155 protein-coding genes (1 of these 155 running past the window's edge) are annotated in these 174,633 nt (G+C 62.7%); 38 read left to right on the top strand and 117 right to left on the bottom strand.

Annotated features, from left to right (window positions below; translation table 11 throughout):
• From XH81_RS26955 to XH81_RS26925, 7 genes are all read right to left on the bottom strand, one after another.
• Positions 1-903, bottom strand: a 903-nt coding sequence (locus tag XH81_RS26955) for a right-handed parallel beta-helix repeat-containing protein (protein WP_271596421.1), incomplete at its 3' end; no start/stop codon positions are given.
• A gap of 621 nt (positions 904-1,524) precedes the next feature.
• A complete protein-coding gene (locus tag XH81_RS26950; protein ID WP_080670225.1) occupies positions 1,525-2,292 on the bottom strand; it encodes a methyltransferase domain-containing protein in 768 nt (255 codons plus the stop codon).
• Positions 2,279-3,574: an O-antigen ligase family protein gene (locus XH81_RS26945; RefSeq protein WP_049824233.1), complete on the bottom strand. Its 1,296-nt coding sequence runs from the start codon at positions 3,572-3,574 to the stop codon at positions 2,279-2,281. The genes XH81_RS26950 and XH81_RS26945 overlap by 14 nt, the downstream gene beginning before the upstream one ends.
• Before the next feature lie 79 nt (positions 3,575-3,653).
• Entirely contained in the window at positions 3,654-4,526 is an 873-nt protein-coding gene (locus tag XH81_RS26940; protein WP_173015861.1) for a right-handed parallel beta-helix repeat-containing protein, read from the bottom strand.
• Positions 4,527-4,644: 118 nt separating this feature from the next.
• Positions 4,645-5,649, bottom strand: a complete 1,005-nt coding sequence (locus XH81_RS26935; protein ID WP_028143650.1) for a glycosyltransferase family 2 protein — start codon at positions 5,647-5,649, stop codon at positions 4,645-4,647.
• Between the two features lie 83 nt (positions 5,650-5,732).
• The gene (locus XH81_RS26930) at positions 5,733-6,902 is read right to left on the bottom strand and encodes an acyltransferase family protein (protein ID WP_080670223.1); all 1,170 of its coding nucleotides are present in this window, start codon (positions 6,900-6,902) and stop codon (positions 5,733-5,735) included.
• Positions 6,903-6,987: 85 nt separating this feature from the next.
• On the bottom strand, positions 6,988-8,532 hold the full coding sequence (locus XH81_RS26925; RefSeq protein ID WP_049824231.1) for a class I SAM-dependent methyltransferase: 1,545 nt from the start codon (positions 8,530-8,532) through the stop codon (positions 6,988-6,990).
• A gap of 185 nt (positions 8,533-8,717) precedes the next feature.
• On the opposite strand from XH81_RS26925, the gene XH81_RS26920 reads away from it, so the two are divergent.
• Entirely contained in the window at positions 8,718-10,037 is a 1,320-nt protein-coding gene (locus tag XH81_RS26920) for a glycosyltransferase family 4 protein (RefSeq protein ID WP_049801690.1), read from the top strand.
• Here XH81_RS26920 and XH81_RS26915 read toward each other — a convergent pair.
• The 9 genes from XH81_RS26915 to XH81_RS26875 all read right to left on the bottom strand — a co-directional run bounded on the left by XH81_RS26915 (position 10,007) and on the right by XH81_RS26875 (position 19,855).
• Positions 10,007-11,257: a DegT/DnrJ/EryC1/StrS family aminotransferase gene (locus tag XH81_RS26915; RefSeq protein WP_049801691.1), complete on the bottom strand. Its 1,251-nt coding sequence runs from the start codon at positions 11,255-11,257 to the stop codon at positions 10,007-10,009. The two genes, XH81_RS26920 and XH81_RS26915, sit on opposite strands and share 31 nt — an antisense overlap.
• Entirely contained in the window at positions 11,197-12,198 is a 1,002-nt protein-coding gene (locus XH81_RS26910; RefSeq protein ID WP_028143648.1) for an NAD-dependent epimerase/dehydratase family protein, read from the bottom strand. Before XH81_RS26910 ends, XH81_RS26915 begins: the two co-directional genes overlap by 61 nt.
• On the bottom strand, positions 12,195-13,373 hold the full coding sequence (locus XH81_RS26905; RefSeq protein WP_028143647.1) for a DegT/DnrJ/EryC1/StrS family aminotransferase: 1,179 nt from the start codon (positions 13,371-13,373) through the stop codon (positions 12,195-12,197). Before XH81_RS26905 ends, XH81_RS26910 begins: the two co-directional genes overlap by 4 nt.
• A gap of 97 nt (positions 13,374-13,470) precedes the next feature.
• Positions 13,471-13,992 carry an acyltransferase gene (locus tag XH81_RS26900; RefSeq protein ID WP_038970400.1) on the bottom strand — a complete coding sequence of 174 codons (522 nt, stop codon included), beginning with the start codon at positions 13,990-13,992 and terminating at the stop codon, positions 13,471-13,473.
• Between the two features lie 31 nt (positions 13,993-14,023).
• Entirely contained in the window at positions 14,024-15,514 is a 1,491-nt protein-coding gene (locus XH81_RS26895) for an oligosaccharide flippase family protein (protein WP_038974204.1), read from the bottom strand.
• A 31-nt stretch (positions 15,515-15,545) separates the two neighbouring features.
• Positions 15,546-16,607 (bottom strand): Gfo/Idh/MocA family protein, encoded by a 1,062-nt coding sequence (locus XH81_RS26890; RefSeq protein ID WP_038974205.1) that lies wholly within the window; start codon positions 16,605-16,607, stop codon positions 15,546-15,548.
• 70 nt (positions 16,608-16,677) lie between these two features.
• On the bottom strand, positions 16,678-17,940 hold the full coding sequence (wecC, locus tag XH81_RS26885; RefSeq protein ID WP_038970402.1) for a UDP-N-acetyl-D-mannosamine dehydrogenase: 1,263 nt from the start codon (positions 17,938-17,940) through the stop codon (positions 16,678-16,680).
• Positions 17,933-19,057, bottom strand: coding sequence for a non-hydrolyzing UDP-N-acetylglucosamine 2-epimerase (gene wecB, locus XH81_RS26880; protein WP_028143643.1), 1,125 nt, complete (start codon positions 19,055-19,057; stop codon positions 17,933-17,935). Before wecB ends, wecC begins: the two co-directional genes overlap by 8 nt.
• 3 nt (positions 19,058-19,060) lie before the next feature.
• Complete coding sequence (locus tag XH81_RS26875) at positions 19,061-19,855, bottom strand: WecB/TagA/CpsF family glycosyltransferase (protein ID WP_038974206.1); 795 nt, start codon at positions 19,853-19,855, stop codon at positions 19,061-19,063.
• 178 nt (positions 19,856-20,033) lie between these two features.
• Here XH81_RS26875 and XH81_RS26870 point away from each other — a divergent pair, with 178 nt between their 5' ends.
• The gene (locus tag XH81_RS26870) at positions 20,034-20,921 is read left to right on the top strand and encodes a glycosyltransferase (RefSeq protein ID WP_028143642.1); all 888 of its coding nucleotides are present in this window, start codon (positions 20,034-20,036) and stop codon (positions 20,919-20,921) included.
• Here XH81_RS26870 and XH81_RS26865 read toward each other — a convergent pair.
• From XH81_RS26865 to rfbC, 9 genes are all read right to left on the bottom strand, one after another.
• Entirely contained in the window at positions 20,918-22,138 is a 1,221-nt protein-coding gene (locus XH81_RS26865; protein WP_049801692.1) for a hypothetical protein, read from the bottom strand. The genes XH81_RS26870 and XH81_RS26865 overlap by 4 nt on opposite strands.
• A 26-nt stretch (positions 22,139-22,164) precedes the next feature.
• Positions 22,165-23,508 carry an HlyD family type I secretion periplasmic adaptor subunit gene (locus XH81_RS26860; RefSeq protein ID WP_097668682.1) on the bottom strand — a complete coding sequence of 448 codons (1,344 nt, stop codon included), beginning with the start codon at positions 23,506-23,508 and terminating at the stop codon, positions 22,165-22,167.
• An 80-nt stretch (positions 23,509-23,588) separates the two neighbouring features.
• Positions 23,589-25,793 carry a peptidase domain-containing ABC transporter gene (locus XH81_RS26855; protein ID WP_080670222.1) on the bottom strand — a complete coding sequence of 735 codons (2,205 nt, stop codon included), beginning with the start codon at positions 25,791-25,793 and terminating at the stop codon, positions 23,589-23,591.
• Positions 25,771-26,106, bottom strand: a complete 336-nt coding sequence (locus tag XH81_RS26850; protein WP_028143639.1) for a hypothetical protein — start codon at positions 26,104-26,106, stop codon at positions 25,771-25,773. The genes XH81_RS26855 and XH81_RS26850 overlap by 23 nt, the downstream gene beginning before the upstream one ends.
• Before the next feature lie 10 nt (positions 26,107-26,116).
• Positions 26,117-32,782: a DUF4082 domain-containing protein gene (locus XH81_RS26845; RefSeq protein WP_080670221.1), complete on the bottom strand. Its 6,666-nt coding sequence runs from the start codon at positions 32,780-32,782 to the stop codon at positions 26,117-26,119.
• Between the two features lie 87 nt (positions 32,783-32,869).
• Entirely contained in the window at positions 32,870-33,772 is a 903-nt protein-coding gene (gene rfbA / locus XH81_RS26840) for a glucose-1-phosphate thymidylyltransferase RfbA (RefSeq protein WP_080670220.1), read from the bottom strand.
• Positions 33,681-34,670 (bottom strand): dTDP-4-dehydrorhamnose reductase, encoded by a 990-nt coding sequence (gene rfbD / locus XH81_RS26835; protein ID WP_049801695.1) that lies wholly within the window; start codon positions 34,668-34,670, stop codon positions 33,681-33,683. Before rfbD ends, rfbA begins: the two co-directional genes overlap by 92 nt.
• Before the next feature lie 7 nt (positions 34,671-34,677).
• Positions 34,678-35,736: a dTDP-glucose 4,6-dehydratase gene (gene rfbB, locus XH81_RS26830; protein WP_028143637.1), complete on the bottom strand. Its 1,059-nt coding sequence runs from the start codon at positions 35,734-35,736 to the stop codon at positions 34,678-34,680.
• 10 nt (positions 35,737-35,746) lie between these two features.
• Positions 35,747-36,304 carry a dTDP-4-dehydrorhamnose 3,5-epimerase gene (rfbC, locus tag XH81_RS26825; protein ID WP_028143636.1) on the bottom strand — a complete coding sequence of 186 codons (558 nt, stop codon included), beginning with the start codon at positions 36,302-36,304 and terminating at the stop codon, positions 35,747-35,749.
• Positions 36,305-36,601: 297 nt separating this feature from the next.
• Between rfbC and XH81_RS26820 the strand changes: the two genes are divergently transcribed.
• The 3 genes from XH81_RS26820 to XH81_RS26810 all read left to right on the top strand — a co-directional run bounded on the left by XH81_RS26820 (position 36,602) and on the right by XH81_RS26810 (position 42,746).
• Entirely contained in the window at positions 36,602-38,935 is a 2,334-nt protein-coding gene (locus tag XH81_RS26820) for an AAA family ATPase (RefSeq protein WP_095426577.1), read from the top strand.
• Positions 38,936-39,030: 95 nt separating this feature from the next.
• Positions 39,031-41,130, top strand: coding sequence for a hypothetical protein (locus XH81_RS26815; protein WP_049801696.1), 2,100 nt, complete (start codon positions 39,031-39,033; stop codon positions 41,128-41,130).
• 146 nt (positions 41,131-41,276) lie between these two features.
• Entirely contained in the window at positions 41,277-42,746 is a 1,470-nt protein-coding gene (locus tag XH81_RS26810; RefSeq protein ID WP_271596426.1) for an exopolysaccharide biosynthesis polyprenyl glycosylphosphotransferase, read from the top strand.
• A gap of 55 nt (positions 42,747-42,801) precedes the next feature.
• Here XH81_RS26810 and XH81_RS26805 read toward each other — a convergent pair whose 3' ends face one another.
• Positions 42,802-43,167: an H-NS histone family protein gene (locus XH81_RS26805; protein ID WP_028143633.1), complete on the bottom strand. Its 366-nt coding sequence runs from the start codon at positions 43,165-43,167 to the stop codon at positions 42,802-42,804.
• Positions 43,168-43,846: 679 nt separating this feature from the next.
• Between XH81_RS26805 and XH81_RS26800 the strand changes: the two genes are divergently transcribed.
• Complete coding sequence (locus XH81_RS26800) at positions 43,847-44,230, top strand: H-NS histone family protein (RefSeq protein ID WP_028143632.1); 384 nt, start codon at positions 43,847-43,849, stop codon at positions 44,228-44,230.
• A gap of 128 nt (positions 44,231-44,358) precedes the next feature.
• On the opposite strand, the gene XH81_RS26795 is transcribed toward XH81_RS26800, so the two are convergent.
• From XH81_RS26795 to XH81_RS26785, 3 genes are all read right to left on the bottom strand, one after another.
• On the bottom strand, positions 44,359-45,435 hold the full coding sequence (locus tag XH81_RS26795; RefSeq protein WP_244439118.1) for a nucleotidyltransferase family protein: 1,077 nt from the start codon (positions 45,433-45,435) through the stop codon (positions 44,359-44,361).
• Positions 45,422-46,633 (bottom strand): serine/threonine protein kinase, encoded by a 1,212-nt coding sequence (locus XH81_RS26790; RefSeq protein WP_244429138.1) that lies wholly within the window; start codon positions 46,631-46,633, stop codon positions 45,422-45,424. Before XH81_RS26790 ends, XH81_RS26795 begins: the two co-directional genes overlap by 14 nt.
• Positions 46,634-46,748: 115 nt before the next feature.
• Complete coding sequence (locus tag XH81_RS26785; protein ID WP_240536271.1) at positions 46,749-46,970, bottom strand: hypothetical protein; 222 nt, start codon at positions 46,968-46,970, stop codon at positions 46,749-46,751.
• A 675-nt stretch (positions 46,971-47,645) separates the two neighbouring features.
• On the opposite strand from XH81_RS26785, the gene XH81_RS26780 reads away from it, so the two are divergent.
• On the top strand, positions 47,646-47,861 hold the full coding sequence (locus XH81_RS26780; protein ID WP_038948928.1) for a hypothetical protein: 216 nt from the start codon (positions 47,646-47,648) through the stop codon (positions 47,859-47,861).
• A gap of 766 nt (positions 47,862-48,627) precedes the next feature.
• On the top strand, positions 48,628-48,825 hold the full coding sequence (locus XH81_RS26775) for a hypothetical protein (RefSeq protein WP_240536272.1): 198 nt from the start codon (positions 48,628-48,630) through the stop codon (positions 48,823-48,825).
• A 31-nt stretch (positions 48,826-48,856) separates the two neighbouring features.
• Here XH81_RS26775 and XH81_RS26770 read toward each other — a convergent pair whose 3' ends face one another.
• The 10 genes from XH81_RS26770 to XH81_RS26725 all read right to left on the bottom strand — a co-directional run bounded on the left by XH81_RS26770 (position 48,857) and on the right by XH81_RS26725 (position 58,035).
• Complete coding sequence (locus XH81_RS26770) at positions 48,857-49,858, bottom strand: formate dehydrogenase subunit gamma (RefSeq protein WP_271596420.1); 1,002 nt, start codon at positions 49,856-49,858, stop codon at positions 48,857-48,859.
• A gap of 39 nt (positions 49,859-49,897) precedes the next feature.
• On the bottom strand, positions 49,898-50,494 hold the full coding sequence (fdh3B, locus tag XH81_RS26765) for a formate dehydrogenase FDH3 subunit beta (RefSeq protein WP_028143626.1): 597 nt from the start codon (positions 50,492-50,494) through the stop codon (positions 49,898-49,900).
• A 13-nt stretch (positions 50,495-50,507) separates the two neighbouring features.
• Complete coding sequence (locus tag XH81_RS26760) at positions 50,508-53,450, bottom strand: formate dehydrogenase subunit alpha (protein WP_028143625.1); 2,943 nt, start codon at positions 53,448-53,450, stop codon at positions 50,508-50,510.
• A gap of 12 nt (positions 53,451-53,462) precedes the next feature.
• Complete coding sequence (locus XH81_RS26755) at positions 53,463-53,672, bottom strand: twin-arginine translocation signal domain-containing protein (protein WP_028143624.1); 210 nt, start codon at positions 53,670-53,672, stop codon at positions 53,463-53,465.
• A 29-nt stretch (positions 53,673-53,701) separates the two neighbouring features.
• The gene (locus tag XH81_RS26750) at positions 53,702-54,481 is read right to left on the bottom strand and encodes a molecular chaperone TorD family protein (protein WP_028143623.1); all 780 of its coding nucleotides are present in this window, start codon (positions 54,479-54,481) and stop codon (positions 53,702-53,704) included.
• A 147-nt stretch (positions 54,482-54,628) separates the two neighbouring features.
• Positions 54,629-55,264 carry a DUF3306 domain-containing protein gene (locus tag XH81_RS26745; protein ID WP_028143622.1) on the bottom strand — a complete coding sequence of 212 codons (636 nt, stop codon included), beginning with the start codon at positions 55,262-55,264 and terminating at the stop codon, positions 54,629-54,631.
• Positions 55,261-55,776: a DUF3305 domain-containing protein gene (locus XH81_RS26740; RefSeq protein ID WP_028143621.1), complete on the bottom strand. Its 516-nt coding sequence runs from the start codon at positions 55,774-55,776 to the stop codon at positions 55,261-55,263. The genes XH81_RS26745 and XH81_RS26740 overlap by 4 nt, the downstream gene beginning before the upstream one ends.
• A complete protein-coding gene (locus XH81_RS26735) occupies positions 55,773-56,780 on the bottom strand; it encodes a DUF6352 family protein (protein ID WP_028143620.1) in 1,008 nt (335 codons plus the stop codon). The genes XH81_RS26740 and XH81_RS26735 overlap by 4 nt, the downstream gene beginning before the upstream one ends.
• Positions 56,777-57,316, bottom strand: coding sequence for a DUF6505 family protein (locus XH81_RS26730; RefSeq protein WP_028143619.1), 540 nt, complete (start codon positions 57,314-57,316; stop codon positions 56,777-56,779). Before XH81_RS26730 ends, XH81_RS26735 begins: the two co-directional genes overlap by 4 nt.
• Complete coding sequence (locus XH81_RS26725; protein WP_245283460.1) at positions 57,313-58,035, bottom strand: biotin/lipoate--protein ligase family protein; 723 nt, start codon at positions 58,033-58,035, stop codon at positions 57,313-57,315. Before XH81_RS26725 ends, XH81_RS26730 begins: the two co-directional genes overlap by 4 nt.
• Before the next feature lie 182 nt (positions 58,036-58,217).
• Between XH81_RS26725 and XH81_RS26720 the strand changes: the two genes are divergently transcribed.
• Positions 58,218-60,188, top strand: a complete 1,971-nt coding sequence (locus tag XH81_RS26720; protein ID WP_028143617.1) for a 4Fe-4S binding protein — start codon at positions 58,218-58,220, stop codon at positions 60,186-60,188.
• 52 nt (positions 60,189-60,240) lie between these two features.
• Positions 60,241-60,540, top strand: coding sequence for a hypothetical protein (locus tag XH81_RS26715; protein WP_271596419.1), 300 nt, complete (start codon positions 60,241-60,243; stop codon positions 60,538-60,540).
• A 7-nt stretch (positions 60,541-60,547) separates the two neighbouring features.
• On the opposite strand, the gene XH81_RS26710 is transcribed toward XH81_RS26715, so the two are convergent.
• Positions 60,548-61,837 carry a c-type cytochrome gene (locus tag XH81_RS26710; RefSeq protein ID WP_028143616.1) on the bottom strand — a complete coding sequence of 430 codons (1,290 nt, stop codon included), beginning with the start codon at positions 61,835-61,837 and terminating at the stop codon, positions 60,548-60,550.
• A 483-nt stretch (positions 61,838-62,320) separates the two neighbouring features.
• Between XH81_RS26710 and XH81_RS26705 the strand changes: the two genes are divergently transcribed.
• The 3 genes from XH81_RS26705 to XH81_RS26695 all read left to right on the top strand — a co-directional run bounded on the left by XH81_RS26705 (position 62,321) and on the right by XH81_RS26695 (position 64,501).
• Entirely contained in the window at positions 62,321-62,557 is a 237-nt protein-coding gene (locus tag XH81_RS26705; protein ID WP_028143615.1) for a hypothetical protein, read from the top strand.
• Between the two features lie 90 nt (positions 62,558-62,647).
• Positions 62,648-62,770: a hypothetical protein gene (locus tag XH81_RS26700; RefSeq protein WP_256379465.1), complete on the top strand. Its 123-nt coding sequence runs from the start codon at positions 62,648-62,650 to the stop codon at positions 62,768-62,770.
• Positions 62,771-63,340: 570 nt separating this feature from the next.
• Positions 63,341-64,501, top strand: a complete 1,161-nt coding sequence (locus tag XH81_RS26695) for an iron-containing alcohol dehydrogenase (RefSeq protein WP_028143614.1) — start codon at positions 63,341-63,343, stop codon at positions 64,499-64,501.
• Positions 64,502-64,593: 92 nt separating this feature from the next.
• On the opposite strand, the gene XH81_RS26690 is transcribed toward XH81_RS26695, so the two are convergent.
• The 7 genes from XH81_RS26690 to XH81_RS26660 all read right to left on the bottom strand — a co-directional run bounded on the left by XH81_RS26690 (position 64,594) and on the right by XH81_RS26660 (position 71,314).
• On the bottom strand, positions 64,594-65,205 hold the full coding sequence (locus XH81_RS26690; protein WP_049801698.1) for a TetR/AcrR family transcriptional regulator: 612 nt from the start codon (positions 65,203-65,205) through the stop codon (positions 64,594-64,596).
• A 117-nt stretch (positions 65,206-65,322) separates the two neighbouring features.
• Complete coding sequence (locus XH81_RS26685) at positions 65,323-66,327, bottom strand: NAD(P)H-dependent flavin oxidoreductase (RefSeq protein ID WP_028143613.1); 1,005 nt, start codon at positions 66,325-66,327, stop codon at positions 65,323-65,325.
• A gap of 23 nt (positions 66,328-66,350) precedes the next feature.
• Positions 66,351-67,538, bottom strand: a complete 1,188-nt coding sequence (locus tag XH81_RS26680) for an acetyl-CoA C-acyltransferase (protein WP_028143612.1) — start codon at positions 67,536-67,538, stop codon at positions 66,351-66,353.
• 15 nt (positions 67,539-67,553) lie between these two features.
• A complete protein-coding gene (locus XH81_RS26675; protein ID WP_028143611.1) occupies positions 67,554-68,684 on the bottom strand; it encodes an acyl-CoA dehydrogenase family protein in 1,131 nt (376 codons plus the stop codon).
• Between the two features lie 24 nt (positions 68,685-68,708).
• On the bottom strand, positions 68,709-69,890 hold the full coding sequence (locus tag XH81_RS26670) for an acyl-CoA dehydrogenase family protein (RefSeq protein WP_028143610.1): 1,182 nt from the start codon (positions 69,888-69,890) through the stop codon (positions 68,709-68,711).
• Between the two features lie 13 nt (positions 69,891-69,903).
• Positions 69,904-70,641, bottom strand: a complete 738-nt coding sequence (locus XH81_RS26665; RefSeq protein ID WP_028143609.1) for an SDR family oxidoreductase — start codon at positions 70,639-70,641, stop codon at positions 69,904-69,906.
• Between the two features lie 43 nt (positions 70,642-70,684).
• Positions 70,685-71,314, bottom strand: coding sequence for a 2-hydroxychromene-2-carboxylate isomerase (locus tag XH81_RS26660; RefSeq protein WP_271596425.1), 630 nt, complete (start codon positions 71,312-71,314; stop codon positions 70,685-70,687).
• 235 nt (positions 71,315-71,549) lie between these two features.
• Here XH81_RS26660 and XH81_RS26655 point away from each other — a divergent pair, with 235 nt between their 5' ends.
• Positions 71,550-72,062: a winged helix-turn-helix transcriptional regulator gene (locus XH81_RS26655; protein ID WP_028143607.1), complete on the top strand. Its 513-nt coding sequence runs from the start codon at positions 71,550-71,552 to the stop codon at positions 72,060-72,062.
• A gap of 96 nt (positions 72,063-72,158) precedes the next feature.
• Here the strand turns inward: XH81_RS26655 and XH81_RS26650 are convergent, their stop codons facing one another.
• Entirely contained in the window at positions 72,159-73,961 is a 1,803-nt protein-coding gene (locus XH81_RS26650) for an AMP-binding protein (protein WP_049801699.1), read from the bottom strand.
• 113 nt (positions 73,962-74,074) lie between these two features.
• Entirely contained in the window at positions 74,075-75,274 is a 1,200-nt protein-coding gene (locus tag XH81_RS26645; protein ID WP_028143605.1) for an ABC transporter substrate-binding protein, read from the bottom strand.
• Between the two features lie 670 nt (positions 75,275-75,944).
• On the opposite strand from XH81_RS26645, the gene XH81_RS26640 reads away from it, so the two are divergent.
• Positions 75,945-76,088, top strand: a complete 144-nt coding sequence (locus XH81_RS26640) for a hypothetical protein (RefSeq protein WP_154694137.1) — start codon at positions 75,945-75,947, stop codon at positions 76,086-76,088.
• Positions 76,089-76,140: 52 nt separating this feature from the next.
• Here the strand turns inward: XH81_RS26640 and XH81_RS26635 are convergent, their stop codons facing one another.
• The 4 genes from XH81_RS26635 to XH81_RS26620 form a co-directional block, all read right to left on the bottom strand.
• Positions 76,141-77,118: a HEAT repeat domain-containing protein gene (locus XH81_RS26635; protein WP_028143604.1), complete on the bottom strand. Its 978-nt coding sequence runs from the start codon at positions 77,116-77,118 to the stop codon at positions 76,141-76,143.
• Positions 77,119-77,120: 2 nt separating this feature from the next.
• Complete coding sequence (locus XH81_RS26630; RefSeq protein ID WP_007593252.1) at positions 77,121-77,354, bottom strand: 4Fe-4S dicluster domain-containing protein; 234 nt, start codon at positions 77,352-77,354, stop codon at positions 77,121-77,123.
• Between the two features lie 32 nt (positions 77,355-77,386).
• Positions 77,387-79,129 (bottom strand): fumarate reductase/succinate dehydrogenase flavoprotein subunit, encoded by a 1,743-nt coding sequence (locus tag XH81_RS26625; protein WP_028143603.1) that lies wholly within the window; start codon positions 79,127-79,129, stop codon positions 77,387-77,389.
• A gap of 104 nt (positions 79,130-79,233) precedes the next feature.
• A complete protein-coding gene (locus tag XH81_RS26620) occupies positions 79,234-80,007 on the bottom strand; it encodes a ferredoxin--NADP reductase (RefSeq protein WP_028143602.1) in 774 nt (257 codons plus the stop codon).
• A 190-nt stretch (positions 80,008-80,197) separates the two neighbouring features.
• On the opposite strand from XH81_RS26620, the gene XH81_RS26615 reads away from it, so the two are divergent.
• The 5 genes from XH81_RS26615 to XH81_RS26595 all read left to right on the top strand — a co-directional run bounded on the left by XH81_RS26615 (position 80,198) and on the right by XH81_RS26595 (position 84,824).
• Positions 80,198-80,494, top strand: a complete 297-nt coding sequence (locus XH81_RS26615) for a gamma-butyrobetaine hydroxylase-like domain-containing protein (protein ID WP_028143601.1) — start codon at positions 80,198-80,200, stop codon at positions 80,492-80,494.
• 188 nt (positions 80,495-80,682) lie between these two features.
• Complete coding sequence (locus tag XH81_RS26610) at positions 80,683-81,459, top strand: Crp/Fnr family transcriptional regulator (RefSeq protein ID WP_028143600.1); 777 nt, start codon at positions 80,683-80,685, stop codon at positions 81,457-81,459.
• Between the two features lie 181 nt (positions 81,460-81,640).
• Complete coding sequence (locus tag XH81_RS26605; RefSeq protein ID WP_028143599.1) at positions 81,641-83,062, top strand: ABC transporter substrate-binding protein; 1,422 nt, start codon at positions 81,641-81,643, stop codon at positions 83,060-83,062.
• Positions 83,059-83,955: an ABC transporter permease gene (locus XH81_RS26600; RefSeq protein WP_028143598.1), complete on the top strand. Its 897-nt coding sequence runs from the start codon at positions 83,059-83,061 to the stop codon at positions 83,953-83,955. Before XH81_RS26605 ends, XH81_RS26600 begins: the two co-directional genes overlap by 4 nt.
• Entirely contained in the window at positions 83,952-84,824 is an 873-nt protein-coding gene (locus tag XH81_RS26595) for an ABC transporter ATP-binding protein (protein WP_028143597.1), read from the top strand. The genes XH81_RS26600 and XH81_RS26595 overlap by 4 nt, the downstream gene beginning before the upstream one ends.
• A gap of 20 nt (positions 84,825-84,844) precedes the next feature.
• On the opposite strand, the gene XH81_RS26590 is transcribed toward XH81_RS26595, so the two are convergent.
• From XH81_RS26590 to XH81_RS26555, 8 genes are all read right to left on the bottom strand, one after another.
• Positions 84,845-85,972, bottom strand: a complete 1,128-nt coding sequence (locus tag XH81_RS26590) for a mandelate racemase/muconate lactonizing enzyme family protein (RefSeq protein ID WP_028143596.1) — start codon at positions 85,970-85,972, stop codon at positions 84,845-84,847.
• 48 nt (positions 85,973-86,020) lie between these two features.
• Positions 86,021-87,058 carry a tagatose 1,6-diphosphate aldolase gene (locus tag XH81_RS26585; RefSeq protein ID WP_028143595.1) on the bottom strand — a complete coding sequence of 346 codons (1,038 nt, stop codon included), beginning with the start codon at positions 87,056-87,058 and terminating at the stop codon, positions 86,021-86,023.
• A complete protein-coding gene (locus XH81_RS26580; RefSeq protein WP_271596418.1) occupies positions 87,055-87,966 on the bottom strand; it encodes a sugar kinase in 912 nt (303 codons plus the stop codon). The genes XH81_RS26585 and XH81_RS26580 overlap by 4 nt, the downstream gene beginning before the upstream one ends.
• Before the next feature lie 44 nt (positions 87,967-88,010).
• Entirely contained in the window at positions 88,011-89,084 is a 1,074-nt protein-coding gene (locus XH81_RS26575) for an ABC transporter ATP-binding protein (RefSeq protein WP_028143593.1), read from the bottom strand.
• A gap of 5 nt (positions 89,085-89,089) precedes the next feature.
• Entirely contained in the window at positions 89,090-90,094 is a 1,005-nt protein-coding gene (locus XH81_RS26570) for a zinc-dependent alcohol dehydrogenase family protein (protein ID WP_028143592.1), read from the bottom strand.
• Between the two features lie 7 nt (positions 90,095-90,101).
• Positions 90,102-90,929 carry a carbohydrate ABC transporter permease gene (locus tag XH81_RS26565; protein WP_028143591.1) on the bottom strand — a complete coding sequence of 276 codons (828 nt, stop codon included), beginning with the start codon at positions 90,927-90,929 and terminating at the stop codon, positions 90,102-90,104.
• A gap of 4 nt (positions 90,930-90,933) precedes the next feature.
• The gene (locus tag XH81_RS26560; RefSeq protein ID WP_038970446.1) at positions 90,934-91,821 is read right to left on the bottom strand and encodes a carbohydrate ABC transporter permease; all 888 of its coding nucleotides are present in this window, start codon (positions 91,819-91,821) and stop codon (positions 90,934-90,936) included.
• A 61-nt stretch (positions 91,822-91,882) separates the two neighbouring features.
• Positions 91,883-93,184: an ABC transporter substrate-binding protein gene (locus XH81_RS26555; RefSeq protein WP_028143589.1), complete on the bottom strand. Its 1,302-nt coding sequence runs from the start codon at positions 93,182-93,184 to the stop codon at positions 91,883-91,885.
• A gap of 168 nt (positions 93,185-93,352) precedes the next feature.
• On the opposite strand from XH81_RS26555, the gene XH81_RS26550 reads away from it, so the two are divergent.
• Positions 93,353-94,393 carry a LacI family DNA-binding transcriptional regulator gene (locus tag XH81_RS26550; protein WP_028143588.1) on the top strand — a complete coding sequence of 347 codons (1,041 nt, stop codon included), beginning with the start codon at positions 93,353-93,355 and terminating at the stop codon, positions 94,391-94,393.
• Positions 94,394-94,402: 9 nt separating this feature from the next.
• Positions 94,403-95,137: an SDR family NAD(P)-dependent oxidoreductase gene (locus tag XH81_RS26545; RefSeq protein WP_038948961.1), complete on the top strand. Its 735-nt coding sequence runs from the start codon at positions 94,403-94,405 to the stop codon at positions 95,135-95,137.
• Positions 95,138-95,196: 59 nt separating this feature from the next.
• Here the strand turns inward: XH81_RS26545 and XH81_RS26540 are convergent, their stop codons facing one another.
• The 9 genes from XH81_RS26540 to XH81_RS26500 form a co-directional block, all read right to left on the bottom strand.
• Positions 95,197-96,528, bottom strand: a complete 1,332-nt coding sequence (locus XH81_RS26540; protein WP_028143587.1) for an MFS transporter — start codon at positions 96,526-96,528, stop codon at positions 95,197-95,199.
• 76 nt (positions 96,529-96,604) lie between these two features.
• Positions 96,605-97,411 carry an enoyl-CoA hydratase/isomerase family protein gene (locus XH81_RS26535; RefSeq protein ID WP_028143586.1) on the bottom strand — a complete coding sequence of 269 codons (807 nt, stop codon included), beginning with the start codon at positions 97,409-97,411 and terminating at the stop codon, positions 96,605-96,607.
• Between the two features lie 29 nt (positions 97,412-97,440).
• Complete coding sequence (locus XH81_RS26530; protein ID WP_028143585.1) at positions 97,441-98,985, bottom strand: AMP-binding protein; 1,545 nt, start codon at positions 98,983-98,985, stop codon at positions 97,441-97,443.
• Complete coding sequence (locus XH81_RS26525) at positions 98,978-99,496, bottom strand: (2Fe-2S)-binding protein (RefSeq protein WP_028143584.1); 519 nt, start codon at positions 99,494-99,496, stop codon at positions 98,978-98,980. Before XH81_RS26525 ends, XH81_RS26530 begins: the two co-directional genes overlap by 8 nt.
• Entirely contained in the window at positions 99,493-100,308 is an 816-nt protein-coding gene (locus tag XH81_RS26520) for an FAD binding domain-containing protein (protein WP_028143583.1), read from the bottom strand. The genes XH81_RS26525 and XH81_RS26520 overlap by 4 nt, the downstream gene beginning before the upstream one ends.
• Positions 100,305-103,310 (bottom strand): xanthine dehydrogenase family protein molybdopterin-binding subunit, encoded by a 3,006-nt coding sequence (locus tag XH81_RS26515; protein WP_028143582.1) that lies wholly within the window; start codon positions 103,308-103,310, stop codon positions 100,305-100,307. The genes XH81_RS26520 and XH81_RS26515 overlap by 4 nt, the downstream gene beginning before the upstream one ends.
• A gap of 143 nt (positions 103,311-103,453) precedes the next feature.
• Positions 103,454-104,293: a helix-turn-helix transcriptional regulator gene (locus XH81_RS26510; protein ID WP_028143581.1), complete on the bottom strand. Its 840-nt coding sequence runs from the start codon at positions 104,291-104,293 to the stop codon at positions 103,454-103,456.
• A gap of 123 nt (positions 104,294-104,416) precedes the next feature.
• Positions 104,417-105,835 (bottom strand): UbiD family decarboxylase, encoded by a 1,419-nt coding sequence (locus tag XH81_RS26505; RefSeq protein ID WP_028143580.1) that lies wholly within the window; start codon positions 105,833-105,835, stop codon positions 104,417-104,419.
• A gap of 28 nt (positions 105,836-105,863) precedes the next feature.
• On the bottom strand, positions 105,864-106,484 hold the full coding sequence (locus tag XH81_RS26500; protein WP_028143579.1) for a UbiX family flavin prenyltransferase: 621 nt from the start codon (positions 106,482-106,484) through the stop codon (positions 105,864-105,866).
• Between the two features lie 173 nt (positions 106,485-106,657).
• Between XH81_RS26500 and XH81_RS26495 the strand changes: the two genes are divergently transcribed.
• Both XH81_RS26495 and XH81_RS26490 read left to right on the top strand, forming a co-directional pair.
• On the top strand, positions 106,658-107,626 hold the full coding sequence (locus tag XH81_RS26495) for a LysR family transcriptional regulator (protein ID WP_038974222.1): 969 nt from the start codon (positions 106,658-106,660) through the stop codon (positions 107,624-107,626).
• Between the two features lie 212 nt (positions 107,627-107,838).
• A complete protein-coding gene (locus XH81_RS26490; protein WP_028143577.1) occupies positions 107,839-108,879 on the top strand; it encodes a Bug family tripartite tricarboxylate transporter substrate binding protein in 1,041 nt (346 codons plus the stop codon).
• Between the two features lie 125 nt (positions 108,880-109,004).
• Here the strand turns inward: XH81_RS26490 and XH81_RS26485 are convergent, their stop codons facing one another.
• The 18 genes from XH81_RS26485 to XH81_RS26400 all read right to left on the bottom strand — a co-directional run bounded on the left by XH81_RS26485 (position 109,005) and on the right by XH81_RS26400 (position 124,729).
• Positions 109,005-110,054, bottom strand: coding sequence for a LacI family DNA-binding transcriptional regulator (locus tag XH81_RS26485; RefSeq protein WP_028143576.1), 1,050 nt, complete (start codon positions 110,052-110,054; stop codon positions 109,005-109,007).
• Positions 110,051-110,695 (bottom strand): ThuA domain-containing protein, encoded by a 645-nt coding sequence (locus XH81_RS26480; protein ID WP_028143575.1) that lies wholly within the window; start codon positions 110,693-110,695, stop codon positions 110,051-110,053. Before XH81_RS26480 ends, XH81_RS26485 begins: the two co-directional genes overlap by 4 nt.
• Before the next feature lie 10 nt (positions 110,696-110,705).
• Positions 110,706-111,803 (bottom strand): Gfo/Idh/MocA family protein, encoded by a 1,098-nt coding sequence (locus tag XH81_RS26475; RefSeq protein ID WP_038970456.1) that lies wholly within the window; start codon positions 111,801-111,803, stop codon positions 110,706-110,708.
• A gap of 21 nt (positions 111,804-111,824) precedes the next feature.
• Positions 111,825-112,673: a carbohydrate ABC transporter permease gene (locus XH81_RS26470; RefSeq protein ID WP_028143573.1), complete on the bottom strand. Its 849-nt coding sequence runs from the start codon at positions 112,671-112,673 to the stop codon at positions 111,825-111,827.
• Positions 112,666-113,607 (bottom strand): carbohydrate ABC transporter permease, encoded by a 942-nt coding sequence (locus XH81_RS26465; protein ID WP_028143572.1) that lies wholly within the window; start codon positions 113,605-113,607, stop codon positions 112,666-112,668. The genes XH81_RS26470 and XH81_RS26465 overlap by 8 nt, the downstream gene beginning before the upstream one ends.
• Positions 113,608-113,609: 2 nt before the next feature.
• Positions 113,610-114,869: an extracellular solute-binding protein gene (locus tag XH81_RS26460; protein ID WP_028143571.1), complete on the bottom strand. Its 1,260-nt coding sequence runs from the start codon at positions 114,867-114,869 to the stop codon at positions 113,610-113,612.
• A 297-nt stretch (positions 114,870-115,166) separates the two neighbouring features.
• Entirely contained in the window at positions 115,167-116,252 is a 1,086-nt protein-coding gene (locus XH81_RS26455) for a YeeE/YedE family protein (RefSeq protein ID WP_038970461.1), read from the bottom strand.
• Between the two features lie 106 nt (positions 116,253-116,358).
• A complete protein-coding gene (locus tag XH81_RS26450) occupies positions 116,359-116,802 on the bottom strand; it encodes a DsrE family protein (protein ID WP_028143569.1) in 444 nt (147 codons plus the stop codon).
• A gap of 10 nt (positions 116,803-116,812) precedes the next feature.
• Positions 116,813-117,718 carry an alpha/beta hydrolase gene (locus tag XH81_RS26445; protein WP_028143568.1) on the bottom strand — a complete coding sequence of 302 codons (906 nt, stop codon included), beginning with the start codon at positions 117,716-117,718 and terminating at the stop codon, positions 116,813-116,815.
• 15 nt (positions 117,719-117,733) lie between these two features.
• Positions 117,734-118,168, bottom strand: coding sequence for a DsrE family protein (locus XH81_RS26440; RefSeq protein WP_028143567.1), 435 nt, complete (start codon positions 118,166-118,168; stop codon positions 117,734-117,736).
• A 26-nt stretch (positions 118,169-118,194) separates the two neighbouring features.
• On the bottom strand, positions 118,195-118,887 hold the full coding sequence (locus tag XH81_RS26435) for a c-type cytochrome (protein WP_244439121.1): 693 nt from the start codon (positions 118,885-118,887) through the stop codon (positions 118,195-118,197).
• Positions 118,871-120,133: a sulfite dehydrogenase gene (soxC, locus tag XH81_RS26430; RefSeq protein WP_028143566.1), complete on the bottom strand. Its 1,263-nt coding sequence runs from the start codon at positions 120,131-120,133 to the stop codon at positions 118,871-118,873. The genes XH81_RS26435 and soxC overlap by 17 nt, the downstream gene beginning before the upstream one ends.
• A gap of 6 nt (positions 120,134-120,139) precedes the next feature.
• A complete protein-coding gene (gene soxB / locus XH81_RS26425) occupies positions 120,140-121,831 on the bottom strand; it encodes a thiosulfohydrolase SoxB (RefSeq protein WP_028143565.1) in 1,692 nt (563 codons plus the stop codon).
• Between the two features lie 27 nt (positions 121,832-121,858).
• On the bottom strand, positions 121,859-122,680 hold the full coding sequence (gene soxA / locus XH81_RS26420; RefSeq protein WP_028143564.1) for a sulfur oxidation c-type cytochrome SoxA: 822 nt from the start codon (positions 122,678-122,680) through the stop codon (positions 121,859-121,861).
• A 29-nt stretch (positions 122,681-122,709) separates the two neighbouring features.
• Complete coding sequence (gene soxZ, locus XH81_RS26415; protein ID WP_018316049.1) at positions 122,710-123,036, bottom strand: thiosulfate oxidation carrier complex protein SoxZ; 327 nt, start codon at positions 123,034-123,036, stop codon at positions 122,710-122,712.
• A 19-nt stretch (positions 123,037-123,055) separates the two neighbouring features.
• Positions 123,056-123,508, bottom strand: a complete 453-nt coding sequence (gene soxY, locus XH81_RS26410; RefSeq protein WP_028143563.1) for a thiosulfate oxidation carrier protein SoxY — start codon at positions 123,506-123,508, stop codon at positions 123,056-123,058.
• An 18-nt stretch (positions 123,509-123,526) separates the two neighbouring features.
• Complete coding sequence (gene soxX, locus XH81_RS26405) at positions 123,527-123,982, bottom strand: sulfur oxidation c-type cytochrome SoxX (RefSeq protein WP_028143562.1); 456 nt, start codon at positions 123,980-123,982, stop codon at positions 123,527-123,529.
• Between the two features lie 129 nt (positions 123,983-124,111).
• Entirely contained in the window at positions 124,112-124,729 is a 618-nt protein-coding gene (locus tag XH81_RS26400; RefSeq protein WP_085967615.1) for a SoxW family protein, read from the bottom strand.
• Positions 124,730-124,776: 47 nt separating this feature from the next.
• Between XH81_RS26400 and XH81_RS26395 the strand changes: the two genes are divergently transcribed.
• Positions 124,777-125,481 carry a hypothetical protein gene (locus tag XH81_RS26395; protein WP_049801701.1) on the top strand — a complete coding sequence of 235 codons (705 nt, stop codon included), beginning with the start codon at positions 124,777-124,779 and terminating at the stop codon, positions 125,479-125,481.
• A gap of 2 nt (positions 125,482-125,483) precedes the next feature.
• Here the strand turns inward: XH81_RS26395 and XH81_RS26390 are convergent, their stop codons facing one another.
• Complete coding sequence (locus XH81_RS26390; RefSeq protein ID WP_028143559.1) at positions 125,484-126,215, bottom strand: cytochrome c biogenesis CcdA family protein; 732 nt, start codon at positions 126,213-126,215, stop codon at positions 125,484-125,486.
• Positions 126,216-126,305: 90 nt separating this feature from the next.
• On the opposite strand from XH81_RS26390, the gene XH81_RS26385 reads away from it, so the two are divergent.
• From XH81_RS26385 to XH81_RS26375, 3 genes are all read left to right on the top strand, one after another.
• A complete protein-coding gene (locus tag XH81_RS26385) occupies positions 126,306-126,707 on the top strand; it encodes a thioredoxin (RefSeq protein WP_085967616.1) in 402 nt (133 codons plus the stop codon).
• 4 nt (positions 126,708-126,711) lie between these two features.
• Positions 126,712-127,062 carry an ArsR/SmtB family transcription factor gene (locus tag XH81_RS26380; protein ID WP_018316042.1) on the top strand — a complete coding sequence of 117 codons (351 nt, stop codon included), beginning with the start codon at positions 126,712-126,714 and terminating at the stop codon, positions 127,060-127,062.
• 74 nt (positions 127,063-127,136) lie between these two features.
• Positions 127,137-128,216 (top strand): YeeE/YedE family protein, encoded by a 1,080-nt coding sequence (locus XH81_RS26375; protein WP_028143558.1) that lies wholly within the window; start codon positions 127,137-127,139, stop codon positions 128,214-128,216.
• 834 nt (positions 128,217-129,050) lie between these two features.
• On the opposite strand, the gene XH81_RS26370 is transcribed toward XH81_RS26375, so the two are convergent.
• The 10 genes from XH81_RS26370 to XH81_RS26325 all read right to left on the bottom strand — a co-directional run bounded on the left by XH81_RS26370 (position 129,051) and on the right by XH81_RS26325 (position 143,670).
• Positions 129,051-130,370, bottom strand: a complete 1,320-nt coding sequence (locus tag XH81_RS26370; RefSeq protein ID WP_028142542.1) for a DUF3422 domain-containing protein — start codon at positions 130,368-130,370, stop codon at positions 129,051-129,053.
• Positions 130,371-130,511: 141 nt separating this feature from the next.
• On the bottom strand, positions 130,512-132,824 hold the full coding sequence (locus XH81_RS26365) for a TonB-dependent receptor (protein ID WP_028142541.1): 2,313 nt from the start codon (positions 132,822-132,824) through the stop codon (positions 130,512-130,514).
• Positions 132,805-133,884, bottom strand: a complete 1,080-nt coding sequence (locus XH81_RS26360; RefSeq protein WP_271596417.1) for a HoxN/HupN/NixA family nickel/cobalt transporter — start codon at positions 133,882-133,884, stop codon at positions 132,805-132,807. The genes XH81_RS26365 and XH81_RS26360 overlap by 20 nt, the downstream gene beginning before the upstream one ends.
• A gap of 200 nt (positions 133,885-134,084) precedes the next feature.
• Entirely contained in the window at positions 134,085-136,010 is a 1,926-nt protein-coding gene (locus tag XH81_RS26355) for a TonB-dependent receptor (protein ID WP_131233115.1), read from the bottom strand.
• Positions 136,011-136,796: 786 nt separating this feature from the next.
• Positions 136,797-137,267 carry a hypothetical protein gene (locus XH81_RS26350; RefSeq protein ID WP_028142539.1) on the bottom strand — a complete coding sequence of 157 codons (471 nt, stop codon included), beginning with the start codon at positions 137,265-137,267 and terminating at the stop codon, positions 136,797-136,799.
• On the bottom strand, positions 137,251-138,162 hold the full coding sequence (locus XH81_RS26345) for a DUF2950 domain-containing protein (RefSeq protein ID WP_028142538.1): 912 nt from the start codon (positions 138,160-138,162) through the stop codon (positions 137,251-137,253). Before XH81_RS26345 ends, XH81_RS26350 begins: the two co-directional genes overlap by 17 nt.
• On the bottom strand, positions 138,159-139,853 hold the full coding sequence (locus XH81_RS26340) for a DUF3300 domain-containing protein (RefSeq protein WP_028142537.1): 1,695 nt from the start codon (positions 139,851-139,853) through the stop codon (positions 138,159-138,161). The genes XH81_RS26345 and XH81_RS26340 overlap by 4 nt, the downstream gene beginning before the upstream one ends.
• A gap of 194 nt (positions 139,854-140,047) precedes the next feature.
• Positions 140,048-141,940, bottom strand: coding sequence for a sensor histidine kinase (locus XH81_RS26335; protein ID WP_038970471.1), 1,893 nt, complete (start codon positions 141,938-141,940; stop codon positions 140,048-140,050).
• A gap of 88 nt (positions 141,941-142,028) precedes the next feature.
• A complete protein-coding gene (locus tag XH81_RS26330) occupies positions 142,029-143,261 on the bottom strand; it encodes an HlyD family secretion protein (protein ID WP_028142535.1) in 1,233 nt (410 codons plus the stop codon).
• Positions 143,254-143,670 carry a hypothetical protein gene (locus XH81_RS26325; RefSeq protein ID WP_049801703.1) on the bottom strand — a complete coding sequence of 139 codons (417 nt, stop codon included), beginning with the start codon at positions 143,668-143,670 and terminating at the stop codon, positions 143,254-143,256. Before XH81_RS26325 ends, XH81_RS26330 begins: the two co-directional genes overlap by 8 nt.
• A gap of 163 nt (positions 143,671-143,833) precedes the next feature.
• Here XH81_RS26325 and XH81_RS26320 point away from each other — a divergent pair, with 163 nt between their 5' ends.
• Together XH81_RS26320 and ppk2 are read left to right on the top strand one after the other, a co-directional pair.
• A complete protein-coding gene (locus tag XH81_RS26320) occupies positions 143,834-144,286 on the top strand; it encodes a hypothetical protein (RefSeq protein WP_028142533.1) in 453 nt (150 codons plus the stop codon).
• Positions 144,287-144,326: 40 nt separating this feature from the next.
• Positions 144,327-145,127, top strand: a complete 801-nt coding sequence (gene ppk2 / locus XH81_RS26315; RefSeq protein WP_028142532.1) for a polyphosphate kinase 2 — start codon at positions 144,327-144,329, stop codon at positions 145,125-145,127.
• Positions 145,128-145,171: 44 nt separating this feature from the next.
• Here the strand turns inward: ppk2 and XH81_RS26310 are convergent, their stop codons facing one another.
• The 5 genes from XH81_RS26310 to XH81_RS26290 form a co-directional block, all read right to left on the bottom strand.
• Positions 145,172-145,606 carry a hypothetical protein gene (locus XH81_RS26310; protein WP_028142531.1) on the bottom strand — a complete coding sequence of 145 codons (435 nt, stop codon included), beginning with the start codon at positions 145,604-145,606 and terminating at the stop codon, positions 145,172-145,174.
• A gap of 20 nt (positions 145,607-145,626) precedes the next feature.
• A complete protein-coding gene (locus tag XH81_RS26305; RefSeq protein WP_028142530.1) occupies positions 145,627-147,327 on the bottom strand; it encodes an aspartate:alanine exchanger family transporter in 1,701 nt (566 codons plus the stop codon).
• A gap of 18 nt (positions 147,328-147,345) precedes the next feature.
• Positions 147,346-150,099: a decarboxylase gene (locus XH81_RS26300; RefSeq protein WP_028142529.1), complete on the bottom strand. Its 2,754-nt coding sequence runs from the start codon at positions 150,097-150,099 to the stop codon at positions 147,346-147,348.
• Positions 150,100-150,281: 182 nt separating this feature from the next.
• Positions 150,282-151,985, bottom strand: a complete 1,704-nt coding sequence (locus XH81_RS26295) for a SulP family inorganic anion transporter (RefSeq protein WP_028142528.1) — start codon at positions 151,983-151,985, stop codon at positions 150,282-150,284.
• A complete protein-coding gene (locus tag XH81_RS26290) occupies positions 151,982-152,662 on the bottom strand; it encodes a YoaK family protein (protein WP_028142527.1) in 681 nt (226 codons plus the stop codon). Before XH81_RS26290 ends, XH81_RS26295 begins: the two co-directional genes overlap by 4 nt.
• Positions 152,663-152,798: 136 nt before the next feature.
• Between XH81_RS26290 and XH81_RS26285 the strand changes: the two genes are divergently transcribed.
• From XH81_RS26285 to XH81_RS26275, 3 genes are read left to right on the top strand one after another with little or no spacing between them, the layout of a single operon-like run.
• Positions 152,799-154,487, top strand: a complete 1,689-nt coding sequence (locus XH81_RS26285) for an aspartate:alanine exchanger family transporter (protein ID WP_028142526.1) — start codon at positions 152,799-152,801, stop codon at positions 154,485-154,487.
• Between the two features lie 9 nt (positions 154,488-154,496).
• Positions 154,497-155,387, top strand: a complete 891-nt coding sequence (locus XH81_RS26280; protein WP_038974230.1) for an alpha/beta hydrolase family protein — start codon at positions 154,497-154,499, stop codon at positions 155,385-155,387.
• Between the two features lie 23 nt (positions 155,388-155,410).
• Positions 155,411-155,995, top strand: a complete 585-nt coding sequence (locus tag XH81_RS26275; protein WP_028142524.1) for an invasion associated locus B family protein — start codon at positions 155,411-155,413, stop codon at positions 155,993-155,995.
• Positions 155,996-156,010: 15 nt separating this feature from the next.
• Here XH81_RS26275 and XH81_RS26270 read toward each other — a convergent pair whose 3' ends face one another.
• Positions 156,011-156,379, bottom strand: a complete 369-nt coding sequence (locus XH81_RS26270; RefSeq protein ID WP_028142523.1) for a response regulator transcription factor — start codon at positions 156,377-156,379, stop codon at positions 156,011-156,013.
• Positions 156,380-156,575: 196 nt separating this feature from the next.
• Entirely contained in the window at positions 156,576-157,199 is a 624-nt protein-coding gene (locus XH81_RS26265) for a response regulator transcription factor (protein WP_271596416.1), read from the bottom strand.
• A 307-nt stretch (positions 157,200-157,506) separates the two neighbouring features.
• Here XH81_RS26265 and XH81_RS26260 point away from each other — a divergent pair, with 307 nt between their 5' ends.
• Positions 157,507-158,190 (top strand): helix-turn-helix domain-containing protein, encoded by a 684-nt coding sequence (locus XH81_RS26260; RefSeq protein ID WP_028142521.1) that lies wholly within the window; start codon positions 157,507-157,509, stop codon positions 158,188-158,190.
• Between the two features lie 57 nt (positions 158,191-158,247).
• On the opposite strand, the gene XH81_RS26255 is transcribed toward XH81_RS26260, so the two are convergent.
• From XH81_RS26255 to XH81_RS26245, 3 genes are all read right to left on the bottom strand, one after another.
• Positions 158,248-158,703, bottom strand: a complete 456-nt coding sequence (locus tag XH81_RS26255) for a potassium channel family protein (protein ID WP_028142520.1) — start codon at positions 158,701-158,703, stop codon at positions 158,248-158,250.
• Positions 158,704-159,235: 532 nt separating this feature from the next.
• On the bottom strand, positions 159,236-160,231 hold the full coding sequence (locus XH81_RS26250) for a Bug family tripartite tricarboxylate transporter substrate binding protein (RefSeq protein WP_028142519.1): 996 nt from the start codon (positions 160,229-160,231) through the stop codon (positions 159,236-159,238).
• 126 nt (positions 160,232-160,357) lie between these two features.
• Positions 160,358-160,639, bottom strand: coding sequence for a hypothetical protein (locus tag XH81_RS26245; protein ID WP_028142518.1), 282 nt, complete (start codon positions 160,637-160,639; stop codon positions 160,358-160,360).
• Between the two features lie 314 nt (positions 160,640-160,953).
• Between XH81_RS26245 and XH81_RS26240 the strand changes: the two genes are divergently transcribed.
• Both XH81_RS26240 and XH81_RS26235 read left to right on the top strand, forming a co-directional pair.
• A complete protein-coding gene (locus XH81_RS26240; protein ID WP_028142517.1) occupies positions 160,954-161,196 on the top strand; it encodes a hypothetical protein in 243 nt (80 codons plus the stop codon).
• 71 nt (positions 161,197-161,267) lie between these two features.
• Positions 161,268-161,627, top strand: a complete 360-nt coding sequence (locus XH81_RS26235; protein ID WP_244439123.1) for a hypothetical protein — start codon at positions 161,268-161,270, stop codon at positions 161,625-161,627.
• A 965-nt stretch (positions 161,628-162,592) separates the two neighbouring features.
• On the opposite strand, the gene XH81_RS26230 is transcribed toward XH81_RS26235, so the two are convergent.
• The 5 genes from XH81_RS26230 to XH81_RS26210 form a co-directional block, all read right to left on the bottom strand.
• Positions 162,593-163,864: an efflux RND transporter periplasmic adaptor subunit gene (locus XH81_RS26230; RefSeq protein ID WP_028142515.1), complete on the bottom strand. Its 1,272-nt coding sequence runs from the start codon at positions 163,862-163,864 to the stop codon at positions 162,593-162,595.
• On the bottom strand, positions 163,861-167,043 hold the full coding sequence (locus tag XH81_RS26225; RefSeq protein WP_028142514.1) for an efflux RND transporter permease subunit: 3,183 nt from the start codon (positions 167,041-167,043) through the stop codon (positions 163,861-163,863). The genes XH81_RS26230 and XH81_RS26225 overlap by 4 nt, the downstream gene beginning before the upstream one ends.
• A gap of 139 nt (positions 167,044-167,182) precedes the next feature.
• Positions 167,183-168,175 (bottom strand): RNA polymerase factor sigma-32, encoded by a 993-nt coding sequence (locus XH81_RS26220; protein WP_080670186.1) that lies wholly within the window; start codon positions 168,173-168,175, stop codon positions 167,183-167,185.
• Positions 168,176-168,268: 93 nt separating this feature from the next.
• Entirely contained in the window at positions 168,269-169,735 is a 1,467-nt protein-coding gene (locus XH81_RS26215) for a sensor histidine kinase (RefSeq protein WP_080670185.1), read from the bottom strand.
• Between the two features lie 56 nt (positions 169,736-169,791).
• The gene (locus XH81_RS26210; protein ID WP_028142513.1) at positions 169,792-170,472 is read right to left on the bottom strand and encodes a response regulator transcription factor; all 681 of its coding nucleotides are present in this window, start codon (positions 170,470-170,472) and stop codon (positions 169,792-169,794) included.
• 496 nt (positions 170,473-170,968) lie between these two features.
• On the opposite strand from XH81_RS26210, the gene XH81_RS26205 reads away from it, so the two are divergent.
• Both XH81_RS26205 and XH81_RS26200 read left to right on the top strand, forming a co-directional pair.
• Positions 170,969-171,214: a hypothetical protein gene (locus XH81_RS26205; protein ID WP_028142512.1), complete on the top strand. Its 246-nt coding sequence runs from the start codon at positions 170,969-170,971 to the stop codon at positions 171,212-171,214.
• A gap of 205 nt (positions 171,215-171,419) precedes the next feature.
• Entirely contained in the window at positions 171,420-171,842 is a 423-nt protein-coding gene (locus XH81_RS26200) for a hypothetical protein (RefSeq protein WP_028142511.1), read from the top strand.
• Positions 171,843-171,954: 112 nt separating this feature from the next.
• Here XH81_RS26200 and XH81_RS26195 read toward each other — a convergent pair whose 3' ends face one another.
• The 3 genes in view from XH81_RS26195 to XH81_RS26185 are tightly spaced (at most 36 nt apart) and all read right to left on the bottom strand, a layout consistent with a single transcriptional unit that may run on beyond the window.
• Positions 171,955-172,716 (bottom strand): SDR family NAD(P)-dependent oxidoreductase, encoded by a 762-nt coding sequence (locus tag XH81_RS26195; protein WP_028142510.1) that lies wholly within the window; start codon positions 172,714-172,716, stop codon positions 171,955-171,957.
• A gap of 36 nt (positions 172,717-172,752) precedes the next feature.
• Complete coding sequence (locus XH81_RS26190) at positions 172,753-174,492, bottom strand: nitrilase-related carbon-nitrogen hydrolase (protein ID WP_028142509.1); 1,740 nt, start codon at positions 174,490-174,492, stop codon at positions 172,753-172,755.
• Positions 174,493-174,508: 16 nt separating this feature from the next.
• On the bottom strand, positions 174,509-174,633 hold the 3' portion of the coding sequence (locus XH81_RS26185; protein WP_028142508.1) for an acetamidase/formamidase family protein. The gene runs 865 nt beyond the window's last position; the window shows 125 of its 990 coding nt (coding positions 866-990); its start codon lies off the right edge, out of view; it ends in the stop codon at positions 174,509-174,511.

Genomic DNA, 174,633 nt, shown 5'->3' with positions numbered 1-174,633 from the left:
GGTACCGTGCAGGGTGATCTGACTGGCGTCAGTGATGCCATCGCCAGTCTTGCCCGTATCGGGTGACCAGGATGCGATGCTCGGCGCTGCCGGGACTTCGGGCGTTGCGGGGGGCATCGTCGGTGAGGTCGTCGTCGTACCGCTGTTTGCCGACGTATTGAGCGCCGACGCCAGCGCCGCGCCGTCAGTGTAGTTGCCCGAGAACACCGAGTTATTCCCGCGGATCAACGCGTCACCATACTGCGCGCCGCCAATGTGATTGTTGGTGAACGACACGCCGGTAATCGAAGCGGTGCCCAGGTTGGAATCCGCGTATACGGTGTAGGCGCCACCAGTCAGCAGGTTATTGGTGACGGTGACATTCGAGACCGGCCCGAAGTCGTTGTCGATCATGACCGCGGAGGTCCATCCCCACTGATTGATGATCGAATTGCCGGTGATCTGAATGTTGGAGAGGCCACCGTCGATCTGGATGCCGTCATAGTGAGGCGATCCGCCCGCTTGGAGATCGTGGATGTAGTTGCCCTGGATGACGGAGTTGCTGCCGGGAACGATGCCGTTCTCCACGTTGTAGATGTTGTTCCCGATGAACGTGCCGCTTCCCATGATGCCCTGATTGCCAGTGCCATCCGGCGCACGGCCGGTACCATCGATGGTGCAATTCTGGACCACCGCGCCCGTAGCTCCGGAATCAATGGTCACCCCAGCCCAACCGCCGGACGTGATCTTGCAGTTCTCAAGCGTCACATTGTCCGCCTTGATGTAGACGCTGCCGGTGATGTTGAGTCCGGAGACCACCGCTCCCGCCTGCGTGATGACCACATCTCCAGAAGGAGTCAGCGTTACCCCCGCCGGCACCCCGGTGTTCGTCGCGTCAGGCCATGCATTCGTTGTCGTTGCCAAAACAGTTTCTCCGTCTTCTCTGTATTATCCCCGTTAACTGACACCAGTGCTTATTGCGAGTTTGCGCCCTCGATTTAATTGGTGATCGAGATACGCCAGGTGCCGTGCTTGTGCGGCGTTAATGGTCGTCTGCAGACGGCCTTTTTTTGACAAGACCACGGCTCCGCCAAGGTCATTTCGCCACAAGCGCCGCCAGATTCCTGTTTCCGGAAATACAGCGCGGAAATCTACGTTACGGAAATTAAAAGCGATTTCGTTTTAGCCGCGATCAAACGACCGCAAAACATGCGCGCGCCACACTTCACAGAAAAATTCTTTCGTGCTGGCTCGTTGCAACGGGTCGAGCGACTCCGAGATCGGCCCCGCTCAACGTCGACGCACATTAAATAAACCATCGAATGTATAAATAGCCAGCGACGCGCATTATTAAATACGACGCGCGAATGTCCTCTGCAGCAGACAGCGGCAAGACATCAGCTCGAATTTGTCGTGCTGCTCCGTTGGCTGAGATGCGCGCCTACCGGCGAAGCCAGAGGCGATGCAAGATGACTTCGTAAATGGGCTTAGGTGACAAAGCGGTGCGGCCCGATTTCGCCGGGCAACGTCAAAGCACTGCCTGGCCTAAGTCTTCCGGCACAAAAATACTTTTTCGCCGCGGATCAGACCATATTGCGCAACTTGAGGCTCGACCGCCGTATACTCGTCGACGACGAAGCCCGCTCGTTCGAGCCGGCGTCGGAAATCACGACCGAAGAAGCGGACGTGATCATGCTGGTTGAAATACAGGATACGATCTTCTTCTGTTTTCTGCCTCGATCGATCCTCGAACGTTTCTTGCCATCCCTCGATGAGAGGGATCATCGCGATCAGCGTCCCGCCCTTACGCAAGATCCGAAAGAGTTCGGGGATGGCCAAGCGATCGTTGACGTGCTCGAGGATATGGCAGCAGATGATCCGATCGAACCTGTCACTTTCGAGGTCTATCTTTTCGATATTGATGTCGAAATCAGCGCCCTTCCCTCCGAACTCGCAGGTGACGTAACTTCGCGGCTTTCTCGCCTTGATATACTCCGTGAGCCCCTTCTCGGGCGCGAAGTGGAGGATATCCTTGCCCATAAACAGGCCCTGCTCGGCGTCGCAAAGCACCAACAGACGGTGTCGCTCGTGCGACAGACAATTCGGACAGAGCGAGTCGAAGTTGATTCCCAATGCCAGCGGATTTGCGTACGCGAAAAATCTGCCTCGATACTCACATACCGGACAGGTCCTCTCAAATCGTCCGAACAGGAAACGGATCGTCCGAAGCCCGCTGCGTAATGACCAGACATAAGGTCGCAAACGTCCCTTGATGCCGCCAATCGGCGATGATGCCACGTCAAACTCGCTCATCTTGCGCTCCCAACATCTGCCATTCCCTAAGCGAAGCACGCACACCGATGCAAACGCCCCAAAACGTCCACATGTAGTTCCAGAAATGCACCGTCAAACCCGTGAACAGGAACACCATGCAAGCGATCGTAAACCCCGTCTGAATCCCGCTTGGGCGGCGCCCGGGCACAGGCAATACCGCCGAGAGATTCAAAACGATCAGCAGGATGGTGACCGGTACGCCGTAATGAAGGCTCGTGACCAGCCACACGCTGTCGACTGTGCGATCGAGTAGATAATAGCCGAACGTCACGAATCCGGCTCCCGTCAGAGGCGACTGCCACACCTGCGCCGAGACGGCGTCCCAGATCATGAGGCGATAGAATCCCGTTTGAGGCTCCAGTGTCGCGTGGGACAGCAGCCAGCTGAGAGGGTTATTCGTCACAGCGGTGACGGCCAGGAGGAACATGCCCGCTCCCGTCCAAAGCAGAGGCCATCGCCACGGGCAGCGGCGCAACAACCGCTCGTAGGCGTAGCTTGACATGACGACGACCATCCCCAAGACAGCGGCCGAAGATAACGACAGCAATCCGCCGAATAGGCACAGACACGCCCACGACAGACGCTTGATGGCACTTGTCGCCGAGAACAGCACGATGGCCGCAGTCAGCGAACAGAACACGCCATAGAGAATAGGATGATCGAACGTCGATATTGCGCGTCGCAGACCTGCTCGTACTCCATCTGCGCTCGACGTGCCGTCGTCCACGAACGCCTCAGGCTGCGGCATGAGTGTCGCCATGATCTCGCGGACGATCCAATGCCCCGTCAACACGTCCACTAGCGCAACGCATATCGCAATCGCCGTGAATGCCTTGATGAGACGAATGAACTGCTGGACCGCCGACGGCTCCAGAACGAAGGCTCGCGCAACAAAGTATGCTCCGACAAAGTCGAGAGCCTCTGCAACAGCAGAAAACGCCGATTGAGGTCCGGCGGCGTAACCAGCCGCCGCCACCATGGCAAGCGCAAGCGTCCCCGCGAGCCCGTCCGACAGCAGGAGCCGACGGCTCGGCTGCAATAGCCGCGCAACCGCCGGCAGCAGCAGGACCAGAAGGCATATCCTGGTCGGCGTTAGCTTTGCCCCGGCGATCAGCACCTGGAGCCCCGACGGCAATACGATGCCCATCAGAAGGAGCGGGACGGCCAGACTGCCCCGTTGGAGAATGGTCGAATGGAATCCGGCCGCCGTCGCGCGGATACGCGGCTGCCCCGCGAGGAGAGCATAGCCAGGATAGCTCATGAGGCTGTCTCCCTGGACAGGCCGGACCAAGCCATTAGATCCGACAAGCGCTTGAGTTGGTGCGGAGCACGCCGGCGCTTCATCTGATGGCCTCCTGCGCCGCGACGCTGCCAAAGTCCAGATTGCGCACCAGGCGCCAGCCGTCGGTCGCATTTCTGAGATAGGTGGGCCGGTTTCGCCGAAACAGGGTCGGCCCATACTGCCCCGAGCCGATGTGATTGTCGGTGATCGAAACACCCGAGATCGGATTGTCGTTGAACTTCGCGTCCGAGTAGACCGTATAGCTGCCGCCAGCGAGAAGATTGCCTTCGATGACGATGTTGGAGACCGGGCCAAACTCGTTGTCGATCATGATAGCGCCGGCAGCGCCGTGAGAATTGATGATCGTGTTTTGCCGGATGACCGTGTCCGAGATGCCGCCATCGATCTGGATACCATCGTAATGTGGCGCCCCGCCGGCATTGAGATCGTGAATAAAATTGTGTTCGATCAGATTGTCCCTGCCGGTCAGGACGATGCCGTTTTCGACGTTCGAGATGTTGTTGCGCTGGAACGTACCCTGTCCCATGATTCCCTGGTTGCCATTGCCATCGGGACCAGCACCCTGGCCGTCGATCGTGCAATCCCTGACGACAACTCCTGTCCGATGCGGATCGATCTTGATAACGGCCCAAGCGCTAGCCGAGATGCGGGACATCTCGATGGTCACGTTATCGGCGTTGACGACGACGCCGCCCTGAATGTCCAGTCCTGAAATCGTCGTGCCGGAAACGGCAATCGTGAGGGGACCGGACGGCTTCAGCACGAGATCACGAGGCGGCCCCGTGTTGCTTGCGTCCGGCCATTGGGAGGCGAATGCCAGCTTGGATGCGCCGTTCGGCTCGGCTGCCACAGCAGCCGCCGGAATCTGGAGCGCTGCGACCGCAACCGCTACACGGGCAGCTTCGAGCACAATCCCGCCCCAGCGCATATGGCCAAGCGCGAGCCCCCTGGCTCCTCGCCAACTCCGTCGCTGTCCTTCTAGGCTATCTGATCTCATCGCTCTTCTCGCCGGAAACAACCCGACGCTCTCATGCCGGCTCGACCCTCGGTGCCTCGTAACCGCCAACCCACTCTCGCCGACGCCTCCAGACGGCTTCCCAATAAACAGCGTTCTTTTGCCATTCCGCATTCCGCGCCAGGGCGGCTGCCATGCCGTAACCGTACCGGCGTGTAAGCGGCACGATCAGGTGCAAAGCCTGCCCGATCGTCCGTGCCGGCCAGCCGAAATGCCGATTGATCAGGGTGATTCTCCCCTTGAAAACCTTCACCCTCTTGTCGACAGGCACGACGTCGGATGCCCCGCCATAGTGGACGATGGTCGCTTCAGGCGTGACCGCGGGCCGCGCACCGAGCGACCGCGCGCGATGACAGAGGTCTGCTTCTTCTCCGTACATGAAGAATGTGGGGTCGAACCCGCCGAGCCTCTCCCACACCAGCCGGTCGATCAGCAGAAAGCAACCTGTAACGATGTCGACGTGCCGCGCGGTATCTCGGTCCCATCCGCCATAGGCCTCGGAATTGAAAATCGGACTGCGACGACCGAAATAGGTGAACCCCAGCGCGAAGCAGAACAAATTCCACAAACTGATTCTTCGAAAGCACGAGGTGCGATTGAGACTGCCGTCCGGAAACAGGGTGCGTCCGCCCCAGACGTGAAATGACGGATTGGCCTCGGCGAACTCAAAAAGAACATCGATCGCGCAGTCGAGAATAATGGTGTCTGGATTGAGCAGAAGCAATCGTCGGCCGCGCGCCTGTTTTGCAGCCAGATTGTTGGCGCGTGCAAAGCCGATGTTGTCGTTTAGGGCAATCAGCCTGATGTCAGGGAATTGACGGGCAATTGCGGCAGCTGACTGGTCGGACGAATTATTGTCGACGACGATGACCTCATACCTCGTACCCATTGTCTCAGCGGCGATCGACGCCAGACAGTCGAGCGTCATGTCGCGGGTATTGTAGCTTACGACAATGATGGAGAGGTCCAGCTGCCGATCCGAGTGCGGACCTTCGTCATCATGGTACGCGCTGCTCATAGCGACTCTGCTCCTTTCAAAGAAACTGCGGCCCGCTCGTCGCGCTATCACCCTCGAACCTGAGCTCAGGTGCGGGTTTGGTCTCACTCCGCCGCACCGGCCTCGATTGTTCCTGTCAGATTGTTGCCGGGCTCATCACGGCGCACCGCGGCCTCAGTCCCAACGCCTCGTCGGCTGCCTAGCCCTGCAATGTGCGACGACAGCCAACGCGAAACCCACACCTTTTGCTTCAGCGCCGGCGCTTCGACAAATCGCCAGGAGGCATACGCCAGAACGAGAGTCACGGATGCCGACAGCAAGGCCAACGGCCAGCCGGCTGCGAGATCGAACAGCGTCAGGAGCGCCAATATGACCGGTGAATGGATCAGGTATACGCCGTAGGACAGATCGTGCTTGAGTGGCACGCGACTGGCGACCTCGGAGAGCCCGAGACAGATCACGACGTAGGGTATACACAGCGGCATCGCCACCGCGCCCAACCCGCTCGCAAGACCGATCAGCGCGCCTCCCACGGCGACCGCGGCCCCGATTCCGGAGAACGGGATACTTTCACGGTAGAGGTAGAGGGTCGTGCCGGCGATGAAGTAGACGAAGAGACCGATGAAATCCAAGAGCCGCTGCGGACAGGCCGCGTGCAGGGATGGCGAAAGCGCCAGCCCAACATAGATGAAGTATACCAGGGCGAAAGTGATCATCGTCAGCGCCCGTCGGCGGAGAAAGCCCGCCACGCTCATCGCCGCCAGCACCGCATAGGACCAGACCTCGATATTGAGCGTCCATAGCGGTCCGTTGACCTGCACTTCGTGTCCATGCCGCACCACGCCGGGCAGGTAGTGGGACATCAGGGTAACGGCGTTCTTCAGATACAGGTAAAGCTCGGCGCTGCCGAAATAGTCGGCTAGCGAATAGGTCGTCAGGGCTGGACCCAGCACGAACATCGACGCGATGACCACGACGAAGAGTGCGGGCAGGATACGCAACGACCTGTTTACGGCGAACCGGACGAGATCGCCAGATCGGGCCAGGCCAGGCGCCAGCAGGAAGCCGCTGACGCAGAAGAAAATAACGACTGCAAACAGGCCGAACTGGATGAACCCGCCGCTGAACCGGTAGAGGACGTCGTTTGTTCCCCACCAGGCATGGTGAGCAACCACCGTGAGTGCGGCCACAAGTCGTATCTGATCAAAACCGGGGCCTCTGGCCGAAAGGACGGCAAGCCGATCGCCGATCGTCGTTGCCCCAAGTGAAATCATCGATTTCTCACGCGAAATGATCTTTCTGCCGCTTCATGATTATATAACATTTAATATAGAACCGCAATTAAATGAGGCACCCATTTTAACCGGACCGGACCTCGCCGGCCGGGCGAGTTGACTGAGACGAGGCCGTGAATTCGGTGACCCCGTCAGTGCCTGGCCTTCCGCCGGAGACGGTCACGATGATCGAAGCCGCAAGCCCGAGCGAGACAAACCTCGGCGCGAACTCGCCCAGCCGGGAGGTCATGCCAAACAATCCATCACCACGATCCGCCGGAACTCCGAACATCGCTTCGATTCGCAGGCCTGAATCGACGCACCAACTCGCCAGCTTGCGCCCCGAAGCGAAATGAGCACCCACTGCCTCGTAGCCGCTGGAGCGCCCGGACCGGAGACTCGCCCCGAGATAAGACCGAATGCCCCTTGGGGACATCGTGTTGGGCATCTGGATCACTGCGAGCGATTGCTCGTGCATGAACGATCGCAGCCTCAGAAGCAGCTTTTGCGGATCCGGAGCGAGGTGCAACAGATTGAGACATAAAACGCAGTCGTAGGTGTCGCGATTGGAGTCGATACTGTCCAGATCGGCGTAGATCATCTCGATCCCGTCCCCGGCGGGGCCGGCTGCGATCACTGGATCGAGCGGAATCGCGGTGACGTGCAGTCCTCGCGCCTGCAGCCGCTTTTCCGTCTTGCCAGACCCACAACCGATCGAAAGTACGCTGCGCGCCGATGCCGGCACGAGCGCGATCGTCGCCTCGGATTCAGGTTCATAATAGTCCTTGGAAAAGCTAGCGCGGCGAAGGCGCGTTTCCGTCGGGAGCAACGAGTAGGGCGAGCGGCGGCCGTCCGCGATTTGCAGCAAAATTGCCTTCTGCCTGCCAATTTCTTCTTCCCCGATCCCCATCCGGCCGACGTACCGGTTGGTGAGGTGATGAACGGTGAAATCCTCCAGGTGTGAGATTGGCACCAGTTTCCGCAAACCACATTGGGTGTATGGATCCGTCGCGGCCGTACAGGCCAGATCGTACTTTCCCTGATGCGGAGCTACATCGAAGCCGCCCGAATGTAGGACGTTGCCTAGCTGCTCCCGGGTAAGGACAAAGCAGGCGGCGTGCTCGTTGGTAAAATGCGCGAGAATATAGTCGCCGCGCCGCCTGACCGATGAGGAATCCCAGTGAAAGTGCGCGTGAATATCAGGATAGTTACGCTGGCCGTCTTCGCCGAATTCAACCCGCAGAAACCCGGCAACTTCTTCTGGAGATAGAAACGACGTTGCATCCAGCCAGGCGCGGATGTTCCTCTCGGTGATCAGAATGTCGTCTTCCGAGTAAATGAACAGATCGTACTGGTCACGACGTTCCGCAAACAGCTTCTTGTGCGCGAACGGCAGGGACCACGGGTTTCTGTCGGGTAGGCCAACAATGCATTCCACCCCCGTTCTCGCGCGCTTGTCGATGTTCGACAGCACGACGATATCAACGACGAGGGACATCGACCGGTATTCCCGGATGACCCGCTCGAGATAGCGGTCATTCGAGGTTCCATGGCTTGCAATCGCGACCAGTAGGCGAGGCAGGTGACGGCCGTCTTGGCGCGCCACGTGCCGTGCTGCATGCTCGTTCATCGGATTGGGGTCCCGGTGAGGGTCAAAAGCGGGTCTCGCGTTTAAATTCACGCAGATTATATAACCAAATCCGGACCGGTCGACATTTATTATGATTTAAATTTAGATTATATCGCGATATGGTTCTCAGCAATGTCAGGTTGGTCTCTTAGCGCTTTGGCGCGACACCCGGAGAATCCCATCGCATGAAGGTGCTGGTCTATCCCCATTCCATGGAACTGGGAGGGTCACAGCTCAACGCAGTCCAGCTCGCCGAGGCGGTTCGAGACCTCGGTCATGAGGTCACCGTGGCGGCAGAGACTGGCCCTCTTCTAGACAGAATAAGGGAGACCGGCCTCAGACATATTGAAATTCCTCGCCATCGGGCCCGCCCCTCGCCTCGTGTTGGCCAGATGCTCCGCAGCATCGTCAACGAACGCACCGTAGACGTGGTGCACGGTCATGAATGGCCCCCTATTGTTGAGGCTTTTCTGAGCGTTGGACTATCGACGAGGGCTGCCGTGGTGGGAACGGTCATGTCGATGTCCGTCCCCTCCTTCCTGCCGCGCAGCGTTCCCCTGACCGTGGGCACGGAGATGATCCGTCGCGCTGCGATCACTGCAGGACATCAGGATGTTACCTTGCTCGAGCCGCCAGTCGATACGAAGTCCGACCACCCCCTCGTCGATGGCACGGGCTTTCGCGCGGCTCACAATATTGGTCCGGACGAGGTCGTCATAGCGATGGTCTGTCGACTTGTGCCGAACCTTAAACTGGAGGGGCTGCTATCTGCGTGCGATGCTGTCGGCGAAATCGCGCTCGACGGCCTGCCAGTGCGGTTGCTGATCATTGGTAATGGACCGGCGCGACCGAACGTCGAAGCGCGTGCGGCCAGAATTAACTCGCTAGTCGGCCGGAACGCCGTCGTACTGGTGGGCGAGATGTCCGATCCGCGCCCTGGCTATGCTGCCGCGGACGTCATCATTGGCCAGGGTGGCTCGGCGCTGCGCGGAATGGCCTTTGGAAAGCCGCTGGTGGTCGTTGGTGAAGACGGGTTCAGCGAGTTGTTGACACCCGAGAGTGCGCCGACCTTCCTGCAACAAGGCTGGTACGGATTGGGCAAGGGCTCGCGTGGCGCCGGCGCCAGCGCACTTCGATCGGCTCTCGAGACCATTCTCGCCTCCGCGTCGCTCCGTCAGGAACTTGGCGGATTCGGGCGGCGGCTGGTGGAGCACCGCTTCAGCCTCGCGCAGGCGGCGAGAACGATAGAGCAAACCTATCTACATGCCCTACGCAGCAAGCCCTCAACCAGCCAGCGATTGGCAGACGCCGGCCGATGCTCGGCCAGCCTTGCCAACTATAAAGTGCAGCGAAAATACCGGCGCTGGATGGGCCTGGCTTCCGCCGAAGACGACAACGATCGGGCACGAATCTCTGCGGTGCTATCCGCAAAGTCGGCGGCCCCTCGATCAGAAAGGGCCGCGCCAGATCCGACTCATAAGATATCCCGGCAGACAGATACATGACCCGCCACGGTGGCAGCGCGGTTTGAGCGGGCAAGTTCAGCCTTCACCGCATCTACGATACGATCCTGGTCCGCGCAGTCCATCTGCGCATAAAGTGGAAGCAGGATCGCGTGATCCTGAGCTAGCTCGGATTGCCGCAGATCATCGCGCGACCCAGCGCCGGCATAGGGCGCCTCGCGATGGCAGCACATGATGCCCCTGCGCGTAGCGATGCCCTGATCGAGCAGCGATTGCATCGTCGCCCGCTGATCCAATCGATCGGGCAAGCGTACGCAGTAGCTCTGCCAGTTCGATCGTGCCCACGCCGGCTCGAACGGCAACCGCAGCCCCTCAATATTTCCAAGCAGTTCGGCGTAACGGGATGCCAGCGCGCGCCGCCGCGCAATCAGCTGCGGAAGTCGCTCGAGCTGTTTGCGCCCGATCGCAGCCTGCATATCCGTCATTCTGTAATTGTAGCCGACGAGGACGTACTCCTCGAAAATGACACGCTGCGAACCATGACGCACGATATCCGGAACGCTCATCCCGTGTTGACGCAGAAGCCTGAACTTGCGATCGAGTTCGGCATCGGCAGTGGTGAGCATTCCCCCCTCACCAGTCGTGATCACCTTTCGCGGATGAAATGAAAAGCAGGCAATGTCTCCATGCGGCTTGCCGATCGCCTCCCATTGCCCGTTCATGCAGATCTGCGATCCGGCGGCACAAGCCGCATCTTCGATCACAGCGATCCCGTGACGACGCGCCACGGCCATGAGCGTTGCCATGTCGCATGGCATGCCCATCTGGTGCACCGCGATGATCGCGCGTGTGCGCTCGGTGATGGCTTCAGCCAGCCGAGCGCAATCCAAATTGTACGTCTCGGGCTCGATGTCGACGAAAACTGGAGTGGCGCCCTGATATCGGATCACGTTCGCTGTCGCGATGAAAGAATGGCTGACCGTGATCACCTCGTCGCCGCTGCCGATACCCAGCGCGGCCAAGGCAAGGTGCAGGGCGGTCGTGCAATTCGCGACGGCACAGGCGTGCGGAGCGCCGACAAGTGCGGCGAACTCCTCTTCGAACGCAGCCACCTGCGGACCTTGCGATACCCAGCCCGACAGCACCACGGCGCGCGCAGCGTCAGCTTCTTCGTCCGCAAGCAACGGAACTGCGATCGGGATCACGATGCCGCCACCTGCCGCTGGCGATCCGAAGGGAGTTCGCGTTCTGATCGCCACCATTTCACGAGGTCGGCGAGCCCCTGCTCGAGCGAAACCGTGGTGCGGAACCCCAGCAGACGATCGGCCTTTCCTGTCGATGCCAGCCGTCTCGGCACCGGATTCACCGAGCGCTCAGGCGCAAATTCGGGAGTCAGACCGCGGCGTCCCATCACCGAGGCAAGCACCGTAGCCAGTTGCGTCAGGCTGGTCTCAGTACCGCTCCCGACGTTGAAGACCTCGTCGGTAATCTTCGCCCTGGCCGCAAGGATGTTGGCGCGCGCGACGTCACGGACGTGAACGAAATCCATCGTCTGACGGCCATCACCAAAGATAACGGGAGGTAACCCGGCCTCAAGCCGCTCCATCCAGCGGATCAGGACCTCGGTGTACCGTCCGTGGATGTCCATGCGGCTGCCATAGACGTTGAAATATCGGAATGCCACGTAGTCGAGGCCGCATGTGTCGTTGAAGGCCCGCAGCAGCCCTTCGTTGAACGCCTTGGCCGCTCCGTATAGCGTCCGGTTGTTGTACGGATTTTGCCGCTCGGTCGTCGGAAACTCCTCGGCCAGGCCGTATACGGACGCCGAGGAGGCTGCGATGACCTTCTCGATATCGTGCTTGATGCACAGCTCGAGGAGGTCGTAGGTGGCGTCCACCATGACCTCCTTGGCCAGGCGCGGCTCCGCCGCGCAATGAGTGATGCGGAGTGCGGCCTGGTGAAACACGATGTCGGCAGCCTTCACCAAGGCTTCCATCAGCTTGCGATCGCGTATGTCGCCGTGAACCAGTCTCACCGGTCCACGACCGAGCGCACGCCGGAGATTTTCGGGGCGGCCTCTGACCATGTTGTCGAGCGCAACGATCTCGATGCAACCCTCATCGCAGAGCTGATCGACGATGTGGGAGCCGATGAACCCTGCCCCGCCAGTGATCAGAACGCGCTTTCCCTTGAGCTCAATCAAGACGCCCTCCTGTTGCAGGACCTTGTTGTGAAGCTTTGTGATTGCTGCGCCCGGTTGCCGGCGGCTTCGCTGGGGCGCAATGCTCCGGCGTTCCTCAACGTGGAGACAATTTCGGTCGCCCGGTCCGGCAGCAGCTCCGGATAAATGGGAAGGGAGAGAAAGTCGTTCGCAAGCATCTCGGTTACCGGCAGATCACCGGCCCGATAGCCGAGTTCGGCATAGGCCTTCTGCAGGTGCACCGGAATGGGATAGTGAATCCCTGCACCTATGCCTGCCTCCCGCAACAATGTGAGCGCGTCGTCGCGACGCTGCAATCTGATCGAATAGACATGATAGACGTGGCGGGAGTACGAGGGCGGTCGCGGACGCGCGAATGGGAGCTCGGAAAGTAGCTCGTTGTATCGTTCTGCGATCGATCGGCGGGCCTCGGTCCAGCCTTCGATGTAGTCCAGCTTGACATTCAGTACCGCACTCTGGATCTCGTCCATGCGATAATTGTATCCGGGAATGACGTGGTCGTATTTTGTCTCCTGCCCCCAGTCCCGCAGCAGCGACACGCGGTGCGCAAATTCAGGCCGATCGGTTACGACGGCCCCACCCTCGCCGAACGCCCCCAGATTTTTGCCTGGGTAAAAGCTGAAGCACCCCAGATCTCCGATCGAACCTGCGCGGCGTCCTCGGTATTCCGCGCCGTGCGCCTGCGCGGCGTCCTCAATGACGACCAGACCGTAACGTTGCGCAATCGACATGATGGGATCCATGTCGGCCATCAATCCATGGAGATGAACCGGCACAATGGCTCTGGTTCGAGGTGTGATTGCAGCCTCGATCAGACCGGGATCCATCGTCCACGTGACCGGGTCAACGTCGACAAAAACCGGCTTGGCGCCGCTGTAGAGTATCGCCGCGGTTGTCGCCACGAAGGTCATGGACACGGTGATGACTTCATCGCCCGGCCCGACGCCCGCCGCCAACAGCGCAAGGTGGAGCGCAGAGGTTCCACTATTCACGGTGAGGCAACGCGCAGTCCGGCAATATTCCGCAAAACGTCCCTCGAACGCCGCCACCTCCGGCCCGAGCACAAAATGCCCGCTGCTGACGACCCGTGCCACGGCGGCGTCGACTTCCGGCTTGATTTGACAGTATTGGGCTTTCAGATCCAGGAAGGGTATCAAGATTCAAACCTTGGATTGGAGCAACCGTTATTAAATAATTAACTCGAATTATAATATTTAATCAAGCGCCATTTTCAAGAAAATAAATTCGGTTAATTCAATCTAGCCCGAAAGACCGGCGGACGGAGGCACGATCGGCGGTGGCCCTGCTTCCGACTGCGGACATGGTCCGAGCGGGTACTCCGGCGACGGTGGCACCCGGGGCAACATCCCTCGTCACGACGGAGCCCGCGCCGACGGTCGCTCCCGCGCCGATCGTGACACCACATAGGATTGTGGCGTTGGAACCGATGGCAGCCCCCCTGCCGACACGAGTGCGCTCCAATGTCCAGTCAGAAGCTTGCTGAGGGCGACCATCCGCGGTCGTTGCCTTCGGATATTTGTCGTTCGTGAACACCACGCCATGACCGATGAACACTTCGTCCTCGATTGTGACGCCTTCGCAGATGAAACTGTGCGATGATACTTTGCACCGCGCGCCAATCTTTGCTCCCGCCTGGATTTCGACGAAAGCTCCGATCCTGCTCTCATCACCCACCGTGCAACCGTACAGATTGACCAGTTCCGGGTGAACGATGCGGACATCGCGACCAAGTTCTACGTCTTGTGTGATAGGCATATCGCGCACTCCGAATGATGTCGTAGAACCGCTATGGCGCCGTCCGCGAGGGCCACAGCCCCGGCGCCATTCTCGCCAAGCCGGCTGCGGCGTAGTGAAACTGCTGCAGGAGCGGGTGCCCAGTGACCATCAGTCCAAGCCAACAACAGAGCACAGCGACGGAAAAGGCTGACGCCAGCCCAGCACCCGAGGTAAGGCCTCCAGCTTCCGTCAGCGCCGCGCAAATAGACACACCGGCAATCACCAGAACCGTTACAGCTCCGCTTCTCCATAGGGTGCGTACAAATTCGGCGGGCCGAAGGCCGAGTTGTCGTCCCAGAAAATAGAACGCAACCAACGCCTGAAATGGCAATGTCACAAGAGCGGATGCAGCAACGGCGTGCACGCCAAGGAACGAGGCGCCCAAGATGACCAGAAGTGATGGTGGCAGCGAAATCAACGACGAGATCAGCGCATCCTGAACCCTTCCGACCGCAACAAACATCGGGTAGGTCAGGCACGCCGCGAAAAGCGCAAGGTTTCCGATACAGAGCAGCTGCACCAGCGGGACGATCTCCAGCCACGTCGGGCCGAGCCAGATCAGAATGATCGGCCGCGCCATGATCGCCATAAAGACCAGGAACGGCCACTGCACGGCGGAGAGCAGCTGGATGGCCTCGAGATAGACGGCCTTGAGATCACCACCCGCTTTGCTTCGCGCAACAATTGCCGGCATGACGACCGGACTAATCACCTGCGTGACCAGCTTGTCGAATATCTGTGTCGAGGCGGTCGCGCGGCTGTAAAGGCCGACAGCGGTGAAGTCGAGCACTCTGGCCAGAAACAGCTGCGGCGCCAGGCCAAAAAACACATTTACGACGCTCACCGCGCCCGAGTAGAGGCCGAAACCGACGATCTCTCGGCAATCGATCAAGGATGGCCGCATCGCACCGAAATCTCTCCGCCATATCAGCAGCATCACGGCCAGCACCCCGTTGCCGGCCACCCCTCCCCAGAGCGGGGCCATGTAGCTGAAGTGGGCCATTGCGAGGCCGACCGAAACGACAGCGATCGTCGTACCAGCCGCCAGATTGCAGATTGCGAGCACGCCAAACTGCATCTCACGACGGAACAATGCGGCTATGGTTCCGGAGAACGGCAGCAAGAGAAGATTTAGCGAGGAAACCTCGATCCCTCGGCCCAAGCGGTCCAGCTCGAAGAAGCGCGCGATCGGCTGGGCAGACACGAACAGCACGAAAGCCGTGGCAGCCGAAATCATGAGGGTAATCGTGAACGTGGTCTGCACGCTCGCGCGCGACAACTCTCGCTTCTGAATCAGATAGCTTGCGCCCGCAAATTCCTGGAAGCAGGCCGCAATGATGGACGTGACGGCGTTCGCGACGGCATAGATGCCAAACTCTTCCGGGGACAGCAAACGGGCAAGCACGGCGGTCACAACAAAGACCAGCAGCAGGCCGACGTAACGGTCGAGCGCCGAGAACAGAATGGAGCGCTGCACGGACTTCATTGCGTCGTCTGTCATGTCGGTCAGGTGAGCTGGATCGCCGCGCGCGTCATGCTATCGCTCTGGCGCGCTGCCGGGTTCCGTAAGGCTCGCGCAGCAAGACGGGCGCACCCTGCTTTGCGATCGAGCACGATGCCGCCTCCAGAACCTCGATCACGTGGAGTCCCGAGATGCCGCTGGAAATCGGCTGGCCACCGGTGCGGATGCAATCGACAAAATGATCGACCTCGGTCTGTAGCGCCTCCATAGTCGAGATATGCGGAGCCCACATGTCGCCGGCGCGATATCCGATCCGGAATTGATGTGCATCTTCGGGAGGCGCGTCGAGCGTAATTCCCTTGTCATAGACCTTGATCTTTTCGGTCGGCTCGAGATCGTCGTAGACGATCATCTTCTTGCTGCCACCGATGAAAGTCTGGCGCACCTTGACGGGCGACAGCCAATTGACGCTGACGTGGGCCACGCATGCGTTGGCAAAGAACAGCGTGATATGCGCCATATTTTCCGGCGAGCCGACAACGTGGCACGAGCCGGTTGCCGAGACCGCGATCGGCGCTTCATCGAGGATATGGTGGATGATCGAGATATCGTGCACCGCCAAGTCCCAGATCACATTTACGTCCTTTTGGAACAACCCGAGACTCGCGCGCGTGCTGTCGTAGTAGTAAATGTCGCCAAGTTCTCGGCTCAGCAGGAGCTCCCGGATCTTCTGGACCGCCGGCGTGTAGAGGAAGGTATGATCGACCATGAGCGTCAACCCACGCCGATCTGCCTCTTCGATCAAGCGGGTCACGAGCTCAGCGCTCGGCGCGAGGGGCTTTTCGACCAGAACGTGCTTCCCGGCTCTCAACGCCGCAATTGCCAGCTCGTAGTGCGTATGCACCGGCGTGGCGATAGCGATTGCATCGATACGGACGTCCTTCAGCAAATCTTCGTAGCGAGAGGTCGTCTCTATCGCCGGGTAAAGCTGCTTCATCGCGCCGAGCCTGCCTGGGTGCAGGTCGCTCACGCCGACGACGCGGGTGGCAGGATTGATGGAGAAATTGCGAACGAGATTGGGTCCCCAATAACCGCAGCCCACGACGCCGATTCCCAGTTGACTGTCTCGCATGCTAACCTCGATGCATCCAGGTGATACGCCTCAAATCATCCCATTGCCGACGATCACTTCACGCCGGGCACTAGGTCCGCGCTGGCATGTCCTGCCATATGCCCCGGGTATCTATGACGTCGAGATGTCGGCGCTCCGATAGGGGCACCATCTTGAATTCGTCATGATCGACGAGGAGAACCGCGATTTCGCAACTGCGCAGAGCCTCCTCGATGTTCACGAAAGCGACACGGTGATCGGCCAACTGAGGCGGCAGGCGGCGAAGGTTCGGCTCAACGACCTTGACTCGTTCTCCGTACTTTGCCGCGAGATGCGTGGCGATCTCCATGGCGGGACTCTCACGCAAATCGTCGACATTGGCCTTGAAGGTCAATCCACAACAAGCGACGTTTGCATAGGGATGATCGTCGATCAGCGCCTCTGTACGTTCGATGATCTTCTGAGTTTTGGCGTTGTTGACTTCCCGGCTCGTTCGCATCACCCGAGCGAGGTCTGGTGCGGAGTCGATGATGAACCAGGGATCGACCGCAATGCAGTGCCCGCCTACTCCCGGTCCTGGCCGCAATACGTTTACGCGAGGATGGCGGTTGGCGATGTCGATCACCTCCCAGACATTGATGTCGAACCTGTCGCAAATCAACGAGAGCTCGTTCGCGAATGCTATGTTGGTATCGCGGAACGCGTTTTCCGTCAGCTTGACCAACTCGGCTGCCCGCGCTGTGGTCCCGACGCAGGCGCCGCGAACGAACATTTTGTAGAAGCGTTGAGCACGCCGCGTGCATGTTGGCGTAATGCCCCCTATGCACCTGTCATTGTTGATAAGCTCGGTCAGGATCCGTCCCGGCAACACGCGTTCTGGACAGTAGGCGACGTAGATCGCTCCGTCTTCCTTGCCGTTGACGCCTATGTGCAGATCCGGCCTGCGTTCGACGATACGTTTTGCTATGGCTTCGGTGGTCCCTATCGGCGATGTCGATTCGAGGATGACGAGATTACCCGGCGCAAGGATGTCGACGATTTGGTCGACTGCGGCATTAACGCTTGAAAGGTCTGGACGGTTTTCGCGGTCGATCGGCGTCGGCACTGCGATGATGAAGACGTCCGCAGGCTGCGGCTTGGTGGCGGTCGTCAGGGCACCGCTCGACACGACCTTGGAAACGAGACCATCGAGATCGGGCTCCGCAATGTGAATCTTTCCGGATGCGACCGTATCGACGATACGCTCGTTTGTGTCGATGCCGACTACCTGCATTCCCCGGCTCGCAATCAGCGCTGCGGTCGGGAGCCCGATATAGCCAAGTCCAACGACATTGATCTTCTGAAATTCAGGCATCGAGAAGCACCTTCACGATACGCTCGCTCGCGTGCCCGTCACCAAACGGATTATGCGAACGGGCCATGGCGGCATAAGTCTCGTCATCGTCGAGCAAGCGAAATGTCTCGGCAACGATCTTGTCGTAGTTCGCGCCGACCAGGCGCGCCGTCCCGGCCTCCACCCCCTCAGGACGCTCGGTCGTATCGCGCATCACCAGGACTGGTTTGCCGAAGGTGGGGGCCTCTTCCTGCACGCCACCTGAATCCGTCAGGACCAAATGGGACAACGAGAGCAGACTCACGAAGTCCGTGTATTCCTGAGGAGAAATGAGGACGACCCTTGGGTGATCCGACAATCGGGACGCGAACAAGTCGCGGACGTTCGGATTCGGATGCACTGGGAGCACCACAGCAACGTCTTCCCTTTGCAGGATCGTCTCCAACGCGTTCACGATGTTGACGACACCGCCGCCGAAATTCTCCCGGCGGTGGCAGGTCACCAAAATGATGCGCCGATTGCCGTGTCGCTTCTTGATGCCGTCCCAGCGGCACGAAAGCCCCGGATCGGATTCGACCATGGCTTTCGCGAGGATGAGCGCGTCCACCACCGTGTTTCCGGTGACGTGGATGCGGTCGTCCGAGACGTTCTCAGAGCGCAGCGCGCGGGCAGCGCGCTCTGTCGGCGCGAAATGCTGATCGGCGATCGACCCGACGATCTTGCGGTTCACCTCCTCGGGCCACGGAGCGAAGATGTCGCCGCTGCGCAGTCCCGCCTCGATGTGCGAGACCGGTATCCGGTGGTAATAGGACGCCAGCGCGCCGACCATGGCAGTCGCCGTGTCGCCTTGGACGATAACCCTGGTAGGCTTCACTTTGTCGAGGAGCTCACCGACTTCTCCGAGCAACCGGGCCGTTAGATGATCCAGCGTCTGATTGGCCGTCATGACGTTCAGATCAAAATCCGGAACTACCTTGGCAAGCTTGAGGACCTGATCAAGCAGCTGTCGATGCTGTGCCGTCGCACAGATCGTTAGCGAAATGTCCTTGCGATTCTCGGCCTTGAGTCGGTTGATGACCGGAAAGAGCTTGATGGCTTCTGGTCGGGTTCCCAAAAGGATGAAAAAATGCTTGCGCACGTCTCACCCTCCGATCCGGCTCGGGCCGGGCGGCACGGCGCCCGGCGTGCCAAATGTATGCCCTATCGCTTGCTTGGCGAGCGCTTGCAGCAGGATGCCCGCAAACAGCGTGTTCGTTGTGGCGTATCGCCACCACATCCGCCCGGGCTCTTGATAGATGCGGTAAAGCCATTCGAGGCCCAGCCCCTGAATCCGCGCCGGCGCGCGCCGAACGGTGCCTGCAAGGATATCGAACGCACCGCCCACGCCCATGATAAAGGGTACGCCGAGCTCGTCACGATGGGCGGCGAGAAAGCGCTCTTTCCGTGGTGTCGGCATGCCAATGAAGAGACAATCGGCCGCGCTGGACTGGATGTCCCGCACGACCTCCCTTTCCTGCTCCGGCTTGAAGTAACCATCGTGCCAGCCGGCGAAGACGAGTGAGGGATATCTCTCTCGCGCGCGCTGCATTGCCTGCTGCAGGACGGCGGGGGTGGCACCCAGGAAGTAGGGCTTGTAACCTTCCCGCGCACATACCGCGAGCAACTCGGCCAGGAGATCGACGCCGGCGACTCGGGACGTTGCCGGCAGCCCTAGGGCTCGGGCACCCCAGAGAATCCCCATGCCGTCGATGCTGACGATGTCGCTATTGGCGACATCGGCCGCGAGCATGGGATCCGATCGCATATTGACAAATTTGGCAACGTTCAACGCGACATGCTGCAGCCGTCGGCGGCAACGCATGGCGCCGCGCGCGAGCTCGACGGTTTCCGCCATTGTCAGCAGGTCGATGGGGCAGGCCAGGAACGATGCACGCATTTGAACCGACCCTCCGAAACGCAATTTGTTTAAGTTGCATTTAAGATTATAATAACGATAATAATTGTCTACCATTTAATTGCAAGGATTAAATGCATCAACCTCCTTCAGAGACGCCAAAATAGCGCGCCGGCAGATATGCCGCAGGCCAACGTGAATTAAATAGGGAATCACCAAAATGATCTCGGTCATTATTCCCCACCTCAATCAGGCTGACGCCCTGGAAGCCTGTCTGCGAAGCCTGGATGCGCAGACCCTGTCACGGGATTTGTTCGAGATCATCGTGGTGGACAACGGCTCGACCGTACCGCCGATAGACGTCATTGCCGACCATTCCGGCGTCAGGCTGGAGCACGAAGCGCTTCCCGGTCCGGGCCCGGCGCGAAACACAGGCGCAGCTTGCGCGAGAGGCGATATCCTCGCTTTTGTGGATGCCGACTGCCGGGCTCATCCGGACTGGCTGACCGCGATCCGTGAGGCGTTCCAGCAAGCCAGGGCGGCGACGATCCTTGGCGGAGAGGTTCGCATCAGGCCTGCCGCCGAAGGGCGTTTCACCGCGATCGAAGCCTATGAAAGCGTTTTTGGCTTTCGCAATCGCTTGTACGTCACCAAGCACGGCTACTCCGTCACGGCAAATCTGGCGGTTCGCCGCGCCGACTTTGCGAGGATCGGACCTTTCCCGGGCATTCAGTTCGCGGAAGATATGCAATGGGGACAAATGGCCATCCGCGCCGGCTGCGAATTTCGCTACATTGCCGGGATGATCGTGTTCCACCCTGCGCGCCGCTCGCTTCGAGAGCTGTATGCGAAATGGGACCGCCAAATCGCGCACTACCGCAACACCGCACAGGCCGCGCGCGGCTGGCAGCTGCGCTGGTTTGCCACGGCCCTGCTCGTCCTGGTATCACCGGCGGTCGGCGCCATCACTGTACTGACGAGCGGACGCCTCCATGGGATAAGCGCGCGCCTCAAAGCGATTGCCGTTCTCTGCGCGGTTCGCAGCCATCGAACGACCAGGATGCTGGCCCTGCTCCGGAGAGAGGGCACGGTTGTCTGGAATCGCTAGCCGAGCGCGCTGCCGTTGCGCTGCGGCACGCCGCCGACCGGGCCGGCTGGCTGTTCGAACGCGACGTTGTGACTGAGATCCTGCAGGTCGGTACGCCGACCGAATGACCACAAAATCCAACCGAGCTCGTAACTGCGGCACTCGAGCCGAACGCCCACATTTTGGCGGTCGATCAGCTCTCCCCCGCTCTCGCGCCAGACGTTCTTGATCGCGCGCAACACCCGCGGCGCCTTGGTCGTCAGTTCACCCTTGCGGACCTGCGAGCGGATCGTCAGGTTCAGTTCAGGCACGAGCATGGTCCGGCCCAGCCGGTTCTGACCGAGTACCCAGTTGAATCCCTTGACCAGCGCTTCCCGCGCTCCCCGTCGTCCAAAGCGCTCGGCCCATTCCAGCAGCGCAGGGGCCATTCCATACTGATGGACCGAATAGATCTCGTAGAAATCGAGGATGCGGCCGCTCGTCGCATCGAAGAACCACGGCCATTCACCTTGGGGACCTTGCAGCGCAATCAGATCGCGCACGCAAGTATCAGCCATGACGAGCGCGGACGCATCGCCGGTGAATTCGCCGTACTGATAGCAGGCGATGGAGAGATAGGTTTGCGTCGCAAATGATGCGAAACGGCGACGAAAACCGGACGGCGCGTCGAAGAACAATCCGGAATCGCCATGGAAACGTTCCTTCAGGAAACGGTAGAGCGGGCCGGCGAAGCATAGCCACTCCTTCTCGCCCTCCCTCGCCTGGGCGATGACACCCGTCAGCAGCATGCCCAGATCCTGCGCCCGGAAAGCGTGCCACCGCGACTGATCCGAGAGAACCGCTTTCAACTCTCGCCTGACTGGCTCCGGAATCGGGAGGCGGAGCTCGGCGGCGGCCCACAGCGCCATGCCGAACGCATATTTGCGCACGGGGAGCGCGGTAAGCTTCATGGCATTTCGATAGAAGATCTCCGGGAGATCAATATCAGCCGGAAGTTTCGCGACCCGCGACATCCCAAGCAAGACGTTGAGAGTGTAGAACACGTCGCTATGCGGCAGCGACTCGTTCGGCGAAGCGGGCCGGTCGAGGTGATAAACATGCGACCAACGACGCTCTGCAGGCAACCAGCAGCGTTCAAGCCCCTGCAACGCGTAGTTCACCAGGGGCGAGTTTGATAACGGCGCCTTCGCTGCAGCGGGCACTATGAATTTCACACCAGAATTCGGACTGATCATCATTTCCAGTACACCATTGTAAATTCGGCTCAGTACTCCCGGATGCTTTCATCCAAGCCGCGAAGCAGGGGATAGAGAAAATATGAAATCACCGTTCGCTGTCCGACCTTCATCTCGGCGGTGACTGCCATACCAGGCATCAACTGAACGCGCTCGGACGGCAGCCGAAGGTGCGTGTCCCGCAGATCGATCAGTACGCGGTAATAGGGAGCTGACGACCGGCGCACACCTTCGGCCTTCGCCTCTGGCGAGAATGAGTCCTGACTAATGACTCCGACCTCGCCAGTAGCGGTGCCGTACTTCTGAAATGGAAATGCCTCGAACTTCACTCGTACGGCCTGCCCGACCGCCACCTGCCCGATATCCCTACCCTCCACGTTGACCTCCGCCCGGAGCGTCTCGTCCCGTGGAACCAGCACAAACAAAGTCTCGGCCTCGCGGACCACCGAACCCACCGTCCGATTGGCAATGTCGAGTACCACCGCATCCGCCGGTGCATTCAGCACGATCAGCTGCCGACGGAGCTCCGCCTTTTTGAGCTCTTCGGCAGTGCCATCCCGCTTTGGCAACGTCTCGACAAGTTCCTGATAGGCGCCGCGGCGAAACTCGGCAGCGAACACCTTCTGGTCTGCACGGGCCTTGTCCAGACGATGCGTGTTGTCGACGATGCTGCCACGGACTCGCGCCAGGTTGCTTTCGACCTCCAACCGCGCATCCCGTGATAGCAGGAAGTTCAGTCTTGAACCGACCTCCTTGGCCATCAACGCGCTTCGCATGGCTTCAATGGACTGCATCGTGTCCAGCCGCTGGGCCAGGACCAACTCCTCGCTCTGAGCCGTTTTTAGATTGGCCTGTGCGGACGCAATCTGTGCGTCATAGTTCTGGATCTGAAGGTCGTAAGCCGCCTTCCTCTGGAGGAATACCCTTCTCTGCAGAGCTTGGTCGGCGTTCGCCGCCTCATCGAGGCCGTAGTCCGTGCCGTCCAACTCGGCTCGAAGCCGGCCGATGGAGGCGTCGAGACCCGCCAGGCGACCGCGCAGTTGAGCAAGATCGGCTTGAGAGAATGTCGGATCGAGGACCGCAAGAACGTCGCCGCGATTGACGGCGTCGCCGGCCTTGACGCGAATCTCCCGAATAACCGACGTTTCCAGCGGCTGTACAACCAGGTTCGGACGCGTCGTGATCAACTTACCCTGCGCAGTCACAATCATATCAACGCGAGACACGCATGCGAATGTGATCGCCGCAGCGATCAGGGCGACGACGCAATAGAGCGTGATCCGTCCCACACGCGGTGGCGTCTGCTGCTCGATCTCGGCTGCGTCTGATTGAAATTGCGCGACAAAGCGAGAATCTGTGGGCGCGGACCTCATGAGCCGGCGTCTCGTCCGTGAACCGGACGGAGGCCCGGATCTGCCTGAGGCTGCTTCAGCTCTGATCTTTTCAGCCGCAGTCATGCGACCTGCCTCGTCTGCTGGTTCCAGAGATGCCTGTAGAAGCTGCATTTCGACAGCAGCGCGTCATGACGATCTACATCGACGACCCGTCCACGGTCGATCACCAAGATCTGGCTTGCGTCCGACAACATCGAAAGCCGATGCGATACGATGACGACGGTCCGTCCCTCCGCGATACGTCGCAGATTGCGCCGAATGATCGCCTCGCTCTCGGAATCCAGTGCGCTGGTGGCCTCATCGAGGATCAGGATACGCGGGTTGACGATCAAGGCCCGCGCGATCGCAAGCCGCTGCTTTTGCCCGCCTGACAGGTTCGATGCCTGCTCCTCGAGCATGGTGTCGAACCCCCTCGGCAACCGCTCTATGAACTCGTCCGCACCGGCGAGCTGAGCCGCCCGGACGACCTCCTCGAACGTGGCGTCGCGCCTCACGCATGCGATATTTTCGCGCACTGTGCCCCGGAACAGGAAACTGTCCTGGAGCACGATCCCTAGATTCCGTCGCAGATGGGCGAGATCGATCTCGCGCGAATCGTGACCGTCGATGCGCACCAACCCCTGCTGCACCGGATACATTCCCGCGATCAGGCGTGTCAGCGTTGTCTTGCCCGAACCGCTCCGGCCGACAATTCCGAAGATCGAGCCGGGAGCGATCGAGAACGACACGTCGTCCAGCGCCGGCGTTCCCTCCCCATAGCGAAACGTGACGTTTTCAAACTCGATCTGCCCGGCGAAGTCGGGCCGCACGCCTTCGCGACGACCGTCGCGTTCCAGCTCCGTGTTCATGACCTCGCCGAGCATCTTAACGGCGAGCGCAACCTCTTGATATTCGTGCACCATGGTCACCATCTGTACCAGCGGCCCCGAAACGCGTCCCGCCAGCATGTTGAAAGCGACAAGTGCGCCGATCGTCATCTCGCCGCCGAAGACATCGAGCGCACCAAGTGCGACGATGCCGAGCGTCATCATCTTCTCGAGGAAACCGGTCAAGGCCTGAGCGCCCGCCGAGATTTTTTCGACGCCAAACCGCATCGATACCGACTGCGCGCAACGATCGTCCCATGTCCTGTTCTGGCCGGGCTCCATGGCCAACGACTTCACGGTACGCATGCCGTGCACGGTCTCAACGAGGAGCGCCTGGCGCCCGGCTTCGGCCTGATAAAGCTGGTAGAGCCGCCGTCGGAACGGTCCCATCAGAATAGCAATCACGCTCGCGCTGATGGCGGTGAAGGCCAGCACGACGCACGTCAGCTTGATGCTGTATAGCGCCAGAACAGGCAGAAAGACGAAAAGCGAAAGCGCGTCCAAGGCGGTCAGGAACAGTCGGCCGGTCAAGAACTCACGGATTCGTCCGGCCTGCTGCATGTGCTTCACCAACACGCCGGCCGAGATGCGCTCGAAGAAGGTTACCGGAAGTCCCAAAAGATGCCGAAACGTCCTGGTCGCGACCCGGATGTCGATCTTGTTCGTGGCATAGAGCAGCAGGTAGCGCCGCAAGAAGCTGAAGACGGCGTCGAAACAGAGCGCAAGGATCGCGCCAGCCGAGAGCACGTAGAGTGTCGTGAGGCTCTCATGGACAAGAACCTTGTCGATCACGAGCTGAAAGAAGATCGGAAGCGCCAGCCCGAGCGCATAGAGGAACACCGCAGCAATTGCGACGTCGGAAAGGAGCCGCCACTCCCGCAGCATTTCGGGTATGAACCAGCGCAGCCCGAAGGGCCTGTGGCCCTGCGATGGGGAACTCTCGCGCTTGAACAGAACGACCTTTCCGGTCCACCTGGAGCAGAAGCGGTCCGCATCGACCAGCAGGTGCTCTCCCGTCCGCTCGGCCAGAGGATCAAAGACCGTTACAGCGTCGCATTCCGGGCCGGCGCCGACCACGAGGACCCAGTTGAGGTTCGAGAGCTGGACAAGAGCCGGATAGGCCTCGCCGAGCTGGCATATCGCCTTCCAATCGAGCTGCGCCGTGCGGGCGCGAAGGCCCGCATCATGAGCCATGCGGAGCAAGAGATCGGTCGAGATGCCAGTCTCGTCGACGGCATAGGCGTGCCGCAACCGATCAGAAGGCAGATCGATACCGTGATGGGCAGCGATCCTTGACAGGCATTCAAGGGCCGTTTGAGCAGCCCGACGCGGCTCGTCCTCGGACGACGGCGGTTCTGGTTCGAACCTCTCGATTTCAACGGAAGTTGGTTGAGGCATTGGAAGATCGCGGATTGTCCGAAACTGACGAGGCAGGCTCGACGCGCGCACTCGCCTGTGGCGCGGCCATCGGCGTCCTCGGCCGAGAGCGCTGGACGACGCCGGCATCGACCAGACCCTGAAGCGCGTTCTGCATCACCTCCACGGAGTTCGCGAACGACTCCGCCGAAAAGATCAGCCTTTGGCGAAAGACTTTCTTGGGCGCGTTGTTGGCATCACGTTCCGTGGGCGAGAGACTGACCAGGTCGACCCGCACGATCGACCCGCCAATTGTGACCTCGTCAATCCCGTCAGTATAGAGCTCTGTATGCATTGCGGTTCTCCTATGCTGCTAGCTGCGGTCTGAAGAGGACGTCAACCGCGTAGCTCGTCGCGTTGAAGGTGTTGGTGGGGAAGAGGCTTCCGGATCCGTATGCATAGACGCCGTTTCCGCCGCTGGACGCGGATGACGGAGCGGTCAATGGTCCGTTGGTTACCGAACTGGCAAATAGATTCGGATCGTCCGAGTAGTTTCCCGCAGTGTGGTAGGAGGCGATATAGGTCGTGCCCGCCGTGATGGTGACCGGCGTTGCAAAGTTGACCTGCTGCCAGCCACTCGCCGTCTCATTGGTAAATGTGGCCGTCGCTAGCAGGGTCCCGGTGCTGCTCCAAAGATCGGCGACGTGAGTGCCGGTATTGGATGGTCCCTTGTAGAAGCGCAGCCCCATGACGTCGCCAGTGGTGGACGCCTGGAACTTCATACCGAGCTCAACCGAATTCGGATCATTCACCGTCACCACGCTGGGCGTTGGATTCGAGCTGAACAGGCTTACGGTGCTTGCTGACGGCGCGTGAACGGTCACGGTCGCACTTGCGCTCGCCGTCCCGCCTCGACCGTCCGAGATCGTGTAATTGAACGAGGCCGGTCCGGTGTAATTGCTCGCCGATGTGAACGTCACCGTATTGTTCTGGGTGCTGAAGCTAGCGGTCCCGTTGACGGCCCCGCTGACCCCGGTGATTGTTAGCGCATCCCCGTTAGGATCGGTATCGTTTGCGAGGAGTGCCGAACCAGAAATGCTGAGTGGCACGTTTTGGGTGGCGTTGAAGCCGCTGTCGTTGTTGGCGATCGGCGGCTGGTTCGTGCCGCCACTCCCGTTGCTGAACAACACATCGACCCAATAGTTTGTCGCGCTGAATGTACTGGTTGGAAACAGATTGCCTGTTCCATAAGTGTACACACCATTGTTGCTCGCGGGAGCCGTGAGCGGCCCGTTCGTGCGTGCGGCGGTAAAGTAGTTTGACGTCGTCGCATAGCGTCCGTTGCTGTGGAAGCTCGCCACGTAGGTGGATCCGGCCGCAATCGAGACGGGGCTGCTGAATGTGAGGGTTTGCCAACCGCTGCTGGTCTCGTTGGAGAAGGTTGCGCTCGCGAGAAGCGTTCCCGTGCTGCTCCACAGTGAGCCGGTGTGAGAGCCGGTGTCGTTTGCACTCTTGTAGTACTTGATCCCGGTAATCGTGCCGGCAGCGGAGGATGTGAACCGTACGCCGAGATTGACCTGAGATGTGTCGGACGTCGAGAGCACCGAAGGCGTATCGGACGCCGAGAACAAGCTGACCGTCGAGGAGGCCGTGCCCACTGCTATGTTGAACGTCTCGCTTGCCGTGAGTCCGCCGAGATCAGTCGCGGCGGCCTTCACACCGAGCGTGCCGACGTCGGCCGACGCCGGCGTGCCACTGAAAGTCCGGGTCGACGCATTGAAAGCCAACCAGGCGGGAAGCGCCGAGCCGTCGGCCGCAGTTGCCGTATAGGCGAGTGAATCCCCGGAATCCACATCGGTGAAGGTGCCGGCCGGCAGCGTCAGCGAGAAGGCCGAACCAACCGTTGCAGTCTGGTTGCCGGTTTGGGCCGCCAGGACCGGCGCATCATTGGCGCCATGAATGGTGACTGTGAGCGTAGTCGACGATGTTGCGCCGGCGGCGTCACGCATCGTGTAATTGAACACGTCCGTCAGCGTGGTAGTCGATAGCCGCAAGGCTTGGATGGCAGAGTCAGTTTCATTGACGGTATAGGTGAAAGCACCCGAAGCATTGAGCACGAGACTTCCGTGCGCTCCATTCAGCGCCGAGCCCAGCGTGCCGGAAGTCGAACCGAAGCTGACCGCAGTCACGGCCTTCGTATCGCCTGCGTCCGGATCGGTGTCGTTGGTCAGAACGTTTCCCGTGGCGGGTGAGCCGCCGCTGCCGTTACTGACACCGCCCTTCTCGGTCGCGTCACCCGTGTCGGCGACGGCGGTTGGCGGGGCGTTCGCGGTCGTTGTCACGACAATATTGAACGTTTCGCTCGCGGTGAGGCTGCCGAGATCCGTCACAGCTGCCTTCACACCCAGCGTGCCGACATCCGCTGACGATGGTGTACCGCTAAAGGTTCGAGTTGATGCGTTAAAGGTCAGCCAGGCGGGAAGTGCGGAGCCGTTCGCCGCTGTCGCACCATAGGTGAGTGAATCGCCGGAATCGACGTCGGTGAAGGTGCCGGCCGGCAGCGTCAGCGAGAACGCCGAACCCACTGTCGCGGTTTGGTTACCGGTCTGGATCGCCAGCACCGGTGCATCATTGGCACCGTGAATGGTGACTGTGAGCGTGGTCGAGGATGTTGCGCCGGCGGCATCACGCATCGTGTAATTGAAGACATCCGTCAGCGTGTTGTTCGCAAGCCGCAGCACCTGCACGGCGGGATCCGTCTCGCTGACCGTATAGGTGAAGGTCCCTGAGGCGTTGAGCACGAGGCTTCCATGCGCGCCATTCAGCGCTGAGCCGATCGTGCCGGAGGTCGAACCGAAGCTGACCGCAGTTACGGTCTTCGTATCGCCGGCGTCCGGATCGGTGTCGTTGGTCAGCACGTTTCCAGTGGCGAGCGAACCGCCGGTGCTGTTATTGACGCCGCCCTTCTCGGTGGCGTCGCCGGTGTCGGCCACGGCGGTCGGCGACCTGTTCGTAGCGGCGGATCCATTGAAGACCACGTCGACAAAGTAGTTGGTCGACTTGTAGACGTTGGCCGGGAAGACGGTCCCGGTTCCGTAGGCGTACACTCCATTCCCCGCCGCTGGCGCGGTCAACTGGCCGTTCGTAACTGAACTCGTGAAGTAGTTCGGAGTGTCGGAATAATTTCCGTTGGTGTGGTAGGACGCGACATATGTCGTTCCCGCGGAAATGGCGATCGGGCTCGCGAAACTGACCTGCTGCCAGCCGCTGGCCGTCTCGTTCGCGAAGGTCGCCGTACCAAGGAGCGTTCCCGTCGAGCTCCACAGATGCGCGACATGGGTACCGGTATTCGACGATCCCTTGTAGAAACGAAGGCCGGTTATCGTCCCGCTCACAGAAGCGGAAAACTTGACTCCGACCTCGACGGAGCTCGTATCACCCGAATTGGCCACGCTCGGCGCGGCGTTTGTGGCGAACAGGCTTTGCGCGGAGACGGGATAGTTGACGTTGAGGAGAACCTGGCCGGTTCCGGTGGCCTCGCTCGTGTCAGTGATCGTATAGGAAAATTGCGCCGATCCCGCGAAATTCGCGGTCGGAGTGAACGTCACTGTCTGAGCCTGAGCGTTGTAGCTTACGCTACCGTTGATTGGGCTGCTCACGCCGGTGATCGAAAACGACAGGCCGGCCGGATCCGTATCATTGGCGAGCAGCGCCGATGCCGGAATGGTCAGAACACCGTTTTCGGTTACGTTAAAACCGCTGTCATTGTTGGCCTGTGGCTGCTGGCTGGTATTTCTGAAGACGACATCGACCCAATAATTCTGAGCCTTCACAATCGAAACAGTGTTCGGGAAAAGCGGTCCGGGACCGTAGGCATAGACACCGTTGAGGCCGCTGCCTGTCGCCGTCAGCGCACCGTGCGTATGGCCGGCATTGTCGAAATAGAAGTCGGTCGTAGAGTACTGACCGGTATTCGTGTGATAGGAGGCGATGTAGGTGACCCCGGCCTGCACATGGACCGGTGTCGCGAAATTCACCTGTTGCCAACCACTCGCGCTTTCGTTGGTGAACGTGGCGCTCGCAAGCAGTACGCCATTCGTCGTCCAGAGATCGCCCAGATGCGTCCCCGTGTTCTGCGGCCCCTTGTAGAACCGGATGCCGGTGATATCGCCGGACTCGGCGGCGACGAACTTCACACCCAATTCTACAGCGCCGGCGTCGTTGGTTGTGACTACGGCCGGCGTATCGGTCGGATTGAAGATCGTCAGGTTCGACGAAGGCGTGACGGTGTAAGCAACGCCCTGGCCGGCCGTCTCGAGGTTCAGGCTGTCGTCCACCGCCCGGCTCTTGATGTTGTACTGGCCGGAAGCGCCAGCGGAGAATGTATACGACCAGGTCACATTCGCGATGCCGACTCTGCTGCTGGCGGGATGCCACGTCTGTCCACTGTCTGCCGAGACTTCAACACCGCCGATGACGCCGCCCGCATCGCTCGCCGATCCGGTGACGGTAACCGACTGGCCCTCCGGGATGCTGCTGGCCGAGACGTTCGTGACGGTGGATGTTGGAGCAGTGTGATCAGTCGATTGGGAAGCAATTACCAGACTCGCTTGCAGCGTCGCGGGTTGCACGCCCATGTCGGCGAGCACATTGACCGTTGCTTGCTGGACGTTCGGATCAATCGGCGTAGCGGACCCAACCACCTGGTCGTGATCGGAGGCGAGGCCCCACGACCAGAACACCGTGCCGGCCCCGAAAACAAGGGCACCGCTGACCGGGTCGCGAAACTCGACCAGATTATGAGTTGCTGTTCCGTTGCCCGTGGTGTTGCCGTAGTCCAGGAGATATTGGCCGGTGATCTGCAGCGTCGAAGACGACACATTTACCAGTCCAGCCGGGCGGAAGCCGTTATCAGGCGACGAATCCCACTCATAACCGAGCAGATTCTGTACAAGCGAGGCGGTTTGGCCCACCGGCGTATTGGCAACCGACGTATTGCGCCAGAAGCGCAACTTCGTCATGTCGTACGGAATCCGGATAATATCCGTGCGATCGGAGTCCACCTGAAATACCTGGCCGGTGAGGGCGTTGGAAGGGATTCCCGACAGGCCTCCAGTCGACGCAAAGCGCGCGTCCATGAAGGTGCCAGTCGCCGTTCCAGTTGGGTCGATCAACTGATTGGCGTGGGTGTCCTTGTACGAGATCAGGGTGCGGTTGGCCGTCTGGCTGGCATCGATACTGGGCGCGAGTCTCGTTTGCCAATACACTTCGTTGCCACTGAGAAACATCAGATTGACGCCGGCACGGCCGGCCGCCTGGACGTTGGAAAACTGGCTGTCGGTCCAATATTCATCGTGACCGACATCCATGTAGACTTGATGGTTGAGCAGGAGTGATCCGCTGGTCGCAGCGTCGATGCCGGAGATATAGGAGACGTCGTATCCGTTCTGCTCAAGCCAGTAGATCGCCGGATATTCCGCCGAGAACACCATATCGTTGGCGGTGCCGTACAGACCACCGTCACGCGTCGTAATGGGGCGGTTGTAGCTTACGGCATAGGCCGAACCGTTGATGCCAGGTCCGTTGCCGGTGTAAAGATTGGCTCCGCCCCAGGGGTTGTAGGCTTGCCACGTCTGATCGGCCGTCTGAAATACCACAGCGCTGTGCGACGCATCGTTGCGGATGACGAATGGAATCTGGAAGATCTGCGTTCCGTCGATGACGTTGGCGATGTACACGCCAGAAACGGCGTCAGTCGGTATGCTCCATGAGTCGGTCACGCTCCAGTTGCCGGCGTCGACGAGGCCCGTCGATGCGTTCTTCAATGGCGCCGGCTGCACAACCGAAGTTGCGGCCTGATGCTGTACGGTCGTAATCAGTCTGGCGCCGTTGCCGCCGTAATAACCCAGCCGGTAGATATCGATACGATAATTCGGATTGCCCGTCTGGTTGTTGATCTTGAATTGAACGGTGCCGCCGATGTTGGTACTTATCGCTGTCGTGAACCCCTGGATTTTCGTTGAGTCCGCGCCAGGGTCGATCTGCCAGATATTTGGCGATGTGCCTTGTTTCTGATTTTCCAGTACGATCGGGTTCGTGACTGGGTCTGCAACGAGCGTGCCGCCCTGCCCATCACTTGCAAAGGTCCAGTTCGTATCCTGGCCGGAGAACAGCAGAGTGACATTGCCGACTCCATTGCTGAAATCGACTGTGCTGATGTTTGAGCCCAGGTCGTAATGAACGGAGGCCGACATCGTCGACGTGAAAGCGAAATCCCTGAGGTCGATCAGATTGCCGGTTGAAAGCGGTCGGTCCGGCGACGAACTCCCGATCAGGCCATGAAATTGGGCGGAGCGATCGAGAACCAGGGTGCCGACGTCCGTCTCGAACGAGACGGTTATTCCGTAAAACGAACCGTTCACGAGCTGTCCGGAGACCGAGCCTCCGATCTCGAGTGCCGATTTGTCGGAAATCGCGAAGGCGCCCGACCCGCGGACATCACCTTTGAAGTCCGCTGCGGCAACCCCCTCGCCGCCGGGTGATCCGACCTTGATGCTCCCGTTATTTATGGCGTTACCTTCCACCACGAACGACGAGTCTTCCCCGAGCGCGATCGTCACACCTGCTTCAACGATCAAACTGCCCACATCGACATTGGCTCTGGTCGTGACAACATAGGATCCAGGCGCGCCAATGAAGGCGCCGTGCGCCGCCGTCGGAATACCCGCACTCCAATTCGTGGCGACATTCCAATAGCCGCCGCTCGAACTTATCCAATGTGTCGTACCGGCTCGCGAACGCGAAGACGCGGCCGCCGCTCGCAGATCGGAGCTTGAGGAGAGTAGCGAGCCGAGGCTGTCCGGGCGCGTCAGGGTGCTGGTCGTCCTCCACAGCCAGGCAGCGTCTCTGCTCCGGATCGCATTCCAGAGGGGCGCACCGAGCAAGTCAGCATCTATCTGGCCGAAATCACCCTCTTCCGGGAGGAGCGGCCTTGCCGGCCGATGGAAGACGCTCGCCTTTTGATTCAACATGGCCAGCCCTCGAGCTTCGCAAGCGAAGTATTTAATTTAAAAGAACCGCGCCGGTCAATTAATTAAATCGGAAATAATAATTTTAAATCAGCCGTCGATTGCGACGCCGGAGCGCGCGCCGGGCAACCGCAGGATTTCATTGAGGTATCTGCCGTATCCGCTCTTCTCCAGCGGCTGAATCAGTCCAAGAAGCTGATCTTCATCGATGAATCCCTGCCGAAAGGCGACCTCCTCGAGACAAGCCACCTTCATGCCCTGTCGTTTTTCAAGCGTCTGCACAAAGGTCCCTGCGTCGAGAAGCGACTCGACCGTGCCCGTGTCCAACCATGCAAAGCCCCGTCCCATGCGCTCGACGTGGAGAGCGCCGGCCGCGAGATAGCGCATTTGCAGATCGGTGATCTCGAGCTCTCCCCGCGGCGACGGCTTGACACGGCGGGCATATCGCACGACCCGGTTGTCGAAGAAATAAAGACCGGTGATCGCCCAGTTCGATGTCGGCTTTCTCGGCTTTTCCTCGATTCGTAGTGGGCGGCCCGCCTCGTCGAACGTAACGACGCCATATCGTTCGGGATCGCGCACGTGATACGCGAACACGGTTGCGCCTTCCTCGCGGGCTGCCGCCCTTGTGAGAAGTTCGCGCAAGCCGCCGCCGAAGAAGATATTGTCTCCGAGCACCATTGCGACGCGATCGGTTCCGATGAAATCGGCACCTACGATGAAGGCTTCCGCCAGGCCGCCGGGACGAGGTTGCTCCGCATAGCTGAGGCTAATCCCCCACTGGCTTCCATTTCCGAGCAATCGCTCAAACTGAGACCGGTCTGCCGGGGTCGTGATCACCAGGATTTCGCGGATTCCTGCCAGCATCAGCGTCGACAGCGGGTAGTAGATCATCGGCTTATCATAGATGGGCAGCAACTGCTTGCTCACCACACGCGTGATCGGATAGAGCCGCGTTCCGCTGCCGCCAGCCAGGACTATTCCCTTCAGCATCGGTGTCTCCTTTTCCGACAAGTTGGTCGAGACAGGTTTCGAGAGAGTGGCGCCAGGCCGGCAATCGAATTCCAAACACGCGCTCCACTTTGGACGAGTCCAGGCGGGAGTTCAGGGGCCTGCGCGCAGCGCAGGGGTACTGCTCAGTCGTGATCGCTTCCAGCGCCGGCGGCCGCACTCCACGACGGGATAAACCATCGAAAATTGCCTCGGCGAAGCCGTGCCAGCTCGTTGTTCCCTGGCCGGACACATGGAAGATGCCTGCCGCGATGCGGCGATCATCTGTGATCGACCGCTCTGCGATCTTCAGGAGCGCTGCGGCCAGCTCCGCTGCTGACGTCGGGCTTCCGTGTTGGTCGCAGACCACCCTTGCGATTGGACGCGTTTCGGCCAGCCGCAACATCGTCCGAACGAAGTTGCTGCCTGTTGCGCTGTAGATCCAAGACGACCTGACGACAGTCGCGAGAGGATGCGCCGCCAGAACGGCCGCCTCGCCGGCCAACTTTGACGCGCCATATGTGTTCAACGGCGCCGGAACGTCGGTCTCGTCGTAAGCCTCGCTCTTGGCACCGTCAAAGACGTAATCCGTCGATAAATGCACAAGCGGAATGTTTCTCTGCCATGCGACATCCGCTAACGCAGCTGCACCATCGCGGTTGACACTGAAGGCTTTTCCGACTTCCGACTCTGCCCGATCCACAGCCGTATAAGCCGCGGCATTAATGATCATGCAGGGGGCGATCGAGGCGACCGTCCTGTCGATCCCGTCCCGGACTTCTAGGTCGAGTTCCTCACGTCCGAGGGCCACTGCAGATAGGCCGCTAAGCGCAGCGAGATCACGAAGGCAACTGCCCAATTGGCCGTTTCGACCAGCAATCAGAATCGGTCGTTCGATCATGGCAACCTCAGTGGCGGGTGGCTGGGAGACCAAGGCGCGCGCCGTCGTAGACCATATTGCGAGCCCGCGCCCACCAGGCGCCGCTGGCCAGATACCATTCCACCGTGTCGGCGAGACCTTGTTCGAAGCTTCGGGTCGGCTGCCATCCCAGCTCGCTGCGCGCTTTGGACGCATCGATTGCGTAACGTGCGTCGTGTCCCGGACGGTCCGGCACAAACGAGATCAAGGATCGCCTCGCTGTCGGCCCCGGACGTAGTCGATCAAGCACGTCACAAATCTGGGTGACTACCTCCAGGTTCGAGCGTTCGCTATCGCCGCCGAAATTGTACTTCTCTCCGGCCCTGCCCTCGAACAGCAGCCTGATCAGGCCTGCGGCGTGATCGTCGACATGAAGCCAATCGCGCACATTGCTGCCGTCGCCATAGACAGGCAACGGCTTGTGCTCAATCGCGTTGAGAACCGTCAGGGGAATGAGCTTTTCCGGGAATTGGAATGGTCCGTAATTGTTCGAACAATTGGAGACGATCACCGGCAAGCCATAGGTCTTATACCAGGCGAGCGCGAGGTGGTCCGAGGCGGCCTTGCTCGCCGAATAGGGTGAACTCGGCCGGTAAGGGGTATCTTCCCGGAAGCAGTCGACCGGCCCCAATGAACCGTAGACCTCGTCCGTCGACACGTGAATGAACCTGAACTGACTTCGCCTCTGGCTTGAAAGCCCGTCGTAATATCGTCTGGCAGCTTCCAGTAGAGTATAGGTACCGACGATGTTGGTGCTAACGAACGCTGCCGAGCCTGTAATCGACCGATCGACATGGCTCTCCGCTGCCAAGTGGATGACTGCGCTTGGCTCCCACTCGTGAAACAAGCGAGTGACCGCCTCCTGATCGCAGATGTCATGCTGCTCGAATCGATAACAGCTGGTACCTTCGATGGATGCCAGCGAGGCCAAATTGGCCGCATAGGTCAACTTGTCGACATTGACGACCGAGGCACCGGCTTCCAGCACCAACTGTCGACAGACCGCAGACCCGATAAATCCCGCTCCTCCGGTCACCAGGACACGCATGCCACGCCCTCTATTCAAACACTGAAGCAAGCTGGTCGAAACGGGGAAGCGCCCGATCCTTCGGTGAAAGCTGGGCCGCCGAGGCCCTCACCGGCCACTCGATAGCCAATTCCGGATCGGCCCAATGGATGCCGGCGTCGTGGTCCGGAGAGTAGACCTCGTCGACCTTGTAAAAGACCGTAGTTTGAGGCTCGAGCGTACAGAAACCGTGAGCGAACCCTTTTGGAACGAGCAACTGCTCGTCAGTCTCGCTATCCAGTTTGACCGAGACGTGCCGGCCGAATGTCGGCGACCGCCGCCGAAGGTCGACCACCACGTCAACGATCGCTCCCCTTAACACGCGAACCAGCTTGGTCTGCGCGAAAGGAGGCTGCTGGAAGTGCAATCCGCGAACCGTCCCGACTCGCTCCGAGCAGGATTGATTGTCTTGGATGAAATCGTGAGAAATTCCTCTTTCGGCGAAAGCAGAGCGACGAAACGTCTCGCAAAAATAGCCGCGCGTATCGGAAAAGCGTTTCGATCGGACCAGCTTGACATCCGGAATCGCCAAACTTCGCACTTCCAGCATGACCGCACGCTCCGATAAGCGGCGCTAGCGCCCGGACGGTCGGCCTATTCTCCCCATGTCCTCCCAACTGAGCGGCGCAGCAGACCAAGTCCGCCTCGCTCAGTTCGCGACAAATATCGGGTTTAATCGGACGCCGGCCCTTCATCGAGTTAATTTCCAGACAATTAATGCCTGAGCCAGATTTAATTGGCAATACAAAATTTATCAGATATATTATTTTAAATACGGCCGCGGATTCGAATATCGCCTACGGCCCCGTGCTCCCGCGCGACTGTCAATAGCCGAGAGAATTGTCCGATGCTTCAGACCAATACGCTCCAAACCGATGGGGCACGTCTGCCCTCCTCCATGCCAATGCAGGCGGATCGCCAAGACGCCGCGGGCATCGGCGAGCTCATTAAATTGGCGCTCGTCTTTATAAGGCGGCAATACCTCGTCATCATTTTCACCACCGTCCTGGCAGGTGCCGCCAGCCTGATATATCTCCGACTGGTTTCGCCGGCCTACACGGCGCAGGTTCAGGTCCTGTTCGAAAACCCGAGGGCACAATTCCTCCAGAAGCAATCGTTGCTCTCCGAACCGATCGTCGATGTCACTCAGATCGAAACGCAGCTGCAGATCATCAAGTCGCAGGCAACCGCTGCGGCCGTGATCAAGCAGCTAAAATTGGGCGATCATCCGGATTTCAAGGAGTCCCGGTCGCTGCAGTCCTGGCTACTGAGCTGGCTTCGACGATGGCGATCGAATGCGTCGGAAGCTGCGCAATCTGCCGCGCCAGAGCAACTCTCAGAAGCCGCCATTGCGAGCTTTCTGGATCGCCTATCTGCAGGTCGAGTTGGCTACAGTCACGTTATTGAAGTCAACTTCACCTCGAGCGATCCAGCGCTAGCGGCGGAAATCGCGAACGCAATTGCCAAAGCCTACATCAACGATCAGCTCGACGCGAAATTTGAAGCCAGCCGCACTGCAACAAATTGGCTGCGGGAACGGCTGCGAAACCTCGGTGAGGAGGCGTTGACCGCCGAACGTGCCGTTGACGCTTACAAATCTCAGAACAACATCGTTTCGCCCGGTGGAAAACCGATCGACGAGCAGCAGATCACGGAACTCAATACTCGGCTGGCTACCGCCCGTGCGCAGAGTTCGGAGGCTGCGGCCAAGCTGTCCCGCTACGAAACTCTCCTCGGCACCGACCCGGCAAAACCATCCGCGATAAGCAATCTGGATGCCATCGGCTCCGACGCGATGAACAGTCCAATCATTACGTCGCTACGCCAGCAATATCTCGAACTCTCCAGGCGTGAGGCCGAGTTATCGGCACGCGTCGGGCGCGACCATCTGGCGGTCGTTAACGTCCGAAACAGGCTCCGTGAATTTCGGGTCTCCATTCTAGACGAGGTGAGGAGACTTTCCGAGATCAGCCGCAGCGAAGCCGAACTCGCAAAGCAACGGCAGCAGGAGATCGAAAAACGTCTGTCCGTTGCCATTGCGCAGTCGCGCCTCACGAACTCGGCAGAGCTGACGATAAGAGATTTGGAAAGTCGCGCAAAAAGCCTGCGGGCCCTCTACGATACCTTCCTTCAGCAGTACATGGGCTCGACGCAACAGGAGACCTTCCCTATCTCTGAAACCCGGGTCATCTTCCCCGCCTCCGCCGCTCAAACCAAGAGCAAACCGAAGACGAAGGTCGTGCTGAGTTTCGGTCTTCTGGGTGGCCTCGCGCTGGGACTACTGCTCGGTTTCGTGAGAGACGTAATGGACCGCGTTTTCCGTACCTCTTCCCAGCTCGAGGCCGCGCTGGAACTGCCGTGCCTGTCTCTCGTGCCAATCCTGAACTTACCCAAGCCGCAGAGGCCGTCGGCCCGGCTTCAACAGACGCAGGAAGACTCGAGCCAACGAATACTTTCGACCGCTCCGGACATTCATCGCGCCGTCGTAGGCATGCCCCTGTCTCGGTACACGGAGGCCATCCGTGCGATCAAGATTGCGATCGATCACAGCCCGGCAAAGACCCCCAACCAGGTGATTGGCCTGACGTCAGCTCTCCCAAACGAAGGCAAGACCACGATTGCTGCTTCCGTGGCGCAACTTATCGGACACAGCGGGAAGAAGGTCATCATAGTGGACTGCGATCTCCGGAATCCATCGCTCTCGGCCCGTCTCGTCCCGAAGGCGGTGGATGGCATTATTGAAGTCATGAACGGTGATCGCCCACTCGAGGAGGTGGTATGGCGGGATCCGAGGACAAATCTTGCCGTTCTTCCGGCCGTTCAACGCGGGCCCGTACTTCACTCGAGCGAACTTCTGTCCGACAGCGCGATATGCAAGCTCTTTGATCGCCTGCGACAAAGCTATGACTATGTCATTGTAGATCTTCCGCCGCTGAGTCCGCTTGTCGACGTACGGGTCACGGCGCCTCTGATCGATTGTTACGTTCTCGTCGTCGAGTGGGGACGCACCAAGATCGAGGTCGTTCAGCATGCACTGCACACTGCCCCGACGATCTCGGACTCGCTGATCGGCGCAGTCTTGAACAAGACGGACATCAAGGCAATGGCGCGATACGACACCCATCGAAGCGACTACTACGACGACAGTCACTATGTTCGTTACGGTCTTTCGAGCTCTTGAGCGGCCCCCTCGCCGCGCACCATCACGATTTGCGCGTTAGACGGTCTGCCGATCGGAGCATCCGGAGGAACGTCAAGCCAGAGAGGTGACGTGGTATGCTCGTCAGGTTCCTGATGCTGGCACTCGTTGTGTCCGTCGCAGCAGCTTTTGCAATGCCCGAGATCCCGCAGCAGCGAGCTCTATCCTCTGCTCTCCTCGCGACGGCGGTGCTGGCAACCGCAATCTTCGCCTCATCCTCCGCAATCGCGAGTCTGGTACGGCGGTCGGGACTCGTTCTCATCCTCATTCTCGCTGTACCGGCGATTTACATGGCCGTCCAGCTCGCGCCAGTTCCTGTCCACGGCCTCGGCAATCCGATATGGGAAACGGCATCGGCCGCCTTGAATGCTCCCCTCGCCGAACGGCTCACGGTGGACGTCCGTGCAACCGTGCAGGCATTCTTGCACTACAGCACTGCCGTCGCCCTCGCGCTCATCACGACCGTCGTCGCGCTGGACAGACAGCGTGCGTGGCAACTCCTCTCCATGCTGGTCGCGATCTCGACGATCGTCAGTGCGTACCTGCTGTTGCGGCAGACGATCGGAGCGGACGGTTTCTCGCGCGGCGATACTCCTGTCCTCGCAGCGACCGGCGCAGTCCCGGCAGTGCTGGGGCTGGTGCTGTCCGCAGCGATGATGACCCGTGCGTTCGAGGACCGCCGCCGTGTCAAGCAACGCCCATTTCGAGTGGCAACGACCCCTTGGTTCGCACTCCTCGCGACACTTCTCTGTCTGTCGGCAATCCTCGCCAGCGGAGACGGGATGGGAACGGCCACAGCGGCATTGCTCGGAGTGGGAATCGTGCTCGCCGCGTTCGCGATCCGGAACTGGTTCTCTGGGGTTTGGGGTATCGCGAGCGTCCTGGCCACGGCTGCCGTGTTGTTTCTGGCGGCCTTCACCCTCATGCCGATAAGGCCTAATGCCGATCTGACAGTCGCCCTGTCCGAGCACCCCCCGGGGGCGACTGAGCGGATGTTGCAGGATGCCGGCCATGCCGGCTCCGGCGCGGGAACCTACGCGGCATTGCTGCCAATCCATCGCGATATTGCCGCGCCGTTGTCACGAGAGCGCCCGACGGCTGCCGCGGCCATCGCAATCGAGATGGGCCGCCCCTTTCTGTACGGCGTGTTGATCGTTGCGGTGGTTGGCGCCGGGGCCTTGCTCAGATGCTCCCTGCGGCGAAGGCATGACTACGTCTACGCGGCCATTGGCGCCGGCGCTGCGACTTCGTTGGTTGTGCTGGCCTTGGTCGAAGACGGCATTCTCGAGTTCGGCGCATCGCTGTTGGCTGCCGCGCTGTTCGGACTTGCGGTCGCCCAAAGCCAGCGTGATACAGGCGCCGTAACCGAGCAGTCGCGGTCGGCGCGGCCCGTCGTTGGACTGGATAGTCCGGGCCCGGCATGCGCGCCAATACGCTCATATGGGATTGGCAATGCATCGATGCGTGTTGGATTGGGCACCATCGCAGTCGCGCTGATCGCGCAAACGGTCTGGCTGCTCGCTCAGCCGTCGTATCCCGGCGGTTTGCCGGTTGAAGCGCTCGTTCCCAATGATGCCTCACGCCAAGCACTTCTGAGAGTGCTGCCGCAGAACTCACTGCGCAGTGATGGAGATTTGCGGTCTGGGAGACCCGCTGCCGCCCCACAGCCCGCGGCCAATGGAGCAGCCGCCTCAAGACCGGAGTTCGGAGTCCATCCTGCCGCGCCGACTGTACTGGCGCAGGCACTGCGGTCCTCGCCATTACGAGGGGATCTTTGGCTCATGCTTGCGGCACTGTCGAGGGAACAAAGATCGGTCGAATACGACGTCGCGGCCTTGCTGAAACTCTCATACTACACAGCTCCAAACGATCTGGCCCTGCTTCCGCTACGACTGACTGCCGCTCTCGGCGAGGCTTCGGTCGTCAGCGATCCCGAATTGCGTGAACTGGTGCAGCGCGACGCCAAGATTGCCTTTGCTAGGCAGCCCGCTCTTCGACCCGCTCTCATTGCAGCCTATCAATCGGCGTCGGCGGAGGGGAAGGCCCTGGTGGACAATCTGATTTCGGAATGGGATTCAGCAGCTCTTCAAAGCATGCGCAAGGAAGGCCCGATCCCGGGACCTAAAGCGGATCCACCTTTGCCGAGCCGGACATGGGGTCGAGGGGCGGCGCGGTAGTTCCAAACCCGTTCCGCTTCGATGGGCAGTTCTTCGAGCACGCGCCAGATCCGAAGAGCGTCATTTGGTATCATTTAAATTATGATATTTTGCTTGATATATTCAATATTAATAATAAATTAAATACGAATTCCGAGTGCCCCGCCATGAACTTCGTGAACCGGCACCTCCCCGATCGAAACGATACGGCTCGTGTCAGCCTCGAGCCGTCGGTGTCCTCCAGGCATAAATGGCCCCTCCGTTATGACTGGATCGAACCTGTTGCACTCTGTGCCGATATCGCGACGATTTTGTTGGCCAGCATCGTCTCCACATTACTGTACCGGCTCCAAAACGGGCAAGCTGAGGGAGACCATGGCAACGCATTTGGCTTAGCGCTGGTCAGCGCAGCTTGCGTTGCATCCGTGCTGAAGGCTCAAGGTCTTTATCGCCCGATTGAGCTCCTCGTCCTCAAAAACCAGGTTCGGGCCGTCTGCGTGACGTGGGCGTCATTGCTGCTCTTGATTTGGGCCGCCGACGGCTTTGCAATTCGGCCGGGCGTATCTCAGGAAGCAGGCCCGCTCTTCGCCATCCTTGGCCTGGGGTTGCTTGTAGCCGAGCGATGGGCTGTCAAATCGCTGCTGATAAGAGGCCTGAGCGAAAGAAGATTTGCCAGCACGAATATCGTTCTAATCACGGACCAGCCGCTTTCGAAAAATGCCGGCCTACCGGAAACCTTGGCTATGCATGGATATTGCATCCAGGGGCGGTTCAGCCTGCCGCCCATTGGGTTCGGTCCCGCCGGTCGCAAGCGCCTCACGTCTCGCGTAATCGACCACATTCGCAACGCCCGGCTCGACCAGGTGGTGGTCGAAGCCAGCCCGGAGCGATGGCCCGAGCTTCGGGCATTTGTTGCCGAGTTGCGGGTACTGCCGTTTCCGGTCATATTCGTGCCGGTCGGCACAACAGCCGAATTGCTACGACATCCTACGCGCAGCCTTGGTAGTGCCGTTTGCGTAGAATTGCAGCGCGGTCCCCTTACCCCGTTCGAGTGCGCGGCCAAGCGAATCATTGATATCCTTGGCGCGGGGCTCGCCTTGGCGGTATCCGCACCGCTGCTTGCGCTTGCCGCAATCGCAATCAAGCTGGATTCTCCCGGCCCCGTGTTCTTCCGGCAACAACGCTGTGGTTTTAATGGTCGGACATTCTTGATCCGCAAATTTCGGACCATGCACGTGCTCGAGGACGGCAGCGTGATAGTTCAGGCCACCCCGGTCGACCAACGCATCACCCGCGTGGGCAGATGGCTGCGTCGGTCTAGTTTCGATGAACTGCCGCAACTGCTGAATGTGCTCGAGGGCAGCATGTCGCTGGTGGGTCCGCGCCCCCACGCCTTGGCCCACGACGGACAGTTTGACAAGCTCGTGCGAAACTACGCGTTTCGTCGCAGGGTCAGGCCAGGACTGACTGGATGGGCCCAGATCCACGGCTGCCGCGGGGCAACACCTACAGCGTCCATGATCGAAGCACGTGTACAGTACGACCTCTGGTACGTCGACAATTGGAGCCTTCGGCTGGATCTCGCAATCCTGTTGCAAACTCCGATGGAGGTCTTGCGGGGCCGCAACGCCTACTAGGCTCGATCCCCGCTCAAAGTGCCAAGCTGCGCCGACCTGCTGGCGTAACGACGTCTCACGCCCGCTGCCGAAGCTTCGGAGTCGCTGCCCCTATGCGAAACTCCTCGATCCGTCGGCCGGATTTCATGGCAGCAACCAACCACCGCGGCCGCTTGCCACGTCCTGACCAGGTTTCAGAAGTCTGGGGGTTGCGGTACTTCGGCAGCACACGCGGATACTTGCGCCTCTGCTTGCCGGTCGGGGAGACGGCCGGCCCGCCTGTTTCGAACACGGCCATTCCCCCTCCGAGAACCGCCAGGCGCTTCTCCAGTTCCTGCTTTTCCGCCTTGATCCGATCCGACAAAATGCCGCTAATTTCCTCATGAAGCGACCATAGATCGTCCAGAGACATCGCTTCTAGTTCGAGCTTCTTGGTCGACATGCTAGCATCCTGTAGTTGCGCCCATTTAATATTGTCCCGGTCGGCTAATCAAGAACCAAGTGGTCAGCTTAAACAAAAATATGTGGAACCGAACGGCAAGTTCGTGCTCCACATAACTGCGCCGCTGGTTCTAATCAAGACAAAAAAATGAACTTATCCGCTCAATTTAATAGTGGCCAAAGTAACATTACGCGCCTTACGTGCACCGATGCCCCGACTCAAGTGAAGAACGACACGTTAAGCCGGGCCTGGGATCAATCTGCCACGCCGCACTTTCGACAAATATGCTCGGCATCCCAGGCCGCGTTGCATCGTTCTTACCCTCGGCAACAGGGAGCGTACGACTCAGTTACCCTCAGCGCGAGCCATCGCAGCTGGATTTGTGGCTTCAAGCCTGGATATCAATCAATCTAGCCGCGGCAGCGATGAACCGGCCGATCGCTTCCTGAAGGGCGCCCCAGAGGGCAATCGTAACATCCAATGTTTCTCGTCTGGCTCGCATTAAAAACTGATGAAAATAATCCTCGCAATTAATAATTAAATAATATATTATTATTTATTGTCACGCCAATTTGAAAGACCAGCCTTGGACCTATCCGTATTTTGCGCTCGAAAACGATACTCGGCGTGGAGATGACAAGGTAGTCGGGAGCGTGAGTTGAACGGTGACGAGAATGCTATGCGCAGGCAAGATCTCGAAGCCATGGATTTTGAAGAACTATGGCTCCTCCACGAGGAGCTAACAAAGATTCTTGCTGAAAAGATCACGGCCGAAAAGCGGGAACTGGAGAAGCGCCTGGCGCAACTCAATCAACCGGAACAGGTCGGTGGGCCCGAAAGCGGGGCGGCAGAGATGGGCCTAGGCCAGCCTCCCCGCCGCAAATACCCAAAGGTCGTACCGAAATACTTCAACCCTCTCAAACCGACAGAGACTTGGTCCGGGCGTGGCAAACAGCCGCGCTGGCTGGTCGCCGCACTACAATCCGGGCACACATTGGAGGAGTTCAGGATTCACGAGAACGGTGAAGCCTCCAACCAGAATGCTGGTGGTCAGGGGCACTGATTGCCCTACCACTGCAAATCCCCGCATGCGCAAAGTCGTTGGATCCAGGGAAGCTGGCGCCCGGTCGGAACCGGCTAATTGAGGTCGTTCGCTTCGGAGCTGCCGCCCTAACGGAGCGGCTTGTGATTTTAGGCCTTCCCTGCGCGCACTGCGACGGCCGCCTTCAACAGAAACTGCAGGGTTCCCATCCTCGGCAGGGACCACAATCCACGCCGGCGCGCAGTGGGTTGGATGGTGTCATTCGCCACCTTCCGGTAGTTTCCGAGATCCAGCATCATCATTGCGAGGAAGGGCACGCGCGTGGCTGGAAATCGTGCTTGCATCAACTGTCGCATGAACTGCAGACGGGGAATCAGCCGAGAGCGCAACTCTTGCGGAATCTCGACGCCAAGCAACTCAGCAAGAGCAAACAGCTGGGTTTCAACCGCGTTCTTCATCAATTCGCCCGAGACAAGAGAGGCAAGCTCTTTCCAATCCAGGCCCTCGGCGGAATTGCTCATATCGCGCAATTCAACTAGGTGCCGCAGGTCGAGGTCGCCCAGCCAATAACCGTAGTCTTGAAATTGATCATGGATGATCAACATGAGCGCCCGGTAGGTAGGCGCGGGGATATACACGCGTCCGCGCCCCAGCGGCGCGGGCACACAATGGTTCAGCGGGTGCCCGAAGCTCTGGTAGAGGTACGCGGGACCTGGAGCTGCCCGCTGCAGGTCGATGGTCCCGACATCCTGCGAGCGATTCAGCTCGACATGCCATCTGTGGCTTTCGGGAGGGGTCTCATAGTCAACATCGTAGCCAATTGCGCATAGAGCGGAGACTGCCATTCTGGCTTCGTCCGGCATAACCATAATATCCAGGTCGGACATTAGCCGAACGCCTCGTCGCTCTTCAGGCGCGGTCACCAGCGTCGATGCCCCCTTGAGCATGATTGGCGTAATTCCCAGGTCGTTCATCGCAACGACGGCTTCTTCGAGTTGAGCGACGAGCCGATTGTTCCGCAGCACGTTTCGGCCGTGGATCTGGCGAATATATCCGCAGACGTCCTCCGACAGGACCGGTGCAAATTTGTCGACAAAATCGATGAGCGCCGGTGTCGTCAGAGTCTGATTTGCGAGCCCGATTACGGACGTCCATTCGACATCGACAGGTGGCATGCCTTGCAGGCAATTGCAGAGGCTCGTGAGCGCCGCGCTATGCCTTGCCATTGCATAGATCCATAAGCACGCGGCGAGCCTCCACGGCCTCGCAATAGGTGAGTTGAAGCGATGGCGCGCCCGCGACGATCCGCTTCAAAGCGAAAAAGCCGGCCTGCGAAAGTCTTCCGTCAGCAGCAAATCCGTTGTCGATGAGCCGCTTCATCGAATCCAGTTGATCTATCGCGGTTAGTTCGGCCGGACCGCTCGCGACACGGTTCAAGAAGATGATCCAGCCTGCGGAAAAGCTTTGGTGGTACGCATCCGCAATGGGTACGTATCGCACCAGAACGCCGTCGGAGCGGCGATGCGTCGCGTCGTACCGACCGCCATGTAGTCGCGAGAGCAAGTCCCACGATCCCTCCTTGAGAGTGAGAGCAAACGGGATGCCGCAGATCGCTCCGTCAGCGCCAACCAGCGCAACGTCATCGCCGGCGTACCGAAGTCCGGCATCCACCAGCTGCAATGTGAGGGTAGACTTTCCGGCTCCCGGCTGGCCGCACAACAATAGTCCCATACCGTCCTTCACAAGAGAAGCGGCATGAAGGGAGAAGGTCCAGCGATCGCTTCGAATAAGCCGCTCGGTGATGTGAGCTTTGATCGTTGGGGCAAGTGCTTCGACTTGACATCTGGAGATGCTGGAATCCTCTCCGCGCAAGAGCACTTGCTCGTCCAGCATCATTGCCTCGATCGCAATGTCGTCGTCGCCGCCGGCGCTCTGGTCCGAAACACAAAACAGCGAACACAGCCGCCTCAAGAGGTCCCGATTTGCAGCCCGGACCCCTATTCGGTGCCGGCCTAGTACCGCCGAGAAGGCAAAATCGGTCGGCATTCGCCAGTCGACCTCGAGCAACGCTCGATCGATCCAGACATCTACGACCTGTCGGGTGAACTGGCGCGCGGTCTGCTCGTCGATGCCTAGGGTCCCAAGCCCCTTACAGGTGTCTTCCAGAGAGGCGCCTTGCGCCAGCTTACACCAGATGAATGCCCCTACTCGGTCCAGTTCAAAGATCTTCTGCCCTGCTTCGCTGAAGAGCATTGATCGACCGTCCAGCAGCGCGAACACTGCATCCGAAGCCGGTCTCAATACCATCTCTGCCGACGATCTTTCCAGCACGGTTCCAACCAATGTGAAGACATCTGCCTCGTCCTGTGCCGACGAAGCGACGACAGCGCCCGGGATGCTAGCGTCGCGGCCCTCGGCAGCCACGAAGTTCAATCTGAACCGTCCGCGGCGCGGCAATTCCCGTCTGCCGGGCACAAGTGACCCAATCGGTCTCGTTTCGAAACGACAATCAGGTCCGGCACGCCACAGCTGACCGCCCCTACCCCCTCCCTCCGGAGAAATGTTCAACACCTGCTCTCAAAGAAAGCGCGCTCGCACTCAACCGATGAGCATCCAGGAGGTACCGATAGGCTTCGCGATCGGCACTGCGTTCCCGCAGAATGCGCTCCTTCTCGCCAATACCTACCAATTCGGCACGCATCTGGGCCAACTGCGGCGCATCGGGGGCGAAATCGTACTCGCTAAGAGTTAAATCCCACATTGTCTCCTCCAGCCGAACAAAACCTGGACGAGCTTAGCTTACGTGATCGGCAGCAATTAACAACGATATTTACAAAGTGCCATATAATCAAAATTTATTTCATATTTGAACCGAACCTAACCACCCGTTTACCAAAGCCAAATCGCGGCGCGCCGAACTGATGGCAGGTGGCGAGGGATAGGCTGAGCGTACGAAAGGGCCCGCCGCGACAGCCCGCAAAATAAATCGGTCGAGAGTCGCAAACCGGACCGACAACGCGCATTTAATTGCGCATTAAATAAAAAAACGATAATGTTGACGAATTGCGTGAGGGGGAGTGAGACCAGTGATCCGGTTGGCTGATCTGTCCGTCAAAGGGAAGATATTGGCTTCGTTGCGAGCGGAATATTCGGCACGAAGCCGCAGGGATTTGAACATGCTAATTGTGAGGGGCCTCCCAGAAGCCTTCGGTTGAAGCCGAAGCCTCATTTCATAGGCCTGCCGGCCCAAGCCGGCGGTATCCCCGAGAATTCGCCAAGCAGGAATCCGGTCGGTTGGAGAAGCGTCGTCACGAGCAAGCTGCCCTTTGCTCGACAACGACCCCAGGTGCGATGCCCCCCCAAGTAACCCGCACCGACGAGAGCGCACTCCAGCCGACCGGCCCCTTTTTCAGCAGTATGTTTCTGGGAGGCTCACATGGGTATGGTCATGGTCGAGTGTCCGCAAACGGGTCGCGCGATTCCTACCGGCATCAAATCCGATCGCGAGACTTTCCTGCGGAGCATCGTGTTTTTCGGCAATACTCGTTGCCCAATCTGTGAGGCCAATCATAACTGGTTCGCCCGCGAGGCCTGGGTCGAAGAGTCAATCATCCGGACGGTGGATATCCTTCGTGCGGCTCCTTCGCGCTGACATAAATGCCAAGGCCGTTTGAAAGAGCGCGTCCAAATTCCCTTTTCCGATGCGAGCATTTTGGTGCAATGCACTAGAGTGCTCGAAAATATTTCTGCGTATCGTCGTAAAGCGAACGGACGGCTCCGGGATCCATTGCTTACAAATTATTGGCACGTCGTCACAAATTCGATCTTTCCGTCACGGCTTCGGCAAGGCCTGTTGGGGTATTATAGTGAGTAGTGGGTTTTGCAGCCTGGCTGTTCTGCATCATACAGCGATCGAGCTCGTTAGCCTGCTCGCTCAATTGAAGCGGCTCCGGGAGAGAGTACGAAGGGCGGAAGCACGGCGCTCGGGAGAAAGACGGCAATCGGCGTCGCGTGCGCGAAGGCCCCGAGCAACGAGATATCGCACGCGAACGATTCCCGGGTCAGTGCAATTCTGATCATCATGCTGGCTGAATCAAGGACCAGCATGGATGCGCAAGGCCTATTCACCGCAAGCGTGCCGTGTTCTCTCTAGCCCGCTTGCGCTGGCCGGCATACATCGCAGGCTTGAACCCTGATTCCGGCTTTCATCACGACAAAGCCGCATCACAACAGACGGCGCAGAGCGTGTTGGCGCGAGTCCGATCGAGCTCTTCCAGTTTCCTCGCTTCATACTTCCGGCTTCGTTGGACGGAACGCATCGACGACTTTGGAACCGCTGGCTGTGAAGTGGCTCACATTGCGCAAGACAATATACGTGTATCCGTCGTGCTGGGTGGACATGGCAGACGGAGATGCGCATGAAACGCCTCATGCTCTCGCTCATTGCAGCCTTGCTTCTCGCCGGAGCGGCCAACAGCATGCTCAGATCGCACGCACTGTTCGACCAGAGCGGCATGCCATCCATCCAGGAACTGCAGACAGGTCAGGCAAACAAGCTCCCTGAACAGGAGATGCAGGACCGTTCGATCTTGTTTGCGAAAGAACCGGCGCAATAGAGCGAACCGCCCGCTTTCCCGGCTGTCCGTCTTACTCGGCCGCCTCGGTTGCGGGTCGTGACTGTCCGTCGTTTGGCCCCGCTCGTGCCGTCTCCTGGTCGAACCAGAGGCTATGGTGCTCGCGAGCCCAATTGACGTCGACCTCACCCGTGCCCATGGCCTCGAACGCACCTTCCATTCCGATCGTGCCGATATAGATGTGCGCGAGCATCGCCGCGACAAACAAGACGGCCACGACGGAGTGCACCACCTGGGCAATCTGCATGCCCTCGATCCCCGTGCCGTAGAACGGAAACATCAGCGCATAGCCGGTCGCGGCGACGAGCCCGCCGCCGATCACGACGATCCAGTAAATCGCCTTCTGCCCGCCATTGAAGCGATTGGCCGGCGGATGGTCATGCCCGAACAAGCCGCCGCCACGTTTCGCCCATTCGATATCCACCTTGTTGGGAATGTTGCCGCCAATCCACATCAGGAAGATCAGGACCACGCCGAGCGTGAACGGGAAGCTCAGATAATTGTGGGCGTACTTCGCCCATTGCGACCATTCGGAAAAGGCCTCGAAGCCGATCAGCGGCAAGAGCAGCGGCCGGCCGAAGGTGATGTTGAGGCCGGAGATCGCCAGGATGATGAAGCAGGTTGCCGTCATCCAGTGCACGAAGCGCTCGAAGACGTTGAAGCGCACGATGGTACGACCCGATCGGCCACTTTCCAGCCGGACCATGCCGCGGGTGAGATAGAAGATCATGATCAGGGCGGTCATCCCGATGATCGCGATGCCACCGATCCAGCGCAGCGTGACATCGCGGAACTCGCGCCACTCACGTCCCTGTGGCTGCTCCAGGACGCCGGACCGCTGGTCCGGAATGCTCACCCGGCCCTGGATCCGGTTCAGCTCCTGCAGAAGCTGCTGCTCCTTGACCGAACTTGCAGTCGGATTGACCTGTTGAGCACTCGCGGGCGCCGCCATCACCAAGAGAAGCAGCGTGCAGACGCCGAAAGCCAGGCGAATGAACCTTCCAAATGACGCCATCACGTCCTCCCCGGTATTGCGCGCCCTCGGCTGCCCACCTCAAGATTCGATCGTCTCGCGATAGGCGGTCTTCCAGCCCCACGCGCCCGAACCATAGCCGCGCTTCATGACCCGCTCTTTGTAGATCTGGGCAATGATCTCGCCGTCGCCGGCGAGCAACGACTTGGTCGAGCACATTTCGGCGCAGAGCGGCAGCTTGCCTTCGGCCAGCCGGTTCGCACCGTATTTCTCGTATTCTTCCTTGCTGCCGTCGGCCTCGGGGCCGCCCGCGCAAAAGGTGCATTTGTCCATCTTGCCGCGCGAGCCGAAATTGCCGACCTTCGGATATTGCGGCGCCCCGAAGGGACAGGCGTAGAAGCAATAGCCGCAGCCGATGCAGAGATCCTTGGAGTGCAGCACCACGGCATCCGCCGTGGTGTAGAAACAGTTCACCGGACACACGGCCGCGCAAGGCGCGTCCGTGCAGTGCATGCAGGCCATCGAGATCGAGCGCTCGCCCGGTTTGCCGTCGTTGATGGTGACGACGCGGCGCCGGTTGATGCCCCAGGGCACCTCGTGTTCGTTCTTGCACGCCGTGACGCAGGCGTTGCATTCGATGCACCGGTCAGCGTCGCAAAGAAACTTCATTCGAGCCATGTTCGTTGCTCCCTCAAGCCGCGACGATCTGACAAAGCGTGACCTTCGGCTCCTGCATGCCCGTCGCCGGGTCGTAGCCGTAGCTCGTGATGGTGTTGGCGCTCTCACCGAGCACGATCGGGTCGGTGCCGGCCGGATAGTTCTTGCGCAGGTCGGCGCCGCCCAGCCAGCCGCCGAAGTGGAACGGCATCCAGGCCACGCCCTTGCCGACACGCTCCGTAACCAGCGCCTTCATCCGGGCGCGCGAATTGTTTTCGGCGCCGCTCACCCAGACCCAGCCGCCGTCCTTGATGCCGCGATCGGCGGCATCGGCGACGCTGATCTCGATGAACATGTCCTGCTGCAATTCGGCGAGCCAGGGATTGGTGCGCGTCTCCTCCCCGCCCCCCTCATACTCCACCAGCCGCCCCGAGGAGAGGATGAGCGGAAACTGCTTTGCGATCCCCTTTTCGACCGCCGCCTTCTGCACGGAGAAGCCGATATTGGGCAGACGGAACTGCTTGGCGTCAGGCAGGGTCGGATACTTCTCCACCAGGTCGACGCGCGGCGTATAGATCGGTTCACGATGCACCGGAATCGGATCCGGCAGACCGAACGCGTTCATGCGCGCCTTGCCGTTGCCGAAGGGCACGCAGCCGTGCTTCAGCGCGACGCGCTGGATGCCGCCTGAGAGGTCGAGTGCCCAGGATACGGCATCCGGATTAGCCGCGTTGACCTTCTGGATCGTCGCCATTTCAGCCTCGGTGAGATCCTTGTCCCAGCCGAGCTTCTTCAGGCTTGCCAGCGTGAACTCGGGGTAGCCGTCCTCGATCTCCGACCCCTTGGAAAAGGATTTGTCGGCAAGCAGGCTCACCTTCCGCGTCGTGCCGTCCGGCAGTTTTTCCTCGCGCTCGATGCCGAAGCGTGGGCGGAAAGCGCCGCCGCCGTCCATGACATGCAAATTGTTGTTGTAGAGCAGCGGCGAGCCGGGATGTTTCACCTCCGGCGAGCCCCAACACGGCCAAGGCAGGCCGTAATAGTCGCCGCCGACCTCCGGATCGTCCTTCGGCGCGCGCATCGTCACCAGATCGAATTTGTTCTGGTTCTTCATATGCGCCTTGATGCGCTCCGGCGACTGGCCGCAATAGCCGGTCGACCAGCTTCCGCGGTTGATCTCGCGGAGCACGTCCTCCGCGAGCGGAAGGTTGTTCTCGACCTTGATGTTCTTGAACATCTTGTCGGCGAATCCGAACTTCTTCGCCATCAGGTAGATGACCTCGAGATCGTCCTTGGATTCGAAGATCGGCTTGACGATCTGCTCGCCCCACTGCATCGAGCGGTTGGAGGCGACGCGCGATCCCGAGCATTCGAATTGCGTGGCGACAGGCAGGATATAGACGCCGTCCTTCCGTCCGGCCTCGACCGCGAGCGACGCCCAGGTGGTCGGGTGCGGATCCGCGATCACCAGCAGGTCCAGTGCCTTCAAACCCTTCATCGATTCCGGAATGCGGGTGATGCTGTTGCTGGCGTGGCCTTGCACGAATACGGCCTTGACGTTGTCCTTCTGTGCAACGTCGGCCTTCGGCAACAGCGCAGCATCGAACCATCGCGTCAGCGGGATGCCTGGGGTCTCCATCTGCTTCTTCTCGTCGAAGCGGGAGACCAGGTACTCGTAGTCGACCTCCCAGACCCGCGACCAGTGCTTCCAGGCGCCTTCCGCAAGGCCGTAATAGAACGGCAGGGTCACGATATCGAGGCCAACGTCGGTTGCGCCTTGCACGTTGTCATGGCCGCGCAGGATGTTGGCACCGGCGCCCGCCTTGCCGACATTGCCGGTCATCAGCAGCGCGATGCAGCTCGCCCGCACATTGGCCGTGCCGACGGTGTGCTGGGTCTGCCCCATGCACCAGATGATGGTCGCGGGCTTCACGGTCGCGAACATCTTGGCGACGCGTTCGAGCTGCGCAGCGGGCACGCCGGTGACGCGTTCGACCTCCTGCGGATTCCACTTCTCGACCTCCTTGCGCAAATCGTCGAAACCGTAGACGCGCGAGGCGATGAACTCCTTGTCCTCCCAGCCGTTCTTCAGGATGTGCCACATCATGCCGTAGAGCACGGGAATGTCCGTGCCGGGACGGATCCGAACATATTCGGTGGCATGGGCCGCGGTGCGGGTCAGGCGCGGATCGAAGACGATGAAGTTCGCCTTGTTGAGCTCCTTCGATTCCAGGAGATGCTGCATGCTGACGGGATGCGCCTCCGCGGCATTGCTACCGATGAACAGCATCGTCTTGGAGTTGCGCATGTCGTTGATGCTGTTGGTCATGGCACCGTAGCCCCAGGTATTGGCGACGCCCGTGACCGTGGTGGAATGGCAGATACGCGCCTGGTGGTCGGTGTTGTTGGTCCCCCAGAACGCGCCGAGCTTGCGGAACAGATAGGAGCCCTCGTTCGTCATCTTGGCGGAACCGAGCCAGTAGACGGAATCGCTGCCCGATTTTTCGCGAACCTGTAAGAGCAAGTCGCCGATCTCGTTCACCGCGGTGTCCCAGGACACGCGCGTCCATTGGCCGTTCACAAGCTTCATCGGATAGCGCAACCGCCGATCACTGTGCACGAGCTCGCGTACGGAGGCACCTTTCGCACAATGTGAGCCGCGGTTGATCGGCGAATCCCAGCTCGGCTCCTGGCCGATCCAGACGCCGTTGAGCACTTCCGCGGTCACCGTGCATCCGACGGCGCAATGAGTGCAGATGCTCTTCTTGACGACGGCCCCGGCCGCGAGCGGTCCGGCCACCGCGGCTTCCGCCTTGCGCACACTGCCGATCGGCATGGTGCTGAGTGCCGCAAGCGCGCCGCCGGCAAGGCCGGACCTGCGCAGGAAGGAACGGCGATCCAGACCGCCGGCCTGACCCGCAAGGGATTCAGCGACGGAGCCGCGACGATCGGAACGCTGGTGTGTTCGCTTGATAAGCACGGGAAGCCTCCCTCAAGCCGGATAGCGATTGACGCGGTAATAGGTTTTTACGTGGTCGGATTCCTTGTAGCGCGCCTTGCGCTTCTCATCGTTGTTCTCGCTGTCGGCTTGTGCCGGCCCGACCAGCGGTGTCGCGAGCGTCGCGCCGGCGCCGACCGTGCCGATGCCGACCTTGCGCAGGAAATCGCGGCGTCCCACCTTGGCTTTCGTCTCGTCACTCATCGCATCTCTCCCGCACCGACGCGCGTCGGTCAGTTGGCGAATGTGAATGCTTCCGTCTCGATCTCGATAAAGGCACGGCCGAGCGCCCCCACGACCCGATAGAATCGGGCGTTGTCGGTGCTTTCCATGTCGGCGAACAGCCGCCCGATCCAGGGCGACACGTGTTTTTCAAAAAAGGCGCGTTGAGCCTCCGGCGAGGCGTCGAGGCTGCCGTCGGCAAAGCCCGACATGATCTCGCAGAGGATGGCGGCGTGATCCTCGGGCTCGGAATTGTTGGCGACCCGCTCGATGCCGAGCGCGGCCATATCCGCGCGCAGCCGTGACAACGGCCGCTCGTTGAGGAAGCCGGTGAGGTAGTACGAGGCATAGGGCAGCAATTCCCCGCGGCCGAGCCCGACGAACAGGTCGAAATATTCGCGCTCGGCTTTCGCCGCGACAGCGCTTGAGGCCGCCTCAGCCAGCGCAACATGCGCGCGCCCGAGCGGCGTCGCGTCGCCCGTCAACATGGAAAGCTGGTCGAGCAATCGTCGCGACGGTGGCGCAGATAGAAGCGTTGCCAGAAGCGCGTATTCCTGCGCGCGCGCCGCATCGACGGGATCGAGTGGTTCTGCGGAGAAGGCCTGTTCGCTGTAGAGATCGGGCCGCAGATCGTTGCGAGCTACGCCGGTGGCGGCTTCGACTGCAACCACCCGTTGTGCGGGTACCTTGGTCCAGTTCGAGACGGATGGCTGGCTGATGCCGATTTTGCGCGCAAGCTCGGCTATGCCGCCCGCGGCATCGATCGCGCGATCAAGACCGTCATCCCGCACGTGGACCTCCCATCCGAGTCCCGTCTGCCTAGTCCCACCTGCTCGATTATTCTTTTGTTACAAAGCAGTATGCGGAGGGTAGTCCTGGTTCCACGGACGGTCAATCGCTTGGCCATAGCCGGAGGCTATAGCCTTTCGTCGCGCTGCTCAGGACGGCAGTGCACCACCATGCGTGCGCGGCATGACGGGCTCGGCAAAATCCGCGTGTCTCTCCGCCACGATCGGTTGCGCTGCAACAGGGGCTGTTGGCAGTTCCGGCGCATTCGCCTGCTCAGGAGCCTCGAGGGCAGCGCTCGTGTCGGCTTGATGCAATTCCTCCGAAGAATCCGCTGATTCACCAAGCGCATCGGGCAATGACTCTGCCACTTCGCGCACACCGCCAATGACGCGATCGACGAGAGCCGCCAGTTCTTCCGAGGTACAATCCAGCGGTCCAAATCCCGGCATTGCGGTCGGGTCGTTGAAATCCCATGCGTTCTCCGCAAGCCCGACGAAGTCGCGGATGGCAGGATCGGCGACCCAAGCGCGGCGAAGGGCCGCACGGCTCAACTCCTGTGGAATACCCTTGCGCAGGAACGCGGTGACGTCGGTCGCAGCGTTGATCTCGTCGATCGATGGCAGGCTTGAGAGGTCGAACTCGCTCTCGCCGTCCTTCGCAACGTCCTTCGCACCATCCTTGGCCTCGGGCGACGGCGCGGGCTGCGCCTCGGCAGGCTTCGCCGGCTCTGGTCGCGACTCGCGCTTGCGGCGGGACCAACGCGCAAGGAACTCTTCCTCGCTCATTCCTGTCCGCCTTCATGTTCGCGCCGGGCTAGCGCCTCGGGGTCAGCCCGGCGCCGCTTGCGCTTGACGAATTCCCGCTCAACATGGTGCTCGACAATGAAGCTTTCAATCGCCTCCCTCAGCACCTCCGGCATCGGCACCGCCTCGACGAGATTGTCGGCAGCCTCGGTAAAGCCCTCGCCTTCCGAGGGATCGGCGGTAACGGTCGTGACGACATAGGGCCACACGCCTTCCGAAGGGGACAGCACGGTCCAGATGCTCGGACTGCCGGAGGCGAGATTGTCGCGATAGCGCGCCGTCTCGGAGGGATAAAGATCCACGGTCGCGCTTCCGGCATAGAACAGCGTCGTGCCGTCCTGCTCGCGAAGCACGGTCCAGGGTCTCATGGCGGGCTCGTCCGGCAGGATGGCGACGCCACGCCAGATGAAATCGACCCAAGGGGAGTCGGCCTTGCGCCGCTCGACCACGACACCGACCGGAATCGACAGCAATGGCAGCGCCGCGGGGCTCATGTCACCATCTCCAGACGTTTGACCGGCAAGCCTGTCAGCAGATTCTGGGGCTTCATGCGCAGTTTTTGATCCGCCGACATCGACAGGATCAGGTAGACCGGCTCGTCCTCGACATCGTCGAGCGCGAGCATTGAATCGACGAAGGTGAGGCGGAAGAGCGCGAGCACACGCTCGGCGCTGGGCCCGTCGAGCTCCTCGCCGTGCCAGAGACGATCGCCGAGCCTTGTGGCATCGGCATCGAGCCCGACATACCAGGTGAGCTTTGCGTCCTGCAGTGCGCGCAGCGGTTCGATCGTGACGTCCAAACCGAGCAGATGAGAGAGCCAGCGCCTCATCACCTGCGCCAGGGCGGTCGGCCCCAAGCCGTCGGCCGTGAGGTCGAAGGCCATGTCGAACTGGTCGCTGCGCTGCCAATAGGCAGCAACATTCTCCGCGTTCAAGACATCGACCACCGCATCGGTTGTGGCGCCCAGCATCGACATCAGCGATAGCACCGGAGTTGGGCTAATTCCGCCGACAATCTCCTCGTCGCCGAGCAGCAGGGCCTGCTCATGCGGCAGAATCCGCTGGGCCCGGAAGAACAGTTCGGCCGCGCGCAGCACGAACGGATCGTCGCAACCGTCGAGCGCATTGCGCAGGATGACGTGCACGAGCTGATTGACGAACAGCGGCGGCAGATCGTTCGCGCCTGCGCGCACCGTTGCAAGATAAGCAGCTTCGAGCGTCGGATGCCGCAACAGGAGATCGCGAAAGGCCAGCACGAACTGCCAGTTCTCCCGGGCGTCGGGATCGGCAATACCGGCGATTTCGCCGGCGCTGACCGGTTGGCGCGGATCGGAGAGCAATTCCCGGTGCAGCCGGCGTTCGACCTGACACGCATCCTCCGGCGGCATCAGTTCGGGACGGGCAAAATAGGCCTTGAGGAATTCGTCGGTAACGCGGAGCCCGCCGCCCTCGTCGCGATCGAGCAGATGATGGCCGCAGGCAATCCAGAAATCGTTCATCTGGCAGTTGGCCTCCGGCCCAGATCCACAAGCTTGAGATTGCCGTCAGGCTCGATGTCGTCCTCCATTTCCATGAACGAGAACGCCTTGCCGTGCCCCTGCCCTTCGCGCAGTTGCAGTCGGCGGAAGGACTCGCGGACCTCGCCGTCGCTTACGGCCCGGTGCACCGCAACAAGGGAGCTGATCGGATGGCTGCAGAGCGACTGCGAAAACGCCACCTCCTCTTCTGCGGCGCTCTTCGCTGTCGCCATATCCGGCGCGCCGAAACGATCGACCAGTTGCCCGGCAAGGAGATCGACCAGGTTGCGGTAATCGTCCTCGGTGGCCGGAACGATCTGCGCCAGCGTCGACCAGCCCCAGGACTGCACCCCGAGGAAACCGCCGCGGAAGGCCGCGCGCGCCTTGCCCTCGAGCTTCGCAGGATCGCAATCCCAAAAGCGGAAAACGCCGGAGACGGCCCATTCGCCCGGCTCTGCCGCCACGTCAAACACGAATGTGTCGGAGGGATCGAGCGCGATGGTACGCAGGAGCTTCACAGCCGCGGCCCCCCGAGTGCCGGATCGAGCCAGGATGGGGTCGCAAGCGCCTGGACGAGGTCGCCACTCTCGATCGCGCCCGCCCCAACCCGGCGCGTCAGCAGATCGCCGAGATCGTCGATGCGCCGCACGGTCTGTCGCTCGCGCGGCATACGCGAGACATAATCGCGCGCGACACCGTCAAAACCGTCTGCCTGCCAGCCGTCAATCACCAGCATCAGGTGCCGGGCAAAGCTCTCTGTCAATTGCTCGGCGCCGGCCTCACCAAACCCTTCCTGGTCGAGCGCCGAGGCAAGCGGGTGAACGCCCGGCTCGTCGTCGTCCATGGCAACCGTCCGGATCATGGCGCCAAACACCAGCCATGGCGGCGGTGTGTCTTCGTCGGCGTCGCGTGGCCATCCCAACCGTCCGCCGCCGACCAATCCCCCGTCGACCCTGACCGCGTCAGGCCAATCGATGGTGATCGGCTTGCTCGGCGGCGCATAGGCGCGCAGCGCATCGGTGAGTGCGACCATGCCGGCGTAGAACGCGCGACGCGCGCTGCACAGAGGCTCTCGGGGCTCAAGGACCACGGCAAACTCAGCAAGATCGAAGCGGCCGACATAGACCAATGTGCCCGCACCACTCTCCGGTGCAATGCGGCATGCATGGGCAAAAGCATCGCCACTCTCGCGCAGCCGCACCAAGGTGAACGGCGGCGGCAGGCGGATCGGTTCCACCGGGGAAACGTGGCTGACTGGGGTCGACGGCAGGCCGTCCTCCGCTTTCCTTTTCTTCCCGATGGATAATGTCTATACGAGGCAAAGGGCCGGCGCGAGTCCACAGTCGGCGCCCGACTAGCGGAGGGATTAACCTGTCGCAGCCGTCGAAGACCGTCTTGATCTGCTCGTGCGAAGACACGATGCGTCTCGACATGGCCGCGATCCGGCGCGGATGTCCGAACAGCGAGATCAGAGGCTTTCGCCATCTCTGCGGGCCCGAACTCGATCATTTTCGCAAGGCAGCCGCGGAGACTGGCCCGCTGACGGTCGCCTGCACGCAGCAGGCCGCGCAGTTTTCGGACGAGGCCGGCGAACGGGCCAAGGCGATCAGCTTTGTCAATATCCGTGAGACGGCCGGCTGGTCACACGAAGGGGCGCGCGCCGGCGCGAAAATGGTCGCCCTGTTGGCGGCCGCCTCCATCCCGGCGCCCGACTATCCGCTGGTCACCCTGTCGAGCGACGGCGTGATCCTGATCTATGGGCGCAACGAAGCTGCGATCGAGGCCGGCCGGCTGCTTGCGGATCACCTCGACGTCACGGTCATGCTGAAGCAGATCAGTGACACCGTGCCGCAGGCGGCAACGGTCTTCCCGATCGTGAGGGGCACCATCCGCTCTGCAAAAGGACACTTTGGCGCCTTCGAGCTCATGATCGACGACTATGCCAGGCCCCGCCCCTCCTCGCGCGATCGCTTCGTGCTTGACGCTTCCCGAGACGGAGTGACGTCGCACTGCGATATCGTGCTGGACCTTTCGGGCGGGATGCCGCTGTTTCCCGCACACGACCTGCGCGACGGGTATCTCCGCGCCGACCCGAACGATCCCGCCGCGGTGCTGCGCGCCGTCTTGACCGCACGCGACCTCGTCGGCAGCTTCGACAAGCCGAAATATGTCGACGTTACGCCCGGTCTTTGCGCCCATTCGCGCTCGAAGCGCACGGGGTGCCATCGCTGCCTCGATCTCTGCCCGACCGGCGCAATCACGCCCGCCGGCGATCATGTCGCTGTTGATCCAAACATCTGCGCGGGCTGCGGGCAATGCGCCGCCGCCTGCCCGACTGGCGCTGCATCTTACACGTTGCCGCCCGCCGATACGCAGCTTCAAAGACTTCGCGCCATGCTGCTCGCCTACCACGCGGCCGGCGGCGCCAACGCGGTGCTGCTGTTCCATGACGGCTCGCACGGCACACCGTTGATCGAAGCTCTGGCACGACATGGCGACGGTCTTCCCGCGAACGTGCTTCCCTTTGTCGTCAACGAACTCACGCAGGTCGGGCTGGAAGCGATCGTCGGCGCATTCGCTTATGGTGTAACAGCCGTGCGCTATCTGCTGCGCGCAAAGCCGCGCCACGATGTGACCGGACTATCGCAGACGATCGGCATGGCCGATGCGATCCTTGGCGGTCTCGGCTTTGATGGCCAGCGCGTCGCCACGATCGAGACCGACGACCCTGACGCGCTCGGCAGCCATCTCAGCGGCATCGGCCCGCTCGCGGCGGTCGCAACACCGGCGACCTTCAGAACCGTCGGCAAGCGGCGCGACCTCCTGCGCTTCGGCCTCAGCGAGCTGCATCGTCTTTCGCCAAAGCCGGTGGACGTGATTGCGCTGCCGCAGGGCGCACCAGTCGGCGCGATCAGCGTCGACACGGACGGCTGCACGCTGTGTCTCTCGTGTGTCTCCGCCTGCCCGACCGGCGCGCTGCGCGACGACCCCGAGCGGCCCGTGCTGAAATTCATCGAGGACGCCTGCGTGCAATGCGGCCTGTGCCAGACCACCTGTCCGGAAAAGGTCATCACGCTCAAGCCGCAGATCGATTTCCGCGCCGCCCGCGCTCCCGCCGCAGTCATCAAGGAAGAGGAGCCCGCGCTCTGTGTCCGCTGCGGCACGGCGTTCGGGGTGAAGAGCACGATCGACCGGATCGCCGCCAAGCTCGAGGGGCGGCACTGGATGTATCCCGCCGGCGACAAACGGATCGAGGCGCTCAAGATGTGCGCCGACTGCCGCGTCATCGTCATGAGCGAGCAGCAGTTCAATCCGTTCAAGGGCATTCCCGAACGCACGCCGCCGCGAACGACGGACGACTACCTACGTCAGCGCGAGGGCAAGGACTAGGCAAGACCAGCAGACATCTACGCAGGGGCAGGAAACCAGGGGAAGCATCACCATGTCTCGTTTGATCACAGCTCTGTCGACGTGCTTGATCTCCATCGCTTTCGCCGGCGCAGCGGCCGAAGCTGCCGCTCCTCCACTGACCAAGGCACAAAAGGTTGCCGTGAAACAGGCGATCGCCGCCTGCAAAGCCGAGGCCAAGGGCAAGAAGATCGCATGGCTGTCGCGTCGCAAATACGTCAATCACTGCGTCGCGGAAGCGCTCAAGGAGCACCCCAGCATCGACGTCATTCAGATCCTCAAGCAACATCCGGAGATGAGGGATCTTCAGATGGACAATTGGGATTCGATCTGAGAGGCAGCTATCGCGACGTCACGCGGCCCAGGAAATCGGTGAGCGCGCGGCGATCCTCGGGCGAGCCGATGCGCTGCTCCGGCATCTTGGTACCGGGGGTGTAGGCGTTCGGTCCAACCTCGAACAGCTTTGCAACCGTCTCCGGCGTCCAGACGATGTCCATCGTCTTCAGGGCATCGGAGAAGCGGTAGCCCGGCAGCGATGCGATCTTACGGCCAAACAATCCGGCAAGCGTCGGGCCTGCGCGCTGGACCTCCTTGTCCGACAGCGTGTGGCAGGCAACGCACGCCCGGAACACGTCGGCGCCATGATCGCCGGCATAGGCAGCGAGCGGATCGGCCGGTGAGCCCATCAGACTCGAGCCGACGGGATCGCCGGTGCGTGCATTCCACCGCCTGATCTTGCCGTCCGCGCCCCCCGTCATCAGCGTCTCGCGATCCGGAAGGAAGGCAACCGACCACACCGGCAGCCCGGGCCCGACCAGCGTGCGTAGCAGGCTGCGCGACTTGCGATCGATGATCGCAACTGTGCCGCCGATGCCGGCCGCGGCAATCAGCTTGCCGTCGGCCGACATGGTCACGGCCACCACCGGTGTTGGGCCGGCCGATATCTCGCCGCTGACCTTGCCGTCCGTGGTCAGCATCCGCAATATGCCGTCGACCGCGCCTGTGACGATTTCACCGTCCGGCGCCACGGCTACCGCGTTGAGCGGAGCCGGCAACGTCACGATCTCAGGCCGGCTATCCGGCAAACGCCAGATACGCAACGTAAGGTCGTAGCCGGCGCTGACGAGCGACCTGCCGTCCGGCGTGAAGGCGACGCCGTTGACGTTCTGCGAATGCCCTTCGAGCACGCGCGACACGCCGTCCGACAGCGACCAGATCCGCACCGTCCGATCCCATGAAGCCGATGCGAGCAGTGCGCCGTCGGGAGAGACCGCGAGTGCGACGATTGGACCGACGTGTCCCTCGAACACCCGGTCCGGCTGCCGCCGGCCCGCCGTCCAGACCGCAATTCGTGCATCGGCACCCGCCGTGATCATGCGGCCGTCGTTCAGAAAGGCGACGGCATTGACCGCATCAGCATGATACCGCAGCACCTCCTCCGCTGTCTCCGCCTTTAGCGACCAGCGAATGGCGGCTGAGTCGAAGCTGCCGGACAAGAGGCTGTCCCCATCGGGGGAAATAGCAAGAGCCCGCACGGAGCCGCCGTGTCCGGCCATGTCGGCGTGCACGGATGATACGGCCAAGATGGCCCACAAGGCTGCGGCGCCGCCCGCGCAGAAAGGTAGTCTCATTGACCCTCGCCGCGTCCCGTTCACGCTCTCAAGATTGCCAGAAGAGCCGACGGAGGAGAATATCCGAACCGATCTATTTGGCTGGTGCCGTCGTGGTTTTGGAGGATCCTTGAGGCGCGGCCTGCATTCCAGGCGGGCTCTGACCCTGGGGACTTTCGGCGGGCGCGCCACCCGAGCCTGTATTGATGGGGCCCGTCCAGCCTTGCGGCTGTGGTTGGCCCTTCTCCTCGGGAGGGGTTGGTGCCGCAGATGAGTTGGTTTGCGCGGGTTGGGCGGAGGCGCTCTGGAAGAAGCAGAGTGCCGCGAAGCACAAGATCGTTGTTGGCAATTTCACGTCGGATCCTCCGGTGCGTGTACTAAACCGGGCAACGCTGCCTTCCGTTCCGGAGCGTGCATTGCAATAACCTGACTTCTCTCATCCTCCGCTTGAACGCCGGTGGTCCGAAGACTAGTCTCTGGCTGGTCACGTCAAGGACGACTGGCATGCAGGGGCCAACGCGGCCATTTCTGCGGATGATGGCGCGGCTGCGCGCTGTCCGCGCGCTCGATGGGCCGCAAGATCCCATTTCCCGAGAAGCCTCGCCCTTCCTGATCCTCGTTGCCATCGTGCTTGCGCTTCTTTTTTCGATATTAGAGGTCGACCTGAATACCGCGGCGCTTCAGTCCGTAGGCTTGATGGGCAATGGATTTTCCATCGATCCCATCTTCAAGAGCCCATAAGATCGCTTGTGCCTTGGTGCGATCAACGAGTTTGCTCGCGGCAAGCCGTGTCGTATAACACCTTGACGTTTCGATCGAAGGAGGCTGCGGATGAAGGCTTTTCTTCTTGGCTGCGTCGCGGCCATGGTGATCGCGATTGCGGGAATGGTGGTCTTGAATCGGGTCCAGGAGCCCGTCGCCCAGGCGTTTGCTACGACCGGCGTGCGTCTCTGAGACACTCAAATCTCGCAGAGCGTTAGGCCCCGTCGGCCGGTGCGATTCTCCACGCTTCCGCGTGCGAAAGACCCCACGATCGTCTCGCCTTTCGAGACCGTCGGGGCATCCTGTATCGGCAAGACGACACGCGAGGAGTTCGAGAGCATCGAGCAACTTTCGTGCACGGGCCTTGGCGTTTGCGGTGCAAGGTATGCTGCAAACGCCGAGGGTGTGGACCATCGCAGCGTTCGGCGTCAGCTTTTCTCGACTAGCCCTACCCGTTTTGGCCTTTCGGTGCATACGAAAGCTGGAGTGCACATCCGTGTGGCCTTCACCCAAATCGACATCAGGAAACTGGCGCGTCGGAGCCCGCTACAAGACATTGATGCGGCTGAGGCTTTCCGACGGCGCAAGGGCGCCGAAGGATGGGTGACCGCGAAGTCGGCAAGCCAGGCTGGTGCTTCGCGTGGAACCTGGCGAAGGCCGTAAAACCCTGAGTTCGTGCGATATTTTTGAACAGCTATTGCATGATAATCATAATATAAAAGACTATCTCCGCTTCGACCGCAGTTCCGATGGGAGGATAAAATGCGCAGGACTGGTGCACACAATTTTCCGGCAATTGATCGCGTGATCTATGGCAAACCGGCGGCTGAGGCCATCAACGAAGAAGCGGAACGACTGAAGGCAACGCGCGTCTTCCTTATCGTCAGCCGCACCTTGAACACCCAGACCGACGAGATTGAGAAAATCCGGCACACGCTGGGCGACAAACATGCTGCGACCTTCGACGGAATTGCACAGCACACCACGCGCAAGCAAGCTGCCGAAGTTGCGCTCCACGCCAAGGAAGCACACGCCGATCTCGTCGTGGCCGTCGGCGGCGGTTCTGCCGTTGACCTCGCCAAGATCGTCATCATGGCGATGGAGCACGATATCCGCGATGAAGCCGGCTTCGATCCGTTCCCCATGGGCCCGGGCGTGAGCCATTCCCCGTTCCGCACGCCTGCAGTCCGACAGATCGCCGTGCCGTCAACGCTGAACGGCGGCGAATACAATGCCGCAGCGCTTGTCACCGATGAGCGCAACAAGCTGAAGCAAATATTCTTTCACCCCCACATGATGCCGGTGGCAGTCATCCTCGACCCTGCCCTCACGCTTCATACGCCTTCGAACCTCTGGATGGGATCTGGCACTCGCTCCATGGATCACGGCATCGAAGCATTGTGCTCGCCAGCTGGCACCCCCCTTGCTGACGAAGTGGTTCTGGCGGGTATCCGCACGCTGCGCGATGGAATGCTCCGGACCCTGCAACAACCTGACGATTTCGAGGCGCGCCGCTTGTCTCAATACGGCTCATGGCTTGCGTCCTTTGGACTGCAGGCACGCGTTCCCATGGGCGCAAGCCACGGCATCGGCCACGTGCTTGGTGGGACTTTCGGGGTTCCTCACTATTATTGCACGCCCGTCATCATGCCGAGCCTTCTTCGCTATAACAAGCCGTTCACCGATGACGCGCAGAAGCGTTTGGCGGCAGCTTTGGGTGCTCCCGGTGGGGACGCGGCAGACGCCTTTGCGGAGTTCGTCAGGCAACTTGGACTACCGGGCCGCCTCGCTGAGGTCGGCATCGGCGAAGACAAGTTCGGCAAGATCAGCGAAATCGCGATCAACCATCGCTTCGTCAAAGCCAATCCGCGCCCCTTCAACGACCAAGCCGAAATCGTCGATCTGCTGCGGATGGCCGCGTAGCTGCCAAGGCGGCGGCCGATGGTAGAGGCACGGCCGCTTGCCTCCGCCATCGCCCCGCTCCGCCCAGAAGCCAACGTCAGTTAAGCCGTGTCTCAATTGTCGGCCGAATGCGTTCTCTCGCACTCGCTCGCGACCGGGCTGCCCAAAGCCTGCCGTCCGGCCTCCAGCAGGAGGTCGGACAAACGCTTGTCGTCGACCGCACGCGCCAGCACGACCGCACCGACCATGGTCGCAATTGCGCCGGCGGCCCTCTGTCTCACATCCGATGACGGCCTCGCCGAGGTCAGCCGCGCGATGATATCGATCATCTTGCTGAGCCCCCGTTCAAGGGTGCGCCGCGCCTCCGGACCTGAACGTCCGATGTCGGCGGCCAAGGCCGGCAACGCGCAACCGCGCCCCGGATCGTCACGGTGGAGAGGACCCAGGTAAGACTCGACAAGTGCGTCGAATCCCTTCCCGGCGGGCAGCCCCTGCGTGAGGCTGAGCCAATGCACGATCGTTCGATCCATGGCCAGGGCGAGCCCTTCGACGACCAACGCGTCGCGCGATTTGAAGTAGGCGTAGAAGCTGCCATGCGTCAGATTGGCGAGCTTCATCAGGTCGGCCACACTCAGGCCATCGGCGCCGGCCTGGCGCAGACCGCGGGAAGCGCTTTCGACGATGCGTCTGCGGGTATGCTGCCCATGGTCTTTCGGGTAACGCATCGCCTGCTCCGGGATGGCACAAGATATTCGCTGTTGACGATCCCATCCCGGCCGGAGCTTCCAGCCCGCGCGGAGACGACGAAATGTCGTCTGCAGCGCGGATCGCAAGCCGTGGCTTCACGCGACCTTGAGATTGGCCCCAGTGTCGGCATCAAGGAATCCCGTCAGCCTGCCCCTGATCAATCGCTCGGCGTCCGCCATGATGCGGTCGATCAACTCCTTCACGGTCGGAATATCGTGAATGAGTCCGACGACCATGCCGCAGCTCCAGGCGCCCGCGTCCATGTCGCCGTCGATCATCACCCTGGGATAGACGCCCGCTACCTGATCATGGATGTCGTCGATCTTGAGGTTCTTGCCCTTCTCGCGCTCGACCTCGAGCAGATGCTCGACGCCCTTGTTGTTCAGGACCCGCTCGGTGTTGCGGAGCGCGCGCATAACGAGCCTGGTGTCGAGCTCGGACGCCGCGACCAGCGCCTCCTTGACGTTCTCGTGCACCGGCGCTTCCTTGGTGGCGATGAACCGCGTACCCATGTTCATTCCCGCCGCTCCCATCGCAAGCGCCGCAACCAGGCTGCGCGCGTCGGCCATGCCGCCGGACGCCACGAACGGGATCTTCAGTTCTTCGGCCGCACGCGGCAGCAGGATCATGTTGGGCATGTCATCCTCGCCCGGATGGCCGCCGCACTCGAAGCCGTCGACGCTGACGGCATCGCAGCCGATCTGTTCGGCCTTCAACGAATGCCGGACCGAGGTGCATTTGTGGATCACCTTGATGCCGCCCGCCTTCAGGGCCGGCATGTATTGTTCAGGGCTACGTCCGGCCGTCTCGACGATCCTGACACCGCCCTCCCTGATGGCAGCGATATACTCCGGATAAGGCGGGGCGCTGAAGGTCGGCAGGAAGGTCAGGTTCACGCCGAACGGCTTGTCCGTCATGTCCCGGCACCGCGCGATCTCCTTGGCAAGCAGCTCCGGCGTCCGCTGGGTGAGGCCGGTGATCAAGCCGAGCCCGCCGGCGTTGGATACCGCCGCCGCCATTTCGGCGAAGCCGACATAATGCATTCCACCCTGGATGATCGGATGCTCGATACCAAACAGTTCAGTGATCGCTGTCTTCACGAATGATCTCCCCGCGTTTCCGCTCAGTGGATGATTTCAAACAAGCCCGCGGCGCCCATGCCACCACCGATGCACATGGTCACCACGCCGTATTTCGCCTTGCGCCGCCGTCCCTCGATCAGGAGGTGGCCGGTGAGCCGCGAGCCGGTCATGCCATAGGGGTGGCCGATCGCGATCGAGCCGCCGTTGACGTTGAGCTTGTCCGGATCGATGCCGAGCTTGTCGCGGCAATAGATCACCTGCACCGCATACGCCTCGTTGAGCTCCCAGAGATCGATGTCGTCGATCCTCAAACCGTGGCGCTTGAGCAGACGCGGGATCGCGGCGACCGGGCCGACGCCCATCTCGTCCGGCTCGACGCCGGCGGCGACGAATCCGCGGAAGATACCGAGCGGCTTCAGCCCCTTGCTGGCTGCAAACTTTCCGCTCGTGACCACACAGGCTGAAGCACCGTCCGAGAGCTGGCTGGCATTGCCCGCGCTGATGGTCTTGCCCTCAAACACCGGCTTGATCTTGGCAAGGCCCTCGGCCGTGGTTTCCGGACGCGGGCCCTCGTCTTTCGTGAGCGTCACCTGTTCGTAGGTGACCTCCTTGGTGTCCTTGTTGACGAGCGCCATCCTGGTCGTGAACGGCACGATTTCATCGCTGAAGCGGCCGGCTTGCAGAGCGGCGCCGACGCGGCGCTGGCATTCGAGGCTGTACTCATCCTGCTTGTCGCGGCCGATCGTGTACCGCTCGGCGACGACCTCCGCCGTATCGAGCATCGACATGTACATTTCGGGCTTCATCGCCATCAGCTCGTCGTCGACGGCGTGGAATTTGTTCATGTGCTCGTTCTGCACGAGGCTGATCGACTCGATCCCGCCGCCGATGGCGACCTCGACCCCGTCCAGCATCACCGAGCGCGCGGCAACGGCGATGGCCTGCAGGCCGGACGCGCATTGCCGGTCGATCGTGGTGCCGGCCACCGTCACGGGCAGGCCAGCGCGGATCGCGCCCTTGCGCGCCACGTTCATCACCATGGTGCCTTGCTGCATCGCGCAGCCCATCACCACGTCTTCCACCTCGCCCGGCGCGATGCCGGCGCGCTTCACGGCTTCGGCCATCACATGCCCGGCCATGGTCGGGCCGTCCGTGTTGTTGAGCGCGCCACGATAGGCCTTGCCGACGGCCGTGCGTGCGGTGGAAACGATGACTGCTTCAGTCGTCATGCTGGCCTCTTCTCTTTACGCGGCCGCATCCAGCTGCGCGTAGCGCAGCACGTGGAACGCGGGATCGCCGAACTGGATGTTGATGGAGGAGATTCGCTTGAAATAGTGTCCGACGTTCAGCTCGTCGGTCATTCCCATGCCGCCGTGAAGCTGCACCGCCTGGTCGGCTACGAACTTCCCGGCATAGCCAATCTTCGACTTGGCCCCGGAGGCGAGCCGCGACAGGCCTGAATCACCGGCGTCGAGGCTGAGATTGAGATGCTGCATCAGGGAGAGCGCCTCCTGATGGGCAATGAACATGTCGACCATGCGATGCTGCAACACCTGAAAGGAGCCGATGGCGGTGCCGAACTGCTTGCGGGTCTTTGAATAGTCCAGCGTTGCGGCATTCAGCTCGCCGATCGCGCCGACGACCTCGGCGCAGAGCGCGCCGATCGCGCGGTCACGACAGGTTTCCAGCGCGGCAACGCCCTCGCCTTCTGCTCCCAGCAATTGCCCGCGGACCTCGCGCAAGCTGATCTCGGCGGCGCGGCGTCCGTCGATCGTCTTGAAGCTCTGGAGATTGACGCCCGCGGCATGGCGGTCGACCACGAACAGGCTGACGCCGCCGCGGTCGCGATTGTCGCCGGCGGTCCGGGCCGAAACGATCAGATGATCCGCCCAAGGCGCTGCCATCACCATGGTCTTCTCGCCGCTCAGAACGTAGTCGTCTCCCTCGCGCCGCGCCTTGGTCGCGATATTGGCGAAATCGAACCGGGAGGCCCTCTCGGTCCAGGCCAGCGCCCAGATCCTGGAGCCGTCGATGATGCCTGGGATGAATGCCTGCTTCTGCTCGGACGTGCCAAGCTGCTCGATCAGGCCGCCAGCAAGCACCACCGTTTCGACGAAAGGCTCGACGACGAGGTGACGGCCGAACTCCTGCATGACGATCATGGTCGACAACGGACCGCCGCCGAGGCCGCCGGCATCTTCGGAAAACGGTGCAGCGAGCAGGCCGAGCTCGGCGAAGGCCCTCCACCGCGTCCGGCTGAACCCCTCCTCGCTCGCCACGATCTTGCGCCGCGCCTCGAAATCATACTGGTCGCGCAGAAGGCGCTGAACGCTGGATCGCAGTAATTCCTGCTCTTCCGTGAACTGAATATCCATCCGGTCCTCCCGATCCGCCGTGGCTTAGAGCCCGAGCACGGCTTTGGCGATGATGTTTCGCTGGATCTCGTTGGATCCGCCGTAGATGCTGAGCTTGCGCGCGTTCAGATATTTCTCGGACGCGGTGTGGCCGTAGTCCGGACCCGGCATGAAGTGGTTGTCACTGACCGGATGCTCGCGGATGGCAAGACCATAATTGCCGATCGCGCGGTGCGTGAGCTCGGTGATGTCCTGGAAGATCTCGGTGCCGCGGATCTTGAACAGCGACGCCGCCGGACCGGGATCGATACCACGCGCCATCTGGGCAACCACGCGTAGTTCGGTCGCCTCCAGCGCCAGCACGTCGAGTTCGACGCGGGCGATGTCGCGTAGAAATCCCAGATGCGCCGGATCGTCGGCCGGTATCTCGGCCTTCACGATCTGCTTCAGCTTCCGGAGATAGCGGGTGGACCGGCCGATGCCCGCCATGCTGGTGCGCTCGTTGCCGAGCAGGAACTTGGCGTACGTCCAGCCCTTGTTCTCCTCGCCGACCAGGTTGTCGACGGGCACGCGGACGTCCTCGAGAAAGACGTCGTTGACCTCGTGACTGCCGTCGATCGTGATGATCGGCCGAACGGTGACGCCGGGCGACTTCATGTCGATCAGCAGGAAGGAGATTCCCGATTGCGGCTTCGCATTCGGATCAGTTCGCACCAGGCAGAAGATCCAGTCGGCGTGCTGGGCCAGCGTGGTCCAGGTCTTGTGCCCGTTGACGACGTAGTGGTCGCCCTCGCGCACCGCCTTGGTTCTGACGGTCGCAAGGTCCGAGCCGGAGCCCGGCTCCGAATAGCCCTGGCACCACCAATCCTCTCCGGAGAGAATTCGCGGCAGAAACTTCTTCTTCTGCGCCTCGTTGCCGAACGTGTAGATCACCGGCCCGACCATGGTCACGCTAAAGGCAAGCGGCGGCAGCGTTCCCGCCCGGGAGGTTTCCTGCTCAAAGATGAACCGCTGTGTGACCGTCCAGCCCGGCCCGCCATACTCCTTGGGCCACAGCGGCGCGATCCAGCCCTTCTTGTGGAGGATCCGGTGCCAGAGCAGTGACTGCTCCTTGGTCAGGTCGGTCTCCGGATTGGGCACGCGCATCTCCGCCGGATAATTGTCCGCGATGAAGGCGCGCACTTCATCGCGGAAAGCCTCGTCATCGGCAGACAGCGCAAGCTCCATCGTAAGGGCCTCCTTACCACTTCTCGCCGAAGGGACGGATTTCCAGCTCGAATGTCCACGCGCTCTTCGGCTGCTGATAAAGCTGCCAATAGGACGCAGCGACGGACGACGGCGGCATCAAGAGATCGGGATCGTCGAGCGCATTCGGACCGAGTGCCTCGAGCCGGCGCTGCCGCACCCATTCCGTATCGACGCCGGAATCGATGATGAGATGCGCGACGTGAATGTTCTTGGGGCCGAGCTCGCGCGCCATCGCCTGGGCCACCGCCCGCAGGCCGAACTTCGCGCTGGCAAAGGCGGCATAACCGCTGCCGCCGCGGAGCGACGCTGTCGCGCCGGTGAAGAAGATCTTGCCGCCGCCGCGAGGCAGCATCAGCCGCGCGGCCTCGCGGCCGGCGAGAAAGCCGGAATAGCAGGCCATCTCCCAGACCTTGCGGAAGACCCGCTCGGTCGTATCGAGGATCGGAAAGTTGACGTTGGCGCCGATGTTGAAGATGCAGACCTCGAGCGGCGCATGCTTGTCGGCATCGGCGAGGAAGGAGATGACCTCCTCCTCCTTGCGGGCATCCAGCGAGCATGCATGGATTTCGCCTCCGGCGGCCTCGATCTCCTTGACGAGCGGCTCGAGCTTGGCCCCGTTCCGGCGCCCGGCGAACACCATGAAGCCCTCCGAGGCGAACTTCTTGGCGATCTCGCCGCCGATATAGTCGCCGGCACCGATCACTGCGACGGTTGCATTTCTCTTTTGCATGGATCGTCTCCCGGTTGGATTGAACTTCGTTAGCTCGACGGCTCTATGCCGTCCTTGCGACTGGCCTCGTTTGCTCGAGGATGGACTCCTCGACGTCACGAAGCTGATCCTTGCCGAAGAACATCTCCTTGCCGACGAAGAAGGTTGGCGACCCGAACGCGCCTCGGCTGACGGCATCGCTGGTCAGATCAATCAACCTCTTCTTGACGTCGTCCTGCTGGGCGCGAGCGATCAATCTGTCGATATCGAGCCCCGAAGCCATGAACGCGTTCCGGAAGATTTCGACGTCGTCCATCTTCTTCGGCTCCTCCCACATATGGTGATAGGCCGCGCGAAAATAGGACTCGAACACGCCCTCGAACTGGGCTGCCACGGCGCCCCGCATCAGCATCAGCGTGTTGACGGGAAAGAAGGGATTCTGGCGGAATTTCGTGACGTTGTGGCGGCGGATAAACCGCTGGGTCTCAAGCGCCTGATATTCCGGCTTGTTCTTGATCCCACGAAGCGAGTCGAACGGCGACATGTTGCCCGTCGCCTTGTAGATGCCGCCAAGCAAGACCGGAACATAATCGAATTTCGCACCCGTGCGCTGCTCGATACCCGGAATCGCCACCTCGGCCAGATAAGCGTTCGGGCTGCCGAAATCGAATTGGAATTCCATCTTCAAGGTCATCTCGGCTCCTCCCGCGGAACATGTGCTTGCACTGGCGATCCGGTCGCCGGCCTGACTTTCCTCAAACATACAGTTCTAAAATAGAACTGTCAAATGCTCCCGCAATCTGCTGATTTGGTCTAGTCTGGAAGGGTATTGTTTGGAGTTTAGTACCTATCTAGAATGGCAAATCCGCGCCGGCCTCTGCAACGATTCGAGACGAGGTCCGTGCCGCGGCGGCGACTGGAGTGTGTGGATGAAGTGGAAGGAACTCGAGGAAGAGCCGTGCTCGATGGCCCGAACTATCGGCGTGATCGGCGATCGCTGGACTCTTCTGATCCTGCGCGAGTGTTTTCTGCGCACGCGCCGCTTCGAGGGATTTCAGTCGGCACTCGGAATCACGCGGCATTTGCTTGCCGAACGTCTGAAGAAGTTGGTTCGGCAGGGCATCCTGCGCCGCATTCCCTACCAGGAATCCCCCAAGCGGCACGAATATATCCTGACCCAGAAGGGGCTCGATCTGTATCCGATCATGATGGCAATCGTGCATTGGGGCGATATTCACATGGTCGACGAGCGCGGCCGCCCCTTGCTGCACCAGCATCGCAAGTGCGGAAAAGATTTCGATCCGGTCATGGTGTGCTCCGAATGCGGCGAGCCGCTGTCGGCCAAGGAGGTTCATACTCATCCCGGGCCGGGTGCTCGCAGCGCGCCGGCGGCAGCGGCGCCGACGACCTCGAAAACAAAGGCACGCTCGCGGGCCGCCTGAGGCTCGCGCATCGAAGGCCTCCCGCGGCCGGAGGTGCCGCCAGATGCGATCTGGCGGCAAGGGAGTGAGTAACGACCGCACGGGACAGGCTCGCTCTCAGACCCGGATCACATCGGCGCCAGCTTCGTGGGTGTAGAGACGCTCAACCTGTTCGGATCGAACTTTCAGCACCGCGCGTTGGTTGACATAGGCCTTGTCGGTGATCTCGCCTGCCGCCATTGATGGCGGGTCTTTCAGCAGAACGAAGGAGCAGATCCGTTCGCTGCTTCCGACGGTCTCATTGTAGTCCCGAAAGCGATCCAGCAGGAACCCGACCACGGCGGGATCCGAGGTCAAATCCGCACCCGGAGTTTTCGAGATCCGTGCGGCCTCCGTGGGATTCAACCAGCAGAGCAGCGCGCACGCCTCACGATTTTCGCCCGCGACCACCATGTCGAGCAAGACACCGCGCGTTGCGGCCAGGATTGCCGCGCGCATATTGCCGATCGAGACCCAGGTCCCATTCGCAAGCTTGAAGTTCTCGGAAATTCGTCCGGTAAAGCGCAGCCCGAGCTCAGGCTTCTGCGGATCCAGAAACGAGACAGTATCGCCGATGCGATAGAAGCCTTCCTCGTCGAAGGCCATTTCCGTCAAATCCGGCCGCCCGAGATAACCCGGCGTGACGTTGGGTCCCTTGACCCTGACCTCGTAAGTATCCGAGACCGGAATGAGCTTGAGCCGCAGTCCCGGCGCGGGAAGACCGATCTCGCCGGGTCGATCTGTCGCCCAATGGGTCGTACTGATGGTCGGGGCGGTTTCGGTCGTACCGTAACCCGACATGACCGGAATTCGCCGGCCGGTCACCGAGAGTGTCAAGCGATAGAGCTTCTCCAGCGTGTCCTTTGAAATTGCAGCGCCGGCATAACTCATTCGGTCCATCCGCTTGAAGACACTGGCGCCCAGATCGAGATCCTTCTCGACCGCGTCACACAGCAGGTTATAGCCGGCAGGCACGTTGAACATGGCGGTCGGCGACACTTCCTTGAGATTGGCGACAGTCTTATGAAAGAGCTGCGGCAGCGGACGGCCGTCGTCGATATAGAGCGTCCCGCCGTTCTTGAGGATGCCGTGAAGAATGACGTTGCTGCCCATCGTGTGGTGCCAAGGCAGCCACTCCACCTGGACTGGCGCAGCCGGAGGAGACACGAGCTGGCTACCCATTTGCAGGGAGCTTGCCATCATGCGGTGGGTGTTGAGCACGCCTTTCGGAAAGCCTGTCGAACCCGACGTGAAGAGTATCTTGGCGACCGCGTCGCACGAGACCGCACGAGATGCCTCGGCAAATCCGTCGCACGCGGTTTTGGCTGTGAGGGTACGGAAGGGCACCGTGTCCGGCGCGCCATCGACACTGATCCAGGTCGCGGCCGCCAATTCCGGAATGGTACGGCCTGCGGAAAACTCACGTCCGCTTTGGACGAACACGAAGCTCGGGCGCAGCACTTCGGCGATGTCCTTGAGACGAGCAAGTCCACCGGGCATCAGCGTGTAGTTTGGCGATATCGAGGCCAGGATGACGCCGATAGACATCGCCGCAAACGAAACCACGGCGTTCTCGATCGAGTTTCCGGAGAGGATGGCCAGCCTGTCCGCTGGCTTTGCGCCCTGATCAAGCAGACTTTGGCCTACCGCCTGGACCTGAGACCATGCCTCGCTGTAGGTGATCTCGTCCCACCCACCCTTCGCATTGCGCTGCGCGAGGAATATCCGGTCCGGGGTGGTGCTTGCCCAGCTCGGCAGAAAGTCCGTGATACGCCAGTCACACGGCTTCCACTCGAGGGGTGAGCTCAATATGAGCGCGCCATCTGGTCGGCGCTCGATTGAAACCTCGCGCGGCGCAAACGTCAGTGCCTTCGTCGACATCGAATTGATCTCCTGAAGTACCGGAATGGCGATCGCAGCCGTTGCGCTCGTGTCGCGCAGGACGCCGGCGCCGGCACGTCGTCAATGCCGCTCGCCTCTCGCCTGTTACGTGCTCATTCGGACCTGGCGTCCAGCACTTCTCCGAAGGCCTCCCAAGTCGATCCGGTCCATCGCTGCAGGCGCATCTGCGTCCAGATCATGTTCTCGGTTTCGCTGGTGTTGATCTTGATGCCCGGCAGTGCGGTCGGGACGACGAAGTCCCGGAGGTTCTTGGCCTGAGCCAGGATGTTCTTGCGGGACAGGTCATCGCCGCATTGTTTCAAGATCTGTTCCAGCAGGATGCCCTGCTGATAACCGGTGAGATAGCTGCCGTTGGTGATATCGACGCCGGGCAGATATTTGTCGATAAACGCCCGATAGGCCTGCATGCCGGGATCATCTTTCCACTTCGGATCCACGACATCCTTGTTGATGGTGCCGACGATCACGCCAGTCGACTTGTCGAGGCCGGCCGGCGTGAGCGTGCCTCCAACCGAGCCGGACGGAAAGTTGATGATGACGGTCGCCTTCCAGCCGATCAAAGAGGCCTGCCGGATCGCCTGCGCAGCGAATTTCGGCGTGCCCGCGATCATCAGGGCATCCGCACCGGAGCTCTTCAGGTTGGTGATCTGCGAATCGACGGTCGGTTCAGTGACCTCATAGGACGCGGTGACGACCCTGCCATCGTAGTCCTTACCGAGAAACGCCTTGAAGGCGTTGACGTAGTCTTTTCCGAGGTCGTCATTCTGGTAGAGGATCGCATATTTGGCGTTCGGCAGAGCCTTCGTGAGGTATTTTGCGTAGATCTTTCCCTCGGTATCGTAGCTGACGAGACCTGTTGTGATCAGCGGGTAACTGGCGACGTCGGTGAACTTGGACGATCCGCTGACGATCGCGATGCTGGGCACCCCTTTCGACTTCAGGTATTTTGACGTTGCCGAAATGGCGGGAGTGCCGAGCTGGCCGAACATGAATGCAACTTCATCGCTCTCAACGAGCTTGCGAACCTGCTCCACCGCCTTGGGCGGGCTATAGGCATCGTCATAGGCGACGTAATTGATCTTGCGCCCGCTGATGCCGCCGCGATCATTCAGGGACTGAATGTAGGCGATCAGCCCCTTGCCCACGAGACCGATCGATGAAGCCGGTCCGCTGAACGGAAACACCCCGCCAATCTTGATTTCCGTCGCCGTAACCCCGGGCTCGTCGGCCGCGAATGCCGGGCTGCCCAACAGCACGAGCAGAACGGCAAGACTCTTCCATCTCGGCAACATCGGCATCCTCCCTGATGCGCACTCTTCGGGTGCGCCGTTCAATTCTTATGCGTCTCTACGACTCGCCAGGCGTCATGCCGTGCGAGATCGAGCGCGCTCGCCAAGCGTCGATGGCCAAGCGCGTCAACCGTTGCGGCTCTTGGACCGGCCGCCTCATTCCTTGAACCTACAGTTCTTTTTTTGAACTCGTCAAGCGCTTAGATGCATCACCCCTGACAAAGGACGAAGCGCTTGCGATCTTGCGAAGAGTTGTACTCATAATTCGACAGCGGCACGGGTAGAGGCTGATACCGATTCCAGGCGCGGAGACGCCCCTTTCGGCCCCGGATATCGCGCGTCACAATACAAGACCAGTTCATTCTGTTCTTGAACTTACGAGATGATCGGAGGTGAACCGTAAAATGGCACCGAGGGCTGCGCTGCAACACGCCCGGCCAGCAGGCCAGCGATCCGCTTAGATGCGCGGCGCTCGATTGAAGGGCTCAGGCCATAGACATAGGAACGTCAAAGCGGGAGCACGCTTCACTGAGAGGGGAGAATTCCAGGGTCTTCAAGACGTTCCGGGCGCAGGCGACGCCGCCCGTGATCTCGCGACACGGACGCTACGGGTCCAAGTTCGTGGATGGCGCCAAGACGTTCAAGGTCGGACGGCAGCGACCCTGATTCCAAGATGGGGTCGCTCGCCAATCCGCGCTGCGCGGAGCGATTGTCAGACTACAAGGTGCCGGAAACAGTCTCACTGCGCATGACACCGCCACCGCGCAATGCAAACGGCAAGGTTCTGAAAGCCGCGTTGCGCGAGAGCAAGACATGAAGGTCGCCACCTGGCACAACGGTACAATAAAGCTGTACTGGCCCTTTCCGCCCTACGGCCCCGCCTTCCCCTTTCGCGCGGCGATCTGCTGTAGCGCCCAGCGCGCGTTCTTGCGCACGTCAGGATCGGGATCGTTGGCGATCACCACGAGGTATGCCTCGCCTTCGGGGGCGGCGATCTCGCCGAGCGCGGCAGCCGCCTCCTTCCGCAAATTCGCCTGCTCATGGTTGATGCAGTTACCGATCGGACGCAGGGCGCGCTCGACCTTCATCTTGCCGAGGCTGCGGATCGCCTTGAGCCGAACCTGCCAAAACCCGTCGGCAAGTGAGACGATAAGCTGATCGGCGGCGAGCGAGCCGTTGACGTTGAGCCCGAGCGTCTCGGCTGCCATCTCCCGGACCATCCAGTCCGCATCCCTGAGTGCGCGGGTGATCGTCTCGGCCGCAGGCTTCATCTGGGAGAAGGCGAGCGCGCTCACCGCGGCGCGGCGCACATGGGCGTCGGGATCATGGATCAGCGCGGTGAGCGCCGGGATCGACTCTTCGAGCTTCAGGAAACCGATGACGCCGATCGCCTGCACGCGGACGGCCGCGTCACCATCCTGGAGCGCTTCCAGCGCAGGCTTCAGCGTGTCCTTGCGGCGCAACTCCTTGAGCGCGCGCAGCGCGCCCATGCGGACGAAGGCGTGGGCATGCTTGACCAGCGGCAGGATGATTTCGGCGCAAGCGGGATCCTTGAATTCGGCCAAACTGTCGGCTGCGGCCGACGCCACGATCCGCTCGGGATCGACGAGCAGCTTGACCAGTGCATTCGCCGCTTCCCGCCCGTCGAACTCGCCGAGCGCCATCGCGACCTGCTGGCGCACGCCCGCGTCGGGATCAGACACCATGTTGGCGAGATGCGCGACCGCAACCGGATCGCCGGAATGGCCGAGCGCAATGATGGCGACGCGCCGCTCGGCCGGATCTGCGGCTTGCAACCGCTCGTCGGCGTCTTCGAGATCGTCATAGGATTCGAACGGACTCGACATGACTACCTCAAGAGATAGGGAATGTTCACGGTGACGGCGCCGGTCGGGCAATCGGCCTCGCAGGGCATGCAGTACCAGCACTCGTCATAGGCCATGTAGGCCTTGTTGGTCATGTCGCTGATGCGGAGCACGTCGAGCGGGCAGACGTCGACGCAGACGGTGCAGCCCTTGTCGGCGATGCATTTGGCGTCGTCGACGACCACCGGGACCGACGTCTGATAGGACGCGAGAGGCATCGTAGATCTCCTGTTGCTTGTCGTTCGATGGATCAGGCGGTCGCGCGGATGCGCTGCTTGTCGTAGAGGTCCTTCTCGTCGTCCGCGATCGGGACGACATAGGGTTCGACCGCGCGCTTCTCACTGGTCATCCTGCCGTTCTGTTTGCTCAGCAGGGTGTGGCAGAACCAGTTCTCGTTGTCCTTCTCCGGGAAATCCGTGCGCCAGTGATAGAGGCCCCAGCGGCTCTCCTCGCGATACAAAGAGGCATGTACCGCCATGTCGGCGCAGTCCATGATCGACTGCACTTCAAGGGCGCGGAGCAGCTCGTGTGCGTTACGTGCGATCATATGCTCCTGCATGTCTTGCCGCGCCTCGGCGAGGCGGCGCATGCCGAGCTCGTATTTGCGCGTGACCTTCGGCGGCTGGAGATAGTCGTTGACCAGGCGCCGCGTCTTGTACTCGACCTGGTTCGGCGGAATGCCGTCCTCGCGCCTGGTCGGCGCCATCACGCGGTCGCGCTCCCTGGCCACGTCGGCGGCATCGAACTCCGCGAAGTCGTGGCTGTCGGCGAACTCCATCGCGTCGATGCCGGCCACCGCGCCGTTGGTGAAGGCGCCGAGCATGTAATTGTGCGGCACGCTCGCCATGTCGCCGGCGGCGTAGAGGCCGGGCACGGTGGTGCGCGCATTGTCGTCGACGAACACGCCGGAGGCGCTATGGCCGGAGCAAAAGCCTATCTCGGAGATGTGCATCTCGATCGAATCGTTGCGGTAATCGACCCCGCGTCCCTGCTGGAACAGGCCACGCGTCGGCCGCTCCACCTTGTGCAGCGTTGATTCGATTTCCGATATCGTATCCGGGTGGAGATGCTTGAGCTGGAGGAACACCGGGCCCTTACCCGACAGCAACTCGTTGTAGAATTCGAGCATCATCTGTCCGGACCAGTAGTCGCATTCGATAAAGCGCGATCCCTCGTTGTTGGCGGTAAAGGCGCCGAAGGGACCGGCGACATAGGCGCAGGCGGGACCGTTGTAATCCTTGATCAGCGGATTGATCTGGTAGCATTCGAGGTTCGCAAGCGCGGCGCCGGCGTGGTAGGCCATCGAATAGCCATCGCCGGAATTGGCAGCATTCTCGTAGGTTCCGAACATGTAGCCGGAGGTCGGCAGACCCAGGCGGCCGGCCGCGCCCATGCACAGGATGACGGCCTTGGCCTTGATCACCAGCATCTCTGCGGTACGCGTATTGACGCTGACCGCGCCAGCGATGCGCCCATCTGCCGACTTGAGCAGTCGCGTCGCCATGTAGCGATTGGAGATCAGGATTCGGGCGCGCCGGAGCTGGCGGTAGAGCGCCTTTTTCACTGTCTCGCCGTTCGGCATCGGCAGCACGTAGGTGCCGATATGATGCACCTTCTTGACGGCGTAGTCGCCGTTCTCGTTCTTCAGGAAGCGGATGCCGAAGCTGTCGAGCTCTTCGATGATGCCGTAGCAGTTCTGCGCGTACTTATAGACCGCCTTCTGGTCGACGATGCCGTCATTGGCGATGGTGATTTCCTTGGTGTACTGCTCCGGTGTCGCATAGCCGGGGATGACGGCATTATTCAAGCCGTCCATGCCCATCGAGATCGCGCCGGAGCGCTTGACGTTGGCCTTTTCGAGCAGGACGACATTGGCCTTCGGATTCTTCAGCTTCGCCTTCAGTGCAGCCATCGGGCCGGCTGTGCCGCCGCCGATGACCAGCACATCGCAGGAAACCTCCGAAAGTCCGTCGACGATCTGATCTAGTGCCATCGCTTGCTCCTGGTTCGCCGGCATTTCCGGCGCCTTTGCATCAGATTTGTTCAGAGGGCGTCGCGGCGATAGCAATTAGTTGTCGACGGGACGCGATTTGCCCCTCAGCGCTCGACGAACGCCTTTTCGATCACGAAATGCCCGGGCTGGCTGTGGTTCCCCTCGACGAAGCCACGCGCGGAGAACATTGCGGGCAGTTCCTCCAGCATCGCCGGGCTGCCGCAGAGCATGATGCGGTCGGTCTCGATATCGAGGCTGCCCTGCCCGATATCGTCGAAGAGCTGGCCCGAGGCGATCAGATCGGTGATGCGGCCACGATTCCTGAACGGCTCTCGGGTGACGGTCGGATAGTAGACGAGCTTGTCGCGGATCAGCGGTCCGAAGAATTCGTGATTGCGGAGGCCTTCGACCACGTGCTCGCCATAGGCGAGCTCAGAGACTTGGCGGCAGCCATGGGCGAGCACGATCGTCTCGTAGTTCTCGTAAACGTCGGGGTCCTTGATCAGGCTGGCGAACGGCGCGAGCCCCGTGCCGGTCGAAAGCAGCAGGAGGCGCTTTCCCGGAATGAGGTTGCCGGTGATCAACGTCCCCGTCGCCTTGCGGCCGACCAGGATGATGTCGCCTTCGCTGATCTTCTGGAGGCGCGAGGTCAGCGGACCGTCCTGCACCTTGATCGAGAAGAACTCGAGCGCTTCCTCGTGATTGGCACTCGCCATGCTGTAGGCCCGCATCAAGGGCTTGCCCTCGACCTCCAGCCCGATCATGGCGAACTGGCCGTTCTGGAAGCGAAAGCCGGGATCGCGCGTCGCGGTAAAGCTGAACAGGGACTCGGTCCAGTGCCGGACCGACAGAACCGTCTCTTTCTGAAATGCGCTCATCTCGTCTCCGTGCCTCGATCGCGCACAAGGTTTCGGAGAGACGGGCATCCGGCAACGCGGAAGTGAAACTCCCGGTCGATTAGTTTCACATTTCGCGGGCGATGATCGGAGAGCGGCCGGCGTTGGCAACTAGTTGCTATTCGCACTCGTCTGCAACGCCGTAGAAGAGGGTCGGAGATACGTCATGACCATGACCTTGGTAGTACCGACCGTGGCCGACTACGAAGCGAGCGCCGATCTGGCGATGCTCCTCGTCCGCACCACGCTGGACGACGCGCTGAGCGTCCCTGCCGAAAAACTTCGCCTCTCCTGCAAATGCGCCCACTGCATCCGCGCCCGCTTCGACGGCCGTTTCCCCGAACACTTTCCCGGCATCGCCATCACCGAGATCGGCGATCTCGGCTATGGGCTGAACATCTCGTTCTCGGACGGACATAACAGGGGGATTTACCCGAAGACGTATTTGCTGAGCCTGGCGGGGCGCTGACCCGCATCCACACTCGTCATTCCGGGGCGCCCGAAGGGCGAGCCCGGGATCCATAACCCCCGCTCGTGGCTATGGATTCCGGGCCTGCGCGCTTTGCGCGCATCCCGGAATGACGCAGGAAGTTTGCGCTTTCCCATCTGGCACGGACATTGCTCCTCTTTAGAACGATTTGAACGTTCCGGAGGCAGATGATGTTGCAGGCGGCGAATGCGGTGCGCGGGGCTGTTCCCCCGGCAGTCCGGCCTGCAGGCAGCTCCTCGCTGCTGCTCACCGAGAACCAGCAATGGATCGGCGGGCCCCCGCCGCTGATGGATAAGCTCTCCCCGCGCGAGCGGGAGCAGGTGCTGAAGCAAGGCCGCCGAAAAGTGCTCAACCGCGGCCAGACGCTGTTCAGCCAGGGGGGCAAGCATGACGGCATCTGGCTGATCGAGAGCGGCCGTATCCGGGTGTTCTACACCTCCCCACTCGGGCGCGAGATCACGCTGGCCTATTGGCATGTCGGCAATTTCGTCGGCGGGCCGGAAGTGTTCGAGGGCACCGTGCATCAATGGTCCGGTGTTGCGTCCAGCAATTGCAGCGTCGTGCACCTTCCCGGAAAGGAGCTGCGATCCCTTGCCGTCGAGATCCCGAACCTTGCGATCGGCCTGATCGAAGGCCTGACGTTCAAGGGCAAATGCTATTCGGCTCTCGCCCAGATGCTGGGAACGCGCTCGATCACGCAGCGCCTTTCGCATTTGCTGCTGCATCTCGTCGAGCTCTATGGTGTTGAGGACGCCGATGGCAGGGTGATCGCGGCCGCCTTTACCCATGCCGACATCGCGCACATGGTCGGTGCCACCAGGCAATGGGTCACGATCAGCCTGAAGCGGATGCAGGAGAAGGGAATCCTGCAAACCAGGCGGTCACAGATCGTGGTCTGCCGGACGGACGTGCTGGAGGAGATGCGCGGCCACGCATCCGATTGACCGAATTTGCGACCATCGCCCCTGCTCAGGCAAGCGGCTATATAGTGCAGAACTGCTCAAGGAGTATGCAATCAGCTTTTCCCGGCAACTAATCGACTGCAGCGCTCATTCCGGATTTGCCCTGTCCGGGCCCTCCCCCAATCATGGCAACCACAGCACATCCAACCGAATGAGGATGAGAATGGTCCGCCGTCTTTCCACGCTCTCGATCGCGACGTCGGTGACGTCGCTTGCCCTTCTGGTCGCGCAGCCGGCCTCGGCGGAAACCGTCACGCTTGGCATCGGAACGCAGGATACGACAACCAACACGGTGACCGCCGGTGTCGTCATCCGCCAATTGCACCTGCTCGAAAAATATCTGCCGAAGGACGGCAAATACAGCAACATCAAGTTCGAGCTGGAGTGGCAGAACTTCACCTCCGGCCCGCCCGTCACCAACGCGATGATGGCGAACAAGCTGCAGATCGGCATGATGGGCGACTATCCGCTGATCGTGAACGGCTTCACCTTCGAAAGTAACCCCGAAAGCAAGAGCCGGCTGATCGGTATCGCCGCCTACAGCCTGTCCGGCTCCGGCAACGGCATCGTCGTTCACAAGGACTCGCCCTATTACGATCTCGCTGATCTCAAGGGCAAGCTCGTCAGTGTACCGTTCGGCTCCGCCGCCCATGGCATGGTGCTCAAGGCGATGCAGGACCGTGGCTACACGTCCGACTTCTTCCAGCTCGTCAGCCAGAGCCCGGAGGTCGGCTCGACCAATCTCCAGGAAAAGAAGATCGACGCGCATGCCGACTTCGTTCCCTTCGCCGAGCTGCTGCCGTTCCGCGGCTTCGCGCGGAAGATCTTTGACGGCGTCGAGACCAACGTACCGACCTTCCACGGCATCGTGGTCCGCACCGATTTCGCCGATAAATACCCGGAGGTCGTCACCGCCTATCTGAAGGCGGTCATTGCCGCCAATCAGTGGCTGCGCGACGATCCCAAGCTGGCCGCGGAGAAGATCCAGGAATGGACCGGCATCAGCAAGGAAGTGGTGTACATCTTCCTGGGGCCCAGCGGCAACATGACCACCGATCCCACGGTCAAGCCGGCATTGATCGACGCTGCCACCGCCGACGTCAAGGTTCTGCAAAATCTCGGCCGGATGAAGGAATTCGATCCGAAAAAATGGGTCGACGATGGCCATATCCGCAAAGCCTATGCCGAGATGAAGCTCGATTACGACGCGCAGCTCGCGAGCACCAAGAATTACGAGATCGCCGGCGAAGACACCTTCTGCAAGAAGCCGATCACCGATCCGCGCAAGGCCGGTGAGGTCTGGGTGGATGATGCCGGCATCATGCCGTTTGCGTCCGCGGCGTGCACCCTGGGGGCCTATGCCGACTTCAAGGCCAAGGGCAAGAAGATCAACGTCGCCTACGTCTTCGACACCACGCGCGGCATCAAGCTGTTCGCCGACCAGGCCTTCTTCGCCGTCGGCGATGGCGACGTCGCGCCGTTCCTGCTGAAGAAGGACGCCGAAGCCTATGCCGCCAGGATCGGCGGCAAGGTGCTGGGCTTCGACGACGCGGTGAAGGCGGCGGTCGGCGGAGGCAAGACGTGAGTAGTCCCGCCATCCTCAGACATCCCGAGGACAGCATGCCGGCAACAGCCATTGCAGAGACGGGCGTGGAGCCCGTCGCCACCCCGCCCTCCTTCGGAACGCTCGCGCTGCGCTGGTATCGACTGAACCGCGGCGGCCTGCGCGCGATCGCGATCGGCATCACCTCGCTGCTGGCATTCCTGCTGGTCTGGCACCTGCTCACGACCTATCGCGTCGTGTTCTTCGTGCGATTCACCAATGTGCCCTCGCCGCTCGCGGTCTATGCCAGTTTCACCAAGGCGATCCACGATCCCAAATTCCTGATGCACATCGTCTTGAGCTGCCGGCGCATCCTCGTCGGCTTCTCCCTTGCAGCCATCGTCGGGGTGCCGCTCGGTCTCGTGATGGGCCGCTTCAAGCTCGTCCATGAGATCATCTTCCCGGTCGCCGAAGTGCTGCGACCGATCCCGGCAATCGCCTGGGTGCCGATGGCGATCATGCTGTGGCCGACCAACGAGCAGAGCATCGTCTACATCACCTTCCTCGGCTCGTTCTTCCCGATCCTGGTGAATACACTTCACGGCATGACGCTGGTCGATCCCGTGCTGGTGCGCGCAGCACAGTGCCTCGGCGCGCGGGAGCGCTCGATCTTCCGGGAGGTGTATTTTCCGGCATCGCTGCCGCACATCTTCACCGGCCTCACGGTCGGCATGGGCGTAGCATGGGTCTCGCTGATCGCGGCCGAGATGATCTCCGGCCAGTACGGCATCGGCTACTTCACCTGGGAGGCCTATTCGCTGGTCCAGTACGCCGACATCGCGCTCGGCATGATCGCAATCGGCGTTCTCGGCCTGGGATCGAGCCTGCTGATCCGGGGCGCCGGACAATTGGTGATGCCGTGGAGAGCAAAATGAGCGAGATCCCCGCCAAGGCACCGCAAGGCCATATCGACGTCAGGAGCTTCTCCCTCAGCTATGACGGCATCGAGGGACCGGTCCAGGCGGTCACCGATACGCAGATCCATGTGAAGCCGGGCGAGTTCGTCTCGATCGTCGGGCCCTCCGGCTGCGGAAAATCGACGCTGCTCAATGCGGTCGCGGGCTTCCTCAAGCCGACCACCGGTATTGTCACCGTCGACGGCGAGCGTGTGAGCGGACCCAGTGCCGAGCGCGGCATGGTGTTCCAGCAATATTCGCTGTTCCCCTGGAAGACGGTGCGGGAGAACGTCGAATTCGGGCTGAAGATGCGCGGCATGCCTCGCTCGCAGCGTGAGCGCGCCGCCCGGACGCTGCTCGGGCTGGCGGGCCTGGAGGCTTTCGAGAAGCACTATCCGGAAAAGCTCTCCGGCGGCATGAAGCAGCGCGTCGGCATCGTCCGCGCGCTCGCCACGGGGCCGAAAGTGCTGTTGCTGGACGAGCCCTTCGGTGCACTCGACGCCCAGACCCGCGTCATCATGCAGCAGATCCTCACCAACATGTGGCAACGGCTGAAGATCTCGGTGCTGTTCGTCACCCACGACATCGACGAGGCGATCTTCCTGTCCGACCGGGTCTACTGCATGACCGCGCGCCCCGGCTCGATCAAGGCGGAGATCCCAATTCCGCTGGAACGGCCGCGACAGCAATCCATGATGATGTCCTCGGAATTTTTGGCGCTGCGCCGCGGGCTGATGTCCCTGATCCGCGAGGAGAGCCTGAAGGCGATGGGCGGCGAGATCAACGACCTCGGCATGCGCGGATTGAACATCGAGCTGCATGGCCAATCTTTGGCCGAGGTACTTTAGGCGAAGCCCCCCGCACTGATCTAGATGCTGCGATAGCGCTCGATAGCTGAAAGATCCGGCACTGTTCCGAGCCCCGGGTCGTCACTCAGCTGAACCGTGCCTTCGCGCACGTCGACCAGGGAGCCGCAAAACAAATCGCGCAACGGATTGTCGTTGGCGTCGACCTCCAGCCAGCCATCCCCTCCGATGCCGGCAAGCAGATGAGCCGAGGCAAGCAGTCCAACGCCGCCGCCGAGATAGTGCGGGCAAAACGTCTTGCGCGCGTCGAGGATGTCACGCGCCAGTCCGACACAGACCGTGAGCCCGCCCCACTTCGCGATGTCCGGCTGAACCACGCCGAGCACGTCCTCGGTCAACACCTGCCTGAAGCCTTCGGCGCTCGAGATGTTCTCGCCGGCCGCAATCGGCATGTCCGCGCCTGCCCGCAGTCTTAGCCATTCTTCGCGTGGCCGATCGGCGCGGATAGGCTCTTCCAGCCAACGCAGATCGAACCCGCCAAGCCGCTCCAGCATCTGAAGCGCCTGTTCGACCGACCAGCCCTGATTGGCATCCGCCGCTAGCATGCCCGCGCCGACGATCTGGCGCAGAGCCGCGAGGTTGCCGAGGTCGATGTCGGCGCCGAATCCGACCTTCAACTTCAATGCGCGATGACCTCGCTCGAGTGCGGCTTCGGCCGTCTGCGTGGCTCCGCCGGGATTGATGCCGCTGGCATAGACCTTGATCGTACTGCCGTGCCCCCCGAGCAGCCGCCAGAGCGGCAAGCGCCGACGGCGCGCCGAGAGGTCCCACAGCGCGAGATCGATGCCCGCGATCGCCTGCGCAAACGGACCGGGTTCGCCGCATTGCAGCGCCAGCACTTCGGTGCCCCTCGTCAGGCTCTCGAAGGCTTGAGCCGGACCGTCGAATTTGCGCCCGACGAGACCGGGCGCGAGCACCTCGTTCACGAGTCGCGCACGATGCTCCGCACCGGGCGCGGGAAAATTCGACCAGGCCTCGCCCCACCCCTCGACGCCATCTTCATCGACGGCGCGAATGAAGACGGCGGGGCGGTTGAGCATGCGGCCGAACGACGTCACCACCGGCGTCGCCAACGGATAGCGATAGCAGAACGCTTCGATCGAGCGGATGGTGAAGCTGTCAGACGTCATGTTGCAGATCCTGCGATCGAGATCGGACCACGCGGAACGGCCATCAGCTCAATACGCGCGCGCGAAGTCCCCTTCCCGCTTGATATCAGTGAATACGGGAAAGCGCGCCTTCCACGGCGTTCCCTTGGCCTTTGTCAACTCGTTGAGCCGTTCGAGCACACCAAGGCCATCCTTGCGCAGGCTGGCGGAAACCGCCGCGCGGTCCGGGAAATTCTTCAAGACGGCATCGAGCCAGATCGTGCGGCCCGCCAAAAACCCGCCCGCGCCCGCGGCATAGGCAAAGTCGAGTACCCGTTCGAATTTCTCCGGCGCAGCACCGCCGGAGAGCAGCACCCAGGGGATGCTGCGCGCGCGGCAGATGTCGCCGATCGCGTCGAACTCCGTCTGCGCGGCTTTCGCCTCGGCGCCGCCATCCCGGGCAGGCAGATTGTTGGCCGCCAGCGGGCTCTCCAGCTTCAGAAGGTCGACGCCATATTCCGGCTTGGCGAACTCGCGCACGCTCTCGATGACCAGACCTGGAAGTTTTTCGGGCGACTCCACGTAGTCAGCGGTGTGATTGGCGCTGCCGAGGAACGGATAGACCAACAGCTCCAGGACGTAGGGAATGTCGTGACGGGCGCAATCCTGCCCGATCTCGCGAACGAACCGCTTCTGATGCTCGTTGACCGCAGCATCGGCGTCCGGCCGGTACCACGCCAGCACCTTGACGGCGTCGCCGCCCATGGCGCGGATCTTCTCAACGCTCCAATCGGTGATCGCCCGCGACTTGCGTCCGCCCGATGTCTCATCCACCCGGTGCTCTTCAAGGGTCATGATGAGACCGCAACGCGGCGGCAGAAGATCGATGGCCGCGGGCACCGCGAAATTCGGATCGAACAGCATCGAGCTGCAATGTGGCGCGAGGTTCTCGACGAGCAGACGCTTTGCTGCCGTCACGTCGGAATACTCGACCTGGTCCCGCGTAATCCCCTTTGCTTTCGCAATAGCGTCAAACAGCGGCGGCCGCTGATCCAGCGCGACCATGCGAAAATGACCGTCCGCGTCGGCCAGACGCGCCAGGCCGCGGTTCTTTCCAATCGTTCTCATGGCTTCGTCCTCATGAATGCAAGACACTCGTTGATGGTGGGGATTCCGTTGCGTCCGCCTGCGTGGCGGCATTTCATTGCGGCCGCCGCGGCGGAAAACGCCATCGCGTCGCGCACGTCGAGGCCGGCGCCGACCGCGAGGGCATAAGCGCCATGGAAGACGTCGCCGGCGCCCGTGGTGTCGACCACATCGACCGCGAAGGCCGCCTGCCGGTGCAGGCGGCCGTTCTCGTACCAGCTCACACCCTCGCCACCGCGCGTCACGGCGATGATGCGACACCCGAAGCGGGCGAGCGCGCCGAGGGTTTCATCCTTGGCCGAGCCGCCAAAAGCCGTGAGCGCGGGCTCGGAGAAGATTGCGTGGTCAGTCAGGGGCAACAGCCGCTCGAACACCTCGGCATCGGCCATGTCGCCGTCGAGCACCGTCGGGATCCCGCGCGCGCGGGCTTCGCGGAACAACGTTGCCGCCCCCTCGACCCAGCGCGGATCTGCCAGCACCGAGGATGCGCGGGCAACCGTCTCCAACGGCAGCCAGTCGGCTGCTTCCGGATAGAGACCGCGGAAATTGACGATCTGCCGTTCGCCCGAGCTGTCGACGATGATCCCGGAGACCGACGAGCGGCCATCGGGAAACAGCCGGAAATTCTCGACATCGATGCCCTCGGCGCCGAAGGCGGACCGCATCTCCTGGCCGGCGGCATCATTGCCTGCCCGGCCCCAGAACGCGACCGCCGCGCCGAGCCTTGCAACCGTAACCGCGGCGTTGGCGGCCATGCCGCCGCCGAGGGTCCCGTAGCCGGCGGCCTTGATCTTCTCGCTTCTGCCTGCAAAGAGCCGGTCGACGCGCCAGATCTGATCGAGCGCCGACAGCCCGAGGCAAATCACCTGCACGCGATCCGCCTTGGACACGAGCTCTGCCAGCGCCGACGGATTTCCAATGTTCGCCGGCGAGCTCACCGCAAGACCCGCCCGTCTGCGGCGTCGAACAGATGCGTCCGGCCGGGTTGCGGGCGGAGGCTGAGGCGATCGCCGACCTTCGGTCGTAGCGACGGATCGACCCGCGCGATGGATGCCGCGCCGGCGAGATCGAAATGGATCAGCGTGTCCGAGCCGAGCGGCTCAACGAGCTTGACGTTCACTGCAATACCGTCGGCGGCATCGGTGGCAACGGCAAAATGTTCGGGACGAATGCCAAGCACAGCGCTGCCGGCCCGCCGCAGCCCGTTTGCCGTCTCCTCGCCCAGCGGCACCACCGTTCCGCCTTGCGAAAGGATCGCACGCTCCTGTCGCCATTCGACCGGAAAGAAATTCATGGCTGGCGAGCCGATGAAGCCGGCCACGAACTGGTTGGCCGGCCGCTCGTAGACCGCCTCAGGCGTGTCGTATTGCTGGATCGTGCCGCTCTGAAGCACCACGATGCGGTCGGCCATGGTCATGGCCTCGATCTGGTCATGCGTCACGAAGACCATGGTGGTCTTGAGCTCCTGCGACAGCGCCTTGATCTCGGCACGCACCTGCCCGCGCAGCTTGGCGTCGAGATTCGAGAGCGGCTCATCGAACAGGAAGGCTTTTGGATTGCGCACGATCGCACGCCCCATGGCGACGCGCTGGCGCTGGCCGCCGGAGAGCTCCTTCGGCTTGCGGTCGAGATACGGCTCGATGTGCAGCAGCGACGCCGCGCGCTTCACCCGCGCGTCGATCTCCGCCTTCGGCGTTCCCCGCAGCTCCAGCGCAAAGGACATGTTGTCGTAAACCCGCATGTGCGGATAGAGCGCGTAATCCTGGAACACCATCGCGATGTCGCGCTGCGCCGCCTGCACGCCGTTGACGCGCGTATCGCCGATGTAGAGGTCGCCGGAGGAAATCGGCTCGAGGCCTGCGATGATCCGGAGCAAAGTCGACTTGCCGCAACCGGACGGGCCGACGAAAACCACGAATTCGTGGTCCGCGATCTCCAGGTTGAGATCGGGGATCACAGTGAAATTGCCGTAGCGTTTGGTAAGGTTGCGGATCGAGATCGAGGCCATATCGCTTAGTCCAGCGCCAGTACAGGCTTGATCAACTCGCCTTTGGCGAAGCGGGCGAAATTCTCGGGCAAGGCGGACAGGCCGAACTCGCCGTCGACGAGAACGCGGTATTCGTCCTTGTACCTGCGCAGCAGTTCGACGTTCGGCTCGAAATCCGAAACCGGGAAGTAGAAGGTCCGGATCATGTAGAAATCCTTGCGGCGGAACACCTTGCCTTCCTCGATGGTCCAGGGCGCGGCGTTCTCGCCGACCAGCACCAGCGCCCCGCGCGGCAGGACGAGCTCGATACCGAGGTTGCGCGCCGCGTGCGCGCCGGAGCATTCCATGATGAGGGCGAACCGTTTCGACGTGTCGCCGACCGGATGCGGTTTCACGCCGAACGATCGGGCGATATTCAAGCGTGCAGCGTTCGGATCGGCCACGTGGATGTCGTCATAACCGAGACTACGGAGCGCCAGCACGACGCCGAGACCGACAGGCCCCGCTCCCATCACGAGGACCGCACCTGCCTCGTCCGGCTGCACTACGCGACTGACGAACCGCACGGCGTGGCCGGAGGTGCCGATAGTGTCGAGCAAGAGCGGCGCGAGGCTGTCCTCGATATCGTCGGGCACCGGCAGCAGGCAATTCTCCGGCACCGGCACGTATTCGGCGTAGCCGCCCGGCCTGTTCCAGCCGATCAGGCTCGAGACCTCCAGGCACATCTGGGTGTCGCCGCGCTTGCAGGCCGCACAGTGGTCACAGTGCAACGGGATATAGACGGCGCAGCGGCGGCCATGCAGGCGATGGCCGGGCTGCTCGACGACGCCAAAAATCTCGTGGCCGGCGGTGAACTCGGCGCCTTTGTGCCAGAGCTTGAAGTCCGAGCCGCACAGCGCGGTGCGCGAGACCCGCACCAGCACCTCGCCTGCCCCAACGTCGGGCATCCGTACCGGCTCGATGGTGATGCGTTCGTGACCATGGAACACCGCAGCCTGCATGATCGCGTTCGGACGTGGCGTTACGTTCATCAGATACCTAACCTTTCACCGCGCCGAGCGTCAGCCCGGACACCAGCCAACGCTGAACCAGAGCTGCCAGTACCAGCGGCGGCAATGCGATCAGCGTCGCCGCGGCCATCAGGGCGCCCCATTGCGTCGAGCCTTCGCCGATGAAATTGAATGCAGCCGCGATCAGCGTCTTGGTGTCGCCATTGGAAAGCACCAGCGCAAACAGGAAGTAGTTCCACGAGAATACGAAGGCCAGTATGGCCGAGACGGCGATGCCGGACGCCACCAGCGGCAGCGCGATGCGCCAGAGGATGCGGGTGACGCTGCATCCATCGACCTGCGCCGCCTCGAACACGCTGCGCGGGATGCCGTCAAACGACGGCAGCAAGACCCAGATCACGATCGGAAGTGTGATCACCGCGTGGCTGAGGATTAGCGCCGTGTACGACCCGATCATGCCGACCTGCCGGAACATGACATACCACGGCAGCAGGAACAGCGTTCCCGGTGCCATGCGCGCCGCGAGCGTCAGGATCGCCGGCCACGAAATACGCGTCCAGGAGACGGCGAACGCGGCCGGAATTCCGAACAGGAGCCCTAGCGCGGTCGAGCCGACGGTGACGATCAGGCTGTTGAGGGCATAGCTCAGGAACGGCGTCGTCTTGGTCAGCTCGACATAATTGTCCAGCGTCGGCGTGAAGATCAGTGTCGGCGGATAGGCAGTCACCTCGAAGGACGGCTTGAAGGAGGCCAGCACCATCCAGACCGTTGGCGTCATGATGATAACGCCGGCCAGCACGAGCTGCACCAGGTTGAGCCAGCGTATCCAGCGGTCGGTGTTGACTGCGTCGGTCATGAGATCACCACGCCACCGCGCCGCGCAGGCGGTTGAAGGCGAGCACGGCGCCGAACACGATCGCGGTCAGCGTCAGCATCAACGCGCTGGCATAGCCGATGTTGAAGAATTCGAAGCCGACCCGGAAGCCGTAGATATTGAGCGTATTCGAGGCGTTGCCGGGCCCGCCCTGGGTCGTGATGTAGATGATGTCGAAGAAGCGCAGGAGATCGACGCTGCGCAGGATGGCTGCAGTGACGATGGTCGGCAGCAGCAGCGGCAGCGTGATGCGCTGGAAGGTCTTGAACGCAGATGCGCCATCGATCTGCGCGGCCTCGTAGACGCTCGGCGGCAGAGATTGCAGGCCGCCGAGCACGATCAGGGCGACGTACGGCGTCCACTGCCAGCTATCGATCAGCGCGACCGTCGGAATGACCCATGTCGGCGAGGCCAGCCAGTCCGACGGCGGCAGGCCGAACGATTGCAGGATGTAGTTGGCCGCGCCCAGCGACGGATCGAGGATCACAAGCCACATCATGCCGGCGACCACCGGCGGCATCATGAACGGCGAGATGAACAGCGATCGCACGATCCCAGGAAGGCGCTTGGCATGAAACAGCACCAACGCAAGCCAGACGCCGAAGACGAGTTGCAGCACCAGCGAGAGCACGAACAGCGCAATGGTGATCCACAACCCATGCCAGAACTCGACGTCGGACATTAGCTTCGTGTAATTGGCAAGGCCGGCAAAGGACTGCTTGCCGGTCGAAGAGAAGGTCTGGAAGCCGAGCCAGATCGTATAGACGACCGGAAATGCGATCATCGCGACCGTGAAGATCACGGCCGGCGCCGAGAGCGCCGCCATTTCCAGCTTCTGCCGGTCCTGCGTGAGTGTCGCAGCCGTGTCAGACATGTATTCCTGTCCTCGATCGAGTTAGGTGCCGGCCGGCGCGAAACCAGCCGGCACCGGGCGGTCAGTTCAGCGCGATCAGCGCGTCCAGCGCCTTGTCGGCGTCCGCGCAAGCCTGATCGACGGTCTTTTGCTTCAGGATCAAATCCTGCACCGCCTGACCAATGAACTCGCGCGATTGCGGATTGGCGACGATGGGATAGCCGACTTCGGACGAGCCCTTGGTGGCGAGCACGTCGAGCGCGGCCTGCCATTCCTTGCGCACCGGCTCCTCGTCGATCCACTTGCGATATTCGGGGTCCTTGGCGACGGACGGACGCGGCGGGGCAATGCCCTGCAGGGCCATCTTCTTCTGCACCTCGGGGCTCGTCGCCCACTGCACGAAGTACCAGGCCGCATCAGGCTGCTTGCTGTGTGAGGACACCGCCATACCCCAGCCGATCGTGGTCGGCACCTGGCCGGCCTCGCCCGCCGGGAACGGCAACAGGCCGGTATCCTTCAGGCGCGCGCCGCCTTCCATCACCGTGCGCAGTTCATTGGAGGATTCGAACGCCATCGCCGCGCGGCCGCCGCGATACAGCGCCGAAATCTGCTGGAAGCTGTAATTGACGACGCCGGGCGGTCCGAAGTCACGCAGCAGCCGGCTATAGGTGTCGAGCGCCTCCTTGCCCTTGGCCGAGCACAGGCTCGACTTGCCGCTCGCGATATACGCGCCGCCGATATTGTGCAGCATGTTGCTGAAGGTGTAGGCGATCGCAGGCTTGAGGCCACGCGAGACGAACGGCGTCACCGCGCTGTCGCAAGTCTTGATCTTCTCGGCGGCAGCCTCGACGTCCTTGATGGTCTTCGGCGCCTCGAGGCCGCACTTCTTGAAGATATCGGTGCGGTAATAGAAAATCGGGCCCTCGATGTTCATCGGCATGCTGGTCAGCTTGCCGCCGAACGTCGCGGCCTTCAGCAGGGCCTGGCTCAACCCCGCCGGATCGTAGTCCTTGGCGACCTCGTTCTTGGCCATCGCGGTGAGATCGCCGTACCAGCCGGCAGCGGCGAACTGCTCGCCTTCGCGCGAGGGCAGCGTCATGAACACATCGACCTCGTCGCTGTTCGCATTCATGACGGTGACCAGACGCTGGCGCATCTGCTGTTCCTGATAGCCGTCGACCTTCAGGGTCATGCCGGTCAGCTTCTCGAAATCGGCCTTATAGGTGAGCAGCGCCTGCGAAACCGGATTGTTGTTGGCGAGAAAGGTGACGGTCTTGCCCTTGAACTTCATCCAGTCGAATTCGGCCGCGCGCGCCTGCGCGCTCACGGCGGCAATCGCAAGAACGGGCAACGCGACGCGCGTCGCGAGCATCCTGGCCTTCATCGAACTCTCCTCCCGCTGGCCGCTTTATGCTGTCGGCACTTTCTGAAAACGGTTACATCCTAAGCGCCATCTCACCTCTGTCAAGCGATAGACAATCTATCTTTTGTGCGACAATATCGCAGATATTCTCCTTGCCGCGCTCACGATCCGGGATTGTAACGTTACATCATGAATCGACCGCCCGCCAAATTGACGAAGCAAGGCATCCGCGCCGTTGCGGCACGAGCCGGCGTGTCGACGGCATCGGTCTCGCGTGCGCTCAACAATCCCGATGCAGTGAGCCCGTCCCTGCGCGCGCGCATTGCGCAGGCAATCGAAGCCGTCGGTTACATCCCGCATGCGCCGGCCCGCATTCTGTCATCGCGGCGATCGCGTACGCTTGGCGCGATCGTGCCGACGATCGACAACACGATGTTCGCGCGCGGCATCGCCTCACTGCAAAGATACCTGTCCTCGGTGGGCTACATGCTGTTTCTCACCACGAGCGGATACGATCTCGACGTCGAGCTGCAACAGGCCCGCAACTTGATCGGCCGCGGCGTCGATGGCCTCGTGCTGCGGGGCGACTGCCATCACGAGGGGTTGCGCAAGCTACTCGCGGACAATGCGGTGCCTTTCATCAATGTCGGGATCTATCAGCCCGACCGGCCCTACCCTTGCGTCGGCACGAACAACGAGGCCGCTGCCCATCGGGCGGCCGGGCATGTCATCGAGCTCGGCCATCGCCGGATCGGAATCGTTTCCGCCCTCCAGCGCAACAACGACCGCGCCGGCGCCCGCGTCGCCGGCTTTCGCCGCGCGCTCGCGGAGAACGGCCTGGAGCTGCCTCCGGAATGGCATGTCGAGGTGCCCTATACCTTGGACGACGCGCGCGAGGCGGCCCGCCATCTCCTCAACCTCAAGAATCGCCCGACGGCAGTGGTCTGCGGCAACGACGTCATTGCCTACGGCGTCCTGTTGGAAGCGGAGCGCAGCGGCTTTTCGGTGCCGCGTGATCTGTCGGTCGTCGGCTTCGACGACCTCGACTGGAGCCGCCATTTGCGACCGAGCCTGACGACGATCCACGTCCCAACCGACGAGACCTGGCAGCGTGCCGGAGAATATCTGGTGCGCAGCCTCGCCGGTGAGCAGACCATCATGCATCGTGAGATCGACTTCTCGCTGGTGGTCCGGGAATCGACGGCTCCGCCTCCCGCACTCCCGAAGTGAGATCCTCCGATGAGTACCAGCTTTTCTCTCACCTCCGGTTTTCATGCCGTCGTGATCGGCGGCGCCGGCGACATCGGCGCCGCGATCAGCAACCAGTTCTGCGACCTCGGGGCGACGGTGACCGCCACAGGCGTCAATGACGCCGATCTCGCACGCTCCCTGCTCAAGCCGCGCGCCGGACTTGCGCTCACGACGCTCGATGTCACGAGCGATCAGGCCGTCGCGTCACTCGCCGGGCGGCACGAACGCGTCGATGCGCTGATCAATTGCGCCGGCATCCTGGCACGGGACAAGGAATACGAAATCGAGACCTTCATGAAAGTGCTCGACGTCAATCTGACGGGCACTTTCCGAACCTGCATGGCGTTCCGCCCGCAGCTGGCGAAGATGAAGGGCTCGATCGTCAACATCGCCTCGATGAATGCAACCCTGGCCCTGCCGCGGATTCCGGCCTATTGCGCCAGCAAGGGCGGCGTCGTGATGCTGACCAAGGCGCTGGCCCTGGCGTGGGCCGAAGACGGCATCCGCGTCAACGCCGTCGCGCCCGGTTATGTCGAAACCGCGATCAATGCCGCCGGCCGCACCGACCGCGCCCATTATGAGCGCATCGCCGACCGCACCGCGTTCAAGCGCTGGGGCCAGCCCGAGGACATCGCCGGTGCCGTCGCCTTTCTCTGCATGCCAGCCTCGCAATACGCGACCGGAACGGTGGTCGCGGTGGATGGCGGGTTTCTTGCGGGCTAGCGGCAGGTGTCACATGTTCGCAAGATGGCGCGGCTGCAGGTGCAGCCGCGCCATCTAGCTCAGCGGAAGTTGCCCTTGGTCTCGGGGATCACGACCGCGCCGATCAAATAGATCACGAACACGCCGACTGCAAAGTAAGCCAGCGACATCGGAATCTGTGTGGGGCTGCCGCTCACCAGCGAGACGAAGGTCGGCATCATTCCGCCCAGCGCAAAGCCGATATTCCAGGACAGGCCGGTGCCGCTGGCGCGAAGCGCCGTGGGGAACCGTTCGTTCAGGAAGATCAGCACCGGCGCATAACCGGCATTGCCGATGAAGGCGATGGCAAGCGCATAGAGCGTAATCTGCGTGGTGTCCTTGGTCGTGGCAAGATTCAGATAGCACAGCGGCAACAGCACCGCCGCCAGGACCCCGATCAGCAGGAACGTCTTCTTGCGGCCGATGAGATCGCTCAGCGCGCCGACCAGCACCGCGGCGAAGAACGCCGAGACGCTGGCGCCCATCAGGATCAGCGAGGAGGTCTGGTTCGGAACCGCGTTGATGACTTTCAGGAAGCTCGGCAGGTATCCCGAGGTCAGATAATAACCGGCGCCGCCGCCGAAGGTAATGAGCAGGTTGATCAGCAGGACGCCGCGATACTCGCGGGACAATACGTCCTTGACCGGCGCCTTCGAGACCTTTGCCTGCTTATTGCCCTGCTGGCGCTTGAGCTCCTTGAAGTACGGGGACTCTTCGAGGTTCCGGAAGATGAACCAGCCGAGCAGAGAGCTCAGCAGCCCTGAGAAGAACATGAAGCGCCAGCCCCACACGGCAAAGGCATCTCCGGGGAATACCGAGGACGTGATCAGGAAGATGAAGGACGCCAGCAGCGCGCCAATGCCGGCGCCGCCGCCGCCGACCAGGCCCGACATCGCCCCGCGCCAATGCGGCGGCACCGATTCCGTGCCGATCGTGTGGGTCGAGGCCACGACACCACCGACGAACACGCCCTGCACCAGGCGCAGGATCAGGAACACGATGGGAGCGATCACGCCGACCTGCGCGATGGTCGGCAGCAGGCCGAACGCGGCCGTGCTGATGCCGACGCCGATGATGGCGATCAGCATGGCCTGCTTGCGGCCGTGCACGTCGGCGTAGTGCCCGAACACCGCCGAACCGAGCGGCCGCATCAGCAGCGTAACGGCGAACGAACCGTAGACCGCGGCGAGCGACAGCGCCGCATTGCTCGACGGAAAGAACAGCGCGCCGACCACCGGCGCTACATAGAGCAGAATGAACAAGTCGAACAGGTCGAGTGCCCATCCGAGCACTGACGCGATGATCGCATTGACCATCTGCTTGTTACCCGTCGATGCCCGTGCACCGGCCACCGGCATATCCATCTCAGCCATCTTGTTTTACCCTCCCCGTTTGAATAGGGCCGCGGTCCGCGCCATTGCGAACCGCGGCAGCTTGTTGCGTCGCGTATCAACGGCCGACGAATTTCGGCGGACGCTTGGCGTTGAAGGCCTCGACGCCTTCCTTGAAGTCTTCCGACTGTCGCAGACGGCTGTAGCAATGGCCTTCGAGTTCCATGGCGATCGCGAGCGTCGAATCCTCGGTGTCGTTGAGCAGCTTCTTGGCGGTACGCTGCGCCAGCGGCGAGAAGCTGCGGAGCTCGTCGACAAGCTTGTCGGTCGCCTTCTCCAGTTCGGAATCGGGCACGCATTCGGTGGCGATGCCCCACTCCAGCGCCTGCTTCGCCGAGATGCGCTTGGAGCGCATCACGATGTCCTTGGTGCGGGTGATGCCGACCATCTTCTGCAGCCGCGCCGACCCGCCGGAACCCGGGATCTGGCCGAGCTTCTGCTCGGGCAGCGCGTACTGCGTGGTCTCCGAGGCGATACGGAAATCGCAAGCCAGCGACAGCTCGAAGCCAACGCCGAAACAATAGCCGCGATTGGCGACGATAACAGGCTTGGCGCAACGCGCCGGCGCGGCGATGTTCCAGGCGAGCTTGGAGACGTGCTCGGGGCTCGCTTCCATGAAGCCTCCGATGTTCCCGCCGCTCGAGAAATGCTCGCCCTCCCCGCGCAGCACGATGATGCGCACGCGCGGATCCTCGTCCAGAGTCTCGAAGGTCAGCCGGAGCTGGTCGCGCTGCGGCATCGCCACGACGTTGTAGGGCGGGCGTCCCAGGATGATGTCCGCGCGCTCATGCGCCTCATCGATCTCGACCTTGAACCCGTCGAGCTTGGCAAGCCGAGGATCGGCAAACGTATAGGGTGACGGCATTTTCGCTTCCTTCTGTTGATGCGTGACGATCAAGCGGCGTCCGATGGCGGCCGACGCTCGGTCTCGTATTCTCCGGCGACGAGCAGGCGCCGCAGCAGCTTGCCGACCGGCGATTTGGGAATCGCGTCGACGAAGACGTAGCGGCGCGGCCGCTTGAAGTTGGCGAGGCCCGAGGTGCGGCAGAACTGCTCCAGCTCGCTCTCGGAAACGTTGCGATTGCGCTTGACGAAGGCGGCGACGACCTTGCCCCATTTTTCGTCGGCGACACCGACCACGGCGACCTCGTCGACCCCGGGATGCAGCGACAGGCAGCTCTCGATCTCGACCGGAGAGACGTTCTCGCCGCCGGTGATGATCATGTCGTCGACGCGGCCCGTGACGAACAGGTCGCCATCGGGATCGACGAAGCCGGTATCGCCGGTGAAATACCAGCCTTCGCGCAACGATTTGGCGTCGGCCTCGGGGCGGCGCCAGTAGCCCTCAAAGGCTTCGTCGCCCGCGAGCGTGGCGATGATCTCGCCCTCCTCGCCGACCGCGGCAAGCTCCGCGACCGAACGCGCGCCGATGCGCACGACCTTGACGTGCTGGTTCAGCCCGGCCTTACCGGCGGAGCCGGGTTTTGCCGTAGCGTTCTGATCGATCGTGAAGGTGTAGATCTCGGAGCTGCCGTAATGATTGACGAACAGCTCCGGCCTGAAGGCCTCGTCCAGCTTTTTCAGCAGGCCGTCCGTCATCGAGGCGCCGGCAAAGCCGAGCTTGCGCACGCTGGAGACGTCGGTCCGGTCGAAGGCGTCGTGATGGACGAGATCGTGATAGAGCGTCGGCACCAGATAGAGGTTGGTGATCCCTTCCCGCTGGATCAGCTCCAGCGCCTGGCGGCTGTCATAGCGCGGCAGGCAGATGAAGCTGCCGCCGATCAGCGACATCGCGAGCAACGAGCGGACACCCATGGTGTGGTAGAGCGGCATCACACCGAGCGTGCGCTCGCCGCGGCCGTAGAGATTTTGCGCGACATGGGCGATGGCCGCGGCACGCTCGGCGCGATGACGCCGCGGCACGCCCTTTGGCCGCGAGGTGGTGCCCGATGTGTAGAGCATGATCGACCAGGCATCAGAGCCGACGCACGGCTCGGCATCGGGCGCGCTGCCCCTGATCAGATCGGCAAAGCCGACCGCCTCGCCTGTGCCCGGATCGACCGACACGCGTAGCAGCCGGCCGGCGAGAGCCGAACCCTGCACCGCCTCAGCGGAAACATCCTGGTAGAAAACTGCGCGGCCCTCCGCGTTCTCGATGCAGAAGTCCAGCTCGTCGGCCTTGGCGCGCCAGTTGATCGGGGTGACTACGAGGCCTGCGAACTGGCAGGCCCAATGCAGCGTCGCGGCCTCCCAGCGGTTTTGCAGCAGCGTGACGACGTGGTCGCCGGGCTTGAGGTCCAGGCGGCCGAAGGATGCGACCAAAGCAGAGATCTTGTCGTACCATTGCCGGTAGGTCAGGCGGCGATCGCCGTCGACCAGCCCGATGGCGCGCGGATCGCGCGCGGCGCTGGCCATGAAGCTGCTGGCGAGATCAAGCATCTGACGTCTCTTCTTTCGATGAAGCGAGCTGGGCGGCGGCTTCGAGGGCCGCCTGGACGATCGGCGTGTAGCCGGTGCAGCGGCACAGATGCCCGCTGAGAAGATCGCGAATCTCCGCCTCGGTCGGCGCCGGGTTCCTGGCGAGAAAATGATCGAGCGACATCAGGATGCCGGCCGTGCAGAAGCCGCACTGGAGCGCGTGGTGACGGCGGAAGGCCTGTTGCAGCACGCCGAGGCGATCGGCCGCGGGTGCAAGCCCTTCAACCGTCTTGATCTCGCAGCCGTCGACCTGCGCTGCCAGGGTGAGGCAGGAACGGGTCAGCATGCCGTCGACGACGACCGTGCAGGCGCCGCAGACGCCGTGCTCGCAGCCGACATGGGTGCCGGTGGCGCCCAGCTGGTGCCGGAGGAAGTCGCACAGCAGCGTCCGAGGCTCGGCTTCCCCCGCGAGGGGCTCGCCATTCAGCGAGACGTGGATGGGGTGGCGGGCGTCGGATTTGAGACGGGTCATCGCAGAACCTCGCCGATCAGATCGCGGCCGATCATGCGCACGAGGTCGCGGCGATAGCGCGCGGTGGCATGAACGTCGTCGCGCGCACCGAGTTCGTAGGCAAAGGCGTTGAGGGCATCGTCGAGCGCGCTGCCCTCGAGTCGCGGCCAGTCCCGCGCGGTCGGGACGTCCGCAACGCCACCGACCGCGAGGCGGACGCCGGATGGCGTCTTCATCGCGGCGCAGGCCACGATGGCAAAATCGCCGTGCCGGCGCGCGACCTCGCGGAACGCGAAGCGAGATCCATTGATGACCGGGAGCGAGATGCCCTCGATCAGCTCGTCGTCGTTGCGCGCCGTCAGCATCATGCCGGCGAAGAAATCCCTGGCCGCGACGCGGCGACGACGCCTGGCACTGCGCAAAAGCACCTCGCCGCCGAGCGCGACCAGCGCGAGCGGCATCTCGGCGCTGGGATCGGCATGCGCGAGCGAGCCGCAGATGGTGCCGCGGCTGCGGGTCTGCATGTGACCGACGCAGGGCAGCGCCAACGCCACCAGCGGCAATGCCTCGGCCAGATCCGGCCAGGCCAGCAGATCGGCCTGGCGCACACCGGCACCGATGACGACGGCATCGGCTGTCCGCTCGATCTTGCGCAGCTCTCTGATCCGCATGATGTCGATCAGAAGCTTCGGCTTGGCGAGGCGCATATTGAGCATCGCCATCAGCGACTGTCCACCGGCGAGCACACGAGCATCGCCGCCCTGCTGCGCCAGCGCACCGAGGACATCACCGACGGCTTCGGCGCGGAGATAGTCGAATGCGGGCGGCTTCATCGGCGCCCCCCAAACCGGCCGGCGAATTTCGCCAGCAGGGCGAACAGCGAAAAGCCGCCCGAGGCGCCGCCGCCGGCCTTGCGGGCCAGCGCTGCGAAGAACTGGCCGATGATCACCCGCGTCGCGCCGTCGAGCAGACGGCCGCCGATGCTTGCGATCTTGCCACCGATCGCGGCGTCATAGCTGTAGGTCAGCTTCGTCCCGCCGCTGCCGTCGGGCGCGAGCATGATGCGCCCCTCAGCGCTGCCGAAGCCGAGCGCGCCGGTGGCGCCGCCGCGCAAGGTGACCGCGCGCGGCGGATCGAGATCGAACAGCTCCACGTCGGCGCGATAGCGCCCGGTGACGGGTCCGATGCCGAGCGTGACATCCGCGCGGAAATGCGTCTCGGTGATCTTGTCGACACGCTGGCAGCCGGGAATGATCGATTGGAGCGTAGCGGGATCGAGCAGCATGGCCCAGACCTGCTCGGGCGTCGCCCTCACCGAGGCCTGCCCTTCGCCGCGAAGCCGCCGATCCGCTTCGCGCGCAGGCACCGCAGCCACGCCCCCCGCGGGAGGCGGCGGCTCGGCGCCGCGCACCAGCTCGGCAAGCCGGGCAGGCACCAGAGGCAACGTGATGTCGGCAACGCCGAGCGCATCCGCGACCGCATTGGCGAGGCACACCGGCGTCGACATGCAATTGCCTTCGCCGACGCCTTTTGCGCCGAGTGGCGTGAACGGCGATGGCGTCTCCACGTGGAAGATCTCGGGCTCCGGCACCTCGGTGGTGGTGGGCAGCAGATAGTCCGCGAGCGTTCCAGTGAGGAAACTGCCGTCCTCAGCGTAGGCATATTCCTCGTAGAGCGCGGCACCGAGCGCCTGCGCGAAGCCGCCACGGATCTGGCCATTGACCATGCCGGGATGCAGGATGGTGCCGCAATCGTGCATGGTGACGTAGCGGTCGATCCGCGTCTGCAGGGTAATGCGGTCGATCTCGACGCCGCAGAAGTCGAAGATGAAGCCATGGCACAGCGAGGAGTTGATGCGGTCGTCCTCGCCGGGCGGCGTCAGCTCCGGCGGCGTCCAGAACACGGTCTCACGGATGGTCTGGCCGGCATCGTCAGGCAGTGAGCCCGGCGACCAATGGCTGAGCGCGGCGACACGCGAAAACGCGATCCGGTTCTCCGGATTGTGCCTGGAGGCAACGAAACCCTTTGCAAACACGATGTCCGCGGCTTCGACGTTCAGCTGGCTGGCGGCGATGCGGGCAAGGCGGCCGGCAACGCGCTCGGCTGCGAGCTTAGCCGTGCCGGCCACCGCGGCGGCGAAGCGGCTGGCGTAATTGCCCGACGCGATCGACCAGGCGTCCTTGGCGGTATCGATCTCGGTGTTGACGCGGATGTCCTTCGGCTCCAGGCCGAAGACGTCGGCGACCACCTGCGACAGCACGGTGCGATGGCCCTGCCCCTGCGGCACTGAAGCGACATGAACGGTGACGCTGCCGACTGGATCGAGGCCGACGGTCGCTGTCGCCTGCGCGCCGTTCTTCGGCCCGGCCTTGCGGCGCTCGGCCGCGGTCAGCACCGTTGTGATGTAGCCCATATTGGAGACGCTGGGCTCGACCACCGCCGTGAAGCCGATGCCGTAAAGCCGCCCCTCCGCCCGCGCCGCGTCGCGCCGCGCCTTCAATTCCGCCAGCCTGCCCTGCTCGACCGCGCGCGCGATCGCGTCCTGGTAATTGCCGGAATCGAGCAATGCGCCGGTCGCTGTACGATAGGGAAAAGCACCCGCCTCGATCAGATTGCGCTTGATGACATCGAGCGGATCGAGACCGAGCCCGATCGCGATGCGCTGCACCAGGCGTTCCAGCGCGAAATAGACCTGCGGCCCGCCGAAGCCGCGGTTGAGGCCGGTCGGTGTCTTGTTGGTGACGACGACGCGGTTGCGGATTCTGACGTGGTTGATGTCGTAGGCCCCCGTCATGTTGCCGTGCATGCGGTAGAGCGTGGCCGGCTCGGGTGCGCGCAGATGCGCGCCGCAATCCTCGACCTGGTCCCAGTCGAGCGCGAGGATCTTGCCGTCGGCCGCAACCGCCGCGGCCAATGTCGTCGCGCGGTTGGTCGCTGACACCGACGCGGTGAGATGCTCGAGCCGGTCCTCGATCCACTTCACCGGCCGCCCCGTGACGCGCGCCGCAGCCGCGATCAGAACGATGTACGGAAACACGCCCTGCTTGACGCCAAAGCTACCGCCGGAATCCGGCGGCGTGCGCAGCCGCAGCCGATTGCCCGGCACTTTCAGCGCACGCGCAATCACGGTGTGGATGCTGAAGGGCCCCTGAAAATTCGCAAGAACCTCAAAGGCATCCTCGCCGACATCATGCGAGGCAACGACGCCATAAGTCTCGATCGGCGTGCACGAGTTGCGGGGATAGCGGATGTCGATGGAGAAGCGGTGCGGCGCATCCGCAAACGCCTTTTCAGGATCGCCGTAGCGAAACGCGCGGTCGCTGGCGAGATTGCCGGGAAAACCGTCGTGCAGGACCGGCGCACCCGGTGCCATCGCTCCGAGCGGATCGACTGTAGCCGCTCGAGGGCGATACTCGACATTGATGAGTTCGGCCGCATCTTCGGCGCGGGCACGATCAGTCGCCACGATCACGGCGACCGGTTCGCCGACATAGCGCACACGCTCGACTGCGATCGGCCAGCACTCGACCGGCGCCTTCACGCCGACGACGAGACTAGTGGTGACCGCCTTGATCTGCTCGCCAGTCAGGACCGCTGCAACGCCCGGCAGCCGCCTGGCCGCTTCGGCGTCGATCGAAATAATATCGGCGTGGGCGTGCGGCGAGCGCAGGATCGTCGCATGCAGCGTGCCGGGCTGGACGCCGAGGTCGTCGATGAAACGGCCGCGGCCGCTGAGCAGCGCGGCATCCTCGACGCGCTCGATTGAACGCCCGACCCACGGCTTGTCACCGCTCTGATCAACCGAATTTGCGGACTTAACCGCAGCCTGCACCATGTCCCGGCATACCTCTCGACGCGTTCTCTGACGCGACGGCGACGTTTGTCAGGACAGGAGGCGCGAGGGCCATACCGCCCGCTCTCACGACTTACCAAATCGTCTCATTCGAGAGCGTGCAGCGCAATATCAGCCCGCAAGGATCAACCCGCGAGGCGGGAGACGTTGCGAAACTCGCGCGGGCTGACGCCGGCATGATCGCGGAAGAAGCGCGTGAAATGTGCCGGCTCCGGAAAACCAAAGCGCTCGCTGAGCTCGCCGAGCGCTGTGTCCTCGCGCATCACCGCGTCGAGCGCGCGCTCCATGCGGACGACGTTGAGGTAAAGCTTCGGCGAAACGCCGAGCGAGGTCTCGAACAGGCGGAAGAACTGCGCGCGCGACAGGCCCGCGCCCTTCACGAACTGGTCGACGTTGGCATAGGAATCGTTCACGCGCATCGCGTCCATCGCGCGGCGGATCCGCCAGTCGCAGCTCACCGCGCCCATGCCGCGGATCGAGGTCGGAAAGCTGCGCCAGGGCGTGAAACGCTCGATCACCGCAATCATGAGGTCAGAAAGGGTCTGCTCGTGGGTTCGCACCGCGTCGGGATTCGCCATCATTTCGGCCGCAAGATGCAGCGTGAGCTGGCGAATGCGCGGCGAGACTTCGCCCGAGGGACGCTCGAAAAAGCCCGGCGCGCCGCTCGCGGCCCATCCGCGCCGGAACTCCTTCAGCCACTCCGGCTCGATATAGAGCGCCATGATGAGCGTGCGCGGGCGATTGACGTCATGCACATAGGCATGCGGCTTCCAGCCGTCGACCAGAACGGCGGCCGTGTCCGTGAGCGGCGTGACCTGGTCGCCGACCAGGAACTGGGTGTCGGAGCCCTCGACCTTGAGCAGGACGTGGCAGTGATGATGGGCGTGGCGGACCAGCGAACGATCCATGTCGAGCAGAGCGACCCTGCCGAAAGCGCCATGAGCGATGCGCAGGGCCGTCGACATAAGTTTCTTCCTCCCGGCGTTGCGCCGCAAAATGGTTGCCTTGCTGGTGCGGCACTATAGGCCGCCCTTGCTACATATTCCAACGGCGCAAACGGACGCAAGCCGCTTCCGGCGGTAACCCGCTCACATCCGCGCCTCCGCAAGAAGGCGCGCGACCGCAGCGCCCGGATCGGCCTGCAAGGCTGCCGTCAGGTCGACGTCCTCCTCGCCCTTGACGCGGATGCGCTTGAAGGCGAGCTCGGACGCGCTGACCGGCGCTGTCGCATCGAGGCCCATCTTGGCGCCGATACCGTCATCCGTGGTCGGATCGAGTTTCGAGCCGAGCGCGCCGGCGACGACCATGAGATCGCGGTCGGCCTGGAAGCGCGTCGCCACCGCCCATTCGATCTCCTCGGAGGAAGAGATATCGACGTCCTTGTCGACCACAACCACCTGCTTGATGTCGTAATGCGCGCCGAAAGCGCACATCATGACGTTCTTCGGCTCGCCCTCATTGGTCTTGTCCATCTTGATCGCGAGATGATAGCGGCAGGTGCCGCCGCGCGTGAGGCGAACATCCAGCACGGTCGGGAAGCTGCGGCGCAGATGCTGGAGCAGCGTCGCTTCGCGCGGCACGCCGCCGAGTATCAGGTGCTCGAAACCGCCGCCGACGATGGTGTGGAAGATCGGCTTGGCGCGATGCGTGATGGCATCGACTTCGATCACCTCGCGATTGGCGCGCGGGCCGTAATATTGCGGGAATTCACCGAACGGGCCCTCCGGCTCGCGCACGCCTTGCAGGATCCGTCCTTCAATCACGATCTCCGCATGGGCGGGAACGCGAACCGAATTGGTGCGACATTTGACGACGTCCACGGGCGAGCCGAGCAGCGCGCCCGCAATCGCCATCTCGTCCTCGTCCAGCGCGGCAATCGCCTGCGAAGCCAGCAGCAGCGCCGGATGCGCGCCGATGACGATGGCGATCTCCAGCGCCTGGCCCAGCTCTTCCGCGATGCGATAGTAAGAGAACGTGTGCCGCGGCAGCAGCAGAACGCCGATACGATTCTTGCTGCTGACCTGACAACGGTGGATCGAAACGTTCTGAACGCCGGTCTTCGGATTGCGCGCGATCAACAGGCCGGCCGTGATATAGGGACCGCTATCGCGTTCATTGTGCTTCGGCACCGGAAGTTGTCGGAGCAGGTCGACGTCGTCGTGAACGACCTCCTGCACTGGACCGTCCGGAACCTCGCGGGTCGGCAGCGGATTGCTTGCGGCGGCAAGGAATCGCGGCAGCAACTGGTCCTCGGTGACGCCGATGGAATCGGCGACCCAGTCACGACCGGCAAACAGGTTGGCGATGACGGGAATCTCGTGCCCATCGGGACGCGGGAACAGCACCGCGCTGTCGCGCTCCAGCCGCTTCGCGATGGCGGCGAGCTCATCGGTCAGCGCAATACCCTCGCGGGCAATCGCGAGCTTACCGCGCTCGGCGAGGTAAGCGAGCCAGGCACGCAGATCGGCCGGTGCGTTCGTGCTCTTCGCCGAATTTTGCATTCGCATATGACGTATCTCTCCTCGGGCGTTCGGGTCAGGGCGCGATCTTGCGCAGCGACGGCGAGCGGCGCTTGAGCGCTTCGTCCTCGCCCCAGCGGCGCACCACGCCGATACCGATATCGAAGAGGTCGAGCACCCGGCCGACGGTGTGCTCGACCATGTCTTCGAGATTCTCGGGTTTTGCGTAGAAGGCGGGCACAGGTGGCGCGATGATCGCGCCCATCTCTGATAGCGCCGTCATCGTCCTGAGATGCCCGGTGTGCAGCGGGGTCTCGCGCACCATCAGCACCAGGCGCCGGCGCTCCTTGAGCACAACATCGGCGGCGCGGGTCAAGAGCGTCGTGGTGACGCCCGAGGCGATCTCGGACATCGAGCGCATCGAGCACGGCGCCACAATCATGCCCGCGGTACGGAACGAGCCGCTCGAGATTGCCGATGCCATGTCGTCGATCGCATGGCTGACATTGGCGAGCTCCCTCACCTCCGCGATCTTCAGGTCGGTCTCGTAGGCAAAGGTCTGCTCGGCCGTCTTCGACATCACCAGGTGAGTCTCGACGCCGGCATTGCGCAGGAGTTGCAGCAGGCGCACGCCATAGGTGACGCCCGAGGCGCCGGAAATGCCGATGATCATCCGCGTGGGCGCTGCGTGCTGCATATGTCTGATTTCGCTCCCGTGGCCACGTACCCTCGAGGTCTCGTAGCCGGTCGCAAAACTAGGCAATCTCGGCCATCACAACAAATAATGATTGATTATATCATTCATCATCGAAGATGATGGCCCGCGAACGAGTTGGCGAACGAAGGACTGGCCCCGTGGAACTCAGGCAGATGCAGTATTTCCTGTGCCTGGCCGATGAAAAGAACGTCACGCGGGCCGCGCGCCGGCTCAACATCGTGCAGCCGGCGCTCAGCATGCAGATCGCCAAGCTCGAGGTCGAGCTCGGCCAAAGGCTGTTCGACCGCAGCGTCCAGGGCATGACGTTGACCAGCGCCGGCGAGGCGCTGGTGCGGCTGACGGCGCCGATCGTGCGCGATGCGGAGTATGCGCGCCAGGAGATGGCCCAGATCGGCGGGCGGATTTCAGGCCGCGTCGCCGTAGGCCTCATCACCTCCGTTGCGCAGAGCACGATGGCGAGCTCGTCAGCGACTGTCGCGCGCCGCTATCCCGAGATCATCCTCTCCGCGTGCGAAGGCTACACCGAGACGCTGGTCGACTGGGTCAACAGCGGCCAACTCGATTTCGCGCTGATCAACGTGCCGCGCCGAAGGACGCCGCTCGCCGCGCATCACATCATGGACGAGGAGATGGTGTTCGCCTGCCGCAAGGACGGCCCGATCCGGCCGGCGGCCAAGCTGCGCTTCGACCACATCGCGAATTTCGATCTGGTGCTACCCTCGAAGCGCCACGGCCTGCGGCTGATCCTGGACGAACACGCCGCCGCCCTCGGCATCGACCTTCGGCCGCGCCTGGAGCTCGACACGCTGCCCGCCCTCTGCGACGTGATCGCGACCACCGATTTCGCGACCGTGCTGCCGACCATCGCGCTCCGGCAGTCACTGGCAAGCGGAACCACTCGAGCCCATCGTTTCGACGCGCAACGGATCGTTCGCTCCATCGCCTGGGTGCATCACCCGCGGCGAGCGGTCTCGGTTGCGGCCAAGGCCGTGCTGGACGTCATCAGCCACGATCTGGCGCAGGCCGCGGCGGTGGCAAAGCAGTTGGCTGAACCTGGCTCCGGCGGCGCAGCCTCGTCATCCCGCAAACAACGTCGCAAGACCGGGAAGACGATTTCCTGAATCCCGAACGCTCATTTGGACAAGATGTCGCGCCTCTTTGCAAAATGAGACGGGTTGGTAAGTTTCGAGACGAGCCGGCATGACGGTCACGTCAAGCCGCTAACTACGGTCCAGGCGCAGAAAATCGCGGCCTGGCGCTCCTCCGGACAACTCCTGTCACGGACGCTCCCAAGGCTCGCAGAACAAGACGCGGTCGGGAGATTCAGTCCGAGATGGCAAGGTTCGGTCACAGCAGGATCGCGGACGACACAGCGCCGCACGTTGAAGGATTTCACCCTGACCGCAGGTCTTTGCTCTCGCTCGGCCTGGGCGCGGCTCTCTCCGCCACCGGGCTGCGTCCCGCGCAAGCCCAAGACTACCCCGCGCGTCCGATCCAGGTGCTCGTGCCCTTCGCCGGCGGCAGCGCCAGCGACGTCATCACGCGCATCCTGCTCAACCGCATGTCGACGTCACTGGGGCAGGCCTTCGTAGTCGACAACCGCCCTGGCGCCGGCGGCAATATCGGTACCGCCGCCGCTGCACATGCCGCCCCGGACGGCTACACGTTGCTGATGAGCACCTCCGGCCCACTGGCCGCGAACCGATCACTGTACAAGGAGCTGCCCTACGATCCGCTGAAGGATTTCGCCCCGATCGGACTGTTCGCCACGTTGCCGAATGTCATCGTAATCAATTCGAGGCTGCCGCCGAAATCCCTGCACGAGCTGATCGAGTACACCAAGGCCCGCCCCCGGGAGCTGAACTACGGGACGGTCGGAGTCGGCTCGTCGCAGCACCTCGCGGCTGCCTATTTCGAGCAGCTCACGGGCACCGAGATCACCCACGTTCCTTACCGCAACATCGCTGCTTACACGCCGGACTTCATCGCGGGCCAGGTCCCGCTCGGCTTCCAGCTCTTGCCGAATGTCATCGGTCTGATCAGGAGCGGCGATGCGCGTCCGCTCGCGGTCGCCAGCGACAAGCGCATGACGGCGCTGCCGGACGTGCCGACCGCGGCCGAGGCTGGCCTGAAGGATTACGAGAGCGCGGCGTGGCTTGCCCTGCTCGCGCCCGCGGGCACCGGCACCGCCGTTATCGACAAGCTCTATGCCGCCATGATCGAAGCCATGAACGATCCGAAGGTGCGCACCCTCCTGGTGGAGCAGGGCGCCGAGCCCCTGGTGATGGCCCCCCAAGGTCTGAAGGATTTCATGACCGCGGAAACCACAAAATGGGCCGGGATCATCAAGAAGATCGGCATCGAGCCGATGTGACTGCCAGCTTTTGGGTAATCAGCCTCTTCCGCGTGATCCGCCACCCGCGCCCTGCTCGCCCAAAGCTCGCTCGCCGAGCGGCTCGCGCCTGGCTCAATGCTGCGTGCTGGCGGTATGAGCTCGCGTTACGGCAGATTATCCCGCAGAAAAATGTCGATGCGGATGCGTTCTTGGTCGGGGCTGATTGGCTCGCCCGAACAGTGCGCGAGCAGAACGCGTGCCGCAGAGCGCGCCTCGTGCCCGGGATCCTGATTGATCACGGCATCGAGCGTGCCGCGAACCAGGAAACGCCGTGTATATTGGGTCAGCTCATGGGTGATCCAGACCACCTCGCGAGCGCGGCCCGAGGCCTCGAGCGCATCGGCGATGCCGCGGTTTCCGGCGCCGCAGCAGTATATGCCGCGAAGATCGGCATGGCGCGCGAGCAGCGCAGCCGTAAGCTTCCGCGTGCGATCGCTGTCGTCCCGGCCCTCGATGACCGGTAGCGCGGGCAGGTTCGGATACTCGCTGGACAGGATCTGATGGAAACCGAACTGCCGTTCAGTGTGATCGCGCAGCGACAGCGACCCCGCGATCACCGCGACCGTCCCCTCGCGCCCAGCAAGGAAGCGCCCCATCAACGTTGCGGCGGTGCGGCCTGCGGCCGGATTGTCGATGCCGACATAATGCAGGCGGCGCGAGCTTGGCGCGTCCGACACGAGGGTCACCACGGCGACCCCGCGTCCGACGAGCTCGTCGATCGCGGCCCGAACCCTGGGATGATCGAGCGCGATGACGGCGACGCCCTGGTAGGCCGGCGACAGGGTTTCCAGCGCGCCGGCGAGCAGATCCGGATCGAACACGTCGACACGGAGAATGTCGATGAAGCCGCGCTGGCCGGCGAGCCAGTCCGCGGTGCGCTGGACCTGCTCGCTCAGATTGGTCATGAAGCTGTTGCTGCCGGTCGGCAGCACGAAGGCGAAGCGGAACGTCTGCCCGCGGGCGAGCCGCGCGGCCGCGACGTCGGCGCGATAGCCGAGTTTTGCCACCGCGGCCTCGACACGCGCGACGGTCTTGGCGCGCACGCCCTCGCGCCGGTTGACGACGCGATCGACGGTCGCAAGCGAAACGCCGGCCGCACGTGCGACGTCCTCGAGCGTGGCGCGAATCGCCGGCTGCGTCGCCCCTCCCGTCATTCGCGCGCCGCCCAAAGCATGCCGCGGGTCATCAGTGTCCGGATCTCCGGCACGTCGAGCTCGTAGGCACGGTGGCCGAGCGAGGAATAGAACACCCTGCCCGCGCCGTAGCGCTTCTTCCAGACCACGGGCATCACCACGCCCTCGATCCACGGCGCGTGCTCGCCGGTGAAGGTCGTCGTCGCCAGCACCTCGTTGGCGGGGTCGACATGCATGTAATATTGCTCGGAACGATGTTCGAAACTGTTCAGGCCCTTCATGATGGGGTCATCCGGCTTCGTCAAGTCGACCTTGTAGTCGATGATGTTGCCGGGATGGGCCACCCACTGCCCGCCGCACATGAATTGGTAGTCGACGGAATCGCGGAACGCATCGCACATGCCGCCATGATGGCCGGCGAGCCCGACGCCGCTCCGCACTGCTGCGCAGAGATTGAGCGCTTCCGCCTTCTCGATCTTCGACATCGTGTAGATCGGGATGATCAGCGACATGTCGTGGATCGCGGGATCGGCGAATGCCGCCGTCGTCGTCTCGATCCGCACCTCGAAGCCTTCCGCTCTCAGCCAGCCGCGAATCATCGAGGCGCAGAGATCCGGATCGTGTCCCGGCCAGCCGCCCCATACAATCATTGCCTTGCGCATGGTCATTCCCTCAATCGATCTGCCCCGTTTCACGTCCCGCCGGCAGCATCGCCGGCCGCTCGACGCTGCTCTCGATCTTGACGCGCCGCCCTTCATCGGCGGAGGTCTGGAACGCCTCCATCACCTCCAGCACGTGAAACGCAAGCGCACCGCTGGCGCGGTGCGGACGGTTGTTCAGGATCGCGGATGCCATGTCGGCGACCCCAATGGAGCGGAACTCACCCTCGACATGGCCGTGCGTCAACGGCATCGTTTCCCATTCGCCGCCGGTCCTGGCGAGGTGCACCTCGCCGCCGAAACGGTTCGGGTCCGGCACCTGCATGCTGCCCTTGTCGCCATAGATCTCGATCGGCGCATGCCGGTGCTTCGGTACATCGAAGCTCATCGCGATCGAGATGACTGCTCCGCTCTCGAATTCAAGCGTACCCGCGACATGGGTCGAAACCTCGACCGGGATCAGCGTGCCGTTCATCGGCTGGCTGGTGACCAAGCGCTCCGATTTCGGCCTCGCGGTCGAGCCCATCACGCTAGCGACCGGGCCGAGCAACTGCACGAGATCGGTGATGTAGTACGGCCCCATGTCGAGCATCGGCCCGCCGCCGCGCAAGTAATAGAAGCCCGGCGCCGGGTGCCAGCGCTCATGGCCGGGGCAGCCGAAGAAGGCGCTGCCCGCCACCGGCGTGCCGATCGCGCCGTCGTCGATCAGCTTGCGGGCGGTCTGGTGCCCGCCTCCGAGGAAAGTGTCGGGCGCGCAGCCGACGCGCAGGTTCTTCTGTGCGGCGAGATCGATCACCTTGCGGGCTTCGGCGGCGTTGATGCCGAGCGGCTTCTCGGAATGGACATGCTTTCCGGCATTCAGCACCGCCAGACTGACGTCGGTGTGGGCCAGCGGCACCGTGAGATTGACGACGACCTCGACGTCATCGCGTCTGAGCAATTGATCGACCCGCATCGCCGGCAGCCCGAAAGCGGCACCCTGCCGCTCCGCGACTTCACTGCGCATATCGGCGAGCGCCCTGACCTCCATGACCGGGAAGCGTTGCGCCGCCTTGAGATAGGCGGTGCTGATGACACCGCAGCCGATGATTCCAATTCCGACTTTTCTCATTGTGATCTCCGTAAGGTCCGTTCATCCCTTGACCGCACCTGCAGTGAGGCCGGCAACGATGTGCTTCTGCGCCAGAAGGAAGAGAATGATCGTCGGCAGGATGGTCAACGTGATGAAGGCCAGGATCAGGTGCCATTCGGACGAATACTCGCCCTGATAGACCATGATGCCGAGCGGCCAGGGATAGAGCGCATCCGTGTTGAGCATCACCAGCGGCAGCAGATAGGCATTCCAGCTGTTGACGAAGGTGATGGTCCCGACGGTCGCCAGGATCGGCCGCGACAGCGGCAACGTCACATAGCGGAAGAACTTGATGTAGCTGCAGCCGTCGACCAGCGCAGCCTCGAGCAGTTCATAGGGAATGTCCATGAAGAAACGCCGGAGCAGCAGCACGCTCATCGCGAGGCTGAAGGCCACCTGCGGCAACGCAACGCCGAAATAGGTATCGAGCAGCCCGAGATCGCGCACCTTGATGAACAACGGAAGCACCGCGGTCGCCGCCGGAAACAGCAGGCCGAGCGTGAGATAGCTCAGCAGCATCGAGCTGCCGTAGAACCTGACATGGGCAAAGGTGAACGCCGCCATCGAGGCCGTGATCAGGGTCAACACCACCGCGAGCGACGATATGATCAGCGAATTGCGCAGGAGCTGCCAGTAGCGCGCGGAGAACAGGATGTCGGAATAATTCTGCCACTCCCAGTGACGCGGCAAACCGAACGGGTTGACACGCAATTCGCCGAGCGATTTGAAGCCGCCGAGCAACGTCGCGAGCAGCGGCACCAGCACGAAGATGGCCACGATGGCGAGGAACACCGCCTTGAACAGCACGGCGGGATCGACCGGCGTACGAGAGATCTTCGCACTACTCATCGCGCATGAACCAACGCTTGTAGGTAAAGGCAAATGTCACGCAGATCGCGAACAGGATGACGCCGATGGCGCTGCCATAGCCGACCCGCATGCGAGAGATGCCGTTGTTGTAGAGGAAGCTCACCATCGTGTTCGAGGAGTCCGCAGGCCCCCCGCGTGTCAGCGGCATGACGAGGTCGAACAGCTGCAGCGAGCCGACAATGGCGAAAAACACCGAGAGGCGAATCGTCGGATAGAGCAAGGGAATGACGACATGGCGCAGGGCTTGCAGCCGCGTCGCACCGTCGATGCGCGCCGCCTCGATCAGGCTCTTGTCGAGGCTCTGGAGCGCCGCGATGAACAGCATCATGTGGAAGCCAAAATACTTCCACACGATCACGATCAGCACGGCCAGCATCGACGTGTCGGTCGAGGCCAGCAGGTGCGGCGGCTCGGCGCCGAAACTGCGCCAGATCGAGGCGACGAGGCCGTAGTCACCGTCATAGACGAAGCTGAAGATCAGCCCGGTCGCGATCTCGGCCAGGATATAGGGCATGAAGAACAGCATGCGCAGCGCCACCGACCCGCGAAAGCGTTCGGCGAGCATCAAGGCCAGCGTCAGCGCGAGCGGCAGCTGGACCGCGAGCGAGACCGCAATAATCAGCCCATTGTTGCGCAGCGCGAGCCAGAAGGCGCGCGTCTCCAGCACGAAGCGGTAATTGTCGAAACCGATCCAGTTGGTCGGCCTGCCGAACCCGTTCCAGTTGAAGGCCGAATACCAGGCGGCCTCGCCGATCGGCAGCACCACGAACAGCGTGAACAATAACAGCGCCGGCGGCAGGAACAGGATCAGGACCGTGAAGCGGCCGTCCCAGGCCGGGCCGCGGACCGCGAGCGAAGAGAACGGTGTCTCCGCAACGCCTATCGCGGGCGAATTCGCGATACGCCGCGCCACCGTCAGTTGCCCTGCTTCCACGCCGCCTCGATCGCCTTCGCCGCATTCTGCGGGCTCATGCTGCCACCGGCGATCTCCGCGGTGACGTCGTTGACGACGCGGCCGACCGACGGACCAAGGCTCTGATCATAGAAGTTCTGGTGGTAGTTCGACTTCGCCAGATTGGTCGCGATCAGCTTCATGAAGGCATTGTTGAGACCAGCGTCCGCGCCCTGCACCACCGGGATGATGAAGTTACCCGCCGCAAGTCGCGTCTGCACGTCCTTCGAGACGAAGTACTTCAGGAAATCGACCGCCTCCTTCGGCGAGCCTTTCGTGACCAGCCAGCCGGTGATGCCGCCGAGCGTGTCGGTGGGCGCGCCCTTGCCGCCTGATACCACCGGGAAGTCGAACCAGCAGATCTTGTCTTCGCTCAATCCGACCTTGTCGGCGGCGAGAGCGCGCTGCAAATGATAGACCGTGCTGATCGCGAGCGTCATCGCCGCCTTGCCGTCGCCGAAATAGCCGACGGCCTGCGGATTCTTGAAACCAAGGAAGCCATTCTGGAACGGCTGGAGATCGACGAGTTGCTTGAACAGCTCGCCGGACTTCTGGAAGGTCTCGCCGGCGAAGCCGCTGTCCTCGCCGCGCAATGCAGCGTCGAATGCCGGCTTGCCGCCGATGCGCACCGCAAGATGGGTCCAGTAGAAGTGCAACGGCCATTTGTCGGCGCCGCCGACCACGATCGGGGTCACGCCGGCGGCCTTCAGCGTCTTCACCGCCGCAAGCAGATCGTCCCAGCTCTTGATCCCGGCAGGATCGACTTTCGCCTTGGCCATCAGCTCCTTGTTGCAGAGGAAGCCGACCTGCGACAGCGCGGTCGGCAGACCATAAACGCGGCCGTTAGCGGTGAACGCGGCGAGCGCGGCCGGGGTGAGACTGTCGCTGTAACCCTTCACCTGTTCGGTGATGTCGTCGAGAACGCCTGCCTCGATCTGGGTCTTCAGGACGCCGCCGGCCCAGCTGTAGATGATGTTCGGCCGGTCCTTGGATTGCAGGATGGTCGGCAGCTTGGCCTTGTAGGATTCGTTCTCGAGAAACTGCATCTCGACCTTGACGCCAGGATGGGAGGCCTCATAGGCGCGCGCGACCTCCTCCCAGATTTTCACCTGGGCCGGATTTGCCTCGATGTGTAGCCACTTTACGATCGTGTCGGCTGCGGCGGCGTCGGCCAAAAGCAGGCATGCGGCAGCGGCGAGTCCCAGCTTCCCGAGCAGTCTCATCACATCTCCTCCCGACCGGATCTTATTCTTTGCCGCGATCCTGCTCCCGATTTTTGAGGTACGCAACTAAAATTCTGATCTACGCACCTCACGCGGGACGTGGCTGAAGCCTGCGGAAGAGCTGCATGGCAACCGTGCTTCGTTCAGGCTTAGCTGGCGAGCCCCTCGGGGCCTGAGCGTCAACCTTCTGAACTCGTCGTATCGATCGACGGCAAATTCCGAAGCGCTGCCGCCGACGAAAACGGAATGCGCCAGAGATATCCATGCCTGCGGCGAACGAGGCGTGATCGCTGGATCTCAGCCGCTCGCGGCCGGCAAGCCCGGCGTCTGCTGCGGCATGCCGGCGCGGTCGACGAGCACATCCGTGAGTCCCGCCCCCAGCCACATGCCGCCGAGCACGAGCCAGGCGGTGAGTGCGAATACGGAGGCACCGGTCACGCCAGCGCCGACCGCGCAGCCGCCGGCGAGCATCGCACCGAACCCCATCAGCACCGCGCCGAACAGGTAGCGCCGCATGCCGAGCCCGTCCGAGAACCCCTCGAGCTTCAGTTCATGTGCACGCGCCGCGGCCAGAAACGAGCCGAGGAATACGCCGGGGACGATGCCGAGGTCGAAGCCGAGCCGGAGCTGCGCGCTGTTGAGCACCAGCATCAGCAACTCGGCCGAAGGCCCGCTGAAGGTGAGGCTCTTCAGCGTCACCGGCGCGAAGGAAGCCTGCGACAGCTGGTAGGTGAAGAGCCAGCCGGCGACGACGGCCGTTCCGGTTGCGAGCGCAGCAAGGATCAGCCGGCGCGGCAACCGGCTGCGAAAGGCGAAGGCCAGCCCGGCAATCAGCCACAAACCTCCGAATGCTAGCTTCTCGGGCGTACCGGCACCGAACATGGCCATGATGTCGCGCGACGGACCGCCATCGACCAGCCACAGGTTGGTCACCCATTCACGGGCGGGCGACAGCAGGCCGCGATAGGAGGCTTGCGCGGTCACGGCAAACACCAGCCCCGACAACAACGCCCGGAGGTTTCCGTTCGCCGAGAGCACCAGCAGCCGGCTGGCGCAACCCCGCGCCAGGATCATCCCGCAACCGAACATCACGCCGCCGAGGAGAGCGCCGGAGATACTGCCCTGCTGCGCGAGCTGGCGCGCCTCGGATATTTCGAGCCAGCCGAGCGCGACAAAACCTTGCGTGCCGACCAGCGCCGCGGCAAAGGTCAGCAGCCAGACCGCAAGGCGCGGGCCGCCCTCGCCGCGGGAGAATTCGACCGCCGCGGCACGCAGGCAGAAGCGGCTGCGCTGCGCGAAGAACCCGAACAGACCTCCGACCACGAGGCCGCCGAACCATGACAGCGAATCTTCACCCAAGAGATCAATGATCGGCGTCAGCACGTCCGCCTCGGTTGGTCCTGCGAGCATGCAATTCTAGCGATCGCGTCGTCGCGTCCCATGAGCCAGATCAAGGCTCGACGTCTCAGGATGCCGGAGCGGAGCGGCCTCATGGCCGTAGATAAGCATATCCCTGCTGTTGCAGCTCGACGAGCCGCACCACGCCGCCCTTCTCGGCCACCACGAAGCCGGGCGTGAGATCGTCCAGCTTGACGCCCTGCGCCTTCATCGTATTGGCGCAGGCATCGAAGCCGACGCCGGCATCGACGAGCTTCGTCATCATCGCAACGGTGTGGTCCTGCGCCGCCAGCGCGTGGAAAGCACGCAGCGCCGGCCCGTGCACGACCAGCCTGATGTCGGCCTTGCCAGGCCCGCCAACGCCGTCGACATGGTTCTGCAGATTGCCCAGAACGAAGACGACACGATCGGCATCGGCGAGATGATAGACGACGCGCTGCCGCGCGGGCGTTTCCGTCGCCGCGGACGCCTGGCGCACCGCGAACGCACCAAATAGCCCGGCAAGGCTCGCGCGAAGCATGGATCGACGCTGCATGGTCCCCCTCCTATCGTGCCTGCTTGATGAACTCGGCGATTCGATCGGCGACGTCTTCCGCGAACAGGTCGCGGAAGAAATGATCGGCATCCTCGATCTTGTCGAGCTGCACTCTGCCCCCGCTCGAACCAGCAAGCGAATCGAAGGCCTGTGCTACATCGGGCACAACGCTATCCTTGGTGGCGGCGAGCACCAGCACCGGCAGCTTCACGCGCGCTACGAGCGCGGCCGTGTCCTGGCCGGCATCGGGACCGTAGAATGACGCAAAGGTCCGCGCGGTAACCACGGCATTGCGGCAATAGACGAAGCCCGGCACGTCCATCCACTCCCCGCCGCGGCCGGCCGCAACCGCCTTGGTTGCCAGCTCCAGAAACGGTTCGAGCGGCTTGCCATAGGTCTTGGCGTAGGAGGCGCGCAGATCAGCCTCGGCCTTCGCGGTCACCGGCGCCAGCAACACCCCACCCGCCACCGGCGCGGCTTCGCTTGCAGCGAGATACCGTGCGACCTGGTTGCCGCCGCGCGAATGGCCGAACGCGAAGACGAGCCGAGACCTGCCCCTCGCCCGCGCGACCCAAGCGCTGATCTCCGCAACTGCACTCTCAACGACATGGTCATGCCGCGCGGTACAGTCGTACATGCCCTTGCGGCGATCGAGCCCCAGCGACAGCGTATGGGCGAGCGAAGCGATGCCGCGCTGCTCAAGCGCCTTGGCAACGCCCTGAATGACCTCCATGTCCTTGTGCGCGAGCGTGCCGTGGGTCATTACGACAAGCGGAGTATCGGGTTTCGTCGAGGCTGGCGTGCGCAGTGTCGCGAGCGTGGTGCGGCCGTCGACCGACAACTCGAGCTCCTGCTCGGCCGCACCTGCAGGCCCTGCGAGCGCGAGCAAGACTGTCAGTGCTATCAACCATCGCATCAGCGGGCTTTCTCCTCAGGGCCGGACAATTGTCCAGCTCTTCTCCGCCAATTCCATCAGCGCGGCAACCCCGACCTGCGTGACGCTGACGCCATCGATCAGCGGCGGCCGCTTGTCCTCCTTCGCCGCCAGCGTCTCCAGCGTGTTGCCGCAGGCGATGAAGCTCACATTCGGCATCGATTTCAGGAAATTCCCCAGGCGCTCCTTCACCGGCGAGCGGTCCGCGAGCAGCATGTCGAGGCCGCCGTTGAAAGCGACCACAGCGATTTCGACGTCCTCGCCCTGTCCGGAATAGTGCCGCGAGACGTTGGCCGCGACATCGAGCACGGCACGCATCTTGACCGGGTCGTCGTCGCTGATCTGCAGCGCGAGCCTGTGAAATTCGGCCGCCTGGGCCGCGGCGGGACGGATTGCGATGAGCGAGCCAACAGCGAGAGCCGCATGCAGCAGCGCGCGGCGGTTCGCCCGGCCGTGTATCACTCCACGCCCCGCGACTTCTTCTCCTTGCCGTCCTCGGGCGTCACGTCGATGGCGGCAGCGCGCCCGATAATCTTCACCGGGGCGACGCAGTTATTCATGCAGGGGTCTTTCTGCCAGAACGACTTCTCGGTGGTGGCGCGGTCGTCCATCACGAACCCCTGCTCGTTCGGCATCTTGATCGTCGCAAGGGTCTTCTTGTTCAGCTCGAAGTTTTGATCGGTGACGACGTCGTTCAGATAGAGGACGTAAGCGACCAGCGCATAATATTCATCGACGGACAGGGATCCCGTATTGCCGTAAGGCATGGCGTGACGGACGTAGTCGAACACGGTGGACGCGTAGGGCCAGTACGAGCCCACGGTCTTGACCGGATTGTCCGACGTCAGTGAGCCCTTGCCGCCGGCCAGCACCGGCCAGCGGCCGTTCCCCTCGCCGAACTCGCCGTGGCAGCTCGAGCAATTGTCCATGAACAGCTTTTCGCCCTGCATGGCCGTGCCCTTGCCTTCCGGCAGGCCCTGGCCGTCCGGGCGCACGTCGATATCCCAGCCGCGGATCTCGTCCGTGGTCGGCGCGCGGCCGATGTGATAGCGGGGACCGCTCTTGGCATCCGCCTTCTGCTGCGCAAGCGCCGGCGCGCTCGGCGCACAGGCGAGCAGCGCGGCTGCAACGAACTTAAGCGACTTCGACATTCTCGACCTCACCATTGGCCTGCACATGCCAGGTCTGGATGCCATTGTTGTGATAGATGGAATTGACGCCGCGGATCTTGCGCAGCTCCGCCTTGCTCGGCTGCACGTAACCCGTCTCGTCCTGCACGCGCGATTGCAGCAGCAGCGGCTCGCCGTTCCAGTCGAATTCGTAGTAAAAACGCGTCAGCGCCTTGTCGAGAACGGGCCCGTCGAGCCGCGCCGGCCACCAATTTCGGCCGCCGTCGAGCGACACGTCCACGCGCTTGACCTTGCCGTTGCCGCTCCAGGCCAGACCCGAGACGATGGTAAAGCCTTTGCCGTGCTTGATCGGCGCTTGCGGGCTCGGGCTGGTGATCACGGACTTGGCGTCCATCGACCAGGTGAAGCGGCGCGCCTTGCCGCTCGGCATTAGGTCCGTGTATTTCGACGTCTCCTCGCGAGTGTGCCAGGGCTGGTCGCCGACCTTGATGCGGCGCAGCCACTTGACCCAGAGATTGCCCTGCCAGCCCGGCACCACGAGCCGCATCGGATAGCCCTGCTCGGGATAGAGCGCCTCGCCGTTCATCTTGTAGGCGATGATGCAGTCGTCGAGCGCTTTCTCGATCGGCAGACTGCGGTCCATCGCAGCCGCGTCGGCGCCTTCGACCAGCAGCCACTTGCCGCTCGTCTTGACGCCGGCTTCCTCCAGCAGAGTGCGCAGCGAGACGCCGGTGTACTGCACGCAGTGGATCATGCCGTGGGTGAACTGGCAGCCATTGAGCTGGGCGCCGCGCCATTCCATGCCCGAATTCGCCGCGCATTCCATGAAGTGGATGCGGTTGACGCGCGGATAGCGCTTCAGCTCCTCCAGCGTGAGGATCAGCGGACGCTCCACGAGCCCGTGGATCATTAAGCGATGATCGGCCGGGTCGACCTCGGCGATGCCGCCATGATGCCGCTCGAAACAGAGGCCGTTCGGGGTGATGATGCCTTCGAGCTCATGCAGCGGGGTGAAGCTCACCGAGGATTCGCGCGAGGCGGTCAGCCATTCGACGTCGCGCCGGACGACGTCCTTCTCGAATTTCGACGGCTTGCCATACGGGCGCACCGCGACGCCCTCGCCGAGCGACTTGGTCCATTCCGGCACATTGGGCGGCTGGTTGGCGGGATTTCCGCCTGCGGCCGCCGGCCTTGCCAGCATCGTGGCCGCGACGCCGGCCCCGGCGGCCAGGAAGCTGCGACGGGATTGACTGTCCATCTTCGACATCGCTTCTTACGCTCCGGTAACTTTGACGGCCCGGTTGGGCTCGAGCCGAACGGTTTTCTGTCGCGTCAGGTAGTTCGCGACGACGTCCCAGATCGGCGGCCCTTCGGTTCCTTCGTTGACGCTGGCCCAGCCGGCGACCTGATATTCCCTGGCGGGCTCGATCGGCGTGCCGGTCTTGAGGACCTGCATGCCGGAGATGCGCTGCCCCTGCGGCTTGGCGACGTCGATCGCGTAGGAGAGCCCGCCGATCCGCACCATATCGCCGCCCTGTTGATAATAGGGATCGACGTTGAAGAGATTGTCGGCAACGTCCTCGATGATCTCCTTCAACCGCGAACCGGTCATGCCCATGCGGTAGACCGCGGGATAGGTGATCGCGGTGGCGTTGGTGACATCCTCGAAGGTGACGTCCTGCCCCGGCAGCACGCTGGTGCCCCAACGGAAGCCGGGTGAGAGCGCGATCTCGGCGTCGCGTTCCTGCAGCAGCGCCTGGCAGATCAGATCGTCGAACGTACCGTTGAAATTGCCGCGCCGGTAGAGCAGCGAGTCGGTCTTGCCGAGCACCTTGGCCAGATCGGAGGCGAAGGGTTTGCGGACCTCGGCGATCTTCGCGGCCATCTCGGCGTCCGCCGTGATCACATCGGAGAACAGCGGAATGAGCTTGTACCTGAAAGCCTTGACCTCACCGTCGCGAACATCGAGATCGAGCCGCGAGACGAACTTGCCGGACGAGCCCGAGGCGATCAGCAGAGTCTTGCCGACTTTGACAGCCTCGGGCAGCGCGTCATGGGTATGCCCGGTCAGGATGACGTCGATGCCCTTGACGCGGCTCGCGAGCTTGCGGTCGACATCGAAACCGTTATGCGACAGCAGCACGACCAGTTGCGCGCCGCCCTTGCGCGCCTTGTCGACCTGCGCCTGAACGTCCTCCTCGCGCACGCCGAACGACCAGTTCGGAATCATCCAGCGCGGATTGGCGACCGGCGTATAGGGGAACGCCTGGCCGAGCACCGCGATCTTGACCCCGCCGCGCTCGATCATGGTCGAGGCCTCGAACGCCGCCTCGTTCCACTCGGTGTCGCGGATGTTGAGGCCGAGGAACGGGAAGCCGAGGCCTTCGATGGCCTGCTTGACCCGATCGGCGCCGTAGGTGAACTCCCAATGGCCGGTCATGGCGTCGGGCTTGAGCAGCGCCATGCAGTCGATCATGTCCTGACCGCGCGTCTTCAGCGAAGACCACGAGCCCTGCCAGGTGTCCCCGCCGTCGAGCAGCGCGACCTTGTCGCCGCGCTCGGCCCGGATCGCCTTGATCACGGTCGCGGCACGATCGAGGCCGCCGATCCGGCCGTAGCTCTTCGCAAGGGCCTCGAAATCCTCCGAGGTCAGGGCATAAGCCGCCGACGAGCCGGGCGCGATGCCGAACCGGGCGAGAAACTCCTTGCCGGTGACGTGCGGCGGAAGGCCCTTGGCCTCGCCCACGCCGAGATTGGTCGAGGGCTCGCGGAAATAGAGCGGCATCAGCTGACCGTGGATATCGGTCACGTGCACGAGCGTGACGTTGCCGAGCGGCTCGAAGGCCAACAATTCCTTTTCAGTCAAGCGCTGCTGGGCGAACGCGCGGGTCAGGCCGGAGCCCGCACCGGTCGAGAGCCCCGCCGTTGCCGCGGCAACCTGAATGAACTCGCGGCGAGAGATCATGCGCAATACTCCTGCAAGCTCAACGTTTCAGTTGCGCACCGACGGCGTCTCGACCGGCAACCCGATGCCGCGCCAGGCCACATAGAGCTCGAGCGCGAGGAACTCGTCCGAGAGCGGCTTGAACGGCTCGGCGCGTACGTCGAACATGCAGCCTTCGAACCGCTCATGCAGCGGCACCAGGCGCTGGTCGCGCAACCGATAGGTCGGAAAGCCGTTGGTCTGGCCCTGGCTCAGGAAGTCCGCGCGCATGAACTTGCCGTTGTTGCGCTCGTGGCAGGACTCGCAAGCGAGATCGAGCTGGCCGTAGCGCGTGTAATAGATCTGCTTGCCGCGATCGAACCAGGGCGACATCGGGCCGTCGGTCTTCACCGCGACCTTCATGCCGTGCGACTGGTAGCGCACGAACGCTGTCATGTCGGTCAGCTCACGGGATTTGAACTTCCAGGGCTCCGCCTTCATGTGCTCGCTGCGGCAGATGTTGATGCGCTGCTCGAGGTTGACCGGCTTCTTCAGCTTGTCGTCCCATTTCGGCATGGCGGCGCCGACGCCCTTCATGCTGGTCTCGGCTTCGCCGTGGCAGCTCATGCAGGACTTTCCCTCACCGCCCTCGACCTTCTTCCAGACATCCGCCGCGCGCTCCACGGCGAGGAAGCCCGGATTTTCCAGATCATCGTCCTGCAGCGCGCGGGTCTCCTTGCTGCGAAACTCGTAGCCGGAGATGATGGTCTTGAAGACGTGGCCGGGCGGCGCCGCGATGCCTTTGCGCTCGGCGTCCTCTGCGACCGCGAGCGTCGCAACCGACGCGGCGGCCACGACCAGAGCGGCCAACCCAACAAATCGTCGCGCCATTGCGTGCCTCCCTCAATGCGCGATGCGCATCATGCCTTGAGCGCAATCTTCTCTTCGGCCGTGATCACCGTGCCGTCGTCATCCGTCCAGGAGAACTTGAACGTGCCGGCTTCGTCGACCCGCGCGTCGAACTGGACGTAGGGATTGGCCGAGATCGCCGGTTCGAGCGCGCAGGAGAACACCGGCTTGCCGTTGAACTCGCAGGCGAACTTGTTGATGATCTTGCGCGGAATGGCCTTGCCCTGTGCGTCCTTGCGCTGGCCGGATTCCATGACATGCGAGACCAGGGTCTTGATCTGGATGACCTCGCCCTTGGCCGCTTCCTTGGGAAGCTTGATACGCGGTTTGTCTGCCATTGTTCCTCTCCTGACGCCCTTAGCCGCCGCAGCCGCCGATAGTGACCTTGACGGTCTTCTGCTCCATGAACAGCGAACCGTCACTCATCTTCGCGACCGCAATCACGTTCTGCGTGGTCGCGAGCCGGATCCGGATCGATGCTTCCGCCTTGCCCGACAGCGCTGTGAAAGACAACGTCGCCACGCCCGCATTGGGGTTGCCGTCCGCGATGATCAGAACGTCTTTCACATAGGCGTCCGCCGTCATCGGGCTCTCGATGTTGATCGACAGCGGCACGGTGTTGCCGTTCTCCGCGATCTCCGGCAGGTCGAGCGCGATCTTTCCCTTGGCAGGCTGCTTGCCGCCGGTGAACGTCTCGATCCATTTCGCCGCATCGCCCGTCACTTCGGCATCGGCTGCCATGGGCATCAGCGTCAGCATGACGAAGCCGCCCCCGAGCGCAAATGCCTGCCGTCGATTGATGGCTTTCATTCCTGATCCTCCTCGCCGTCAGTTCAGCGTCTTGAGAAAAGCGATGACGTCCTCGACCTGCGCGGCCGTCAAAATGGATTTGCCTACGAATTCCGGGCGCACCCGGCTGAGGCCGTCGTTCCTGAAGAACGCCGGCATGACGGTGTTGATGAAGATGCGCTTGGGGTCGGCGACGATGAGGCGCAATTGCGCCTCGGTGTAGCGGCCGGCGACATCGTCGAGCGACGGACCGAACTCGCCGTGGAATTCCTCGGACTTCAGACTGGTGACCTGATGGCAGGCCAGGCAATTGCCGAGCGTGCGGGTCAGAAACACCTTCTTGCCGGCGGCGGCATTTCCTGGCGCGCCGGTCAGGGATTTCGGCACGGAGTCGTTGACGATTTCGAGCCTGATCGGCTCCTTGTTCGGCTCTTGCGCCAGAGCGCTTCCGGCCGACAGACAAAGTGCAAACGCAGCAGCAAGCGAGCGCCGCATGTTCCCTACCCTCGGATCGCGGGGTGACCCCGCTCTTGGTTACGACGGACTCACAATTCATCAAATTCAGTTATTATGATATGTTCATATAAACGCTGACGTCAAGCGGAATTCGAAAGGCGCTCATGGTCAGCCGTTCGCGGCCAGAAACTCCCGGAACGAGCCGCGCTCGTAAGCGCGCTCCCGCACGAAACGAAACATCGCCAGGAAGTGCGGCGGCTTGAGATAGCCGGGTGCCCGCGCCACCTCGCGCGCCATCGCGTCCTTTGCTTCGAGGCCATCGGCGGATGGCGGAAAAAACTGAAAGGTCGGCGTTAACCGGATCCCGTATTTCTGGGCGAGCTCTTTCTCTGTCAATTCCTGGCGATCGAAGTCCGTCACCTTGCGCGAGCCGATCAGATTGAGCTGCAACACCTCGAAATTGTCGCGGATGTAGCTCGCGATGCCGGCATCGGCGAAGTTCACCAGATGCGTCTCGCGGCAATAGGGGCAGCCGCGCAGCTCCCACATGATGGCAAGGCGCTTGCCGCCGGCCGCAGCGCTATCCAGGTCCTCGCGCAGATCGAGGAAGCTCTGCAGGAACCAGGGCTCGTGATAGAGCCCGTCTTCTCCGACGGCGGGCTCGGCCGCCGCCGCGCCGCGGCCGGCCAAGGCCACGCCTGCTGCGAATGCGAGGACGCCGCGTCGCGTCGGCGTGCGAAGCGACGTCGGGGTTTCGTGTATCGGAAGATCTTGCGCGCTGCTCATTTTCATTATGATATTCGAATACACGAATGTGACAAGGAGATCCGATCTTGCGCTGCACCATCGTGCTGCTGGCATGGCTGGCCTCGAGCGCGCTCGCGCTCGGTGCGGAAGCCGATAGACTTGCGGATGTCGCATCGGCGATGGCGCCGATCATGGCCAATCTGCGCACCGCTGCGAGCTATGCGCGCACCGGAAATATCGCGCTGGCACAGATCGAGACCGACGAGGCGGTCGCCGGGTGGAAGCGGCTCGCTTCCCTGCCCGCTGACGGACCGTCCGAGTTGTCGAGATTTTTCGACGGAGGTCGCGAACGGCTGGCGACGGCGACGGCTGCACTGGACCGCGGAGACGATGTCGCCGCCGGCCGCGAGCTGCTTGCGCTCCGGCAGGCTTCTCACGCGCTCAGGCGTCGCGCAGGCCTCTACGATATCGGCGATTGCATCTTCGAGATCGCGCCCGCCATGGAAGCCTTGCGTGTCGCAGCCATCGGGTATGGCGAACGGCCGGCGCCCGCAAACGCCGAGGAGACCGTTGCCACTGCAAGCGCGTTCCGCGATCGGCTTCAACGCTGTAACGAATGGGCAAACAGCGAGATCGCGGCCCAAGGTGAATTCCGCCGCCTGATCGACGGCGCAATCGCCAGCAGCGGCGAGATCGCTCATGCCGCGATGGCGGGCGACGGCCCCCTCGTGCATCGTTACCTCATCGAGCTGCAGTCCTTTGCCCAGTTGCTCGACTTCCGTTACGGCTAGCCTCAGCCGATGCTGGTCAATGCAGGGAAATGCTCGAGCAGCCATTGCGAGACCGCGGGCATCAAGCCGGTCAGGAACATCAGACCCGTCGCGACCAGGAATACGCCCATCGTCTTCTCGATCAGGCCGAGATGCCGGCGCACACGACCGAGCGCGGCAATGAAGCGGCCGGTGAAGGCCGCCGCGATCAGGAAGGGAATGCCGGTCCCGACCGAATAGGCGAGCAGCAGCAGTGCGCCTCGCCCGGTCGTGTCCTCCGATCCAGCCATCAGCAGCACGGCGGCGAGGATGGGGCCGGCACAGGGCGTCCAGCCAAACGCAAAGGCCAGGCCCATGACGAAGGCCCCCACCACGCCGGCCGGGCGGTTGTCGACCTGCACGGTCGCGCTGCGATAGAGCAGCGGAATCCTGAGCAGCCCCAGAAAATGCAAGCCCATGACGATGATCAGCCCGCCGGCGACGATGCCGAGCATCGACAGATGCGCGGAAATGAAGCGTCCCGCGATCGAGGCGGTCGAGCCGAGCGCGACGAACACCAGCGAAAAGCCCGCCACGAAGGCCAGCGCGGAGAGCAGGATCCGTGGCCGCAGATCCGGCCTGTCGCCGGATAGATCCGTGACCGAGACGCCGGCCATGTAGCACAGGAAAGGCGGCACCAGGGGCAGGATGCAGGGCGACAAGAACGACAACAGGCCCGCGACGAAGGCCGCACCAAGCGTGACGTCCAAGGTCATTTCCGCCCCATCCCTAGCACATATACGAATTTAATGATATAAGCCCCAGGGACGTTTGCAAGCAAGTCCGCAAAGGGCCGGTTACGCAGCATGAACAGAATCGTGGTTTTGCTCGCCCTGGCCGTCGGGCTCGCGCTGCCCGCGATGGCCTCGCGCGCCGCCGAGCTCGTCATGCTCGAGCGCGCTGGCTGCGTCTGGTGCGCGCGCTTCAACGCCGAGATCGCCCCGATCTACGGCAAGACCGACGAAGGCCGGGCCGCACCGCTGCGACGGGTCGACCTGAACAGGCCCCTTCCCGCCGATCTCGCCGGAATCGATCCGGGTCCCTTCACGCCGACCTTCGTCGTGGTACAAGAGGGCCGTGAGATCGGGCGCATTCGCGGCTATCCCGGCGATGCCTTCTTCTTCGGCCTGTTGGACCGAATCCTGTCAAACACGGGATCGGAACCCGGGGGTCGTGACCACCTTGCGGATTTTCTGAGAGGAACTTGACGCGATGCCGTTGCCAAAGCTGAAGGATATCGAGGGCTCCGCCGAACTCGAGCAGATGATCGAGAAGGCGCGCGAGGCCAGCGACATGCTCAAGGCGCTGTCGCACGAGTCCCGATTGCTGCTGCTCTGCATCCTCGCCGAGGGCGAGAAGTCCGTGACCGAGCTCGAGCAGTTCCTGGGCGAACGCCAATCGACCGTCTCCCAGCAGCTCGCGCGGTTGCGGCTCGATCGGCTGGTGACGACCCGCCGCGACGGCAAGACGATCTACTACAGTCTCGCCAGCGAGGACGTTCGCAAGATTCTCACCGCCGTTTACGACGTGTTCTGCGAGCCGGTACGCCGGCGCCGCCGGTAGTTCTCCGCGCTGGATTTTCGCGCCCCACCGGCGCAGACTACCCGCAAGGCAGAACCAAAAACGAAGCGGGAGGAATGCTGAGCCCTTCGACCATAGCGTTTGCATGCGGGCTTGCCGCCGGCGCCGTGCTCGGCGTTGCCGGCCGAGCGGGTCGTTTCTGTACGCTGGCGATGCTCGAGGACGCATTCTTCGGATCGGATTTTCGTCGGCTGAAATCCTTCGCGCTGGCCGCGGCAGTCGCCCTGCTCGCGACCCAGGCGCTCGCCGCGTTCGGCATTGTCGATCTGTCGCGGTCAATCTACCTCACGGCGTCGATCGGTCTTGGCGGTGCGATCATCGGCGGTCTGATGTTCGGCGTCGGCATGGCGCTGGTCGGCACCTGTGGCTTCGGCACGCTGGTGCGCGTCGGTGGCGGCGATCTAAGGGCCATCGTGGTCTTTCTCGTGCTCGGCCTGTCGGCGCTCGCGACCATGCGTGGCATCACCGGCATGCTGCGGCTGATGCTGATCGAGCCGTTGTCGGTGAGGCTGCCCGAGGGAAGCACCCAGACCTTGACGTCGCTGCTCGGCGCAGGCAGCGCGATGCGCGCGATCCTCGTCGTGGCGATTTCCGCCGCGCTGGCCTTCTGGGCCCTTGCGGATGGCAGGCTGATCCGGTCGCCGCGGCTGCTGGCGTCCGGTCTTACCGTCGGTGCAGCAATCGCGTTCGGCTGGTTTGCCACCGGATGGCTTGCCGACGACGAGTTCGATCCCGCGCGGGTCTCCTCGCTCAGCTTCGTGGCGCCGCTTGGTGATGCCATCCTTTACGTCGCCACCTTCTCCGGCGCGCGGCTCAATTTCGGCATCGGCTCGGTTGCCGGCGTCGTCGCAGGCTCGTTTGCCGCCGCGATGCTCGCGCGCGGCTTCCGCTGGGAAGCGTGCGACGACGCTCGCGAGTTGAAGCGTCACATGATCGGCGCGCTGCTGATGGGCATCGGCGGCATCATGTCGATGGGCTGCACCATCGGTCAGGGCCTGAGCGCGCTGTCGACGCTCGCGGTTTCGGCCCCCGTCACGATGTTGGCCATCGCCTGCGGCGCGCGCCTTGGGCTCGAGTTCACGATGACCGGCGAGTGGCTGCCGGCGGTGCGCAGACTGTTCGGGGTCTCGACCTAAATCGAAAAACGCGGATCGGCGTCAAATCGCCGTCGAACTGCCGGCCTCGTATCCTCCTGCAACCCGGTTGCCCCTTCAAGCATGACGGCAGACACACCTTCGCATTCTCGCGGCGCAATTCGCCCGAGCTTTGCTTCGTCTCGCGACCCTCATAGCCAAGAGGGCGCAGGGAAGGCCGGGTGCTGGCTCGCACCCGCGGTCCGCTGCGCGAAAAGCGCACGCAGAAAGAACCGCACAGCAGCATACAGGTGGTGCCGATCACTCGGCCTTCCCTGCGCGATGGTCGGACGGCTTATGCCGTGATCTCCCGGGAGCCGACCATTCCTTCTGGCCTCCCTCACCCCACGAATTGGATGATGCAGTCTGCCCGGTTGGGCTCGCTCGCACCTTCGCAGGACTTGACCGTAGCAACGACGGCCAGGACCACACGGTTTTGCCGTACGCACGGCCCGCCATTTCGCCGCAGTTTTTCCAGCCCTGTCGACGAAGCCGGAAACTTACAGACGAGACGAAGCCTAGCAGCGCCGCTCGTCGCACGAAGCCTCGGGCTCACAGGAACTACCCGCCCTGCCCGCGCCTCTCGTGCCGGCGCTGCCGCGTCCACCGCAAGCCCGGCTCGCGATGCGTGACGACACATGATCGCCCCTCTTGGGTGAGCCGGGATGGGCAACACATACGCCGAAACCGAATTTCGGTAAAGTGGAATATTTCTGCGCGCGGGGATTGACAGAGGGCGACACAGGCACGGTTCCGTCGGATCGGCTCATCCACGTCTCCCAGTCGACCTCGCTTCAACCCGCTTATCGACGAAGCGCAAGAGCCTCGTTTGCGCCCTCAGTCGTGAGCGCCCGACATTTCGTCGTGCTTCAAGTGCCGCCTGCGGATATTGCGGGTGACGATCCAGACCACGGCCACGGCAACCGGCACGAAGATCGCGGTTGCCAGCGAAGGCTCGACATGCAGGCCACCGTCGTGGGCCCCCTTGGCGAGGTAGCCGAACAGGCTGACGACGTAATAGCCAATGGCCGCCACCGACAAGCCTTCGACCGTGCTCTGCAGCCTCAATTGCAACCGGGTGCGCTCATCCATCGAGCGCAGCAGATCGCGATTCTGCTCCTCGAGCTCGACATCGACGCGTGTGCGCAACAGATCAGCCGCGCGCGCGAGCTTGATCGACAGATCCGCCTGCCGGTCCTCCATCGTCGCGCAGGTGCGCATCGCAGGTGCCATGCGGCGGGCGAGGAAGGAGGACCAGGTCGGATAGCCCGCGATCTCGCCGCCTTCGATCACGGCGAGGCGGGCCTGCACGATGTCGTTGTAGGCGCGGCTGGCGCCGAACCGGAACGAGCTGCCGGCAGCTCCCCTTTCGAGCGAAGCCGCCAATGCCGTCAGTTCCGTCAGGAGATGATTGTTGAGCTTGAGATCCTCGGCGCCCTGCATCTCCTCGAGCACTTCGACGAGCCGTCGGCCGATATGGTCGACAGAGGGCGCAAGCTCGAGCGCGGCGGGCAGACCGAGCAGCGCCAGCGTGCGATAGGTCTCGATCTCCAGCACACGCTGCACGAGGGCACCGAGCCGGCCGGGCGAGAGGCCGTCGTTGCAAACGAGGATGCGGACGAAGCCCTGATCATCGGTGCGAAAGTCGGATGCAACGACGGCGGGACCGCTGCGGACCGCGGCGATGGCGAGACTGCCTCTCTCGAACAGCTGCTGCGCACGCTCCAGCGCCGCCGAAATCTGCTCGACCTCGAGCTTGACGGCGACCAGCAATTGGCCCGATTGCCGCAGAGACCGGATCAACGCGGCCGGCTCTTCACCGATCTCGCCGAACCGGCGCGCGGCCGTCTGAGGGCTGCTCAGGATCCAGGTGAAGGTGCTGAATTCCGAGTGTTGCTCCCAGCGCAGCTGGGTATCACCGATCGTCACCTGGTGATGCTTGGTTCCGGCGTCCGGCGGCGCCTGCCCGTGCGACATACAAAATGCCACGAAGCTCTGCCGGTCCGCTGCAGCGACCTCGCCCTGGCCGAGAAAGGCAAAGCGCAGCACCGTGACCGGCGCCGTCAACCGGGTGAATGGGCGCGCATGCACCTCGGCCAGCACCGCACCGCGCTGCGGATGCAGTTCGAAGTCGGCGAGATCGAGGTCACGGTTCATCGACGGTCCCCTGGTGCGCTGTCAGGCCGCGATGTGCCGCCAACCTGGCCGTTCACTACCACAACACACCTCGCCTGCAACGCATCGCGCGTTGCGAGGCCATTTTTTCGCCGCGGAAACTTTCGCCGCCCACGACCTGACCTAGAACGTCCCGGCGATGGTAAGACGGAACGTCAACGGCTCCACGGGGTGCAGCACGTAGTCCATCACTCCGTTCTGACAGACTGAAGTTGGCGCAGTGCCCGATGCGCAGAGGTTGTAGAGCGTATCGGTCTTGAGCAGCGAGCCATAGGCATAACTGATCTGGTTCGCCCTCGTGTTGAGGAGGTTCAACACGTCGAGCTGAAGGCGCCAGCCATTGTCGATACGATAGCCGAGGCGGCCGTTGAAAATGCTGGTCGCAGAGGAACGGAACGCGTTGTCCTCCGTCAGTGGGCTCGACGCCAGATACCGCCAGCGCAAGGTCCCGAACCAGCCGGTCCTCTCGCCCAGCGTGACGCCGGCTGAAGCCACCATCGCGGGCGAGTTCGGAATGTAGTTGCCGGGCGCATTGCCGATCTGCGCCTCGGGATAGCCGGCGAGCGAGGCATAGACGTCCGCCTGCTCGCTGTCATAACCGCGGAAGCGTGCATGGGTCATTGCGAGATCGGCGTCGATGTCGATCCAGGATCTGGGCCGGTAGTGGTTGGTCCATTCAAAGCCGTAGCGGCGGCTGGCGCGGGTCGCCGACGTATCCCCGGCATCGCCGGAGAACAGGATCTCGGAATCCTGATCCAGGATGAAGAGGCTGAGCGAAGTGTCGAGGCCGGGAACGATCCTGCTGCGCACGCCGACCTCTGCACCCTTGGTGCGCACCAGGAGCGGCGATGGCGTCAGCCTCGTCGCGGGGTCGCAAGGATCCTCCGTCGTGGTCGCGCCGCGGGCGTCGTTGGAGTGCATGCCGTAGCCGGCGCCGAAGAAGAATTCGGTCTGGTTGAACGGACCGAGCACCATCCTGAATTTCGGGCTGCCGAGCGCGGCGTCGGTACGGCCGGAATTGTTGGCATTGAACCGCGACGTGACGTCGGCGGCATAATAGTCGCCGCGCCAGCCCACCGTCGTCCTGAGCCAGTCAGTCCAGCGCACCGTGTTTTCGGCATAGACGCCGACGCTGCCCTCGCCGACCTTGTCGCTGCGAACGCTGGCAAGGAAGCCTCGCTGGAAGGTGTTGGTGAGCGCGAGATCAATCGCATCATAGCGCGACTCCAGGCCAAAGGTGGTCTGCATCGGCAAGCCCGCCAACGCGCCGTTCAGCGTGCGCGAGATGTTGGCGCCCGCCATCAGGCGATCGTCGTGCTGGTGGAACTGGTCGCCGAGCACGGGATCGCTGAGGTAGTAGGTGAAATTATTGAAGAGGTCGAGCTGGCTCTTCACGACATAAGCGTTGGCTTTCCAGGAGCCGAGATCGTCGCTCTGCGCGATGCGGCCCGAGAGCGCGAAGCGGTTGGTGTTGCCGCCGTCGCTTGGATCTTCCGCGCCGAAGCGATCGAGAAAGCCGGATGCGATCGCGCGCTGCGGGACCTGGTCCGTCGAATTCCATTTGTTGGCGTAGGCCATGCCGGTGACGGAGACGCCGTCGGTCGCGGTGCCCTGGCTGTAGCGCACGAGGCCGTTGAGCTTTCGCACATTGTCCGGATTGTCCCATGGGCCGTTGTAGGTCCCGATCTCCCCGGCCACGAGCAAGGAGCCGTCACCGACCTTCGCGGAGTCCATGCCGAGCAGACGGCGATAGCCGAAGCTGCCGGCGGTCACCTGCGCTATCCCCCTGGTGCGGTCGATCAGATCGATATGGACGCTGCCGACTGATGCGAAATCGCCTTCGTCGGCGAAGTACGGACCCTTGCGCACGTCCACTGCTGCGATAGCCTCCGGAATCAGCCAGTTGAGATCGGCATAGCCCTGGCCGTGCGCGTGGGTGCGCATGTTCACGGGGACGCCGTCAACGGTGATGGCAAGGTCGGTACCGTGGTCGAGATTATAGCCGCGCAGGAAATACTGGTTGGCTTTGCCCTCGCCGGAATGCTGCGTCACGATGAGACCCGGCACGGCTTCGAGCGCTTCGCCCGGCCGCGCGAAAGGGCGTGCATTGATCTCCTCGCCCGAGACGGAGATCTCGCTGGCCATGCCAAGCTGACCCTTTGCACCCGAGGCGACGCTGCGCATATCCGACGCTTGCGCCGCTGCCGGATACACGGGGATGCGGTGATCCGCTGGGGACGGCTTGCCGGCCCGGCGCGATGCGACCGGCTTCTTGCGCTCCGCCGCCTCGCCGCCGCCGATCTGGATTGGCGGCAGCTCGCGTGAGGTGCTCTCGCTCTGCGCGAAAGCGCGGCCGTCATCCGCGAGCAGAACCAGGGCCGAGAGTGCCGTCAGCGCGCCGCCGCCACGACAGGCCTCACGCCACTTCGGTCGCATCGGCGCATGCCAGAGCTTTCGTCGCGGCCCGGTTCCGGCCGTCCGCAAAGACGCGGCGATAGAGCACGACCGAGACGAGCCAGGCGACCGCGAACAGCGCGATCACGGCAAAGCCGACATTGGCGAGCGACTCGTTGAGGCCGTCGACCAGCGTCCACATCCCTCCGGACAGATCGAGCCGGTCGGCGATCAGCCCGAGCGCCTCGATACCGCCGATGAACAGCGCGACCGCCACCGAGGCACCGGTGATCGTGAGGTTATACCAGAGCTTTCGCAAGGGATCGACGAAGGCCCATCGATAGGCGCTCACCATCAGAGCGGAATCGGCGGTGTCGACCAGCGCCATGCCCGACGCGAACAGTGCAGGGAAAACCAGCACGTCGGCAACCGACGCGCCGCGCGCGGCTTCGGTTGCGGAGATGCTGAGCAGGCCGATCTCGGTCGCCGTGTCGAAGCCGAGCCCGAACAGGAAGCCGAGTGGATACATGTGCCAGGGTTTTGTGACCAGGCGGAACAGCGGTCCGAGCAGTCGCGCGAGGAAGCCGCGATTGGCGAGCAGCCTCTCGAGCCCTTCGGCGTCGCGGACGCCCTGCTCCCGGGCAGCGCGAAACGTCCGCCACAGGCCGACGAAGATGACGAGATTGATGGCCGCGATCACCAGCAGGAACAGGGCCGACACCGACGTGCCGATGAGGCCGCCGATCTCCTTGAGCAGGCTGTCGCCGCCCAGGCTCACCACGCCGAGCGCAAGCAATATGGTAGCCACCACGACGACGGTGGAATGGCCGAGCGCAAAATAGAGGCCGACGCTGCGTGGCGAACCACCCGTCTGCATCAGCTTGCGCACGACGTTGTCGATGGCGGCGATGTGGTCGGCATCGACAGCGTGGCGCAGGCCGAACACCCAGGCCAGCAGCGCGGTCGCCAGCACCGTCGGCCGGTCGCCGAACAGCGCGAAGGCCCAGGCCCATGCGGCGATGTTGGCGGCGATCAGCCCTCCGAACAGCACCACCGTTCCGGGCTCGACCGCCCGCAAAGTCCGCCTCACCGCTCGCTCCATCCACCTGATCCCGCAGTATGACGTTTATCAAGAACCCTCATACTGGCAAGAGCAAGAGCCGCGCCACTTTTCGGCCCGGCGGCCGAAAGGGCCCTCGAGATGGAAGTCACCTCGTTGATTCCATGGAGACTTTTTTAGTCCGGCGCATCACAGCGCCGGAGCGGAATGCTGGGCTGCGTTTCACGCAAGCGCGTGCGCGGTCACATATCCACGGTCATCGACAGGAGATATGTGCGTGGTGCTCCCAGGAAGAATGTTCCGAACGAAGCCACGCTGGACCAGTAACTCTCACCGGTCACGTTCTGGATGTTTGCGCGGAAAACCGTCTTCTTGCCGTTGATCGCGGTGGTGTAGCGAGCGCCGAGGTCGAGCCGCGTCCACTCGGGAATCGGCTGCTTGTTCGCGGCGTCGACGAACTGCCTGCCCGTGTAGATCACTGCTCCATTCACGGTAAGCCCCCTCATCCACGGGAGGTCCCACTCCGCGCCGATATTGGCCTGTATGTTCGGAACGCCGATCGGCGTGTTGCCCACATTGGCCGCGACGGCGGTCTTCGTCAGGGTGCCGTCCAGCAGCGAGACACCTCCGAGGACACGAACATCCGGCAAGAGTTCGCCGTAGACGTTGAATTCGAGCCCGCGGACACGTTGCTCGCCTGTCGCCGCGAAGCGCCCAGCAGACGACTCGCCGCTCGCCTTCGATATCTCGAACGCGCTGAAGGTGGTCGCGATCCGGCCAAACTCCACCTTGATACCGGCCTCGTACTGCTTGGCGATGTAGGGCTGCAGCACTTCACCGAAATTGGACGTCCCCTGAGGGGCAATGTCGCCCCGCGCGAGACCTTCGACATAGTTCGCGTAGAGGGAGACGTTGTCCTGGGGACGGACGACCAGGCCGACCACCGGGGTGACCGCGCTCCTGTCATAGGACGACGTCGGTGTCCCGACATTGGAGGAATAGTTGTTCGCCTCGATGCCCTGGCGGCGGACGCCCAAAGTCAACAGGACGCGCTCATCGAGCACGGACAAGGTGTCGGCAATCGAAAGCCCGGTAAGCTCGCTGTCCGAGAGCCGAGGGCGGTCGCTGATCTCGTTCGCGAACTGCGTCGGCGCGACGGTCGGGCTGTAGATGTTCGAGGTGACCAGACTGCCATTGGTGAGCCGCCGGTGCAGCGCGTCGTGATAGACCGAGGCCTGGAAGGCGACGGCATGGTGGACGAAGCCGGTATCGAAGCGGGCGCGAACACCGCCATCATATGTAGTTCGATCGATGCTGAGGCCGAAGTACTGGGGCGTCGAGGTCGTATTGCCGCTCGTGTTGACAATGGTCGGAAGACCGAAGAACCGCTCGACGTTGGTCTTGGAGCCGCCGACATCCGCGAACAGCGTGACCTGCTCGGTGAGATCGTACTCCGTCCGCAGCAAGGCAGACTGGTCGTTGATGCGCGACCATTCCCAGGGCTGGGTCACGTTCAGCTTGCCGTCCGGCGCCTTCGGCACCTGCAGGCCGGGAGCCATCAGAAAGGGACGTGACGGCGCGTCGAACCGATCGGTCTGGGCGATGAGATAGAGCCAGGACCTGAACCGTTCGCCTTGATAGTCGAGCGCCAGCGATCCGACACCTGTCGTCTCGGACTGGCGGTCGATGGGCGTGTCGCCGCCGCGGACGCTTCCGCTGGCGCGTACGCCCCATTCCTTGCCATCGCCGTAGCGCCTCGCAACATCCCAGTGACCGCCGAAACGTGCGGTCGAGCCGTAGCTCGCGGTCAAGCGGGTCAAATCCTCTTCCGCGCGCTTGGGCACGACATTGATGACGCCGCCAACACCGCCATTGGGCGCCATGCCCGAGAGCGCGGCCGAGGGACCCCTGAGCACTTCGATGCGCTCGACGTATTCCGTGAAGATCCGATATGTCGGCGCGATTCCGTAAAGGCCCTCGAAGGCGAACTCACCGTTATTGCCTTCGTTGATCGGGAAGCCGCGTATGTTGAAGGAGTCGACGATACCGCCCGTCGGGTGGGAACTTCGCACGGAGGGATCGAGGATCAGGGCATCCGCACCCGTTGCCGCCTGTTGATCCCGAATGAACTTGTCCGTGTAGCTCGTCACGCTGAAGGGTGACTTCATGGTGTTGGTATTTCCGAGCATCCCCAGTCGCGCGCCTTGAGCGACCTGCCCGCCGGCAAATGGCGGGACGACAGCCGGTTGCGATTGCACTGCGACCGTCGGGGCTTGCGGGGCGCGCCGTGAGGTCGATCGGACCCGCGCGTCGTTTCGCCTGGTTGGCGCACGGCGAACCGACTGTTGCGTCGGAGCTTCGACGGTCACGGGCGGAAGGGAGCTGCCGCCCTGAGGCGTTTGGGATTGAGCAGGCGATTCGAACCACGTCAGCCACGCCACACCACCCAGCAGCGCCGCACCAAAGCGAGCTACCGTCTTATCCCCACCCGCACGTCGCATTCCAGAAAGTTTCCTTCATCAATAGCACGCAGCCCGCTGTGAAGCGGCTTCCGCGTTTGGCCAGCAACGACCATGGATCGAAGAGCAGCTCTTCGTATCCGAGCTCGGCCGGCAAGCATGGCCCGTCAATCAGTTGCTCTGCAGACGCGCACGCGCGTTTGCTGCCTTCGTCTTGGCGGCAACATCCGAATGTCAGCGATCTGCATCGCTTCTTTAAGAAGACGCCATCGTGACGGCAACGCAAATGCGTGCGCTGCGGCTTAGAATGCCTCGATCATCGCCAACTGGGAGGAGAATGTCTGGAACGATTCAAATACGCTTTGGATGATTCCAGATCGGTGCGGTCAAGATGCCGCAGGAAGGCTTGCTCGGAGTGCGCTCGTCAGGAACGCCTCGGCATCATCACTTCGTTGCCGTGGCCTTTATCGCGACGACATCTGCCGCTGACACGCTCTATCTCAGCGAAATCATGATCTGGCTGATGTTGGCCGCAAGCTCCAGGCCCGCTTTCGGCCCCTGCATCACGATCGTCACCCCCTTCTCGTTGCGCAGGTGGACGCCGCTGATGCCTCCAACCAAAGCGAAGCCGCCGCCGACGGAGCTGTAGGTGCCGGCGAAGTCGCCGACCTCGCGGATACCCGAGGCCCAGCCGTCGAGCCGGCCGATCGTCGCGCCGGCGGTGATGCCGAAACTCATGCCCGTAATTTTGAAGGGATACTTATTGCCCCGATAGGTCAGCACACCGCTTCCAGCGCCACCGCCGACAAGGAGACCCCCCTTGACGATCTTGGCACGCACGTGACCGGCGGCTTGCGCGAATGACGGCGTAGCCGGCACTGCGAAGCCCATCACCAGCACCAGCATCGCAATCAGGCGACATAGGCGCAGCGGCGATGCCATGATCCGTTCAAGGCTTTGCGGCATCGACTTTCTTCCAAGTCTGGTCGGGATCGAACAAGGTTGTGCGCGGCGCGATGAATTCGGTTCTCGCCCCCAAATCCTTCTCGTAAACGGTGCCGGCATGGTTCACCACGAACGTCATCACACCGGAATTGCCGTACTCGGCGGGCCAGGCGATCAGCCCGAAGCCGCCGATCATCTTGCCCTTGACGACATAATTGAGCGCGCCGCCAGGCGCGTCAGAACCCTGCCCCTTCAGGATGCGGAAGTAATAGCCGTGATACGGCGCGAGCCTTTCGCCCGGCTTGTAGCCCTCAGCTGAAGCCTCCGCGACGAGGGGACCGAGCGGACTCGGGTCCCTGTCGTCGCGCCAGAACAGACCGTCCTTCTTGCCTGACGTCGAGAGGAAGCGCTGTGCGTAGATGCCGGCGCCCTCGCCGCGATCCTTGTCGGCATATTCATTCTGCGCGTCGACATAGGCGAGCGCGGTCTGGATCGCGTCGAGCTCGTTACGGCCGATGCGGCGGCGCAGCACTTCGATCCGTCCCTCGTCAGTGTCGAACTCCCAGCCTGCCTTGGTGTTGACGAGGGGAATCGGGAACGGGAAATCGTCAGGCCCGAGCACCAGCGTCGCCCTCTTGTTGCCCTCCGCCCTGACCGAGTGCTTGGCGTCGTACATCGAAACAAAGCGGGCGCGGATATCGGCGTCGGCGACGTCGTCGCCCGACGAGACGATGTCATCACCCGCCCTTCCGAGCACTTTCAGAACGTCACGTGGACCGCTCTTGGCCGCCGCCGCGAGTGCCGAGGCGGCATCCTCCGGCGTCGGATAAGATTGCTGGGCTCGGGCCGTGGTGACGAGAGCCAGTGCCACGATGCCCGGCAGAGCGGCGCGACGAAGCAACTTCAAGCCGGTCATGGCAATTCCTCCGCAGGGATCTTTGCGCCATTGGCGAGCCAGTCACCGTAGGATCGGAATCTCAATCCGAGCTTGTCGTAGTAGACCCGCAGATAGCCATCGCTGCCGCGCGTGACAGCATCGGGCGCCACCCGCTCGACCTCCTGCGCCATCACGCCGACATAGCTCTTGTCGCTGCCGATATAGCTGAAGCGGTAGTAGCCGAGGCCGCTTGCGAGATGGCCGAGCAGGACGACATCGTGCTTCAGCGCGATGTCGGAACGCCGGCCACCGCCGCCGCCTCCGCGGCCGCCACCACCAAAGCCACCTCCGCCGCCGCGCATCGCCATTCCGCCACCTCCGCCGCGGCCAGCCATGCTTGGTCCGCCGCCACCACCGCGCGGCATGCTCGCCATGCTGGATCTTCCGCGCGCAGATGCTGCGGCTGCCGACCGGCCGGAGGAGACGTTCATCGCGCCGCCGCGATTGCCGCCACCGCCGCGGTTGGCCGCACCGCCGCTGGGGCGGCTGGCGGCCTTCGCACGATCGCCGCCACCCTTGGCCCGGTCGCCTCCGCCCTTGGCACGATCCCCGGCACCAGCGCGATCACCACCGCCCGGCCGATCGCCGCGATTGCCGGCACGGTCACCCGCTCGATCGCCGGCTCGATCACCAGCACGATCGCCCGCACGATCACCCGCGCGATCACCCGCGCGATCTCCTGCACGATCGCCCGTACGGTCTCCTGCGCCCTGATTGGGACGCAGCACCTGGTTGCCGTCACGACCTCGGAAATCCATCCGGTCCGACACGCCCGCCTTCAGGTTGTTGTTGCCAAAGCGCTGCTGAACATTGCTGTTGTTGTAGCGCACGCCCTGGCGATGCGCCGGATTGTGCTGCCAGCCGTTACCGATGTTGGTGGTGCGATGATTGACGTAGACGTTGCGGTTGCCCCAATTGCAGCCGCCGCCCCAGTAATTGCCCCAGCGCCCGATCGCCCAGGCGGTGCCGAAGGCGAGGCCGGCCGCGACCACGCCGGCACCGATATAGGACGGGTAGCCCCAATAATACGGCGGATACTCCGCATAGGGCCAGCTGCCATAGACCGTCGCCGGATCGTAATATGGCACGTACATCGCCGAGGGGTCGGCCTGCTGGATCACGACGACCTGCTTGCCTTCCTGCGACTGGACACTGACCTTCTGCTGCTTGGTCGTGACCAGCTTCCTGTTGTCATAGGCCTTGTTGCGCAGGCGCTGGATCGCATCCATCACGTCGGGCTGCTGGGCGAGAAAGGCATCACCGAGCTTCTTGGTCCATTCGAGCTGGTCGCTCATCATGGTCAACACATCGGCGGTGCTGGCCAGCGCCTTGACGCTGTCGTCCCAGGCCTGCTTCTCGACCTCCGTCTTCAGCGCATCGCCCTTCAGGGTCTTGCGCTCCTTCAGCCAGCGGTCGGCCTGCACCACCTCCAACGGATAGGTTGAGGCGGCGAGCACATTGGCAAGAAGCTCGTCCGGATAGAGCGCGATCGGCGCTACCAAGGCCTCGAGCTGCTCCGGCTTCAGAAGCTCGGCGGTCGGCGCAGGCGGAGGAGCCGGCTGCGCTTGCGGAGACGGGGCCGCAGGCGTCGTGTTGGTTTGCGCCGTTGCGGCGAACGATGTCGCCATGACGAGCGCAAGCGCCATCAGGGTCTTGCCGCAGCGAAACATTGCACCCTCCCTTGCACTTCCAGGGTGGGACGATCGGGCCGGGGCGCAGACGTTTGTTGATCGAGATCAACGAAACGAAGCCCTCGTGGCTGCTGCAGCGCGAGAGCAAACTGTCATTCAACCAGCCCGGCATCCATCCGGAGCCGGCGCGGCGCCCTCAGTCCAGGGGCATTGGCGGCTCGCCACATCGTCTGTCAGCGGATGATCGGAAGCTGGATCGTGAACAGCGCCCCGCCCGCAGGCTGGTTCGCCGCGGCGATCGTGCCGTGATGGGCCTCGATGATGGTTTTGGCGATCGCGAGCCCCATGCCCATGCCCTGAGGCTTGGTCGTGAAGAACGGATCGAACACGTCGGCGAGGTCGGAGGCGGCAATCCCGGGACCAGTATCGGAGACCCGGATCTCCGCTGCATTGCCGACGCGCTGGGTCGAGACGTTGACCTGGCGCTTTCCGGGATCGGCGTCGAAGATCGCATCCATCGCGTTGATGACCAGGTTGAGAACGACCTGCTGAAGCTGGATCGGATCACCTCTGACATGCAGGTCAGCCAAAGCGGGCGTGTAGATCAATGTGATCCGGCGTCCGCCGGCGACAGCCCGCACAAGGCCGATCGCTTCGCGGACCATATCGTTGAGCTCGATGTCCTTGACCTCGAACGGTGTCTTTTTCAGAATACTGCGTAGCCTGCGGATGACTTCGCTCGCCCGCTGATCATCACGCCTGATGTCCGCGAGGATCTGCCGGATCTCGTCGATGTCGGGCGAAGCGGCCTTGAGCATGAGCTCCGCGGTCTCGGCGTTGGTCAGGATGGAGCCGAGCGGCTGGTTCAGCTCATGGGCGATCGACGTGGTCAACTCGCCAACGGCCGAATAGCGGTTGGCGTGAGCGAGCTCGGCCAGACGCTGGCGTGACTCGACTTCGGCGACCTGGCGCCGACGCCGCTCATGCAGCATCCCGCTGATCAGGCCGGCCTGCACCAGAATCACGGACGCGATCAGCAGCATCTGCCAACGATAGCGCTCCCAGATGCTCTGTTCGCGAAACACGATTTCGCTGCCGGGAGGCAAACGGCTCTCGCTGATGCCCCAGTGCTGCAATTGGCGCCAATCATATCTCGGCGCGGCGAATCCGATCGGATCGTAACTGATGCTCGCTGGTTTCGCGCCGCCGAGAATGCCAATCGCGGCACTGACGGTCCGGGAGCTCGTTTCCGCGATCATATGCATCGGTCCCCCGACGGTGCCGTCACCGAAGAACGGCTCCTGGTAGGAGAAGATCGGGGCATTCGCGGCCGCGTACAGGCTGCGCAAGGCGATGTCGCTCTCGTGGACGACCCCGGCCGCATCGACCGACATCAGTCCCCAGAACAGCGCGGTGTGCGGCGGCAGCCTTGATGCGCGTTTCAGGATTTCCTCGAATGACAGGTCCGAGTACCAGACCAGCTCAATCCCTTCTCCCAAAGGTTGCAGTTCCCGCTTCACCTCCTCTACCCAGAACTTCTCGAGCGGCGATGCGCCGATCACGACCGCAATCGACTTGGTGTCCGGCAGAACCTGAAGGATGTTGCCGAACGCGGCCATGAAATCGTTGCGGATCGCCACGACGACGTCGTTGTCGCTGAGATCGGCGCGATTGATCAGCCGATGCTCGACCGCGGAGAAAATCAATGGCACATCAGGGAACAGTCTTCCGCGGTATTTCTGCGCAAACCGGGCCGCCGGCGCGCCGATGCTCAATACGATGTCGGGCATCGCTCCGTGGTACAGCGACTGCAGATAGTCGACGAAAGGCGCCTCGGGACCAGGATTATTGAAGCGCGCGGTGAGCAGCGCGTGCTCCTGGATGTCGAGCGGCCAGGGCGATTGCCGTTCGAGCTTGGCCTTGATATCGCGCGCATACTCGCTCCACGGCCGAAAATCACGGCCGAAAGAATGCAATATCAGGACGCGCTTCAGCTCGCCGCGGAGGCTCCGCTCGACTGCACCAACTCGCCCGGCTGACAGGCACACGGTGAAAAGCAGCGCGAGACAGAGTAGCGCCGCCACGGCCCTCGGCCTGACCTTGGAGATGGACGTGGGCCCGCTCATGCTCCATCCTTGCAGCTCCAGCAACTGCTGTCGCGGCAATTCTAGCGGGAATTGTACCGCTGCGACAGGCCCGGGGCGGCTTCACAGCTCAATGCCCGCTCAGCACCAGCGTCTGGATCGGCAGCAGGAGCGCCTGGATGCGCAGCAGCAGGGCATGCACCAGGCCGACGCCGTCGACGACATGCAGCGCGATCTTCCGGCTGGTCGAAGTCCCCTTGGCCGAGATTTCCTCGTGGTTGCTGGTGTAGGCATTGACGACGCAGCTACTGCCCGGCGTCACGCCATCGATGCCACCCTTGTAAAGCGGCTCCAGGAACACCAGGATGGTGCCGGGGCGGACGGCGTTCTGCGGATCGACCAATTGCTCCCCGGATCGGAATTGTCCGGCAGCGATGTAGTCCTGGACTGACGTGATCACCATGGGGATGATCACCCATGGCCTGGAGATGCAGGTCGCTTCCGCCACCATGCCCTCTTTCATCACCTGTGCCTCGATCTGGCCGAACCCGGCCTGGAGCACCTTGCGGCCGGCCCCCTCCGGGATGAGAACGCCTGCGGGCCGCATGAGTTGATTGACGACGTCGCCGGGACGGATCAGGAATTGCTCGACCCGCCCATCGACACCGGCGCGGACGAAGGTCTTGTCGATATCGACCTGGGCCTGGTCGAGCGCGGCCTCCGCGCTGGCCTTCTGCGCCGGCAGCAGGATGGAGATCTGCATCGATACGGATTGCTTCGCGGCAGTCGCGGCATCGATCCCGGACTGACGTTGATCGACCAAAACCTGGAGCTTGTCGATATCACGCTGCGGAACGATGCCCGGATTGCGGCGCTGCAGCTCGGTCTTGACCTCGAGCTCGTCCTTGGCCTGCTGGTAGTTCGCCTTCGCTTCCCCGATCTGTGCCTCGGCCTTGACCACGTCGGCCTGCGCCGTCTGCATGGCGGCATCGACCTCCGCGACCTTCCGCTTGGCGGTTTCGAACGCGGCCTGCTGTTTCGATGCGTCGAGCGTGAACAGCACGTCGCCCTTCTTCACCGGCGCGCTGAAGCCGACCTTGACCTCGGCAACGCGGCCGGAGCCTTCCGGCAGGATCGGCACGGTGCGGAAATAGAGCGTCGCCGATGACGTCGTCGGATGGAAATAGAAGATCATGGTGATCAGCGACACCGTCAGCATCAGGCAGCCGGTGATGCCCCAGCGCAGCTCGTACCAGATCGAGAAGAAGGTGATCTCCTTGCCGAAACGCTTGCCCTGGGCGTAGCGGCGGTAGAGATAGTCCGGCAGGATCGTCAGCAGCGAGCAGAACATCAGCTCAAACATGGCTGTGCTCCTTCTTTGCGGCTTCCGGCTTCTGTTCGGGAGGCGTCGCGGCCTCTGTCCGAATCTCTTCGCCACCGGCGGCAGGCGCTGCCTCTGCAATCTTCTCGACCGACCCGGCGATGCTGCGCAGCGGCGTGCCGAAATCGGGAAGATCGATCAACGCGAGCAGGAGGCCCGCGATCCAGAAGATGTGCATATGCGTGAACAACGAGATCAGGCCGAGCACCGCGACGAACTCGAACTGCAGTTTTTGCGATTTGTGCGCCATCCGCTCGGGCAGGCTGTGCAGCTTCCAATAGAGCGTACCGACCCAGAGCACGGTGCCGATCAGGAACAGCCCCATCACGACCATCAGCGTATCAGTCCCGCTCCCCGGCGCCAGATAAAACGGCAGATGGTGCGGAGCCATCGGATGAAGCTGGTCGCTCAAGGCGTCTCTCCCGATCAAATGCGCATGTGCGATATTGTGTTCGGGCTGGCCGCGGTTTGCTTGATTTGAATCAAGGGAACATCCTCCGCCGGACCTAGCGTTTCCTGGATGCTGATTGGATAACCACCAGGAGCCGCCAGCCATGCCCGGCCTCGACGATCTCATCCCCAACGCCGCTCAGATTCGGAAGGAAGCCGCTCTCAAGGAGGCCGAGAAGGCCGAGGAGTATGTCCGCCTCGCCGCCGCGGTCGAAGCCGAGAAGCGCGCGCTGATCGAGCGGCTCAGCAAACCCTCCGGCAAGAGCGAGGAGGAGAAGATCAAACTCGCCTCGACCATCATCCAGCGTGCGGTGCGAAACGGCCTGACGGAGGTGCTGGTCTATCGCTTCCCCAACTCGCTCTGCACCGACAAGGGGCGCGCCATCAACCAGATGGAAAAGGGCTGGGAGACCACGCTGACCGGCATCCCCAAGGAGATCTTCCAGCTCTGGACCGATTATCTGAAGCCGCGCGGCTATCGCATCGCCTACCAGATCATCGATTTCCCCGGCGGTGTGCCGGGCGATATCGGCGTGACCATTTCCTGGGACGATTGATCCTCCGGACGACGACGAGCGCAGCAGCGAGAGGACCGGCATGGCCAAGGACGGGACCGCGGAGAAGATGAAGCGGAAGGACTATGAGAAGGAGCTGGGGAAGCTCCAGGTCGAGCTGTGTCACCTCCAGGACTACGTGCGGGAGAATAAGCTCCGGGTCATCGTGCTGTTCGAAGGCCGGGACGCAGCCGGCAAGGGCGGCACGATCAAGGCGATTACCGAGAAGGTCAGCCCGCGCGTGTTTCGTGTGGTCGCCCTGCCCGCGCCGTCAGATCGCGAGAAGACGCAAATGTTCTTCCAGCGCTACATGGAGAAATTTCCGGCCGGCGGCGAGATCGTGATCTTCGACCGGAGCTGGTACAACCGCGCGGGCGTCGAATATGTCATGGGCTTCTGCACTCCCGCCGAGCACGAGCGCTTCCTCTCGCTGTGTCCGCAGATGGAGAAATACGTCATCGACGGCGGCATCATCCTGATCAAGATCTGGCTCGAGGTCGGCATGGACGAGCAGGAGCGCCGCTTCAATGCCCGCATTGACGATCCCGTCCGGCAATGGAAGCTCAGCCCGATGGATCTGGAATCCTATCGGCGGTGGTACGACTATTCGCGGGCGCGCGACCTGATGCTGAAGAAGACGAGCACGAAGGACGCACCTTGGTATATCATCCGCTCCGACGACAAGCGGAAGGCGCGGCTGAACTGCATCGCCCACCTTCTGGGCGGCATCCCCTACAAGCGCATCAAGAAGGACAAGATCAAGCTGCCGAAGCGTTCCGACAATGGACGCTACAATGACCAGACCAGCCTGAAGGGGATGAACTTCGTCGCCGAGCGATATTGAGACGCGAGCGGGCTGCGCTGCCGCAGCCCGCCGTCTCGTCTGGATCACTTGAGGCGGATCGTGACGCCGCCGACCGCCGCCGATACTTCCGCGCCGACCCTCGGACCGCTGAGCTGGAGGATCACGCCGTTGGCGTTCTGCAGCTGAACGGCACCGGCGCCCGCGGCCACGGCTCCGCCCGCTCCGCCCACGGCGTAAGAGCCTTCGATGGATGCTGGTCCCTTCAGATTGAGCGCCCGGCCGACGAACTTGGTCGTCGATGCCCCGACCGTGAGGCCAACGCTCATGCCGGAGACGGTGAAGGGATATTTCTTGCCCCGGAGGAGCAGAACGCCCTCGCCGCCCCCGACGCCGACGATGAAGCCGCCCTTGGTGAAGACGACGGCGACCTCGCCGGTCTCGGCACGCGACGGCGTGCTGAGACCGGTCAGGGCCGCAATCGAGGCAACCAGGGCGACGCCAACGGCAAGTGTCTTCATGACTTTCTTCCCCCTTTTGATCATTGCGCAAGGATCATTGCGAAGTAGCCGAACACGGTGAGCAAGATGCCCGAGACGGCATAGCCGACCGGGAATCCGATCCACGGCACGGAACTCTGGATCTCGACCGCGGCCTCACGGCACGGACCGGAGTGCGACCGCGCGCCGGCAACGCCGCCCATCAGCACGGCCGGGTTGATCTTGAAGACGTGGAAGCCGATGGCCCAGACGATGAACGGCGGGATCGTGCAGGCAATGAAGCCGACGAGGAATATCTTCAAGGCGACTGCACCCGTGAGCTGCGACAGCAGCCCCGCGCCGGCATTGACGCCAACGATGGCGACGAAGACCACGAGGCCGAGATCCTCCAGCACGTTGCGCGCCGCGTTCGGCGTGTTGCCGAAGAAGCGCAGACGCGACACGACCGACGACACGATCACACCCGACAGCAACAGACCGCCCGCGTTGCCGAGGCCGATCTTGGCACCGAACGCCGGGAATTCGATCTTGCCGATCAGGAAGCCGATGATCATCCCGACCGCCAACGTCAGCAGATCGGTCGAGGTGTTGGACCGGGCGATCCGGCCCCACATCTCGCCGAGCTCGTTGACGGCAGACTTCAAGCCGACCACGGAAACGATGTCCATCCGCTCCAGCTTGGTCTTGAGACCGGCCGGAATCTGCACACCGCCGCGCTCGACCTTGGTGACCTGCAGCTGGCCGGCGATCGCGGTGTCACGGAAGGACTCGAAGGTGCGCCCCACCATCTCCTTGTTGGTGATGAGGATGTCCGCCTGGTCCATGGGAATGCCGAGTGTCTTGGCATCCGAGACCTCCGGACCGATCAGGCCCATCTTCTCGGTGAGGTGCTCGGTCGAGCCGCCGAGGGCGACGATGTCGCCCTTCTGCAGCACGAGGTCGGCATCCGCGCCTTGCGGCTCGCCGTTCCGCCCGACGTTGACGATCCGGTATTCCGGATTTATCGAGCGGAACTTCGCGATGCTCATACCGACCGTCGCCGGGTTCTCCAGCCGGTAGGCCCGCAAACCGAACTGGCGATAGCCGGTCAGGCCGCCGCCTTCGAGATCCTTGACGCCGAATTCCCGCTCGTACTGCTTCGCGGCGGCCTTGGCATCGACGCCCCACCAGCGCGGCAGGTATTTGCAGATCAGGATGATGCCGACGGTGCCCCAGATGTAGGTGATGCCGTAGGACAGCGCGATCATGCCTGAGGCATCCTCAGGCTTCATTCCCTCGGGCAGCTTGACGACGCCCGACGTGATGGCCTGCTCGGCCGAGCCGATCGCCGCCGACATGGTCTGCGATCCCGCCAACATGCCGCCGGCTGCGCCTGGCGGGAGAGAGAACATCTTGGCGCCGATCACCACTAGCGCGAGCCCGATAACGCTCGATACCACCGCGAGGATGCAGAACTTCAGGCCGTCGCCCTTCAGGCTGTTGATGAAGGACGGCCCGACACGCAACCCGACGCCATACATGAAGAGATAGTAGAACAGACTCTTGGCGAAATTGTTCAGCTCGAGCTTCACGCCGTAGGTCGACGCCCACACCGAGACGCCGGCGCCGACCACGATGGCGCCGGCAACCATGCCGAGGCCATACCCCTTGATGCTGGCCCGACCGATATAGACGGCGAGGCCGACGACAAAGAACAGCAGCAGGTACGGATTCTGCTGCAGGAAGGTGAAAAACGCCTGCATGTTGGTCCCCTCCAAGACTTATGACGCAGCCTTGAGCTTGGGCTGTGCACTGGGCTTTGGACGTCCGATCTTCGCCAGGGCTTCGGACCGCACGAGCTTCAGCCCTTCCTTGGCGTCGTAGCCGTGGATCTCCTTCACATCGAGCTTGCGCATGAAGTCGATGGTCTCCTGCGTGATGACCTGACCGGGCACCATGATCGGGAAGCCCGGCGGATACGGGATCACGAAATTGGCCGAGACGAGCTCTGGTCCCGACTTGAGCCGGCGATCGATCTCGGGATCATTGAGGCGGATGTGCTCGCAACCCGCAACGTCGTAGGCCGCGTAAAAGCCGCTGCGAATGTCGCCTTCATTGGTCTTGCTGCCGGCATCGCCGCGGAAGCTCGGGTGGAAATGCGAGAAGTTGGGCAGATCAGGCACGTCGGTCATCAGGCTCTTGACCCGTGCCTCGAAGGTCTTCCTCGCATTGGCACCGCCCTGCGCCAACCCGCGATCGACCTCGCCCGCGATGTCGGCGAGGACGCGGATGAGATGCGCGACGTCGCTGCGGGTGTTGTTGATGTTGGACTGGACCAGGACCGAGTTGCGCGAGGTCTTGTTGACCTGGATGTTGTACTCATTGGCGAGGATACCCTTGAACTGGGTGCCGTCATAACCGGCCATGCCGCACACCAGCGTCATGCGGGTCGGATCGAGGCAGAACTCGTCCTCGTCCAGGCTCTTGAGGGTGTTGACCCAATTCACGCCCGCGGCGAGATAATCGGTAAAGCCGCTCTGGCGATACTGGGCAGGCACCATGGCGTCGGCGCCGAGGATGCGGAAATATTTCGAGATCAGCGGGTTGTTGTTGACCGCCTGGCGAATGGCAAGCGCGATCTCCATCGCATTGGCCACGAGGCCGTAACCTTCCAGCTCCATCTGCCGCCGCGATATATCGAGGCTGGCGATGAGTTGCTGGTTCGGGCTGGTGGAAGCGTGGGTGAACACGGCCTCCTTGAACTGCTGTTCGACCGTGTGGAATTCGACGTCCTTGACCGAGAGCATGGAGCCCTGGCGGATCGCCGACATCGACTTGTGGGTCGAGTTGGTCTGGTAGACCCGCAGCCGGATCTGCCTGGGATCGGGAATCAGCCGGGTCTTGAGCAGCATCTCGTCCGACGGGTTCTTGCCGAGTTCGGCCTGCTGCTTCTCATAGGTCGCGACCGACTTCGGGTCGTGCATCCACGCCTCGATCTCGTTCGCCGCCCCCATGGCGGTGCGGCGGCGCAGGAACGGCGAGAAGCGCGCGAAGCCGAACCAGGCCTCGTCCCAGAGGAAGATCAGGTCCGGCTTGATAGCGAGACATTCCTCCATCACCCGGCGGGTGTTGTAGATGTGGCCGTCGAAGGTGCAGTTGGTGAGGTCGATCATCTTGACGCGGTCGAGCCGGCCGTCGGCCCTGGCGCCGAGCAGCGCCTGCTTGATCGTCTTCAGCGGCACCGCGCCGTACATCGAGTATTCCGTCATCGGGAAGGCTTCGACGTAAAGCGGCTGCGCACCGGCCAGAACCATTCCATAGTGGTGCGACTTGTGGCAGTTGCGATCGACGATCGCGATGTCGCCCGGCGCGAGCAGCGCCTGCACCGCCATCTTGTTCGATGTCGAGGTGCCGTTGGTGACGAAGAAGACGCGGTCAGCGCCGAGCGCCCTCGCCGCTTTCTCCTGCGCCTTCTTGATGTTGCCGGTCGGCTCCAGCATGCTGTCGAGGCCGCCCGTGGTGGCGCTGCTCTCGGCCAGGAACAGGTTCGGCCCGTAGAATTCGCCCATGTCGCGGATCCAGTCGGACTTGAAGATCGACTTTCCGCGGGCGATCGGCAACGCATGGAACGTGCCGATCGGACGCTGCGCATATTTCTTCAGATTGTCGAAGAACGGGGTGTCGTAGCGATCCTGAATGCCTTCGAGGATGGACAGATGCAGCTCGAGGAGCTCCTCGACGGAGTAGAAGATGCGGCGAACGACGTTGGCTTCAGGGTTTCCAGCCAACTCCTCGACGTCGCGGTTCGAGATCATGTAGAGGTCGAGCTCGGGTCGGACGCGCTTGATGATTTGGGCGAGCCGGAGCGCGGAGGCGTCGGACTCGTCGTTGAGGCCGGCCGAAGCCGTGATCGAGCGCAGCACGGGTGCATTGTGGCGCGAGCGCAGCCCGAAGCCTTCGTTGATGATGACGGCCGCGATATTGGGATTGAGCATGGTCGCGCAGAATGCGTCTTCCAGGCTGCCGACGACGACGGGCTCATAGATGAAGCCATCGATTGGACGCCGCAACTTGCGCCATTCGGCGGCGAGCGCCGGCCACTGACTTGACGACACGCCGGTCACGATCAGGGTTTCGAAATAGGGCCGGCGTGCCGTATGCGCACCGAACGTCGGTGGCACCAGCTCGGGCGTGTCGCCATTACCATCATCCTTCGCGCTCCAGTCGCCGGCATGCTGCCGGAAAGACCGCGTCGCAAGTGCCTGGGTAATCCGCGTCGCAAGGGCCAGCGACGTTGCCCCATCGCCTGCTGAGGCCGCTTCCCGCAGTGCCGCCATCAGGTGCAGGCCAGGATAGCCGTAAAACTCCTCCGTCACCGCAAGATCGGCCAGTGCCGTATCGTAGACCGCGCGATTGCCGACCCGAGCCCACGCCTTCGCGGCCTCCACGAGGTCGCGCCAGTCATCCGCCCGCGCGCCGGGCCCGGAGAAGAACTGATCGATGCGCTTTTGCGCCGGCTTGGTGTCCTTGGACATGTGTCTCTCCCGATCCTCGGCGGTGCCTTGATGGTCACTCGATGGTCATTTGATGCCAATTGGGCGAAGATGAGCGTGATCGTGAGTTCGGCGCCGGTGGCTCCATTGATCCAAGTCAACGGTCGGGCGCATTCTGGCGAGACCGTCGGCCGCAGCGGTCATTCGCATTGCAACACGCCCGCTCAGGCCGTCCGCTGCGCCGTCACGGCCTGCTCGTCGCCGAGGACGCTGTCGAGCGATCGCAGCCACTGGCTGCTATCCGTCCTCTCCGCCAGCCCTTCCGCCCGCAAGAGGTCGCGGAGCTGCGCGTGTGCGCCGACGATGGAGAAAATGACCTTTCGCGCGGCGAGCTCGTCGTAGAGGTCGTGCAGCATGCCCGCGCCGGCGAGATCGATATAGGGCGAAGCCGAGAGGTCGCAGACCACCAGCCGGATCCCGGGCGCGCGCCGAAGCGCGATCAGGACGGTATCGAGGATCGTCTCGGCGTTGATGTAGAGCAGCGAGGCTTCGGGCCGGAACGCGATGACGCCGATCAGCGGCTCGACGTCTGCGTGCCTTGAACTGTCCGAATAACGGCCGCTGCCGGGCAAGCGGCCGAGGAACGCGACGTTTGGCCGCGAGGCCCGGGCCAGCAGCAAAAAGATCGAAGCGATCGACGCCAGCAGCACGCCTTGCAGGATTCCGAGCAATAGCACGGAGACCAGCGCAATCGTTGCGGCGTAGAAATCGATCCGGCTGACCTGCCACATCCGCACCAGCGCGCGGACGTCGACGAGCTTGTAGACGGCGGCAAAGACGATGGCTGCAAGCACGGCCTTGGGCAGGTTGGTCAAGAGTCCCGTGAAGAACAGAAGGCACAGCCCGAGCGTCACCGAGCAGATCACCAAAGCGAGCGGCGTCCGTGCGCCGGCGCTGTCATTGACGGCCGATTGCGACAGCCCGCCGGCAACCGGATAGCCATGGCCGAAGGCAACGACGAGGTTCGCTGCCCCCAGCCCCAGGAACTCCTGCCGGACATCGAGGGGATAGCCGTGCTTGGCGGCGAAGCTGCGGGCGGCCGAAACGCCCTCGATATAGGCCAGCAGGATACACCCTGCGGCGAGCGGGAAGAGGTCGTCGAAGTCCAGCAGGCCGATCGTCGGAATGCCGAGGGCCGGCAGACCTTCCGGTATCTTCCCGGTGACGGGCACGCCGTACGCCGGCAGGCCGAGCAGCGTCGCCGTCCCGATCGCGAGCGCGACGATGGTGATGCCGACCGGTTTGCCCGGCAGCAGCCGTTCGCCGAACAGGAGGAGCAGCAGCGCGACCGCGCCGACGGCGAGCACGAGCAGGTTGACGGCTCCGAGCTGGCCGGCGAGCTTGATGGCGCGGTCGAAGAAATTGTGGCCGCCGCCGGCAACGCCGAGCAGGCTCGGCAGCTGGCTCATGATGATGGTGAGCCCGGCGCCGGCCTTGAAGCCGACCAGGATGCTGTCGCTGACGAGGCGGACCAGCACGCTCAGCTTGAACAACCACGCGATGAAGCACAGCACCGCCACTGCAAAGGCCGCAAGGCTTGCGATCTGCGCATAGCGGATCGCATCGCCTCCGGCCAGCGCGCCGACGGTGCCCGCGATCATCAGGGAGATCGCCGAGGTCGGCCCGATCGCAAGCTGCCGGGACGAGCCGAGCAACGCATAGCCGATGCCGCCGAGCATATAGCCGTAAACGCCGATCTGAGGCGGCAGGCCGGCCAGCGCGGCATAGGCGAGCGAAACCGGGATGGCGTAAGCAGCCAGCGTGACGCCGGCGACGGCGTCGGAGGAAAACCACTCTCGCCGGTAGGCGCCAAGCCAGCCGGCCGGCGGGAACAACCGTATCCATCCAGGTTCGGACGGCGCGCTCATTGGACGGCCCTCTGATGCGAAGCTTCGCAGCGCAGCAAGACGACCAACAGCGCGACCACGGGAATGCCGAGCGCGAGATCCGGAATAGCCTTGGTGGCGAAGGCGCCCACCGCGGCGCCCAAGCCGAACACCGCACACAAGGCGAAGAAGATGCCCGAGCGGCGCAGCGTGCCGAGCGGCGCGCCTCCGGCGGCGGCCTCGAAGACCGTCTCGATCGCCTGGCGCATGTTGCCCGTGACCATCACCGTGCTGCAAACAACGCCTTCGACCCTGGTGAAGATCGCGGTCTGCATCGCGGCGACGAACGAGATGCCGAGCGTTCCAGCCAGATCCGGCAGCCTGTTGTGCAGGATGCTGATCGCGATCAGCAGCAATATCTCGAGCAGGGTGCTGATTGCGCTGGCCCGCCCGCCCGCTACGCGGCGCAGCCATGCGGCAATCACGATACCGGCCGCAAAGGCGAGAAGCGGCGGCACGAAGTGAAGCGCCTTCGTCCAGTCGCCAGCCGTCGCATAAACCCAGAGGAAGATCAGGTTGGCCGTCTGGGCATTCGCCATCACGCCGTGGATGATCCAGGTATAGGCGTCGATATAGCCGCCCGCGAACGCGAGCAGCAGAACGATCTCCACCGTTTCGTCGCGGCGGATCGCGCCGGCTGCGAGGTCGAGAGCGCTCATGTTGACGATGCCGACTGTCGCGAATTCCGCATCGTCCGATAGGCGGGGCCTTGCCGCTCGCAGGGCTTGATCTGGATCAAGCAACGCCCGCGATTTCCCGACTGAGATCACGGCAAAGCGCATGGGGAGATGCGACATGGATACCGTCAGGTGGATCATCTCCACCGCTCCCGAAATCTTTCTGCTGCTGGCCGTCGCCATCGGCACGATCCTGGGCCGAGTCCGGATCCGCGGCTTCGCCGTCGGGACCACGGCCTGCATCCTGATCGTTTCCGTGCTGCTCGGACAGCTCGGCAGTTTTGCGTTTCCGCCGCTGCTCCGCGTGATCCTGTTCAGCCTGTTCGTGTTCACGATCGGCTACCGGTCCGGGCCCGAGTTCTTCGCCTCCTTGAGCGTCCGCACGCTCGCGCAGGTCGCCATGGCGCTGGTGCTGGGCGGCACCGGTCTGGTCGTCGTCCTGTTGTTTGCCCACGGCTTCCGGCTCGATCCCGGCACCGCTTCGGGGATTGCGGCCGGAGCCTTGACGCAATCGTCGGTCATCGGCACCGCCTCGGGCGCACTGGCCCAGCTCGGCCTGTCCAAGGATGTGCTGAGCCAGCAGGAGGCGAACATCGCGGCGGGCTACGCCGTGACCTATGTGCTCGGCTATATCCTGACGCTGCTGTTCGTCCCCTTCGTCGCGCCGAAATTGATGCGGATCGACCTGAAGGCCGAGGCAAAGAAGCTCGAGGCGGAGCTTGCCGGCGGCGAACCGCCCAAAACCGAAAACCTCTCTTATCGCAAGTTCCAGGCCCGCGCCTATCGCGTGACCGCGGGCGCCGGGCGCACGGTCAAGTCGATCGAGGAGGAAATCGGAAGCCGCACGGTGGTCGAGCGCATCGTCCGCCAAGGCTCGGACATCGAGCCACATTTGGAGACCGAGCTCGAGGCCGGCGACGACATCGTCATCGCCGGCCGCACCGCGGTCATCGTCGCCGCCAAGCCGATCATCGGCACCGAGATCGACGCCGACGAAATCTTGAAGGCCGTCCCGGGCAACGTGCTGGAGGTGCTCGTGGACAATCGCCATCTCCACGGCCGCTCGATCCAGGAGATCGCAACGCGTGTCGGCACCGACGCCCGGGGCGTCTTTCTACGCGCCCTCACCCGCATGGGCCGCGAGGTTCCCTTGAGCGCGGACACACGGATCTATGTCGGCGATGTCATGACGCTGGTCGGCAGCACGCGCAACATCGAACGTGCGGCAAAGGCCATCGGCCAGATCCTGCGGTCGGGTGATCGCGCCGACATCGCCTTTCTTGCCGCCGGCATTGCGGCCGGCCTGCTCGCGGGGCTCGTCAGCTTCAGGATCGGCGGCGTCGCGCTCACGCTCGGCGGTGGCGGCGGCGCGCTGATCGCGGGCCTCGTCTGCGGCTGGCTGCGGTCGCGCAAGCCGACCATGGGCGCATTGCCGCCGGCGGCGCAACAGACCCTGAGCGATCTCGGACTCGGCGGCTTCATCGCGGCGATCGGGCTCGGCAACGGCGCCGCGGCCTGGGCCGCGATCCAGGCCCACGGGCTGTTTCTGGTCGGCATGGGTCTCGTCATCACGCTCGTGCCGCTGATCGTCGCGACGCTGTTTGCCTTCTATGTGCTGCGCATGAACCCGGTCGTGACCTGCGGCGCACTGGCCGGCGCCATGACCGTGGATGCCGCGGTGACCGGCGCGTGCGAGGTGGCCGAGAGCCAGACGCCGGTCCTTGGCGTCGCCGTGCCATATGCGGTCGGAAACGTGGTGCTCACGGTGCTCGGGCCGATCATCGTCGCGGCAACCTACAGCGGATGACGGAGACCCATGATGCGGCGACCGGCCAGATCGGTGCTGGGATGCTTCGCGGCCATCTTGTTCGCGTGGGCCGCCTTCGCCGCGACCGCGCGCGCGGAGGATGACCTCCGCATCCAGGAAGAGATCTGGGCGCTGCCACTAGCGCTTCCGATGTTCGCCTATCTGGTGCGTCCCGTCGGCGACGGCCCCTTCCCGCTCGTGATCATGAACCACGGCGTCTCGCTCAACCCGATCGACCGCAGCTTCTTTCCGCTGGTCGAATTCCGCGACGCCGCCCAATGGTTCGCAAGGCGCGGCTACCTCGTGGTGGCGCCGGTCGGCTCCGGCTATGGCGCAGCCGCCATCGACATTCCCGAGCGCGCGGTCTACGGACCGTTCTTCTCCAAGATCGGCAAGTGCAGCAATCCCAATTTCCACGACGCCGGGCTCGCGGTCGCCAAGGTCGACCTCGATATCATCGACTATCTGGCCGCCGAGAAGCGCATCATCCCCAAGGACGTGATCGTGATCGGGCAGTCCGCCGGTGGCTGGGCCTCGATCGCCTTGTCGAGCATGAACCCGCCGCAGGTGAAGGCCATCATCACCTTCGCTGCGGGCCGTGGTGGACGCGTCGGCGGCAAGCCGAACAACAACTGCGCCCCCGACAGACTGGTTGAGGCCACCGCGGATTTCGGCCGCACATCGCGTGTGCCGATGCTGTGGATCTATATCGAGAACGACACCTTCTTCGGGCCGGACCTGTCGAAGCGCATGCATACGGCCTTCACCGCCGCCGGCGGCCGGGCCGAGTATCACCTGATGCCGCCGTTCGGCAATGAGGGCCATTTCTTCATCGGCTCGAGGGATGCCATCCCGCTCTGGTCGCCACTGGTAACGACGTTCCTCGACGCGCTGAAATAGATGCCAGATCCGGAGGCCCAATCATGACCAATGCCCGTGACGGCCTTGCCAGTCTCCTGCTTATCGCCATCGCCGCCGCCACGGCGGCGCCCGGCCATGCCGCACCGAAGGGTGCCCAGGCCGAGAGGCCGGCCGAAGTCGCCACACGTGGTCAGCGTGAAGCAAAGGACATCAGCTACGGCGGTTGGCAGAAGCTCTGCTTCAAGGCAGGCGGCGCGCCCACACTGTGCCGGACCTCGATCACCGGCCAGTTCGCGACCGGACAGACGGCGGTGCGCGTCGATCTGATCGAACGCGAAGACGCCGCCGCGGCCCGGCTGCAACTGTTCGTGCCTGTCGGCATGTACCTGCAACAGTCGCCGAGGTTGAGCGTCGACCAGGGCGCGCCCTTCCGCCTGCCCTATACCTGGTGTCTCACCAATCTGTGCATCGCTGCCGATGTGGCGGCGCCGAAGATCATCAGGGAGATGGAGTCCGGCAAGACCCTGACGCTTGAACTGGTCGATTCGAACCTTCTCGCCATGACGACTTCAATTCCCCTGGCGCAGTTCGCCACCGTCCGCAAAGGGACGCCAGCCAGGACGCTGGAGCAGGATATCGACGAATGACGGGGCGAGTTGATCTCAGGAGATGCCGGCGCGTTCAATGGATCCGATCAGCGACTCCGCCGTGAAGGGCTTGGTCAGATAGGCGAGGCAGCCGGACCCAAGCGCCGCAGCGCGGTTCGCCGGGCTGTCGTTGCCGGTGATGTAGATCACCGGCGCGGTGACGCCCTGCTCGGTCAAGCTTCGCCGCACGTCGATGCCGGATTTTCCACCAAGATCGATGTCGAGGACGATGCAGATCGCGGTGTGGAATTTGTCGTGTTGGAGCAAGGCCCCCGCGGACTCGAATAGCGCGGCGTCGAAACCGTGGCCGCGCAGCAACCTGTTCAGGCTGGCCCGCATGGACGGATCGTCATCGACGACAAAAACGGACCGGCATAGCGGCAAGGCGATCTGCCTTTCCAGGAGATGAACGAACTGAGAGCGCTGCAACGGCGGTGGGATACTGCATCCGCCTGCACTGCGTTGCCGACCCGGCGCCCGTGCATCATTGCGCACGCCTCGCCGTGCACTGTCAACACGCCTTGATACTGTCCTTTGGGGCAATCACACCGTGGAAACCGGGCTTGCGGTGAAGAAGCAGCTAATCCTCGTTCGTACCGAGCATTCCGAGCCGTTCCGCGATCGAAACGAGTTCCGCAAGCGAATGTACCTGCATCTTCTCCATGACCTGATGGCGGTGTGCTTTCACGGTGCGTTCGGTCGTCCCGAGTTCATGCGCAATCTGCTTGTTGATCCGGCCGCGCACGATGAGATTGAACACCTGTCGCTCGCGATGCGTCAGCGTGGCCAGATGGGTACAAAACGTCTCCAGCTTGCTGCGCTGGACGCGCGCCGTCCGCTGACCTGCCAGAGCGCGCTCGATCGCATCGATCAACTGCTCGGAGGATATCGGCTTGGTCAGGAAGTCTTCCGCACCCGCCTTGATCGCCCGCACGGTGGTCGGCGTGTCTGCATGCCCGGTCAGGAAGATGATCGGCAGCGTCGAGCCGGACGCGATCAATCGCGCCTGCAAATCGGGGCCGCTCAATCCAGGTATGCGCACGTCGAGCAGAATGCATCCGGCCTGCTCGGGATCCAGCGCAGACTCCTCCAACTCCAGTGCCGACGCATAGGTCGCGACCTCATAGCCGGCGAGCTTCAGACGCCGTGCGATCGCGGTCCGAAAGGACTCGTCGTCATCAACCACGTGAACGAGACCCGACACCTTCAACCTCTCGGCCAGTTCCAGCGAGGACCATTGACGTCCTCTCGCTCGACAAAGTCGTCTTCAACAGCTTCAGAACCGAAATATCTGCTCCAATGAACCAAATCCTCGCAGCAATAGCGCTTTCTCATTCCGCGCACCAAGCGCCAGAGCTGTCCCTTGGTACAATGAACCTAGGGACAATGGATTGGAATACCGCCTTGGGCGTAAATCAACCCGGCGGGAGCGGAACAGCGCGGCGCATTCCCAGTAGCGAAAATACTTCGTCGGACGGACCAAATTCGGCGATGAGCTGAGGACCTGGCCCATGTTTGTTCGCATCACAACCGATTCCGCACTGCGTCCCAATTCCCTCCGTGACCTCGGCATGACCAGCGATTCAAATGCGCTCGTCAGTTTAAGCGAATTTTCGTACAGAAAAGGCACCGAGATTTACGGCGAGAAAGAGCCCGCCAAATATGTCTATCAGGTCAAGGCGGGCGCGGTGCGAAGCTACAAGCTGTTGTCGGATGGTCGCCGGCAGATCGGCGCATTCCACCTCATCGGCGACATCTTTGGGCTCGAGAACGGTGGGGAGCATCGATTCACGACGGAAGCGGTCGTCGACACCACGGTGCGCCTGATCAAGCGACAAAGTCTTGAATCAGTGGCCGAGAGCGATGCCATGGTGGCCAGAAACCTGCTCAGCATGACCACGAACAATCTCCAGCACGCGGAAGACCACATGCTGTTGCTCGGCCGCAAGACCTCGCTGGAGCGGGTCGCGGCGTTCCTGCTCGAGATGGACAAGCGGCTGACGGCGGCGGGCGTCATCGCGCTCCCGATGTCGCGACGCGATATTGCCGACTATCTCGGCTTGACGCTGGAGACCGTCTCGCGCGCTCTGTCGCGCCTGCACGAGCTCGGCATCCTCGGGTTCATCGGCAACACCCAACGGCAGATCGTGTTGCTCGACCGGAATCAGCTCGCCAGCCTCGATCTGCATCCTTGAACTGGCGGAACATCGGTCGCGGTTGCCGGAGATCCGGGGCGCCGTTCGCCGCGCCCTTCATGGCTGGCGTGAAACTGGGCCAGGCGCTTCAGTCAGTCCAAGATGCTCGAGCGTCTTGCGCAATACCTCGAAAAGAATGGCGGCGGACCAGCCGAACAACAGCACGCCATTCATGGCGGTGAACGGGCCGATCAGCCGCCATTCGCGCACCGGCGTGATGTCGCCATAACCGAGCGTGGTGTAGTTGACGAAAGCGAAGTAGAGCAGGTCAGTGTCGGCGGCGGCAGCCTGGACGATGCCGTAGGTCGCAGCCCACATCAGGATTTCCAGCATGTGCGCGACCTTCAGCACCACGGCGGTCGCGATCATGACGCCCATCAGGTGCAATTTCGGTCGCTCGGAGTGACGCAAACCCGCGCTGCGCGCGATCCCGACGGCGACGACCGTTACGAGAGCGTGGAGTCCGATATTGATCATGCTGACCAGCGTGCCGGCGAGGAACTGTAGCATCATGGCAACCCACCCGCCCTCAATTTGCCCCAGGACGTCTTACGTCCCCGCCAACCGATGCCAAAGGTCCGCCCGTCGACGCGCCGTCGCGTCTTCCCCTCGCCGGCTACGGCGAAGGCCTGGAAATTGACGTTAGCGAGCACGTGACACTCGCGCCGATCGGCCATGGCGGCGGTTGATCTAGGTCAATGCTGCTTCAACGCCGCCCGCGAGATCGCCGGTGCCGATCCGGCCGGCGAGAGTTGCGACAGGACGGGTGGGGTTGGTCAAGTCGGCGGAAAATTACCGGCGACTGAGCCTTACGGCTCTTTGATTGCGAGACGCGCGATGTTGAGCTGGTGAATCTGGCTGGTGCCCTCATAAAGGCGGAGAGCCGCATGTCTCTCTACCAACGCTCGATCAGCGCTATGCGGAGATGGTTGCCAAGGCCCGCCAGCATGGCTGGATCGACACCGAGCGACACGCGGTTCGGGCTCATATCGAACGAGCGCCCTAAACCATCATTATGACGTTAGCAAACGAGCCAGGCGTGATCTCAGTCGCGCTTGAGCCCGATCGACTTCACGATGGGAGCCAGTCGGGCCAGCTCGTCCTCGACCAGGCGCTGAAACTTGTCGGGACCTGAATCGACGTCCGGCTCCAGACCTTGCGAACGATAGTTTTCCTGCAACCGTGGATCTGCCATCGCAGTACGGGTCGCAGCAGCGATCCGCTCCACGATCACATCCGGGGTCGCTCTTGGAGCGAACAAGCCGAACCAGCCGGCATATCTGAGGCCCGGCATGCCGGATTCGATCACCGTCGGAATGTCCGGCGCGCCGCTCAGCCGCCGATCGCTCGTCACGGCGATCAGCCGCAGCTTGCCCGCATGGTGCAATTGCAGGATCTGGCTCGAGACCACGGCAACGACCGACGAGATCTGGCCACTGACGAGGTCGTTGGTGGCGGGGCCCATGCCTCGATAAGGAACGTGGACAAGGTCCGCTGCAACACCGGATTGCTGCCTGAACATCTCTCCGATGAGATGATTGCCGGTGCCCACCCCCGGAGTGCCATAGGACAGCCTGCCCGGATTGGCTTTCGCAAAAGCTGCCAGCTCTCGCAGGTCCTTCACAGGCAAGGAAGGATGAACCGCGAATGCCAGCGTGCTGGTGATCAGGCGATAGACGGCGCGGAAATCGCGAACCGTGTCGTAGGCAGGCTGCGCGGAGGACAACGGAATCATCACCTGGGTGCTGCCATTGCCGAGCAGAAGCGAATAGCCGTCGGGTGCGCTCTGCGCCACCGCGGCGGAGCCGATCGCACCGCCGGCGCCGCCGATATTCTCGACATAGATCGGCCCCAGCAGCGAGGTGATCCTGTCGGCCCAGGGACGGCCGATCTGATCACCGGCGGCACCAGCCGTATAGGGAATGACCAGCCTGATGGGACGGGAGGGATAGTCGTCGGCGGCTGCACAGCCGGGCCATGCGGCCAGCGCCATGATACGCGTCGCCGTATCGAGCAGTTCTCGGCGTGAAAGGAGGGACATCTTCTGCGTATTCAGGACCGTCGCGGTCATCTTACACGAATGAAGGTCCTTGAAAAATCCGCTCGGGGAGATCGCTGCCCTGCACTGTGCAGGCGACAAAGCGCCGCACCATCGCTATTCGCGTCCTCAGCAGCCGCGGCAGATCGATCCTTCGAGCATCTTCTCGAGTTGGGCGTCGTCCTTGTCGATTGTCGGGTCCGTGCCGAGCAACGGCCCCTTCGTCGCGCGATGACCGCTCTCGGACGATGGCAGCGCCGTGCCGAGCGAGTTCGTCCCCGGCACGGCGGCACTCGAGCCGAGCGCCCCGCCGTTCGTCATGGACATGTGCGAACCAATGCCGCCACGCGCGGACGCCGCGCCTGAGAGAGCAAGGCAGGCGACGATGCAGAGAAACGAAAGCTGTCTCATGGTCCACACTCCACATGTTGCATGACTTGTCATCTAGAACTGGACGCCGCGCGCAAACTGACCATGCACGATCGCGCGATCAATTATGACATCGGTGACAGACCTCCGTTTCGACGGCGCACTAGCAATCATCGACGGCGCGGCCATCGCTGGCATTCGATCATCGTCTCGCAAGAGTGATGCATGTCCAGCGAGCTTTGCTGACCGCGCTGCTTATATGGCTTGGTATAGAACACACTTCCGGAAACGCCACCAGCCGAGCAGCGATCATCGCCAAGCGACTCTCCGCGCACACCAAGAAATGGAGAAGCGCTATGAGTGCATTCAAGATCCTGATTGCCGCGACACTGATTTCAACAGCGACGGCATCGTCGGCGTCCGCGGCCTGGTCCTTCGCCGACCAGGAGCCCGCTGCCTTTGCCTCGATGTATCCCGATCGCGACGTGCTGAATGGCGGCGCGTTGACGCCGGCGGGACGCATGGGGCTCGAACGTCCCGGCGGCGCCGCCCCCGTGTTCGGCGCGGTTCACGTTCATGACCACCACTGGCGCCAATGAGACAAGAACGATGTCTCGGGCGCGACCGATCGGAAGCGACAGTCCTTTGCTGAAATCCCCGGCATCCATGCGTGACCATGACTTCATGCAAAGACGAAAATGATCGTTCGATTGATACTGCCCATCCGACGTTCGCATCCACATGTCTGGCCGGCGAGCCGAGGCGTTCCCGGCGTCGCTTTGTCAAGGAGACCTGCAAGACTACGCTGAAACTCTTTTCCGCCGGCTTGATCGCCGCAGCCATGGTTGCCTCCCCCGCGATGGCTCGCGAAGGCAATACGAACGCGCGGCGGACGAATGTCGACGCCTACGCCTCGACGCAACGTATTCCGGTCACTGCCAAGCGCGGCTGCGTGAGGGCTCCGGACGTCGACGCCTACGCATCCGCGCCATGGCGCCGTCCGCCCTGCGAGCCGACATCCGGCTACTGATTGCGCGCGCTGGACGACGCCCCCTCGGCACAAGGCAACTGCCGGCGCTGAGATAAAAGGATCGTCACGCGGTCAGGAGGCTTGTCTGCCTCACGGATGGAAGGAAGAATGGCAACTTTCCCTGATGCTGCCATTCTTCCTTCCGGGAACGACACATATCAAATCGTTCGCTACGTCGCTGCCGCCGCCCAGCGAAGTGCCGGCCTCAAGGAAGAAGACTGCCGCGACCCAGCAGTTCGACGCGGCACGGCTTCCGTCAGCATCCCGTCGGCGGGATCGGCGACACTCCCGGCGTTGGCGCGGCACCCGACGCATTGGCCGGTAACACTGTCGCAGGCGACGCCAGGTTCATCGAAACCCCTTCCATGCAGGCGGAGCTGTTCGGACTAGGCACGACGGCATTTGGATCAATGCCAGTGCCGCCGGCCCCGCTGGTGTCCTCCAGGATCGTCCCAGGCACCGGATTGGCCGGCACTTGCGGGATCGAGAGCGGCAGAGACGCAGCACTCGTCGTCTGCCCTCCAGGCGTTGAACTGCAGGTGACTGTCGTTCCCGCTCCCGCGGGCGCAGCCGCAGGAATTGTCCCCGTGGAGCTGCTGATCTGCCCCATGACCGGAAGTACTGGAGCCACACTGCCCGGCATCGGCAGGCCCGTGCTCGACACGACCGGTATCGCCGGCGCCAATGCCGGAGAATTCGACGGCGGCGCGCAGACAACAACCGTACCCGGCGTCGTCGGATTAGAGGCGAGCGGAACCGGCGCCAGCGTCGTATCGGGTGCGCCGGGCTCGGTCGTTGCGGAAAACGGGCCAGGGCTGTTGAGCGGCGAGATGACGACAGCCCCCGGCACGGTTGGAAGACTCATTGCCGTGCTCCCGGTCGTTGCCACCTGGGCGTCGCTGGGACAACAGCCCAGCTGCAGGACAATCAGCGCGGCGGGTACGATCCGGATCATGCCCGTGCCCCTAGCTTGCGTCCTGCTTGCGAATGGCGACCTTGCTGCCCTCCGCCAGATTGATCGCCGGATTGAGCACGACCTGCTCGCCAGGCTGCACGCCGTCGCGGACTTCGACCGACGTACCGAAATCCCGCGCGATCGACACCTTCTGCAGATGAACGGTGCCATTCCGCACCACCACGACGTGAAGCCCGTTTTGATCGAAGACCAGCGCATCGGACGATACCGTCATCGATGGGGTCTTGCGCGGGATCGACAGCTCGACCGTGCAATAGATGCCGGGACTTAAGGCTCCATCCGGATTCGGGACGTCGATCTCGGTCAGCAGCGTTCGGCTTCCCGGCTGCAACGCGGTTGCGATGCGCGTAACTTTGCCCGGAAACGTCCGGTCCGGAATCTCGGGGACGCGGATCTCGGCATCAACGCCCGGCGCGACTCCGAAGGCTTCGTCCTGTGGAACGAACACCTGCGTTCGGATCACGTTGGCATGCATCAGCGTGAACATGAAGGTCGATCCGGCCTGTACCAGGCTGCCATTGTCCACATTACGTTGCGTGATCACGCCGTCGAACGGCGCCACCACGCGCTGGTACGCCTTCTCCTGCTGAAGAACGCGAATCTGCGCTTCCTGCGCCGTGATATTCGATTGGGCCACATTCACGGCCGCCTGCTGGGCACGCAGTGTGAGACGGTCGTTGTCACCCTGCTGTGCCGTCAGCCAGCCCTGCTTGACCAGATTGCCATCCCGCGCATTGGTGACGTCGGCAAGCTCCCGGCTCGCCTGCGCCTGCTGCAGCGAGGCCTGGTTCTGCGCCAGCGTCGCCTGGGCCTGCGCGATCTGCTGGTCGAGCTCCGGCGCGGTGATCTCCACGAGAAGGTCGCCCTTCCTCACTCGATCGCCGATATCCACGTAACGCTTCTCGATATAGCCGCTGGCCCGCGCGAAAATGTTTGCCGCCTCGAATGCCGTCGTCGCCGCAGGCAAGGTGACCTTCATGATGTCGCCGCTGGGGCGAACCGTGGCCACCCGAACCTCCGGAACGGCGGTCCTGCTCTTCTCTGTCACTGCAGCGACGTCGCGCGCGGCCTGATAGTGCCGCCAGCCGCCGATACCAAGACCGCCTGCGAGCAGCAGGAGCACACCACCTCCGAGCAACACGCCGCCGTAGCGGCGCTGCGGCCGCCCGCCCCTCCCGGGCAATTCCACGATCCGGCAGCTCTCTGCATCAGATCGGTCCCTTGCGTCGTCATCATTAGTCCGCGCGCCAACATCGCTCATTTCGGTATCTCCTCGAATACGCCGTGATGAGGCCTGCCATCGTTGCGCTTGCGCAGCATGGCGAAGAGATAGGGCACGATCAGCAATGTCGTCGGCGTTGCAAACAGCAGCCCACCAATAACGGCACGCGCGAGCGCCGCGTTCTGCTCCTCGCCCGGGCCTCCGATCGCCATCGGGATCATGCCCACGATCATCGCGGCGGCCGTCATCAGGACCGGACGGATTCGCGTGCGACCCGCGCTCAACGCAGCCTGGAGGGCCGATTGCCCCTTCAGCTGCTCGTCACGCGCGAAGGTCACGAGCAGGATCGAATTGGCGGACGCGACGCCGATCGCCATGATCGCGCCCATCAGCGAAGGCACGTTCAATGTCGTTCCCGTGATGAACAACATCGTCACGATACCGCAGAAGGTTGCCGGCAGCGCCAGGATGACGACGAAGGGATCGCCGAAGTTCTGGTAGTTCACGACCATCAACAAATAGACCAGGATGGCAGCAAACAGCAGCCCGATCCCGAGATCGCGAAACGACTGATGCATGCTCTGGATCTGGCCCAGGACCTGGATCGAATTGCCGGGCTGGAGCTGCTTCTGCAGCGTCGCGGTCACCCTGTCGATATCGGCTGCGACGCTGCCGAGATCGCGGCCCTGGACGCTCGCATAGACGTCGAACACCGGCTGGACATTGGCCTGGTTCAAATTGGTGGGCACGGTGCCCCGCTTGAACGTTGCGACGTTGCTGAGCAGGCCCGGGACTGTCTGCCCGCTTGCAGCAAGCGAGGCCGAAACCGGTGTGTTACCCAAAGCGTTGAGCGAATTGGCCCTGTATTCGGGGGTCTGCACAGCCAGATAGTACGGGATGCCTGACGTCGGATCGGTCCAGAAATTGGGCGAGACCTGGGCGGACGAGCTGAGGCTGACATTGATGTTTGTCGCAACCGTGCTGGCATTGAGCCCGAGCTGCGCAGCGCGGGTGCGGTCTATGTCAGCGTAGAATGCGGGAGCGTCGACCTCCTGCTGAAGATGCGCATCGACGATCCCGGGAACTGCCGCCAGGCTCTTCTGCGCCTGCTTTGCGACCGCCAGATTGTTGGCGCCGTAGCCGGCCGTCCGGACGTCGATCTGCGCCGGCAGGCCGAAGTTCAGGATCTGCGTGACGATGTCGGCCGCCTGAAAATAGAACAGATCCTCGGGAAATGCGGATGGCAGCACCTGGCGCAACTTCTTGACATAATCCGCGGTCGGCCTGTGTCCGTCCTTGAGCGACACGAGGATGGTGCCGTCGTTCACCCCTATCGTCGAACCGTCGGTGAATGCCAGATTATAGGGGCGCGCCGGCAGTCCGATATTGTCGACGATCAGTGCCCGGTCCTTGTCCGGAATGACTTCGCGGATCTTGTCCTCGACCGCCTGGAAGATCGCCTCCGTGTGCTCAATGCGGGTGCCGGCGGGTGCGCGAACATGGAGCTGGATCTGACCACCGTCGATCAAGGGGTAGAAGTCCCTGCCGACGTAGATGAACATGACGCCCCCGAGAGCCAGCATCAGCGCGGCCACCACCGGGACGATGCTCCGGCGCCGAAGTAAAACCATCAGGAGATCGGAATAGCCGTCGCGCAGCCGCTCAAATCCACGCTCGAACATGGTGGAGGCCCTCGCGAAAATCCCGGACGGACTCTCGTCCTTGGAATGGCGCCGCTCGCCCTTCAGCAGCAGACCGATCGTGATCGGTGTAAGCGTCCGCGACAGCCCGTATGACGCCAGCATCGCGAACACCACCGCCAGACCGAGCGGAGTGAAGAGGTACTTGGCCGGTCCCTGCAGGAACACCACCGAAGTGAACACGCAACTGATCGCGAGCGTAGAGACGAGCGTCGGCACCGCGATTTCGGCTGCGCCATGCAGCGTTGCGTCCGACAGCGGCATCCCCTCCTCCGTCCAGAGCCGATGCGTGTTCTCGATCGTCACCGTCGAATCGTCGACCAGTATGCCGACCGCAAGCGCGAGTCCCCCCAGCGTCATCGTGTTGAGGGTCTCTCCCAGAAAATGCAGAACAACGAGCGAGGACAGCATCGCGAGCGGGATCGAGATCAGGACGACGAGCGTCGACCGCCACGATCCGAGAAACACCAGGATCATCAGCGCCGTGAGGCCCGCCGCGATCGCGCCTTCCCGCAGCACGCCGTCGACCGAATGGGTGACGAAGACAGATTGATCGAACAGCTCGTTGATCTTCAGCCCGGCAGGTGCCGAGGCCCGAATCGACTTCAAGGCGTGCTTGACACCGTTGACGACCGCAAGTGTCGAAGCGTTGCCGTTCTTGATCACGCTGAGCAGGACCGAACGATGGCCGTCCTCGCGCACGATGTTCTGCTGCACCTGTGATCCATCGCGGACCTGGGCAACATCTTTCAGCAGGATCGTGGCGCCATTCGCGAACTTGACCGGGATCATATTGAGATCCTTGATCGAGGCCGGTGTCGCATTGGTCCGGACGGTGTACTGGGTGTCGCCGATCTTCGCCGTGCCTGTCGGCAGCGTCAGGTTCTGGGTATTCACTGCATTGACGATGTCGAGCGGCGTCAGTCCGCGCGACAGCAGCTTGCTCGGATCGATGTCGACCATGATCTGACGATACTTGCCGCCCGCAGGCGTTGGCAGCGTCACCCCGGGGACAGGAGCCAGCTGCTGCCGGATCCGGTAGATGCCGAAATCGTATAATTGCTGTTCGTTCAGCTTGTCGGACTCGAGGCTGAGCTGCAGCACCGGCACGCTCGAGGCATTGAACTGCACGATGACCGGCGGCTGAATACCCGGCGGCATCAAGGCGCGGATGGCGTTCGTCGCCGAGACGATCTGCGAGATCGCGAGATCGAGGTTGACGTCCGGCTGGAAGTAGATCTTCTGAACCGACAAGCCGTTGAGCGTCTGCGCCTCGATGTTCTTGATGCCGCTGACATTGGCGCTGATCGAATACTGGCTGTACGTGCTGACACGCTGCTCCATCTCCGGAGTGGAGAGGCCGGTGTAACTCCAGATGACGGTGACGACGGGAATGCGGATCTCGGGAAAGACGTCCGTCGGCATCGACCAAATCGCGATGCCGCCGAGAAACAGGATCAGCGCCGCAAGCACGTAGAACGTATGCGGAAACCGCAGCGCGAATCGAACAATTCCCATGATGACTTCCGCCTGAAGACGATTGCGCCTAACTTCGAACAGATGATGACGAGCCGGCATCCGTTCAAATGAAAACTAATTCAGGACGTCTTGCCGGAACGACTGCGCTCGGCCGCGTCCATCACCGGTTCTCGATCGCTCAGAGAGACGTGAGTTCTTCCGGTGCGGATTCCGTAACGCCACGAGAATAATCACGCGGCGCGGGAGATACGCGTCCGCGCGATTCGAAAGCGCACGCCGCATTCTGCGCCGCCAGTACCGCGGCCCGTCTGACCCTTGCGAATGCGCAGATCTCGATCTGCCGGACCCGCTCGCTCGAGATGGAGAGTTCACGACCAAGCTGTTCGAGTGTGCGGGGGTGCTCAGCCAGCCGCCTCGCCTCCAATACGCGCCGCTCGCGCTCCGTAAGGACATCGAGTGCCAGGCGCAACGCGCTGGTGCGACGCTCTGTCTGTTCCTGCTCGGCGATGACCGTCTCGGCGTCGATTGCATCGTCAACCAGCAAGCTCTGCCACTCGGCTCCCTCCTCGTCGCATCCAACGCGCGCATTCAGCGAGAGGTCGCCGTTCAAGCGGGAGTCCATCTCGATCACGTCGCGCGTCGCAACGTCGAGCCTCCCGGCAATCATCCTGGCAGCCTCCAGCGTGAGGCCCGCCATCTCACCGCCTGTCGCTCTCCTCATCTCGCTGCGGAGCCTGAAGAACAGCTTCCTCTGGGCCGTCGTCGTACCGATGCGGACCAGTGACCAGGACCGCAGGATGTACTCGTGAATGGTTGCTTTGACCCACCACACTGCATAGCTGGAAAACCGCGCGCCGCGGTCGGCCTCGAAACGGGATGCCGCGATCACCAGCCCGAGATTTGCTTCAGCAATGAGATCAGCCAGCGGAAGGCCATATCCCCTGTAACCTCGCGCCAACCTGGCTGCGAGGCGGAGGTGACTGGTGACGAGCACGTTGGCGGCGTCAGGATCCCGCGTTTCCTGCCAATGACGTGCCAGCCGCTGCTCCTGATCAGGCTGCAGCAGATCGTATCGCCTGATGGCTGCTGCGTAGGCATTGACCGCGCTTGCCGACGCAGTTCGGCCGAACGTCGAGGTCTTGTTTCTCACGATCACGTGACGAGTTTGCATCCGCTGCTCCCGCGCTCGAACTTGGCGAGTAAGCGTAAGAGGCCTTCGCGCGGAGCTGCCACTAAATTGGACTTGAGAATCCTGAATTCGTTTTCAGGCATCTCGACTTTCCCCGTTCGCGAGCCACGCATCACCGCCGACGTCACGTCCGGTCAAGCCTCGCGTGACGCGCGATCTCGAGGTGCTGGGGCGCGGTCCCTTTGCTCCTGTCGAGACAAGGATCTCGACCCTCCCTCCGGGGGGCGGGTAAATGATCAGCCTGAAACCGTGAAGCTTGACGATGGCAGCCACCAGGCTCAGTCCCAGTCCTACTCCGGGCGTGTGGCGCATCTTGTCGGAACGATAGAAGCGCCGCAGCACGGCCTCACGTTCCTGCTCGTTGATGCCAAGCCCGGTATCGCTCACGCGCACGAACGCGGTCTTGTCGGTCGACACCAGCTCGAGCCTGACCATTCCGCCCGCGGGCGTGAACTTGACGGCATTGTCCACGAGATTGGCGACCGTCTCGAATAGCAGGTCGCGATCGCCCCATACCTGCACCTTGCGATCGATGGCGACGCCAAGCGCGACGTTCTTGTCTTCGGCAATGGGCTCGTAGACGTCGCAGACCTCGCGCAGGATCTCGTCGAGCGCGACATCGCCGAAACCGGCCATCCGGCGGTTGTTCTCGATCTCAGCCAAACGCAGCAACGCGGTGACGATTGCGAGCGACTGATCGATCCCGGCGACCGCCTTGTCGACGACCTCATGGAGTTGCTCCAGCGTGGCCGCGTGCGTGCGGCCTCTCTCCAGCGCCAGCCGGGCACGGGTGAGCGGTGTCCTGAGATCATGAGCAATGTCGTTACCGACGCCAGTCAGGGCGTTGATCATCGTCTCCATTTCGTCGAGCATCCCATTGACGATGCCGGCCAGCCGCGCGAACGGATCATCCACATTGTCCTGTGGTAAACGCTCGCGCAGATCACCGGCCACGATCCGTCGGACCCGCTGGTTCACTTCCTCCACGCGCCTCTGGGCACGGATGCTCAAGCACGCTCCGGCCAGCAGGCAGAGGCAAAATGCCGGCAGCAGGCCGAGCGCGAGAGCCTGCCCCACGACACTCGATATCTCGCGCGTCTCATCGACATTTCTCCCCATGACCAGGATGGCTCCGCCCTCCAGGCGCCTGGCCGCCGCCCTGACAACCGGATCGTGGTCAGTCGATTGCGTGATGCGATCGAGCCGCACCCCCTGCACCACCCCGTCGAGCTCGAGCTCCTGCGGCACGCGCTGGATGTTGCCGGCAAGCCGGGCTCCGGCGACGTCGAACAGTCCCGCGTACTGCACGCCCCTGGAGTCCTGTTCGAGGTGATCGGTGATCGCGTTGACACGGCGGGCCGAAGGCAGCCTGGCCAGGAAGTCGATCTGCGTCGTGATCATCCGATCCGACCGGACGATCAGATAGTCATCGATCTTCCAATAGATGAACGCGAACAGCCCGACCACGAACAGCGCAAAGGCCGCCGCCACCGCCAAGGCCCAGAGAAACGTGTTCGAACGAATAAAGTGGAACTGGCGCATCGGTTCGACGCTCGATAGTCGTGCATGCTGCGCGATTTCGGGAGTGACCGCCGCAGCTATTGGCGCACGCGCAGCAGGAATCCCGATCCTCGAACGTTATGGATGAGTTGCATCTCCCCGGGGCCGTCGACCTTGTGACGGAGCCGGCCCATATGCACGTCGATCAGGTTCGTGGTTGCAGGAACGAATTTATAGTTCCAAACCTCCTCGAGCAGCATCGCACGCGTCAACAGCTGGTCGCTGCGACGCATCATGTATTCGAGCAGGCGGAACTCGCGCGGCAGCAGATCGATCTCACGCTCGCCGCGCCGCGCGGTCCGGTCGATCAGGTCGAGCTCCAGCGGCCCGGCGCGCAGTGTGGTTTCTCGACTGTCGGTCGGACGGCGCAGCAATGCCTCTACGCGAGCGACGAGCTCGATGAGCGCGAACGGCTTGGTGAGATAGTCGTCTCCTCCCATGCGCAAGCCGCGCACCCGGTCATCGACCGCGCCGAGAGCGCTCAGCACCAGGACGGGCGTTCCGACCTCGTCCTTGCGCAACGCCTCGATGACGGTCAGCCCATCCATTCCGGGCAGCATGCGATCGACGATCAAGGCATCTGGACATGACGAGCGCGCCCGATCGAGACCATCGATGCCATCGGGCGACCACTGAACCTCGAAGCCACGATCCGCAAGCTCGGCGATGACCGACTCGGCGGTCTCGGCGTCGTCCTCGATCAGAAGAATCCGCGTCATTGTCCCGGTCCCACCTCCTGGGAGGCGCTTCGGCCTGCGGCGACGAAGCATGGGTTCGGCGGCTCTTGTCGTCATATTCCACGCCCATTGCGCCCGAAGGCGCCGTGCTGAGCCTGCATGCGATGAACCGCTCGCCCTGCGGGGACATAGTCCGGCTCAGGATGGAACACCACTAAATTGCAATTCAGGAAGCCTGGGAGGCCGGCCAGCGACGATGCGCGAGCAGAAAGGTGTGCTGTGGTCGTGGTCATCTCCCATCTCCGTCCGGGACTCGCGATGCACCATAGATATGTTCTCGATGGGTCCGTCGTTACGCGCAAGGATGGGATTCTGCGGCGAACATTGCGGATTCGCACGATCGTCGCCGCCATGCGAATAGCGATCACGGGCCGTTGAACTCCGGTGAGCAATTCGTGCATTTTGTTGGGTCGCGATCGTCCGCACCTCCTTGGGGAGCCGGCTTGGTCTGCCTGCTGTCATCAAAGGAGAAGCCACAATGTCTACCCTCAAGCTCTTGTCGACCGGATTGATCGCAGTCGCCATGCTGGGAGGACCTGTCATGGCACGCGAACGGCATGCCGTCGTGCGGCCGTCCTCCATGGAAGCCAATCCGGCCGCATCGAACGCATCCCTCTATCGGGATGGTCGCGCCTGCGTTCCGGCGCCGCGTGTTGGCGCATTTGCGACGGCGCCGTGGACCGGCGACAACGTCCCGTGTGAGCCGGGCACCGGAAGCTTCTGATCGCTACGGCTTTTGCGGCCGACCGGGCACCTCGGTCGGCCGACCGCATCACCTTGCCGATCGGCCCTCGCCTTCCTGAAACCGAATTTAGTGGGATTGACGAGCGCGGTTCCTATCTTCCTTTCATCACGAAGCTTGGCGACACCACGACGCTGAAGCGAACTGCAGGGATCGCCGGGCACCTTGATAGAAAAGGAGTGCTCCCATGAAACGAGTATTGATGATTTTGGCCACAGCGGCACTTGCCTCGACGTTGACCGTCGGGGCGGCCGAGGCACGCGGCGGCGGTGGCGGAGGCGGCCACGGTGGTTTTGGCGGCGGCGGCTTTGGCGGCGGACATATGGGCTTTGGCGGGGGAGCGCATTTCGGCGGCATGGCCCATGCCGGCGGGTTCGGCGGAGGATTCCACCCCGGCGGGACCGCGGCATTCGGTGGCGGACAGCGCTTTGACGGAGGCCATCTCGGTCTCGGCGATCACATCGCCTCCCGCGGCACAGGCCTCAGTCACCAAGCACTGCATCAGTATGGTCGCTATCGGTCCGCGTATGGATTCTACGGCGCCTATCCCGACTGCTACGACTGGTACGACCTGCATCCCAACGCGCCGTTGCCGCTGAGCTGCGGCTGATTTGCGAGCGCAGGCCCCTGCCTTCGGCCCGGATCTGGCCTGAGCCGATCCGGGCCGAGGGCCTCCTGACATTCCTTGCGACGACCGCCGCGATCAACGCGGCGGAGACACCTCAGAACTGCACACCGCGCGTCAGGGCACCGTCGACGACGAGGTTCGTTCCCGTGATGAAGCTCGCGGCACGACTTGCGAGGAATACGACCGCGTTGGCCATCTCCTGCGGGGTCCCCATCCGGCCCGTGGGATTGAGCGCAAGCGCCGTCTTGTAGAGCTCGGGATTGTTGTCCTTGATCGTGTTCCAGACCCCGCCTTCGAAATAGGTGTTGCCCGGCGAGACCGTGTTGGCGCGAATGCCCTTGTGTGCAAGCTGATTGGCGAGACCTTGCGTGTAGTGGATGATGGCGGCCTTGAAGGTGCCGTAGGGGCCGGCCGCGAAATCGACCTCGCGCCCGGAAACGCTCGATATGGCGACGATCGCACCGGCGTCGCTCTTCTCGAGATAGGGCATGGCCGCATTCACCAGCCGGACCGTGCCCATCATGTCGGTCGAAAATTCCCTCGCCCAGCTTTCATCGTCCTGCCCGATAGCCAGCGCACTCACATTCGCCACGACGACGTCGATCCCGTCCAGTTTGGTCGCCATGTCGACCACCCAGGCCCTGAGCGCCGCACCATCGGCAACGTCGACCGAGGCACCAAAGGCGGCCACGCCTTTGCTCTTGAGCGCTGCAACAGTGCTGTCGACATCCGCCTGATTGCGCGCACAAATGCCGACATTCGCGCCCTCCGCCGCAAAGGTCTCGGCGATCGCGCGACCGATCCCCTTGGTGCTGCCGGTGACGAGAACCTTGGCGCCCGAAAGTCCTAGATCCATGATCGGTTCCTTTTCTTTTCCTGCAGTCTCGCACGTTCAATGGTTATTCGCCACCGCCCTGACCAATCCCCGATAGCTGTGCGGCATCCGCATCGAAACGAGATCCTTTCGGCGCACGACGTTGGTCGGATAAACGCTGTCGAGATTGGTGGTGTCGACCAGAGCCGTGGCAAGGCCCGTATCGTCAGCTGCAATCGCCTCGCGGCGCGGAAACTCGAAGGTATCGGGGCCGAAGACGCCGCTGAGGCCGGGATAGCCGTGTTCGGGATCGAACACATTGGCAAACGCCAGAAACACATTGTTCTCGCCGGCGCGGACGCGGAAGTGATGCCAATGATGCGGATCGGCGCCGGTCGGAATCGGCGCCGACTGCTGGACCGCCGTCCCCGCATGTGGCGATCCAAAGGGGCCCTTGACTGCTGCGCAGCACGCGATGACGTCGCAACCGCGAAGCGCGAGCACCCTCCCCGCTTCCGGAAATGCCGCATCGTGGCCGATCAGCAGGCCGATGCGCCCGACAGGCGTGTCGACGACAGCCCAGTCATCGCCAGCCGTGGCCCAGCTCCGCTCCTCTTCCGTCAAATGCGTCTTGCGATAACGCGTGATCCTTCCATCCGGCGTGAACAGGCAGGCGCTGTTGTAAACGGCATCGCCCGAGCGTTCGGCTATTCCACAAACGATGTAGATCTCGAGCTGCGCAGCGAGCGCGTGCAGACTGTCCGTGGCAGGTCCCGGTATCGGCTGGGCCGATTTCGCCGAACCTGCCAGGCCGGTGACCGCGAGTTCCGGGAATACCACGAGATTGGCACCGTCGGCCTTGGCCCGGCGGGCAAGATTCGCGATCGCCTCGAGATTTCCTGAAATGCTGTCACCAGGTGCGAATTGGGCCACGCTGACGCGCGAGCGCATTCCGTCAGGCCAGGGCTCGTGACCATAGAGCCCGAAGAACGCGCGCGGATTCCAGCTAAAGGTATCGGTCAGCAACTCCGGATACAGCTCGGGCCGACGCTGAACGAAGACCGGCTCACCGAGCACGCGGCGCGCACGAGCCATGTCGAGATCGATCTCGGCCAGAGCGAACCCGTCGCCCTTGTCGAGGACCGTGACCACCTCGCCATCCGGCGCGATCACGCAGCTCCCACCGCTGAACTGGACGGTGCGCTCCAGCCCCCAGCGGTTGCTCTCGATCACGTAACAACCGTTCTCGAAGGCCCGGCTGATCCAGTAAGGCGCCGGCGTCCGCTCCGCGAGCCAGTTGGAGATATGGCAGATGACATCCGCGCCCCCCAGCGCCATCAGTCGCGCGGTTTCCACGAAATGGATGTCCATGCAAATGAGGAGTGCAATCCGTCCGATCGGCGTATCGAAGACCTGGTTGTGCAGGTCGCCAGCCGCCGCCCATTTTGGCTCCGAGATATAGGGATGGGTCTTGCGATGGCGGCCGACGATGCCATCGGGCCCGATCAAGACGGCCGAGTTGAAGTAGATGTCGTCCTCGTCGACTTCGGGCATGCCGACCACGAGGTAGCAGTCGTACTTGCGTGCCAGCGCCGCGAAGCGGTCGGTGGTCGGCCCCGGAACCTTCTCGACAAAGGGCCGAACCTCGGCCCGGTTGAACCAGCAATAGCCCGTGGTTCCCATTTCCGGCGTGACGATGAGCTTCGCGCCGGCCGCCGCTGCCTGTTCGCAGAGTTCGAGCAGGCGCGCGATGTTGCGCTCCTTCTCGAACATGGTCGGCTCGAACTGGACAGTGGCGACCTTGTGCACGGACGGCATGATCGACATCCCCCCGTTAGCGCAAATAGGATTTCTTGATGGAGGCGCCGAGCGTGTATTTCGGATCGACCATGTTGCCGAGACGCACCCGTCCGGCCTGGGTCAACAGCATGTAGGCGTCGATCTCCTCGAAACCGTAGT

Source organism: Bradyrhizobium sp. CCBAU 25360 (assembly GCF_028128695.1).
Classification (GTDB): domain Bacteria; phylum Pseudomonadota; class Alphaproteobacteria; order Rhizobiales; family Xanthobacteraceae; genus Bradyrhizobium; species Bradyrhizobium ottawaense.
The sequence above is the reverse complement of the archived record's forward strand: the minus strand, read 5'-3'. Positions and strand labels throughout refer to the sequence as shown.

What these genes read in the sequence shown, in the direction of transcription:
- XH81_RS26950 (WP_080670225.1), bottom strand. Translation starts at nt 2,292, where the DNA reads ATGAGCGAGTTTGACGTGGCATCATCGCCGATTGGCGGCATCAAGGGA.
- XH81_RS26945 (WP_049824233.1), bottom strand. Translation starts at nt 3,574, where the DNA reads ATGAGCTATCCTGGCTATGCTCTCCTCGCGGGGCAGCCGCGTATCCGC.
- XH81_RS26935 (WP_028143650.1), bottom strand. Translation starts at nt 5,649, where the DNA reads ATGAGCAGCGCGTACCATGATGACGAAGGTCCGCACTCGGATCGGCAG.
- XH81_RS26930 (WP_080670223.1), bottom strand. Translation starts at nt 6,902, where the DNA reads ATGATTTCACTTGGGGCAACGACGATCGGCGATCGGCTTGCCGTCCTT.
- XH81_RS26925 (WP_049824231.1), bottom strand. Translation starts at nt 8,532, where the DNA reads ATGAACGAGCATGCAGCACGGCACGTGGCGCGCCAAGACGGCCGTCAC.
- XH81_RS26920 (WP_049801690.1), top strand. Translation starts at nt 8,718, where the DNA reads ATGAAGGTGCTGGTCTATCCCCATTCCATGGAACTGGGAGGGTCACAG.
- XH81_RS26915 (WP_049801691.1), bottom strand. Translation starts at nt 11,257, where the DNA reads ATGGTGGCGATCAGAACGCGAACTCCCTTCGGATCGCCAGCGGCAGGT.
- XH81_RS26900 (WP_038970400.1), bottom strand. Translation starts at nt 13,992, where the DNA reads ATGCCTATCACACAAGACGTAGAACTTGGTCGCGATGTCCGCATCGTT.
- XH81_RS26895 (WP_038974204.1), bottom strand. Translation starts at nt 15,514, where the DNA reads ATGACAGACGACGCAATGAAGTCCGTGCAGCGCTCCATTCTGTTCTCG.
- XH81_RS26890 (WP_038974205.1), bottom strand. Translation starts at nt 16,607, where the DNA reads ATGCGAGACAGTCAACTGGGAATCGGCGTCGTGGGCTGCGGTTATTGG.
- wecC (WP_038970402.1), bottom strand. Translation starts at nt 17,940, where the DNA reads ATGCCTGAATTTCAGAAGATCAATGTCGTTGGACTTGGCTATATCGGG.
- XH81_RS26875 (WP_038974206.1), bottom strand. Translation starts at nt 19,855, where the DNA reads ATGCGTGCATCGTTCCTGGCCTGCCCCATCGACCTGCTGACAATGGCG.
- XH81_RS26870 (WP_028143642.1), top strand. Translation starts at nt 20,034, where the DNA reads ATGATCTCGGTCATTATTCCCCACCTCAATCAGGCTGACGCCCTGGAA.
- XH81_RS26865 (WP_049801692.1), bottom strand. Translation starts at nt 22,138, where the DNA reads ATGATGATCAGTCCGAATTCTGGTGTGAAATTCATAGTGCCCGCTGCA.
- XH81_RS26860 (WP_097668682.1), bottom strand. Translation starts at nt 23,508, where the DNA reads ATGAGGTCCGCGCCCACAGATTCTCGCTTTGTCGCGCAATTTCAATCA.
- XH81_RS26855 (WP_080670222.1), bottom strand. Translation starts at nt 25,793, where the DNA reads ATGCCTCAACCAACTTCCGTTGAAATCGAGAGGTTCGAACCAGAACCG.
- XH81_RS26850 (WP_028143639.1), bottom strand. Translation starts at nt 26,106, where the DNA reads ATGCATACAGAGCTCTATACTGACGGGATTGACGAGGTCACAATTGGC.
- XH81_RS26845 (WP_080670221.1), bottom strand. Translation starts at nt 32,782, where the DNA reads ATGTTGAATCAAAAGGCGAGCGTCTTCCATCGGCCGGCAAGGCCGCTC.
- rfbA (WP_080670220.1), bottom strand. Translation starts at nt 33,772, where the DNA reads ATGCTGAAGGGAATAGTCCTGGCTGGCGGCAGCGGAACGCGGCTCTAT.
- rfbD (WP_049801695.1), bottom strand. Translation starts at nt 34,670, where the DNA reads ATGATCGAACGACCGATTCTGATTGCTGGTCGAAACGGCCAATTGGGC.
- rfbB (WP_028143637.1), bottom strand. Translation starts at nt 35,736, where the DNA reads ATGCGTGTCCTGGTGACCGGAGGAGCGGGATTTATCGGGTCTGCGGTC.
- rfbC (WP_028143636.1), bottom strand. Translation starts at nt 36,304, where the DNA reads ATGCTGGAAGTGCGAAGTTTGGCGATTCCGGATGTCAAGCTGGTCCGA.
- XH81_RS26820 (WP_095426577.1), top strand. Translation starts at nt 36,602, where the DNA reads ATGCTTCAGACCAATACGCTCCAAACCGATGGGGCACGTCTGCCCTCC.
- XH81_RS26815 (WP_049801696.1), top strand. Translation starts at nt 39,031, where the DNA reads ATGCTCGTCAGGTTCCTGATGCTGGCACTCGTTGTGTCCGTCGCAGCA.
- XH81_RS26810 (WP_271596426.1), top strand. Translation starts at nt 41,277, where the DNA reads ATGAACTTCGTGAACCGGCACCTCCCCGATCGAAACGATACGGCTCGT.
- XH81_RS26805 (WP_028143633.1), bottom strand. Translation starts at nt 43,167, where the DNA reads ATGTCGACCAAGAAGCTCGAACTAGAAGCGATGTCTCTGGACGATCTA.
- XH81_RS26800 (WP_028143632.1), top strand. Translation starts at nt 43,847, where the DNA reads ATGCGCAGGCAAGATCTCGAAGCCATGGATTTTGAAGAACTATGGCTC.
- XH81_RS26795 (WP_244439118.1), bottom strand. Translation starts at nt 45,435, where the DNA reads ATGGCAAGGCATAGCGCGGCGCTCACGAGCCTCTGCAATTGCCTGCAA.
- XH81_RS26785 (WP_240536271.1), bottom strand. Translation starts at nt 46,970, where the DNA reads ATGTGGGATTTAACTCTTAGCGAGTACGATTTCGCCCCCGATGCGCCG.
- XH81_RS26780 (WP_038948928.1), top strand. Translation starts at nt 47,646, where the DNA reads ATGGGTATGGTCATGGTCGAGTGTCCGCAAACGGGTCGCGCGATTCCT.
- XH81_RS26775 (WP_240536272.1), top strand. Translation starts at nt 48,628, where the DNA reads ATGAAACGCCTCATGCTCTCGCTCATTGCAGCCTTGCTTCTCGCCGGA.
- XH81_RS26770 (WP_271596420.1), bottom strand. Translation starts at nt 49,858, where the DNA reads ATGGCGTCATTTGGAAGGTTCATTCGCCTGGCTTTCGGCGTCTGCACG.
- fdh3B (WP_028143626.1), bottom strand. Translation starts at nt 50,494, where the DNA reads ATGGCTCGAATGAAGTTTCTTTGCGACGCTGACCGGTGCATCGAATGC.
- XH81_RS26755 (WP_028143624.1), bottom strand. Translation starts at nt 53,672, where the DNA reads ATGAGTGACGAGACGAAAGCCAAGGTGGGACGCCGCGATTTCCTGCGC.
- XH81_RS26745 (WP_028143622.1), bottom strand. Translation starts at nt 55,264, where the DNA reads ATGAGCGAGGAAGAGTTCCTTGCGCGTTGGTCCCGCCGCAAGCGCGAG.
- XH81_RS26740 (WP_028143621.1), bottom strand. Translation starts at nt 55,776, where the DNA reads ATGAGCCCCGCGGCGCTGCCATTGCTGTCGATTCCGGTCGGTGTCGTG.
- XH81_RS26735 (WP_028143620.1), bottom strand. Translation starts at nt 56,780, where the DNA reads ATGAACGATTTCTGGATTGCCTGCGGCCATCATCTGCTCGATCGCGAC.
- XH81_RS26720 (WP_028143617.1), top strand. Translation starts at nt 58,218, where the DNA reads ATGCGTCTCGACATGGCCGCGATCCGGCGCGGATGTCCGAACAGCGAG.
- XH81_RS26715 (WP_271596419.1), top strand. Translation starts at nt 60,241, where the DNA reads ATGTCTCGTTTGATCACAGCTCTGTCGACGTGCTTGATCTCCATCGCT.
- XH81_RS26710 (WP_028143616.1), bottom strand. Translation starts at nt 61,837, where the DNA reads ATGAGACTACCTTTCTGCGCGGGCGGCGCCGCAGCCTTGTGGGCCATC.
- XH81_RS26705 (WP_028143615.1), top strand. Translation starts at nt 62,321, where the DNA reads ATGCAGGGGCCAACGCGGCCATTTCTGCGGATGATGGCGCGGCTGCGC.
- XH81_RS26700 (WP_256379465.1), top strand. Translation starts at nt 62,648, where the DNA reads ATGAAGGCTTTTCTTCTTGGCTGCGTCGCGGCCATGGTGATCGCGATT.
- XH81_RS26695 (WP_028143614.1), top strand. Translation starts at nt 63,341, where the DNA reads ATGCGCAGGACTGGTGCACACAATTTTCCGGCAATTGATCGCGTGATC.
- XH81_RS26690 (WP_049801698.1), bottom strand. Translation starts at nt 65,205, where the DNA reads ATGCGTTACCCGAAAGACCATGGGCAGCATACCCGCAGACGCATCGTC.
- XH81_RS26680 (WP_028143612.1), bottom strand. Translation starts at nt 67,538, where the DNA reads ATGACGACTGAAGCAGTCATCGTTTCCACCGCACGCACGGCCGTCGGC.
- XH81_RS26675 (WP_028143611.1), bottom strand. Translation starts at nt 68,684, where the DNA reads ATGGATATTCAGTTCACGGAAGAGCAGGAATTACTGCGATCCAGCGTT.
- XH81_RS26670 (WP_028143610.1), bottom strand. Translation starts at nt 69,890, where the DNA reads ATGGAGCTTGCGCTGTCTGCCGATGACGAGGCTTTCCGCGATGAAGTG.
- XH81_RS26665 (WP_028143609.1), bottom strand. Translation starts at nt 70,641, where the DNA reads ATGCAAAAGAGAAATGCAACCGTCGCAGTGATCGGTGCCGGCGACTAT.
- XH81_RS26660 (WP_271596425.1), bottom strand. Translation starts at nt 71,314, where the DNA reads ATGACCTTGAAGATGGAATTCCAATTCGATTTCGGCAGCCCGAACGCT.
- XH81_RS26655 (WP_028143607.1), top strand. Translation starts at nt 71,550, where the DNA reads ATGAAGTGGAAGGAACTCGAGGAAGAGCCGTGCTCGATGGCCCGAACT.
- XH81_RS26650 (WP_049801699.1), bottom strand. Translation starts at nt 73,961, where the DNA reads ATGTCGACGAAGGCACTGACGTTTGCGCCGCGCGAGGTTTCAATCGAG.
- XH81_RS26645 (WP_028143605.1), bottom strand. Translation starts at nt 75,274, where the DNA reads ATGTTGCCGAGATGGAAGAGTCTTGCCGTTCTGCTCGTGCTGTTGGGC.
- XH81_RS26640 (WP_154694137.1), top strand. Translation starts at nt 75,945, where the DNA reads ATGGGGTCGCTCGCCAATCCGCGCTGCGCGGAGCGATTGTCAGACTAC.
- XH81_RS26635 (WP_028143604.1), bottom strand. Translation starts at nt 77,118, where the DNA reads ATGTCGAGTCCGTTCGAATCCTATGACGATCTCGAAGACGCCGACGAG.
- XH81_RS26630 (WP_007593252.1), bottom strand. Translation starts at nt 77,354, where the DNA reads ATGCCTCTCGCGTCCTATCAGACGTCGGTCCCGGTGGTCGTCGACGAC.
- XH81_RS26625 (WP_028143603.1), bottom strand. Translation starts at nt 79,129, where the DNA reads ATGGCACTAGATCAGATCGTCGACGGACTTTCGGAGGTTTCCTGCGAT.
- XH81_RS26620 (WP_028143602.1), bottom strand. Translation starts at nt 80,007, where the DNA reads ATGAGCGCATTTCAGAAAGAGACGGTTCTGTCGGTCCGGCACTGGACC.
- XH81_RS26615 (WP_028143601.1), top strand. Translation starts at nt 80,198, where the DNA reads ATGACCTTGGTAGTACCGACCGTGGCCGACTACGAAGCGAGCGCCGAT.
- XH81_RS26610 (WP_028143600.1), top strand. Translation starts at nt 80,683, where the DNA reads ATGATGTTGCAGGCGGCGAATGCGGTGCGCGGGGCTGTTCCCCCGGCA.
- XH81_RS26605 (WP_028143599.1), top strand. Translation starts at nt 81,641, where the DNA reads ATGGTCCGCCGTCTTTCCACGCTCTCGATCGCGACGTCGGTGACGTCG.
- XH81_RS26595 (WP_028143597.1), top strand. Translation starts at nt 83,952, where the DNA reads ATGAGCGAGATCCCCGCCAAGGCACCGCAAGGCCATATCGACGTCAGG.
- XH81_RS26590 (WP_028143596.1), bottom strand. Translation starts at nt 85,972, where the DNA reads ATGACGTCTGACAGCTTCACCATCCGCTCGATCGAAGCGTTCTGCTAT.
- XH81_RS26585 (WP_028143595.1), bottom strand. Translation starts at nt 87,058, where the DNA reads ATGAGAACGATTGGAAAGAACCGCGGCCTGGCGCGTCTGGCCGACGCG.
- XH81_RS26575 (WP_028143593.1), bottom strand. Translation starts at nt 89,084, where the DNA reads ATGGCCTCGATCTCGATCCGCAACCTTACCAAACGCTACGGCAATTTC.
- XH81_RS26570 (WP_028143592.1), bottom strand. Translation starts at nt 90,094, where the DNA reads ATGAACGTAACGCCACGTCCGAACGCGATCATGCAGGCTGCGGTGTTC.
- XH81_RS26565 (WP_028143591.1), bottom strand. Translation starts at nt 90,929, where the DNA reads ATGACCGACGCAGTCAACACCGACCGCTGGATACGCTGGCTCAACCTG.
- XH81_RS26560 (WP_038970446.1), bottom strand. Translation starts at nt 91,821, where the DNA reads ATGTCTGACACGGCTGCGACACTCACGCAGGACCGGCAGAAGCTGGAA.
- XH81_RS26555 (WP_028143589.1), bottom strand. Translation starts at nt 93,184, where the DNA reads ATGAAGGCCAGGATGCTCGCGACGCGCGTCGCGTTGCCCGTTCTTGCG.
- XH81_RS26550 (WP_028143588.1), top strand. Translation starts at nt 93,353, where the DNA reads ATGAATCGACCGCCCGCCAAATTGACGAAGCAAGGCATCCGCGCCGTT.
- XH81_RS26545 (WP_038948961.1), top strand. Translation starts at nt 94,403, where the DNA reads ATGAGTACCAGCTTTTCTCTCACCTCCGGTTTTCATGCCGTCGTGATC.
- XH81_RS26540 (WP_028143587.1), bottom strand. Translation starts at nt 96,528, where the DNA reads ATGGCTGAGATGGATATGCCGGTGGCCGGTGCACGGGCATCGACGGGT.
- XH81_RS26535 (WP_028143586.1), bottom strand. Translation starts at nt 97,411, where the DNA reads ATGCCGTCACCCTATACGTTTGCCGATCCTCGGCTTGCCAAGCTCGAC.
- XH81_RS26530 (WP_028143585.1), bottom strand. Translation starts at nt 98,985, where the DNA reads ATGCTTGATCTCGCCAGCAGCTTCATGGCCAGCGCCGCGCGCGATCCG.
- XH81_RS26525 (WP_028143584.1), bottom strand. Translation starts at nt 99,496, where the DNA reads ATGACCCGTCTCAAATCCGACGCCCGCCACCCCATCCACGTCTCGCTG.
- XH81_RS26520 (WP_028143583.1), bottom strand. Translation starts at nt 100,308, where the DNA reads ATGAAGCCGCCCGCATTCGACTATCTCCGCGCCGAAGCCGTCGGTGAT.
- XH81_RS26515 (WP_028143582.1), bottom strand. Translation starts at nt 103,310, where the DNA reads ATGGTGCAGGCTGCGGTTAAGTCCGCAAATTCGGTTGATCAGAGCGGT.
- XH81_RS26510 (WP_028143581.1), bottom strand. Translation starts at nt 104,293, where the DNA reads ATGTCGACGGCCCTGCGCATCGCTCATGGCGCTTTCGGCAGGGTCGCT.
- XH81_RS26505 (WP_028143580.1), bottom strand. Translation starts at nt 105,835, where the DNA reads ATGCGAATGCAAAATTCGGCGAAGAGCACGAACGCACCGGCCGATCTG.
- XH81_RS26500 (WP_028143579.1), bottom strand. Translation starts at nt 106,484, where the DNA reads ATGCAGCACGCAGCGCCCACGCGGATGATCATCGGCATTTCCGGCGCC.
- XH81_RS26495 (WP_038974222.1), top strand. Translation starts at nt 106,658, where the DNA reads ATGCAGTATTTCCTGTGCCTGGCCGATGAAAAGAACGTCACGCGGGCC.
- XH81_RS26490 (WP_028143577.1), top strand. Translation starts at nt 107,839, where the DNA reads ATGGCAAGGTTCGGTCACAGCAGGATCGCGGACGACACAGCGCCGCAC.
- XH81_RS26485 (WP_028143576.1), bottom strand. Translation starts at nt 110,054, where the DNA reads ATGACGGGAGGGGCGACGCAGCCGGCGATTCGCGCCACGCTCGAGGAC.
- XH81_RS26480 (WP_028143575.1), bottom strand. Translation starts at nt 110,695, where the DNA reads ATGCGCAAGGCAATGATTGTATGGGGCGGCTGGCCGGGACACGATCCG.
- XH81_RS26475 (WP_038970456.1), bottom strand. Translation starts at nt 111,803, where the DNA reads ATGAGAAAAGTCGGAATTGGAATCATCGGCTGCGGTGTCATCAGCACC.
- XH81_RS26470 (WP_028143573.1), bottom strand. Translation starts at nt 112,673, where the DNA reads ATGAGTAGTGCGAAGATCTCTCGTACGCCGGTCGATCCCGCCGTGCTG.
- XH81_RS26460 (WP_028143571.1), bottom strand. Translation starts at nt 114,869, where the DNA reads ATGAGACTGCTCGGGAAGCTGGGACTCGCCGCTGCCGCATGCCTGCTT.
- XH81_RS26450 (WP_028143569.1), bottom strand. Translation starts at nt 116,802, where the DNA reads ATGCAGCGTCGATCCATGCTTCGCGCGAGCCTTGCCGGGCTATTTGGT.
- XH81_RS26445 (WP_028143568.1), bottom strand. Translation starts at nt 117,718, where the DNA reads ATGCGATGGTTGATAGCACTGACAGTCTTGCTCGCGCTCGCAGGGCCT.
- XH81_RS26435 (WP_244439121.1), bottom strand. Translation starts at nt 118,887, where the DNA reads ATGTCGAAGTCGCTTAAGTTCGTTGCAGCCGCGCTGCTCGCCTGTGCG.
- soxC (WP_028143566.1), bottom strand. Translation starts at nt 120,133, where the DNA reads ATGTCGAAGATGGACAGTCAATCCCGTCGCAGCTTCCTGGCCGCCGGG.
- soxB (WP_028143565.1), bottom strand. Translation starts at nt 121,831, where the DNA reads ATGATCTCTCGCCGCGAGTTCATTCAGGTTGCCGCGGCAACGGCGGGG.
- soxA (WP_028143564.1), bottom strand. Translation starts at nt 122,680, where the DNA reads ATGGCGCGACGATTTGTTGGGTTGGCCGCTCTGGTCGTGGCCGCCGCG.
- soxZ (WP_018316049.1), bottom strand. Translation starts at nt 123,036, where the DNA reads ATGGCAGACAAACCGCGTATCAAGCTTCCCAAGGAAGCGGCCAAGGGC.
- soxY (WP_028143563.1), bottom strand. Translation starts at nt 123,508, where the DNA reads ATGAAAGCCATCAATCGACGGCAGGCATTTGCGCTCGGGGGCGGCTTC.
- soxX (WP_028143562.1), bottom strand. Translation starts at nt 123,982, where the DNA reads ATGCGGCGCTCGCTTGCTGCTGCGTTTGCACTTTGTCTGTCGGCCGGA.
- XH81_RS26400 (WP_085967615.1), bottom strand. Translation starts at nt 124,729, where the DNA reads ATGAGCAGCGCGCAAGATCTTCCGATACACGAAACCCCGACGTCGCTT.
- XH81_RS26390 (WP_028143559.1), bottom strand. Translation starts at nt 126,215, where the DNA reads ATGACCTTGGACGTCACGCTTGGTGCGGCCTTCGTCGCGGGCCTGTTG.
- XH81_RS26385 (WP_085967616.1), top strand. Translation starts at nt 126,306, where the DNA reads ATGAACAGAATCGTGGTTTTGCTCGCCCTGGCCGTCGGGCTCGCGCTG.
- XH81_RS26380 (WP_018316042.1), top strand. Translation starts at nt 126,712, where the DNA reads ATGCCGTTGCCAAAGCTGAAGGATATCGAGGGCTCCGCCGAACTCGAG.
- XH81_RS26375 (WP_028143558.1), top strand. Translation starts at nt 127,137, where the DNA reads ATGCTGAGCCCTTCGACCATAGCGTTTGCATGCGGGCTTGCCGCCGGC.
- XH81_RS26370 (WP_028142542.1), bottom strand. Translation starts at nt 130,370, where the DNA reads ATGAACCGTGACCTCGATCTCGCCGACTTCGAACTGCATCCGCAGCGC.
- XH81_RS26365 (WP_028142541.1), bottom strand. Translation starts at nt 132,824, where the DNA reads ATGCGACCGAAGTGGCGTGAGGCCTGTCGTGGCGGCGGCGCGCTGACG.
- XH81_RS26360 (WP_271596417.1), bottom strand. Translation starts at nt 133,884, where the DNA reads ATGGAGCGAGCGGTGAGGCGGACTTTGCGGGCGGTCGAGCCCGGAACG.
- XH81_RS26355 (WP_131233115.1), bottom strand. Translation starts at nt 136,010, where the DNA reads ATGAAGTCACCCTTCAGCGTGACGAGCTACACGGACAAGTTCATTCGG.
- XH81_RS26350 (WP_028142539.1), bottom strand. Translation starts at nt 137,267, where the DNA reads ATGCCGCAAAGCCTTGAACGGATCATGGCATCGCCGCTGCGCCTATGT.
- XH81_RS26345 (WP_028142538.1), bottom strand. Translation starts at nt 138,162, where the DNA reads ATGACCGGCTTGAAGTTGCTTCGTCGCGCCGCTCTGCCGGGCATCGTG.
- XH81_RS26340 (WP_028142537.1), bottom strand. Translation starts at nt 139,853, where the DNA reads ATGTTTCGCTGCGGCAAGACCCTGATGGCGCTTGCGCTCGTCATGGCG.
- XH81_RS26335 (WP_038970471.1), bottom strand. Translation starts at nt 141,940, where the DNA reads ATGAGCGGGCCCACGTCCATCTCCAAGGTCAGGCCGAGGGCCGTGGCG.
- XH81_RS26330 (WP_028142535.1), bottom strand. Translation starts at nt 143,261, where the DNA reads ATGTTTGAGCTGATGTTCTGCTCGCTGCTGACGATCCTGCCGGACTAT.
- XH81_RS26325 (WP_049801703.1), bottom strand. Translation starts at nt 143,670, where the DNA reads ATGGCTCCGCACCATCTGCCGTTTTATCTGGCGCCGGGGAGCGGGACT.
- XH81_RS26320 (WP_028142533.1), top strand. Translation starts at nt 143,834, where the DNA reads ATGCCCGGCCTCGACGATCTCATCCCCAACGCCGCTCAGATTCGGAAG.
- ppk2 (WP_028142532.1), top strand. Translation starts at nt 144,327, where the DNA reads ATGGCCAAGGACGGGACCGCGGAGAAGATGAAGCGGAAGGACTATGAG.
- XH81_RS26310 (WP_028142531.1), bottom strand. Translation starts at nt 145,606, where the DNA reads ATGAAGACACTTGCCGTTGGCGTCGCCCTGGTTGCCTCGATTGCGGCC.
- XH81_RS26305 (WP_028142530.1), bottom strand. Translation starts at nt 147,327, where the DNA reads ATGCAGGCGTTTTTCACCTTCCTGCAGCAGAATCCGTACCTGCTGCTG.
- XH81_RS26300 (WP_028142529.1), bottom strand. Translation starts at nt 150,099, where the DNA reads ATGTCCAAGGACACCAAGCCGGCGCAAAAGCGCATCGATCAGTTCTTC.
- XH81_RS26295 (WP_028142528.1), bottom strand. Translation starts at nt 151,985, where the DNA reads ATGAGCGCGCCGTCCGAACCTGGATGGATACGGTTGTTCCCGCCGGCC.
- XH81_RS26290 (WP_028142527.1), bottom strand. Translation starts at nt 152,662, where the DNA reads ATGAGCGCTCTCGACCTCGCAGCCGGCGCGATCCGCCGCGACGAAACG.
- XH81_RS26285 (WP_028142526.1), top strand. Translation starts at nt 152,799, where the DNA reads ATGGATACCGTCAGGTGGATCATCTCCACCGCTCCCGAAATCTTTCTG.
- XH81_RS26280 (WP_038974230.1), top strand. Translation starts at nt 154,497, where the DNA reads ATGATGCGGCGACCGGCCAGATCGGTGCTGGGATGCTTCGCGGCCATC.
- XH81_RS26275 (WP_028142524.1), top strand. Translation starts at nt 155,411, where the DNA reads ATGACCAATGCCCGTGACGGCCTTGCCAGTCTCCTGCTTATCGCCATC.
- XH81_RS26260 (WP_028142521.1), top strand. Translation starts at nt 157,507, where the DNA reads ATGTTTGTTCGCATCACAACCGATTCCGCACTGCGTCCCAATTCCCTC.
- XH81_RS26255 (WP_028142520.1), bottom strand. Translation starts at nt 158,703, where the DNA reads ATGATGCTACAGTTCCTCGCCGGCACGCTGGTCAGCATGATCAATATC.
- XH81_RS26250 (WP_028142519.1), bottom strand. Translation starts at nt 160,231, where the DNA reads ATGTCCCTCCTTTCACGCCGAGAACTGCTCGATACGGCGACGCGTATC.
- XH81_RS26245 (WP_028142518.1), bottom strand. Translation starts at nt 160,639, where the DNA reads ATGAGACAGCTTTCGTTTCTCTGCATCGTCGCCTGCCTTGCTCTCTCA.
- XH81_RS26240 (WP_028142517.1), top strand. Translation starts at nt 160,954, where the DNA reads ATGAGTGCATTCAAGATCCTGATTGCCGCGACACTGATTTCAACAGCG.
- XH81_RS26230 (WP_028142515.1), bottom strand. Translation starts at nt 163,864, where the DNA reads ATGAGCGATGTTGGCGCGCGGACTAATGATGACGACGCAAGGGACCGA.
- XH81_RS26225 (WP_028142514.1), bottom strand. Translation starts at nt 167,043, where the DNA reads ATGGGAATTGTTCGATTCGCGCTGCGGTTTCCGCATACGTTCTACGTG.
- XH81_RS26220 (WP_080670186.1), bottom strand. Translation starts at nt 168,175, where the DNA reads ATGCAAACTCGTCACGTGATCGTGAGAAACAAGACCTCGACGTTCGGC.
- XH81_RS26215 (WP_080670185.1), bottom strand. Translation starts at nt 169,735, where the DNA reads ATGCGCCAGTTCCACTTTATTCGTTCGAACACGTTTCTCTGGGCCTTG.
- XH81_RS26210 (WP_028142513.1), bottom strand. Translation starts at nt 170,472, where the DNA reads ATGACGCGGATTCTTCTGATCGAGGACGACGCCGAGACCGCCGAGTCG.
- XH81_RS26205 (WP_028142512.1), top strand. Translation starts at nt 170,969, where the DNA reads ATGTCTACCCTCAAGCTCTTGTCGACCGGATTGATCGCAGTCGCCATG.
- XH81_RS26200 (WP_028142511.1), top strand. Translation starts at nt 171,420, where the DNA reads ATGAAACGAGTATTGATGATTTTGGCCACAGCGGCACTTGCCTCGACG.
- XH81_RS26195 (WP_028142510.1), bottom strand. Translation starts at nt 172,716, where the DNA reads ATGGATCTAGGACTTTCGGGCGCCAAGGTTCTCGTCACCGGCAGCACC.
- XH81_RS26190 (WP_028142509.1), bottom strand. Translation starts at nt 174,492, where the DNA reads ATGCCGTCCGTGCACAAGGTCGCCACTGTCCAGTTCGAGCCGACCATG.